Consider the following 230686-nt stretch of genomic DNA (forward strand, 5'->3'; position numbering starts at 1 on the left):
CGAGGCCCGGTGGGACCTTCAGGTAGCCCAGGTCTCGTGCGATGCCCATGTTGCGGACCATCGAGCGGCCCACGAAGGCGACCCGGCGTCCGTATTCATGAGCCGCGTCCAGGATCTGCTGGATGCGGTGGACGTGGCTGGCGAAGCTCGCCACGATGACGCGCTTGCGGGCGCCCGCGAAGACCTGGCGCAGGACGTTGGAGATGTCGCGCTCGTGCGGGGTGAAGCCCGGGACCTCCGCGTTCGTGGAGTCGGAGAGGAGGAGGTCGATGCCTTCCTCGCTCAGCCGTGCGAACGCGTGGAGATCTGTCAGACGGTTGTCCAGCGGGAGCTGGTCCATCTTGAAGTCGCCCGTGTGGACCACCAGGCCGGCGGGCGTGCGGATCGCCACGGCCAGGGCGTCCGGGATGGAGTGGTTGACCGCGACGAACTCGCAGTCGAAGGGGCCGATGCGCTCGCGGTGCCCCTCCGCCACCTCGAGGGTGTACGGGCGGATGCGGTGTTCCTGGAGCTTGGCCTCGATGAGGGCGAGGGTCAGCTTGGAGCCGATCAGCGGGATGTCCGGCTTCTCGCGGAGGAGGAAGGGGACGCCGCCGATGTGGTCCTCGTGGCCGTGGGTGAGGACGATGCCCTCGATGTCGTCGAGGCGGTCTCTGATGGACGAGAAGTCCGGCAGGATCAGGTCGATTCCGGGCTGCTCCTCCTCGGGGAAGAGCACTCCGCAGTCGACGATCAGCAGGCGGCCGCCGTACTCGAAGACCGTCATGTTCCGGCCGATCTCGCCGAGACCGCCGAGTGGGGTGACCCGCAGGCCGCCTTCGGGGAGCGGCGACGGCGGGCTGAGTTCAGGATGCGGATGACTCAAAAGACTCTCCTCACCACGCGCGCCACGTACCGGTCGGGCACGTGGCGCGCGTGACGTTCGTGCAGAAGCAGTTGTCGTTGTGTGTGCTGCGCAGGCACCGGTGGCCTGCTTATTCAGTTGTGAAGTCCGTTTTGCGCGCCGGGCGCGCGAAGTCTGGTGCTAGAGCTGTACCCCACCAGCGGCAAGATCGATCTTGAGCTGCTCGATCTCCTCGGGGGAACACTCGGCCATGGGGGCGCGCAGTGGTCCGGCGGGCAGGCCCTGCAGGGCGAGCGCGGCCTTGGTGGTCATGACGCCCTGAGTGCGGAACATGCCGGTGTAGACCGGGAGCAGCTTCTGGTGGATCTCCGTGGCCTTCTGGACGTCGCCGGAGACATACGCGTCCACCAGCGCCCGCAGGTCGGGGGTTACCAGGTGGCCGACGACCGAGACGAAGCCGACCGCGCCCACGGAGAGCAGCGGCAGGTTCAGCATGTCGTCGCCGGAGTACCAGGCGAGGCCGGAGCGGGCGATGGCCCAGCTGGCTCGGCCGAGGTCACCCTTCGCGTCCTTGTTGGCGACGATGCGCGGGTGCTCGGCGAGACGGACGATCGTCTCGGTGTTGATCGGGACACCGCTGCGGCCGGGGATGTCGTAGAGCATCACCGGCAGCTCGGTGGCGTCGGCGATGGCCTTGAAGTGCCGGTACAGGCCCTCCTGCGGGGGCTTGTTGTAGTACGGCGTGACCACCAGCAAGCCGTGTGCGCCGACCTGCTCCGCCGCGCGGGCGAGCTCGAGGCTGTGGTGGGTGTCGTTGGTGCCGACGCCCGCCACGACATGGGCCCGGTCGCCGACCGCCTCCAGCACCGCTCGTACGAGGTCCGCTTTCTCCGCATCGCTGGTGGTGGGGGACTCACCGGTGGTGCCGTTGATGATCAGGCCGTCGTTGCCTGCGTCCACCAGGTGCGTGGCGAGCCGCTGTGCACCGTCGAGGTCGAGTGCGCCGTCCGCCGTGAACGGCGTGATCATGGCGGTGAGGACCCGCCCGAAGGGGGTCTGCGGAGTGGAGGTCGGAGCCATGGGTTACACGCTACTCGTTGCGCACGGCCTGGTCTGCCCTCGGGGGGTGCGGGAAAGTCAGGACAAAGATGGAGCCCGGCACTGCCTGCTCGGGGGTTCAAGCAGTGCCGGGTCCGTTTGATCAGGCTAGATGAACTTCTCTAAATGCCGCAATACGGACACTTCATGAGGCTGAACCGCGGCCCGGGAGGAGCCTGCTCGCGTTACGGCGCCACACGGCCGTTCGCATTGAAGGCGGCGTACGTCAGCGGCATGAGCTTGGCCCACTCCGCTTCCATCTTCTCGCCGACCATCTCGATCTCCCGCTGCGGGAAGGACGGCACCTTGGCCAGTTCGTGCTGGGTGCGCAGGCCGAGGAAGTGCATCAGCGAGCGGGCGTTGCAGGTGGCGTACATCGAGGAGAACAGGCCGACCGGGAGGACGGCACGGGCGACCTCGCGAGCGACGCCCTGCGCGAGCATCTCCTGGTAGGTCCGGTATGCCTGGCGGTACGACTCCTCCATGCCGCGGTGCACGGACTCGTGCTGCTCGGGGGTGCCCTCGACGAACACGTACTTGCCCGGCCGGCCCTGCTGGACGAGCTTGCGCGACGTGTCCGGTACGTAGAACACCGGCTGCAGCTCCCGGTACCGGCCGGACTCCTCGTTGTACGACCAGCCGACGCGGTGCCGCATGAACTCGCGGAAGACGAAGATCGGGGCGCTGATGAAGAACGTCATGGAGTTGTGCTCGAACGGGCTGCCATGCCGATCGCGCATGAGGAAGTTGATCAGCCCCTTGGAACGCTCCGGATCCTTGTTCAGCTCGTCCAGGGACTGCTCCCCGACGGTCGACACACGGGCCGCGAACAGGACGTCGGAGTCTGCCGCGCTGTGCTTGACCAGTTCAACGGTGACATCGCTGCGGAGGTCGATCTTGAGTTCGTCGTCGGGGGTCACGATTCGGAGGGTCCTTCCCATCACATCACTTGGCGACGCCACTCTACGGCCCACCAAACGGGACGATCACGATCGTGACCGAGTGAAGTTGGTGAAACCGGGCACCTTTTGGGGCACTCGCTCGTCTGTGTTGGTGACAGAGATTTCGATCGATCACCGAAGGGAGAAGGACCCCCGATGTTCCGTCGGCGCGAGCCCGTCCCGTTCGCCTTCCTCGCCGAGGCCGACAGGTTCCGCAGCAATGTCGCTCCCCCGCCCCGTGAGCGGGCGTCCGTCGGTCAGATAGCCGGACGCTGGCTGCTGGGGCTCACCATCGTCGCCGGTCTGGTCGGCTCGCTGATGGTCGGCATGCCGGCGCTGTCCACGGACACCGCCTCGCAGACCCAGCCGTCGCAGGCGTCCCAGGGGCGTTGACCCCTCCCCCGCGGCCCCGAATGGCGTGAGACGTACCCCCATGGCCCCCCGCGAGTGGTGAGCGGGCACGCTGGTCGATAGCCTCACCGGGCACAACCCATGCCTGGATTGAGTGAGGACCAGCCGTGCCCCTGCCCTTCCTGACGGCCGACCGCGCATTCGAGGCTGCAGACGACGTCGCGCTGCCCTTCGACGACCACGACCGCTGGCGGCGTCCCTACCGCCCCGGGCCGTGGCGGGTGGGCATGGCGGCGCTGGGGCTGCTGCTCGCCTCGTTCGTGCTGTTCGCGGCGGTCATCATCGCCCTGACCGGCACGGTCGAGGAGGCGGCCGTCGTCTTCGGCATCGCGCTCGCCGTCATCGCCTGTGCCCTGCGGCTGCTGCGCGCGGGCGTGTGGGTGAGCGCGCGCGGACTGCGCCGGGTGAGCTTCCTGGTCACGCGTACGGTGCCCTGGGAGCAGGTCGTCGCGGTGCGGACGGTGCAGCAGCCGGTGCGCTGGCTGGGGCTGCCGCGCACCGTGCAGGGGCAGGCGCTGATGCTCGTACGGCGGGATCGGGCGGCGGATGACATGCCGACGCTGATGACCACGCACAACGCGGACTTCCTGGCGCGGGTCGCGGCGTTCGACCGGGCGGCCGACGCGATCGAGGCGTGGGCGGCGGAGAACACGCGCGGCTGATCGAGACGGTATGCCGAAGGGGCCGGTCCGCGGTGCGAGCGGGCCGGCCCCTTCGGCGTTCGGATCCAGTTCGGCGTTCGGATCCAGCGGATGTCGTACGGCTCAGGCCTCCACGGTCTTGCCGTCGTGCAGGGCGATGGCCCGCTGCATCGCCTTGCGTGCCCGCGGGGTGTCGCGGGCGTCGTGGTAGGCGACGGCGAGGCGGAACCAGCTGCGCCAGTCGTCGGGCGCCGCTTGCGTCTCGGCCTTGCGCCGGGCGAAGACCTCGTCGGCCGAGTCGCGGTCGATACGGCCGCTGGGGGTGCGCTTCAGCTCGTCGACGGGCAGGCCGCCCTCGGCGTCGAGCTGGGCGGCGAGGGCGTTGGCCCGGCGGACGAACTGGGTGTTCTTCCACAGGAACCACAGGCCGATGACCGGCAGGATCAGCACCGCCACGCCGAAGGTGACGGTGAGGACCGTGCCGGACTGGATGAGCATCACGCCACGGCTGCCGACCAGGACGAAGTAGACGACCAGGACGGCGGCCGTTATGGCGTAGGAGATCTTCGCGCGCATCGATGAGCCTCGTGTCAGCCCAGATCCAGGAAGTGCTCAAGACCGAACGTCAGGCCCGGAGTGGTCACCACGCGGCGCGCGCCGAGCAGGATGCCCGGCATGAAGCTGCTGTGGTGGAGGGAGTCGTGGCGGATGGTGAGGGTCTCGCCCTCGCCGCCCAGCAGGACCTCCTGGTGGGCCAGCAGGCCGCGCAGACGGACCGCGTGGACCGGCACTCCGTCGACGTTCGCACCGCGCGCGCCGTCCAGGGCGGTCTCCGTGGCGTCCGGCGCGGGGGCCGTGCCGGCGGCTCGCCGGGCCTCGGCGATGAGCTGGGCGGTGCGGGTGGCGGTGCCGGAGGGGGCGTCGACCTTCTTCGGGTGGTGCAGTTCCACCACCTCGACCGACTCGAAGTACGGCGCGGCGATCTGCGCGAACTTCATCGTCAGGACGGCCCCGATGGAGAAGTTCGGCGCGATGAGCACGCCGGTCTCCGGGGACCCGGCCAGCCGGCCCTTCAGCTGCGCGAGGCGCTCGTCGGTCCAGCCCGTCGTGCCGACGACCGCGTGGATGCCGTGGCTCACGCAGTAGTCGAGGTTGGCCATCACCGAGTCCGGCGTGGTCAGTTCGACGGCCACCTGGGCGCCCGTCTCCGCGAGCGTCTCCAGCTTGTCACCCCGGCTCAGGGCGGCGACCAGCTCCATGTCCTCGGCGGCCTCGACCGCCCGTACCGCCTCGGAGCCGATCCGGCCCTTGGCGCCGAGGACCGCCACGCGCAGCTTGCTCATCTCTGTTGCTTCCTTACGTCGGATGTTCCGAGGGCGGACGCCTCAGGCGACCGCGTCGTGCAGCCGGGACGCCTGCTTGTCCTTCAGCGGGCCGATGACCGACAGCGAGGGCCGCTGGCCCAGGATGTCGCGGGCGACCGAGCGGACGTCGTCCGGGGTCACCGCCGCTATCCGGGTCAGCATGTCGTCGACGGACATCTGCTCGCCCCAGCACAGCTCACTCTTGCCGATGCGGTTCATGAGCGCACCGGTGTCCTCCAGGCCGAGGACGGTGGAGCCGCGGAGCTGGCCGATGGCGCGGCCGATCTCGTCGTCGGACAGACCGTGTTCGGCGACGTGGTCGAGTTCGTCGCGACAGATCTTCAGCACGTCGTGGACCTGCGAGGGGCGGCAGCCCGCGTACACGCCGAACAGGCCGCAGTCGGCGAAGCCCGAGGTGTACGAGTACACGCTGTAGGCCAGACCGCGCTTCTCGCGGACCTCCTGGAACAGACGGGAGGACATGCCGCCGCCGAGGGCGGTGTTGAGGACGCCGAGTGCCCAGCGGCGCTCGTCCGTGCGGGACAGGCCGGGCATGCCGAGGACGACATGGGCCTGCTCGGTCTTGCGGCCGAGGAGCTCGACACGGCCGGCGGTGCGCAGGGCGCGGCGGCCGTCGCGCGGGGCGATGGGGGCGGCGGCCGGGTTCTTCAGGGCGCCGGCCTTCTCGAAGGCCGCGCGGACCTGTCGTACGACCTTGTTGTGGTCGATGTTGCCGGCGGCCGCCACGACCAGGTGCGTCGGGTCGTAGTGCTTCTTGTAGAAGCGGCGGATGCGGTCGGCGGTGAGGGCGTTGACCGTGTCGACGGTCCCGAGGACGGGGCGCCCGAGGGGGTTGTCGCCGAACATGGTGTGCGCGAACAGGTCGTGCACACAGTCGCCCGGGTCGTCCTCGGTCATGGCGATCTCTTCGAGGATGGCGCCGCGCTCGACGTTGACGTCCTCTTCGAGTATGAGCGAGCCGGTCAGCATGTCGCAGACGACGTCGATGGCGAGCGGCAGGTCGGTGTCGAGCACGCGCGCGTAGTAGCACGTGTACTCCTTCGCCGTGAAGGCGTTCATCTCGCCGCCGACCGCGTCGATGGCGGACGAGATGTCCAGCGCCGACCTGCGGGTGGTGCCCTTGAAGAGCAGGTGCTCCAGGTAGTGCGTGGCGCCGTTCAGGGCCGGGGTCTCGTCGCGGGAGCCGACGTGCGCCCAGATACCGAAGGTGGCGGAGCGGACCGAGGGCAGGGTCTCGGTGACGATGCGCAGGCCGCCCGGGAGGGTGGTCTTGCGGACGGTGCCGATGCCGTTCTCGCCCTTGATGAGGGTTTGGGTACGGGCGACGGCCCGCGCCTCCGAAGAGGAGCGGGCCGTCGCCGTGGAGCTACTCGACGTCACTTGTCGGCGTCGTCCTTCTTGTCGTCGGCGTCGGCGCCTTCTTCGCCCTCGATCACGGGGACGAGCGACAGCTTGCCGCGGGAGTCGATCTCGGCGATCTCGACCTGGACCTTGGCGCCCACGCCGAGCACGTCCTCGACGTTCTCCACGCGCTTGCCGCCGGCGAGCTTGCGGATCTGCGAGATGTGCAGCAGACCGTCCTTGCCCGGGAGCAGCGAGACGAACGCGCCGAAGGTGGTCGTCTTCACGACCGTGCCCAGGTAACGCTCGCCGACCTCCGGCATGGTCGGGTTGGCGATCGAGTTGATCGTGGTGCGGGCGGCCTCGGCGGCCGGGCCGTCGGAGGCACCGATGTAGATGGTGCCGTCGTCCTCGATCGTGATCTCGGCGCCGGTGTCCTCCTGGATCTGGTTGATCATCTTGCCCTTGGGGCCGATGACCTCACCGATCTTGTCGACCGGGATCTTCACGGTGATGATCCGCGGCGCGTTGGGGGACATCTCGTCCGGCGTGTCGATCGCTTCCATCATCACGTCGAGGATGTGGAGGCGGGCGTCACGGGCCTGCTTCAGGGCGGCGGCCAGCACGGAGGCCGGGATGCCGTCCAGCTTGGTGTCGAGCTGGAGGGCGGTCACGAACTCCTTGGTGCCGGCGACCTTGAAGTCCATGTCGCCGAAGGCGTCCTCCGCACCGAGGATGTCGGTGAGGGTGACGTAGTGCGTCTCGCCCTCGATCTCCTGGGAGATCAGACCCATGGCGATACCGGCGACCGGGGCCTTCAGCGGCACACCGGCGTTCAGCAGCGACATGGTGGAGGCGCAGACCGAACCCATGGACGTCGAGCCGTTCGAGCTGAGCGCCTCGGACACCTGACGGATCGCGTAGGGGAACTCCTCGCGCGTCGGCAGGACCGGGACCAGGGCACGCTCGGCGAGGGCGCCGTGGCCGATCTCGCGCCGCTTCGGGGAGCCGACGCGGCCGGTCTCGCCGGTGGAGTACGGCGGGAAGTTGTAGTTGTGCATGTAGCGCTTGCGGGTCACCGGGGAGAGGGTGTCCAGCTGCTGCTCCATGCGGAGCATGTTGAGGGTGGTGACGCCCAGGATCTGGGTCTCGCCACGCTCGAACACGGCGGAACCGTGGACCCGCGGGATGGCCTCGACCTCGGCGGCGAGCGTGCGGATGTCCGTCACGCCACGGCCGTCGATGCGCTTCTTCTCCTTGATGACGCGCTCCCGGACCAGGGTCTTGGTCAGCGAGCGGTACGCGGCGGAGATCTCCTTCTCGCGGCCCTCGAACTCCGGCAGGAGCTTCTCGGCGGCGAGCGCCTTGACGCGGTCCAGCTCGGACTCGCGCTCCTGCTTGCCGGCGATGGTCAGCGCGGAGGCGAGCTCGGGCTTGACGGCGGCGGTCAGGGCCTCGAGGACGTCGTCCTGGTAGTCCAGGAAGATCGGGAACTCGGCGGTCGGCTTGGCGGCCTTCGCGGCGAGGTCGGCCTGGGCCTTGCACAGGACCTTGATGAAGGGCTTCGCGGCCTCCAGACCGGCGGCGACGACCTCCTCGGTCGGGGCCTCGGCGCCACCCTGGACCAGCTTGATGGTCCCCTCGGTGGCCTCGGCCTCGACCATCATGATCGCGACGTCGCCGTCCTCCAGGGTGCGGCCCGCGACGACCATGTCGAAGACGGCGTCCTCGAGCTCGGTGTGCGTCGGGAAGGCCACCCACTGACCGCGGATCAGCGCGACGCGGACGCCGCCGATCGGGCCGGAGAAGGGCAGACCGGCCAGCTGCGTGGACGCGGACGCGGCGTTGATCGCCACGACGTCGTACAGGTGGTCGGGGTTGAGGGCCATGATCGTGGCCACGACCTGGATCTCGTTGCGCAGGCCCTTCTTGAAGGACGGGCGCAGCGGGCGGTCGATGAGGCGGCAGGTGAGGATCGCGTCCTCGGAGGGCCGGCCCTCACGGCGGAAGAAGCTGCCGGGGATCTTGCCGGCGGCGTACATCCGCTCCTCGACGTCCACCGTGAGCGGGAAGAAGTCGAGCTGGTCCTTGGGGTTCTTGGAGGCGGTGGTGGCCGACAGCACCATGGTGTCGTCGTCCAGGTACGCCACGGCGGAGCCGGCGGCCTGCTTGGCCAGGCGGCCCGTCTCGAAGCGGATGGTGCGGGTGCCGAAGGAACCGTTGTCGATGACGGCTTCGGCGTAGTGGGTCTCGTTCTCCACTAGCGTTTTCTCCGTTACTTTTCGTCTTTTGTCCTGATCCGCCCGTGTGGCGGAAGGACGTGGGCGGAGAAGCGCTCCGTCTGGTGCGGGCCGGTCTTCGATCGAAGCACCCGGGGTTCGCATCGCCCGGGGGCCACTACCGAGGACCGGCGGCGGCGAGGTGCACTTCTCCTCGTGTCACTGCGTTGTGCTACCACACTACAAAGCGGGTGTGACACTCCGCACGTTTCCATACGTACGGCAAAGGGAGCGGCTCCCGATCCTTCTCGGGAACCGCTCCCCTCATGGCGTCTTACTTGGCGCCCGCCGCACCGCGGCGGATGCCGAGGCGGTCGACCAGCGTACGGAACCGGGCGATGTCCTTCTTCGCCAGGTACTGCAGCAGGCGGCGGCGCTGACCGACCAGGATCAGCAGACCACGGCGGGAGTGGTGGTCGTGCTTGTGGGTCTTGAGGTGCTCGGTCAGGTCGGAGATCCGACGCGACAGCAGGGCGACCTGGACCTCGGGGGAGCCGGTGTCGCCCTCCTTGGTACCGAACTCGGACATGATCTGCTTCTTCGTAGCGGCGTCGAGCGACACGCGTACTCCTCGTGAGTCTTCTACTTGCCACCGAGTGCCCCTGGTCTTCATCTCAGGGGAGCTTCCATGACTCGGGAGGCGGGGATCCGCTGGGCGCTGCCCCCAGTGGACCGGGGACGCGTACACAAACGGCCGTCACACAGCGTACCAGCCCGCGGGCACGCTCCTGACAGGCGGTTTCCCCACCCGTCAGAGGCCGCCGCGGACCTTGGCGTAGACGTCGAGGACCGCCAGGCAGATCGGGACCAGGGACAGCAGCACCAGGGAGTCCGCGAGGTCCAGCATGCGGCCCCAGAAGGGGGAGAGCCCCTTCTGCGGGACGATCAGGGCGATCGCGATCAGCAGCAGCACGCCCGCCCCGACCGAGGCGCCGAGCCACAGGGTGCGTACGTCGACCGGGCCGGAGTTGCCCTGGAGCAGATCGACGATGATGTCGGCCGGCGGCGAGATCGCGAGGCCGAGCACCAGCAGTGCGAGCGCGACGACGCCGGCCACGAACAGGCAGGTGACCTGGGCGGTGTAGCGGAACAGCCGGGCCCGCAGCATCGCGGCGAGGCCGGTGCACAGGGCCAGCAGCTGGGCCCAGCCGCTGTCGCTGAAGCCGAGCACCGCGCCGCCCGCGCCGATGATCACGGCGGCGCAGCCGCCGACGAGGCCCAGCAGCAGCTCGTGGCCGCGGCTGGTCTGGGCGACGATGCGCTGGACGTCGACCGCCTCGAGGTCGCCCTCGCGGCCCTCGCGGCGGGCGCGGGCCAGGTCCTCGGGGTTGCGGAAGCCGATCGGGAGCTTGGCGAAGCGGGCCGACCAGCCGGGCAGGAAGCCGACGACCGCCAGGGCGACGACCGTGGTGCCGGCGGCGATCTCGCGGGGCTCGGCCTCGGTGAGCACCCCGCAGAACACGGCGAGCGTGCCGATCGCGGAGGCCAGCGCGGCGGCCACGAACGGGGCGTCGCCCTGCGGCAGCAGCATGATCAGTACGACGGAGCAGAGCAGTACGGCCACACAGCCGACCAGGAACTGGATCCTGCCGGGGCCCTCACCCGCGTCCTGGGGGATGACGCCGGAGCCCGCGATGAGCGCGTGCGGCAGTGCCGAGATGCCGAGCGCGACGGCGGCGCCGCGGTCCTCGTACACCCGGGCCCGCACACCGGCGAGCGACGTCAGGGCGAGCGCGGTCACGCCGGCCAGGATGCCCTGCAGGCCGTGCATGTCGTGCCGCAGCGGATCCGCGAACCAGAAGACGAAGCCGAGCATGACCAGCAGCAGCGACCCCGCGACCAGGCCCGCGACCCGCATCAGGTTGTCGTTCCAGCTGCGGACGTCCTGCTTGACCGCCGCGGCGATGGCGTCCACCACGTCGTCGTGGACCGCCGGCGGCAGCGAGTCGGCGAAGGTGCGCAGCAGCAGCACCTCGCCGTCCCTGACCCGGTGCTCCAGCAACGACCGGCTGGCGTCCAGCACTTGGCCCTCACGGGTCACAAGGTGGTAACCGGCGGGACTGTTGTCCGACTGGACCAGGCCCGAGAGTCTGACGATCTCGGGAAAAAGGTCCTGGATCGGCAGGTCCTCCGGCAGCGCCACATCGACGCGACTGTCCGGCGCTGCGATGGTGATTCGGCAGAAACCTGTCGAAGTCCCCGTGCTCACCTGGTGTTCCCCCTGCTAGACAAGGCTTCTTCACGCCGCTCCTACGACGCGGCTCGCCACCCTATCCGCTGCCGCACCCGGGGAAGGACCTACCTCCCGCATTCCTCCCAGGACCTGCGCCGCATCTCCATCCGCCTCCCTCCATCGGGCACCTGCCGCATCAGTAGGATCGACCTCTACGCGAACGACGCCTACGCGAACGAGAACACGTCGCGGTACAACGGGGGCGTCGGTGCCAGGACGTACGTATCAATCGCGAAGGATGAGTGCATCGGTGAGCGTCGTCATCATCAAGCGGCCACCGCGGATAGTGCCCCCGGCCGTCCCGGACGGCGAGGTCAAACTGGAGACGCCCCCCGAGATCCCTCGCGAGGGCGACGAGAGCATGCTGATGAACCTGCTGCCCATGATGGGCATGCTGGGTTCGGTCGGTTTCTTCTTCATGCCCAACCTGCCCTCTTATATGAGGGTGGTCGGTGGTCTGATGCTGGCCTCGACGCTGGCCATGGCCATCGCCCAGTTCGCCAGGGCCCGGCAGCAGGGCGGCGGCGCGGGGATGGCCCAGGACCGGCGTGACTACTTCCGCTATCTGGAGCAGGTCCGCAAGGACGTGCACAAGACGGCGGAGCTGCAGCGGCAGAGCCAGCTCTTCCAGCATCCCGACCCGGAGCAGCTCTGGGCGGTGGCGGCCGACAGCAAGCGGCTGTGGGAGCGGCGGCCGACGGACGCGGACTTCGCCTCCGTACGGATCGGGCGCGGTGTGCAGCAGCTGAACACTCCGCTCGTCGCGCCGGAGACGGCGCCCAAGGACGAGCTGGAGCCGCTGACCGCGGCCGCCATGAAGGCGTTCCTCGACGCGCACGGCTCGCTGTCCGATCTGCCCGTCTCCATCTCGCTGCGCGCCTTTTACCACGTGACGGTCTGCGGCGAGTCGGACACGGTGTACGGCAACGCCCGGGCCTCCCTGTCCCAGTTGGCGACGCTGCACTCGCCCGAGGATCTGATGATCGCCGTGGTGGCGCACCCCTCCGCGGCGGCGGACTGGGACTGGATCAAGTGGCTGCCGCACAGCCAGCATCCGAAGGCCAAGGACGGGGCGGGCTCGACCCGGCTGCTGTTCGACGACCTCGGTGAGCTGGAGGAGGCGCTGGCGGACCAGTTGGGCGACCGGCCCCGCTGGAACCGCGAGGCGACCCCCGTCTACGACCAGCCGCATCTGATCGTGGTGCTCGACGGCGGCACCGTGCCGCCGGACTCCGAACTGGCCAGCAGCGAGGGCCTGCAGGGCGTCACGTTCCTGGAGATCGCCCCCGGCCCGCTGGAGGAGGAGCTGCGCGCCGGTCTGACGGTCTACGCGAAGCCGGACCGGATGCGGCTGTTCGTCGGCCACGAGTCCGCGTACACCGGCAAGCCCGACGTGCTGAACCCGGCGCAGGCCGAGTCCCTGGCGCGGCAGCTGGCCCCCTTCCGGGTCGGGTCCGCGGAGGAGGGCGAGCCCCTGCTGTCCAACCTGGACTTCACCGACCTCATGGGCATCGGCGACGCGGGCACCGTCGACGTCTCCCGCACCTGGCGGCCGCGCACGCTGCACGAGCGGCTGCGGGTGCCGATCGGTGTCGGTGAGAACGGCGAGCCGGTCATGCTGGACCTCAAGGAGGCCTCGCAGGAGGGCATGGGCCCGCACGGTCTGTGCGTCGGCGCCACCGGTTCCGGCAAGTCCGAGGTGCTGCGCACCCTGGTGCTCGGGCTCGCGGTGACGCACTCCTCGGAGACGCTGAACTTCATCCTCGCGGACTTCAAGGGCGGTGCGACCTTCGCCGGTATGGCGGACATGCCGCACACCGCGGCCGTGATCACCAACCTCGCCGACGACCTCACCCTCGTCGACCGCATGCGCGACTCGATCATGGGTGAGACGCAGCGCCGTCAGGAGCTGCTGCGCTCGGCGGGCAACTACGCCAACCTGCACGACTACGAGAAGGCCCGGGCCGCGGGTGCCGCGCTGGAGCCGATGGCCTCGCTGGTGATCGTGCTCGACGAGTTCTCCGAACTCCTCACCGCCAAGCCCGACTTCATCGACATGTTCATCCAGATCGGCCGTATCGGCCGTTCGCTGGGCATTCACCTGCTGCTGGCGTCGCAGCGCCTGGAGGAAGGCAAGCTGCGCGGCCTGGACACGTACCTGTCGTACCGGATCGGTCTGCGGACCTTCTCCGCCGCCGAGTCCCGTACGGCGATCGGTGTCCCGGACGCCTACCACCTGCCGTCGATTCCCGGTTCCGGTTATCTGCGCTACGACACCGACACCATGGTCCGCTTCAAGGCGGCGTACGTGTCGGGGCCGTACCACGGTGAGGGCCCGTCCCGCGTGCACCGGTCGACCCAGTTGCGGCCGGCGCTGTTCTCCGCGGAGCACGTGGCGCTGCCCCCGCAGCCGGTGATCGAGGAGCCGGAGCCCGACAACCGGGTGGACGACGCGCTCGCCGACACCGTCCTGGACGTGCTCGTCGGCCGGATGGTCAACCAGGGTCCGCCCGCCCACCAGGTGTGGCTGCCCCCGCTGGAGGAGGCGCCGTCGCTGGAGCAGTTGCTCCCGCAGCTCGCCGTCAGCCCGGAGCGCGGCCTGACCGCGCCCGACTACACGGCGCTCGGCCGGCTCAACGTGCCGGTCGGCCTGGTGGACAAGCCGTTCGAGCAGCGGCGTGACGTGCTGTACCGGGACTTCGCGGGCGGTGCGGGTCACGGTCTGTTCGTCGGTGGTCCGCAGTCCGGCAAGTCCACGCTGCTGCGTACGCTCATCTCGTCGTTCGCGCTCACCCACACGCCGTCCGAAGTGCAGTTCTACTGCCTGGACTTCGGCGGCGGCAGCCTGATCGCGATGGAGGAGCTGGCGCATGTCGGCGGCGTCGCCAACCGTCTCGACGCCGAGAAGGTGCGACGTACGGTCAGCGAGGTCGAGGGCATCCTCGAGGCGCGCGAGGAGTACTTCCGCGTCAACAACGTCGACTCGATCACGACCTTCCGTCAGCGCCGGGCCGCGGGCCAGCTGCCCGACCAGCACTGGGGTGACGTCTTCCTCGTCATCGACGGCTGGGCCACGTTCAAGACGGACTACGAGCTGCTGGAGTCGACCGTCACGGAGATCGCGACCCGCGGCCTCGGCTTCGGTGTGCACGTGATCCTGACGGCGAGCCGCTACACCGAGGTGCGTCCGGCGCTGAAGGACATGCTGCAGAACCGCATCGAGCTCAGGCTCGGTGACCCGACGGAGTCGGAGATCGACCGCAAGGTCGCGCAGAACGTCCCCGCCACCGTGCCGGGCCGTGGTCTGACGCCGGACAAGCTGCACTACATGACGGCGCTGCCGCGCGTCGACGGCTCCTCGGCGACGGACGACCTGTCCGAGGCGACGTCGATCCTCATCCGCGGGATCAACGACAACTGGCAGGGCAGCCACGCCCCGGCCGTACGACTGCTGCCGACCATGATGCCGGCGGACCGCCTGCCCAAGGGCTTCGAGCACCCGGACCGCGGTGTGGCCATCGGTATCGACGAGTCGTCGCTGTCGCCGGTCTTCGTCGACTTCGAGACCGACCCGCTGTTCATCGTGTTCGGTGAGAGCGAGTCCGGTAAGTCCGCGCTGCTCAGGATGCTCGTCAAGCAGATCACCGAGCGCTACACGCCGGACCAGGCGAAGATCGTCATGGGTGACTACCGGCGCGCCCACCTGGAGGGCGTGCCCGACTCGCACCTGTCGCGGTACTGCGCGTCGGCGCCGGCTCTCACGGAGACGCTGGAGGGCCTGGCCGGCTCGATGCACCGCCGGATGCCCGGTCCGGACGTCACGCCCGAGCAGCTGCGCAACCGGAGCTGGTACAGCAGCCCGGACGCGTTCGTCATCGTCGACGACTACGACCTGGTGGCGACCGGCGTGAACCCGCTGGCCCCGCTCCTGGAGTACCTGCCGTTCGCCCGTGACATCGGTCTGCGCGTCATCATCGCGCGGGCCTCGGGCGGTGCGAGCCGGTCGCTGTACGAGCCGGTGATGCAGCGGATGCGCGAGCTCGGCGCCCAGGGCGTGGTGCTCTCCGGCGACCGCTCGGAGGGCGCGCTGCTCGGCAACATCACGGCGTCGCAACTCCCGCCCGGCCGTGGTTACTTCCACACGCGCCGGCGCGGCGGCCAGCTCATCCAGACGGGATGGCTGCCGAACCGGTTCTGAGGAACGGTCGGTTCAGGACGAACGGTCGGTTCAGGACGAACGGTCGGTTCAGGAGGAACGGTCGGTTCAGTCCGCAGGGGCGGTACCCGGGTGGGTGCCGCCCCTTCCTGTTGCCCTTGGGGGGTTCAGGGGCCCGGCGCTAAAGTGGCGGCGCGACATGAATGACGAGCCACGGGGGGCAGTTGTGCCGTCGGAATACATGGACTCCGATCCCGCGGTCCTCAAGACCGAGGGCTACCACATGTTCAACGTCGGAGTGGACTTCGCCAAGGCCGTGACGGCGCTGCAGACGGGACTGACCGCACTCGAGCAGGGCGACACCCCGCCGTGGGGCGACGACGACATCGGCGAGAAGTTCGGCGTCGTCTACGAAGGCCTGCGCGACGGCATGTACGACTCGATGGGCAGCCTGGCGGAGCGGATCGCCGGGATGGGCGTCGCCTTCACCAAGATGGGCGTGGCGCACGAGCTGAACGAGGCCGAGCAGGAAGCCATCTGGCGGGAGACGACGGCCGAGTACGACGGTCAGGTGAAGATGCCGCCCGGGGTGGCCACGGGCACGCTCCATACCAAGCCGACCACCTGATCCGCGACGGACGTGTGACGGACCACCCGCGCCAGTAGGGTGAGTCACACATGTCGTTCGCACGTCAGGAAGAGGCCCAGCAGCATGACCGAGGCACGGGACAACGAGGTCGGGACTCAGGCCGAGGACATCAAGGCGCGCAAGGAGCGGGAGCGCGACGAGTTGTACGCCCTCGACATCTCCGGGGTCGAGTGGCACTGCGCGCCCGGTACCGAGGAGCACGAGGAGCGGGTCGAGATCGCGTACCTGCCCGAGGGTGCGGTGGCCATGCGGTCCTCCCTCGACCCCGGCACGGTGCTGCGGTACACCGAGGCGGAGTGGCGGGCGTTCGTACTGGGCGCGCGGGACGGGGAGTTCGACCTGGAGCCGACGCCGCACAACGGAGGCGTGGCGGCCGACTGAGCGCTCCGCCGGCACTGAGCCGATCTGCGGCTCCGCCGGTTGTGCCGACTGCGGCTCCGGCGCGGGGCGGCGATGGGCCGTCGATCGGCTGCGGCGTCATCGTGGCTGATCACGTCCGAGCGGCGGAGCCGGCCGTACATCGGCTGTGACATCAGCCGCCGGCGCGGCGGTGCCCCGCGCCCCTTCAGGGCGCTGCCGCACCCAACAGACTTCGCCCGGCCCGCCTGGTCCGTCTCCGGGCCCGGCCGGGCGCCTAGGATCGGCGTCGAACGCGAAGGCATCCGCGACGGCGGAGGACGCGGAGGACGGGGACCCATGACCGGCTCGACAGACGACTACGCACCGCACCCCCACATAGGTGGCCGGGTCGCCGCCCTGCGCGCACTCGCCGCGTGGCGTGGGTCCGCGCCCGGCGCACCACGCGTGGTCGTGCTCACCGGCAGCTCCGGCAGCGGGCGTTCGCGGCTGCTCACCGGGTTCCTGATGCTGTGCGAGCCGGAGTACCGCAAGCGACTGCCGCTGGACGAGATGGATCCGTCCACGGTGCCGCCTGAGCTGCCCGCCCCGGCGGTGCCGTCCGCCGACGGACTGACCGCGGCCCAGGTCCTGTGGCTGCTGGCCGACCACTACGGGCTGAACGCCACCAGCACCGAGGGCGTGTACGCCGAACTGGCCGCTCTCGACGAGCCGGTGACCGTCGTCGTACCGGACGTCGACCGGGCCGGCCCGGTACGCGCCGCGGGCGAGCCCGAACGGCTCGTACGGGACGTGCTCAAGCCCCTGGCGGCCACCGAGACGGTCCGGCTGCTGGCCGAGGTGCCGCGCCCGCTGGCCGTCGAGCTGGCCGCGGGCCTGCCGTCCGGCACCGTCCAGGTCATCGATCTCGACGAGCAGGAGTGGGCCGACCCGGAGGGCCTGGTGCTGCACGCCCAGGCCGCGCTGAACCCGGAGTTCGGGGCGCCCGAGCTGCCGTTCACCGTCGATCCCGCCGCCCGTCTGGCTCTGGGCGCGGCCATCGGCCGCCGGGCCGGGACGAGCCCGCTGGTCGTTCAACTCGCCGTCCACTGCATCCTGATGGCCCCGGAGGGCTTCGACCCGGCCGACGAGCGCCTGTTGCCCACCTCGGTCGGCGAGGCCCTCGACCTGCATGCCCGGCGGCTCGGTGCCGACCCGCGGACGCTACGGCTGCTGCTGGCGCCGCTCGCCCTGGCCGAGGGCGACGGGATACCCGTCCAGCTGTGGGCGCGGCTGGCGAGCGCGGTCGCCGAGCAGGACATGAGCCAGGCCATGGCGGGCGCGATGCTGCTCGCCGGACCCTTCGTACAGCCCGAGGAGCGGGAAGAGGAACAGGAGCAGGTAGAGGAGCAGGAGCAGGAAGAGGAGGGTGCGGACGGCGGGCGTACGCTGCTGCGGCTGCTGCACCCGGCCGTCGGGGACGAGATCCGCGCCGGTCTGCCGAACGTCCGGGCCGCTCAGACGCAGATCGCGATGGCGCTGCTGGAGGCCGTGCCGGAGCAGGACTGGAGCAAGGCCGACCCCTATGTGCGCGACCACATCGCGGGCCACACCCTGGAGGCGGGCCTGCTGCCCCAACTCCTCACGGACCCGGGGCTGTTCGTCCACGCCGACCCGGTGCCGCTGCGCGCCGCCGTAGAGGCCGTACCGACCGAGGCGCTGGGTCCACCCGCCCGTACCTATCTGCGTACGGCGCCCCTGCTGACCCGCACCCAGGCTCCCGTCACGCTGCGGGCCGCTCTGCTGGAGACCGCGTTCGTCGAGGACGGGCTGCCCGAGTACGCCGAGGCCATCCACGACCGGCTCGGTGTCGAGCTGCCCTGGCAGACCCTGTGGAACCTGCCCGTTCCCGGGATCAGCGCCGCGACCGTCGGCAGCCTGCCCCGGCCCGAGGGACCGGCCGCCCCTGTCGCCGTCCTCGTCGTGCCCGCGGGCACGCCCGGTGCGCTGCCGGTCGGCGAGGGATCGGGTTCCGCGGTGCTCGTCCATGGGCTCGTACAGCCCGGTCTCCTCGGCGACGCCGGCACCGACACCGACACCGGCCCCGACCTCGACCCCGCGCGGATTCTGCGCCCCTCCGAGGAGGAGCGGGCCGCCGCCCCGCTGGGGCTGAGCCGTGGCGCGGACTATCTGCGGGTCTGGGACCGGGCGAGTCAGGAGGTCGTCGCCGCGCTGGTCTCCGACACGCCCTTCACCGCCGCCGACCTCTCCTCCGACGGCATCCTGCTCGTGGCCACCGAGCGTGGGGCGAAGGCCCTGCGCATCCGCTCGGCGGGCACAGGGATAGCCTCGTAGACGCGCAGGGCGCGGCCCGCGCGTGGACAGGCACGGCGCGGCCCGCGCGTCGACGCGTACGGCGGGGCCGTCCCGTCGATACGTACCGACACGTACGGCGGGGTCCTCCCGTCGACACCTACGGCGGGGCCCACCCGTCGTCCCTGTTCTCCCCTCGACCGACCAGTCCCGAAGGAGCCTCCCCGTGACCAGCCAGGAGCAGGCGCTCGCCATCGCCGACCGTTGGCTCAACCCGGACGGCTCGGCGGAGCCGCGCCGTGAGGTCCGGACGCAGGAGTTCGACCTGGGCTGGGTCGTGTGGGCCGCGCCCGCGGAGCCCGAGCGTGACCCGGTGACCGGGGAGCGTCGGCCGCCCGCCGAGATCGGCAACGCCTGCGGGGTCGTGGACCGCCGTACCGGCGAGCTGACGGTCTGGCCGTCGGTGCCGGTCGACGAGGTCGTGCGGATGTACCGGCAGAAGCACGGCCATGCGGCACAGGACGCGGGATCGCCGGAGGGCGCCCGTCCGGTCACCGGCCCCGGCAACACCGCCGTCTTCACCTACGTCGACCCGGCGAACGGCGAGGAGACCACTCTCTTCCGCACCTCCGCCCCGGGCCTGCCCCCCGCCGAGCACCAGGCGTGGGCCGAGCTGCGGCGGATGAACGTACCCGTCGACAATGTCGTGGCCATCCACACCGACCTGCGTCCGAGCCTGCTCCCCGGCGGCTACACGGCCGAGCTGCTCAACGCCTTCCCCAACGCCCAGCTCTCCTGCTCGCAGACCTACGGAGCCCGTCCCGAGGCCCGTGCGGAGGGCATCGCGGCGCTGGTCGAGCAGGTCGAGACGATGCACCGGATCGCGGGGCAGCAGCCGCCGCCCCGCCCCCACCGGGTTCCGGTTCCCGCCCAGGTGACGCCCGCGGAGCCGATGCGTGACGTGGCCCTCGGCCGGCATCTCGTCGAGGTCTTCGGCCAGGACGGCGTACGCCGCTTCGACGCCGACGACATCGCCGACAGTCCGCTGCCCGAGGCCACCAAGGAGACGCTCACCTGGGCCGGGCTCCCCGCCGACCTCCCGCTGTTCTTCACGGCCGACCGGCCCGACGCCCCTCCGGCCGGCGGACTGTTCACCGACGTCGCCACGAATCTGCGCGAGCGGCGCAGCCCGGCCGGCGAGGAGAAGATCGGCACCCTGGCCCATCTGGCGCGGATCGGCTTCGACGGGGTGGCGGTCGTGGCGGTGCAGTGCCGGCCCGGCTCCGGGCAGCCGGACGGTCTCGGGGCGGTCTGGGCGGTGGATCCGGTCACCGCCGAGGCGCGCTACGTCAATGTCTCGGTCGCCGCCTTCGCCCGGTCCCTGGCCCTGCTCGCCACGGTACGGCAGCGGATGCAGGGCATGGACGCGGTCGCGGCGGGCGCGGAAGTGGCGGAGCTTCAGGGGCGGTTGGCGGCCGTCGACGCGTCCGCGGCGGCCAGCACGGAGACCTGGTGGTCGCTGATCGTCGAGCAGATGTGGCACGGGTTGTTCTGAGGCGGCCTGTTCTGCCCGGTCCTGTGGGCGCCCATCGAGACGACAACGACAAGGACAACGACAAGGACAAGGAGAAACGCCCCGTGACTTCGGGCGACACGGCACCGCCCACCACCTCGGAGCAGGCACTCGCCATCGTGCGCGACCGGTACGCACAGCCCGAGCTGCCGGACGGCACCGCTGCGGAGCTGCGCGTCGAGGAGTTCGACATCGGCTACCTGGTGTACGCCGTGTTCCCGCCCGTCACGGACGCCGCCGGCGGGCGGCCGCAGCCCGCTCCGCCCGGCGGCGGCAAGATCGTGGTCTCCAAGGAGACCGGCGAGACCGTCACCGTCCCCAACTACCCGACGGAGACGGCCATCGCGCTCTACCGCCGACAGCGCGAGTCTCGGTGACGCAGCACTCGGTACTCAGTACAGCGAGAAGCCGCCGCTGTGCCTGCCCTGATCCTTCTTGCCGGACTGTGATGTCTGGTCCTTGGAGCCGCTGGGCTCGGACTGCCCGGAGGGGGCATCCCCGCCCGCCGGTGCCTCTCCGTGCCTGATCCGGTCGCGTTCCTCCTCCGACAGCGACTCCCACTGGCCGCGCAGGGACGCCATGCCTCCGCCGAGGGCGCGGGCCACCGCCGGGTCGTCCAGGGCGTCGCGCAGGGCGAGTCGGCCGGAGAGCATCCTCTTGGCCGCCTCCTGAAGGTCTTTGCTGACGCCGTCGTTCTCGGACAGCTTGCGCAGGGCGGAGTTCAGGGAACGTATCTGCTCCGGTTCGAGCGCCTCGTCCAGTACGCCGCGGTCCGGCGGATTCGGGTTCGGAGAGTTCTCGGGTCGCCCGGTCATATCGCTGCTCCTCGTTTCTCCTCGCGTCTCGACACCCGCAGTATCTCCCGTCACTTACGGGTGCCATGCTGACCCCCACTGGCCGAAGCGGTGAAGGATCGAAGAGACGGGCTGAGGAGAGGGACGTATTGTCATGGCTCGGACACGGCGCACCAGCGTTGACGCTTCCCTCACCGGCTTGGTCGGCGGAGCCTTCGGACGCCTCGGGCGCGCCGGCGGTCTGGTCTTCCTGCTCGCGGGCCTCGTACTCAGCGGATGGGGCGCGTACGAGGGGGCGTACGCGGCGGGTTGGGCGGGCACGCACGGCACCCTGACCGTGAAGCAGTGCGAGGTAAGCTACCCGGGCAACGCCTCGCGCAGCAGCCGTAAGAACCGTCGGCCCGTCCGTTGCGAAGGCACGTTCGTCTCCGATGACGGCAGCAGTACGGATGCCAACGCCGCGGTGCGGGTCAGGAGGCAGTACGCGCCGGGCGCCGAGTTGTCGGTGCAGCAGACGGAGCCGCCGACGGCGGCCGACGCCGGGGATGGCGATTACCTGCAGAGCGGCGTGGACCGGGCCTGGCGCTGGTTCGGCGCCTTCTTCGGGGGCTGGGTCCTCACGGGTCTCGGGGTCTTCTGCCTTGCCACCGGTTTCGCTCCGTTCGGGCGGAGCCGTGTCTCGTTCGACGCGGCGTGGGAGGCGGCGGGGCGGGGCGCGACGCGGTGGGTCGTGATCGGGGCGGTCGGGGTGGGGCTGGTCGGGGCCGGGGTGTCGTTCCTGGTCAGCTACTTCTTCTGATACTCCTTCCGACCGGGCCCCGGTGGGGGTTGTGGCGGATGGCGGCGGGTAGTCTGCGCCGGTCAACTTCGCGTTGATCTTTCTTCGTTCAGTCAACCACGGGGTCTTGCAGGCATGTCGACGCCTCCACCGCAGTATCAGAATCAGCCGCCGTACGGACAGCTCGTTGCGAGCCGTGAAGTCCGCCGTCGTCGTCCTGGCGGTGTTCGGCGCCGTGGGCTACTGGGTCTGGGACTACAACACCAGCCCCACCGGGGGCAAGGCGAAGGCGGAGGCTTCGGCGTCCGCGGCGGCCGAGGAGGCCAAGCAGCACGAACCCGAGATCGGCGACTGCGTCAAGGTCGAGGACCCCGACGGCGACCCGGTGCCGACGGTCGTCGACTGTGACTCCGCCGAGGCCCAGTACAAGTTGGGCGAGTGGATGCCCGGCAAGCACCAGGAGTGCGGGTCGGAGTACGACTACGGCATTCAGTACCGCAACAGCGGCCACAGGTCCAGCTATACGTTGTGCTTCACCAAGGTCTGAGTGGCGGTTCTCGGGACGGCCTGAGGGGCTCAGCGAGCTGACCGGCTGGTGCGGGCTGACCGGGCCGATCGGGCCGATCGGGCTGATCGGGCTGATCGGGCTGATCGGGCTGAAGGGCTTGTTGAGCCGGGTGGGTCAGGGCATCGCATCCGCCAGCGACGCTCCGGCCGCCGCGAGAATGATCGCCATCATGGCCCAGCGGGTGCGTGCGCGCCGTGCCAACTCCACGCTGGCACCGGCGAAGGCGAAGGCCAGGCCGTACACCACGGTCCCCACGCCCGCCTGCGTGGCGTCGTTGAGACGCCCCACGATCACGAAGAGGCAGACCAGCGCCACCAGCGCCCCCGCGGCCATGAGACCACCGCGAGCGCTCCGCGCCTGCTGAGACCGTTGTCTCGCGAACCCCGGATCCGGTTGCCCCTGGAAACTCGCCCTGACTTCGTCCACGCCCGGCAGGACCGGATCGCCCTCGCCGCCTCGCATCTGCATCTGTACCTGTTCCCCGCCGCGTTCCCGGCCGTGCGTCGTCATGACGAGGCAGCGTAGGTCAATTCGCTAAGCTCACGCACCATGTTGCCATCGCACACACCCTCCCCCGCGCCGGACGCCACGGTCATACGGACCGGCCGCCGCGGTGCCATGGCCGGACTCCCCTGTTCCGTCGTCCTCATCGCGCTGGGCGCCGTCGGTGTCTTCGGTGCCGTCGTGATCGCCACCGGGAACCAGAAGGGCGAGTCCAGCCCCGCGGGGTTCGTCGGCCTGGTGTTCATGGTGGTGCTGGGCCTTCTGGGCGTGTACCTGTTCATCGCCAACTGGGCGAACCGCCGGACGAGGATCCTCGTCGACCACACCGGCCTGTGGATCGACGGCGGAAAGCTTCGCAACGTCATCCCCTGGCAGGGCCTCGCCGGAGTCGGCCTCTACTGGAGCAAGTTCGGCCGTCAGAAGGTCTACTCCCTTGAGCTGTTCCCCACCGGCCCCATCGACCGGGACGACCCGGTCCTGTGGACCCTGGTCCGCGACGAGGAGCCGCCGCATCCGAACCTGCCCCGGCTGCGCTACCGCGTCCCCTTCCCCGCGGGCTGCCAGGAGCAGGTGGTCGCGGCGGTCCAGCAGTACGTCCCGCACATCTGGCTCGGCGAGTCCGAGCGTGCGCAGGGACACATCGGCCGACCTGACGTCAAGGGGCACAAGGAGCGCACTCGGGGCGGCCGTACGCAGTGAACGGCCGGCGATCGCGTCGTGCTCCTCACGACTCCGCACAACGACCGCGACCTGCAACGGATTTGTGACAGCGAACCCCTGAGGTTGCCTGCGGGTGAGTCCGTAAACTTTGCGGACGGCTGTACTCCTGTGTGATTTCCCTTGACGGATGAGGGAGTTGTACGGCCGTGCTGTCCGACGGGGGTGCTTTTTGCTGTGGCGATGATGTTGCCGGACGAGCTCGAGTGGGTCCTCGAGATGCTGGGCTACCACTGGCCCACGGCGAACGAGGACAAGCTCAGAGACTCCGCCGACGTGTGGCGGAAGTTCGGCGACGACGTCAGACAGCTGCACACCAAGGCGAGCACCAGCGCCCGTCAGGTGGTCGCCCACAACGCCGGCGAGTCGATCGACAAGTTCAGCAAGACCTACGAGAAGTTCGACGCCGGAAACGGCTCCGACGGCTACCTCGCGAACGCCGCGGAGGCGGCGTACCTCATCGCGAACGTCCTGGAGTCCTGCGCCTACCTCGTCGAGTTCGCCAAGTGGGCGGTGATCGCCCAGCTCATCGCCCTGGCCATCGAGATCGCCGCCGCCCACGCCGCCGCGCCCTTCACCTTCGGCCTGTCCGAGGTGGCCGGCCTCGGCGCCACCCAGGTCACCCGGCTGATCGTCCGACGTCTCCTCGACGAGCTCAAACAAGCGCTGATCGAGGCCATCGTCGAGACGATGAAGGAACCGGTGATCTCGGCGGTCGAGGCGATCATCACCGACCTGATCCGCCAGACCGTGAACGTCGGCTTCGGCGCCCAGGAGGGCTACGACGTCGGCGCCACCCTGAAGGCCGGCGGCACGGCAGGCCTTGACGCCCTGAGGCAGAGCCCGCAGACCTTCGCCGAGGGGGTGCGCGACAGCCTGGGCCAGAAGGCGGGCAGCCGGGCCCGGGACGCGATCGACAGCCGTATCGACGGGTATGACGGGCCGTCGGGGTTGTCGGGGTTGTCGGGGGGTGACATCGGCAGCGACTCCGGTTCGGGAGACTCCGGCTCGGGAGACTCCAACTCCACGTCCTCCAATTCCTCATCCTCCGATTCGAATTCGTCGGGGTCGGACTCCTCCACCTCGACGCGATCGAGCAACGGCAATGTCCCCGGCACGAACATAGGCAACGGCATATCCGCCGACACTGGCGGCACCGACGTACCCGCACCCAACATCGGTGCGGGCCCCAGCTCCGACTCCGGGCCGGGACCCGATTCCGGGAACCCGACCTCCTCGGACACCCCGTACGCGAGGCCGACACAGTCCCCGACGGGATCGTCCCTGTCGGACTTCGACGACCCCTCGCCCGGCGGTCCGTCGTCCAGTTCCCCGGACTCCAGCGGTCCGTCCAGCACACCGAGCACGTCCGGCCCCTCCCACACCGGCGGCGGCTCCCCCGTGTCCGGTCTGTCGTCACCGACCGCGCAGTCCGCGCCCACGCCCGCTTCGTCCGGCGGTACGTCGTCCTCGCCCGGGGGCGGCTCGATCGGCACCCAGATCGACGGCCTGGCGGCCACCGCGCCCACACAGTCCAACGCGGCACCGACACCGACGACGGCCGACTCGTCCCCGACCGGCACCGGCGGCCGCCCGGACGGCGGCTCGGCGATGCCGACGTCGCCCACGGCGCCGTCCGCCGGGGGTGCGACTCCGGGCACGCACCAAGCGCCGGGCGGGTCGGGTGGGACGCCGTCGGCCACGAGCCCGACGGCCAACTCGGGCCCGGCGCGGAATCCCGCCTCCGGGACACCGACCACGCCCTCCACAGCGGGGACCGGCCCCGCGTCCACGCCGAGCCCCACGTCGCCGACGACGCCTCGGAGTACGCCGGCGCCGACACCGGACGGCCGAATACCCGGTACGGCGGACGGGCGTACGTCCAGCACGCCCGACGGGCGAATACCGACTCAGCGCACTCCTGGGAGCACGACGCCGGGCGACGGGACTACGCCCCGCAACTCCCCCGGGACCACAACCCCGGGAGACCGCTCCACACCCGGCAACGCCGCCGGCACGACGCCGGGCGACCGCACCACACCCCGCAACACCCCTGGCACGACGCCGGGCGACCGCACGACGCCCCGCAACACCACGGACCCGAGCACGGGCGCCCGTACCACCACCCCGGGCCAGAACCCGAGCACGACCAGCCCGAACCAGAACCCAGCCCCGTCGACTCCCACCAGGACCGCATCGCCGTCCGCCGCCACCGCCACCCCCACGTCGACGCCCTCCCCCTCGACCGGTACCGGCCCCGGGCGCCCCTCGACACCGAGCAGCGGCACCCCGAACTCCTCGCCCCAGCCCGGTCCGACGAACAGCCCCTCCCCTGCCCCTCACGGGACGCCCGGCACGGCCGGCGCGACCGGCACTCCGAACCAGCCGAGCGCCGCCGGTTCCACCCCCACCAGGCCGCCCCACCAGCCGCCGGGCAGCACGCCGAACAACCCCAACCAGCCGGGCGCGCAGCCCACCACCCAGCACCCCCCGGCGAACACCCCGAACCAACAACAGCAGCAACAACCCCAGGTCACCCCGGTCCCGATCCACCACGTGACCGTGACGCCGCACAACCAGGCCCAGCAGTCCACCCCACAGCCCCCGGACTCCGCCCCCAACAACCCCAACCAGCAGAATTCCTCGGACGGCCCGAAGCCGAAGGAGCCCCCGACCCCGGCGTCGGAGACCCGCAACACCAACCCCCCGGGCGGCGTCATCGACCCCACCCGGGACGAGCAGGACGCCCTCGAGAACTCGGTCCCCCGGGACGAGAACGGCGACCCGACCCGACCTCCGAACCCGGCCGACGGCCGCTGGGTCGAGCGCATCAACGGCGAAGGCCGCGACGCTCCCGGCCGCAACAACAACTGCGTCGACGTTGCCCTGTCCACGGTGGACACCTACGCGGGCAACCCCACCGCCGCCGCCAGCCGCACCCCCGACCTGGACGCCGACGGCAACCCCTCGGACCGCGGCGAGAAGGGCGGCCGCGACCGCATCGAGAACACACTGGGCGCCCGCTTCAGCGACATGGGCAACGGGCGCGACGCCTTCGACCGCCTGGAGAACACCCTCCGCGACAGCGGCCACGGCTCGCAGGCCGTGATCATCACGCAGGACGCCAACGGGCGGGCGCACGCGTGGAACGCCGTCAACCACAACGGCAAGATCACGTACATCGACGCCCAGACCGGGCAGCAGAGTTCGAAGCCGCTGCACAGCGGGGACAACGGGGTCTTCGCGATTCCGCTGGACTCGAACCGGCAGCCGGTGACACCCGACCAGCGCGCCGACGACGGTACGCAACCGCAGCGGGAGGCCTCCGCGACTCCAACGGGCGCCGACCGCAGGGCGCCCGACGAACCCGCCGGAACCGACCCCGATGAGACGAAGGACTCCTGGGACGATGAGGGTGACGCCAACACGGGGGCCGTCCCCGAGCGGCTGGGCTCCACACCGTTCGATGAAGACCAGAAATCGGATCAGCTGCACTACGGCGTCGCCGGCGACCAGGCACAGAGGGACTTCCGGGACCACCGGGACATCCGGCAGATCGACCTGGATCCGGTCTACGACACCCTGCGGGACTTCGCGAACAACGACAATGCAGGGTTGCGTGACCTGCTCGACGGGAGCAGAAACAGTACGACCTGGAGCCGCGACGACCTCGCCAACCGCATCCCGGGCTTCAACGATCTGAGCCGAGGCCAGCAGGCCGCGGCAGTGGGTGTTCTGGCCCGTCTGAGCAACGACTTCCACATGAACCAGGGCGTGGGCGCCAGTCCGTACCGTCGCGAGGGCGACCAGTCCGCTTACCGCTGGTCGGAGTCGGAGGACGCCACAGAGGCACGAGAGGCGCACCGGAAGCGCGACATAACTCGGCAGACGAACTTCCCGGGCAACGACAACGAGAAATACCGGGACTCAAGGGCCGCCGTCGCGGCCGCGAACGGAAAGCCCTTCTCCGAGGTGCGCGGCTCCGACTCCCCGTCCGCCAACCCTGCACAGCGCACCCGCCATTACCTCGACGAGACCTACGGCCAAAGCGTGGCCGCTCAGATCGTAGACGCCTCCCAGGACATGAAGCCGAACTTCCTCGGTCGTAATTTCGCTGTCATGGAGGTGTACGACCCGGACACCAAACAGACCCACTACGTGGCCGACAGCTCGTTCAACTACGTGGGACCACGACCCGACCACTCCGAACCGCACTTGGGCGGATGGATCGAACGCCTCAACGAAGACCGGGCGGCCAAGGGACAGAATCCGCTCGTCCCCGCCCACCTGTACACGGAGCGGGAGCCGTGTGGTCACCCTTCCGAGTCGAAAGGGCACGCGGACTGCGGAGGCTATATCCGTGCCTACTTGCCGGAGGAGATGGGGACGACCTACGCCACGGCTTATCGAAAAGGCGAACAGGTCGAACCGTTCAGCGATGAACGCGAGGGCGTAAACAATGCGGCGCAGGCCATGGAAGTCGATTTCCAGGATCACTTGAACAAGGTCGCCGATATTCTCAAGGCTTACGCCTTGCCGACGCCAACAAGCCCTGCATAGCGAAGACCCGACGGTAGGAAAGACCTGACGCATGAGTACCACCCCGAACCCGGATGAAGTCACGGCAGAACTCGCGCTGAACCGTGCGCTGCGGTGGATCGACCGGCCTCGCGACGCCAGTGCCTGGCTGTGGATCGGCGGGCGCGCGGGCTGCGGCAGGACGGCGCTGCTGCGCGAGGTCGTTGCCCGCCACCCGGGCGCGGTCCACGTCGACTGCGCCGGCAAGAGCGCGGAGGAGGTGGCCCGCGAGTTGGCGACGGCCCTTGGCATCCCCGCCCCGGACTCCTTCAAGGACAACTTCGGCACCGTGGCCCGCCGGATCAGCGACGACCCCGTGGTCGTGCTCGCGAACACGCAGTGGGCGGGCCGGCTGCGTACCTCGCGCGAACCGGAGCGTGTCCTCGATCGGGTGGCACGGGCGCTGATCACGTTCCACCCGCGCGGGCTGCGGATGCGCCTGCTGGTCGAGGTCGACGATGCCCCGGGCAGGGCCGACGAGTTGCGCGGGCGGCATCTGACCTTGCAGGGGGGCTTCGAGAGCATGCCCCCCTTCGCGGAGCCGGACGATGACGCGGCCCTGCCGTCTGCCCTTGACGCGCTGGCGTTGGCCGAGCACCGCTTCGTTCCCCTCCCCGTGTGGTCCCTGCTCTGCTCCGCCCTCGGCCGGGACTTCCCCGAGTCCCGGCTGGAGTCGCTGCTCGGCGACCCTGCGGCCAGGGACTGGATCCACCGGACGGACGACGGGACAGGCACTCCCCTCGTCTCCTTCACCCAGGAGGCAATGGCCCGGCATCTGCGGACGCGGATGCCCGCCGAGGAGGCCAGGTCCTGGCACGCCCGCGCGGTCACCGCACTGTCGGCCGCAGACGCCCCCGAGGCGACACGCTGGTACGCCGCCCGCGCCCTGGCCGGTCACGCAGCGGCAGCCGACCAGTTCGAGGCGTTCCTCAACCACACCGCGGCAGTCGCCGGAGTCAGCCACGAGACACTCTTCGAAGGATTCGAGGCCGCCTTCCATGCACGGCCCATCCCGCAGGGAAGTGCCGGGGCCCGCCTCCACTACATGGCGCGCCGTGGCGTTCAGCCCTCGTCCCAGGGTGAGTGGCTGGCGCTGCTGCACCTGACCCTGATGCAGGCCGGGCCGACGCAGGAAGCAGCCGCCGACCGGCTCCTGGCGGCGGCCGGCCCCGTCACCCTGCCCTGGCGGACCCTCTGGGCCGAAGGCGTCGGTGCCGGCGAATTCAACACAGACACGGTGGTCAGCCGCCCCATCGTCGAGACGCCCCGGATCGTGCACACCTCGACCGGCAGCCTGGTCACACTCCGCACCCGGCGCGAACACATCGGCACCTGGGACCTGGTCACGGGCACACCCCGCACCGAGCCCGATGAGACCGCGGAAACCTCCGACACGACGCACGCGGATCAGGGGCCCAAGGGGTGGCGCCCCGGCGGAGCCGCCAGCGGCGAAGTGGATCTGCCCCGCATGCCCGAGTACATCCGTCGAGGCACGCGCTCGGGCCGTCACATCGCTCTGGCCACCACGGACGGAGTCTGCGTGGTCGAGATCAACCAGAACGCCGGACACGAAAACGCACCAGGCCTCCTCAAACGTCTGGTGGCCACCGACACGCAGCTCGCCCGGGCCGACCTGCCCGCCCAAACCCTGGCCCCCACGACCGACTGGCTGACGGACATCTTCGGATCCGCGGCGGTCAAACGGTTCCCGCAGGAGACCCTGCCGGACACTCTCACCGACAGCAACGCACGCGCCTTCCTCTCCGACGTCGGCTTCCCCTGCGTCACCGGCTTGCTCGAGCTCGACACCACCAGCCTCGAGCACACGGGCCTGCACCCCGTTACCGAGCCGTTCGGCAAACCGGACGAGACCGAGTCCACGTACTTCTCCCTCGGCACCTGGCAACGCGCACGACTCCTCCTCGACGGCCGCGACGGGCGCGTCCTGCAGGACGGCTGGTCGGGGATCGAGGACGAGCTGGCCGGAAGCAGTCTCGGTCAGTTCGTCGCGATGGTCCGCCTCTACTACTGGTGGCGCGCCTCCGACTGGTCGATCGAGGACACGGAGTCGGATCTACGTCACTGGCTGAACCTCGTCGACCCTCAGGCCTTCCAGACGCAGAGCTGGCAGCGGGTCTTCGAGGACTACAACTTCGACGACCGGGTCTGACGGACCGGTCCCGGCTACTCGGAGACGCGTTTCGTGCCAGGTCTGCCGGAGATCAGCAACGTCCTGCATCTCGCCAGCGGTCCCCCGGCGGCGACCGCTCACGGCCCGAGCCCGAGGTGGCCAGGCCCGCGTCGGAAACGGGACGGTGCCCCGGCTACGCCGTGCCGGGAGCGAGGGACCCGGCAGCGGCCCGTGCTTCGAGCTCGGTGCCTGGATGTGCTCCAGACTCCTGCTCGACAGCAGCACCGGTCGGCTCTTCAGGACACCACGGGTGGCTCGCACCCGACCCCGTCCGCAGGACACACTGCCCCTGCGTCGCCGACCACAGGACGCTCATCCTCGAGGGGCACGACTTCGAGGACAGCGCCTGGGACTTGGCCTTCTACGGGGCTTAACGGGTCTGACGCCTCATCGCACTGTGCGTCGGGCCGACACCTTTCACACAACCCCGCCATGGTGCGCTCGGTCCGGCTGAGGCGGGGTGCCGAAGCGACGTGACGGGCGGCGACCACGAGATCGGCTTCGCCGACGGTTCAGGGTGCTCGGTCCACTTCGGGGGGCACGGCTGGAGCCGTACGGCGTCGGCGTTTCCGGTCCGGTTGAGCCACGTCGACCCGATTCCCTACCCACAATGCGCGGGGAAGCATCCTCCACGCCCTTCACACCACCCGCTCCGCCCCCGACGGCCCGCTCCTGATCTCACTGATAACTTGCTGTTCTTACTTGTTCACTCCGTGGGAATCCGATGAGCCAGCCGCCGTTCCAACCGCCACCGCAGCCCCCGCAACCCCCACAGCCGCCGCAGGACCCCAGCAACCCGTACATGCAGCCAGCCCCACCACAGCAGGCACCGGGGTTCGGCCCGCCGCCGGTCCCCGGGCACCCTCCGCTGCAGGCGGGAGCGCCGCCGGTCCCCGGCCAGCCCATGTACCCCGGAATGCCCCCTGCCCCGGGCCAGCCGGTGCAACCGATGTACCCGATGCAGCCCGCCCCGCCCTTCCAGCCGCCCTACGGTCAGCGGCCGAACGCAAGCGGCCATCCGGTGGGCGCCGTGTTCCTCGGGCTCTGCGTGTCGGTCATCGTCTCGCTGCTCTACAGCGGTCTCGTCCTGGCCACGTACAAGGACCAGACGCTCACCCAGGCCCACACCATCTACCTGGTGCACGCCCTGCTCAACGGAGCGGTCGTCGGCTGTTTGGTCGGTCTGGTGGGCCACGGCAGCACCGGCGCCCACATCGGCGGAGCCGCCGTCGCCGCGGCCGGCGCCTTCTTCGGCTTCACCAACTCCATCCCGATGATCATCGCCGAGAGCCAATCGACCGCGGCCATCGGGGACATGATGGAGGCCGACCCCTTCATCCCGGCCAAGGCCTGGTGGAACAACGAGATCGACGGCGGGGTGGACTGGTTCTCCCCGCTCGGCCTCCTGCTCGCCGCGGCCGCCGCATGGGGGCTCGCGTACCTCATCGGGCGTCGGCGTCGTCAGGGCTGACATCTCATCGGGAGCCGGCGCCGTCGGGCGTGACCTCTCATCGGGAGCCGACCCGGGTCACCGCTTGGTGCCCGGGCGGCCCGGGGGCCCGAACGGCCCGGGCGGCAGATGAAGCCCGCCTTTGCTCCTACGCCCCCTCAAGCGACGCCAGCACGAACGCCAACGGCAATGTCGCGACGGCGAGCGCCAGCCCCGACGCCGCCATACCCGCGCGGATCTCGCTCTTCCCCCGGATCGCCAGGTAAGCGGCGATCACCGGCAGGACGCAGCACAGCAGCAGGCTGAAATACCAGCCCTCTTCCTTGATGAAGAAGACCATCGCGGCCAGGCAGACCGGCACCGAACCGACGCTCATGATGCGGCAACGCGAGAGGAAGAGTTCGAGGTCGTTGACCCCGCCGAAGAAACTCATGATGGCCTGCGCTCCTTGCGCCTATACCGCGGCATGGTCGTATCCACCGGTACCCACCTGCGGAAAACTGTCCGCCGCCGAGAAACCGTTGATGGCGGTCGACATGACCACCCCGAGCGCGCTCAGCGCCATCGCGAACTTGTCGAAGGCCTGGGCCGCCTCGGCCCACATCTGCATGAGCCGGATGGCCTGTGCCGCGGCCAGCGCGAACATGGCGACCGACGCGGCCTGCCCACCGACCGGGATCGCGTTGACGGCCTGTGCCGCGAGCAGGTTGACCAGCCAGATGACGAGCAGGTCACAGAACATCACCAGGAACGACTTGAGGAATTCCGCGAACTGGAACGCCATCTGAGCCGCCTGCGCATAACAGCTCTGCAGGGACTTGAACGTCTCCTTGATCTCTTCGAGTTTCTTGCTGAACTCGTCGAAATACACGGTCGCGGCGTTCGCGGCGTTACCGTCCCAGGTCAGACCGACGTTCTGGGTTCCCTTGCGCACATTGGCGGCCACCGCGTCGCAGAAGGACGCCAGATTTCCCCAGACGTCGGAGCAGTCGTTGTACTTGTTCCAGTCCCCGAAGACCCAGTTCGTCACTTCGGCGAAGGGGTCGAAGTCGAAGAGCAGCTTGGACGCCTCCACGGCCATCGCCGAGGGGCTGCCCAGGTCGAGCGCGCTGCCCAGGGTCTTCTGCACGGGGTTCATCTGGTACTCGTCCGCGTGACCCGACGCGTACTTGACGATGGGGTTGCTGGGGTCGCCGGGCGGCTTCAGCACGTCCACGGCGTCGCCGGCGTCGGAGAAGTCCTGCGGGTCGCCGCCGGAACCGCCGCCCGACACCTTGGAACCCGGATAGGTGGCGTCGAGCTTGGCCGCCTGGTCGGTGTCCGTCTCCCGGTAGTACTTGGCCGTGCCCGTCAGCTCCTTCTCGGACGCCTCCAGAAGGCTCTTGACCTTCCCCAGGGCCTTCTTGGCCTCGCTGACGTACTGATCGTGGTCACCCGCGACGAGGTCCCAGGCCGCTCCGCCCGCCGACTTGTCGATCTGGGTGTGGTTGCCCGCGTACGAGACCGCCTGCGCACTGCCGTCCGCGGCACGCCCCACGAGCTTCGAGAAGCCGTCGATCGCGCCGGGCTCTACCCGAAAGTTCACATCTCCCCCATCGCCTGCATCGCCTGCATCAGCTCCACGGTCGACAGTCGGTTTCGCCGGTGCGGTCGGTCGCTCTCCACGGCGTACGCCCGCACCCCCCGGACCCGCCGGACACGCCCGCTCAGTACAAGGACCAGCCACGCCCGTCGTGACGCGACTTCGTGCCCGACCGGTTCTCGGACTCCGCACGCCGCTCGTCCTCGAGCTGCCGCCGCTCCTCCTCGAGCCGGCGCTCGCCTTCCGCGGCGAGCGCCTCACGCTCGCTGTCGGACATGGCGGCCCACTTCTCGGCGAGCGGGGCCGACTGCTGGACGGCCTCCTCGGCGTACGCCGAGACATTGGCCGCCTCACGCAGCCCCATACGCCCGGAGAGGACCTCCTGGGCCATCTCCTTCAGCGCCGGACCGCCGAGCCCCGAGGCGAGATGCTCCAGCGACTGCCGCAGCATCTTGGCCTGGACGGCGTCCTGCTGGGTCATCTCCAGAAACTCGGAGTCGTCTACGCGCTTGTCGGATGGGTTTGCGGCGCTGTCCACGGGATTACCTCATCGGGAGGTTCGGCGGGTCTCATCCGGCGTGAACCTACCAACGCGGCTGCGAACGCTTCAACACACGCTCCGCGCCGAAACCCGCGGCGACGCGCGGCGCCCCTGTAACTCGCGTCAACTCGACATCGGCCGCGGCGCATTGGCCTTTCGGAAGCCCCCGGAAGACGCTCTCTCCCCGGCCTGGCTGCGAACTCGCTCGATTGCGACGAAGTGATCGAATACGCCTTCTTCCTCATCAATCATCCCGCTTTGAGCGACGGACGAATGCGTGTGAATGTTCCGGGGGGAAATGCGCGTGGATCGACCAAGATCTCGAACTCGGGTTTGATCGAATACGGCGACGGTCGTTTCGTGGCGAGGTAATTGCCGCTGGAGCGGCGACGAAGATCAGCTCTGGCCCGAGCGGCTTCCCTTGCCCGAGCCGTACACCGGCGCGTCCCGCTCGGCGCGCTCGCGGTCCAGGTCCGCCTGCTGCCGGGCGTCCCACTCCGCGAACCGGGCCTTGGACTGCTGGCGTTCCGCGTACGTCTGGTCGTCGGCCGCCCGGCGGATTTCATGCATCCGCTGGTACACGGCCTCGGTGTAGCGCGGATCCTGGAAGGCGTCCTTGATGTCCACGCGCCCGCTCAGCACGGACCGCGCCATCTCGCGCAGATCCGGGCTGAGCGAGGTCGCGCCGGCGATGGTACGCAGGGAGCGGCGCAGCCGCAGAGCCTGTTCGGGATCCTGGGCGACCCCCATCAGTTCCTCGTCCTGGATTTCCCGGTCCGCGGTCATGGGTGTGGGTGGTCCTTCCTGTCAGAGGTGAGGGCAGGTGAGTACGGCAGGCAGCGGCGACGTCATCCGAATTCGCTGCGGGCCCAGTCGTCAGCCCCCTCGGAGGAGCCGGAGCGAGCCGCGGCCGGAGTGGCCGGGGCGCGGCCGGACGACGTCTGTGCGGTGTCCGCCGGGCCGGTCGAGCCGGAGCCCGGGCCGGATCCGGGCCCCGTCGAGGGGGCGGTGTCCGCACCCGCCGGGTCGGAGGCGGGCGCGTCGCCGGCGTCGGCACCACGCCCGGCCAGCGCGTCGACACCGTGCTGCGCGCGATCCCCTACGGCGCCCGTGACCGTCTCCTTCGCGTGGTCCACGTACGTGTTCGGATCCGCGTAGCCGGCGAGCGTCGACCCCTCGCCACCGGTGACCTCGTTCTTGAGGCCGCCCAGATACTCACCGGCCGCCGTCTTGGCCACGTCGGCCGTCTCGCCGAGGTTGATGCCGGAGCGTGCGTCGAAGTACGCCTCGATGCTCTGCTGGCCGACGTTCTGGGCCATGCCGACGGCGGCCTCGCGGGCCTTGTCCTTGGCGGCGTCGACGACCTTCTCCTGGACGAACTGCTTGACCTGGTCCTTGACGACCTTCTTGGCGAGCTTCTTCAGGGCGTCCATGGTGGCGTGCTCCATGGCCTTGGTGATCGCCTCCATGACCTCCTTCTTGAGGCGGTCCAGCAGCTCGCGGACGATCAGCCGTGTGGCCTGTGTCGCACCCAGTGCGCCGATCTCGGACAGACCGAAGGTGAAGGGCGCCGCGGCCTGCGCCGCGATGATCTCGATGGCCAGCGCGACGAGTTGGGCGATCACGGCCAGCTTCGCGGTGAGGACGGCGATGGCGGCCGCGTCGAAGGCGAAGGCGATCACTTCGCACGCGGTCTTCGCATCCGGGAGGTAGCTGTCCTCGCCGTTCGCGCCGGTGTAGGCGCCCCAGTCCTTGCTGAAGCCCTCGATGGCCTCACCGAAGTTGGACGCTACGACGGTCCGGGCGAAGCCCTCGCCCTGTGACTGGATCTTCTCCAGCTCGGCACCGAAGCCCCGCCAGGTCTCGGCGACCTTGTGCAGTGCCTCTTCGTCGGCCTCGGGCCAGTTGTAGCCGAGGAGGTCGAGCACCCAGACGAGTTCGCCGGGCAGTGTGAGCGACATGCCAGTAACCCCGAATTCGCTGGATCTACTTAGAGCTGACCGGCGATTCCGCCCAACAGGCCACTGTTCGACGCATCCGAGGCGTCGTAGTTGCGCGCGTTGTCCTGCAGGTTGTGCCCGATCTGTTGCAGCCGTTCGGCAAGGCTGTCCATCGACGTGAAGATCCCGTCACGAATCGGCGTGTAAATCTCCCCGAAGATCTCTCCGAAATCCGCGTCCGCCCAGGGCTCCCCGATCCCCTCAAGGTCGCTCTGAAGCTTCTTCGAGGCCCTCGCGAAATCACCCCCGAGGCTGTCGAACATCCGTCCCTGCTGACGGAGTACATCCGTGTCCACATCAAAGGTGCCGAACGTCATGGCTCTCCCCCGAACTGGCTTTACAGCACGTCATATTGCACGACCGGCCGATAGCTTAGACTCCTCGCGCACGACCTGGAAAACCCATTAGTCAAGAGATCGTCAAGTTATCCAAGGGACCACCAAGTGGTGACAGCACAGCCGCGTTACGCCAGCACAGGGAGCCTGTGGGTGGGCAGACTCATCGGATTGGGGCTGCTGCTCGCGGCCGCGGTCGTCGCCACCGTGACCATTCCAGAACTGCGCAGTGAACTCGCCGGTGACGGAACCACGGGAACCCTCACCGTTTCTTCATGCGAAACGCACACGAGGACCCACTACGGCAGTCATCGACGCTCCACCGAACTCCAGTTCAATTGCACCGGGAACTGGACCGCGCAAAACGGTGAGCCCACTTACCGAAACGTGGAAGTGAACACTTCATCGCGTTTCGATTCCGGGACGAAAATCCCCGTCGTACAGGTGGCCGACACATTCGAGCAACCGCAGGACCGGGACCCCGGAGACGACGCCGCGATTCTCGCCCTCTGCCTCTCCATGCTGGCAGCCGGCGTCTACTGCCTACTCACCGGTTTCGGCGCCCGCAACGGCCCCGGCTTCGCGGCTTCCTGGAATTCCCTGCCAGCCCCGGCCGTGACCGGTCCCCTGGTCGGCGGCCTCTTCACCCTGGGCGTCCTGGCGGCGCTCGTCTGCGCACTCGCTCTGTGACGCCCGTATCCGCTCTCTGAGGAGTCACCCCCCAATGGCACAAGTACACGGGTCTCCCGGGTCCCCCGGGTCCCCCGCGACCAACACCGCCGCACCAGGAGGGCCCGCGGGCCTCGGCCGCCTCATCGGAGTCGGCCTGCTCCTGGCCGGCGTGGTCCTCCTGGCCCTGGGCGCCTACTTCGGCCCCTACTCCTACGCCACCGCCACACCGGGCAAACTCACCGTCGAGACCTGCACCGTCGACTACAAGTACCGCTCGAGCACATCGAGCAGCTCACGGAAGCGCACCAAGACCAAGTGGTGCTACGGCACCTTCACCGCGACCGACGGCTCGGTCAAGAACCTCAACGCCGAGCTCAAGAGCGACGCCCTGCACCAGCGCGGGGACGTGATGGAGGCTCTCAAGACCGGGGACACGTCGTACCAGCAGGACCATGGGTGGGTCGGTGCGATCGCGGTCGGCTGTGTGTGGTGGTTCGGCGCCCTGGTCCCCCTTGCCCTCGGTCTCCTGTGCGCCACCACTGGCTTCGCCTTCGGGGGCGCTTCCGACTTTCAGCGCTCAAGGCAGGCTGCGGGGCAGGGCTTGATCAAGACGGTCTACGCACTCGTCGCTGTGGGTGTGATCGGCTTTGGGATCAGCATGTTGGTGATGTTCTTCGTGTGACGGAAGTAAGGACGCGCACCGAGCTTCCGCCGCATGTTTGACTCCTCCACTCGGCTAAAGCGTGTTGCAGAACGCTGTGATCAGGGCATTTCCCTTGCATGGGTGGGGTGTTGAGGGCTGAGCCGGTCTGGGTGGAGACGTTCACCGGTCTGCGGGCTGAGCAGTTCGGGCGGCTGCTAAGGGCGGTTCGGGAACGTGGTGGTGAGGGGTGCGGGTGGGGTCGTCCGTGGCGGCTTCCGCTGGCCGAGCGGGTGCTGCTGGTGGCTGTCTACTACCGCACGAACCTCACGATGCGGCAGCTCGCCCCGCTGTTCGGCATCTCCCCGGCGACCGTGTGCCGGGTGATCCAGCGGCTGGGGCCGCTGCTCGCGCTCGAGCCGGTACGTGCCCCGCAGGAGGCAGTCGAGCGGTTGTGGATCGTGGACGGCACCCTCATCCCGGTCCGTGACCGAGGTGTGGGTGCCTCCTCGCGTAACTACCGTTTCTCAGCAAACGTGCAGGTCATCGTGGACGCAGACACCCGGCTCGTGGTGGCCGCGGCCCGTCCGCTGCCGGGCACCACCGCGGACGCGCACGCCTGGCGGCGCTCCGGACTGGCCGAGCACTGCGAAGGCGTGACGGTGCTCGGCGACGGCGCTTATCTCAACACCGGCCTGATCGTCCCGCACCGCAAACGCCCCGGACGGCCGCTACTCAAGGGCGAAGAGGAGGACAACGCGGAGCACCGCAAGGTCCGCGCCCGTGTGGAGCATGTGATCGGACGGATGAAGAATTACAAGATCCTGCGTGACTGCCGGCAGCGCGGCGACGGCCTCCATCACGCCGTTCAGGCCGTCGCCCGCATGCACAACCTCGCCCTCACCGCGTGACCAGACGCGACAAACGCCCAGTTCAGCCTGCCTGATCACAGCGTTCTGCAACACGCTTTAGGTTCTGTCTCTTTGGTCAGCGTCGGGTCCAGATGAGGATGCCCGCGAGGTGGAGTGCGGCCTGGTAGGCGATCGCGAGTTTGTCGGTTCGTGTGGCCAGGCCGCGCCACTGCTTGAGGCGGTTGATGCACCGCTCGACGGTGTTCCGCTGCTTGTACGCCTCGCTGTCGAAGCCGGGCGGGCGGCCACCGAGTCGGCCTCGCCGCAGGCGGTGGCCAACTTGGTCGGACGGCTGCGGGATGACCGCACGGATGCCCCGGCGCCGCAGGTGGCTGCGGATGGCACGTGAGGAATACGCGCGGTCGGCAAGAACGGCCAGGGGCCGGGTCCGGGGCCTGCCCGGGCCAGTGCGGGGCACGCGGATGCGGGACATCACCGTCTCGAAGGCGGGTGCATCACCTGCCTGGCCTGCGGTGACGGTGAAGGCGAGGGGCCGGGCGTGGCCGTCTGCGGCCAGGTGAACCTTGGTGCTCAGCCCGCCGCGGGAACGTCCGAGCGCGTGATCGGCGGGCTCGCCGCAGTGAGCCGCCCCTTTTTGAGTGCTCCGGCAGCATGCTGGTGGGCCCGGACGACCGTGGAGTCCACCGACACCGTCCAGTCGATGTCGTCGTCGGCGTCCGCCGCCGCCAGGACGGCAGCAAGGATCATTTCCCAGGTGCCGTCGACGGCCCATCTGATCAGCCTCTTGTGAGCGGTTTGGAATGAGCCGAGCTCGTCGGGCAGGTCCCGCCAGGGCGAGTTGGTGCGGTACTTCCACGCGATGGCCTCGAGCGTTCGGCGGTGGTTGGCCCATCGCCGTCCGCGGACCGGATCGGCAGGCATCAGCGGCTCGATCCGGTCCCACATCGCATCAGTGATCACTAACCGGACGGACACATCCGATCAACCGACCAACCCGTCAAAGAGACACGCGCTAGGCGGCGGCACAGACCGTGGTGGTCTGTGCCGCCGCCGAGTTGCTGCCTAGAGGTTGTCCCGTATGAGGCGTGAGTTATCCGGTGAGGGCCAGGTTGTGGAGCCGGGCGATGCCCAGCATGGCCTGATGAACACCGTTGCCCTTGAGCCGGCAGTCCCGCAGGATCTTCCAGTTCTTCAACCGCGCCAGGGCGTGTTCCACCCGGGCTCGCGCCCTGCGGTGGACGGCATTCTCCGCTTCCTGGTGTGGGCTGAGGCGTGTCTGACCTCGTCGTTTGCGGTGCGGGACGAGCAGGCCGGTGCCTTGGTACCCGCCGTCGGCGATGGTCGGTGCGCCGCGGCAGGCCCGGTCGACGCCGGACTCGGTGAATGCCCGGCAGTCGTTGCGGCTGCCGGGCAGCGGAAGGCCGATCGCCACGACCAGACGGCTGTTGGCGTCGATAACGACCTGCAGGTTCGTCGAGTAGCGGTAGTTCTTGCTGGAGGCGGCGATGCTGCGGTCGCGGGTGGGCACGAGGGTGCCGTCGACGATGTAGACGGTGTCTTTGCGCGGCCGACGGGCCGGCGAGATGGCCAGCAGGGGCGCCAGGTGATCGAGGATGCGGTCGGCCGCAGACTTCGAGACCCCGAACAGCGGCGCCACTTGCCGCAATGTGAGGTTCGTGCGCCAGTACGTCGCCACCAGCAACACGCGGTTCTCCAGCGGCAGCCGCCAGGGACGGCCGCGCTGAACATCACCACCGCGACGCCGCACCAGAGCCACCAGCCTGGTGAACTGCGACTCGGTCAGTCCGGAGAACGGCTCAATCCACTTCGGATCATCCGCTGAGATCACCCCACCCATGCTCAGCCAACGCACCAACTGCCCCACCAGTTACGGGACAACCTCTAGGAGGCGGTCGTGGGCAACGCCACGAGAGCGTAGGAGTCGCTGCCGAGGCTGGCACCGACCGAGGTGACGTAGAGCACGTCGTTGTTCCAGAAGGGCCACGCTCCGGCGCCCATGTTCCGATGCACCTCTTCGGGGTACTCGGCGACGGTCGTCATCGCGCCGTCCTCCGCGTTGAACTCCACCAGCTTCGGCTTCTCCGGGCCATCGGTGACGTACGCCAGCAGACGCTCGTCACCCGTGTCCCTCAGCGGAATGTAGTTGAGGGTGCTCGAAGCCGGTGCTTTCCACAGCTCCTTGCCGCTGTCGAGGTCGAAGGCAACCAGCGTCTTCGACTCCCCGTCGGCACTGTCCTTCTCCCCCATGCCCATGAGGAGGATGTTGCCGACGCCCGCGACCTGGCGCATCGGGCTTCCGTCCTCCTCCGGCAGGAGGTAGTACTTCTCCGCCATGTCCGGGAACTCACCGCGGCGTTCACCGGTCGTCTCGTCGAGGGCGAACACGCCCTTCGCCTCACCGCTGAGGACGAGCGGTGAAGTGGAAAGAGCGATCTCGGCTTCATTCTCGCCGAATCGTTTTGTCCACTCGGCCTTGCCGGTGGCCGGGTCGACGAGCGATGCCTCAGTCCAGCGCTTCCCCTCGAACTCGTCTCCCTCGAGGCACCACGTCGTGCGAATCAGATTCTTGCCGCCGGTGTACGTGCCGCTCGCACAAGCACTCGGCACGACCTTCTTCACATCCCAGGCCGTGCTGCCGTCGGCCGCCTTCAGCGCCACCTGCTCCCGATCGGTGGTGATCACAACGGTCTCTCCGGCGCGAGCCACCGCCAGTTCCGAACCGGTCTTGAACTCGTCCTTGACCTTGAAGCCCCGGTGCCACAGCTCCTTGCCGGAGTTGAGGTCGTACGCCACGACGTGGTCGCACTGGCCGTGGGCTCCCCCCATGCCTGAGGCGCCGTAAGCGACGACACCGATTCCGCCGTCGGAGACGGACGGTGCCACGCAGGCCTGATTGCCGGCGCCGGGAAGGGGCGTGGCCCACAACTTCTCGCCGGTGTCACGGGCGTAGGCCTTCACACCACCCGACAAGGTCTGAACCACGGCCTTGTCCGTGAACCAGGTGCCGTCCACCTCCTGCTCGCCGAGGCCCCATTCCGACTTCGACGGAACGCTCCACAACGGCTTGGTACCCGAGGCCGCCACCAGGTACCAGGCGGCCCCTCCGGCACCGGCGAGCACGACCAGCGCGACGACGAGCAGCACGATCAGCCCGGTCCTCCCCTTCCGCGGCGGCATGGGCGGGACGGGGGCACCAGGAAAGTGCGGTGGTTGTCCTGGGTGGTGGCCTGGGCCGTAACCGGGCTGGGGAGCCGTCGGATACTGCGGGGGTGCAGGCTGCTGGGGATAGCCGTAGCCGGGCTGCGGCTGCTGCGGATGGCTGTACACCTGCGGCTGTGGCGGCAGGGGGCTCTGCTGAGGTGGCACGGGAGGCTGTTGTGGCGGCGGAGGCTGCTGTCCATAGGGGTCCATACCCGGCACAGGTCCGTTGGCGCTCATCGGGTGTTGCTCCTGACGTACTGGGCCCACGCGGCCTCGAAGGCGTCCTCGTTCATGCCGACCGCCTTCTGCAGCTGCTGATCGAGATTCGTGGGCTGCCGATAGTGATCCACGGCGAACTGGAAGAACGCCCGCTCGCCACCCTTCTCCGCGATGTAGCGCATGGCCAGATAGCTCAGGGCGTAGTTCGTTCCGACCGAGTCGTACTTCGCTTCGAAGTCCTGGCCCGGCAGTTGGCCGTCGAAGTCCTGGCCCGCGAGATCGCCGCGCACCCGCGCCTCGCCCTGAGTACGGTCGAATCGGTGGGACACATACTCCGCGAAGCCCTCGACAACCCAGGCCCGAATGCTGGTCTCCTCGTCGTTTCCGTACGCGCCGGGGTCCTGCGGCTGAATCAGCGCGTGCGCGATCTCGTGCCGGGAGATGTCCCCGACGCCCGCCCGCCAGGCGGACGTGGTGAACCGGCTCGTCGAGGTGTCCATCTTGATGCGCGCCCCGCCGTATTCGAGCTGGTCCTCGTCTCCGCTGTATCCGGCGTTGAAGGCAGGCATGGCCACGCTTTCGCCGGCGTCCCACCCCAGGTCGCTGCCATCGTTGTTGTAAAGCTTCGTGTAGATCTTTCGGTCCGGCTCAAGGACCACGAGGAAGCTTTCAGGGGTGTTGGAGACCGAAGAGGTATTCGCTCCCCACAGCTCGAGATCCTTCTTCGCACTGTCCTCGACGATGGGCGCGAAGCGTTCCGCGTCAGCCGCGTTCTTCCTTGCCGAGATCGTGATGGTGTGCGCCTGACGCTTGACGTACATGTCGTCGTAGAGGTCCCAAGGGGCGGGATAGTAAACGGCGTTGGCCAAGGCAGCCGCGCCCGGAGATCCCCCCACCTCGCTGATGCGCGGCTCGGCCGACTGGGCCTCCTTCTCGACCGTCCACCGATACCACTCGGAGACCGGTCGGACGTCAACGCCCTTGATCTGATGGACGAATGCCACATCCAGCGTGAGCTTCACATCGGAGCCGTACTCGTCCGACCCGTCACCCGTCTGCTTGAGCACCATGTACTTGCTCTCGGCGAAGGGGAGCTTCCGCAGATTCTTGAAAATCTTGCGCTGCTCGTCCTTCGCCGAGCCCACGAAGGGCTCCAGAAACTCGTCCTCGTCGCCACTCTTCAGCGCACTCGTACGACCGTTGAGCAAGGTGCTGATCTCGTCCGAGCTGAGGATCTGCTGTTCCTCGTCGCCACCGCCCTGCGCACCGGGCAGGGATCCCCCGCCGACAGCGATGTAGAGACCGAAGCCGCCAACCGCGAAGACGGCCACCACAGCCAGCACCAGCAGACCGATGACGGCCCGCTTCAGTCCCTTGCCCTCGCCGGAGTTGCCGGGCGGAGGCGGGGGTGGAGGTGGCGCGTACCACCCTTGCTGCTGGGCCGGTGCCCCGTAGGGACCGGCACTGCCCGGCCCTCCTGGTGGCGTCGAATAGGACATGACAACCTCTCACGCGGACATTTCCGATGGGGACACGATGCAAGCCGACCGCACGCGGCAGAGGCCTGGGTGACTCACCCAGGCCTCGATGGGCAATGCATGCCGATCCTTTGAGCGGCACTCACACCGCCCGACTCACCCTCCCCTTAAGTCACGCAACACCTTATGACCTTGGCCAAGGCGACCGGATCGGCCCTCATGAGACTTTCGTGTAGAAAGTATGATCAAGACCTGGAGAGGGGCGCGGCCTAGGGAGCGGCGAGGCCCCTCCCTGGGGCGCGCGCTACGAAACGCCGAAGCCTTGTCTCGCAACCCTCCCTGCCTACTTCAAGATCGTTCGGGCCCGCAGCGCGTCGGCGCCTCGGCCAGCCCGGGTCGGCAAGGCGGTACCAGAAGGCTCTGCCCACCCCTCCGGACCTGCTGATTGTCCTGTACATCTCCATGCGGCCCATCGCCGTACTCCACGGGGGAAGTACTTGCGGACGGCCAGGGGAGCAACATGAGCGAACCCATCGATCCGAGGGCGGCGTACGCGATGACCGCGGAGCCCTCGCCGAGCCCCACTCCCGGCCCCACCCCGAGCCCGTCGCCGTCCGGACCGGGGTCGGACGACAGAGGGCCGAGTCCGAACCGTCACCCTCGCCGAACCCCAGCCCGACCCCGCCGGCGCCGTGGGGTACCGATCCGGACCTCGGCGTCACCTCATCATTCCTCCGCAAACGAGCCGAAGAGTGCGAGACCGCGTCCGAGATCATCCGCAAGACACGGGGCGTGGCGGAAGACGCGAACAGCGACCTGGCCCGCGCGGCTGACGGCTGGAATTTCGTCAGCAGCCTCGACGAGCTCCAGGGCCGCTGGGAGGCGCTGAACCAGTTGGTCGTGCAGCGGCTCGACCAGGCAGCGGCCAACTTCCGCCTCAGCACGGACGCCTATGACGCGAACGAGACACGCGCCGCCTCACAGTTCTCCTGAGGATCGCTGACCGCCATCGAAAACACGGGGACAGAAATGCCCGGCTTCTACGCACTGCTGCAACTCGACGTCGCAGGACTGGAGGCGTTCGCCGACGAGTGGGTGACGGTCGACCGGAAGCTGAAGGAGGCGCGGACAACGTTCCACGATGACGTGGTGAAACCCCTCCACGAAGATCACTGGCGAGGCGAGGGCGGCCGCGCCGCGCAGGACTACTGCGACCGTATCCAGATGGATATCGACGCGCTGGACAAAGAGGTCAGGGCAGTGCGGAAGTTCCTGGACGCGGAAGCCGACGGCGCCACCGGTCGCGGCGGCGTGAAAGGTCTCGCAGGATTGCAACTGCGGGCCGAGAACCTCCAGCGGGAGGCGATGACCGAAGGGATGAACATCACCGACTCCGGCACGGTCGAGTGGGAGGTCATGTACGACCCGAACGACCCGGAGGCTCCGAAGATGCTCGACGAGCGCAGGAAGACCGCTGACTCGCTGGAAACGCTGGTGCGAAGGCTGCTCGACGACGCCGCCGAGGACGACGACTGGCTGGCTAACGAGTTGGTGCGTGATAGCGGGTGGGTCGTGTTTGGCCTGGTCGTGGCCTGCTCTCAGGCGGTGATGGCGCGGTCGGAGACGAGGCTGGCGATGGCGCGGTAGGTGTCGGGCAGGCGGTCGCGGCGGTGGGTCCAGCGCGTCAGTTGCTTCCAGCGTTTGTGGTCGGCGAGGGCGTGTTCGACGGTGATGCGGTCGGAGGAGTGTTCGTGGCGGTCGCGTTCCCACTGCTGGACTCTGCCGGGCAGTGCTCCGGGCCGGGGTTTTCTGGGTGGTGTGATCGCTTGCCCGCGGTGGTCGCGGCTCAGGCCGAGGTAGCCGTCGTCCAGGAGGACGTCGACGTCGGGGAAGTGCTGGAAGCAGACGGCGATGCCCTCGTTGCGGGCGGCCGTGGCATCGTGCATACGACCAGGCCGCAGGGTGTCGGTCCATAACGTGCGGCCCCGCCAGTCAGCGGTGACGGTGGCCTTCATGGTGTTCTGTTTCTTCTTCCCGGAAACGAATGCGCGCCGTCCGCCGCGGCCGGCCGGTGGTCGGCGGACCTGGATCTCGGTGGCATCCAGCCGCAGCTCGATGCCTTCGGTCTGGGCATAGGCGAACACGTCGGCCATAGTCCGTAATCGCAGGCCGGGGCGGTCGGGGACCGCGCATCCCCGCTCGGCCAGGAGCGTACGGATCTCTGCGATCGCCCGGGTGATGGTGGAGCGGTCGACCTCGAACAGCAGCCCCAGTACCGAGTGCGGCAGGTCATGCCGCAGATGGATCAGCGTGACCACCAGCCGGTCGACGAAGACCAGCTGATGGCGGGCGCCGGCTCCCGCAGCCAGCTTCCTGGCCCCACCGCGTGCCGCATGGCGACGACCCTCGACCCCGGCCTGCCACGGCACCGCCAACTCCTCGACCAAGCACGCGAGATGACGCCGAGAGATCCCCGTGAACAGCCGATGCGCCAGCACCGCGCGATTGACCATGATCGCCACAGACGGATCATGCCACTGGCCAGGCACGACACCTCACCCGCTATCACGCACCAACTCGTAAGAGCCTCAAGGTGATCTTCGGAACGGTCGGCAACTTCGAGTCGGAGAACCGCAAGTTCGGCATCGTTGAGCCCACCGCCAAGGACCGGCAGGTCCACAACCAGCTCAACAATGTCGCCGCCTACTTCGCCGTCATGAAGGGCTGGCCCACAGCCGCCGGCTTGGTCCAGCACTATCTGGACGGGAGCCGAAAGCCCGTCGAGGTCGAGCCGCAGCAGATGATGAACGATATTCCCGCCTTCCGGAAGGACGTCGACGGAACGCTGGGGAACGACGTCCGCAAACGCGGGGACGGGCCTTTCACCACCGAGTGGTCCTCCACCGCCCCGAATCCCGCGGACGGCGATCGCAGTATGGAGTGGTACTACGCGCTCAATCACTTCCAGTACCGTCTCGTCGGAGAGAAGGAGGGCGACGAGATCAGGTACCACCTCGAGGTCAAGAAGCGTTACGACTGGGGCACCCCCAGCGAGCACCGCGCCACGGTGTCCGGTGGTGGGCCGGGGCCGATGGGCATGGACCTGGAACAGGCCGACATCGCCCACCTCCACACCTCCGGTATGGCCCAGGACTTCGACGTATCCGGTTCGTCCGACGAGATGACGGCTCGCTTGTGAAGGGCCGGCACACACCCGCCGGACTGCCTCGGTCGGAGTCGTCCAGCACCCGCCAGTCGCTCCCGGACGACGGACGAAACGGAGGCGTGCCGGTGTCCGTACCTGGTGCCCGCGAGGACGACCCTGGTCACGGTGGCCTTCTGAAGAAGCTGGCCTTGTGGGCCGGACTCGCCCTCTGTATCGCCTTCATCGCCTGGGTGGCATGGGGGTTCCTCCAGTTCGACCACGACATCGACCATCCTCGTGAGGGCGGGTTCTCCGGCTGGCAGTGCGACGCCGGTCGCGATTGCGGTTCCTGACGATGCACCGATCCTGGCCCGGTTCCGGCTCTGCGCTCGCCCAGGCCGGGCGAGGTGACGGCGTGCCATGACGCCGATGCCCGCTTTCTCTGCGCGATGACGGCTGCCGGACACAGCTCCTTGCGGCGATAGCGGAGTGGGCCGGTTTGAACGACCTTCAGTGGGCCAGAGTGTGCGGGGCGGGTTGCGAGGTGCCCCCTTCCTGGCTCAGGGCGGGGCGTCGCACGGGGTCATTCTCCCCGGTCATCCGCTGCTGCTGGAAGCCGCGGCGCCCGCTACCCGCCGCTCCTGGCGGCGGACGGAGGGGCGCCATCTCGCGTCGGCCAGGCGGTTGCCGATGATGGTGCAGAGGACTGTCACGACCATGGCCATCTGGACCAGCTCCTGGCCGCCCCCGCCGACCGGGAGCGCCGCCGCGGCCACCGTCGCGAGGACCGCGAGGCCCAGCCACACCACCGCGCTGACACGGGTCCGAGGCGGTCGGAGCACGCCCGTGCCGAACTGTCGTACTTCCGGGGCGGATTCGAGGTTCATCGAGCTGAGGCGGCGGCCCTGTGCGACGGGCCATTCGGGTGTGCGGGGCATCCAGCCGGACACATGGCGGACCTCGTCCCCGCTGCCGACCACCAGCACGGCGGGCAGCATCTCGCCCCGTCGGCCGGGCCGGCCGGGTGGCGGGTTGTCGCCGGCCCGCTCCCAGTACAGCCAGGCGGTGCGGTCCCACAGCGTGTCGGCGAGCTGCTCGACGTCGACGGACCGGCCGATGTGCAGCTGCCGCTCGCCGTCCTCGGCCGTGAGGCGCAGGCCGACCCCGACCGCCCGGCTACCCCCGGGCGCGGTGCCGGCCACGGTCACGGCGAGCGCCTGCGCGTTGCCGGTGCGCAGTGCCTCGGTGACCGCCGAAGCGCTGTCGTCCAGCGGCTTGAAACGCCGGCGCAGCAGCAGGGCGAGCCCGCCGGCGGCGGCCGCCGAAGAGAGGCCGAGTGTCGTCCACGAAGGGCGGGCGCTGCCGTCCTGCAACGCCGCCAGCTCTTCTCGGGTCTCCGCGAACTGGGCGTCCTTGCCGGTCCTGTCAGGGTTGTAGAGAGCCCATAGGCGGTCGCGGGGCCCTACCGAGCCGGACGTCTTGATGGTGCCTCGCAGGCTCGCACGCTGCTGGCTGGAACCGTCACCGCCGTCGCCGTTCACCGTGACGGCCAGCTTCGAGGTGTAGGTCATCCCGCCGCCCTTCACGGGACGTGCGCTCTGCGACAGCACCTTGTCGACCGTCACCGCGGAGATACGCGCCGACCCGGCCCTGGCATCGGCCAGTTGAGGCGTGACATGAGAGGCCGAGCCGAACAGCAGGAGGGCAACGGACAGCAGGACGAGCAGAACGCCGAGGCGCTGCCGCTCCTTGCGTTCAGGCAGTTGGCCACCGACCAGCCGGAACCCGGTCGGCGAGGACAGCGCCGCCACCCGAGGCACCTCCGCCACCCGTTCCCGCAGCCTGCCCGCCCAGGAGACGAGCACCCCGAGCAGGGCCACGCCGATGCAGGCCAGGACGTCCCAACGCGGCGCGGGTTCGACGTAGCGCAGCAGCAGACAGACCGCTACGCCCACGACGCCGCCCCACTTGAGGACAGCACCAGCGTCAGACAGCCTGGTGGTCATACGCCGCACCGGGCCTCGGGAACTTCTGTACCGCATCGAGATTTCCGTTCATGGCGGCGCCCGCGAGACCGAAGGCCACGTTGACCGCCGCGTACAGGGCCGACAGCGCGTCGATGATCTTCGACCACTCGCCGATCATCTTCGCCGCCGTGCGGGCGATCAGTGCGGCCATTCCGCCCGTGAGGACCAGGCCGACACCGGTGGTCGCAGCTCCGGTGGCGACCGCGATCTCGACGGCGATCGAAATGCCCATGTCGCAGATGAGGATCAGCCCGGCTTTGAGTCCGTCGGCGAACTGCTGGATCTGGCTCGCGACTTCCTCATAGGCCGACTTGAGGGTGTCGTAGCAGTCGTCGGTTTCGTCCAACTTCGTGGCGAGTCCGTCGAAGTAGTCGTAACGCGTGTTGGACGCGTTGCCCACCCAGGTGTCGCTGAGCAGGTTGTTGCCCTTCCGCACATTGCTGCCGACGCCGTAGAAGAAGGAGCCCAGCGAGTCCCAGGCGCCCGCGCAGTCGCCGAAGCTCTCCCAGTCTCCGGCGAGCATCTTCGCGGCCTCGCCGAATATGTCGAAGTTGAAGACGAACTTGAGGGCCTCGTTGACAAGGGTGGTCGGGCTCAGCAGGTCGAGCCCAATGCCGAGCACCCCGAGGGGCACGTTCTTGCCCTCGCCGGTGACGGAGTCCACTCGGTCCCAGACCAGCCCGTCCATCCGGTCGCTGGCCCCCTGCTGCACCTGCTCCCAGACACTGAGCTTGGGCTCGGAGAACGAGGCGGTCGGCTCACTCGCGTCGGAGAAGCCACCGCTCTCCGACGGGGTGCCGGCCGGTCGCCCAGAGCCTGCCGGATAGGTGCCGTCGACCTTGACTGCCTCGGTCTCGTCGGTCTGCGTGTAATACGTGGCCGTGCGGGCCAGTTCCTTCTGGCAGGCGTCGAGCGTCTGCGAGAAGCCCTCAATGGACGCCTTGGCCTTCTCGAGTACGTCACTGTGGTGTCCGACGACGAGCTGCCACAGCTGGCTCTCGGCCTCGCCGTCCACGGTGGCCTTGCGGTCCAGGAAGCTACGGGCCTCGCTCACGTCCCGATGTGCCCGCTCGATCATTTTGCCGTAGGAGGCTATGTCGGCGGGTATGACCCGGAAGTTCATGTTTCCCCCGTGCTGTTCAGTAGGCGGACCAGCCGCGGCCGCTATGCCGCGCGTTGCCCCTGTCCCGTGTACCGCTCTGTGCCTGCCGGCGCTCTTCTTCCATCTCGGCGCGCTTCGCCTGGTACTCCCGCTCGCCCTCCGCGGCGAGCTGCATGCGCTCGGCTTCGGATAGCTGGCCCCATGCCTCACGGAAGGGACGGCCGCCCTCGATGAGCGCCTCGCCATAAGCGGGCACGGTCACCGCCTCGCGCAGACTGACGCGTCCGGAGAGCACCTCTTTGGCCATCTCCTTGAGTGTGTCGTTCGACGCGCCGTCGGCCAGCTTCTCCAAGGACTCCCGCAGTCTTCGCGCATCCACCGGATCCCGGGTGATGTCCTGGAACTCGCTGTCGTCCACACGCTGTGGAGTGTCGCGTTCTCCTCGACCCACGGAACGCTCCCTGTCCATTGCCGTCGATGTCAGCTGCTATCGGTGTCACCCGTTCGGGCAAGGCCACCCACACTAACCCCGACGCCCAGCAACCCCATAGGTGTCCACTGTCACAGCAGCGTCCCAAGACTGGGGCTGTTCTATCTGCCGAGGTCTCGGTGCTCGCACACCATGGAGTGGCCTGTGCACAGCCAGCCGCCGACCGACGGTTCGTTGAAATCGGTAATGCATTGGGCCCTAAAATCCATAGAGCGCAAAAGCGACGCAGGCCGACATCAACCGCCACCCACAACGTGACCTTCTTACCGGAGGGACGCCGCACCCGGGAGCGACGACTGAGTGTGCGATCGACCTCCGGCCCGAGCCGTCCGGCAAGCGGATCGCCCAAGAGTGCCGGGGAGGGCCGACCCCAACTACGGCGCCCCAGCGAGGACGATATCGGCGGACGCGGGCTACTGCTGGTGGAGGCGCTGGCCCATCACTGGGGCGTGCGGGGACGCGAGGGCGGCATTGGGAAAACGGTGTGGGCGGAGATAGGGTCAAGCTGCGGGGAGATTGGCGAACGGTCCGCGCAGTCGACGGGGAGCATTCAACCTCGGGCGGGTTCGTTATGGTGCTGTGGCTGGAGCACGGCCCCGTGGTGCGGGTGGATGCCGCCGAGCCGCTGATCGTACAGAATGCAGGGCGACAGGATCAGGGCAGTTCCGCGCGAAACGGTGCAACCTGAGATGCCTACCGACACCAACGACAACCGTAAGCGCCCCTGCCGGGCGGGGCGCAAAGCCCGGTCCTCACGGCTGCCTGCAACTCGACTGTGCCACCGCCAGACTGGTGTGGGTTCGTTCGTGAGTGCCACACCCTGCTCGTGATTACAGCCGTTCTCCGGACACGGTCCGGCCCCCGCGGCCACGGACATCCACTACGGCCGGAGATCCGCTGCCCGGGAAGGGTTCGCGCTCGGTGGGATCCTCCTCCACGTTGCCTTGGCCAGCCAGAAGGGGTCGTACTGCAGCCTCGCCCTCCTTACTGTGACGGCTTCGTGTCCATCACATAGGAACCCGCCAACAGCGCCGAGGCCAGGGGGCCAGCAATCCCTACTGTCCAGCGCCACCCCGATGAAACATCAAACGTCATCAACCCTGCGCCAGCAATGATCAGCGCCAGAAGACCCAATGTCAGGGGACTCACGTAGAGCGACCACTTGGAGTGCGGATCCCAAGTGCGCAGCTTTCGCCCTTCCTCCGCTTCACCGCTCAATTTGTGAACCGGAATCCCACCATCGGCCAGCAACCGCCCCTCGTCCACGGTGAGCATTCCATGCATCACCCAGTCCTGATCAGAAATCAGAACCGCAGGGGTTACACGAGGCGAGAACCGCATACCACCCGTACCACGGCGACCGTCCCAACACAGCCAGACCTGCTCACCTTTCATCGAATCAGGCATATCCCGCTCTGTGATACTCACGAGAAAGTGCACATTACCGACGGCCGTCTCGACGACCAGGCTCTGCGACTTCGAAGCACTCTTTCCTGGCTCACTTGGAGTATGATGGAATTGCGCAACTCGAAGGATCCTTCCCCGAATAGCACTATCACTGCTCCGCAAACGAGAGAAGGAGCGGAATCCTCGCTCTATATAGCCCAACACCACTATGACGCAAAGCCCAATGCCCCATCCAGTAAGGAGAAGCCAGACCAAGCGAACTGGCAACGCCGCTCCGCGCAGTTCGTCTTCTAGATCGTCCTTGTCTCCGGCCACTGCCCCCAGCTGCGGTTGTGTGGAAGCATAGAGTACTGACACTCGATCCCCAGATGTCAATCGATCAGGGGATTTCGTAGTCACCGTCGCTGGTACTGGCTCCCCACCCTTCGCATCCGGGAGCTCAACAACAGTCTTCGCCGTGTAGTACGACTTGCCCCTACTCGGATTGTGGAAACGGACGTCACTGACTTTTGCGACCTGAACTTTCGCGAACACAGCCCCGGCCGAATGAATCTGCTCCACCAAGGCGGGCCTCTGTGGTGATCCCCATGCCATGGAGATCAGCCCCACAAGAATACTCCAGACACCGACAACGCCCGCGAAAGAACGCCACAGTTGTTGCCGCCTTGAGGGGATCCGCCGAGGAATGGGCGTCAACTCGGAATTTGACCAACCTCGTTCTGCATCCTGAGTGGTGCCGGTGAACTCAGCTGCTGCCACCGCATGGAAGGGCTGCCGACCACCGAGTTTTCGCTGATGCAGAGCGATCCCGACGACGCTGAGCATGGCGCAGGCAAGAGCAACAAGGATCGCCGGGCGTCGCAGAGTTGGCTCAGAACTGAAGAACCAGAGCGCGAATGTTACAGCGCCGGACAAGAAACCGAGCCGGGCAGACCAACGGCCGACCTTCTCAGTGGCCTTGAAGTCTGCAGGAGTAATCGTTTCGCGGTTCACCCAAAGTCCTCGCGAATCCGGTCCGTTGCCGTCTTGCGGTCGCCCTCAACGCCCCGCTCGGCAGCCTTCTGAGCCCCTTCCGCGCTCTTGTCCACGCCGTCGAACCCGTCCTTCGCCGTGTTCGCGGAAACGCCTCCCGCTACGGGAATGGAGGCACCGAAGGCGCCGTCGACTGCGGTTTGCTGGTGCTCCGGTCGATCCCCGCTGTAGGAGAAATCGTTCTCGTTTCTCAGGCCTCGAGCCATATCGTCGAGACCCCTGTCAACCGCCCTTGCCCCACCGCCCAGTCCGCCGGCGGCCCCTCCAGCGATGCCGGTGACAGCGCTCTGCCTGATGTCGTAGTCCTCGCCCTTGCGTAGGGAGTCCAGATAGTCTCCCGACATCCCTCCAGCCGCTCCGCCGGCCATCCCGCTGAGGATCTCCTTGCCGCCCAGTGCGGTCACGGCCTTGCCAGCGGCGGTCCCGACGGTTGCGCCGGCCGCGCCTCCGATCATGTTGGTTCCGACTTCCCAGCCCTTGCCGCTGAGTTGGCTGGTAATCATGCCTCCGGCGGTGCCACCAGCCCAGTTCAGCAATCCCTCGGCGAGAAGTTTCCCTCCCTTTCCGGAGTTGTACAGGGTCCGGAAAATGTTGGCGATCGTCCGTAGGAGCTTCCCCAGTCGGCCTGCGGCGTCGAGCGCCCTTGTAACCAACATGGTGACTCGTGCTGTACCGACCGCTGCCGACACACCCAGCGTGAGGAACGACATACCTACCGAGACCCCGATGGAGATCCCGATCTCCGTGTAAATGTCGTGGATCTCTTTGTTGACTTCGTCGATACAGTCGGCAGCGTTCTCGAGGCCCTTGGCGGCTTCATCGAAGTCGTCCGTCGTGCTCAGCACGGCAGCGGCGAACTCGTCCCAATGAGCCTGGAAGGCATTGGCTGCCTCACCACGCCACGTGTGTCCGACGGTGGCCTTGACATCCTTGTCCAGGCCCTTGACCAGACCTTCGACCTCGGTTTTCAGCTGCCGCCACGCCTTGGCTGCGGCCTTCAACTCATCCGGACGACCTCCTGGATTGATGACCTCAATGCCGAGTTCGATGATCTCTTCGGCAACGGACTCGTTCCCGCTCACCGGCCACCGTCCGAATGCTTCCCGAAGAGGGCCGCGAGGTCATCGTCGGTGACTTCGGTGTCCCTGTTCACCTTTCGCAAAGCGTCGGCAATCCTGTCCAAGTGCTCATGCACCACCTTCATGGCGCTGGCAACGTCCGCGGAGTATGAGATGTATGCCGATGTAACCTCCTCCGACTCCGTCAGGACGCCGAAGCCATCAGTGAGCTTCTTCAGCGTTGCCGCTCCAGGGTGAGGATGGCTTTGGCGATTGACGTCATGCGGTTCGGACTGCATCGGGATCTGCGGAAGATGCGCCAGGCTTTGAGGCGTGCGACGCCGCGTTCGACCGGTGCACGTGCCGCGGCCAGGGCCCGGTTGATGGTCTTCTCGGTGAGAGTGAGTTCCCGCAGTGGCCTGCGCTTGATGCCCGTGGTCACCCAGGGGCCGCCGCCCTGGTAGGCGAGGTCGGCGAGGACAGGGACGCCTTGGCGCTCGCAGATGCGGATGATGCGGTGGGTGCGGGCAGCGGTCAGGTCGTGGGCTCGGCCGGGCAGTGCGGGTGAGAGCCATAGCAGCCGACCGCCCGGATCGGTGACCACCTGCACGTTCACTCCGTGCCGGCGGTGCTTGTGGGAGTAGTCAGCTCGTCCGTCGCCGACGCGGTCGCACTCGGCGAGCGTGCCGTCCAGCAGGACGAAGTCCGCATCGGTCTCGCGCAGGACTTTCAGCAGACCCGGTGCGCGTTCGGCGAGCAGGTGGATGACCGAGCTGGTGTAGGCGTGGGCGGTGGACTCGCTGATCCCGAACCCGGCAGCGATCTTTGCCAGGGTGGTGTGTTCGCGCAGGTACACCAGTGCCACCATCGCGCGCTGGGACGGACGGAGCTTGCATCGCCGGTCGCCCTCACGGGTGACGACGAGCATGGTCACCCACTCCACGAGTGCATGGGGCAGGTCGAGTGCGGCAGGATAGATGACCAACGAGGCCCCCGAGCAGCGTGGTTGAGACGTCAGACATCTCGATCAACAGCTCGGGGGCCTCGCTCGTTGCGCTTCGTCGGCGGTCGCCTGATCGGAGGCCAACTCGAAGAAGCTCAGTGATCGCTTCCTCCCCTGTCTCCTCCTCGAACTTCTTGAGATAGGCCCGCAGGTCGTATGCCTGCATCTCGAACTTGCGGGCCAGGCTCCTGCCCGCTCCGGGTTCGTAATACGAGGTTTCGTCGTCAGCCACTAAGTGTCCTAGTTTTGGTGGTTCACATACTGCGGGCCGAACTGGGTGGGGATGGCCCCTGCCAGATCAATGCGGGCGGAAGAGCGTTGAGCGTCGGAGAGGAAACCAGAGCGTACAGTCCCGTCTGGAATGAGGGATAAAGAGCTACTGGCCATGCTGCGGAGGTTGCTGAGCATAGGGATTGGGGTGCTGGGGCGACTGTCCGGAAGGAGTGGGATACGCCTGATTGGGAGTTGAGGGATACGGCTGCTGGGAATTTGGATAAACCAGCGGCTGGGGCGAGTACCCCATGTTCTGGAAGTGAGCTCCGGCACCGGTGTTGCGGTTGCGGCGGCTGCGCAGTACTACGAGGACGACAACGACGCCGATTGCAGCCCCAAGGCCGATAACTCCAACCACAAGGACGACGAGGCCCATTGAGGAGGTTCCCTTCTCATTCTTAGCATCCAGTTCACTGCCGAATTGCGAGTACGACGAGGCAGAGCAACGGGGTCATCGCGCGGCAGTTCTGAGTTCACAGCCTGTCCGTGAAGACCGAATATCCCTACTGCCCTTGGTGCGGGGGCTGTTGGGCGTAGGGGTTCGGGTGCTGCGGGGACTGTCCCGGAGGCGTGGGATAGCCCTGGTTGGGGGCGGAGTTGGGGTAGGGCTGCTGGGCAGGTGGGTACGTGGGGTGCTGAGGGCTTCCGCCGCCGGGGCCGGAGCCACCGTTACCGCCGTTACGACGACTGCGAATTACCACGAAGGCAATCGCACCGATGACAACAACGACTGCGATACCGCCGGCAAGGACGAGGAAGCTGCCGGAGGAGAACCTCTTCTTGGCCTTAGCCGAAGAGCCCGTTCCCTTAGATGACTGGCTAGAAGTCGAACTGGACGACGACATCTGCCCGAGAGGGTTCTTCTTGGGACCGGCCGGGATGTTCATCGTGAGGGCCTTGTTGGGGCGGAGGATGCCGTAGCCGTATTCGTCATCAGGGGCCTTCAAACCTTTGTGATCAAGGAATGAAGCTGACTTGATGAGGCGGTTGATCACCTGGCCTGCGGTGAGGTCAGGGTACTTGGCCCGGACAAGGGCTGCCGCGGCGGAAACATAAGCCGTGGCGTCCGAAGTTCCGTTGTCCAAGCTATATCCGTCGGATCGATTGGTGTTCGCAGAGACGATCTCAACGCCTGGAGCAACGAGGGTCAGCCCCTCTCCAGTATTGGATTTGTCCCAGAGGTTCCCTTCATTATCTACGGCGCCGACAGAGACCACACCCGGCAGGGCTGCCGGTTCATTAATGGAGACGCCTCCATCGTTACCCGCAGCCGCAACAACTACGACATCGTGTGCTTGGGCATACGCGATTGCCTCGCGGCCATTAGTGAGAGTCCTACTGCCTCTTCCTCCGCTGAGAGAAAGATTGATGACCTTCGCGCCGTGGTCCACGGCATATCGCACAGCCTCGGCCCAAGCGTCGTCCTCGAAATTATCATCCTTGTTTTGAAGAACGCGCAGCGGAAGAATTTTTGCTTTTGGCGCGAGCCCTACCATCCCCGCGTTGTTTCCCGCGCCATGGCCATGGCCAGCAATCAAGCTCGCCATGCCGGTGCCATGTCCGGCCACATCCTCCTGAGCGTTTCCCCCTCCGGTGAAGTCTTTCCCCTGGAGGACTTGACCAGTCAGATCAGGGTGACTGCCATCGACACCTGAATCGACGACGGCAACAGTGACTCCCTCACCCTGAGTCAACGCCCAAGTTGCATCCATCTTGTAGGCATCCAAGACCCACTGCTGGTCCCGAACGTAATCGGCCGAGGCAGTCGGTGCTGAAGTGAGGAGCAAGGCTCCTGTCAACGCCACAACACCCGTCGTGGACCAGACTCGCTTGGCACCCATGTTCCTTGCTCCTCACTCAACAACGGCTGGTTCCGCCAGCCTTCATACGGGCGAGCCGCACGGAGGTCCCCCTGCGGCTCGCTCAGGTGCGCCAAGCGATGTTGCGCGCGGCACGTTGCAGTTATGGTCTTCCTGCGAGATCCAGGTCTCCTCGTTCTCGACCAGGTAGTCGGGACGCTCGCCCCGTTCCCCTCTTCACCACGACGCTTGTTGCCGCCGCGGCCCATGCCGCCGGCGCCCATCATGCCGCCGCGCTGCGAACCACCGCGGCTGCCGTGAAGGCCCGCGCCGCCACCGGCGCCCTTGCCGACCCGGCCTCCGGTACCGCGGGCAGCTCCGGAGCCCCCCATGCAGCCGAGCCGTCCACCGCCAGCGCCCGGCACACCGAGTCCGCCGCCCCCCCCATGCCGAGGCCTCCGCCACCACTGGGAACCATCCCGCCGAGGCCAGTTCCACCACCGGGTCCGGTCCCGCCCCCTGTAGGGGACTACCCAGTCGGCCCTCAGCGCCGGTACTGAGCGAACTGGTTCCGGGCGGATTCACTGACGGCCAGCTCACGACTGGCTGCTCATCCCATGCTCGGAACCGGGTCGAGGTGGCTCAATCGGACCGGGAACGCTTCCGGCATCCGGCTCCAGCCCTTACCGCCAAAGTGAACCGAGCACCACGAACCGTCGACGAATCCGATCTCGTGGTCGCCGCCCGCCACGTCGCTGCGGTCCCGGATCCAGCTCACGTTGCGAAGGTCCGTCGTCCATCCGACCTCGACCGGACCCGGCCTGCCAGTGAAGGAGCGAGCCTGGGACACGTACACCACCTGCAGACGGCGGTCGGTGACCTGCAGCATCACGGCCCTGCTGTTCTTGGTCCGCGGTACCACGGCAAGGGTCAGCTGGCCGGCCAGACTGTTCCAGCCGCCATGGAACGGCTTGCCCGGCTTCTTCGACTCACGCTCCGTGAACGCCTCGACGAGCGCCTCGATCGGGTTCCAGGTGATCTCGTAGAGCCTGGCGAACCAGAACACGGGGATCATCAACCAGCTCCCGAGTGTGCGCCGCTCGGATCGTAGAGCGCGCGGCCGGCGGAAGTAACCGGGCATCGGTGCTCGCGCGGCCAAGAAGACCCCGTGATCACCACGCAGCAGCTCACCCGCCGGCACCAACGCCCTTGCCCGGTCGACCGTCTCACGGCCACGGTCCGTCCTGCTCACCCGAAATCGTCCCTCACTGTCCTTGCCGCACTCGAAGGAGTGACGTCGGTACGCTCGTCGAGACGCTGCGGATCAGGGCGCTGGTGGTACTCGTAGCGTTCCTCGGCCACCCCCGGCCCATCCTCCAGGAGACTCTCTTGAACCGCACCGGCCGGATCTGCTCCCATCGCGTCCTTGACGACGCCCTTCACGCCCTTCTTGACGACCTTGTAGCCGACATACATGGCCAAATCATTGGGATTGCGCACAGTGACTTCATTGCCGAACTCGTCACGCTTCTTCGTGCCGCGAATAAAGCGCCCAAGGCCGCCTTTGAAGTGCTTGGGGCCCTTACGCAGTGCGTTCCGGAGCTTCATCATCTTGCGCAGCAGTTGCATGCGCTTCGCGATGTCCGACAGGGCGTCCGCCAGTTTCGCGGTGATCTTCACGCCTTTTGCCGCTTTGCTGGCGATGCCCGCAGCGGCAATGATCGGCCCGATGGCGGCTGCAGCACCTGCCGTCAGGAGCGAGAGGATTGCCGAAGTGGCGGCGGTCGCGAGCGCGATCTCCACGATCTCGACGATCAGGTCAAGCATCAACTGCTCGGCGGCCGCGCACTCCTGAGCAGCCATCTCGAGGAGTTCGGCCATGGTGTCCATGTCCGCGGCTTCGCCCTTGAGGGCTTCCTCGAACTCGGTCATCATGGCGTCGAACTTCGCGAACGCCTCGCCCTCCCACTGGGCTGCCAACGTACGACGTTCAAAGACCAGGTCCTCGGCCACTCCGCGCAAGTCATTGGCGGCCTTGCGCCACTGGATCGCGGTTTCGGTGAGGAGTTCGTTGTCTCCGCTGACCTGCTCCAGGAGCTCGTCCAGGTTGAACTGCTTGATGATGCCCCGGATGATCTCGTCAAGGACACCGGCGAGAGGGTTGCTCCAGTCCAGAACGAAGTTGATCCGACTCAGGGCGTCGCCGGCTGCCTGCCCCGCGCCCATCAGTGGCCCCCGCCCAGCATGCCCCGATTGTCCATCTCCGTACCGTCGTAGGCAGCCGCGGAATCCCTGAGCGCGTCGGCTATGGCATACAGCGTGTCGACGGCGTCGCCGAGGTCGTTGCCGGACTCCTTGCGCTGAGTGTCGTAGTCGGCCTTCAAGTCGTCCGATTGAGGCAGCTTCCCGAACGACTGCTGCGTGAGCTCCAGTTGCTTTGTACGGCTTCGGATGCCGTCAACCCGGCCAGCCGCAGCTTCCACCGCCTTCGCGTACTTGCGCAGGGCATCGCCCTCGACATTGAATCCCCCGCTCATAAGTCCCCTCATTGGTCGAGCGCTTGAATGGTGGCGGCCGATCCGCCAGCCACGATGAGATCTATTTCATCACGGAGTCGCGGCCGCTGCTACAGCGGCTCGGCACCATGACTCCTTGGCACACAAACAGTTCAAGCCAATCTCGCTGGATGTGAGGGGATAATCCGCCTCACATGGTGCCCTTCCAAGAAACGTGAACCCCTATTGACCCTGGTACGGGGGTTGCTGTGTGTAGGGATTTGGCTGCGGGTGCTGTGCAGGAGGAGCAGCGTAACCCTGATTTGGAGTGGTGGGATACGGGTGCTGCGAGATCGGGTACATAGGCTGCTGCCCTGGGTAGCCCATGTTCTGCGAGTAATCTCCGGCACCAAGCCCGACACGGGAGTAGCGGCGGCGCCACAGTACAGCAAAGATTACGACGGCGCCAATCACGGCTCCGAAGCCGATAACGCCAACCACAAGGACGATAGCGCCCATTAGGGAAGATCCCTTCTCGTTCTTGGCATCTAGGTCACTGCAGAATTGCGAGTCCGACAAAACGGAGCAGCAGGGTCATTGCGTGGATCCCTGCACCGCGCCTCTTCAAAACGCGATTGTCATCGCGGTGCCCACGAAGCATGACCAAGAGACCCCGTGCGCACCGATCAGATCGAGTACTGTCAGACATAAAGATTTGCCAGACGCGATCGACCCAACGAGGAGCAGCCAGGGGACAACAACTGCAATCCCGAGCAAGATGGCCGGTGAAGTGGCTCGCCGTGTGCAAGGTCAGCTCAACGGCCGCGGTTTGGGAATTCAGGCCCGGCAGGCCCGAGTTCACAGCCTCCCCGAGAGGGAGTTGTACTTACTGCCCTTGGTGCGGAGGCTGTTGGGCGTAGGGGTTCGGGTGCTGCGGGGACTGTCCGGGAGGTGCGGGGTATCCCTGGTTGGGAGGCGTGTTGGGGTACTGCTGGTAGCCCGTGGGTGGCTGGGGCGGGTAACCCGTGCCGTGGGGAGGGGTTCCGCCGCCGGATCCAGGGCCTCCGTTGCCTCCGTTGCGGCGGCTGCGGAGTACCGCGAAGAGGATGCCGCCGATTACCAGCACTGCGGCTGCGATGCCGGCGATGAGGAGGGTGCTACCCGAGGAGGACTTCTTCTTTTTCTTGGCCTGGCTTGTGCTGTCGTTGTCGTCGGGCGCGGCGCCTGAGTTCGTGGACGTGGACGGCGAGGACTGGGCGAGGGGGCCCTGCTTGGGACCCTTGGGGATGTCCATCGTGAGCGCCGAGTACGGGCGGATCAGACCGTAGCCATACTCCTCGTCGGGCACCTTCTTGACGTCGCGGTCGAGGAACGTGGCTGACTTGATCAGGCGGTTGATGACCTGGCCTGCGGTGAGGTCTGGGTACTTGGCGCGGACCAGGGCAGCCGTTGCAGAAACATAAGCAGTGGCATCGGAGACTCCACTACCCTCAGCATAGCCGCTCGAATGGCTGGTATCCGCTCTGGCGATGTTTACTCCGGGAGCAGTCAGTGTCACGCCGGGACCGTAGTTCGAATTCCCCCAAACCTTTAGCGACTCATCAACAGCACCTACCGCTACGACGCCTGGGAGCTTGGCAGGGTACTCCAGACCTTCGCTTCCATCATTCCCTGTGCCTGACACAACAACCACATCGCGCTGCAATGCATACTCAATTGCTGCCGCACCCTCAGAATCGGGGTGAGCTAGAGAATCAGCAAATGAAAGATTAATTACTTTTGCGCCGCGATCAACTGCATAGCGAACTCCTTCTGCCCACTGATCGTCATCGTAATCGTCACGAACGGCAGCCTTGATGGGAAGAATCTTGGCTTTGGGGGCGAGACCAACCACACCTGAGGAATTATTCACCCCATGCCCATGGCCCGCGATTAGACTCGCCATGCCGGTACCATGACCATCGGTATCGTCTTGTGGATCACCACCACCCCCGGTGACGTCCTTCCCTTTTAGGACCTGCCCGACCAAATCAGGGTGAGTACCGTCCACTCCCGTGTCGACGACGGCTACTGTGACCCCTTGCCCCTGAGATTCTTTCCAAACCTTCTCGAAGTTAATAACGTCGATGACCCACTGTTTGTCGCGAATATAGTCCGCTGAGGCAGTAGGAGCTGAAGTGAGGAGCAAGGCTCCAGTCAACGCCACGACGCCCGTTGTGGACCAGGCTCGTTTGAAACCCAATTCCTTGCTCCTCACTCAGCTCTGGCCGGGTACACCAGCCCTATTCTAAATGGGCAGTCGACGGTTTACGCCCAGCCCACTTGCCTGCCTACTCGATGGTCCGAGGTACGTTGCGGTTGCGGTCTTCCTCGGAGATCCAGGTCTCCTCATCCTCGACCAGGTAGTCGGGACGGTCGCCCCTGTTGTTCTCGTCCTCCGGTCGTCGGCCGTTGCGGCTGCCCATGCCTCCGGCCATTCCACCCGCCATGGCACCACGCTGGGTTCCGCCGCGGCTGCCATGCAGGCCCGCACCGCCGCCGGCACCCTTGCCAGAGACTCCCTTGGCTGCGCCGACAACGCCGCCACGGGACTTCGCGAGGGCCCCACGGCTGCCGGCACCGGCACCGGCTCGGCCAGCCGCACCAGCCCCGGCGCCACCCATCGCTCCCATACCAGCCCGGCCTCCTGCGCCGCGCCCCGCTGCCGTTCCACCACCAGCCAAGCCGCCACGAACGCCCCCGGGCCCGATGCCGCCGCGTGCGGCCGCGCCTCGTCCGAGGCCAGCCCCTCCGCCAGGAGCCACGACGCCCGGGCTCTGTGTGCCACTGGCACCGAGGCCACCACCTCCGCCGCTGATGCCGCCGGCAGCGCTCGTGCTAGGGCCGGTGCCAGTCAGTCCGGGCGAGATGCTGTCCACCTTCGTTCGAGCTGCCGGGAGTTGAGAACCTCCCGTGATACCGGCATCGCGGGGCACCGTAGGACCTGGCTTGATGCTGGACGTCGATCCTGCGCTCCAAGGCTTATTGGCCGCGCGAGCTGTACCCGGTCCTCCCGCCGCAGCGCTTGGCAGCGCGATTGGAGCAGGCATCGTCACATCGCTATTGGGGGGCGCGATGCCCTTCTCTTGATCTCGACTCCCGTTGGCCCTGAGGTTCTTCGTGTAGACCTGGTAGTTGGTCGCCAGCCTCTCCATCACCGCAACGGCCTGGAGCTTTCGCTCCATGCCCAGCGACAGGTTCTTCTCGTTCGCCTCGGCCACGGCGTCGGCGCTGGCACCCGTAGCCAAGTCCCTCTTCATCTGGGCGTCATCCCGGCCGCTGTCATTGAGCTTGTCACCCGCGCTCTCAAGCCTCGACGGTTCCTCGATGGGCTCCATCTCGGCAATGGCAGCGTCGAGGTCCTTGCTGATCGCAAAGAGCTGCTCCGCCGTGAAGTTGGCGTACGCGGCACCGTTCCGGATTTGGGCACCGACTTCGTCCGCCCTGCGCTTGAAGGCTTCGGCTGCCGCACCTTCCCAGTGTTCGAGGACGTTGTCGACAGCCGTCTGGAGTGTCCCGGCGATACTGGTCTTGGACGGTGCTGTGTCCACCGCACCGGTCTTGCCGTCTCCTTCGCCGCCGGAAAGAAGCTGGTGGACGCTCTTCCAGTGATCTCCAGCCACGGAGATTTTCCCGGGGTTGGAGTTCATGATCATCTTGCGAAGGCCATTGACCGAGTACTGCATGAAGTCCGTCTTGAAGGCGCCGCGATCGATGCCTTTGCCATTGCGTGCGACCGTGTCGGACTCAATACGCCGGTCGTGGTCCCTTTGCTGACCTGCCGCCCGTTCCTGCTGCTCCCGGGCCGTCCGGCCCTCCACGTTATCTACATTGTCCCCGGCCATGCCCTACTCCCCTCGTCAATGCTTTCCGGAACCCGTCCGCTAGACCATCGCGTCATTCGTGGAACCACCCGAGCCGCCCACGCTGCGCTTGATCTCGTGCTCCTCGTCGTTGTACCTGTCCCGGACCTTCGAGGTTTTCGTGCTGAAGTCGTCGATCAACTCGTGGAGCTTCTTGATCATCTCCTCGATCTTGATCTTCATTTCGCTCTCAGCCGCTTTCAGGTCCTGGGCTTCCAGGAATCGACAAGAACCATCTGAAACCTGGCCGAAGGCATCCTCCGGGATGTGCGTGTCGTACTTCGAACTGTTCCCGGCCTTATCCATGTCATCCAGCAGCCGCCAGAGCCTCCGGATGACCTCATCCAGCGCGCTCAGATCAACCCGCATCCCGTTACTCATACCCCGTTGTCCTCTCCCCTGTTTCTCAAGTTGTCAGCACCCGCTCGGTGCCCGTGCCAAGTCATCGTCCACGTCCAGCCCCGTACGACGTAGCAGCCCGACCGGACTCCGCGGCCCGCCGGCTACGCCAGTCCCGCACAGCCACCCCGCTCCCCGCAACCACGAGCGCGAGCACAAGTCCCGTACCCAGCACATAAATAGCTACCCGGCGCTCCCGCTCCGCCTCGCTCTCCCCCATGGTCACGGCCATCGGGACGACACCCCCCGCCCCGGCCGCAACCGGCGGATCCGGCTCCGGAGAAGTCCCCGGCGTGGAGTCGTCCGACAGCGCGGCAACCGGATCCACGACACCCCACCCGATGAACCGGTTGGGCCCCCGCCCCGGCCGCTGAGCCGTTTCCTCGATGCGTGTGGCGATCTGGGCCGCGGTCCAGTCCGGGTTCTTCTCCTTCAGCAGGGCCGCGACTCCCGCCACGTACGGCGCCGCGAAGCTCGTGCCGTCGGCCGTGCACTGGCCGCCCTGCGGGACCGTCGAGACCATGCCGACCCCCGGTGCGGCGACGTCCACGAAGTCGCCGGACTGGGAGAAGAAGGCGCGCTCGTCGTTGCGGTCGGAGGCGGCCACCGCCAGGACGCCGGGGTACGAGGCCGGGTAGGTGTTCGCGGACTTGCCGTCGGCTCCGTCGTTGCCGGCGGCCGCGATGATGAGGGCGCCTGCGTCCACGGCCGACTTCACCGCGCTCCGCAGGCCGGCGTTGTCTTCCTTGTTCGCGGTGTCGGAGGAGATGTTGATGATCTTCGCGCCGGCGGCCACCGCGGCGCTGATCGCCTGGGACATCGTCCCCGAGTTGCCCTGCTTCTCCTCGCCGCCCGTGTAGCGGTAGGAGAGGATCTCGGCCTCCGGCGCGATCCCCACGAAGCCCGTGCCCTTCAGCGGGCGGGCGGCGATGATGCCCGCCACCCGGGTGCCGTGGCCCTCGAGGTCGTCCGTGGCGGAGCCGCCGACGTAGGACTTGCCACCGTCCACCGCGCCACGCAGCTGCTTGTTGCTGTCGTCGACGCCCGTGTCGATCACCGCGACCTTGACGCCCTCGCCCTTCGCCTGCCCCCACAGCTGGTCCAAGAGGATCCGCTGGAGCGACCAGGGCGTGGACTTGATGACGTCGCCGCCGAAGACGCATTCCGAGGTGGCCGCAAGGCCGAAGTCCGGGCCGCCGGCGGAACCGGAGGAGTTCGCCACATGGGTGGGCGCCGCGTGCGTGGGCGCCGCGTGCGTGGGCGCCGCGTGCGTGGGCGCCGCCGACGCGGGCGGTGTCGCGGCAAGGCACACCCCGGTCACCGCGAGCACGCCGAAAACCCGCTGCAGTGCGCGGGTTCCACCAATGCGGCCGTTGCGGCTACGCGAGCGGGCTGTCCGGCCCTTCACGTTCAGGCCCCTCCTGTTCAGGCCCCCCAGGGCTTCATTGCTGCCTTGCTTCCTTCGAAGCTGGGTCATGTAGGTGTCACGGGTGTAGCGGTGAGTGTGAATGTTTGCGGGATTTGCTGTGCGCGGTTCCGAAGAGCGTGTGTACGGCCCCGAAGCAGAGCTCGGCCCAGCGGACGCCTTGGCGTCGGCTGGGCCGATTCTCTTCATCTCATACCCTCGGAGCGCCGACGGGCTCAGGCCCAGGTGTTGGCGTTGCTCTTCTCAGTGGCCTGGTAGTTGTCCGCGGCGTTCTGGAGCGCCGTCGAGATCTTCAGCAGGGTGGCGTGCAGGTCCGCGGCGGTCTGGTCCCACTCGCGCTGCTTGCGCTGGTAGCCCTCCTGCGCCTCGCCCTCCCAGGACTGGGCGACGCGCTTGACCGCGGCCTCGAGGTCGTCGAGCTGCTGCTTGATGCGGCCGGCGGTCGACTTCACGTCCGTGGACGCGTTGGTGATCGTTGCGTAATTGACGAGGATCGACATCGTCATTCCCTTTCAGGAAGATTCGAAGGAAAGTCGGTGGAAGTGCGGAAGGAGTACAGAAGTTCAGAGAGAGCTGAGGGGGCGTCGACGAGAGCGTCGGACCTCAGGCCCGAACAGTTCAGATCAGCCGAAGTCCGACATGATCTTGCTGATCTCCGAGTTCTGCTGCTCTTCCGACGCGGAGTAGTTGCTCCGCGTGGAGTCCACGGCTTCCTTGATGTCGTTGAGGATGTCGCTCATCCGCTTTGCGTCCGCGTTCCAGCGGTCCTGGAGCTGGCGGTACGACTGGGCCGCCTGGCCCTTCCAGCCGCCGGCGATCTGGTCGATCACTCCGTTGAGACGGCGGATCTCGCCCTGCAGCTGACCGTTCGCGGTGCTGATGTCGCTGGAGAGCTTGGTGAGTTCGTCCTCTGTTACCCGGAACTGGCCGGCCATGATGAACCTTCCCCCATGTCGTCGTTAGTCCGGGATACCTGAGCCGGTGCCCGGAGGAGCTTCGCACGCTTGAGCGCTGAAAACACTCTGCTGCAAACACTCTATCGTCAGCCTGTCACTCAACCACAGGCACGGCCAATCAGTTACACGGCTCACACACTTGGGCGATGAACCTGTGACCCGTGCGTCCGTCTTACTCTCAAGTGCCCGTGCCGGTACGCCCGTTGACCGGTCACTGGCTCTGCGGCTGTGACGCGCTCGTGGTGTTCAGAGTCGGACCCTTCGGGATGAACGTCGCCCACGTCTGCGGCACGATCGCGGGGTTCGACAGGTCCTCGTATCCGAGGCGCGTACGCGCCTTGTCCGTTTCGCTCGCCTCGCCCTGCGCCGTTCCGCCCTCCGACGAGGACGAGGACGAGCCGCCGCCCTCCGCCTCGCTGTCGTTGCTCGCCGGCAGCGAGTACCGCAGGCCCGTGTCGGTCAGCAGGTACACCGCGCCGCCGCCTCCGGCCGCACCCGTGACCTCCTGGAAGAGCAGGCCCGAGCCGGACGAGACGTAGGCGCTCAGGGAGTCGGTGATGACCTTCTTGGGGTAGTTCGTTCCGGCCCAGGCGGCTAGTTGCGGCTTCTTGTCCGGGCCGAAGCCGCCCTTGTAGACGCTGCACGAGGTGACGCCGGCCTCGCTGGACGTCGTGGCCGCGGCGTTGGCCTGCCGCGGGACGGACTCGGGCCAGCCGGTGTCGGCGTAGAAGCGCGTCGCCCCGCCCTTGTTGGCAGCGACGATCTGCGGGGTGCTCACCTTGATGGGGTTGACCCCGTCCCGCGCGAACAGCAGGTTGGCGACGAACGGCGTGACCGCGGCGACCTTGTCCTTGAGGACGACGTAGAACTGCTCGCCCTGGGCGTCCTGCGCCCTGAGCACCTGGCCCACCGTGGTCACGCCGGGGAGTCCCTGGACCTCGGTCGGTGAGTCCTCCTCCGGGACCGTCGGGAAGGTGATGTCCGTGCCCTTGTTGAGGGTGTTCAGCCACTCCTGGCTCACCGGCTGCGGCACGGCCGTGGTGCTGCTGCCGATGACGGCGGAGCGCAGCTGCTCCATGGCGACGTCGTCGAGGCCCGAGTCGCCGCCCAGCTGGAAGCGGGTGCCCCGGCCGTCCACCAGGTACCGCTTCTCGGTCCTGGTGTCCTCGACGTACAGGGCCTCACGGGAGTCGACCTTCCCGGAGTTCGTCACCGACTTGGCGTCGTCGGCGTCGAACACGAAGACGGCGCGGTCGATGGCGCTCTGCGAGCCCGAGGCCGGGCGCTCGCACACCGCCCAGGTCTTCGCCTTCTCCGCGTCCTCCTTGGAGGGCAGGCGGTCGGGGGCGTAGGGGATGCCGATCGTCGCGCCGTGCCGGATGCCGCTCTTGTCGATCTCCTTGCCGGGGACCTCGAGGACGCTGCCCTTGCCCTTGTCGAGCAGCAGCTTGGCGGAGGCGTAGTTGAGGACGGGGTGGAGGACCTTCTCCACCTTGCTGTCCTTCGGGTTCGGGTCGAGGACGACGTAGCGGGTCGTGGAGTCGCTGTCCACGATGATGTGCTCGCCCGGGGTGTCCCAGCCCTTGGGTGCGGTGGGCTTGATGACGCCCCACGCGATGAAGCCGATCACCAGCACCACGCCCACCGCGAGGCTGGGCATCACCGTACGGACCGGACGCGGCGCGCCTTCCTCCGAGCCGCCGGGCGACGGCGCGAGGAACGCCGCGACGGTGCGCTTGCGAGCGAAGGTGTAGGCGGCGAGCTCGTCCCGACGCTGCTTTGCCATGGTCCCCGTTTCTCCCGTTTGTCATGCTCAATCGCGATTGCGACGCTACATCCGCGCTTCGACCGTGCACCAAGGGCCACTTCGGCCGCGCAGGCATCAACCTGGCACCTACTATGCCCTGCGCCACGCGAAGGCGATTCATCAGGTGCGCGGCCGCCCCCGCATCTTCACAGAGCTTCACGACAGCGCTCCACCACGTGGGCCCCGTCCGTGAAAGGCTGGTCACCTGGGGTTTCGGTGTCCCCTGTGTCGCCTCGCGTTCCGCAGCGGGTACCGTGAGCCACTCGCATTGACGGTGACTGACGATGTGGGCCCGGCGAACGGCCACTTACTTCGCGAAAGGGATGTCCCGGGGGATGAGCAGCGCTACGAGCACCCGGCGCGCACGCCGCGCACAGCAGCAACAGGGAGGTCCGGGCGGCGGCAGACGTACCTCGGGCGCTCCGGCCGCACCCGTCGCCGCATCGCCTCGCACGCTGCCCCGGCCGGGCGGTCTGGGCCCGGTGCGGCTGCAGCAGCTCATCCTGGTGGAGCTCGCGGCCGCCGTGATGCTGGTCGCCTGGGCCGCCGACGCGTCCTGGCTGCTGGCCCCGGCCGGCGCCGTGGCGGCGCTGCTGCTCCTGATGGCCGTACTGCGCCGGGGGCGTCGTCCGCTGCCCGAGTGGTACGAGACGACGCGGGCGCTCAGGCAGCGTCGGCGTGATGCCAAGACACCCGTTCCGCCCGGTACCGACGCGATGTTGGTCCCCGTGGTGGAGTGCGACCCCGCGTTGCGGACGTATTCCTTCGTCTCCCGTGACGACCGGTCGATCGGCATGATCGGCGACGGGACCTTCCTGACCGCCGTCCTCTTCGTCCAGCCCGGCGACCAGCCCCTGCGCCCCGGTGCCGCCGGGCGGCAGCTGCCGCTTCGGCTGATCCAGGACGCCCTGGAGGTCGACGGGATCCGGCTCGCCTCCGTCCAGGTGGTGCAGCACACCCAGCCGGCGCCCGCGCCGCACCTGCCGCAGCAGTCGCTCGCCGCGCGGTCGTACGGCCCCCTGCAGGCGCAGGCCGGTTCTCCCGCGCTGCGGCTCACCTGGGTCGCGCTCAAGCTCGACCCGGAGCTGTGCCCGGAGGCGGTGCAGGCTCGCGGCGACGGCGTTCCCGGTGCCCAGCGCGCGCTGCTGCGCGTGGCCGACCAGTTGGCGAGCCGGCTCGCCGGGGCGGGTTTCAAGGCGACCATCCTGGACGAGAGCGAGCTGGTGCAGGCCCTCGCCACGTCCTCCTGTCTGAACCCGCGCGCCAACGCGCAGCACGGCCAGGACGGGCGCACCCAGCGCCGTACGGTCGAGGCGGTGCGGACCTGGCGGGTCGACGACCGGTGGCACACCACGTACTGGGTCTCCCGCTGGCCGCAGTTGGGCAGCGGCGGCGCGGCGCTGCCCGAGCTGGTGACGCGGTTCACCTCGCTGCCGGTGCTCGCCACGACGTTCAGCATGACCCTGAGCAAGGCCGGGAACCGGGGTGTCTCGCTCACCGGCCACATCCGTGTCACCGCCCGCGGCGACAGTGAACTCGGCCAGGTGGGGCGTGAGTTGGAGCGGGCCGCGAGTGCCTCGAAGGTCGGCCTGGTCCGTCTCGACCGGGAGCAGGTCCCCGGCGCCCTCGCCACTCTGCCGCTCGGAGGTACGTACTGATGTCCCACCCCGCCCCGACGATGCCCCCGGGACAGCAGGGCCGCGCCCCCGGACGTACCCCGGCCCATGTGGCCTCGCCCACCGACACCGGCATGATCCCGATCATCCGGCAGCCGGACCCCCAGCAGCAGCAACGCCGCATCTTCAGCCCCGGGTTCGGGCTGCGCGGCCCGCGCCGCAACCGCCATGTCGTCACCGCCGACGAGCTCGCGGCGATCAGCATGCCGCTCGGTGACGACGGCGTGATCATCGGCACCGACCCGGAGTCGCAGCCGGCCGTGCTCGGGCTGGCCCGGCCGACTCCCTTCGACGTCGTGCTCGTGGGCGGTCTGTGGCTCGCCCAGGTGCTGGCGCTGCGCGCCGCGGCGACGGGAGCGCGCGTCGGCGTCGAGACCGGCCGTCCGCAGGCCTGGCAGCAGTTGGCGCAGGCGGCGGGCGGTGGCCAGCAGTGTGTGACCGTCTATCCGGTGGGACGCGTGCCCGCGCAGGGGCCGTCCGTGTCGAGTCCGGTCGTGCTGTTCCGGGACTGCGGTATCCGCCCGCCGCGCGGTCGGGTGACGTCCGTGCCGTGGCAGTCTGTGGTGACGGTGCTGCCCTTCGTCAGCGAGCACGCGCCGCGCTGGCTGGCGCAGGCCCATCTGGTGGGGATCCAGCGGATCTCGCCCTTCGAGACCGAGGCCGTACGCGACACGCTGGGCATCCCCGAGGACCAGCTCCAGCATCTGCCGACCCTGCACGACGGGGTGGCCCTGTGGTGCACCCGCAAGCACCAGAAGTTCGTGATGACCGAGCCCACCGATGCGGAGACGGGCCTGCTCGGCGTGGCCCGCCGCATGGACTGACGCGTCGTCGTCGCCGGGTGCGGACCCGATCGGGGCCGAACGGACCTGAACAGGGCCGCGCCCAGGGGGCGTTCCGTCGCCACCCATGAGGCTCTTCCGTCACCGCACCCGGGGCTATACCGTCCGCGCCCATGGGGGCTTTTCCGTCCCGCCATGCGAGTGATTAGGCTTCTGGTGGTGCGGTGACGATCGCAGTCGCGTGGGACTCGCCACTCGGTCCGCCCGGCCGCGACGACGACCAGCTCAGCAGCAGTGGCTGACCAGGAGGCAAGCAGTGAACAGGGATCGGTCCGAGTACAACGGCGGGAGCCCTTCCTCGGACGGGGACGATCACGAGGTGGATCTCACCGGCGAGTTCGAAATCGTCTACACACCTCCCGCCTGGTACGCCCAAAGCACGCAAGGCGGACAGCAGGACTCCGGCCAGTCCTCACCACCACCCCCGACCGGACCACCGATCGGGTCGCCCACCGGGCCACCCGGCGTTCCCGCGTCCCAGAGTCCCGCGCAGCAGCCGCCCGCACCGGCGCAGCCGCAGGCCCCTGGTGCGCCGCAGCAGCAGCCCGCACAGCCCTCCCAGCCGGTTCAGCCGCCTCAGCAGACTCCGGCCCAGGGCACGCCCACGAACCAGCAGAACCCCGCCGCGGGTGGCTACGGCTTCCCGCAGCAGCAGTCCGCGCAGGGTGGCGCCCCCACGGCCGGCGGGTACGGCTACCCGCAGCAGACGGGCGCCGGTGCCCCGCAGCCGGGCCAGGACACCTCCGGCGGGTTCGGAACACCCCAGCAGAACCAGGACACTTCGGGTGGCTACGGCTATCCGCAGCAGAACCCGGACGCCTCGGGCGGATACGGCTACCCCCAGCAGCAGACTCCGGCTCAGCACCAGACACCTGCCCAGCACCAGACACCTGCCCAGCCACCGGCCGCCGCTCCGGCCGCCCCCGCACCCGCCGCACCCGCCCAGCCGCCGTCGGCCGCACCCGCCGCGCCCGGCTTCCCCGTGCTGCGCCCGGTCGACGAGGACACACAGGCCGCCCAGGCCGCCGCCCCCGCCCCGACCGCCACCCCGCCGGCCGGTGTCCCGGCGGTGCCCGCCCCCGAACAGCCCGCCCCCGCCCAGCCGGTGGCGGAGCAGCCGGAGGCCGAGCTGAACCACGCCGCCGCCGACGCGGAGGCGGCGCGGCTTTTCGGCGGCGATGACGACGAGCCCGAGGAGGAGCTCGCCGACGAGCCGGAGCCGGGTGACGCCACCGGGTCCGTGTCCGTCGCGGAGGGCGACGAGCCGGCGCCGGCCCAGGCCGACGAGCCCGACGCCGCCGCACCGGCGACGCCGGAAGCGGAGCCGGAGGCTCAGGCGGCCCCGATGCCCGACGCACCCATGACCCCGCCCACGGCACAGGGCCAGCCGCCGCAGGCCCAGGCCCCCACCCCGCCGCAGCCGCAGCCGCAGCCCACGGGCCAGGTGCCCCCGCCGCCGCAGGCCGACCAGGCGCTCCCCCCGCTGCCCCAGGGCTTCGCGCCCGCGCACCCCGCTCAGGGTGCACCGCAGCAGGCAGGGCACCCGGACCCGCAGGCCGCGGCCGCCGCCGGTCAGGCCCCCGGCTACGGCTACCCCCAGGGCCAGGCCCCCGACCAGACCGGTCAGCCCGCGCACCAGGCCCCGGCGCAGGGCGGGTTCGGCCCGGCCCAGCCGCAGCCCGGACACCCCGCGCAGCCCGGATACTCCGCGCAGCCCGGACACCCCGCGCAGCCCGGCCAGCCCGCGCCGGTCGACCCGCGCCAGCCACAGCCTCCGGCGCAGCCGCAGCAGCCCGCGCAGCCGCAGCAGCCACCGGCCGCCGGGTACGGCTACCCGCAGCAGCCGGCGCAGCAGCACCCCGGCCAGCCCCAGCAGGGCCAGCCGCAGCCCCAGGCCCAGCAGCCCGGGCCGCAGCCCGGTTACGGCTACCCGCCCCAGCAGGGCGGCTACGGCTACCCCCAGGCCGCCCAGCCCCAGCAGCAGGCCCCCCATCCGCAGGCCCCCCAGCAACAGCCGCCGGCCCAGCAACAGCCGCAGCCGCAGCCGCCGCAGCAACAGCCGCAGCCGCCACAGCAACAGCCCCCGGCCCAGCAGAACCCCGCCGCCTACGGCAACCAGGGCTGGAGCGCCCCGCCCGGCCCGCAGGCCGGCCCCGGTGCGCCCCAGCAGCAGCAAGCCGCGCCCGGCACCCCGCTCGGCTACAACGCGGCCGTGGAGCTGTCCTCGGACCGACTGCTGCGCAACCAGCCGAAGGCCCGTAAGAACAACCAGGGCCCCTCGCGCTTCAAGCTCGGCGCCAAGAAGGAGCAGGCGGAGCGGGAGCGGAAGCTGGGTCTGATCCGTACGCCGGTGATGTCCTGCTACCGGATCGCGGTCATCAGCCTCAAGGGCGGCGTCGGCAAGACCACGACGACCATGTCGCTGGGCGCCACGCTCGCCACCGAGCGGCAGGACAAGATCCTGGCGATCGACGCCAACCCGGACGCCGGCACCCTCGGCCGACGGGTGCGGCGCGAGACCGGCGCCACCATCCGTGACCTGGTGCAGGCGATCCCACAGCTCAACAGCTACATGGACATCCGCCGCTTCACCTCGCAGGCGCCCTCGGGCCTCGAGATCATCGCCAACGACGTGGACCCGGCGGTCTCCACCACCTTCAACGACCAGGACTACCGCAGCGCGCTCGACGTGCTGGGCCGCCAGTACCCGATCATCCTCACGGACTCCGGTACCGGTCTGCTCTACAGCGCGATGCGCGGTGTGCTGGACCTCGCCGACCAGCTGATCATCATCTCCACCCCGTCGGTGGACGGTGCGAGCAGCGCCTCGACGACGCTCGACTGGCTGTCGGCGAACGGCTTCGCCGATCTCGTCCAGCGGTCGGTCACCGTGATCTCCGGTGTCCGTGAGACGGGCAAGATGATCAAGGTGGAGGACATCGTCGCGCACTTCGAGACCCGTTGCCGCGGTGTCGTCGTGATCCCCTTCGACGAGCACCTCGCGGCGGGCGCCGAGGTCGACCTCGACATGATGCGTCCCAAGACCCGCGAGGCCTACTTCGACCTCGCGGCGCTCATCGCCGAGGACATCGCCCGTACCCAGCAGGGCTTCGGCAACCCGAACATGCAGTACCCGCAGCAGCAGGCGCCGCAGCAGGGCTACCCGGCCCCGCAGCAGCAGGCCCAGCAGCAGCCCTACGCCCAGCCGCAGCCGGGTCAGGGCTGGGGCCAGCAGGCGCCGCAGCAGCCCGCACCGGGCCAGGGCTGGCAGCAGCCGGCGCCACCGCAGGATCCGCAGCAGGGCCAGCAGGGCCAGCAGGGCTCCGTACCGCCCGGCTGGACCCAGTAGCGGACGGGCGGGCAAGACGAAAGGGCCGGCACCCTCACGGTGCCGGCCCTTCGTCGCGGTGGGTCCCGAGTCGCCGTACGCCTCAGCCCGCGTCCTCGATCAGCTCACGGCAGCGCCGCACGTCCCGCGCCATCTCCTCCAGCAGCGCGTCCAGCGACTCGAACTTCTCCTGCCCGCGGACGTAGGCGAGGAAGTCGACGGCCACATGCAGCCCGTACAGATCGAGCCCGACCCGGTCGATGGCGTACGCCTCCACCGTGCGCTCCGTGCCGTCGAACTGCGGGTTGGTGCCGACGGAGATCGCGGCCGGCATCGCCTCGCCCTGGGCGTGCAGCCAGCCGGCGTAGACGCCGTCGGCGGGGATGGCGGTGTGCGGCAGCGTCTCGACGTTGGCGGTCGGGAAGCCGAGCTCCCGACCGCGCTGCGCGCCCCGTACGACGACGCCCTCGACGCGGTGCGGGCGGCCCAGGATCTCGGCGGCGCCCCTGACGTCGCCCTCGGCGACCAGGCGCCGGGTCAGCGTGGAGGAGAACGGCTCGCCGCCGCCCGCCTCTCCGGTCACGTACAGGTCGACGACCTCGACCTCGAAGTCGTAGATCTTGCCCTGCTCGGCGAGGAACTCGACGTCGCCCGCGGCGCGGTGTCCGAAGCGGAAGTTCGGGCCCTCGACGACCGCCTTGGCGTGCAGCTTGTCGACCAGGACCTTGACCACGAACTCGGCCGGCGACAGCTTCGAGAACTCGGTGGTGAAGGGGAGGATCAGCACCGCGTCCACGCCCAGGTCGGCCATCAGGTCGGCGCGGCGGTGGTGCGGGGCGAGCAGGGGCGGATGGCTGCCGGGGCGGACGACCTCGCTGGGGTGCGGGTCGAAGGTGACGACGACCGCGGGGACGCCCAGCTCCCGGGCCCGGTCCACGGCGTGCCGGATGATCAGCTGGTGTCCGCGGTGCACTCCGTCGTAGGAGCCGATGGTGACGACGCTGCGCCCCCAGTCCTGGGGGATGTCCTCCAAGCCACGCCAGCGCTGCACTGTGCCTGCTCCTTGTCGCAAACTCGTCGAGTCGAATCGAACCCGCGTCCGTCTGTCCGTGTGTGCCTCAGACGCCCTTAACGCTCATACGCAAGGTCTAAGGGTGCCATGCCGGGCGCCCCCGTCCCGCATCGGCATCGGCGCTGTGACCGGGTGCACGTACCAAAGCGCTGCTCAGGCGGGAACTCGTACGCCGGCCAGGTTCTCGATCATCCGGCGGGTGCTCGGGCCCACCACGGCCGACCACTCCTGCGGGGTGTCGGTGAGCCAGCCGGCGACCCGTGCGGCGAAGCCGGGGACGTGGCGGCCCAGGTCGACCAGGCCGCGGTCGAAGCGGGCCGCGCCGTCCGGGGTGCGCACGAGCAGCAGCCCGGTGTGGTGGACGAGGCCGCGCAGGTCGTCGTCCGCCCGGTCGCCGCCTTCCCGCACGGTGGCGTGCAGGAAGGCGTCCAGGACGGCGGGGGCGTGTTCGTGGGCGAGCAGGAACTCGCGGAGTTCGCGGCGCAGGGGGCGGGAGGCGGGCGTTCCGGGCGTGGCGAGTACGGCGGCGAGGGCGGCCCGCACATGGTCCGTGCCGCCGTCCAGCAGGCCGGTGACCAGCGGGAGGAGTACGGCTCGGGCGCTCGGTCCCTGGTCGAGGCGCCGGTCGACGTAGGCGGCCAGGTCGGCCGCGGTCTCCGGTTGGCGCCGCGCCGCCTCCTGGACGAGGGCGGCGACGCGGCGGGCGAGCGCGGGCGTGGTGACGTCGGCGAGGGTGCGCAGCGCGTCCGAGGCGCCGGGTCGGCTCAGCCGGGCGCGGAAGGCCTCGAGGACCGGTTCGGTGTGGGTGGCCAGGGCGGCGACCAGGGCACTGGCCGGGAGCTGCGGGTCGGCGGCCGCGAAGTGGGCCAGCGCCTGCGGGAGATGGAGGGCCCGCGTGCGGGGATCGCGTACGAGGAGGGCGAGCGCGCCGCCGTGCAGGGTGCGGTCGTCCGGGCGGGCGAGCAGGGCGAGGGCGGCGTAGCGCAGCAGCTCGCGGTCGGCCTCGGTACGGACGTGCGCCGCGACGCGCAGCCCGTAGGCCATCGCGGCGACGCGTCGCCCGGGCCGTTCGTCGTGCGCCCAGCGGTCGACGGCCCGGCAGATGGCGGACGTCTCCTCCTCGGCCAGCACGGCGAGGAGTTCGTCGGCCTTGCGGTGCGCGCTGTCGACGAGCGTCTCGGTGAGGTCGTCGAGGGCGCGGTGGCGATGCGTGTGCAGCAGGGCCTGGGCGGCGCGGGCGACGGTCGCGTGCGGGGTGGCGGGCAGCGGGCGGTCGTCGTCGAACCAGCGGGTGAGGTGGCGTTGTACGGCGGTGGGGTCGTCGGCGAGGAGGCGGGCGACGGCGTCCAGGTACCGGGGGTGGGCGGGTTCGTCGGCGTCGGTCGGCGGGCCGTCGGCCAGGACGAGGCGGCGGAGCAGGTCGAGGCGCTCGGCGTCCGGCAGCGGCAGCGTGGTCCAGAAGCCGGGGCCGAACTCGGGGGGCACGGAGCGCCGGTGCCGGCGCCAGGCCACGATCCGGTCGGTGAGGACGTGCAGCACGTCCTGGTACGGCGTCGCGTCGGGGACCCGCAGCAGGGTCTCGGCGAGCAGCCGGCCGGCCCACCAGGAGTGCCGGTCGGCGTCCAGCGCGTGGACCAACTCCTCCAGCCGACGGGTGAGTTGGCAGGTGCCGTGGTGCCGTGGGAGGAGCAGGAGCGCCTGGACGACGGGGCCGATGCGGTGGTGCGGCACGGGCAGGGGGTGCGCGGCGTCGGGGTGGGTGCGGCGGCGGTGGACCAGGGCGTGCAGGGCCTCGTCGAGGTCTAGGTGCATGCCCTGGATCCAGTCGGCGAGCTCCTCGTGGGCGAAGCGGTAGCCGTTGCCGGCGGGGACGAGGAGGCCCTCGGTGAGGACGGCGGACGCCCAGCCGGTGCCGCCGCCGAGCGTCGCGGGCGCGGGGCCCCAGGGGAACACGGCCTCGAAGGACGCGCGGTCCAGCTCGCCCTGGCCCGGTCCGAGGCTGCGGCGGGCGGCTTCGTGGACCTGGCCGGAGACCTTGGCGGCGAGACGGCGTACGGCGGTGCCGCGCAGGCCGTTCTCGGCGGCGAGGCGGACGGCGATGCGCAGGCACATCAGGTCGAGGTGGGCGGAGAGGACGTCGTCGCGGTCGACCCGGCCGGGGGCCGGCGTGGCGGGGAGGGCGGCGCGCACCTCGGAGAGGAGGCGGAGGGTGAGCGGATGCCGGGCGTCGGGGTCGGCGAGGGCGCCTTCCGGGATGCCGTAGCGGGCGCGGGCCTGGTGGGCCTCGTCGGGGGTGAGGTCGTCGAGCGGTACGCAGGGCGGCAGCCGCCGGAACTCGCCACCGTCGGCCTGGACGGCCTCGTCCTCGAACTCCCCCAGACCGGCCGGGGCGCTGTACAGCACGTCCTCCGGAAACTCCGCCCCCGCCCCCTCCCAGTACTCCGCGCGGCACGCCACCACCAACCGCGCCCCCGTCTCCCGCAGCCACTGCGCCGTGCCGTCCGTCCACTCGGTGAGTCGGTGGGCCAGTACGGGAGGCATCTCCTCGGGGCCGTCCAGGAGGAGCAGGAGGGGGCGGCCGGTGCGGTGGGCGAGGTGGGCCAGTCGCTCGGGGGTCGTGTCGCCCAGGGTGGTGAGGCCGGACGAGGCCGCCACGATCCGGGCGGCCCTCGCCAGCGCACGGCGCGCCGCGTCCGCGACCGAGGCGTCGCCGTCCTTCAGGTCGGCGCCGCGCAGCCACAGCGTGGGGGCCGGCGTCGGGCCGCGGTTGCGGCGGGCGGCGAGGGCCGCGAGTTCCGTCGTACGGCCGCTGCCCGGTGGCCCGACGAGGGCGAGCACCGAGGCCCCGCTGTCGGTGAAGCTGTCGAACTCCCTTGCCGTGGCGGCCCGTTCGACCGGAGCCACGGCCCCCGTCCCCGCATCCCCCGCCAGCGCCCCCGGCGGACCGTCCTGCCCCACCGAGGTGGCCGTCAGCTCCAGGACGCCCGCCGGGTTCAGGTCGGCGCCGTACGCGGGCACCGTGGCCGCGTTCTCGGCGAGCAGCTCGGCCAGCGGCCCGTCCGTCAGCGGTAGGGGGTGCGTTGACTCTCGATGGGGGTCTTCGCCCCGCTCGGGCGAAGCCGAGAGTGGGGGCGGAGCTACTTGGGCCTCTGGCCGGTGCGGCGAGGGTGCCTGCTGAGCGCTACGGGTGCGGTGCGGGACTTTCAACGCACCCCCCAGCGGCACGGCGAACGCGGCGTCGCGTCGGCCGGACTGCAGTGCGGTGCCCAGGACGCCGACGACGGTGCCGGTCCCGGCGTCGAGCACGGGTCCCCCGGCGGCCCCTCCGCCGAGCCGCAGCGCGTCCCGGCCGGTCGTACCGACGGCCAGCTCCAGGGCGTCGTCGAGCACGTGGACGCGGTCGGTCGCCGTGTACGGCACGGACGCCGGGCCGAGCACCCGCGCCTCCCGCCAGCCACCGGCGGGGATCCGCACATACGCACCGGTCTCGATCCGCTCCCGCACGGTCACCGGCAAGGGGTCCACGCCCAGTCCCTCGGTGCGTACGAGGGCCAGGTCCAGCCCGGGCAAGGGGGTCACCGCACTCGCCGGCACCACACAGCTCCGGTCGCCCGCCGCCGCGAGCAGGACCAGTTGGGGCAGTCCGTCGACGACCTCGTGGCAGGTGACGACGGTGCCGTGGTGATCGGCGACGAAGCCGAGGCCGCGGGGGCGACCGGCCGGATCGTGGATGCGGACCAGGGCCGCGTCGTGTGGCTCCGAGCGGCGTGCGTCCTGTGGGCCGGGGTCCGTCCCGGGCCGGTCACCGTCGTACCGCGTCCCCTCCGGCGTCCGTCGGACGCCGCCCGCCCGCGGGCCCCGTCCCGCCATTGTCGAACCTCCCCGCCATGCGCCCGTACGCCCATTCGCCCGTGCCCTTTGTCCGACGGTAGGCGTGATGTGATCAGCGGGACAGATCGCTTGGCGAACGCGCCCCCTTCCGCTCCCTCGGTTCACTCCGAGCGCCTGCCCGGACGGGTGAACAGGCGGGGGTCGTTGGATACACCCTAGAGGTGGGGGAACCGAGGGGGGACCGTGGAGCGGCGGGCACAAGGACGACCCCGTGACCGCCGCTCCACGGGCAGGCCCCCGGAAGAAGCCGGCCTCAGCCGAACACGGCCAGGCTCTTGGCCTTGCCCTTGTGCTGCTCCACGAGCGCCAGGAAGCGGCCCTCGGGGTCGAAGACGGCGACGGGACCGGATCCGGCGTACTCGTCGGGCATGTCGAGCCGCACCCCGTTGGTGAGCAACCGGGCCCGCCGGGCGTCGATGTCCCAGCGCGGGAACGCGGCCGCGGCGGCCTCGGCGATCGGCATCACCGTCAGCTCCTGCTGGAGCTGGTCCAGCGTCTTCGCCGAGTCCAGCTTGTACGGCCCGACGCGGGTGCGGCGCAGCGCCGTGAGGTGGCCGCCGACGCCGAGGTCGGCACCGAGGTCACGGGCGAGGGCGCGGATGTAGGTGCCGGAGGAGCAGACCACCGACACCACCAGGTCCAGCACCGCGGTGCCGTCGTCGGCGACGGCCTCCCGGACGTCGTAGACGGTGAAGGAGGAGACGGTGACGGGCCGGGCCGGGATCTCGAACTCCTCGCCCTCCCGCGCCCGCTTGTAGGAGCGCACCCCGTCGATCTTGATGGCGCTGACCTTGGACGGCACCTGCATGATGTCGCCGCTCAGCTTGGCGATCCCGGCGTCGACGGCTTCGCGGGTGACCTTCGAGGCGTCGGTGGACCCCGTGATCTCGCCCTCGGCGTCGTCGGTGATCGTGGTCTGGCCCAGGCGGATGGTGCCCAGGTACTCCTTCTCGGTCAGGGCCAGATGACCGAGGAGCTTGGTCGCCTTCTCGACGCCGAGGACGAGGACGCCCGTCGCCATGGGGTCGAGGGTTCCGGCGTGCCCGACGCGGCGGGTGCGGGCGATGCCGCGCATCTTGGCGACCACGTCGTGCGAAGTGAAGCCCGACGGCTTGTCGACGATGACAAGGCCGTCGGGCGTGGTGTGCTTCTGCGTCATTCCGCGGTGTCGCCGTCCGTCTCGTCCTCGGAGCCCGGCTTGCGGTACGGGTCCGCCTCACCGGCGTACTTCGCGCCCGCGGACACCTCGCGCACCTTCTCGTCGGACTGGCGCGCCTTGTCGAGGAGGTCCTCGATGGTGCGCGCCGTGTCGGGCAGGGCGTCGGCGACGAAGGTGAGGGTCGGCGTGAACTTCACGCCCGCGGCCGCACCGACGGCGGAGCGGAGCACGCCCTTGGCGCTCTCCAGTCCGGCCGCCGCGGCCGCGCGCTCCTCGTCGTCGCCGTACACCGTGTAGAAGACGGTCGCCTCCCGGAGGTCACCCGTGACGCGGGTGTCCGTGATGGTGACGTGCGAGCCGAGCCGCGGGTCCTTGATCCCGCGCTGCAGCTTCTGGGCCACCACCTCTCGGATGAGGTCCGCCAGCCTTTTCGCCCGCGCGTTGTCGGCCACTGGTCCGTCTCCCGTTCTTTCTTCTTCTCGTTCTTGGCTGTGGGTCGTCAGTCGTCGTGGTCACCGTGGAAACGCCGCCGCACCGACAGCAGTTCCACTTCGGGACGCCCGGCGACCAGCCGTTCGCACCGGTCCAGTACGTCGGTGAGGTGCCCGGCGTCGCCGGACACCACGGCGAGCCCGATCTCGGCCCGCCGGTAGAGGTCCATGTGGTCCACCTCGGCCGCGCTCACCGCGTACTTGCGCTGGAGCTCGGCGACGATCGGGCGGACGACGGAGCGCTTCTCCTTCAGCGACCGTACGTCGCCGAGGAGGAGGTCGAAGGACAGCGTCCCCACATACATGTGTGTAACCGGTTCACCCGCCGGTACGGGATCGATGGCCCCGCCGGTCTGCGTGGGCGGGACATCAGAACCGTACAACGAAGGGGGCGGGACGATCGACGGATATTACGCTCCGTAGACCTTCACGCGCCTGCCTCGAATACCGGTGGGCAAACGGCGTGCCGGCCGACGGGACCGAAGCCCCATCGGCCGGCACGAACCGTCGGCTGCTTATGCCCGCGGCTTCTCGCGCATCTCGTACGTCGCGATGACGTCGTCGACCTTGATGTCGTTGAAGTTGCCGAGGTTGATACCGCCCTCGAACCCTTCGCGGATCTCGGTGACGTCGTCCTTGAAGCGACGCAGACCCTCGATGTTGAGGTTCTCCGCGACCACCTTGCCGTCGCGGATGAGGCGCGCCTTGGTGTTGCGCTTGACCTCGCCGGAGCGGATGAGAACACCCGCGATGTTGCCCAGCTTGGACGACTTGAAGACCTCGCGGATCTCCGCCGTACCGAGCTCGACCTCTTCGTACTCCGGCTTGAGCATGCCCTTGAGGGCCGCCTCGATCTCCTCGATCGCCTGGTAGATGACCGAGTAGTACCGGACGTCCACGCCCTCGCGCTCCGCCATCTGCTGCGCACGGCCGGCTGCCCGGACGTTGAAGCCGATGACGATGGCGTCGGAACCCATGGCCAGGTCGATGTCGGACTCCGTGACCGCACCGACGCCGCGGTGCAGGACGCGGATGTCGACCTCTTCGCCGACGTCCAGCTGGAGCAGCGAGGACTCCAGGGCCTCGACGGAACCAGAAGCGTCGCCCTTGATGATCAGGTTCAGCTGCTGGACCTCGCCGGCCTTCAGCACCTTGTCCAGGTCCTCCAGCGACACACGGCGCGTGCGCTTGGCGAAGGCCGCGTTGCGCTCGCGAGCGGCGCGCTTCTCCGCGATCTGGCGGGCCGTACGGTCCTCCTCGACCACGAGGAAGTTGTCGCCCGCACCCGGGACGTTGGTCAGGCCCAGGACCTGAACCGGCGTCGACGGGCCGGCCTCGCTGACGTTGTTGCCGTTGTCGTCGTGCATGGCGCGCACACGGCCGTAGGCGTCGCCCACGACCATCGTGTCGCCGACCCGCAGCGTGCCTCGCTGGACGAGGACCGTCGACACGGCACCGCGGCCGCGGTCGAGGCGGGACTCGATCGAGATGCCCTGCGCGTCCTGGTTCGGGTTGGCCCGCAGGTCGAGCGAGGCGTCGGCGGTGAGGATCACGGCCTCCAGCAGGGAGTCGATGTGCAGACCCTGCTTGGCGGAGATGTCGACGAACATCGTCTCGCCGCCGTACTCCTCGGCCACCAGCCCGTACTCGGTGAGCTGACCGCGCACCTTGGTCGGGTCGGCGCCCTCGACGTCGATCTTGTTGACCGCGACGACGATCGGGACGTCGGCCGCCTTGGCGTGGTTGAGCGCCTCGACCGTCTGCGGCATGACGCCGTCGTTGGCCGCGACGACCAGGATCGCGATGTCGGTCGACTTCGCACCACGGGCACGCATGGCGGTGAACGCCTCGTGACCCGGGGTGTCGATGAAGGTGATCTTGCGCTCTTCGTCGTTGACCTCGGTCGCGACCTGGTAGGCACCGATGTGCTGGGTGATGCCGCCGGCCTCGCCCGCGATGACGTTCGTCTTGCGGATGGCGTCGAGCAGTCGGGTCTTACCGTGGTCGACGTGACCCATGACGGTCACGACCGGCGGACGGACGACCAGGTCCTCCTCGGAGCCCTCGTCCTCACCGAACTCGATGTCGAAGGACTCGAGCAGCTCACGGTCCTCCTCCTCGGGGCTGACGATCTGAACCGTGTAGTTCATCTCGTCGGCGAGGAGCTGCAGCGTCTCGTCGGAGACGGACTGCGTGGCCGTGACCATCTCGCCGAGGTTCATCATGACCGCGACGAGCGACGCCGGGTTGGCGTTGATCTTCTCCGCGAAGTCGGTGAGCGACGCACCGCGCGACAGGCGAATGGACTCGCCGTTGCCGCGAGGCAGCATCACGCCGCCGACCGACGGGGCCTGCATGGCCTCGTACTCCTGGCGCCTCTGCCGCTTCGACTTGCGGCCACGACGCGCCGGACCGCCGGGACGGCCGAACGCACCCTGCGTGCCACCACGGCCACCGGGACCGCCGGGACGGCCGCCGAAGCCGGGACGGCCACCGCCGCCACCGGGACCACCCGGACGGCCGGCGAAACCGCCGCCACCGCCACCGGGACCGCCGGGACGGCCGGCGAAACCGCCGCCACCGCCGCCGGGACGACCGGCGAAGCCGCCGCCGCCACCCGGGCGACCGCCGCCACCGGGACGACCGCCGCCACCGGGACCACGGCCACCGGGGCCACCGCCGCCGGGACGCGGGCCGGCAGCAGGACGCTGCGGCATCATGCCGGGGTTCGGACGCGGACCGCCGGGGCCGCCGCCGGGACGCGGACCGCCGCCCTGCGGACGGGGCATCGAGCCCGGGCTCGGACGGGAACCGCCCGGCGCCTGCGGACGAGGGCCGCCCGCCGCACCCTGGGGACGGGGACCGCCCTGGCCCTGCGGACGCGGGGCGCCGCCGGGGGCACCGGGGCCGCCCGGACGCGGAGCACCACCCGGACGGGGCGCCTGCGGGCGCGCCATGCCGGTGGAGCCACCAGAGGTGAAGGGGTTGTTGCCCGGACGGGGACCGGCCGGACGGCCACCGGGACGCGGGGCGCCGCCACCCGGACGCGGAGCGCCGGGACGGTCACCGCGGTCACCACGGCCCTGACCACCGGGACGCGGAGCACCCGGACGCGGAGCCTGGCCACCGGGACGCGGGGCGCCCGGACGCGGGCCGGAGCCCTGGGCCGGGGCGGCGGGAGCCGACGGGGGTGCCGTGAACTCGGGCGAGGTCGGAGCCGGTGACGCCGGGGCGGGCCGCGGCGCGGGCTTCGGGCCCGGAGTGGGACGGGGGCCGGGAGTCGCCGGGGCGGCCGGAGCCGCGGGCTTCTCGGCGGCTGCCGGCTTGGGGGCCGGCGGGCGCGGCGGTGCCGGACGGGCAGCCTGCGCCGGAGAGGGGGCTGCCGGCTTCGCCGGGGCAGCCTTGCGGGCGGGGGCGGGCTTGCCGCCTCCGTTGCCCTGCTGGAGGGCGTCCGTCAGTTTGCGGACAACGGGCGCTTCGATGGTTGAAGACGCCGAACGGACGAATTCACCGAGTTCCTGGAGCTTGGCCATGACGACCTTGCTCTCCACACCGAACTCCTTGGCGAGTTCGTATACCCGGACCTTAGCCACTTCGCTCCTTTTAGGTCCGGGTTGCGGCCGGACCGTCGCTACTTCATGGGCGTACTCATCGCGTACTCATCGAGTGCTCATCGCAATCTCGACCTACTTCCGACTCGCGAGGTACCAGGGCCGCACGGGGTTCCGTACGACGCTTCTTACGGTGTTGCCTGCTCAGCAACTGTTGTCTGCTCGACGTACCGGCGCAACGCCTTTGTGTCGAGCGCTCCCGGGGCGCGCAACGCCCGCGTGAACGCCCGGCGGCGTACCGCCTGGTCGAAACAGACCAGAACGGGGTGTACATACGCACCCCGGCCGGGCAGCGTACCGCTTGGATCAGGGACGCACTCGTCCTTGATCGCCACGATCCGCAGCAGTTCAGCCTTGGCCGCTCGCTCCCGGCACCCCACACAGGTACGTTCAGGGCAGGCGCGGGCGCGTGTCCGGCCAGACACCTTTAAGTCTACCTCCCCGTACCGACCTCACCCCTTTGGGGCAGGATTCGAACAGTTGCAGCTCAGTAACCTGACGTGATCTAAGCGCCCTGCGGCTTGGATCTATTCCCCGGCCTGCTCGGTATCCGGACGGATGTCGATCCGCCAGCCGGTGAGCCGGGCCGCGAGCCGGGCATTCTGCCCTTCCTTGCCGATCGCCAGTGACAGCTGGTAGTCGGGCACGGTCACGCGCGCGGAGCGGGCCGCCAGGTCCACGACCTCGACCTTGGAGACCCGGGCCGGGGACAGCGCGTTCGCCACCATCTCGGCCGGGTCGTCCGACCAGTCGACGATGTCGATCTTCTCACCGTTCAGCTCGCCCATGACATTGCGCACCCGGCCGCCCATGGGGCCGATGCAGGCGCCCTTGGCGTTCAGACCGCTGCGGGTGGACCGTACGGCGATCTTGGTGCGGTGACCTGCCTCACGGGCGATGGCGGCGATCTCCACCGAACCGTCGGCGATCTCCGGCACCTCCAGCGCGAAGAGCTTCTTCACCAGATTGGGGTGGGTGCGCGAGAGGGTGACGGACGGACCGCGGACCCCCTTCGCCACTCGTACGACGTACGACCGCAGCCGCATCCCGTGCGGATAGGTCTCGCCCGGGACCTGCTCCTGCACCGGCAGGATGGCCTCCAGCCTGCCGATGTCCACGAGCACGTTCTTCGGGTCGCGGCCCTGCTGGACCACGCCGGTGACGATGTCGCCCTCGCGGCCGGCGTACTCGCCGAGCGTCGCGTCGTCCTCGGCGTCGCGCAGCCGCTGCAGGATGACCTGCTTGGCGGTGGTGGCGGCGATACGGCCGAAGCCGGACGGGGTGTCGTCGAACTCGCGGGCCTCCTGGCCCTCCTGAAGGTCCTCGGGGTCCTCCTTCGCCCACACGGTCACATGGCCGGTCTCCCGGTTCAGCTCCACGCGCGCGTGGCGGCGGCTTCCCTCGGTGCGGTGGTAGGCGATGAGGAGGGCCGACTCGATCGCCTCGACCAGCAGGTCGAAGGAGATCTCCTTCTCCCGTACCAAGCCCCGCAGGGCACTCATGTCGATGTCCACGGCTACGCCTCCTCTTCCTTCTCGTTCTTGCTGTCCTTGCCGTCCTTGCGGCCGAACTCGACCTGCACGCGCGCCTTGGCGATGTCGGGGAAGCCGAGTCTGCGGCTGGTGGCCTTGCGGCCCTTCACTCCGGGCACTTCGAGGTCGAGGCCTTCGTCGTCGACCTTCAGGATTCGGGCCACCAGCTCACCGCCCTCGGCCAGCTGGAACCTGACCAGCCGGTCGACGGCGCGCAGATAGTGCCGGTGCTCCGTGAGGAGGCGTTCCGCACCCGGGGTGCCGACCTCGAGGGTGTACTCGCCCTCGCCCATCGCGTCCGTCTCGTCGAGCTTCGCCGAGAGCGCACGGCTCACATCGGCGATTCTGTCCAGGTCCGCCCCGGTGTCGGAGTCGACGACGACGCGCAGCACGCGCTTGCGTCCGACGGAGTCCACTGCGATCTCTTCGAGATCGAGGCCCTGTGAGCTGACGAGCGGTTCCAGAAGTTCTCGCAGCCTCTCGCTCTGGGTGGTGCTCATCCGGGTGACTCCTCGGCCGCGTGTGCTGTTGTGGGATGGGTCGCGTGTCTGGTCAAAGGGTATCGGGTCGCGGGGGGTGTTGCCGTCCACCTGCGCGTGAGCGGTGCCGATGAGTGGTACGGGTCGTGGGCGCGGGTACGGTGATCACAGGTCTGCGGTCCGCCGATTGCGTACCCGCTTTCGCAACTGCTTTCGTACGAGCCCTCCGAGGACGTCTGCCGTGCCGTTCCCCTCGCCACCGCGCTCCCCCTCGGGGCCGCGCAGAAGAACCCTGCTCGCCTCGGCCGCCGGAGCGGCCCTGCTGGCGGGCTGCACCTCCACGTCCGACGACTCGGGCGGCGCCACGAGCGGCAGCCCGTCGCTCACCGAGCGGGCACTCGCGCGTGCGGCCCGGGACAGCGCGGGCCTGATCGAGCGCTACGACGCCGTGCTCGCCGCCCATCCCGCGCTGGCGGAGCTGCTGGGGCCGCTGCGCTCGGCGGCCGCACGGCACGCGGAGGCGTTCGGCGAGGGCGCCCCCGGGCCGGCTGCCGGCTCTCCCACGACGTCCGGGGCGCCGAAGGCCGGCAAGGCGTCGCCCTCGGCCTCCTCGTCGGCCACGCCGCCCGTTCCCGCGGACGAGCGGGACGCCCTGGCCGAGCTCGCGGCGGCCGAGCGAGCGCTCGCGGACCGGCGTGCGAAGACGCTTCTCGACCTGCCCGGCGAGCCGGCCCGGCTGCTGGCCTCCGTGGCGGCGGCCGGGGCGGTGCACGCGTATCTGCTGACGGAGGGGGCCAAATGAGCGGCGCGGCGAGGAAGGCGACGGTGACGGCGCTCCAGGCGGCGCTCTCCGCCGAGCACGCGGCGGTGTACGGCTACGGCGTGGTCGGCGGCCGGATCGGCGAGAAACAGCGCTCGGAGGCGCGTGCGGCGTACCAGGCGCACCGGGCGCGGCGGGACACGCTGGCGCGCGAGGTACGCGATCTGGGCGCGGAGCCGGTCGCCGCGAGCGCCGCGTACGCGCTGCCGTTCCCGGTGCCGGACTCGGCCGCGGCCGTCCGGCTCGCCGCCGAACTGGAGGACCGGGTGGCCGGGGTGTACTCGGATTTGGTGCGGGCGGCCGAGGGTGGGCTACGGGGTACGGCGGCTGAGGCCTTGCGGGAGGCCGCGGTGCGGGCGGTGCGCTGGCGGGGCGAGAGCGTAGCCTTCCCTGGGCTCGCCGAGCGGTCGGCCACCGCGTCGGCCTCGGCGGCGCCCACCGCTTGAGGCGGGCAGGAGGACACGTACCGCAGTACGGGAAGGGAACGACTCGCGCATGGCTTTCGAACCGCCGCGGCGTCTGGTCAGGGCGCTCGGTGAGACGGCACCTGAAGGTGACGACTGGTTGGAGAAGCTGCCGGAGGCGGCCCGCCGGGCCGTCGCGCTACGCGAGTTGACCGTTGAGCGGGTGCAGGTGCCGGGCGGCCGCAGCAGCATGGTCGTGCTCGTCCGGCGCGCCGACGGAACCCCGGCCGTACTGAAGCTGGCCCCGCCCCGGGCCCGTCCGGAGAGCGAGCGGGCGGCGCTGGCGCACTGGGGTGGGGTGGGCGCCGTACAGCTGCTGGAACCCGTCGTGACCGAGGGTGTGCTGCTGCTGGAGCGGCTGCATCCGGATCTGTCGGTGCGGTCGTTGCCGGAGGCGAAGGCGCTGCTGGAGGCGGCGGGGACGTTGCGGCGGCTGTGGGTGGAGCCACCTGCCGATCATCGTTTCGAGAGCGTGGCCGAGCGGACCGGGCGGCAGGCCGCGGCGATGCGGGCGACGGCGTCGGCGGATGCCGAGCTGGTCCCGCTGGTGGACGCCGCCCTCGCGGCCCGTGCGGAGCTGCTGGCCGCACCGCCCGAGCACCGGCTGCTGCACGGCACGTTCCGGCAGAGCAAGGTGCTCTCCGGGGAGCGGATGCCGTGGCTGGCGGTGGGGCCGGATCCGGTGGTCGGTGAGTGCGCGTTCGACCTGGCGCGGCTGGTGCGGGACCGGGTGGAGGATCTGATCGCCCAGCCCTCGGGCGCGGCGACGACCCGGCGGCGGGTGAAGCGGCTCGCGGAGTCGCTGGACGTCGACCAGGAGCGGCTGCGGGGCTGGACGCTGTTCCGGGCCGTGGAGTCCGGAGTCAGGGCGCGCAGGGTCGGGCGGCCGCAGGACGCCGAGCTGTTGCTGGAGTTCGCGGGCTGGCTCTGAGCACGCCGGTGCGGGCTCCGGCGGAACCGGAACCCGCACCGTGGGGCCGTCCTATGCGGTGAGGCGCGCGATCGCCTCGTCGACCGTGAGCTCCTCGCGCTCGCCGGTCCTGCGGTCCTTCAGCTCGACGACGCCCTCGGCCGCGCGCCGCCCGGCCACCAGGATCTGCGGTACGCCGATCAGCTCGGAGTCGGTGAACTTCACGCCCGGCGAGACGCCCGCACGGTCGTCGCACAGGACGCGCAGGCCGGCCGCGGACAGCTTCTCGGAGACGTCGAGGGCGAGTTCGGTCTGCAGGGCCTTGCCCGCGGCGACCACGTGGACGTCGGCCGGGGCGACCTCGGCCGGCCAGCACAGGCCCTTGTCGTCGGCGGTCTGCTCGGCGAGGGCGGCGACGGCGCGGGAGACGCCGATGCCGTAGGAGCCCATGGTGACGCGGACCGGCTTGCCGTTCTGGCCGAGGACGTCGAGCTTGAGGGCGTCGGCGTACTTGCGGCCGAGCTGGAAGATGTGGCCGATCTCGATGGCGCGGTCCAGCTTGAGGCCGGTGCCGCAGTTCGGGCAGGGGTCGCCCTCCTGCACGACCACGACGTCGACGTACGCGCCGACCTCGAAGTCACGGCCCGCGACGACGTTCTTCGCGTGCATGCCCTCCTTGTTCGCGCCGGTGATCCAGGAGGTGCCGGGGGCCACGCGCGGGTCGGCGAGGTACTTGACCTTCTCGCCCAGGCCCTGCGGGCCGACGTAGCCGCGGACCAGGTCCGGGCGGCCCGCGAAGTCCGCCTCGGTGACCATCTCGACGACCGCCGGGGCGAAGTGCGCCTCGACCTTGCCCATGTCGACCTCGCGGTCACCGGGGACACCGACGGCGACGATCTCGCCGTCGACCTTGACCAGGAGGTTCTTCAGGGTGGCGGAGGCCGGGACGCCGAGGGAGGCGGCGAGGGTCTCGATGGTGGGGGTGTCGGGGGTCGGGATGTCCTCGAGGGCGGGCACGCCCTCGGCGTCCACCGGCTTCAGCTCGTAGGAGATCGCCTCGGTGTTGGCCGCGAAGTCGCAGTTCGGGCAGTCCGCGAAGGTGTCCTCGCCGGCGCCGGCCGGGGCGAGGAACTCCTCCGACTTGGAGCCGCCCATCGCGCCGGCGGTCGCGGCGCAGATGCGGTAGTCGAGGCCGAGGCGGGCGAAGACGCGCTGGTAGGCCTGGCGGTGCAGGGCGTAGGACCGGTCGAGGCCCTCGTCGTCCAGGTCGAAGGAGTAGGAGTCCTTCATCAGGAACTCGCGGCCGCGCAGGATGCCGGCCCGCGGGCGGGCCTCGTCGCGGTACTTGTGCTGGATCTGGTAGAGGATGACCGGCATGTCCTTGTAGGAGGACGCCTGGTCCTTCACCAGCAGGGTGAAGATCTCCTCGTGGGTGGGGCCGAGCAGGTAGTCGCCGCCCTTGCGGTCCTTGAGGCGGAACAGCTCCTGGCCGTACTCGTCCCAGCGGCCCGTCGCGTCGTACGGCTCGCGCGGCAGCAGCGCGGGGAGCAGCACCTCCTGGGCGCCGATGGCGTCCATCTCCTCGCGGACGATGCGCTCCACGTTGGCGAGGACCCGCTTGCCGAGGGGCAGCCACGACCAGATGCCGGCCGCGGTGCGGCGGACGTAGCCGGCCCGGACGAGCAATTTGTGGCTGAGGACCTCGGCGTCCGCCGGGTCGTCGCGCAGCGTCTTCGCCATCAACTGGGACATGCGCTGGACCGGTGCGTTCGCCATGGTTCTCGTACTCCTGCTGGTTTGGGTTATGGCAGGAGGTTAGCCGGGGGGAACGGGGCGGTGGAAATCGGTTAGCGGCGGCGGAGCGGCAAGGGGGCGCCCATCACGGCATACGGCTTCGGGGCGCTGGGGAAGAGGACCTGGCGGGCGAGGTCCACGTAGCCGAGCGAACGATAGAGGCCGCGGGCGGGGCTCTCGACGTCGATCGCGGAGAGGATCGAGCGGGGTTCGGCGGCGCTGTCGGTGATCGTGGTGATCAGGGAGCGGCCGATGCCCCGGTTCTGGTAGCGGGGGTGGACGTGGAGCTCCGTGATGACGAAGGAGTCGTCGAGCCAGTCGTCGTGGCCCTGGGACCGGAGGTAGGGCTCCACGACGGTGGACCACCAGTGGGTACGGTCGTTGGGCATGCCGTAGACGAATCCGACGAGCATGCCCGCGGCGGTCGCCCCGAGGGCCCTGGCTCCCGGGTAGGTCATGTGGCGCAGCACGATCTGACGGCGTACGGCGACCTCGTCGGGGCCGAGTCCGAAGGCCACGGCCTGGACGGCGAGCGCCTCGTCGACGTGGGCCGGGAGGTCGAGGGGGCCGATCACGATGTCGTCGGGGGTGCGGCGGTGTGCGTGACCGGGAAGGCGCATGTGGGGAGCGTACAGGGGACCACAGGGTGTCAGGTCAGAACAGAATGCTCATGAACGAGCCCACCTCTTGGAAGCCCACCCTGCGGTACGCCCGCCTCGCCGCCGTGTTGAAGTCGTTCACGTACAGGCTCACCACGGGAGCCACGTCGGCCAGGGCGTAGCGCAGTACCGCCGCCATGCCGGGTGCGGCCAGTCCCTGCCCCCGGTACTCGGGGGCCACCCAGACGCCCTGGATCTGGCAGGCGCGGTCGGTGGCGGCGCCGATCTCGGCCTTGAAGACGACCTTGCCGTCCTGGTCGAGGCGGGCGAAGGAGCGGCCGGAGCCGACGAGTTCGGCGACCCGGGCCTGGTAGAGGAGGCCGCCGTCCCCCGCGAGGGGCGATACGCCGACCTCCTCGGTGAACATCGCCACGCACGCCGGCATGATCGTCTCCATCTCGTCCTTGCGGATGCGGCGGACGTAGGGATCCGGGGCGATGTCGGCGGGCATGTGGTCGGTGACCATGAGGGGCTGGTGGGGGCGGACCTCACGGGCCGGGCCCCAGCTGGGTTCCAGCAGGCGCCAGAGCGGGGCGGTGGCGTCGGCGGGGCCGACGATGGAGGAGCAGCGGCGGCCCGCGCGCCGGGCGCGGTCGGCGAAGGCACGGATCGCTCGGGGGGTCGCACAGATCGGGACGAGGTTGGCGCCCGCGTAGCACAGGGACGTCAGCATGCCGTCCTCGTACCAGCCCCACATCTCGCCGCCCAGGCGCCAGGGGTCGAGGCCGGCGACCTGGACGCGGGACGTCACGAAGGCGTTCGCGACCGGCTCGCGGTCGAGCACGGCGAGCGCGGCGTCCAGGTCACTCGGTTCGAGGACCCGTGAGGTGGTCTGGGTCAACACGTGCGGGGGCCCTCCGGGGGAACTGCTGGTTTCCGCACTGTACCTGCGGATGCGGAGGCCTGCCGCCCTGCGCCTACTAGCTCGGGGAGTTCTGTATGAGTGCGAGTGCGGGTTGTGTGGGGCTGGTCGCGCCCACGCGGCGGAGCCGCATATCGATACAGCCCCGCCCCTTTGGGGCGCTGTCAGCCCGCCACCGAGACCGACGGCTCCCCGCTCGTCACCCCGTCCGCCTCCATCCGCTCGGCCAGCTTCATGGCCTCCTCGATGAGGGTTTCTACGATCTTGGACTCGGGGACGGTCTTGATGACCTCGCCCTTGACGAAGATCTGGCCCTTGCCGTTGCCGGAGGCGACGCCCAGGTCGGCCTCGCGGGCCTCGCCGGGGCCGTTGACGACGCAGCCCATGACGGCGACGCGGAGGGGGACCTCCATGCCGGTCAGGCCCGCGGTGACCTCCTCGGCCAGCTTGTAGACGTCGACCTGGGCGCGGCCGCAGGACGGGCAGGAGACGATCTCCAGGCCGCGCTGCTTGAGGTTCAGGGACTCCAGGATCTGGAGGCCGACCTTGACCTCCTCGGCGGGCGGGGCCGAGAGGGAGACGCGGATGGTGTCGCCGATGCCCTGCGAGAGGAGGGCGCCGAACGCCACCGCGCTCTTGATCGTGCCCTGGAACGCCGGGCCCGCCTCGGTCACCCCGAGGTGCAGGGGGTAGTCGCACTGGGCGGCGAGCTGCTTGTACGCCTCGATCATCACGACCGGGTCGTTGTGCTTCACCGAGATCTTGATGTCCCGGAAGTCGTGCTCCTCGAAGAGGGACGCCTCCCACAGCGCCGACTCGACCAGGGCCTCCGGCGTCGCCTTGCCGTACTTCTGCAGCAGGCGCTTGTCCAGCGAACCGGCGTTGACGCCGATGCGGATCGGGGTGCCGTGGTCCTTCGCGGCGCGCGCGATCTCCTTGACCTTGTCGTCGAACTGCTTGATGTTGCCGGGGTTCACACGCACCGCGGCGCAGCCGGCCTCGATGGCCGCGAACACGTACTTGGGCTGGAAGTGGATGTCCGCGATCACCGGGATCTGGGACTTGCGGGCGATCGTCGACAGGGCGTCGGCGTCGTCCTGCGTGGGGCACGCCACGCGCACGATCTGGCAGCCGGAGGCCGTGAGCTCGGCGATCTGCTGGAGCGTGGCGCCGATGTCCGACGTACGCGTCGTCGTCATCGACTGCACCGACACCGGCGCGTCCCCGCCGACCGGCACCGATCCGACCTGGATCTGACGGCTCTTCCGGCGCTCGGCGAGCTTGGTCGGTACGGACGGCATGCCGAGAGAAATCGCAGTCATCTGCTGTGCAACCCCAAGTCGTGGATCAAGGTCCGGTCCCGTCAGCAGCGGGCTCCAGGCTTCGAGATTACGGCACGGGCGCGGGCCCCAACACATCACCGTCCGTAAACCCACTCAATGGAAGGCGGCCCGGGACATACGATCCCGGGCCGCCACGAACTCCGTGTGACTAGGAGATTCTCACCGGGTTAACGACGTCCGCGACCAGCACCAGCAGCGTGAAGCAGATGAAGATCCCGGCGACCACGTACGCCACCGGCATCAGCTTCGCCACGTCGAACGGACCGGGGTCCGGACGGCGCAGCACCTTCGCCACGTTCCTGCGCAGCGCCTCCCACAGCGCGCCCGCGATATGGCCGCCGTCGAGCGGCAGCAGCGGGAGCATGTTGAACAGGAAGAGCGAGAGGTTGAAGCCCGCCAGCAGGAACACGAACGTCGCCAGCTGCTGCGAGGCCGGAATGTCCAGCGTCGCGATCTCACCGCTCACCCGCGCCGCTCCGACGATGCCCATCGGGGAGTCCGGCTCGCGCGGGCCGTCGCCGAAGGCCGCGTCCCACAGGGCGGGGACCTTGGAGGGCAGGGCCACGAGGGCGTCGACGGCGTCGCCGACCCGGTCGGTCATCCAGGTCACCGAGTCGCCGAAGTCCTGTTTGACGACGCCGGTGGCCGCGCTGAAGCCGAGGAAGCCGGCCTTGACGTACTCGCCCTCGACATACGCCCCGCTCGCGTCCTTCTTCACGACCCGGTTGGTGGCGATCTTCGCCTCCAGGGTCACCTGCTCACCCTTGCGGTCGACGACGATCGGCACCTCCTTGCCGGCGCTGTCACGGATCAGGTCGGAGAGGGTGCCCCACTCCTCGGTCCGCACCCCGTCGAAGGAGACGATCTTGTCGCCGTTCTTCATGCCCGCGGCCGCGGCCGGGGACTTCGGGTCGGACGCCCTGCACTCGTCGCGGTTCTCGGTCTGGGCGATCACGCACTGGGAGACCGAGCTGACGGTGGTGGTCTGCTGCTGGATGCCGAAGCCCATCAGCACGGTGAGGAACAGGCCGAAGGCGAGGACCAGGTTCATGAACGGGCCCGCGAACATCACGATGACCCGCTTCCACGGCTTGCGCGTGTAGAAGAGGCGGGTCTCGTCGCCCGGCTTGAGCTCCTCGAACGCGGCCGAGCGGGCGTCCTCGATCATGCCGCGCCAGGGCGAGGTGGAGCGGGCCTCCAGGCGGCCGTCGGGGCCGGGCGGGAACATGCCGATCATGCGGATGTAGCCGCCGAACGGGATCGCCTTGATGCCGTACTCGGTGTCGCCCTTCTTCCGTGACCAGATGGTCGGGCCGAAGCCCACCATGTACTGCGGCACGCGGATGCCGAACAGCTTGGCCGTGGACAGGTGGCCCAGCTCGTGCCATCCGATCGAGAAGAGCAGCCCGACCGCGAACAGCACTATGCCGAGGATGAACATCAGGGTCGTCATGCACGGGCCTCCGCCGTGTGTGCCGCCAGTTCCCGGGCCCGCCTGCGCGCCCAGGTCTCCGCTTCGAGGACGTCCGCGACGGTGAGGGAAGTTCCCGCGCTCGGGGTGCCGTGCTCCTCCACCACCCGCGTCACGGTCTCCATGATCCCGTTGAACGGCAGCGCGCCGGCCCGGAAGGCCTCCACGCACTCCTCGTTCGCCGCATTGAACACCGCCGGCGCCGTGCCCGCGAGCCCGCCCACGTGGCGGGCCAGGTTGACGGACGGGAACGCGTCGTTGTCGAGCGGGAAGAACTCCCAGGTCGACGCCTTGCTCCAGTCGAACGTGGGCGCGGCGTCGGGGACGCGCTCCGGCCAGCCGAGGCCGATGGCGATCGGGCCGCGCATGTCGGGCGGGGTCGCCTGGGCGATCGTGGATCCGTCGGTGAACTCAACCATCGAGTGAACATACGACTGGGGATGCACGACCACCTCAATGCGGTCGAAGGAAATGTCGTAGAGCAGATGCGCCTCGATGACCTCCAGGCCCTTGTTGACGAGGGTCGCGGAGTTGATCGTGATGACCGGGCCCATGGCCCAGGTGGGGTGCGCGAGGGCGTCCTCGACGGTCACGTTCGCCAGCTCGGCCTTCGTACGGCCGCGGAAGGGCCCGCCGGAGGCGGTCACCACGAGCTTGCGTACGTCCGCGCGCGTGCCGGACGCCAGCGCCTGGAACAGGGCCGCGTGCTCGGAGTCGACGGGGATGATCTGACCGGGCTTGGCCAGGGCCTTGACCAGCGGGCCGCCGACGATCAGGGACTCCTTGTTGGCGAGCGCGAGGGTGCGGCCCGCCTCCAGGGCGGCGAGGGTCGGGGCGAGGCCGATGGAGCCGGTGATGCCGTTGAGGACGGTGTGGCAGTCGGAGGCGGCGACCTGAGTGGCCGCGTCCGGGCCCGCGAGGATCTCGGGGAGCGGCTCGCCCGTGCCGTACTGCGCCTGGAGGGCCTCCCGCAGCGCCGGTACGACGTCCTCCTGGGCGACCGCGACGGTCCGCGCCCTGAGCCGGTACGCCTGCTCGGCGAGAAGGGCGACCCGGCCGCCGTTGGCGGACAGGGCGGTGACCCGGAACCGCTCGGGGTTGCGCAGCACGAGGTCGATGGCCTGGGTGCCGATGGACCCGGTGGAGCCGAGGATCACCACGTCCTTGGGGCCGTCGCCCGCAACCGGGTCGTAGACGAGATGCGGGTCGGCGAGAGGGGCTGGACTGTCGCTCATCCCCCCATTGTGGCCGGAAGGATCGATGGGAAGGACAGGGCGTCCCCGTCCGGGAGGTAACAGGATGGTGAGGGATCGCTGCGGGCAGTGATCCCTCACCGGCCCTCACCGGCCCCTCACCCCATCGGTCACCTGATCGGGCGGTGCACGTTCTCCTGGGCGCTGGGGCCCGGTGTCGCGTCCGCGATCCACACGCCGCCGTCGTCCGACGGGTCGACGATGCCCGACTCCAGCCACTCGTACGTGCCCGACATCACGCCCTTGACCACCTTGCGGTCGAGGTCGTCGGTGTTGGACCACAGGCGGCCGAAGAGTTCCTCGACACGCAGCCGGGACTGGCGGCAGAAGGCGTCGGCGAGCTGGTAGGCCTCGCGGCCGTGCTCGCCCCGGGCGCGCAGGTGCTCGGCGCGGACGCAGGTCGCGCTCATGGCGAACAGCTCGGCGCCGATGTCGACGACCCGGCCGAGGAAGCCCTGCTTGGTCTCCATGCGGCCCTGCCAGCGGGACATGCCGTAGAAGGTGGAGCGGGCGAGCTTGCGGGAGGTGCGCTCGACGTAGCGCAGGTGCGCGGAGAGGTCGATGCCGTGCTTGAACTCGCCGTAGGTGTACGGCAGTTGCCCCTGGCCCGCGACCAGCTTGGGCAGCCACTTGGCGTAGAAGACACCGGCGTTCGCGCCCGCCTTGGCCTTGTCCTGGAGGGACTTGTCGGGGTCGATGAGGTCGCCGGCGACCGAGAGGTGGGCGTCGACGGCCTCGCGGGCGATCAGGAGGTGCATGATCTCCGTCGAGCCCTCGAAGATGCGGTTGATGCGCAGGTCGCGCAGGACCTGTTCGGCGGGGACGCCGCGCTCGCCCCGGGCCCTGAGGGAGTCGGCGGTCTCGAAGCCGCGGCCGCCGCGGATCTGGACGAGTTCGTCGGCGATCGTCCAGGCCATCTCGGAGGCGTACAGCTTGGCGAGGGCGCCTTCGATGCGGATGTCGTTGCGGTCCTCGTCGGCCATCTGGGAGGCGAGGTCGGTGACGGCCTCCAGGGCGAAGGTGGTGGCCGCGATGAAGGAGATCTTCGAGCCGACGGCCTCGTGGTGGGCGATCGGCTTGCCCCACTGCTCGCGCGCCGCCGACCACTCGCGGGCGATCTTCAGGCACCACTTGCCGGCCGCGACGCAGGACGCGGGGAGCGAGAGCCGACCGGTGTTGAGCGTGGTCAGGGCGATCTTCAGGCCGGCGCCCTCCGGGCCGATCCGGTTCGCCGCGGGGACGCGGACCTGGTGGAAGCGGGTGACGCCGTTCTCGATGCCGCGCAGACCCATGAAGGCGTTGCGGTTCTCGACGGTGATGCCGGGTGAGTTGGTCTCCACGACGAAGGCGGTGATGCCGCCCTTGTGCCCCTCGGACTTGGGCACGCGGGCCATGACGACGAGGAGGTCGGCGACCACGCCGTTGGTCGTCCAGAGCTTCACGCCGTCGAGGATGTAGTCGTCACCGTCCGGCACCGCGGAAGTGGCGAGGCGGGCCGGGTCGGAGCCGACGTCCGGCTCGGTCAGCAGGAAGGCGCTGATGTCGGTGCGGGCGCAGCGCGGGAGGAAGGTCTCCTTCTGCTCGGGGGTGCCGAACAGCTTCAGCGGCTGCGGTACGCCGATCGACTGATGGGCCGAGAGCAGCACGCCGATCGCGGGGCTGGCCGAGCCGGCCAGGGTCAGCGCCTTGTTGTAGTACACCTGCGTGAGGCCGAGGCCGCCGTACTTGGTGTCGATCTTCATGCCGAGGGCGCCGAGTTCCTTGAGCCCGTTGATCACCTCGTCGGGGATCCGGGACTCGCGCTCGATCAGGGCGCCGTCGACCTTCGACTCGATGAAGTCCCGCAGCTTGGCGAGGAACTCCTCGCCGCGCTGGGCGGCCTCGTCGGTGGGCATCGGGTGCGGGTGGATGAGGTCGAGGCGGAAGCGGCCGAGGAACAGTTCCTTGGCGAAGCTGGGCTTGCGCCACTCCTGCTGCCGGGCCGCCTCCGCCACCTCGCGTGCCTCACGTTCGGTGACGGTGGGTTTGGTGGGTGCTGCGGACATGAGGCTCACCTCGCCGCGAATCGGGATCTTGGGCCGTTTGGTTACCGACGGGTGCTACTCGATCGTATGTACCCGATTCAGGGCGACCCCACCACCCCGCGTGCAGCCGTTCGGCCGATGTTGACGGAGTACGCCTTGGTGTCAAGGCGGCCCGTGCCGTGCCGGTGTAGTTTCCCTCGTTCCAGAGGTTGTTGTTCCGGTAGTACTTGCCGAGCGTGATCGTGTCGAAGGCCTCCGTCGTAGAAGAAAGCTGTCGAAGCGCTTCGATAACCTATGGACACCCACGCGCGCCAGAGCTAGTGTCGAACCACCCTCACAGCCAGCCCTGTTCACACCGCGCACTGTCGAAGCGCTTCACAAAGCTTGGAGAGCGGATGGTCACCCTCGCCGAGGTCGCCCAGCACGCCGGAGTCTCGGCGAGCACGGTGAGCTATGTCCTCAGCGGCAAGCGGTCCATCTCCACGACCACCCGGCAGCGGGTCGAGCAGAGCATCCGCGAACTCGGCTACCACCCGAACGCCGGTGCCCGCGCCCTGGCCAGCAGCAGGTCGAACATCATCGCGCTGATGATCCCGCTGCGCACCGACATGTATGTGCCGGTGATGATGGAGATCGCCATCGCGGTGGCCACCACGGCCCGTACGCACGGCTACGACGTCCTGCTGCTGACCGGCGAGGAGGGTCCCGACGCCGTGCGCCGCGTCACCGGCAGCGGGCTGGCCGACGCGATGATCCTGATGGACGTCCAGCTCGACGACGAGCGGCTGCCGCTGCTGCGCGGCACCGACCAGCCGTCCGTACTGATCGGGCTGCCCTCCGACACCACCGGGCTGACCTGCGTCGACCTCGACTTCAAGGCGACCGGGGCGCTGTGCGTGGAGCATCTGGCGACGCTGGGGCACCGCGACATCGCTGTCATAGGAGAGGCCCCGGCCGTCTACGAGCGGCACACCGGGTTCGCGGAGCGCACGCTCGACGGACTGCGGCTGCGGTCCCAGGAGCTGGGGATCCGGCTGCTGCACCGGCCCTGCGAGGGCGGCTACGACGCGATGGCCGTCACCCTCGCCCGCATCCTCGACGAGCGCCCGGGCACCACGGGGTTCGTCGTGCAGAACGAGTCGGCGGTCGAGCCGCTGCTCGCCCTGCTGCGCCAGCAGGGCCGCGCCGTGCCCGAGGACGTGTCGGTGGTCGCCATCTGCCCCGACCAGGTCGCCACCCAGGCCTCGGTGCGGCTGACGTCGGTCTCCATCCCCGCGCAGGAGATGGGCCGGCATGCGGTCGAACAGCTGGTCGCCAAGCTCGACGGGCGCGGAAGTGACGAAGTCCTGCTGATCGCACCCGAGTTGACGGTCCGGGCGAGTTCGGGTCCGGCGCCGTCGGCGAACTGACGCCCCTTGCCTCACGTGCCTGTACGCACGTCCCTGTCTGCTTTCCTCCAGGAGCACGCCTCGTGTATCAGCCTGCCGAAAACCAGCCCAAGGTCAGTCTCGCGCAGTCGTCCCCCACCGTCGGCACGTTCCGCGAGCGGGACGGTGCGCTGGAGTGGAGCGGCCGCCAGGAGACCGTTCGCGTCGAGCCGTGGGGACCGGACGCGGTCCGGGTGCGCACCCGCCTCGGTGGACCGATCCTCGACGGACTGCCCGGTGCCCTCCTCGACGGGCCCGAGGCCACCGAGAGCTCGGTCAAGATCGGTGACGGCGAGGCGCAGTTGACCGTGGGCGCGCTGACCGTCCACGTCGACGCCGAGGGCCTGATCCGCTTCCTGCGCACCGAGGACTCCGCCGAGCTCCTCGCAGAGGCCCGCGCCCACTTCTGGTGGCCCGGCGCGCGCCTCTACACGGCCGTCGGCAACGGCTACCACCGTCTTGAGCAGCGCTTCGCCGCCTACGACGACGAGAAGCTGTACGGACTCGGCCAGCACCAGCACGGCCGGTTCGACCAGAAGGGCCTGGTCCTGGACCTGGTCCAGCGCAATGCCGAGGTCGGCATCCCGGTCCTGTCGTCCAGCCGTGGCTACACCCTCCTGTGGAACAACCCGGCGATCGGCCGCGTGGAGCTCGCGCACAACGGCACGCGGTGGGTCGCCGACTCCGCCCGGCAGATCGACTACTGGATCGCCGCGGGCACCCCGGCCGACGGCCAGCGCCGCTACAGCGCGGTGACGGGCCGTACGCCCATGCTGCCGGAGTGGGCGGCGGGCTTCTGGCAGTGCAAGCTGCGCTACCGCACCCAGGACGAACTCCTCGCCGTGGCACGGGAGTACAAGCGCCGGGGCCTGCCGCTCTCGGCGATCGTCTGCGACTTCTTCCACTGGACCCACCTCGGCGACTGGAAGTTCGACCCGGCCGAGTGGCCCGACCCGGCGGCGATGGTGCGCGAGCTGGACGAGATGGGCGTCAAGCTCGTCGTGTCCGTGTGGCCGTCGGTCTCCCCGCTCTCCGAGAACCACCCGGTCATGGAGCAGCGCGGCCACTTCATCGGCACCCAGTACGGCCCGATGGCACACGCCGACTGGCCGGACAAGGAGGTCGCCTCCACCGTCCAGGTCGCCTTCTACGACGCCACCAACCCCGACGCCCGTGAGTTCCTGTGGTCGAGGATCAAGCAGAACTACCTCGACCCGTACGGCATCACCGCCTTCTGGCTGGACGCGTGCGAGCCCGAGCTGAAGCCGGGCTTCCAGGAGAACCTGCGCTACTGGACGGGCCCCGGCCTGGAGGTCGGCAACAGCTACCCCGCCGAGAACTCCCGCACCTTCTACGAGGGCCTGCGCGCGTCCGGCGAGGAGGAGGTCGTCACCCTCAACCGCTCGGCCTGGGCGGGCAGCCAGCGCTACGGCGCCGCCCTGTGGTCCGGCGACATCGGCACCGACTTCCCGACCCTGCGCCGCCAGATCGCGGCCGGCCTGAACACCGCGCTGTCCGGCATCCCCTGGTGGAACACCGACATCGGCGGCTTCCACGGCGGCGACCCGGACGACCCGGCCTACCGCGAGGTGATGGTCCGCTGGTTCCAGTTCGGCGCCCTGTCCCCGCTGATGCGCCTGCACGGCTTCCGCGACCCGGGCATGCCGCTCGGCCCGGAGATGACCGGCGGTCCGAACGAGGTGTGGTCGTACGGCGAGGAGGCCGGCGCGATCATGGAGAAGTACCTGCGGCTGCGCGAGCGCCTGAAGCCGTATGTGCTGGACGTCATGCGCGAGGCCCATGAGGAGGGCCTGCCGGTGATGCGGCCGCTGTTCCTGGAGTTCCCCGACGACCAGACGGCCTGGTCGGTCGACGACGCCTATCTCCTCGGCCGCGATCTGCTGGTCGCCCCGGTGCTGACGGCGGGCGCGACGGCCCGCACGACGTACCTTCCGGCGGGCGCGGGCTGGACGGACGCGTGGACGGGTGAGACGTACGAGGGCGGTAGGACCGTGACGGTGGACGCCCCACTGGACCGCATCCCGCTGTTCCTGCGGGACGGGGTGCGGCTGCCGGTGGCGGACTAGGCGCGCCCGTCCAACTTCCGTTCACCACAAGTCAGTTCGACGAGATAGGTTCCCTACGTGTCCTCGTCTCCGCTCGCCCTCACCCTCGCCAATCTGCTCCTGCGCCCGGCCCTCGGCTCCCGCCGCAGTCCGGACCGGGTCTTCGACCGGATCGCCGTGGAGGCCGGGGAGGCACCCGGTGACCGGCAGTTCGTCGACGACTTCCGGTCCCTGCTGGGCTGGTGGGCGAAGGCCGACAACCTCACGCCGGTCGGCTGGCAGTCCGCGCAGGCGCATGTGCGCCGGCATCTGACCAACCGGGCCCGCGTCCGGCGGCTGATCGCCGAGCACCCCGAGATCGAGCGCGAGCCGATCGAGAAGCCGGTGTTCGTCGTGGGCCTGCCGCGCACGGCGACCACCGTCACGCACGCCGTCCTGTCGATCTCGGACGAGCACCGCTGCCCGCTGCTGTGGGAACTGCTCGCCCCCGACCTGGAGTTGCCGCCCCGGCAGCGCAGGAAGGCGATCACGACCGGCCGCCGGATGGTCCAGGGCACCGATCTCTTCGCGCCGCGCTTCCGTGACATCCACGCGATGGTGGCCGAGGGCCCGGAGGAGTGCACGTTCGCGCTCCCGCACGCCTCGATGCCGTTCTCCCAGGCCCGGATACCCGAGTACCAGGCGTGGCACCGCGAGCGGGACTTCGTCGACGACTACCGGTACCTCAAACAGGTCTACCAGGTCCTCCAGTACGGCCGTCCGCGCCGCCGCTGGATGCTGAAGTCCCCCATGCACCTGGAGAACCTGGAGGCGCTGCGCACGGTGTTCCCCGACGCCACCATCGTGTGGTGCCACCGGGACCCGGTCACCGTCGTGGCGTCCTTCTGCAGTCTGATCGAGCATGGCATGGCCATCAGCGTCCGTCCGCTCGATCTGGCCGGCATCGGCGCCACCTGGCTCGACCTGCTGAGCCGGGCCATGGCGCGCGGCCTGGCAGCCCGTGCCGCCATCCCCGCGGAACAGTTGGTGGACGCCCCGTACTCCTGGCTCGGCTCCGACCCGGCCACCGGCGCCCCCAAGCTCTACGCCGCTGTCGGCGCCCGCTGGACCGAGTCCGACGCCGCCCGCCTCCCGGGGGTCGTCGCCCGACCCAGGGGAACTCGGCGCCACACCTACGACCTGGCGCGCTACGGCCTGACCCGCGCCGAGGTCGAGGCCGCGTTCGCGGACTACAACGCGCTGCGGGCCGAGGTCGACCCCACCTGAGGCGACCCCGGCCCTGATGGCACGTCAGCTGCTGCTGACGGTCAGGTTGTTGGTGCGGAAGTCGAGGCCGCCGGACGACGAGGTGATCTCGTAGCCGAACTGCACGTCACCGATCGTCTCGTTGCTGGACATCCAGCCCTTGGTGCCCGCTATCCAGCTCAGGATCGGCTTCATGTTCACGGAGCCGGAGTTGGAGTCGGACGTCCGCAGGAACGAGAACACCTCGTTGTGGCCGTTGCTGCCCTTGTACACGTTCCAGGTGTGACCGCCGAGGGTGACGGAGCCCTGGGAGGTGCCGATCGGGCCGACGGCTCCGTTGTAGTTCATCCAGAGCATGATCTCGTAGTCGTAGTCCGTGTCCCAGATGTCGTACGACGTGTTGTACGCGCCGGATGACGGGACCGTGACGTTGTAGTCGCTGGTGAGCGAGGAGAGCGAGGCGATCGTCTTGTTGATCACCTTCTTGGAGTTGGGGTAGGACTTGATGCCGCCGGTGTTGGGGTGGTTGGCCCAGACTCCCCAGTTGGTGCCGGAGTTGGCCCAGACGCACTGGCTGCCGGCGCCGGAGCCCCAGATGTTGTTGTAGAGCGTGTAGCCGTTCAGGCTGGTGTTGCCCCACTGGTCGCAGGAGTTCCAGACGGCGGCCGAGGCGGGGGCGGAGGCGAGGCCGACGGTGGCGCCGAGGGCCATCGCCGGGGCCAGCACGGCCGTCGTGATCTTGCGCAGTGCGCTCTTTGCCATGGTGTCCCTTTCCATGGGTGGGGGGAATTGCGGTGGGGGTTACCACGTCCCCGGACGGAGGACGTGGTCTTCTCCGGCGACGAGGTCGAGCGGTCGTGTGCCGCCGGTGGAAGTCCGGAGTTCGATGCGGACGGTGCGGGACGGTCTGAGGACGGCGGTCGCGCCGTCCCGCGTCCAGGACAGGTCGACCTCGGCGCCGAACCGTGTGCGCACGCCCCGCAGGCGGCCCTGCGGGAGGGTGGGGGGCAGCGCGGGCAGCAGGACCAGCCGGTCCGGGGTCGAGTGGACGAGCATCTCGATCAGTACGGCGGGCAGGGTGTGCGCGGCGTCCGCGTTGTAGACGTCGCGGTTCGGGTAGTGCGCGCTCATCAGGGAGGCGTGGAAGAAGTCGCCGCCCAGGACCTGGTCGAGGGCGTGGGCGACCCGCTCGCCGTCCCGGAGCCGGGCCGCGATCAGGGCGTGGTGGAGATGGCCGTGCGCCGAGTCGTTCTCGGCGCCGCGCAGTTCGAGGGCGCGATGGGCGGCCGCCGCGAGGCCGGGGGTGTCGTACGGGGTGATCTCCTCCAGCGGCCAGACGCCGTAGAGGTGGCTGAGGTGGCGGTGGTCGTAGGAGTCCTGGAGTCCGGGCCAGGCCCATTCGGCGAGGGCGCCGTCGTCGTTGATCCGGTGCGGCGGGAGTCGGTCGGCGAGGGCGTGCCAGCGGTCGGCTTCAGGGGTGCCCTGGTGGTAGCGGGCGGCCGTGCGCAGCGCGTGTCGGGCCGCCGAGAGGTCCATGGCCGCGTTGACGGTGCCCCAGCTCGCGTTCGCGGGGCGGTTCTCCGGCGAGTAGGAGGGGACGACGATCAGGTGGCCGTCGTCGTCGGTGCGGGTGAGGAAGTCCTCGTAGAACCGGGCCACTTCGGCGAGGACGGCGGCGGTGCGCGGATCGTGGGCGCCCCGGGTCTCGTCGTGGTCGACGAGGGGCTTGAGCAGCCAGTCGGCGCCCGCCGTCCACAGGTGCAGCGGGTACTCGCGGCTGAAGTGGTGGATGTGCCCGGACTCCCCGTCGGTGTGGGCGGGCGCCACCACGCCGCGGGTGCCGTAGACGGTGCGGGCGTTGTCGCGCCAGTGCTCCAACTGTCCCTGGATGAGCGCGGCGTGCGCCTCGGTCACCTCCGGGAGCGCGGCCGCCGCCGCGGAGGCGGTCTGGAGGTTGAGGTTGGCGTCGGTGGTGAACGCCCCCGACCAGGCGGTGTTCCAGTCGCCGGTCCACAGGCCGGTCAGCCGGGGCGGCAGCATGCCGGAGGCGGAGAGCAGGTGGTAGCGGCCGGCGGCGAAGAGGCGCTCCAGCAGTGCGGGGCTCTTCGTGCGGCGGACCAGCTCCGATCCGGGCAGGGCCCGCTCGTCCTCGTCGCCGTCGAGGTCGAGGCCGGCGCGGAGGTAGGCGGGGCGGTGCAGGGCGGTGTGCCGGGCGAGGAGAGGGGCGTACGGGTCGTCGTCGGCGCCCTCGGGCAGCAGGGCGCGCAGGGCCTGTGCCTCGGCGAGGACGTCCAGTTCGCCGGTGTGGCGGCGGACGCGGGTGAGGAGGAGCAGGGAGCGGGCGCCCTCGATCCGGATGCCGGGCAGGGAGGTGTGGGTGCGGCCGCCGGTGACGAGGGCGAGGGTGACGCCCGTGTAGGCGCGGTCGCTGCCGGGGTAGCGGACGCGGAGGTTGAGCAGGGCGCCCTCGGGGGTGCGGAGGGCGCCGTGGCCGACCGCCAAGTCGTTGGGTACGCCGGGGAGTTGGTGGTTCAGGAGCACGTCGGCGGTGAGGCCGGGCTCGGTGACGCGGTGGACGATGACGTCGTCGGCGCGGGAGACGAAGGCCTCGCTGAGCAAGCCGTCGCGCCGGGCGGTGATGACACCGGTGGTGAAGTCGACCTCGCGGCGGTAGGCCCCGGGCTGCTCGCCGCCCGGCCGCCGCAGCCGTATCTCGAAGGCCGGATGGAAGGGCTGTACCCAGTGCAGTCCCCGCCCGTCGGTGAAGCCCTCGGCGGCGGTGACGTCCCCGGCCAGCAGCCGGTCCTGGAGGTGCGGGAGGTCGGCGGCGAGGGCGGGGGGACGGGTGTGGGCGTCGCCGCCCGGGCGGACCAGGGTGTGATGGTTGACGATGACCCGGTCGAGGTTCGGATCGCCGAACACCATGATGCCGTGCCGGCCGTTGCCGCTCAGGAAGGCGTCCTCCCAGCGGGCGGCGGGCGCCGGCTCCCAGGTGCCGTGCACCGGCCCGCTCATGCGGCGGCCTCCAGCACGGCGACGCCGTACCGCTCCAGCTCCACCCCGTCGGTGACCGTCGCGCCGGTCAGCAGCTCGCGATGGCGGCCGGGCACGGGCACGGTGACCCCGTCGCGCCCGTGGTTGAGCAGGAACAGCAGTCCACCGCGCCGTACGGCCTCCACCCCGGCGGGAAGCCCGGCGAGGGTCGGTCGTACACCCGCTTCGCCGGCGATGTCGGCGAGCAGCGTGCGCAGCGCGTGCGGCTCGGGGAGGGTGGAGACGTACCAGGCGCGGCCCTTGCGCAGGACGGCCGGGAGCCCGTCCAGCTCGCCGCCCTTGTAGGGGACTACGGCGTCCACGTCGTCCGCCGCCTCGATCTCCTCGGACCACAGGGTGCCGTGGAAGCCCTCGGCGTCGGCCGTCTCGCCGGCGTCCAGCGGCCACCACTCGTGCAGCACCCGGATGCCGAACAGATCGCGCAGCCGGACGTCCATGCCGCCCTCGCGCACCCGGTCGTCCTCGTCGGCGATGCCGGTCTGGAAGCCGCAGACGAGGGTGCCGCCGCGCTCGACGTAGCCGACGAGGTTGTCGATCGCGGCGTCCGTCATCAGGTAGAGGTGCGGGACGACGACCAGCTTGTAGGCGGACAGGTCGTGCTCGGGGTGGGCGAAGTCGGCGACGGTGTGCGCCTCCCACAGCGCACGGTGCCAGGCGCGGACGATCTGCGGCCAGTCGGCCTCGGAGGAGAGCCGCCCGTCCTGTTGCCCCGCCCACCAGGCGTTCCAGTCGAGGAGTACGGCGACTTCGGCGGCGTCGACCCGAGTACCCGTCACCTTTTCGCTCAGCAGGGCGAGTTCGGCGCCGATCCGCTTGACCTCCTGGAAGGTGCGGCCCCGCTCCCCCGCGTGGCTGACCATCCCGGAGTGGAACTTCTCCGAGCCCTGCCGGGACTGCCGCCACTGGAAGTAGCAGACGGCGTCGGCGCCGCGGGCCACGGCCTGGAGGGACCACAGGCGGTTGAGACCGGCGGGTTTGGGGTGGTTGACCCCGCGCCAGTTGACCGGTCCCGCGGCCTGCTCCATCACCATCCAGGGACCGCCGCGCGCCTGCGAACGGGTCATGTCGTGCACCAGGGCCCCGTACTGCCCGCCGGACGGATCCCGCGGATCCGGATACACGTCGATCGAGACGACGTCCTCCTGCCGCGCCCACCGCCAGGCGTCCAGGCCCGGCCACACCGCCATGAAGTTGGTGGTCACCGGGATGTGCGGGCTGTGCCGGGCGACGATGTCCCGTTCGGCGAGGTAGCACTCCATGAGCGCGTCGGACGTGAACCGCTTGAAGTCCAGGACCTGCGTCGGGTTCTTCATGTAGTGCGCCCGGCGCGGCGGCAGCACCTCGTACCAGTCGCCGTAGCCCTGGCTCCAGAAGGCCGTTCCCCAGGCCGAGTTGAGGGCGTCCAGCGTGCCGTACCTCGCCTGGAGCCAGCCGCGGAAGGCGTCCTCGGCCTCGTCGCCCCAGTCGTAGGTGCAGTACTCGTTGTTGATGTGCCACATCCGCAGGGCGGGGTGGCCGCCGTAGCGGGCGGCGAGGTCCTCGGTGATGGCGGCGGCGTGGCGGCGGTAGGTCGCGCTGGAGTGGGAGAAGTGCTGGCGCGAGCCCCACCACTCGGTGCGGCCGTCCTCGTCGCGCGGCAGCGTCTCGGGGTGGAGCCGCCCCATCCAGGGTGGTGGCGAGGAGGTGGGCGTGGCCAGGACGACACCGATGCCGTTCTCGTCCATCAGGTCCATCAGCCGGTCCAGCCAGCCGAACTCCCGCTCCCCCGGCCGGGGTTCGAGCTTCGCCCAGGAGAAGACGCCGAGGGTGACCGAGTTGACGCCGGCCTCCTTCATCAGCCGGACGTCCTCGGGCCAGGTCTCCTCGGGCCACTGCTCGGGGTTGTAGTCGCCGCCGAAGAGGAGGCGGCCGCGGGTGGCGTCACCCATGCCCGCCATCAGGCCGGCTCCCCGTACTGCACGCCCCGCCCGTTGGTGGCGACGTAGACGCGGCCGTACACGCGCGGGTCGCCGGTGACGGCCGCGCCGATCCAGCCCCACTGGTGCCGGTCGTCGTTGATCCGCACCCAGGTCCCGGCCTCGTCGTCGGAGCGGTACACGGCGGTGATGGTCTCGGTGGAGCCGACCATGTAGACCGCCGGGTAGGAGGCGCCCCGGGCGGCCCTGCCGAAGCCGAGGGTGTACGAGGCCCGGCAGCTCGAGACCTTGGTGAAGGTGGCGCCGCCGTCGGTGGAGCGGTACAGCCCGTTCCCCTTGAGGCTCAGCCACAGGTCGCCGGACCGGCCCGGTGCCACGGCGAGCTGGAACTCCTTGTCGCCGGAGTTCAGCCCCGTGGCCCGCGCGGTGAAGGTCAGGCCGCCGTCGGTGCTGGCGTGGAGGGTGCCGGTGGCGGTGTCGAAGGCGTAGAAGGTGCCCGGGTCGACGGGGTCCGCGACCGGGGTGGCGCCCTTCGGGAAGGAGGTGACCTCGGCCCAGGTGGCGCCGTTGTCGGCGGAGCGCTGGGCCGGGTGGGGGGTGCCGTCCCAGTGCACGAAGGACCACAGCAGCACGCTGCCGTCGGCGTTGGTGGCGATCGGCCCCGGCGCGTCCTGGGCGAGGGCGGGCTGTGCCTCGAACGGCGCCCAGGTCTGCCCGCCGTCGTTCGAGTAGGCCCCGTTGCCGTTCTCGCCCCACCCCGCACGGACCACGTACGCCGGCTTCGCCGCGGCCTGGGCGAGCCCGGTGGCGGTCCCGAACACGGGGTTGGCCGCCATGCCGCCCGACGGGGACGCGGTGAGCGACTCGTGGTACATCACGCCGATGTCCCCGTTGCCGCTGATCAGATGGGCCTTGCCGGCCGGCGGCGAGATCAGCTGACGGACGGACGTCTCCTCCAGTCCGCGGATCCGCGGGGCCCAGTGCTTCAGGTCGCGGGTGCCGTAGATGGTCGCGCCGGTGCCGTAGAGGACATGCCGGGAGTCGTACGGGTCGAGGGCGAGGGCCTGGATCCACCAGCCGAACTTGGGCTGGTCCGCGCCCCACTTGAGGAAGGGTGTCTCGGAGACGTCGAAGACGGCCGTGTCCTTCAGGGACGTCCAGGTACGGCCGCCGTCGGTGCTGCGGAACACCGTGTCGACCGCCGCCCAGCGGTTGTTGGTGGAGACGACGAGGGTGCCGGGGCGGCGGGCGTCGACCGCGACACCGCCGTACCCGAAGCTGTCGTCGGAGCCGTCGCTCGTCGTACCCCCCGGCTTCACGGGCGTGACCTCGGTCCACTTCCCGTTGAGGGTGCACAGCTTGTGCACGCTGCCGTCGGACTGGCCGTTGGGGCCGGGTGCGTTGGCGTACGTGACGTACAGGTGGCGGGTGTACCTGTCGTACGCGGCCCGGATCGGCACCTTGGCGGCGGTGCCGGAGGGCCGGCCCGGGACGGCTTCCCAGGTCCGGCCGTCGGAGGTGCGGAACAGGTTGGCCGTGGTGCCGTCGCCGTCACCCCAGCCGGCGTACAGGCTGCGCCCGGCGGCGACGAGCAGGGTGACGCCCTGGCCACTCGCGCTGGGGGTGGCCGGGAAACCGGAGGCGGGGGCCCAGGTGGCACCCCGGTCGGTCGACTTGAGCAGTCCGTCGTGCCGGGTGCCGAGCCACAGGGTGTCACTGTCCCGCGGGTCGACGAGCAGCCGCTCCCCCGCGCCCCGCCCGTCCTCGTTGGCCCCGAGCTTCACGGTGAGGTCGGTGCGGGCCCAGGTGGCGCCGCGGTCGTCGGAGCGCAGCACGGCGCCGTTGCCGGCCCAGGACTGGGCGTAGGTGCCGAGGGCGAGGTACAGCCGGTTCGGGTGCGCCGGGTCGACGGCCATGGCCTCCACGCCGAGCAGGTTCCAGTCGTCCCAGCCGAGGTGGTCGGTCAGCGGGGTCCAGCGGCGGGTGCTGTCGTCCCAGCGGTAGGCGCCGCCGATGTCGGTACGGGCGTAGGCGAGGCCGCGGACGGAGGGGTGGAAGAGGACGCCGGTGACGAAACCGGTGCCGCCCATGACGGCGGTGCGCCAGCGGTACGCCTGGCCGGCGGGGACAGCGGTGGCCCGTCCAGCGGGCAACGGAACGGTGGTCAGCGCGGCAGCGGCAGCCGTTCCGGCAAGAACAGAGCGTCTGCTGGGTCGGGACGTACGCATGACATACCTCGTCTAATGCAAGAGGGGAGTGGAGAACCTAAAGGGGCGCGGGGCTGTTTCGATTTGCGGCTACCGCCGCGTGGGCGCGACCAGCCACAAACAACCCGCAGCCGCCACACAGCCGAAGCACCCCATTGAGTGGGCGCCAATCAGCCCTTGACGGCGCCCGTGAGCATGCCCTTCTTGAAATGCTTCTGGACGAAGGGAGAAAGGACGGCAACCGGCAGCAAAGCCATGACCATGACGGCCATTTGGACGGCCAGTCCCGACAGTTGCCCCGTCTTGATGGCCTGTCCCAGCCCCACCGGCGCCTCCTGCTTCTGCACCAGCTGGATCATGACGTTCTGCAGCGGCATCATGTCCTGGTCGTTCAGATACAGCGAGGCGTTGAACCACGCACTCCAGTACCCGACCGCGTAGAACAGCGTGATCACCGCGATGACGGCCCGCGACAGCGGCATGACGATCTGCCAGAGAATCCGGAAGTCCCCGGCGCCGTCGATGCGCGCGCTGTCGATGAGTTCCTGCGATATCCCTTGGAAGAACCCGCGCAGCACGAGGATGTTGAACACGCTCACCGCGCTCGGCAGGATCAGCGCCAGATAGGAATCCGTCAGCCCGAGGGTCTGCACCAGCAGATACGTCGGAATGAGCCCGGCGCTGAAGAACATCGTCGCCAGCAGCGTCATCAGGATCCAGCGATGCCCGAGCGACCCGGTCCGCGACAGCCCGTACGCGCACAGCACCGAGACGGTCATGGAGAACGCCGTACCGACGAGCGTGACCAGCACGCTGATGATGGCCGCCCGGGTCACCTGCCCCCCGCTGAGCAGTTCCTGATAGGCGATGAAGGTGATGTCCTTCGGCACCATCACCAGTCCGCCGGCCTCGTCGATGGTCTTGCGCGTGGAGAGGCTGGTGACGATGACGATCCACAGCGGGAACAGGATCGCGAGGCAGGCGATGCCGAGGACGAGTCCCTTGCTCGCGAGGCCGACCTTGCTGGGCTCCTCCTCCCACACCGGCCTCGGCGGCGCGGCCCAGGGGCCGGGCTTGCGCACGGGTTTGTCGATCACGGCGGTCACTTCTTGTACACCCCCTGCTCGCCCATGAGATGGGCCACTTTGTTCGCGGCCAGGACGAGGCCGATGCTGACGACTCCCTTGACGAGTCCGGCGGCGGCCGCGTAGCCGAAGTCCTGGTTGCGCACGCCGTTCCACCACACGAAGGTGTCGAGCACTTCCGCCGCGCCCGGTCCCACCGCGTCTCGTTGCAACAGGATCTGTTCGAATCCGACGGTGAGGGCGTCACCGACGCGCAGCACCAGCAGCAGGGCGATCACCGGCCGCAGCGCGGGCAGGGTGACATGCCAGATCCGGCGCCAGCGGGAGGCGCCGTCCATCGCGGCGGCCTCGTACAGGTCGGGGCTCACCGAGGCCAGCGCGGCGAGGAACACGATGATCCCCCAGCCGGCGTCCTTCCACACGGTCTCCGCGGTGACCAGGAACTTGAAGGTGCTCGGGTCGGTCATGAGGTCGAGGCCGTCGTACCCGTGGCTGCGCAGCAACTGGGAGAGCAGCCCGGCGCCGCCGAGCAGTTGCTGGAAGACCGCGATCACCAGCACCCACGAGAAGAAGTGCGGCAGGTAGAGGACGGCCTGCGCGATCGCCCGCACCCGGGGCCTGACCACACTGTTGATGAGCAGCGCGAGCAGGATCGGGATCGGGAAGAACAGCACGAGCTGGAGGAAGAACAGCACCAGTGTGTTCTGCACGGCCTGCCAGAAGGCGGAGTCCGCGAAGATGCGCTGGAAGTTCTCCAGGCCCACCCAGGGGCTGTTCAACATGGACACGACGCCGTTGTCGCTGATGTACGGGTCGTACTCCTGGAAGGCGACGACGTTGCCGAGGATCGGCACGTAGTTGAAGAGCAGAACCAGCACGAGGGCCGGCAGGGTCATCAGGAGCAGCAGCCGGTCGCGTCTGAACCTGACCTTGAGGCTCAGTCTCCCCGATGGACGCTTGTCCTCGGACCCGGTGACGTCGCCGGATGCCACCGGGGTCTTCTCACCAGGGGTCTTCCTCTTCGCCTCGGCCCTGCTCCGAGGCACCGTGCTGTGGGACACGGCCTTCTCCTCGCCTCGAACCCCGGATCAGTTGCCCGCGCTGCCGTTCTCGTCGAGGATCTTCTGGTACCAGTCGCGCAGCTTGTCGCCGCCCTTGCTCTTCCAGTCGGAGACGAACTGCTGCATGTCGCTGATCTTCTTGCGGCCGCGGACGATGTCGTCCTCGAGCTGCTCGACGTCGTTGGAGAGGTTGGTGTACCGGGTGGGCTCGGTGATCTGCATGCCCCAGAAGGAGGACTTCTTGGCGAAGGCGCCCATCCGCTGCTCCCACTCGACCTGGCCCCTGGCGACCTCGGGGAAGTCGGGGTGCGCGAGGGTCGCGGCGGGGCTCGCGACCATGACGTACGCGTTCAGCACGTCGATGTTGCCCTGGTCGGTCTTGGTGGGGACGCCGTCCTTGACGGTGTAGTGGGTGCCCTCCACGCCGTAGTTGGTCATCATGTACTCCTTGGTGCCGTACGGCGCCGCGGTGACGTTGGCGACGGCCAGCACGTCGCGGATGACCGACTCGGAGGCCTTCTTGTTGACGAAGGCGAAGATGCCGGCGGGCTGTTCGGCCCACAGGGTGGGGGCGCCGCCGTCGTGGCCCCAGACGTCCATGCCCCAGATCTTGAAGTCCGGGTTCTGGGCGGCCTGTTCGGCGGTGCGGCTCCACCACTGGGAGATGTTGTTGGGGTAGATCAGGAACTCGCCCGCCGCGAACTTGGGGCCCGGGTCGGGGGCGTTCTTGCCCAGACCGGAGTCGGGGTGGACGACCCCGGCGGCGAAGAGCTTGCGGGACCACTCCAGCGCTTCGAGGAACTCCTCGGTCTCGATGCGGTAGACCAGCTTGCCGTCGACCAGGTTCCAGCCGAGCGGCTTCTCGCTGCCGGAGAGCACGCCGAACGCCTGGAAGGCGGTCCACTTCATGTCCAGGCAGGCCCACCGCTTGGCCTTGGCGTTGGTGATGTCCTTGGCCAGGGCCATGAACTCGTCGCAGGACTTCGGGACTTCGTAGCCCTCCTCGTCGAAGATGTCCTGCCGGTACAGGGGCACCATGCTGGGGGCGGACGGCGCCGGCATCGGCAGGCCTCGCAGCTTTCCGCCGAAGATGGAGCGCCGCCAGGCGTCGGTCGGGATCGCGGCGAGGTTCGGGTACTCCTTGACCGCGTCCCCGGAGAGGTAGGGCCCGAGGTCGACGAACTTGCTGATGATGGCGCTGGGTATCTTGCCGCCCATGTTCCAGCCGGGGACGACCACCACGTCCGGGACGTCGCTGGAGGCGAGGACCGCGCCGAGCTTCTGGTCGTAGGTGTTGCCGTCCTGGTTCTGCCACCGGACGTCGACGCCGATCAGGTCGTTCATCGCCGTGTAGTAGGCGTTGTTCTGCTTGGGCGGCGATCCCCAGAACGGCGACATGATGGTGACCTTGCCGCCCTTGCCGAGCTTCTCGGGCACCGAGGTCTTCAGGTCCGCCAGGTCCAGCTTGCTGGTGAAGCCGATCGCCGAGCCGTTCTTGGCCGGGATGTCCGGCGTCACCACGTTGCTGGCCACATACGCCGGCAGGATCTTCTTCGCGTCCTTGCCCGAGGTCGTACCGTCCCGCGACCCGCTCTCCGACCCGCCGCACGCGGCGAGCAAGGGCATCCCACCGGCCACCGCTGCGGTGGCGGCCGCTGTGGAGGCGAGGAAGCTTCTCCGGCTGGGTCCGGAGGAGGCGGAGGCGGCGTTCGGCGTCATTGCGTCAACCCTTCATGGCGCACCTGGACACCCGGCGGGGGCCGTCGGCTGCGGTGTCTTGAGCGGAACTGGCTGAGCTGAAGCGGTCCTCCGACCACTACGACGAATTCCGGAGTCGAATCCGCAGTCGAAGCGCTTCGATGTTGCTGTGAGGTTAAGTGAACACCCATGGGTACACAAGGGTCACCTCCAAGATTCCTCCGAGGTGTAGTAAGGGACCTTTCCTTATGCACCGCTTGAAGTAACGGCGCTGATCCCTTGACACTCGCCCTTGAGTCGAATGAGCATCGAAGCGCTTCGAAAGCACCAAGCCGATCCATCGCAAGGGGATCCCCACGTGACCGCACCCACGCCGCACACGCCGCCGTTCCGTGATCGGCGACTGCCGTTCGCGAAGCGCATCGACGATCTGCTGTCGCGACTCACCCTCGACGAGAAGATCGGATTCCTGCACCAGTTCACGCCCGCCGTCGAGCGCCTCGGCATCGCGGCGTTCCGCACCGGCCAGGAAGCCCTGCACGGTGTCGCCTGGATGGGCCCGGCCACCGTCTTCCCCCAGGCCGTCGGCCTCGGCGCGACCTGGAACACGGATCTCGTACGACGCGTCGGCGAGGCCGTCTCCAAGGAGACCCGCGCGATGCGCGCCCGCGACGAGCGCGTCGGCCTCAACGTCTGGTCCCCCACCGTCAACCTGCTGCGCCACCCCCTGTGGGGCCGCGGCGAGGAAGGCTACTCCGAGGACCCGAAGCTCACCTCGGCCATCGCCGTCGCGTACACCCGTGGCCTGCGCGGCGACCATCCGACGTACTGGCGCACCGCGCCCGTCCTCAAGCACTGGCTGGCGCACAACAACGAGACGGGCCGCGACGTCACATCGTCCTCGGTCCGCCCGCGCGTCCTGCACGAGTACGACCTGCGCGCCTTCCGCGAGACGGTCGAGGCGGGCGCGACGGCCGGGGTGATGCCGGCCTACAACCTGGTCAACGGCCGCCCCAACCACGTCTCGCCGTATCTGAACGAGCACCTGCGCACCTGGACCGACGACGACCTGCTGGTCTGCTCGGACGCGGGCGCGCCGTCCAACCTGGTCGACTCCGAGCACTACTTCGACACCCACGAGGAGGCCACGGCCGCCGCGCTGCTGGCCGGCGTCGACAGTTTCACCGACCACGGCACCGACAGCTCGAAGATCACCGCACGGGTCCGCGGGGCCCTGGACAAGGGGCTGCTGGCCGAATCGGACCTCGACACGGCGGTGCGCCGTCAGCTCTCGGTCCGCTTCCGCCTGGGCGAGTTCGACCCGGAGTACGACCCGCACGCGCCCACCAAGGACTTCGACACCCCGGCGCACCGCGCCCTCGCCCAGGAGGCCGCCGAGCAGGCGGTGGTCCTGCTCAAGAACAGTGCCGGCCTGCTGCCGCTCGCGCCGGACACCCGGCTCGCCGTGGTCGGACTGCTCGCCGACGAGTGCAAGCTCGACTGGTACAGCGGCACGCTCATCCACCGCTCGACCCCGCTGGAGGGCCTGTACGAGCGGTTCGGTGCGGAGCGGGTGGAGTTCGCGGAGGGCGTGGACCGGGTCCTGCTCAAGACACGGGCCGGAACCTTCCTGCACGTCCCCGAGGCGGACGCCGCCGACGAGGTGCGCGGCGCGGAGGGCGCTCTCGACCCGGCGCTGCTGGCCGGCCGTACGGACCTGCCCGCGCTGACCACCGACCCGGCCGGCACCGAACTCGCCCTCATCGACTGGGGCGAGGGCGTGCTGACCCTGCGCGCGCCCGACGGCCGCTACCTCTCGGTCGCCGAGGACGGCCGGGTCCGCGCCTCCGCCGACCAGCCCGGCGGCTGGGTCGTCCAGGAGACGTTCCGCCTGGAACCACACGAGAACGGACACCTCCTGAAGCACATCGGTACGGGTCGCCCCGTCTCAGTCGCCGCCGACGGCGTCAGGGTTGCCGATGAGGACCCGGAAATCTTCGAGCTGATCATCGTCGAACGCGGCGAGGACGCAGTGACCCGTGTCACCTCGCAGGCGGATGTGGTCCTGGTCGTCGCGGGCAACGACCCGCACATCAACGGCCGCGAGACCGAGGACCGCACGACGCTGGCCCTCCCCACCCACCAGGAGCGCCTGCTGCGCGCGGCCTGCGCCGCCAACCCGAACACGGTGCTGGCCCTGATCTCGGCGTATCCGTACGCCGTCGATCACTCGGCCCTGCCCGCGCTGCTGTGGACCTCCCACGGCGGCCAGGCGACCGGCACCGCGCTGGCCCGCGTCCTGGCCGGCGACGTCTCCCCCGCCGGCCGCCTTCCGCAGACCTGGTACGCCGACGACAGCGACCTGCCCGACCTCCTCGACTACGACGTGATCGGCAGCCGCCAGACGTACCTCTACTTCGAGGGCACCCCGCTGTTCCCGTTCGGCCACGGCCTGTCGTACGCGACGTTCTCGTACGCCGACCTCGAGACCCGTACGACGGACGACTCGCTGCACGTCTCCTTCACCGTCACCAACACCGGCGACATGACGGCCGACGAGGTCGCCCAGCTCTACGGCCGCGCCGTGGACCCGGCGGTGCCGCGCCCGCGCCGCGAGCTGCTGGCGCACAGCCGGGTGACGCTGGCCCCCGGCGAGCGGAAGGAGCTGACCTTCGACATCCCCTTGTCCGCCTTCGACTTCTGGGACGTCTCACGCCCCGGCTGGCGCCGCGAGCCCGGCCCGTACGAACTGCTGGCCGGCGCCTCCAGCGAGGACGTCCGGCTGCGTACGACGGTGATCCTGGACGGCGAGGAGGCCGCGCCGCGCCCGGTCCTCCGGCGCGGTCTGGCGGCGGCCGACTTCGACGAGCAGAGCGGCATCGCGATCGTCGACCGCACGAAGACGTCGGGCGACGCGGTGACGCCGGCCCAGGGCACGTCGGGGGAACTGGTCTACCGGGACTGCGACTTCGGGGACGGCATCAGCGAGGTGTCCGTGACGGTGGCGGGTGAGGGCGTGGTCGACGTGTCGTTGGACGGGGGTGCCGTGCTCGCGTCCCTGACGCCACAGACGCCCACCTCAGGACCGTACGACTACACCACGGTCACCGCCGGGATGCTCGCCGAGGGCGTCCGCGATGTCCATGTCAGACTGCGCGGCCCACTGCGGCTGGCGCACGTCGGCTTCTCCGGTTGAGGGTCCGGAGGAAGCCGGCACAAGGAAGGGGTCCGGCACCGGAAGGCATCGGTGCCGGGCCCCTTCAGGAAGCCCAGACTAGCTGAAAATGGTTCCCATTTACTAGAGAGCGAGGCCCGTGAGGACCATCACCCGCTCGTAGGTGTAGTCGTCCATCGCGAACTTCACGCCCTCCCGGCCGACGCCGGACTGCTTGGCGCCGCCGTACGGCATCTGGTCGGCGCGGTAGGACGGCACGTCGCCGATGACGACACCGCCGACCTCCAGCGCCCGGTGGGCACGGAACGCGGCCTGGAGGTCATGGGTGAACACACCCGCCTGGAGGCCGTACTTGGAGTCGTTGACGGCGGCGAAGGCGGCGGCCTCCCCGTCGGCCTTCTGCACGGTGAGGACCGGCCCGAAGACCTCCTCGCAGGCGAGCGTGACGTCGGCCGGTACGTCGGTGAGGACGGTCGGCGCGTAGGAGGCGCCGTCGCGCTTGCCGCCGGCGAGAAGGGTGGCCCCGGCGGCGACGGCTTCGTCCACCCACGTCTCCACGCGCTTGGCGGCGTCCTCGCTGACCAGCGGCCCGACGTCGGTCGCGTCGTCGCTCGGGTCGCCGGTGACCTGGGCCTCGACGGCGGCGACGATGCGCGGCAGGAGGCGGTCGTAGACGGACGCGTCCGCGATCACCCGCTGCACGGAGATGCAGGACTGGCCGCCCTGGTAGTTGGAGAAGGCGGCGATGCGGCCGGCGGCCCGGTCCAGGTCCTCGTCGGAGGCGAAGTCGGCGAGCACGACCGCCGCGCCGTTGCCGCCGAGCTCCAGGGTGCAGTGCTTGCGCGGCACGGAGTCCATGATCGCGTAGCCGACCTTCTCGGAGCCGGTGAAGGAGATCACGGGCAGCCGCGGGTCCTGCACCAGCGCGGGCATCCGGTCGTTCGGCACCGGGAGGATGCTCCAGGAGCCGGCCGGAAGCTCGCTCTCGGCGAGCAGCTCACCGATGAGGAGCCCGGAGAGCGGGGTGGCCGGGGCGGGCTTCAGGACGATCGGGACGCCGGCGGCGATGGCCGGGGCGATCTTGTGGGCGCACAGGTTGAGCGGGAAGTTGAAGGGCGCGATGCCGAGGACGACGCCCTTGGGGAAGCGCCGGGTGAGGGCGAGCCGCCCCTGGCCGCCGAGGTCGGTGTCGAGCCGCTGGGCCTCGCCGCCGTTGAACCGCCGGGCCTCCTCGGCCGCGAAGCGGAACACGGACACGGCGCGGCCGACCTCGCCGCGGGCCCACTTCATGGGCTTGCCGTTCTCGGCGGAGATCAGCCGGGCGATCTCCTCGGTCCGCTCGACGAGCCGCCTGCTGACGTGGTCGAGGGCGGCGGCACGCACATGGGACGGGGTCGCCGCGAACTCGTCCCGGACGGCGTACGCGGTGGCCACGGCCTCCTCGATCTGCGCGTCGCTGGGCACGCTCACGGTGCCGACGACCCGCCCGTCCCACGGAGAGGTCACATCGAAGCTGTCCTCGCCGCTGACCTGGCGGCCGGCGAGCCAGAAGGCGTGGGTGGCTGTCACCTTCTCTTTTGGCATGGTGAGTCCCGGCCCTTCCGCGTTTGGGGATGTCCTGGTGTTTCGTGGTCCACGGTAGGGCGGTGCGGGCCCAGCGGTGTTTGTCCGGGGTGTAGTGGTGGCGGCGAGGGGTGCGCCGTATTGGCGGAATCGGACCTGGGCCCGGCTTACGGCTGGGGCCTCGAACTCCGGCCCAGGAACAGCCACAGCCCGACGAGCAGCACCGTGCACAGAGACCAGCTGCCCACCACGTCCAACGGCCAGTGGTAGCCGCGCCGGACGAGCCCGAAGCCGACGCCGAGGTTGAGGACGGCGCAGAGGGCGAGCAGCGCCCGGCGGGCGGGGGCTGAACTCAGCCACGGCAGGAGCAGCAGCGTCGCGGCACCGTAGGCGATGGCGGCCGTGGCGGTGTGGCCGGACGGGTAGTAGCCGGTGGCGGGCGGCACAGCCGGGGTGCCGGGGCGGTCGGTGAGTTCCTTGAGGGGGACGATCAGCGCCGGGACCAGGGCCATGAGGGCGGCGGCCGCGGTGGCCGGCCACCACCAGTGGTGTGTACCAATGCGGTGATGCCGCCAGGTGACGTACGCCAGGGCGACGGCCAGCACGGGCACGGCGACCGGCACATTGCCCAGGTCGGCGAGGAACTCGGAGACGCGGTCGGGATGGATGAGGGCCCGGCCGGCCGCCTCGTCGAGGTCGGCCAGCGGGCCGTCGGCCACGACCTGCCAGGTGATGAGCGTGAAGAGAAGGGCGGGAAGCCCGAGAAGCCCGAGAAGGAGAAAGAGGGAGGTCGGCCGCCCCGGAACAGGGGGGGTGGTTCCGGGGCGGCCGTCCGGATCGGATGGTCGCGCGCCCCGGGGGGTTTGGGGCGGGCGACTGTCCGATCGGTGAGGAGATCCGGAGCCGGAAGCTCCGGGTGTGTGCGCGAGGGCACGACCAGGTCGAAGCTGGGGAGGCCTCGGCCCGAAGTCGCCCAGAGTCCCCTCTGGGCGGGGTGTATCTCTCATCTGCTTAGAACCTACGACAGGGCGATGGGGTTAGACAGACGGAATCGCGTCCTGCCATCCACCTCGCACACCTTCTTCACACGCTCTGACGGTAGCCGCCCCAGCCCCGGAACCACGGATGGCGCCGGGACCGGGGCGCAAGGGGTTCCCGGGGCCGGGAACCTGGTGCTCACCAGTGGTTTTGCCGTGACCTCAGATGCGGGTGAAGGCCTGCTCGATGATGTCGAGGCCCTCGTTCAGCAGGTCCTCGCCGATGACCAGCGGGGGCAGGAAGCGCAGCACGTTGCCGTAAGTGCCACAGGTCAGGACCAGCAGGCCCTCGGCGTGGCAGGCCTTGGCGAGCGCGGCGGTCGCCTCCGGGTTCGGCTCCTTGGTGGTGCGGTCCTTGACCAGCTCGATGGCGATCATGGCGCCACGGCCGCGGAGGTCGCCGATGATGTCGAACTTCTCGGCCATGGCGGCGAGGCGGGCCTTCATGACCGCCTCGATGTTCTTCGCCCTGGCGTTGAGGTCGAGCTCCTTCATGGTCTCGATCGCCCCCAGCGCACCGGCGCAGGCGACCGGGTTGCCGCCGTAGGTGCCGCCCAGGCCGCCCGCGTGCGCGGCGTCCATGATCTCGGCGCGACCGGTCACGGCGGCGAGCGGAAGACCACCGGCGATGCCCTTGGCCGTGGTGATCAGATCAGGAACGACGCCCTCGTCCTCACACGCGAACCACTGCCCCGTACGGCAGAAGCCGGACTGGATCTCATCCGCGACGAAGACGATCCCGTTGTCGGCGGCGAACTTGCTGATCGCCGGGAGGAAGCCCTTGGCCGGCTCGATGAACCCGCCCTCGCCGAGGACCGGCTCGATGACGATCGCGGCGACGTTCTCCGCGCCGACCTGCTTGCTGATCTGGTCGATGGCCTGCGCGGCGGCCTCCGGGCCCGCGTTCTCGGCACCGGTCGGCCAGCGGTAGCCGTACGCCACCGGCACCCGGTACACCTCGGGCGCGAACGGCCCGAAGCCGTGCTTGTACGGCATGTTCTTGGCGGTCAGCGCCATGGTCAGGTTGGTACGCCCGTGGTAGCCGTGGTCGAAGACGACGACGGCCTGGCGCTTGGTGTACGACCGCGCGATCTTGACGGCGTTCTCGACGGCCTCGGCGCCGGAGTTGAACAGCGCCGACTTCTTGGCGTGGTCACCGGGCGTCAGCTCGGCCAGCGCCTCGGCGACGGCGACGTAGCCCTCGTAGGGCGTGACCATGAAACAGGTGTGGGTGAAGTCGGCGAGCTGCGCGGTCGCGTTGCGTACGACGGCCTCGGCGGAGGCGCCGACGGACGTCACTGCGATGCCGGAACCGAAGTCGATGAGCCGGTTGCCGTCGACGTCCTCGATGATGCCGCCGCCCGCGCGCGCGGTGAACACGGGCAGCACGGAGCCCACGCCCTGCGCGACCGCGGCGGTACGGCGGGCCTGCAGCTCCTGCGACTTCGGACCGGGGATGGCGGTGACGACGCGGCGCTCCTGAGGAAGGTCGCTCATGAGGGGCTCCTGGGGGTTTTGCGGACGCTTGTCTTGTTCTTTTCTCGCAGGCTAGGGGCGGGAGCGGGGGGTGGGCATGCTCCATGTGGGCGTTGTCGGGAGGGCATGTTGTCCGTGGTGGACATGGCGTTCGCGAAGACACCCGGCCGTGTAAGCGGTGAACTCCCCAGGGGAGGGCGTTAGATTGACTCGCTGATGGTGGATGCCACGGATGGAACGGCTGGTCAGGGGGCAAGGGCGATGGACAGCGACGGGACGCAGGACGCGCGGGGCACGCATGCGACGCCTGTGCCGCGATCACGCTCCGCCGTGCCACCGATGCCGTCGGCGCCGCCGGTTTCGGGTGGTTCGGCGTTTTTGGCTTGGCTACGGACGCCCCGACCGGAGGCGGCACCCGGTGTATGGCGGTTCGGGCATGTCCCTCGGCCGGATCAGGAGCCGGAAGAGATTCCGACCCGGCAGTTGCTGAGCGGGGCTCTGGTCGCGTTTCTCGTGGGGTGGCTGATCTGGTCTCTGTTGTCGAACGGCTACCTCGGAGGCTGGTGGTTCATTCCGTTCGACCTGATCGTCCCCGACTCCTGGCGCGGTAGCGACAGCAGGGTCGGCAACCTGTTGCTCTACGACGGCTACGACCTGCTCGTCGTCCTGATCATCATGATGGCCGCGGGCAAACTCGGCCGCTGGGGAGAGGTCTGGCGGCGGTTCGTCGCGCCTCGTCTGAAGCGGCCCGAGCGCCAGCAGGAGCCCGCGATTCCTCCGGAGGACCCCTCGTCCTGGCCGGCGATGCGGGCCGCCGGGGCCGTCGATGCTGCTGAGCGGCTTGCCGGTGATGCGCGGTCGGGGGTGATGCGGGACGTCGACTACGCCCGGATCGCCCGTGCCTGGCAGGGCGTGCGCAGTGGGCGGCACGACCTGGCGACCTTCAGGGGTGCCGTGCTCAAGGACGGCGCCGCCGCCTGTCTGCACCCCTCCGGCGAGCGCGACCTGCCCTCCCGCGTCGCCCGGCACGACCTCGTCAGCGGCCAGGTGCGGCTCGGCACGACCGCCGACGACCCGCGCAATCCGTACGCCTATCGCGGCACCGGCCTGGGCCTGGGCCCCGATCTGCTCGGCACCTCCCTGCTCGCGGTCGGCCCGGCCGGGTCCGGCAAGACCGGTACCGTGGTGCGGCCGCTCGCCGAGTCGCTGTGTCTGCACGCGCTGGCCGGGCGGGCCTCGGTGGTCGTGGTCGGCGCGGCGGGCGCGGGGCTGGGACCGGCCGACGGGTATGACGTCGTCGTACAGATCGGGAACCCGGACTCGGTCTACGACCTGGACCTGTACGGCGGCACCAGCGATCCCGACGAGGCGGCGGCTGTGCTCGCCGAGGCACTCGTCGGGGATCTCGCCGATCCGCATCCGGGCAGCGACAGCCGCCGCTCCACGACCGTGCTGGCCCAGCTCCTCGGGCCGTTCCGGGCCGTGCACGACCGCTTCCCGTCCGTGCCCGAGCTACGTCAGCTCCTGGACGGCTCGACCGACGCGCTCGGTGCGCTGCGCACGGCGCTGCAGGGCTCCGGACAGGAGTCGCTCATTCGCGAACTGGACGCCCGGGAGCGGCAGTTGGGGCACCCGGGCGATGTGGCGGCCGCGCTCGCGGACCGGGTGGCGCTGCTCGACCGGCCGGCGTTCGCCGGGTTCTTCGACACGTCCGGGCAGTCGCGGCCGTTCACGCTGAAGTCCCTCGACCACCCTGTCCGGGTCCGTATCGACCTGCCTGCGCGCGGGCACGCCGAGGCCTCCCGGATGCTGGCGCGGCTGGTGCTGGCCCAGTTCACGGCGAGTGTGGCGGTACGGGAGGACCGGTCGCTGTTCGCGTGCCTGGTGCTGGACGACGCCACCGGGGCCGTGACGCCCGAAGCCGTGCGGGGCATCCAGCGGCTGCGGTCGGGCAACGCCGGCGCCGTGCTGACGCTGCGCACCCTGGACGACGTACCGAGGCCGCTGCGCGGGCCGCTGCTCGGGGCCGCCGGGTGCCGGATGGCGCTGGCCGGGGTGACGCCCTGGGACGGTCAGGACTTCGCCGAGGTCTGGGGCAAGGAGTGGACCGAGGCGCGGGACGTCACCGACCGGCAGATCATCGCGGAGACACCGGCCGGCAAGGCGGTGCACGCGCTGCGGCGGGTGATCACCGGAAAGGCGCCGACCGCGCGTGCGGTGACGGTCCGCCAGGTCGAGCGGGAGCGCTGGTCGGCGTCCGAGCTGGCGCACGGGGTGCCGCCGGGGCACGCCGTGCTGTCGCTCACCAATGTCCAGGGCGAGCACGCGCCGCCGCTGCTGGTGGATCTGCGCGGATGAAGTGACGAGGTGACCGTACGGTGAGGCAGAATCGTCACAGGCCGTTCATACACGGCGGCCAAAAGATCACGACGATCACATCCCTCTGAAGGTCTCATGCCCCCGACCCTCGCCTCGCTGGTCCACCACTCCGCGCTCAAGCTGACCGTGCGGGCGGGCGAGGACCGTCTGGACGTCCCCGTCCGCTGGGCGCACGCGAGCGAGCTGGCCGACCCCGTCCCTTATATGGAGGGCGGCGAGCTGCTGCTGATCACCGCGCTGAAGCTGGACGCGGAGAACCCCGAGGCGATGCGGCGCTATGTGCGGCGCCTGGTGGGCGCGGGCGTGGTGGGGCTCGGCTTCGCGGTGGGCGTCCACTACGAGGACGTCCCCAAGGCCCTGGTCGACGCGGCGGCGCAGGAGGACCTGCCGCTGCTGGAGGTGCCGCGCCGCACCCCCTTCCTCGCCATCAGCAAGGCGGTGTCGGCGGCCATCGCGGCGGAGCAGTACCGGGCGGTGACGGCGGGCTTCGCGGCCCAACGGGAGCTGACCAAGCAGGCGTTGACCGACGGCCCGGAGGGGCTGCTGACCGCGCTGGCCTCGCAGGTGGACGGCTGGGCGGCGCTGTACGACGCCTCCGGTGCCGTCGTCGCGACGGCACCGGAGTGGGCGGGCCGGCGGGCGGCGCGGCTCACGGCGGACGTGGAGCGGCTGCGGGAGCGGCCCGCGCCGGCGTCGTCCGTGGTGGGCGGCCCGGAGAACGAGGACCGGGTCGAGCTGCACACCCTGGGCACGGGCCGTCGGCCACGGGCGGCGCTGGCCGTCGGTACGGCGGCCGCGCTGGGCACGGCGGAGCGCTACGCCGTGCACTCGGCGATCGCCCTGCTGACCCTGACGACCGAGCGTTCACGCTCCCTCCAGGCGGCCGAGCAGCGGGTCGGCGCGGCCGTGCTGCGCATGCTGCTCGCCGGCGAGCCCGACCATGCGCGGGCGGTGGCGGGGAATCTGTACGGCGACCTGTTGGACACCCCCTTCCGGGTGATCGTCGCGGACGCGGGGTCGGTGTCGGCGGCCCGGGTGGTGGACTCCGGGTCCCGGGTGACGCTCACCGAGCCGACCGCCCAGCCGCTGGTCGCCGTGTCCGACACCAACGGCGATCCCCTGGGCGCCCTCACCGAGATCGTCGAGTCCGCGGCGGCCCGGGCCGGCGAGGCGGTGCTGGTGGTGCCGGAGGGTGAGGGAGAGACGGCGCGGCTGGTGGTGCTCGCGGCGGACGAGGGCGCGGCGGTGTCGGAGTGCGCGCGGTACGCGGCGGCGTTGGAGGCGGCGCGGTCGGGGGCCGTACCGGAACAGGCCGCGGGCACCGCCGAGGACGAACTGGTCGTCGGGCTCTCGGCACCGGCCGGGCCCATCGCCGCGGCGGCGGCGTACAAGCAGGCCGAGCAGGCGCTGTCGGTGGCGCGGCGGCGGGGGCGCGTCTTCGTGGAGCACGAGCAGCTGGCGGCGGGGTCCGTGCTGCCGCTGCTCGCGGACGACGCGGTGAAGGCGTTCGCGGACGGGCTGCTGCGGGCGCTGCACGAGCACGACGCGACCGGGCGGGGGGATCTGGTGGCCTCGCTGCGGGCGTGGCTGTCGCGGCACGGGCAGTGGGACGCGGCGGCCGCCGATCTGGGTGTGCATCGGCATACCCTGCGGTACCGGATGCGGCGGGTGGAGGAGATTCTGGGGCGGTCGCTGGACGACGCGGATGTGCGGATGGAGCTGTGGCTGGCGTTGAAGGCGACGTCGTCGGAGTAGGCGTCGAGGCGCCTGCTCCGTCAACGCGAGCATGCCGGGCCGCCGTCAGCCGAAGTAGCCGTCGAACGTCCGCTGGAACTCCCAGCCCCCGTACCGGTCCCAGTTGATCGACCACGTCATCAGCCCGCGCAGGCCCGGCCAGGTGCCGTGGGTCGCGTAGGAACCGCAGTCGGTCTTCTTCGTCAGGCAGTCGAGGGTCCTGGTGACCTCGGCCGGCGGGACGTGACCGTTGCCCGCGTTGGCCGAGGCCGGCATGCCGATCGCGATCTGGTCGGGGCGCAGGGGCGGGAAGACGTTGCTAGCGTCGCCCGCGACCGGGAAGCCGGTGAGGAGCATGTCGGTCATGGCGATGTGGAAGTCGGCGCCGCCCATGGAGTGGTACTGGTTGTCGAGGCCCATGATCGGGCCCGAGTTGTAGTCCTGGACGTGCAGGAGCGTCAGGTCGTCGCGCAGGGCGTGGATGACCGGGAGGTACGCCCCCGCCCTCGGGTCCTGGCCGCCCCAGGGGCCGGTGCCGTAGTACTGGTAGCCGAGCTGGACGAAGAAGGTCTCGGGGGCCATCGTCAGCACGAAGGCGTCGCCGTAGCGGGCCTTGAGGGTCTTCAGCGCCGAGATGAGGTTGACGATCACCGGGGTCCTGGGGTTCTTGAAGTCGGTGTCGTCGGCGTTCAGGGCGAGGGAGTGGCCCTCGAAGTCGATGTCCAGACCGTCGAGGCCGTACTCGTCGATGATCTTGGAGACCGAGGTGACGAAGGTGTCCCGCGCCGCCGTGGTCGTCAGCTGCACCTGGCCGTTCTGACCGCCGATGGAGATCAGCACCTTCTTGCCGGCCGCCTGCTTGGCCTTGATCGCCGCCTTGAAGTCGGCGTCGGACTCGACGTTCGGGCACTCGGTGGCCGGGCAGCGCTCGAAGCGTATGTCGCCCGAGGTGACCGAGGTGGGTTCGCCGAAGGCCAGGTCGATGACGTCCCAGCTGTCGGGGACGTCGGCGAGTCGGGTGTAGCCGGAGCCGTTGGCGAAGCTCGCGTGGAGGTAGCCGACCAGGGCGTGCGCCGGGAGGTCGGTGCCGCCGCCGTCCGGTCCCTCGGTGGTCGTGGCCGTCACCGTGGCCGACCTCGCCGACTCGCCCGCCTCGTTCTCCGCGGCGACCTGGAAGCGGTACGCCGTGGCGGGCGAGAGGCCGCCGATTGTCGCCGAAGTGCCGGTCACCGTCTGAGCCTTGGCGCCGTCGCGGTAGACCGCGTAGCCCGTCGCGCCGGGCACCGGCGACCAGGACAGGGCGACGGTGGATGCGGTGACCGCGCCCGTCTTCAGGCCGGTCGGCGCCGCGGGCGGTTGGGCGGTGTCGCCGCCCGGGCCGACGAGGGTGATGTCGTCGGCGTGGTAGGCGCCGGTGCCGTACCAGCCGTGGGTGTAGATGGTGACGCGGGTGGTGGCGGGGCCCGTGCGGAAGGCCGTCGTGAGCTGTTGCCAACCGGGGGCCGACTGGGTCCAGGTGGAGACGTCGGTGGTGCCGGTGCCGCTCGCGCCGAGGTGGACGTAGGAGCCGCGGACGTAGCCGGACAGCGTGTACTGGGAGTCCGGTCGCACGGTCACCGTCTGGGCGCAGCGCGCGTTGTCGGCTCCGGCCGGGGTCGCCTGGAGGGCCGAGTCGCCGCTGCGGACAGGTGAGTTGACGGTCGTGCCGGCCGTGCAGGTCCAGCCGTCGAGGCCGGCTTCGAAACCTCCGTTGCGGGCGAGGTCCGCGTCTGCCGCACGGGCGGCCGACGAGAGCGCGGTGAGGCCGGGCAGGGTCAGTGCCGCGGCGGTGAGGAGGGCGAGGGGTCTGAAGCGATCCACAAGTGCCTCCGGGCATGGGGGATTTGGAGGGTGGAGTCAGGGTGGAGCCGCCCTCAACTTGGTCCAGACCAATTGCCCTTGTCAAGGGTTCGCGCAGGCTAGCGGTCCTCCTCCGCGGCCAGCCCCGCCGCCGCCTCGTGCATGGCCAGTTCGAGGAGGGCCGGGTCGGTGAGGGTGCCGGTGCCGTCCGGTGGGACCAGCCAGCGGATGCCGCCGGTGGCACGGCCCGGGTACGGGACGACGATCCAGGTGCCGGCCCCGGCCGTGCGGATGCCGGTGCCGAGCCAGCGGGCGGCCGTGCCGGGCGGCACGAAGAAGCCCATGCGCGAGTCGCCGAAGTCGACCAGGACCGGACCGAGTTGGTCGAGGATGCGAGTGAGGACGTCGAGGGTCGGATAGCCGAGTTCGCCCGGCAGGATGAGTACGTCCCAGGCCTTGCCGGCCGGCAGCAGCGCGACCCCGAGGGGGTTGCGTTCCCACTCCCAGCGGCAGGCCTCGGGATTCGGAGCGGCGGATGCCAGCCACTCGACCGCCGTCTTCGCCCCTGTCATGGCGGTGACCTCCCTGTCTGTCGTGGACGCTGGTCGCGTCACGAGGGAGAGGGGGGTCACCCGGCCGGCATTACGCGGGTTTTCCCGACCAGTTCAAAGTGACTTGGATCACATCAGCTGTCGAAGCCGAGGCCCAGCCGGTCCATCGTCCTCAGCCACAGATTGCGCCGCCCGCCGTGCGCGTCCGCGCGGGCCAGCGACCACTTGGTGAGCGCGATGCCGGTCCAGGCGAAGGGCTCGGGCGGGAACGGCAGCGGCTTCTTGCGGACCATTTCCAGCTGTGTGCGCTCCGTGCGCTCCCCCGCCAGCAGATCCAGCATCACGTCGGCGCCGAACCGGGTCGCGCCGACGCCGAGACCGGTGAAACCGGCCGCGTACGCCACGTTGCCCTGGTGGGCGGTGCCGAAGAACGCCGAGAAGCGCGAGCAGGTGTCGATCGCGCCGCCCCACGCGTGGGTGAAGCGGACGCCCTCCAGCTGCGGGAAGCAGGTGAAGAAGTGCCCGGCGAGCTTGGCGTACGTCTCCGGGCGGTCGTCGTATTCGGCACGGACCCGACCGCCGTACGGGTAGATCGCGTCGTAGCCGCCCCAGAGGACGCGGTTGTCGGCGGAGAGGCGGAAGTAGTGGAACTGGTTCGCCGAGTCGCCGAGGCCCTGCCGGTTCTTCCAGCCGATCGAGGACAGTTGCCCGGCGCTGAGCGGCTCGGTCATCAGGGCGTAGTCGTAGACCGGGACGGTGTAGGCGCGCACGCGCCTGACCAGGTTGGGGAAGATGTTCGTGCCGAGGGCGACCTTGCGGGCGCGGACCTGGCCGTAGGGGGTGCGTACGGCCATGCCGGCGCCGTACGGCTTCAGGGTGAGGGCGGGGGTGTGCTCGTGGATGCGGACGCCGAGGTCGAGGCACGCCCGCTTCAGTCCCCAGACCAGCTTGGCGGGGTTCAGCATGGCGACACCCCGGCGGTCGTACAGGCCCGCCCGGAATGTCGGCGAGTCGACCTGTTCCCGTACCGCGTCGGCGTCCAGGAACTCCACGCCGTCGGCCAGCCCCTGGCGTTCGAGCTCCTCGTACCAGTCCCGCAGCTCCCACGCCTGGTACGTCTCGGTCGCGACGTCGATCTCGCCGGTGCGCTCGAAGTCGCAGTCCAGGGAGTAGCGGGCGACCGCCTTCTCGATCTCGTCGAGGTTGCGGGCGCCCAGCTCCTGCAGCTGGTGGATCTCGTCGGGCCAGCGGGCGAGCCCGTTGGGCAGCCCGTGGGTGAGGGAGGCGGCGCAGAAGCCGCCGTTGCGGCCGGAGGCGGCCCAGCCCACCTCGCGGCCTTCCAGCAGCACCACGTCCCGCTGCGGGTCGCGCTCCTTGGCGAGCAGCGCGGTCCACAGTCCGCTGTATCCGCCGCCGACGACCAGCACATCGCAGGTCTCGGCGGTGGTGAGGGCGGCCTCGGGACGGGGGCGGCCGGGGTCGTCCAGCCAGTACGGGACCGGCTGGGCATCGGAAAGCGACTTCGTCCAACGGGTCATGGCGCTTGGGGCCATGATTTCAACTCCCTACCGGGGTTTATGCCTTCTGCTTGTTCCGGCGATTACTGATGATCATCGAGGTCAGGACGAACAGTACGGCGACGACGAACATGGCCGTACCGATGACATTGATCTGAACGGGCGTTCCGCGCTGTGCCGATCCCCAGACGAACATCGGGAAGGTGACGGTGGAGCCCGCGTTGAAATTGGTGATGATGAAATCGTCGAAGGAGAGCGCGAAGGCGAGCAGCGCGCCCGCCGCGATTCCGGGGGCGGCGATCGGCAGGGTGACCCGGACGAACGTCTGGAACGGTCCGGCGTACAGGTCCTGCGCGGCCTGCTCCAGCCTCGGGTCCATCGACATCACACGCGCCTTGACGGCGACCACGACGAAGCTGAGGCAGAACATGATGTGGGCGATCAGGATCGTCCAGAAGCCGAGCTGGGCGCCCATGTTGAGGAACAGGGTGAGCAGCGAGGCCGCCATGACGACCTCGGGCATCGCCATCGGCAGGAAGATCAGCGAGTTGATGGCGCCACGGGCGCGGAAGCGGTAGCGGACCAGCGCGAAGGCGATGAGCGTGCCGAGCAGCGTGGCGCCGAGCGTCGCCCAGAACGCGATCTGAAGGCTGATCGCCAGCGAGTCGCACAAGCCGGAGACTCCGCACGGGTCCTTCCAGGCGTCCGTGGAGAACTCCTGCCACGCGTAGTTGAAGCGCCCCTTCGGTTTGTTGAAGGAGAAGATCGTCACGACGACGTTGGGCAGCAGGAGATAAGCGAGCGTCAGCAGTCCCGCGATGACGACGAGATTGCGCTTGAGCCAGTTGACGACGGTCATTTAAACCAGATCCTCCGTGCCGGCCCTGCGGATGTAGAGCGTCACCATGACGAGGATGGCGGCCATGAGAATGAAGGAGAGCGCCGCGGCCGTCGGATAGTCCAGAATCCGCAGGAACTGCGTCTGGATGACGTTTCCGACCATGCGGGTGTCGGTGGAGCCGAGCAGGTCCGCGTTGACGTAGTCACCGGCCGCCGGGATGAAGGTCAGCAGGGTGCCGGAGACGACGCCTGGCATCGACAGCGGGAAGGTGACCCTGCGGAAGGTGGTGACCGGCTTGGCGTACAGGTCGCCGGCCGCCTCGTGCAGCCGTGGGTCGATGCGCTCCAGCGAGGTGTAGAGCGGCAGCACCATGAACGGCAAGAAGTTGTACGTCAGACCGCACACCACCGCGAGCGGTGTGGCCAGCACCCGGTCGCCCTCGGTCATGCCGAGCCAGCTGGTGACGTCCAGGACGTGCAGTGTGTTCAGGGCGCCGACCACCGGGCCGCCGTCCGCGAGGATCGTCTTCCAGGCGAGGGTGCGGATCAGGAAGCTGGTGAAGAACGGCGCGATCACCAGGATCATGATCAGGTTCCGCCAGCGGCCGGCCCGGAAGGCGATCAGGTAGGCGAGCGGATAGCCGAGGATCAGGCACAGGATCGTCGCCGAGCCGGCGTAGAGCACCGAGCGCAGGAACTGCGGGTAGTACTCGGACAGCGCGTCCCAGTAGGTCGCGAAGTGCCAGGTGACCTGGTAGCCCTCCTCCAGGGAGCCCGTCTGCACGGACGTGGAGGCCTGGTAGATCATCGGCATCGCGAAGAAGATCAGCAGCCACAGGATGCCGGGCAGCAGGAGCCAGTACGGCGTCCAGCGGCCCCTCTTGCGCGGCGGCTTCTTCTCGTCGGCCGCCGGGGACAGCGGCGGTGGCGCCTCGGTGAGTGTCGCCATCAGACCGCCGCCTCTTCCTCGGTGCCGGCGGAGCCCACTGTCCCAGCAAGCAGGGACTGGGCCGCGTCGAGGCCGAAGGTGTGCGCCGGGTTCCAGTGCAGGACGACATCGGCGCCGGGCACCAGCCGGGCGTCGCGGTCGATGTTCTGGGCGTAGACCTCGAACTCGGGGCAGACGGGGCTGTCGACGACGTACTGCGTGGAGACGCCGATGAACGAGGAGTCCGCGATCCTGCCGGTGATCCGGTTGCGGCCCTCGGGGATCTCCCCCGCCTCGTCGGCGTGGGTGAGGGAGATCTTCTCGGGGCGTACGCCGACCAGGACCTTGCCGCCGGTCGTCGTGGGCGCGCCGCACCGCGACTCGGGCAGCACGAGCTTGCCGCCGCCCGCCTTCAGCACGATGTCGTCGCCGCTCTTGGAGTCGACCTCGGCCTCGATGAAGTTCGAGGTGCCGAGGAAGTTGGCGACGAACGTCGTGCTCGGGTTCTCGTACAGGTCGTTCGGGGAGCCGAGCTGTTCGACGCGGCCCGCGTTCATCACGGCGACCGTGTCGGCCATGGTCATGGCCTCCTCCTGGTCGTGCGTGACGTGGATGAAGGTGATGCCGACCTCGGTCTGGATGCGCTTGAGCTCGAGCTGCATCTGGCGGCGCAGCTTGAGGTCGAGGGCGCCGAGGGGCTCGTCGAGGAGGAGCACCTTGGGGTGGTTGATGAGGGCCCGGGCGACGGCCACCCGCTGCTGCTGGCCACCCGACAGCTGATGCGGCTTCTTGCGGGCCTGCTCGCCGAGCTGGACGAGGTCGAGCATCTCCTCGACCTGCTTCTTCACGCTCTTGATGCCGCGCCGACGCAGGCCGAAGGCGACGTTCTCGAAGATGTCGAGGTGCGGGAAGAGGGCGTAGGACTGGAAGACGGTGTTCACCGGCCGCTTGTACGGCGGGAGTGCGGTCACGTCCTGCTCGCCGAGGTGGACGGTGCCGGAGGAAGGTTCCTCCAGACCGGCGATCATGCGCAGGGTGGTGGTCTTGCCGCAGCCGGAGGCGCCGAGCAGGGCGAAGAAGGAGCCCTGGGGGACGGTCAGGTCGAGCGGGTGTACGGCGGTGAAGGAGCCGTAGGTCTTGCTGATGCCGGAGAGGCGGACGTCGCCGCTGGTGTCGTTCGTCATGGTGTGGTCACGCCCCTGTGAGCTTCGCGAACTTCTCTTCGTAGGCCGTCTCTTCCTTCGAGCTCAGGGAGCGGAAGGCGCGGGACTTGGCCTGCATGGCCTTGTCGGGGAGGATCAGCGGGTTGTTCGCCGCGTCCTCGTCGATCTTCGCGAGCTCTTCCCGCACGCCGTCCACGGGACAGACGTAGTTGATGTAGGCGGCGAGCTCGGCGGCGGCCTTCGGCTCGTAGTAGTAGTCGATGAGCCGCTCGGCGTTCGTCTTGTGACGGGCCTTGTTGGGGACGAGCATGTTGTCGCTGGACGTCATGTAGCCGCTGTCCGGGATCAGGAAGTCGATGTCCGGGCTGTCGGCCTTGAGCTGTACGACGTCACCGGCCCAGGCCAGACATGCCGCGAAGTCGCCGCTGGTGAGGTCGGAGGTGTAGTCGTTGCCGGTGAAGCGGCGGATCTGCTTGTTGTCGACGGCCTTCTGGAGGCGGGCGACGGCGGCGTCGTAGTCGTCGTCCGTGAACTTCGCGGGGTCCTTGTCCATGTCGAGCAGCGTCATCCCGATGGTGTCGCGCATCTCGGTGAGCAGCCCGACCCGGCCCTTGAGCCTGGGGTTGTCGAGCAGATCGGACAGCGTCTTCACCTCGACGCCGTCGAGCGCCTTCTTGTTGTAGGCGATGACGGTCGAGATGCCCTGCCAGGGGTAGGAGTAGGCCCGTCCCGGGTCCCAGTCGGGGTCGCGGAACTGCGGGGACAGGTTGGCGAAGGCGTGCGGCAGGTTGGACGGGTCCAGTTTCTGGACCCACCCGAGCCGGATCAGCCGTCCCGCGAGCCAGTCCGTCAGGACGACGATGTCGCGGCCGGTGTCCTGCCCCGCCGCGAGCTGCGGCTTGATCTTCCCGAAGAACTCGTTGTTGTCGTTGATGTCCTCGGTGTACTTGACCTTGATGCCGGTCCGCTTCGTGAACTGCTCCAGCGTCGGATGGCGCTTGCCGCTGTCGTCGACGTCCATGTACTCGGTCCAGTTGGAGAAGGAGACCTGCTTCTCCTGGGCCGAGTGGTCCTCGGCGGACGTGCCGCCCTCGGTCTTGCCGGCCGCGGGGATCCCGCAGGCGCTGAGCGTCCCAAGGCCGCCCACCGCGAGCGCGCCGCCCGCGGAGGCGCGCAGCAGGGAACGGCGGGTCATGGCGGCCCGGCCGTTGCTCAGGCTGCGCCGCATGGCGGCCACTTGGGCCGGGGACAGGCGGTCGGGCTCGTACTGCTCCATGCGCGTGGTGCCCTTTCGGAGGAGGGAACGGCCGGGCGAGGGTCGGGCGCCCGGCCGCGCCTGCTGATCTGGTGCCTATCTGGCTATCGGTCCCCGAAGACGGTGCGGTGCCAGTCCTTCGCGGCCACCGCGGTGTTGTCGAACATGACGTGCTTGATCTGGGTGTACTCCTCGAAGGAGTACGCGGACATGTCCTTGCCGAAGCCGGACGCCTTGTAGCCGCCGTGCGGCATCTCACTGATGATCGGAATGTGGTCGTTGACCCACACGCACCCCGCCTTGATCTCACGGGTGGCACGGTTCGCCCGGTAGACGTCCCGGCTCCACGCGGAGGCGGCGAGCCCGTACGGGGTGTCGTTGGCCAGCCGGATCCCCTCGTCGTCACTGTCGAACGGGAGCACGACCAGAACCGGCCCGAAGATCTCGGACTGGACGATCTCGGTGTCCTGGGCGGCGTCGGCGATCAGGGTGGGCCGGTAGTAGGCGCCGTTCTCGAGCTCGCCCTGGGGGGCCTCGCCGCCGGTCACCACGCGCGCGTAGGAACGCGCACGCTCGACGAAGCCGGCGACCCGGTCGCGCTGGACGTGGGAGATCAGCGGGCCGAGGTCGGTGCCCGGCGCGAACGGATCGCCGAGCCGGACACTCTCCATGAGGGCGGCGGTCCGCTCCACGAACGCCTCGTACAGCGGTCGCTGCACGTACGCGCGCGTGGCGGCGGTGCAGTCCTGCCCGGTGTTGATGAGCGAGCCCGCGACGGCGCCGTGGGCGGCGGCCTCGAGGTCGGCGTCGTCGAAGACGACGAAGGGCGCCTTGCCGCCCAGCTCCAGGTGGATCCGCTTGACGGTGCCGGTGGCGATCTCGGCGACGCGCTTGCCGACGGCGGTGGAGCCGGTGAAGGAGGTCATGGCGACGTCGGGGTGTCCGACGAGATGCTCACCGGCCTCCTTGCCCGTCCCCGTGACGATGTTGACGACCCCGTCCGGGATCCCGGCGTCGGTGGCGGCTTGGGCGAACAGCAGCGAGGTCAGCGGGGTGAGCTCGGCGGGCTTGAGCACGATGGTGTTGCCCGCGGCGATGGCCGGGAGGACCTTCCAGGCGGCCATCTGGAGGGGGTAGTTCCAGGGCGCGATGGACCCGACGACGCCGATGGGCTCACGGCGCACGTACGACGTGTGGTCCCCGGAGTACTCCCCCGCGGACTGCCCCTGCAGCTGCCGTGCCGCACCGGCGAAGAAGGACGTGTTGTCGATGGTCCCCGGCACGTCGAACTCACGGGTCAGCTTGAGCGGCTTCCCGCACTGCAGCGATTCGGCGCGGGCGAAATCCTCGGCGCGTTCGGCGAGCACGGCGGCGAACCGGTGCAGCGCGTCGGAACGCTCGCCGGGGGTGGCGGCGGCCCAGGCCGGGAACGCCTCGCGCGCCGCGGCGACCGCGGCATCGACGTCATCGGCACCGGCCAGGTCGTACGTGTACACCTCCTCGCCGGTGGCAGGGTCGACGACGGCGTGGGTACGCCCCGAGGTCCCCTTCGCCGATCGGCCCGCGATGTACTGCGCGCCGTCCGCGAAGCGGTCCTGGGCCGGGAATCGTTCCGGGGTGGCGGTGCCCGGGTTGTGCATGTCGCTCCCTCCGTGCCCCATGAGGGGGCCGGCGTGGCTCAGGCTCGATTTGACTGCCGATCCTGGCAGAGCAGATGGACTCCAACAAGTGATTCCGTTGTTGCCTTTTGATTACGCGACGGAATCTGTCGACCAGGTGTCGAGTGGGCCTGGAAAACCGAGGACGGGTTGTCGGTGGTGCGTGCCAGACTCGGCCACATGACGAAGATCGATTCTTGGGACGCCCTGATCCAGGAGGTCCGCGCGGGGGCAAGAGTCAAGTACCTGCACTTCTGGGGGCACCGCCCACTCCCCGACGGCAGGATCGGCGCGAGCTGCCTGAGCCAGTGGTGGCCGTCCCCCTTCGAGGTCGACGGCCTGTCCTACGCGACCGCCGAGCACTGGATGATGGCCGAGAAGGCCCGGCTGTTCGGCGACGGGGAGGCGGAGCGGCGGGTGCTGGCCGCGGGGCATCCGTCCCAGGCGAAGAAGGCCGGCCGACTGGTGCGGGGGTTCGACGACGCGACATGGGAGCGGGAGCGCTTCCGGATCGTCGTCGAGGGCTCGATACACAAGTTCTCCGCGCACCCGGACCTACGTGAGTTCCTGCTGGCGACGGGAGAGCGGGTCCTGGTCGAGGCGAGCCCGGTGGACCGGGTCTGGGGGATCGGGCTGGCGGCGAGCGACGACGGCGCCGGGGATCCGGAGCGGTGGCGGGGGCCGAATCTGCTGGGGTTCGCGTTGATGGCGGCGCGGGGGCGGTTGCGGGGGTAGGACGCCACAGTCCAGCGTCGACCCGCACCGCCCAGCCCGTCCGGCATTCAAGAACAGACTCAACACCATCCCCTCGCCGGTCGGCACCATCCAGCCCGTCCGGCGTTTGAGGACGAGGCCCGTTCAGGGCCGAAGCGGGGGGTCTGGGGGCGGCAGCCCCCCAGGGACGGGACGGGTAGGGGCGGCGGGGGCGAGAAAACCCCCGGCGCCACTACGACGTCGCGATCACCAGCGCCACCGTCCCCAGCCCCAGCACCACACCCGCCGCCCCGCAGATCATCCCGGCCAGCGCCTGACCGGGATTCGTCGCCTCACCTCGCCGCGCCTTGGCACGGCCGATCGACCCGAAGATCAGCCCCAGCACCCCCACGATGATCGCCACCGGCCACAGGCAGAAGACCACCGCCGAGATGATCCCGAGCACCAGCCCGGCCGTACCCATCCCGTTGCTGGGCAGGGGCTGCATCCCGGGCCAGCCGTAGTAGCCGGGGGCGCCCGGACCAGGAGGCGGATAGCCGTACCCGTGGCCGTGCGCAAGGCCGCCCGGATAGCCGTACGGCACCTGCCCGGGCCCGCCGGGCGCGATCGGCGGCGGCGGGACGTGCTCGCCATGGGCGACGTGAGGGACCGACCCGGGCGGCGCCGCGAAGGGGTTGGGCGGCCCGGAAGAGGCGGGCCCAGGCGCCGCGAAGGGGTTGGCCGACGGCATCCCGGGGTTCGCCCCGGCGGACGGGGTAGCCCACGGCGAAGGCGCCGGCACGGCATCCGTCGGCGCGGCAGGCACACCCGAGGAGGGCATCGAGGTGACCGTCCGCTGATCGTGCACGGACGGCGCGGGCCAGGAGGCCTGCGGTTCGTTGGAGGCAAGGGTGTACCCGGGGCCCCCGGTCTCGGGGCCGGACTCCGCCGCCGCACCACCACCGCCCGGCTCCACCGAACCCCGACCGTCCGGCGACGCCCCCTTCTCCAGCGAGGTCCTCGCCTCCCCCGCTTCCGCCGCCTCCGGCGTCTGCGCGTCGTCGGACATGCGCGGAACCCCCTCTGTCGTACGTGCCGTCATGCTAAGGCCCGGGCATCACCCGCACGGCCCTGGGGCGTGTGTCGAATGCCCCAGGCCTACGATGATCCCGAGTCACCGATCAGCCGATCACCCGCGTCCCGCCACCGGCCCGCCCGGCCGCGGGACGCCGTTCCCGGGGAGGGACCTTGACCGACCGTCTCGTCGACGCACGCGCCCCGCGCGATCTGCACGCCTTCATCGCCGGACTGCCCAAGTCCGAACTGCACGTCCACCACGTCGGCTCCGCCTCCCCCCGCATCGTCGCGGAACTCGCCGCCCGCCACCCCGACTCCAAGGTCCCCACCGACCCGGAGGCCCTGGCGGACTACTTCACGTTCACGGACTTCGCTCACTTCATCGAGGTGTACCTGTCCGTCGTGGACCTGATCCGCACCCCGGAGGACGTACGGCTGCTGACGTACGAGGTGGCCCGCGATCTGGCCCGGCAGCAGGTGCGCTACGCCGAGCTGACCATCACCCCGTTCTCCTCCACCCGCCGCGGCATCGACGAGAAGGCGTTCATGGACGCGATCGAGGACGCCCGCAAGGCGGCCGAGGCCGAGTTCGGGACCGTGCTGCGCTGGTGCTTCGACATCCCCGGCGAGGCGGGGCTGGAGGCCGCCGAGGAGACGGCGCGGCTGGCGACCGACGACCGGGTGCGGCCGGAGGGGCTGGTCTCCTTCGGGCTCGGCGGACCCGAGATCGGTGTACCGAGGCCCCAGTTCAAGCCGTTCTTCGACCGGGCCGTCGCCGCCGGACTGCACTCGGTGCCGCACGCCGGCGAGACCACCGGCCCGGAGACGGTCTGGGACGCCCTGACCCATCTGCAGGCCGAGCGCATCGGGCACGGCACCAGCTCGGCGCGGGACCCGAAGCTGCTGACGCACCTCGCCGAGCACCGGATCCCGCTGGAGGTGTGCCCGACCTCCAACATCGCCACCCGCGCGGTCCGCACGATCGACGAGCACCCGATCAAGGAGTTCGCGAAGGCGGGGGTGATGGTCACCGTCAACTCCGACGACCCGCCGATGTTCGGCACCGACCTCAACAACGAGTACGCCGTCGCCGCCCGTCTCCTCGACCTCGACGAGCGGGGTCTGGCCGACCTGGCCAAGAACGCCGTGGCCGCGTCCTTCCTCGACGAGGCGGGCAAGGCCCGGATCGCGGCCGAGATCGACACGTACACCACGGGCTGGCTGGCCCCCTGACCCGGACGCCCCGCACCCAGCGCTCCCCCGTGTCCGCCCCCGCGCCCACCACAATGTCCTCATGCAGAACGTGACCGCCGTCGCCCACCGCGGCGACCCCTACCGCGTCCGCGAGAACACGCTCGACTCCCTGCTGTCCGCGCTCCGCCTCGGCGCGGACGCGGTGGAGATCGACGTACGGCTCACCAGGGACGGCGTGCCGGTGCTGCTGCACGACGACACGCTGAAGCGGCTGTGGGAGCAGGACCGGCCGCTGCTGGCGCTGTCGGCGGCCGAGGTGCGGGGGCTGACGGCGGGCGAGGTGCCGACGCTGCGGGAGGCGCTGTCCGCGTGCGACGGGAGCCGGGTGATGCTCGACCTGCCCGGCACGCCCGATGTGCGCACGGCACGCCGGATCGTGGACGTCGTGCGTGAGTGCGGGGCCGAGGACCGCGTGTACTACTGCGCGGGCGCCCCCGCCATGCTCGCCGTGCGCGCCGCCGACCCGGCCGCCGAGATCGCCCTGACCTGGACGACGCTGGCGCCGCCGCGCCCCGCGCTGCTGGATGTGGTGCGCCCGCGCTGGCTGAACTACCGCTTCGGCCTGGTCGACCACGCCCTCGCCGAGCGCGTCCACCGCGACGGCCAACTGCTGTCCGTCTGGACCCCGGACACCCGCCGCTCCATGCGCCGGCTGCTGAACCTCGGCGTCGACTCGATCACCACCAATCGCCTCGACGTCCTGCTGGCCCTGCGCGACGGCGGTCACACCCGGGAGCGCTGAGGCACCGTCGCCGGGTCGGCCGGCGTCGCGCGGGTGACGTACTGCGGCACCGGCGCGCTGTCCCCGCCGTTGTCGCGGACCAGGCCGTAGCGGATGGCGCCCTGGTCGGGGCCGGTCGTGATGTCCTCGGTGACCGCGTCCCAGTCCGTCGGGAAGACGGTCAGGCCGTAGGAGGCGCCGCGCTCGTTCACGGTGAGGGTGACACTGCCGTCGACGTAGAAGTACTCGTTCTGCCACATCTGCTGGGTGCCGTCGGGCAGGACGGTGTAGCCGGTGTCCGGGCCGCCCATGCCGGTGACGTCGCCGCCGTCGGACGCCTGCCCGGTGACGTCGTCCATACGGCGGCCGCCGCCGGAGGCGACGTGGAAGATCTTGCCCTTCAGTCCGGTCCAGGTCGGCATGGTCAGCCCGCCGGGCCGGTCGTGCGGGGCGATCTGCCAGCGCACGAGGACATAGCCCTGCCCGCTGAGGGTGACGCTCTCGCCGCGGTGCTGCATCACGGCCCGCCGGCCCCCGGTGCTGGTGATGCCGGACTCGGGGCGCCGGGGCAGGTCCGCGGGCCGGGCGTTCGGGTCCGGGGCCCGGTCGACGGCGTCGACGACCGTGCCGTACAGCTCGACCTGCCGCGTCTGTGACGGTGAGGGCGCGGTCGTCGGCGTCACGGACGGCGTGGGCGACGGCGGTCGGGCCGTGCTCGATGTGGTGGGAGCGGTGCGCGGGGGCGGGGCGTCGGGGGTCTGGGTGACGACGTAGGCGCCACCGGCGACGAAGGTCGCGCCGGCCGTCACCGCGACGGCGGGCTGGGTGATAGCGGCCATGACCTTGGCGGACCAGCCGACGGAGGTCGCCGTGGCCGTCGCCGCGACCGCCGTCTTGCCGCCGAGGGCCAGGGAGAGGGTGAAGCCGACCGGGATCGGGACGAGCGCGATGCCGACGAGGAGCCGCTCCGCCGGTACGACGGCCTCACGCGTGCCGCCGCAGTAGCCGCAGCCCCTGATGTGCCGGGCCAGCCGCTTGCGCCAGACCGAGTCGGGCCGGCCGTTCCAGCGGGCGGTCAGCTCGCGCAGGTCGGGGCAGGCGCCGTCGAGCGCCCGCACGATGCCGCGCGCGGTCTCCAGCCGCTCCTTCACCCGCTGGACGCGGACCGCGGCGTGCTGCCTGCTGATGCCGGCCGCGGCGGCCAGTTCGCGCCGGGTCAGCTCGCCCGCGACCTCCAGCCACCACAGCGACAGCAGTTGCCGGTCCTCGTCGTCCAGCCAGCGCACCGCCTCCGCGACCTCCCGCCGCTGGCCCTCCAACTGGAGCCGCAGCACGGTGAGTTCGGCGAAGTCGGTGGCCTCGTGCGCGGCCGACTCGTCGAGGTGGACGGGCTGCTTGCGGCGGGCCCGGTCGCGGATCTGCCGCATGGCGATGGCGACGAGCCAGGACCGGAAGCTGTCCGGGTCCCGCAGCGAGCCGAGGTTGTCGACGGCCCGCAGCATCGTCTCCTGGACCACGTCGTCGACGTCGGCGTGACCGTTCAGGGCGCGCCCGACCACGTTGTAGACCAGCGGCAGCCAGCCCTCGACCAGCTCGTCCAGCGCCTGCCGGTCACCGGCCTGAGCCGCCGCGATGGTGGGGCGCCACTGCCGGCCGGCTGCCTCGTCCACGTGCGTCCTCTCCCGGGTCACTTGCTGCCCGCACGCACCTTCTCAGCCTGACCTGCACTGTTGGCTATGTCGGAGATCACATTCCGGTTCCGGTACGGGCGGGGCATGGGGCGCTCCCGGGTGTGGGGGACGGGGGGACGCGAGTGGAGACGCGGTGAAGGGGGCGGCGATAACACTTTTCGGCACCCGGGAGCCCGTAAGGGCCATCCCCTACAACACCCTTGCTCCATACGGCATTCGCTCCGGGCACTCCCAGGGTGCGAGCCCCTCCTCGCCGACGATCCGGCCGGGTCCGTACCACCGCGACGATGATCACGGACATCCCCTCGACCTCAGGAGCAGCCGATGCCCGTACGTCCGCTTCCCGCCCTGCTCACCTCCGCGATCGCCCTCGCGCTCACCGCGATACCGCTGGCCGGGACGGCCGCCGCGCGCCCCGCCTCCTCCTGCTCCGCCGCGGCGATCGAGGCCGCCTCACCCGCCGGTCCGGACGTCGAGGCCCTGTGCGCCGCGCTGGCCGGGCTGCCCGACCGGGACGCGACGGCCGCGCTGATCCGCGTGGGCGGCAAGGGGAGCTGGCACGGGGCGGCCGGGGTGCGGGACATGAGGACGAAGACGCCGGCGATCGAGAAGGCCCGCTTCCGGGCCGGTTCCACGACGAAGGTCGTGACCGCGGCGATCGTGCTGCAACTGGCCGCCGAGGGGCTGATCTCCCTCGACGGCACGGTGCAGCAGTATCTGCCCGGCCTGCTCACCGAGGACTTCGAGCCCATCACCGTACGGCAGTTGCTGAACTTCACCAGCGGTCTGCGGCCCGGCAAGTCCCTCGGCAACACCACCGAGGAGATGTACCCCCACCGCTTCGAGACCCTGACGCCCGCCGAGGTCGTCGCCGCGTCCGTGGCCAAGGGCCCCGACCCCGAGTACGCGCCCGGTGAGCGACAGGTCTACGGCAACATCCACTACACCGTACTCGCCATGCTGATCGAGAAGGTCACCGATGACTCGTACGCCCACCAGGCCGCCGTACGGATCTTCCGGCCGCTCGGCATGCGGCACACCTCCTTCCCCGCCGGCCCCGACCCCCGTGTCCACGGCCCGCACAACCGCGGCTACGACTGGATCGACGGCAAGCTGGTGGACGTGACCGAGTGGAACATGTCCGACCGGTGGGCGGCCGGCGACATGATCTCGACGACCGCGGACCTCGAGCGGCTGCTGGTGGGCGTGTTCCGCGGCCGGGTGGTACCCGAGCCGCAGCTGAAGGAGATGTTCGCGGTGCCGGACGCGGTCGACGCCAGGATGGGCGCGCCGTTCGCGCCGTTCGAGGTCAACGGCCGGACGGTCTGGGGCAAGACGGGATCCCGCCCCGGCTACCACACGGTCGTGGCGGCTACCCGCGATCTGTCCCGAACACTCGTCTACTCCGTCAACTCGACCGACGCCAAGGGCGACGGCCTGGCCATCGCCCAGCGTTTCGCCTTCCCGGCGTTCAACCGCTGACGGCGACGGCGGCCGGAGGTGCCGCGGGCGCCGTGAGCGCCTCCAGCCGCTTGATCTTCTTCCGTACGGCGTACAGCGGGATCACCCCGAAGACGCCGAACGACATGTCGATCACCGACCACCAGAAGGGGATGCCGCGGATCGGCCCGCAGATCAGGGCGAGCGGGATGATGCCGGCGCAGGCGATCATCCCGAACTCGACGACCCAGATGTTGCGCACCGGGTCGCGGTACGGGCCGTAGAAGGCGACGGCGATGACGAGGTGGGCGAAGGCCAGCCAGTCGGTGCCGTAGAGGAGGAAGGGGTAGTCGGCGTCGGCGGTGTCGAGCCCGCGCCGGACGCGCTCGACCCAGTCCATCAGGCCCGGCAGGTGCTCCGGCACGGACAGCGCGCGCAACAGGTCCTCGGTCCAGCGCAGTTCGTGGACGAGGGGGAAGGCCGTGGCGCCGCTGAGCACCAGGCAGACGACGAAGAGGGCCAACCAGACACGGATGCCCTTGAGCAGGGCGGCTCTGTCGCTCATGGCGGTAGCGTACGCCCGGAGTTGAACATGTTCAAAACAGCCAGGCCGTTCGTGCGAGGCCTACGATGTCCGCCGACGAGGGAGGACGCATGGGCCTGGACTTGAGCGGGCGGGCCTACCGGGCGCAGCGGTGGGCGGCGCGGACGGCGTTGGCCGCCGCGGGGCTCGCGGTGCTCGTGCCGCTCGCGTACGGCGGTGTCGGCGGTGTCCTGCTGCTGGTGGCCGGCGCGGCGGGTCTGGGCCTGAGCGCGGTCGCCGTGTGGTGGACGCTGTCCCTGCGCGGACCGGTGCGCTGGGCGGCTGCCGTGCTGGCGGTGGCGGTCCCGGCGGCCGTGATCACCCTGTTCGCGGCCACTCTCTTCTGGGCACTGCTGGCGTCCCTGGGGCTGTGGGCGGTGGCCGTGTGGAGCGGCCGGTACGCGCTGCGCGGCACGGGCAGCACACGGGTGCGGGTGATGCGGGAGCGCAAGGCCGCGCCGCCGCGGCGGGCGGTCCTGATCATGAACCCCCGCTCGGGCGACGGGAAGGTGGGCCGCTTCGCGCTCAGGGAGAAGGCCGAACGGCTCGGCGCCGAGGTCGTCCTCCTCGACCCCGATCAGCACCAGGACGTCACCGCCCTGGCCCGCAAGGCCGTGGCGGAGGGCGCGGACCTGCTGGGTGTCGCGGGCGGGGACGGCACCCAGGCGCGGGTCGCGGCCGTGGCCGCCGCGTACGACATCCCGTTCCTGGTGATCAGCGCCGGCACCCGCAACCACTTCGCCATGGACCTCGGCCTCGACCGCGAGGACCCCGCCGCCTGCCTGGACGCGCTCACCGACGGCGTGGAACTCCGTGTCGACCTCGGCTTCGCGGGCGGCCGGCCCTTCGTCAACAACGCCTCCTTCGGGGCGTACGCGGCCATCGTGCAGAGCCCCGGCTACCGCGCCGACAAGATCGGCACCAGCCTGGAACTGCTGCCCGACCTGCTCACCCGTCAGCAGGGCCCGCGGCTGACCGCCCGCGCGGCGGACACCACGCTGGACGCTCCGCACGCCGTGCTGGTCAGCAACAACCCCTACCGCACGGACGACCCCTTCGGGTTCGGCCGCCGCGACCGCCTCGACGCGGGCGTCCTCGGCGTGCTCGGTCTCAGGGTGGACAGCGCGGCCGAGGCCGCCGCGCTGCTCCTCGACCCCGCGCCGAGCGGCCTCACCATCCTCACCGCCCCCGAGGTGATCATCGACGCCGACCGCCCGGAGATCGAGGTCGGCATCGACGGCGAGGCCCTGGTCCTGCCCGCCCCGGTCCACTGCCGCATCACCCCGGGCGCCCTACGCGTCCGCGTCCCCCGCAAACGCCCCGGCGTCCCCCAGCGCGGCCCACGCCTGGACTGGCGCCGACTGCGCAAGCTGGCGGCGGTCGTGGGGCGTACGGCGGTGCATCGGCGGGGGCAGTGGTAGCGGCGCGGCACTCAGGTGCCTGCCCGTCCTACAGGGCGGCCGTCTCCTCGTCCTTGGCCGAGGCGAGCACGTCCCGGGCGGCACACAGGCTGCGGGTGCGTAGGCGCGACCAGCCCCCGCGCGCCCGCAGCCGGAATCCGACGTCTTACGCGTCCAGCGACGTCATCACGTGCTTGATGCGCGTGTAGTCGTCGAAGCCGTACGCCGAGAGGTCCTTGCCGTACCCGGACTTCTTGAACCCGCCGTGCGGCATCTCCGCGACCAGCGGAATGTGCGTGTTGATCCACACGCACCCGAAGTCCAGCGCCTTCGACATCCGCATCGCACGCCCGTGGTCCTTCGTCCACACCGAGGAGGCGAGCGCGTACTCGACGCCGTTCGCCCACTCGACGGCCTGCTCCTCGTCCGAGAAGGACTGCACGGTGATGACCGGACCGAAGACCTCCTTCTGGATGATCTCGTCGTCCTGCTTCAGGCCCGAGACGACGGTCGGTGCGAAGAAGTAGCCCTTGTCGCCGACCCGCTTGCCGCCGGCCTCCACGCGCGCGTGCGCCGGCAGCCGCTCGATGAAGCCCTCGACCTGCTTGAGCTGGTTGGGGTTGTTGAGCGGACCGAAGAGGACGTCCTCGTCGTCCGGCTGCCCGGTCTTGGTGTCGGCGGCCGCCTTGGCGAGCGCGGCGACGAACTCGTCGTGGATGGCCTCGTGGACGAGGACACGGCAGGCGGCCGTGCAGTCCTGCCCGGCGTTGAAGAAGCCGGCCACGGAGATGTCCTCGACGGCCTTGGCGATGTCGGTGTCCTCGAAGACGACGACCGGAGCCTTGCCGCCCAGCTCCAGGTGGACCCGCTTGAGGTCCTTGGACGCGGTCTCGGCGACCTGCATGCCGGCCCGCACGGAGCCGGTGATGGAGGCCATCGCCGGGGTCGGGTGCTCGACCATCATCCGGCCGGTGTCCCGGTCGCCGGTGATGACGTTGAAGACACCCTTGGGCACGACCGAGCCGATGATCTCGGCCATCAGGACGGTCGACGCGGGCGTCGTGTCGGACGGCTTCAGTACGACCGTGTTGCCCGCCGCGAGGGCCGGCGCGAACTTCCACACGGCCATCATCATCGGGTAGTTCCAGGGCGCGACCTGCGCGCAGACGCCGACCGGCTCACGGCGCACGATGGAGGTCAGGCCCTCCATGTACTCACCGGCCGAGCGGCCCTCGAGCATCCGCGCCGCGCCCGCGAAGAAGCGGATCTGGTCGACCATCGGCGGGATCTCCTCGGAGCGGGTCAGCCCGATCGGCTTGCCCGTGTTCTCCACCTCCGCCGCGATGAGCTCCTCGGCCCGCTCCTCGAACGCGTCCGCGATCTTCAGCAGGGCCTTCTGCCGCTCGGCGGGGGTCGCATCACGCCAGGCGGGGAAGGCCCGGGCGGCGGCCTCCATCGCGGCGTCGACGTCCGCCTGTCCCGACAGCGGCGCTGTCGCATACGCCTCGCCCGTCGCGGGGTTGACCACCTCGGTGGTCCGTCCGTCGGCGGCGTCCCGGAACTCACCGTCGATGTAGTTGCGCAGACGACGCAGCTCGGTGCTCACTGCCGGCCTCCTGTCAGATCTTCACTGCTTCTGGCTGTCCACTTTCTGAGACACCCACCCTAATCGGCCCGCCCACGTTTTCAACACCCCCACTGGCACCACATCTGCGAAATCCGCAGGCTTGGGTTACGGAAACAACGAATTTCATCGCCCTGGCCTTGCGGAACTGTCGAGACGTCGTGCACAGTGACGTCGTGGCCAGTCGAAGCGCAGAGCACAGGGACTCCCGCGAGTCCAGGAACGGCGGTCCCCAGCTGGACGCCGTCTCCCTAGCCATCATCGAACAACTTCAGGAGGACGGCCGCCGGCCGTACGCCGCGATCGGAAAGGCCGTGGGCCTGTCCGAGGCGGCCGTGCGCCAGCGCGTCCAGAAGCTGCTCGACCAGGGCGTGATGCAGATCGTCGCCGTCACGGACCCGCTCACCGTGGGCTTCCGCCGGCAGGCGATGGTCGGCGTGAACGTCGAGGGCGACGTGGAGTCCGTCGCCGACGCGCTGAGCGCCATGTCCGAGTGCGAGTACGTGGTGATGACCGCGGGGTCCTTCGACCTGATGGTGGAGATCGTCTGCGAGGACGACGACCACCTCCTGGAGGTCATCAACCGGCGCATCCGGGCCGTGCCGGGAGTGCGCTCCACGGAGAGCTTCGTCTACCTCAAGCTCAAGAAGCAGACCTACATGTGGGGAACCCGATAACCGTGAGGACCCGATAACCGTGAGCACCAACACCCCTCAGGACCTCGGCAGGACCGCGTACGACCACTTGTGGATGCACTTCACGCGCATGTCCTCGTACGAGAAGTCCCCCGTCCCCACCATCGTCCGGGGCGAGGGCACGTACATCTACGACGACAAGGGCAGGCGCTACCTCGACGGTCTGGCCGGCCTGTTCGTGGTCCAGGCCGGGCACGGACGCGTCGAGCTGGCCGAGACCGCCTTCAAGCAGGCGCAGGAGCTGGCGTTCTTCCCGATCTGGTCCTACGCCCACCCGAAGGCCGTGGAGCTCGCGGAGCGCCTCGCCGGCCACGCGCCGGGCGACCTGAACAAGGTCTTCTTCACCACTGGCGGCGGTGAGGCGGTGGAGACCGCCTGGAAGCTCGCCAAGCAGTACTTCAAGCTGGTCGGCAAGCCCACCAAGCACAAGGTCATCTCGCGCGCCGTCGCGTACCACGGCACCCCGCAGGGCGCCCTGTCGATCACGGGTCTGCCCGGCCTCAAGGCCCCCTTCGAGCCGCTGGTCCCCGGCGCGCACAAGGTCCCCAACACCAACATCTACCGCGCCCCGATCTTCGGCGACGACCCGGAGGCCTTCGGCCGCTGGGCCGCCGACCAGATCGAGCAGCAGATCCTCTTCGAGGGCCCGGACACGGTCGCCGCGGTCTTCCTGGAGCCGGTGCAGAACGCGGGCGGCTGCTTCCCGCCCCCGCCCGGCTACTTCCAGCGGGTCCGGGAGATCTGCGACCAGTACGACGTGCTGCTGGTCTCCGACGAGGTCATCTGCGCCTTCGGCCGCCTGGGCACGATGTTCGCCTGCGACAAGTTCGGCTACGTCCCGGACATGATCACCTGCGCCAAGGGCATGACCTCGGGCTACTCCCCCATCGGCGCCTGCATCATCTCCGACCGGCTGGCCGAGCCCTTCTACAAGGGCGACAACACCTTCCTGCACGGCTACACCTTCGGCGGCCACCCGGTCTCCGCGGCCGTCGGCGTCGCCAACCTCGACCTGTTCGAGCGCGAGGGCCTCAACCAGCACGTCCTCGACAACGAGGCCGCCTTCCGCGCGACGCTGGAGAAGCTGTACGACCTTCCGATCGTCGGCGACGTCCGCGGCAACGGCTTCTTCTACGGCATCGAGCTGGTCAAGGACAAGGCGACCAAGGAGTCGTTCAACGCCGAGGAGACCGAGCGCGTCCTGTACGGCTTCCTGTCCAAGAAGCTCTTCGAGAACGGCCTGTACTGCCGTGCGGACGACCGTGGTGACCCGGTCGTCCAGCTCGCCCCGCCGCTGATCTCCAACCAGGAGACGTTCGACGAGATCGAGCAGATCCTGCGCGAGACGCTGTCGGAGGCGTGGACGAAGCTCTAGCCTCCGCGGTCCGAATCGGCTACCCGTTCGGACCAGCCGCCCGGCCCGGGTGCACCCGTACGAGTGAGAACGGTGCGCCCGGGCCGCGTGCTGTCCGGGGATCCGCCCCCGGCTCCTTAGCGTGCCCTGTAACCGATCGGTCCTGCCTTCGTTCCCCCGCAAGGGGGATTGGCAAGAAGAAATGACGATCAGAACCGAGGTGTACGCCCATGGTGGCCCCGCCGGACAACGACGTGCTCTGGGCACGCGCCCTGCACTTCTCGCACCACGACGGCTCGCCCGCGCTCAGCGGGGTCTCGCTCGGTGTGCAGGAGGGCGAGGTCCTCGCCGTCATCGGTCCGCGCGGCAGCGGCAAGACCGCTCTCCTGCGCTGTCTGTCCGGGCTGTCCCAGGCGCGGGGCGGCGAGGTCTGGTTCAACAGCGTGCCGGTGCACACGATGGGTCCCGTGGCCCGCGAACGGCTCCGCCGCGACCGCTTCGCCTGGGTCGACCCCACCCCGTCGCTCGTGCCCGAGCTGAACGTCTGGGAGAACACCGCCCTCCCCCTGATGCTGCGCGGCACCAGCCGCCGCCGGGCCAAGACGGCCGCGCTGGAATGGCTGGAGCGCCTGGACGTCGGTGAGGCGGCCCGCAAGCGCCCGCACCAACTCGTCCAGACCGAACGCCAGCGCGTGTGCATCGCCCGTGCGCTGGCCCCCTCGCCGATGGTCCTGTTCGCCGACGAGCCGACGGCTCCGCTGCACCGCTCCGACCGCACACAGGTCCTGCGCACCCTGACCACCGCGGCCCGCTCGCACGGCATCACGGTCGTGCTGGCCAGCCATGACGCGGACACGGCAGCCCTCGCCGACCGCACCGTCGCCCTCCTCGACGGACGGCGGGTGAACACGGTGCACCTGCCCCCCGTCCCCGAGGCGGAAGGCCGGGCCGCGTGCTCGCTCTCCGTCTGACCCGCGGCGCGCAGCCCGCCGTACAACTGCGCCGCCTGCTCGTCTCGGCGGGGTCGGCGGGCACCGGCTTCCTGCTGCTGTCCGCCCTGGGCTACGCCCTGTCCCACCCGGACTCCCCCGCCGCGTCGACGCTGCGCCTCGCCTGGTGCGCACCGCCGCTGGCCGCGACGATCCACCTCGCGGTGGCGGTGGCCCGCACCGACCCCGGCACCAAGCCCCGCCCCGGCCTCGCGGCGATCGGCCTCGGTCCGGGCCGCCTGATGCTCGTCTCGGCCACCACCACGGCCCTGTCCTGCACCCTGGGCTCGATGCTGGCCCTGCTCGTCTTCCTCCACCTCCGAGGCGACCTGACGGGCATGCCCTTCGACGGAGCGGCCTCACAGTTCCTCGCGGCGGACCGCCCCCTGCCGCTGCCGGCCACCCTGACCCTGCTGACCCTGCCCCCGGCACTGGCGTCGGCGACGGTGGCGTGGGCCCTGCGGCCGAAGGAGCTCGTGGTCTTCGGAGGAAAGGCGGCGGGGAGGCCGTACGGCGCTCACGGCCGGTTCGGTGCCCAAGTACGACGCGGCGAACGCGGAACCGCGGGGCCGATCGACGGTACGGCTCGGGCCACACAAACCCCGCAGCCCACAGACAGCCAGCCCACGCGGCCCGCAGACAGCCGACCGACTCAGCCTGCGGGCAGCCGACCCACCCAGCCCGCGCGCCTCCAGCCCACCCAGCCCGCAGGAAGCCCGCCCACCCAGCCCGCAGACACCCGGCCCACCCAGCCTGCGGGCAGCCGTGCCGCTGGGGCGGCGCCCGCCCCACAGAAAGGCGGCACCCCGCCGACGCCGGGCCGCGCAACCAACCCCCCGCCCCCAGCCGAGGGCACCCCCCAAACCCCGGACGCCCTCCTCACCCCCCGCCCGGCCCCCAAAGGCCTCCCCTGGGGCATCACCATCCTCACCGCCGGCCTGGCCATGGAGACCTACGCCAACCGCCCGACCCCCGACACCACCCTCACGCTCCCCACCGCCCTCCCGACCGGCCCCACAGGAGTCCTGGTCGGCTGGATCCTCACGGCTCTCGGCCTCGCCCTGGCGGCCCCCGGGCTCACCCACCTCTGCGGCCGCCTCCTGCAGTCCGTGCGCCCGGGCCCGCTCCGCCTCCTCGCGGGCCGCGGCCTCATGGCCGAAGCCACCCGCATCGGCCGCCCCCTCGGGGTCGTCTGCGCGGTCGCCTCCGCCGTGTACGCCATCGCCCCCCTCTCCGACTCCGCGACCACCGCCGCCGTCGGTCCCCTCTCCACCCTCGGCACCACCGTGATCACCGGCTGCGCCGTGGCCACCCTGCTCATGGCCGCGCTGGAGGCCAAGCAGACCCGCGCCGACACCACCGCCGCGCTGCTCCGCCTCGGCGCCCCCACGTCGATGCTGCGCACCGCGGCGGCCCTGCGCGTCGGCGCCCTGCTGGCCGTGTTCTGCCCGCTGACCCTGATCGTGGCCGAGCTGGCCGCCCTGCCCCTGGCACGCTGAGCCGACCCGTACGAAAAAAAACCTCCGCCCGGCGATGAGTTCCGACCGGACCCCCGGTCTACCCCACCGAACAGCAACCACCCGATGGGAGAGACCACGATGACCGCCCCCGCCTACCAGCAGATGATCTTCGTCAACCTGCCCGTGAACGACCTCGACGCCTCGAAGAAGTTCTTCACGGAGCTGGGCTACTCGATCAACCCCCAGTTCAGCGACGAGAACGCGGCCTCCGTGGTGATCAGCGACACCATCGTGGCGATGCTGCTCACCAAGCCGTTCTACGCGACCTTCACCGACAAGGAGATCGCGGACGCCACGAAGACCAGCGAGGTGCTGGTCTGTCTGAGCGCCGAGAGCCGCGCGAAGGTGGACGAGCTGGTCGACAAGGCCGTCGCCGCCGGCGGCACCGCGTCGGAGAAGATCCAGGACATGGGCTTCATGTACGGCCGCGCCTTCGACGACCTCGACGGCCACACCTGGGAGGTCGTGTGGATGGACCCGGCAGCCGTCGAGGGCTGAGGACGGCCGCACGGGGCACGGTGCCTAGCATGGGCGGGTGCAGACGATGCCCGCCCATGCGGCCCACCACGACGACCGAGAGATAGAGACGCTGGAGGAGTTCGACGCGACCGTCTCGGCGCGCGGCGCCCTCGCCGGATTCCGTGTTCAGGCAGTCGACCTGACGGACCGTACCCGCGAACTGCTCACCACCTCCGCGGCGGGCGCCGTCTTCCTCGGCTGCCCGATGCGCGAGGAGGCGGCGGCGAAGATCCGCACCGACGGTGCCCTGGTCTTCCCGCCCGTCCCCGACCTGCCCTTCGACCCGTACCGGGGCCTGGTCTACTCCCCCGACGAGCTGTTCGCCTCGCTGGCCGACGGCTACGAGAACACCCCCGACGCCCGCGCGTACGCCTGGTTCCAGCGGACCAAGGCGGACCGCGACGTGTACGCCTCCATGCTGCGCGCGATCCACGACGACTCCGTCTCGGACGCGCTCGACGAACTCCTGTCCGGCGCCCGGGTGGTGGGCGTCATGGGCGGCCACGCGATGCGCCGCGGCACACCCGCGTACGAGGGTGCCGCGCGGCTCGGCCGGGAGCTGGCCCGCGCCGGACTCACGGTCGCCACCGGCGGCGGACCGGGCGCGATGGAGGCGGCCAACCTCGGCGCGTACGCGGCCCCGCACGATGACGAGATGCTGACCGACGCCCTCCGGCTCCTCGCCAAGGCCCCCGGCTTCACGCCCTCGATCACCGACTGGGCGGCGGCCGCCTTCGAGGTGCGCGCCCGCTGGCCCAAGGGCGGCCGCTCCGTCGGCATCCCGACCTGGTTCTACGGCCACGAGCCGCCGAACCCGTTCGCCTCGCACATCGCCAAGTACTTCGCCAACGCCACGCGTGAGGACGGCCTGTTGGCCCGTTCCAACGCGGGCGTCGTCTTCCTGCCGGGCGCCGCCGGGACCGTACAGGAGATCTTCGACAACGCGACGCCGAACTACTACGAGTCGCGCGGTGAGCCCACCCCCATGGTCCTGGTCGACCGCGCGCACTGGACCGGGAAACTGCCGGCCTGGCCGCTGCTCGAGTCCCTCGCCCGGGAGCGGCCGATGCGGGCGCGGATCGCCCTCGTGGACCGGATCGAGGAGGCGCCAGAGGCGTTGAAACGTCTCGGCAGTTAATAAGAGGGCAAAGCCAACGCCTGTAGGCTGCATATGCGTTGACACTGCTTATGCCACGCTTATAAACCTGTGAGACTCCTGGGGTCGGTGATGCCGCATCACCGGCTCCTCCGAACCCCCCTCAGTGATGCAACTCCCGTAAGGACAAACGTGTCCATAAACCGCCGTACCGTCGCACGTTCCGTGCGCGCTCTGGGCGTCGCCTCCGCGGCCGCCGCGCTCGCGCTCTCCGTGTCGGGCACCGCACTCGCCTGCGACATCAGTGAATTCTCCGCCGAAGCCAAGTGCGACGGCGACAAGGGCATCATCACCGTCACCGACGTGGACCCCAGCGGTGTCCCGGCGACCGTCACGGTGTTCCTGCAGAACAACGGCGCCGACCTGAAGAAGGTCGGCGAGCAGGTGGTCAAGGGCTCGCGCGAGGGTGTCACCATCACCTTCGCCGAGAACTGGAAGCCGGACGCGGAGTACCGCGTCCACGTCAAGGCCGAGGGCTATGTCGACGAGGACATCAAGCCGAACCTGACGACGCCGTCCACGGCCTGCAAGAAGGACGAGGAGAAGCCGCCGGCCCCGTCGGACGAGCCGACCCCGACCCCGTCGGACTCCGCCTCGACCCCGGCCGAGGAGACCGACAGCCCGTCCCCGACGCCGTCGGAGGGCGCGAGCACGCCGCCCGCGGACACCGAGAGCAACGCTCCGGCCCCGGCGGATGCGGGTGACTCCAACCTCGCCGAGACCGGCGCCGGCTCCAACACCGGCCTGATCGCCGGCATCGCGGTCGCGCTCGTGGCGATCGGTGGCGGTGCCGTCTTCTTCGGCCTGCGCCGTCGTGGGGCGAACAGCGACCGCTGACGCACCCGTAGAGCAACACCACCGTGTGGCCCGCCCCCTTCCCGGCGAATTCGGGGGCGGGCCACACGCCTGTCAGCCGAACGTCGCCCGCTCCAGCCAGAACTCCAGCAGCTCCCGATCGCCGAGGACCTCCAACTCGGCGCTGTCCAGCGGCTGTCGGCGGTAGAAGGCGAGCAGCACGGCGGTGAGCGGCCCGCGCAGGGCGACGGTGGCCTTCTCGTGGCCGCGCCGCCAGGCGACGAAGTCCTCGGAGAGGTCGATGACCCACTCCGCGTTGACGTCGGGCGTACCGTCCGTGGCATGCAGATGGATGCTGCTCCCCGGCCTGCGCAGCTCCTTCGCCGGGTCGTCCGGCAGCGTCCGCTGCGCCCACTCGACGATCTGCAGCCACTCGTCGATCGCGTCGGCGGCCACGTCCGGCGCCACCTCGTACGGCAGTCCGGCGGCGAGGGTGGCGTCCGCCCGGTGGATCGTGATCTCGTGCGTCATACGGCGGGCCCAGAACCCGGCGTTGAGAATCCCGGCCCACCCCCACACCTTGGTGTCCGGCCCGGCCTCCCGCAGCGTGGCGACGACCATCTCGCCGGTCTCCGCGAGCCAGGCGTCCAGGGCGGCGGCGTCGCCCTCGCCCTCGGGGCCGGCGGCCCCCGGCACCTTCTCCTCCGGGATCTCCTCCTCCGCCCGCGTCCGCACCATCAGCTCCACCCAGCGCAGGGCTTCGCCCATGTGCCGGACGAGCTGCTCCAGCGACCAGTCCGGGCAGGTCGGCACGGTGGTCGCGAGGTCCGCGCCGGAGGTCACCACGGCCCTGAGCTGCCGTATCTGGTGGGCGATTTCGTCGCAGTAGCGATCATGCGTAAGCAGGGTGGTCATACGTAGCACCCTAGAGGCGGTCGCTCAGCCCAGCACGACAATTTCGGCCGCGGTGAACACCACTGCGACGGCGTCCCCGACCTCCGGCGCGTCCCGTAGCGCACAGGCCGCCTCCAGGCGCGGCGCGTCCTCCGGCTGAAGGTGCACCGCGACATGGGTCCCCCGGAACGTCCGCGCCGCGACCGTGCAGCGCAGCCCGGCGTCGGGCGCGACGAGTCGCACGCCGGCCGGCCGTACGAGCAGCGTCCCCGGTCCCTGGGCGGCGCCCTCGCCGACCGGCAGCTTGCCCCAGGGCGTGTCCGCGGCCTCACCGGCGACCGTGCCCTCGACCACGTTGTCGAAGCCGAGGAAGCGCGCCACGAACTCGTCCACCGGGTGCTGCCACACCTCCAGCGGCGTCCCGGTCTGGGCGATCCGCCCGTCCCGCATCACCACGACCCGGTCGGCGAGCGCGAAGGCCTCGCCCTGGTCGTGCGTCACGGCCAGCACGGTGGTGCCCAACCGCCCGAACAGCTCCCTGAGTTCGACCACGAGCCGCTCCCGCAGCGAGCGGTCGAGCTGCCCCAGCGGCTCGTCCAGCATCAGCAACCGCGGCCGGGGGGCGAGCGCCCGCGCCAACGCCACCCGCTGCTGCTCCCCGCCGGACAGGGAGGCGACGGCACGCCCGGCCGCTCCCGGCAGCCCGACCAGGTCGAGCAACTCCCGCACCCGCTCGCCCTGTTCCCCCTTGGAGGCGCCGTGCATCCGCGCCCCGAAGGCCACGTTGCCGCCGACGTCGCGCTGCGGGAAGAGCTGATGGTCCTGGAACATCAGCCCCACGCCCCGCTTGTGCGCGGGCACCCCGGCCTGATCGCGTCCGTCGAGCGACACCCGCCCGCCGTCGAGAGGTTGGAGCCCCGCCACGGCCCGCAGCAGCGTCGACTTGCCGCTGCCGCTCGGCCCGAGCACACACACGATCTCGTGCTCGGCGACATCGAGGTCCACGGCGTCCAGCACGGCCCGCCCGCCGAACCGTACGGTCGCACCCGCGAGACTCAACAGCATCTAGAACTCCCCCGTCCGATCCGTACGAAGCCGCTCCAGCACCAGCAGCGCCACCGCGCACACCACCATCAGAACCGTCGAAAGGGCCATCGCCTGACCGTAGTTGAGCTCGCCGGCCCGCCCCAGCAGCCGCGCCACCGCGACCGGCAGCGTCGGGTTGTCGGGCCGGGCGATGAACACGGTCGCCCCGAACTCCCCGAGCGACACCGCGAAGGCGAACCCGGCCGCGATCAGCAGCGCCCGCCGCACCATCGGCAGATCGACCTCGCGCCAGACCCGCCAGGGCGAGGCCCCCAGCACGGACGCCGCCTCGCGCAGCCGTTGGTCCACGGCTCGCAGCACGGGCAGCATGGTCCGCACCACGAAGGGCACCCCGACCAGCGCCTGCGCCAGCGGCACGAGGATCCAGGTGCTGCGGAGGTCCAGCGGCGGCTCGTCCAGGGCGATCAGGAACCCGAAGCCGACCGTCACCGCGGACACCCCGAGCGGCAGCATCAACAGCGCGTCGAAGCCCCGTACGAACCGGCCGGCGTCCCGTCGGGTGAGGGCTGCGGCGGCCAGTGCGCCGATCAGCACGGCGATGAGGGTGGCGACGACGGCGTACCGAAGCGAATTCCCGATCGCCTCGATCGGCGCGACGAGGAAGACCCCGCCGTCGGCGCTGGTCAGCGCCCGGTAGTAGCCGAAGTCGGGGGCGTCCAGCGACCGCTGCACCAGCACGGCCAGCGGCAGCAGCAGGAGTACGACGATGACCGCCAGGACACCGGCCAGCAGCGCCCACTGCCCCGCCCCGCGCGGCCGCCGAGCGGTCACCGACGCGTCCACCAGGCGCAGGGCGCTCTCCCGCCGCCGTACCGTCCAGGCGTGCACGGCGAGGATCGCGGCCACCGCCAGGAACTGGATGATCGTCAGGACGGCGGCCGTGGACAGGTCGAAGATCTCGGAGGTCTGCCGGTAGATCTCCACTTCGAGGGTGGAGAAGGTCGGGCCGCCGAGGATCTGGACGACACCGAAGGAGGTGAAGGTGAACAGGAAGACCATGAGCGCGGCGGCGGCCACGGCGGGCGCGAGCGCCGGGAGGGTGACCGTCCGCCAGGCGTGGAAGCGGGACGCCCCGAGCATCCGCGCGGCCTCCTCCTGCCGCGGGTCGAGCTGCGCCCAGAGCCCGCCCACGGTCCGTACGACGACGGCGTAGTTGAAGAAGACATGCGCGAGCAGGATGGCCCACACCGTGGTGTCGAGCCGTACGCCCCACAACTCGTCGAGGAGCCCGCCACGGCCGACCAGCGCGAGGAACGCCGTACCGACGACGACCGTCGGCAGCACGAAGGGCACGGTCACCACGGCCCGCAGGACCTGCTTGCCGGGGAAGTCGAGGCGGGCGAAGACGTAGGCGCCCGGCAGCGCGATCAGCAGGGTCAGCGCGGTGGAGGCGAGTGCCTGCCAGGTGGTGAACCACAGGACGTGCCGGATGTCGGACTCCCCGAGCACGTCCCACAGGCGCCCGAACTGCCAGGCCCCGTCGACCTTCAGGCCGCGCGCGACGATCGCGGTGACGGGGTAGGCGAAGAAGACCGCGAAGAACGCGACGGGCACGGCGATGAGGCCGAGCCGCACCGCCGCGCCCCTCCTGCGCGGGTCCGCTACTTCAGTACGAGCGAGGTCCACGACTTGACCCAGTCGTCACGGTTCTCGGCGATCTTCGCCGGGGCCATGGTCTCGGGGTTCTCGGCCTGCGGCCCGTACTTCACGAACTCCGGCGGCACCTGGGCCGCCTCCCTCACCGGGTAGACGAACATGTTCAGCGGCATGTCGTCCTGGAACGTCTTGGTGAGCATGAAGTCGAGGAGCGCCTTGCCGCCCTCGGTGTTCTCGGCGCCCGCGAGCAGCCCGGCGTACTCGACCTGGCGGAAGCAGGTGCCGGTCGCGACGCCGGTCGGCGCGGTCGCCGGCTTCGGGTCGGCGAAGATCACCTCGGCGGGCGGCGAGGAGGCGTACGACACCACGAGCGGCCGGTCGGCCTTGGCCTTCTTGCCGCCGGCGGAGCCGGAGAACTCCTCGTTGTAGGCCTGCTCCCAGCCGTCGACGACCTTGACGCCGTTGGCCTTCAGCTTCTTCCAGTAGTCCTGCCAGCCGTCGTCGCCGTACTTGGCGGCGGTGCCCAGCAGGAAGCCGAGGCCGGGCGAGGAGGTGGAGGCGTTCTCGGTGACGAGGAGGTTCTTGTACTCGGGCTTGACGAGATCGTCGAACGAGGTGGGCGGGTCCAGCTTGTGCTCGCTGAAGTACGCCTTGTCGTAGTTGACGCAGATGTCGCCGGTGTCGATCGGGGTGACCCGGTGCTCGTCCTGGTCGACCCGGTACTCGGGCAGGATCAGATCGGAGCCCTTGGGCTCGTACGACTGGAACAGGTCGTTGTCGAGGGCACGCGAGAGCAGGGTGTTGTCGACGCCGAAGAAGACGTCGCCCTGCGGGTTGTCCTTGGTGAGGATGGCCTTGTTGACGGCCTGCCCGGCGTCGCCGTCCTCCAGGACCTTGACCTTGTAGCCGGACTGCTTCTCGAACGCCGCGAGGACACTCTTCGAAACGGCCCACGAGTTGTGGCTGACGAGGGTCACGGTCGTGCTCTTGGTCCCGGTGTCGCCGCTGCCCGAGTCGGACGAACCGCACGCGGACAGCGTGACGAGGCCGAGCCCGGCGGCGATGACTGTGGCCTTCTTGGTGATGCTCACTGGATTCGATTCCTCCTGGGTGACCAGGAAGAGACGCGGCCCTGCCCGGAGGTCCTCCTTCGGCCTCCGGGCAGGGCGCAACAGCTTGAGTGATGACCGAACTTCCTACCCAGAATGACCTGGGCGAGGTTCAGAGGGTCTGCGGCCCGGTTGCCGCACTCTCAGCGCTGTGGCGCTCCCCTGTCGGAATATGAAGATGTACTTACGGCGATCAGACTACCGCTCGGTCGCGGCGAGCTGACCGCACGCTCCGTCGATCTCCTGACCACGGGTGTCCCGAATGGTCACCGGCACACCATGGGCGGCGATGGCCTCGACGAACGCCTTCTCGTCCGCGGGCCGCGAGGCCGTCCACTTCGAGCCCGGAGTCGGGTTCAGCGGGATCAGGTTCACATGCACCGGCTTGCCCTTGAGCAGCCGCCCCAGCCGGTCCCCCCGCCAAGCCTGGTCGTTGATGTCCCGGATGAGGGCGTACTCGATCGACAGCCGCCGTCCGCTCTTCTCGACGTACTCGAACCCGGCGTCGAGGACCTCGCGCACTTTCCACCGTGTGTTCACGGGGACGAGGGTGTCGCGCAGCTCGTCGTCGGGCGCGTGCAGCGAGATCGCGAGCCGGCACTTGAAGCCCTCGTCGGCGAACCGGTGGATGGCCGGGACGAGACCGACGGTCGAGACGGTGATCCCGCGCTGCGAGAGCCCCAGCCCGTCCGGCTCGGGGTCGGTGAGCCGCCGGACGGCCCCCACCACCCGGTTGTAGTTGGCGAGCGGCTCCCCCATCCCCATGAAGACGATGTTGGAGAGCCTCGCCGGACCGCCCGGGACCTCTCCGTCCCGCAGCGCCCGCATCCCGTCCACGATCTGATGCACGATCTCGGCGGTGGACAGATTCCGGTCGAGACCCGCCTGCCCGGTGGCGCAGAAGGGACAGTTCATTCCGCACCCGGCCTGCGAGCTGATGCACATCGTCACCCGGTCCGGATACCGCATCAGCACCGATTCGACGAGCGTCCCGTCGAACAGCCGCCACAGCGTCTTGCGGGTGGTGCCCTGGTCCGTCGACAGATGCCGTACGACGGTCATCAGCTCCGGAAACAGCTCCTCCCGCAACTTGGCACGCGCCCCGGCAGGGATGTCGGTCCACTGCTCCGGGTCATGCGTGTACCGCGCGAAGTAGTGCTGCGAGAGCTGCTTGGCACGAAACGGCTTCTCCCCGACCGCGGCCACGGCATCCTTGCGCTCACCGGGGGTGAGATCGGCAAGGTGCCGCGGCGGCTTCTTGGCTCCGCGGGGGGCGACGAAAGTGAGTTCTCCGGGCTTAGGCATGGCTGTACCAGTGTCGCAGATCCAATCGTGTGACCTGCGGCCGCTGACCTGGAGGCTGGTCGTTGACCGTTGTTGTCGGTCGTTGCCGAGCGCCCTCGGACGGCCCACAGGCGGCCCAGCCACTAGCCGCCTGACCTCGGACGACGGAGCCTCCGCTGCCGCCACCGCGCTCAGAACCTCGCAGCACATCTCGACCCTCTGGGACAGAGGGCTTGCCATATCTCGCGCTCACAGTTCTCAGCGAGGCCCCGAAGCCACCCCATGGCTGGTCGTATCATCAGGGATCAGCTTGACGGGGGGCGATAAGTGAGAGATCTAGTCAAGGCGACGATGCTGACGAGGACGCTGTCGACCGCCAAAGATCTACTGGTCCGCAATCAGGGATACTCCGAAATTCCGGATGTTGCGGCTTACGCAGATATCGAACACCAATGGGACCGGGGTTACAGGAAGACCCTGGAAGGCGCCATTCGCGACGGAGACTGCACTCCGACACATACCGAGATCGTCGACTACCCGAAGAACTCCATAACGTTCCGCCCCCTGGCCCGGTTCTCAGCCAGAGATCGATTAATATACGATGCGCTGATATTCTCCGCTGCCGCAGGCATCGACAAGCAAATCCGCAAGCACGTATACAGCTACCGCTGGGACCACAACACCGGAAAGCCAAGATTTTGGTACCAGCCGTGGAGGCGAATGCAAACTAACGCACGACGGACCCTCGAGTCTGACAGTTGGCTTCGCATGGCAACGTTGGACGTTTCGTCTTTCTATGAACACATCGACGTGGATATTCTTGGAGACGATCTGGCGTGCCTGTCTAAGAGTTCTGACAAATCCAGGAATCTCAACAGATTCCTGGTCAGCTTCCAGCGAATCAATCACGCTTGGGGACTGCCTCAGGGCTCGGATGCGTCCGGGATCCTCGCCAACCTCTACCTCGCCCCGGTAGATGAATACCTAACGAAAAATGGATTCAAATATCTTAGATACTCAGACGACATCATGATTTTTCGGCGCGACTGGACAGAGCTTCGCGATGTACTCAGCGAGATAAATCGCATTCTAAGGGCTCGTCGACTCTCGATGTCTACACAAAAGACGGGAATATTGGATCCCGAAGATGCTTTCCAGCGCATACACGACGTTCGCAAGGCTTCACTGTCTGCCGCTTGCGACATAGGGATACCCGGGGCGCACATTGAAGTACGCCAGTACTTCGACGAAGTCATCAAGGAAGATTCATCCGACACAAGAAGTCTCCGCTTTGTCATTAACCGACTCGCCAAACTGCAAGATGACTACGCAGTTAGTTGGTGCCTCGATAATCTGCCGTTCCTGGCCCACGTGGCCAAAGAGGTGTTCTCATACCTTGCCATCTTCGCGAATCGAGTGGAGGAGGTGCAGAGAAAGCTAGTCAACTTCATGCGCTCGGGGGCAAGCAAGAGTTACCCATATCTAGAACAGCGGATTCTGCGATACTTTCTGGCCATGAATCTGCTAGATCACCAGATGAAAGAATCTGCTTGGCTGATCCTGGAGGATAGAAACCGAGAGGATTTTCCTCGCGAGTTCGCAAGCAGATATCTCGGACGGGCAGCCTCCGTATCCGAGGCCCAGCTATTGCGCCACAAATTTGAGGAAGAGCCCAGCATCACCATGCGCAGGGCGCTATTGATGGCTCTCTATGAATCACGGAATCTATCCGCACGCTATCTCAATGACGTCGAGGAGTACCTTCCTCAGCTGAAATGGGTGTGCAAGTTTCTGCGCGACGAGCCGCGAATTCCAGTCTCCTAGAAAGATGCCTAAATGCCGCTCACTGACGCACAGCATGAGTCACTGAAAGAGCAACTTCAGTCCATGCACGGGAATTGCCTCTACAGCGCCCAAACCTACTTCGAGGCGTCGAAACGCGCTGAACTCTGGGGGCGACTGATGGTATTTCTACCGGCCTGCGTGTCTGCCGTATCAGGATTCATGACCTCTATCGGTCCGCGATCCTTCTGGAGTGCCTTGGCCGCTGTAGCGGGCAGCGTGGCCGCAACGGCCTCGTTCCTCGGCGCCACGAAGAAGGCGGCGGACTTTCTGAGTTCAGCCCGCTCGTACACCATTCTGCGCCACAAAATCAAGCTTGAAATGCAATTTCTTTCACTTGATCCAGACGTGACATTCGACGAGGCTCGTTCCCGGGTTGAGCTATTGAATACCGAGTACACGCAGATCATCTCAAGTGATATCCCCTCACCCAATCGATCGTTCAGTGTGGCTAGCAAAAGAATCGAAGAGGGGATGGCCTCCTGATTCTCCGCCGATGCTAAAGTGCTCTGCGAAGTCCGTCCGTCCGCCGGCGGCCGAGCCACGCCGTGTTGTCCCGCTGGCTGTCCTCGCAGTGCTTGCGGTCCGTTCGGCGCTTCCCAAGCGCAACCGGGCCATGGTGGACGTTGGCGCTGGGTACGGACTCCGTCAGGGAGAGATCGTCGGACTCGCTGAGGACGCGCTCAACTTCGACGGCGCCAACCTGCGTGTGGTCCGCCAAGTGAGGCTCATCCGGGGCAAGGCCGTGTTTCGCCCCGCCCAAGTGCAACAAGGAGCGGGACGCACCGCTGCCGCCGTCCGTCGCTGAGACCATCCGCGCCCACATGGACGCGTACAAGCCGGTTGAGGTCACGCTGCCATGGCGGAAGCCGGACGGTCCGAAGGTGTCGGCCCGTCTCCTGTTCACGAACACCGCGAGTTGGGTGGTCTGGCGCAGCAACTTCAACATCCAGGAATGGAAGCCCGCACTCGCGACTGCTGGGCTGATCGCAGAAGCCAGAGGGGACGGCAAGTACGAGTCGGCCCGTGAGCGCGGCATGCACTCGCTGAGGCACTTCTACGCATCAGTGTTGCTCGACGCCGGAGCGAGCATTAAGGCCGTGAGTCAGTACTTGGGCCACTCGGATCCGGGGTTGACGCTTCGGGTGTACGTATACCTGATGCCCTATTGGTGTGACTCGCCCCCGCCTTCTTCGTCTGTCTCGTCCTGCGCCCTGCGGATAGCTGCATCGAACTGCTTGACCGCATATACGCAGCAAGGGTCTTGACGCAAAACACGATCTAGAGTTCGCCCGGCCTCGGGATCCACCTTGTGAAGCAAGGCCATCGAGCACACTGCAAGTTCTCCTGTCATTTCTGCGATGACTCCTGCCGCAGCCTCAGGAGGTAGCACAGCTAAGGCATAGACATGCAACGCCCCAGTTTCGGGAGAATCGCGCAGCTTCTGTAACAGATCTTTACAGGTGGACTCCGCATCGGCGGCCGCTGCCCTAAGTTCCCTGAATTCACCCAAGTCCGCATTAGGCTCCAGCGCCAGCACATACGATGCAAGCGTCTCCCATCGGGGAACATGGCTCCCTACGAGGATCCGGTGGATTGTGGTTGTGCCGATGGGAATTCCTTCCCTCCGCGCAGCCGTGCGATCAGCAATCGCCTTCAGCGGCAGCCGACCATGAGCCTCGTATAGGTCATACGTGCGATTGAACAATTGCCCGATTGCGCCAGCTGGATAGTCAGGCCTAGACACACGTCCCCCTGCGTAAGTGCCGCCACATGAAGCACGGCCAACTACTGCCTATGACTTCCATTATGGGCGCCCTCCACAGCCGACCGCAACGCACCAACAGCATTGGTTCCGACAGCAGAAGGCCACTTACACTAATCGATCATCTCCCGCATTTTCCATTTCGTTCCATGGTGTTCCCTGTCGTTCCATGCGGGTTGGCCGGCCGTGCGCTGGCTCATAGTCGCAACAGGGGCCGATAGCACTCACTGACTATCGGTTGCCGTGATCCGAAATGCGCGAGGAGAGGGTGGCGTTAGTGGCTATGAAGGCAGGGCGACGAGAGGGCACGGGAACTCCCGCTAGCTGGCGGGATGCGCAAGCGCCGGCAAGCAACGCCGCAAAGAGTGGAACATTGGTCTTGGTGGCGGGTGTACCCGCCAGTGCAATCGTTGCCGTGTTTGAGCTCACCGGCAGCACGTCTTTGGCGCTCGTCGCTGCAAGTTTCGCAACGGCCATCGTGATCATTCTCGGCGTCTCTCTAACGTCCCAGGAGAGCCTCCAGGTAGGCATCAGGCACTGGCCAAGGATCATGCGGATCTACTACCAAGGACGTGCCCTTAAGAAGACTACGGCGGCAGCCGTCGCCGGGCCCTCTTTCAGTGCTGCAGTCGCGGAAGGTAAGCGCAGGGACGCGAGGCTGTACAGCGCGGAGAGGGCTCGCGCGGTCGACTCTCTCCCCTGAGGCACCCGCCCCCAAAGCCGCCCGACGGCCCAGAGACGGCCCAGCAGCTTGAAACAGGCCCCTTATCCGCGCCAAACGCGCTGGTAGGGGGCCTATTGTTGTCCGGCCACTGCCAGTTCTCCGGGCTTAGGCATGGCCGTACCAGTGTCGCAGATCCACTGGCACGCCCCGCTCCACCCCGGATCGAGGAGATCGCCCCCGCGCGGCGTGCGTGCAGGGCCAGGGGGTGTTTTGAATGTCCAGTGCGGTGCCCGCGCCGCCGGTGCGGCGAGGGTGCGTGCCGGGCGCCGCGGGGTGCCGTACGGGACTTCACAACACCCCCTAGTCGGTCCTGCCCTCCAGCCGGTCCTTGAGGAGTTGTTCGTCGCGCGGCAGTTCCTTGCGGACCTGTGGGCGGACCACGAGCGGTACCAGGACCTTGCCCAGGCCGTGTCCCTCGAAGTCGATGTCGATCGTCACGCGGGAGCGCCGCCCGTCGTCGAGCGGCTCGATCTCGCCGTGGGTGCGGGGCCTGACGGGGCCGTCGATCCCGTGCAGATCCCAGCTGCGGGGCGGGTCGAGCTCGTCGAACTGCACGGTCATCGGGATCTGACGGTTGCCTATCCGCCGGGTGACCCTGACCCGGGAGCCGGTGTGGAGCGGCCCCTCGTCGAGCGATTCGGCCGAGACGGCACTGAGCTGCCATTCCGGCAGATGAGAGAAGTCCGTCAAGTAGGCGTAGACCTCGGCCGGGGTCCGGTCGACGTCGATGCTTTCTCGGATGACGGTCATGATGACCCCCTTTGAATGCCTTGAGGGGCGTATACCGAAATCGTCCCACACAGCGAGGAGCCTCCGCTCTACGAGAGCGGAGGCTCCTGGACGCCGGGCCGATCCGTCAGCCCGAGCCCACGAAGAGCACCAGCAGGAGCCAGACGACCGGGGCCGTGGGCAGCAAGGAGTCCAGCCGGTCCATGATGCCGCCGTGTCCCGGCAGCAGCGTGCCCATGTCCTTGATGCCCAGGTCCCGCTTGATCATCGACTCGCCGAGGTCGCCCAGCGTCGCGCTGGCCGCCACCGCGAGGCCCAGCAGCAGGCCCTGCCACCAGGAGCCGTCGTCGATGAGGAACTGCATGCACAGCGCGCCCGCCACCATCGCGAAGCTCACCGCGCCGAGCAGGCCCTCACGGGTCTTGCCGGGGCTGATGCGCGGGGCGAGCTTGTGGGTGCCGAAGCGCCAGCCGACGGCGTACGCGCCGGTGTCGCTGACGACCGTGAGGAGCAGGAAGGTGAGGACCCGCCAGGGCCCGTCGTCGGCCGTCAGCATCATCGCGACGAACGTCGCCAGGAACGGGACGTAGAACGCCGCGAAGACACCGGCCGTGACGTCCTTGAGGTAGCCCTCGGGCGGCTCGGTCATCCGCCAGACCAGCACGGCCAGCGCGGTCAGCGCCATCGCCACCCAGGCACCCTCGGCGCCCCGGACGTACCCGGCGACGACCATGGCCGCACCGCCGAGGGCGAGCGGCACCAGCGGCGCCTTGATGCCCTTGCGCTCCTCCAGCCGCTTGGTCAGCTCCCACAGGCCCACGACGACGGCGACCGCGACGACGCCGACGAACACGGCCTTGACGACGAACAGCGACGCGACGATCACCACGCCGAGCCCGACACCGACCCCTATGGCCGCACTCAGGTCGCGCCCCGCGCTCTTCTTCTGCGGCTGGGGCGCCGGCTGGGGGGCGTCGTGCATGGGCTCCGGATTCTGCGGCGCCGCTTCTGAGGGCCGCGCCTGCGGCGTGTCGTGAGGCCGCGTCCGCGGCGACCGGCCGTGGAACGAGGGGCCGCTCGGCCGAGCGGCCCCCCGGCCGTCATCCTGGTCTCCGCCATACGCGGGTACGTCGGGCACGATGGGCATGGGGCGAGTCTGCTGCGCCTCAGGCGCATCGTACGCGGGACCCGCCGGGGCAGCCCCCTGGGCAGGTCCACGCGCGGTGGGCCCCCAGTACCCGGCCTGCCCGGCCCCGGGCGGTGCCCCCCAGGAAGAGTCGTTCATCAGACCTCGAGCAGCTCCGCTTCCTTGTGCTTGAGGAGCTCGTCCACCTGAGCCACGTACTTGTGCGTGGTGTCGTCGAGCTCCTTCTCCGCACGCCGGCCCTCGTCCTCGCCGATCTCGCCGTCCTTGATCAGCTTGTCGATGGCGTCCTTGGCCTTGCGGCGGACGGAGCGGATGGACACCTTGGCGTCCTCGCCCTTGCCCTTGGCGACCTTGATGTACTCGCGGCGGCGCTCCTCGGTGAGCTCGGGGAACACCACTCGGATGATGTTGCCGTCGTTGCTCGGGTTGACACCGAGGTCGGAGTCGCGGATCGCCTGCTCGATGTTGCGCAGCGCGCTCTTGTCGAACGGGGTGACGACCGCCATGCGCGGCTCCGGCACGGAGAACGAAGCCAGCTGGTTGATCGGCGTCGGCGCGCCGTAGTAGTCGGCCACGATCTTGTTGAACATCGCCGGGTGCGCACGGCCGGTGCGAATCGCGGCGAAGTCCTCCTTGGCGACCACGACGGCCTTCTCCATCTTCTCCTCGGCCTCGAGGAGGGTCTCTTCGATCACCACTTGCTCCTGCGTCTTGAGTAAGGCCCGGCTGCGGTTCCTCGGTGGGGGCGGCGGCCGGCTGCGTCGCGTCTTCTTCCTGCACGGTTCCCGACCGGCAGGACATTGTCCATCCCTCGGTCAGGGTCCGTCCCGTCCGTCCCTCGGACGGGTTTGTTGTCGGAGTTGTCGGAGCGTCAGCCCCGACCGCCCTGCTCACCCACGAGCGTGCCGATCTTCTCACCCTTGACGGCGCGGGCGATGTTGCCCTCCGCCAGGAGCTCGAAGACGAGGATCGGGAGCTTGTTGTCGCGGCACAGGGTGATCGCCGTGGCGTCGGCGACCTTGAGGTCGCGCGTGATGACCTCGCCGTAGCCGAGGGAGTCGAACTTGACGGCGTCCGGGTTGGCCTTGGGGTCGGAGTCGTAGACCCCGTCGACACCGTTCTTGCCCATCAGCAGCGCCTCGGCGTCGATCTCCAGGGCGCGCTGGGCGGCGGTGGTGTCGGTGGAGAAGTACGGCATACCCATGCCGGCGCCGAAGATGACCACGCGGCCCTTCTCCAGGTGCCGTACGGCGCGCAGCGGGATGTAGGGCTCGGCGACCTGGCCCATGGTGATGGCGGTCTGGACCCGGCTGTCGATGCCCTCCTTCTCCAGGAAGTCCTGGAGGGCGAGGCAGTTCATCACGGTGCCGAGCATGCCCATGTAGTCGGAGCGGGCCCGGTCCATGCCACGCTGCTGCAGTTCGGCGCCGCGGAAGAAGTTGCCGCCGCCGATGACGACCGCGACCTGCGCGCCGTCGCGCACGACGGCCGCGATCTCGCGGGCGATCTTGTGCACCACGTCCGGGTCGACGCCGAGGCCGCCGCCACCGGAGAAGGCCTCTCCGGACAGCTTCAGCAGAAACCGGCCGCGTACTTTGCCGTCGTCGCTCTTCTGGGCCTTGGTGGTCATCGAGATCCCGCCTTTGTTACGTGGTGCACATACGAAGAAGACCACTGCCGGTCGGGGTGTGTTTCGCAACCCATCTCGGCAATGGCCTCCTCGTCAGATCTGCTGTCGTCCGTCAACGGCTGCCCTTGACCCTATCGGGACCGGGCGCCGATCGCGGCACGGACTCAGATGCCGACCTTGATGCGCGAGAAGCGCTTCAGGGTGACACCGGCCTCGTCCAGAATCTTCTGGACGGACTTCTTGTTGTCGAGCGCGTACGGCTGACCGAGCAGCGTGGCGTCCTTGAAGAAGCCGCCCAGACGACCCTCGACGATCTTGGCGATCGCGGCCTCGGGCTTGCCCTCGGCGCGGGTGGTCTCCTCGGCGATACGACGCTCGGACTCGACGACCTCGGCCGGGACGTCCTCCTTGGCGAGGTACTTCGGCGCGAAGGCGGCGATGTGCTGGGCGACGCCCTTGGCGACCTCGGCGTTCGGCTTGTCCAGCTCGACGAGGACACCGATCTGCGGGGGCAGGTCGGGCATCGTGCGGTGCATGTAGGCCAGCACGAAGCCGTCGCTGAACTGCGCGAAGCGGTCCAGGACGATCTTCTCGCCGAGGTTGGCGTTGGCCTCGTCGACGAACGCCTGGACGGTCTTGCCGGCCTCGATCTCGGAGGCGAGCAGGGCCTCGATGTCGGCCGGGGAGGTCTTGGCGACGTGCTCGGCGATCGCGGTGGCGACGGCCTGGAACTTGTCACCCTTGGCGACGAAGTCCGTCTCGCACTTCAGCTCGACGAGGACACCGGAGGAGTTGTCGTCGGCGATGATCGAGACCACGGCGCCGTTCTCGGCGGAGCGGCCCTCGCGCTTGGCGACGCCCTTCTGGCCCTTGATACGGAGCGCCTCGACAGCCTTCTCGACGTTGCCCTCGGCCTCGTCCAGCGCCTTCTTGCAGTCCATCATGCCGGCGCCGGTGAGCTCACGAAGCTTCTTGACGTCGGCGGCGGTGTAGTTCGCCATGAGTCTGTGAATCTTTCTCGTCTAGATCCGCACGGTCACGACCCACATGTAGTCGCGGACCGCGTACGTCGGGCCGACCAACGGGTGAACGACGGGGGCGGACGTCATGTCGACCGCCCCCGTCGTCAGCGCTGACGGGGTCAGGCCTGCTCGCCCTCGGCGGCCGGGGCCTCGGCGACCGGGGCCTCGGCGGGCTTGTCGGCCTCGGCGGGCTTGTCGCCCTCGGCGGCGGGGGCGGCCGGAGCGGCCTCGGCGGCGGGGGCCTCCTCGGCCTTCTTCTCGCCCTCGAGCAGGTCGCGCTCCCACTCGGCGAGCGGCTCGCCGGCGGCCTTCTCGCCCTTGCCCTCCGTCGCCACGCCGGAACGGGCGATGAGGCCCTCGGCGACGGCGTCGGCGATCACACGGGTGAGCAGGGTGACGGAGCGGATCGCGTCGTCGTTGCCCGGGATCTTGTAGTCGACCTCGTCGGGGTCACAGTTGGTGTCGAGGATGGCGACCACCGGAATGTTGAGCTTCCGGGCCTCACCGACAGCGATGTGCTCCTTCTTGGTGTCCACGATCCAGACGGCGCTGGGCACCTTCTGCATCTCGCGGATACCACCGAGGGTCTTCTCCAGCTTGGCCTTCTCGCGCGAGAGCACGAGAAGCTCCTTCTTGGTCAGACCGGAGGACGCGACGTCCTCGAAGTCGATCTGCTCAAGCTCCTTGAGGCGCTGCAGACGCTTGTAGACGGTCGAGAAGTTGGTGAGCATGCCGCCCAGCCAGCGCTGGTTGACGTAGGGCATGCCGACGCGGGTGGCCTGCTCGGCGATGGCCTCCTGCGCCTGCTTCTTGGTACCGACGAACATGACCGTGCCGCCGTGGGCGACGGTCTCCTTGACGAACTCGTAGGCGCGGTCGATGTACGACAGCGACTGGAGCAGGTCGATGATGTAGATGCCGTTGCGCTCGGTGAAGATGAAGCGCTTCATCTTCGGGTTCCAACGACGGGTCTGGTGACCGAAGTGGACGCCGCTTTCCAGCAGCTCCCGCATCGTGACGACGGCCATGGCCGTGTTCTCCTTGGTTTCTCGGTTGTGCCGCGGGTGCCGGACGGCTCCCGCGCCTGACGCCCACATGCGCCGTGCCACTGAGGACCGAGGGGCGCTGATACGGACCGTTTCCGGTGGTCGTATCGGGGCGTGCGAAGTCGACCCGGTGACCCGGATCGCCAGAAGAAGTGTACGGGACCCGCGAGGTACCGGGTGACGCCGCTGTCCACAACCAGGGAGTTGTCCACAGATACCGGCCATGATCGGTGGCGGTGCGGGACCGTTCTCGCATGCGAGAGAAGCGATGCGCGAGGGCGGCGCGGATGTGCGGGCGGCTGGTGTTGCTGCTGCTTCTGACGGCGACCGCCCTGCTGGCCCCGGCGCCACGACTGACCCTGACCGCCACGAGCGTGCGCGCGGCACCCGCTCCCGACCCCACGGTGCCGACCGTCGGCCGGGCATGGCCCGTTGGAGTGCACCCCCGGGTCGTGCGCGGCTGGGAACCACCGACGACACCGTACGGCCGCGGCCACCGGGGCGTGGACCTGGCGGCCCCGGCCGGGGCACCGGTGCGGGCGGTGGCGGCGGGGCGGGTCTCCTTCGCCGGCCGGGTGGCCGGGAAGGGGGTGGTGTCGGTGGAAGTGGCGGGGACGGGGGATCCGCCGCTGCGGACGACGTACGAGCCGGTGCGGGCGGTGGTGGAGAAGGGGGACGAGGTGGCGGCGGGGGACATCGTGGCGACCGTGGAACCGACCGGCTCGCACTGCGCGGCGGCCTGTGTCCACTGGGGCCTGCGGAGAGACGGGACGTACCTGGACCCGCTGTCGCTCCTGCCCCCGTGGCTGCTGCGCAGGGGTCCGTCGAGGCTGCTGCCGGTGCTGGGGGTGCCGTTGCCCTCCCAGTAGAGCCTGCTCAGCCGCGGGCATGCGTGCCGCCTGCGGCGGCACGGGGTGCCGCCCCAGCCTCAGCCGCAACGCCGGGCGCCCATCGGAGCCCGGGCGCCGCAACCCGGCCCCCAGCCGACGTCAGCCTCGTACGCCCCTCAACGCCATCGACACCGTCGCGTCCGTGATCACCGAAGGATCCTCCGCCGCCCCGAACTCGATCCGCCGTACCGCCGCGTCGACGACGCCCTGAACCAGCATCGCCGCCAGCCGGGGCTGCCCGTGCCCCATCTCCTCCAGCGCCTCGGCGATCATCGCCACGAGCCCGCCGTGCGCCGCCCGGATCTTCTCCCGCGCCCCGGCGTCCAGCTCACTCGCGGAGATCGCCACGACGGCCCGGTGCCGCCGGTCCCCGACCAGTTCAAGTTGCTTGCGCACATACGCCTCGACCTTGGCCTCGGCGCCGCCGGCCGCGGCCATGGCCGCCTCGACCTCCCCGGCCCACACCGGAAAGTCGACCTCGCACAGCTCCTCGACCACGGCGGCCCGCGAACGGAAGTACTCGTAGACGGACGACCGCGCGAGACCCGTCCGCTCGGCGAGGGCCGGGAAGGTCAGCGCCTCCGTCCCGCCCTCGGACAACAAAGATCGCGCCGCGTCCAGCAGGGCGGCTCGCTGCATCGACCGGTGCTCGGCCACGGAGGCCGCTCGAATCCTTGGCACGTCAACCACTTTACGGACGTGCCCTCGCGGACGGGAGTCTCCGCACGGAACCCCACATCCGTCCGGCCAGGTCAACGACCGAAGCCGGCCAGTTTCGCCCGCAGCTGCAGCACGGACTTGGTGTGGATCTGGCTCACCCGGCTCTCGGTCACCCCGAGCACGTTTCCGATCTCGGCGAGCGTGAGCCCCTCGTAGTAGTACAGGGTCACCACGGTCTTCTCCCGCTCGGGCAACGTGTTGATCGCCCGCGCCAGAAACCGGCGCAGCTCCCGGTCCTCGGCCACCTCCACGGGGTTGTCCGCGGCGGTGTCCTCCAGCGTGTCCATGAAGCTCAGCCCGTCGCCGCCATCGCCCCCGACGTGCAGCAGCTCCTCCAGCGCCACCACGTTGGCCAGCGACAACTGGCTGAAGACCGAGTGGAGTTCGTCCACCGCGATCCCCATCTCGACGGCCACCTCGCCCTCCGTCGGCGTCCGCCGCAGCCGCGCCTCCAGGGTCGCGTAGGCCCGCTCCACGTTCCGCGCCTTCTGCCGCACCGAGCGCGGGATCCAGTCCAGCGCCCTGAGCTCGTCGATCATCGCGCCCCGGATCCGGGTGATCGCGTACGTCTCGAACTTGATCTCCCGGTCGATGTCGAACTTCTCGATCGCGTCGATCAGTCCGAAGACCCCTGACGACACAAAGTCCGCCTGCTCCACGTTGGGCGGCAGACCGACGCTCACCCGGCCCGCCACGTACTTGACGAGCGGCGAGTAGTGCAGGATCAGCTGCTCGCGCAATCGCTCGTCCCCCGTCGCCTTGTACGACCGCCACAGCTCGTCGAGTGTCGAGGGAGCGGGCGGTCGCACGCTGCCATCGTCACGGGCGGCCGAGGGGATCGCCGCCCGGTCGGACCCGGAGGTGTGCTGGGGCATTCGTTGCCTTGTGCCGTTCTGCCGTGAAATTGCGGGGTGCTTTGGGGAGCTGTCGGGCTGATGTCGCTCTGGCGTCGTTCTGGGGACCTTCCGATGTCGAGGTGCCGGCCTGATCCGGAATCCCCGTGAGCGTAGCGTGACTGGAGTGTCGCGGTGCGCGAAGGACGGAGGGCAAGCCGTACGCAGATACGTTCCGCTGGACGTCCCACCGGGTCAGGGTGATCGCGCTGAGTGATCACCCGAACACCCCAACTGGGGGAATTCACAAGGGCGTCCGTGTTCCCCCGTACGGCCGAACACGCTCGGTCAGCAGCTGGTTCGACCGGCTCGAACGGAGATCATCGCCTGGCGTGTCAACTTCCAGCCGTCGCCGTGTCGTTCGACGTAGCCAAGTGAGCGGAGTTCGTACAGCCTCGCGATCGCGTCGTCCTCGGTGGTCTGCGCCCCCCGCGCGATCTCGTCCGCCCGCGCGGCGCGTCGTCCGGGCAGCGCGGCCAGGACCCGTCGGGCCCGGGGCTCCAGCAGATCGCGGGGCAGGACGGGACCGCGGCGCTCGGGGGCCAGCTCTCCCATGTCGCCGACCAGTTCGACGACCTCGGCGGCGTCGGTGACGAGGACGGCGTCCCCGCGCAGGAGTTCGTTGACTCCTGCGGACAGACCGCTGGTGGCCGGGCCGGGGACCCCTATCGTGTGACGGCCCAGCCGCTGTGCGGCGCGGGCGGTGACCAGTGAGCCGCTGCGGTGGGCGGCCTCGACGACCACGGTGCCGCGGGTGAGCGCCGCGATCACGCGGTTCCGCACGATGAATCTGCTGGGTGTGGGATGGTCTCCCGGCGGCAGCTCCCCGATCACCAGTCCCTGTTCCGCGATCCGGTTGATCAGCTGGGTGTGTCCGCGCGGGTAGGGCCGGTCGACGCCGCAGGCGAGCACGGCGACGGTGGCTCCGCCGGCGCCTAGGGCACCGCGATGCGCGGCTCCGTCGACCCCGTAGGCGCCGCCGGAGACGACCACCCACCCTCGCTCGGCGAGGCCGCCGGCGAGGGTGGCCGCCATGTGGGCGCCGTACTCGGTACAGGCGCGCGCCCCGACGACGGCCACGGACCGCAGGGCCCACATCCGCAGACCGGCCCGCCCCCGCACCCACAGTCCGAGGGGCCGGGCGTCCCCGAGATCATCGAGCTGCCCGGGCCATTCCGCGTCCCCCGGACACAGAAACCGCACCCCGGCGTCCCGGGCAACAGCAAGGTCCCGACCGGCATCGGCCCGCGCGGCTCGAGCCCGCAGCCCCTCCCACCGCTGGTGACTCACCCCGGGCAACGCCTCCACCCCCTCCCGCAGCCGCCGCACCACGTCCCCCACCCCGAACTCCCGCACCCACCGCCCGGCGACCTCGTCCCCGGGCTCGAAGACCCGACTGAGAAAGACCCGGCCGAGCAGTTCGCCGTCCGGGTCCTCGCTCCCGTTCACGTCAGCGCCCCGATGGCCATGGGCACGCCGCGCGGCACACCGGTGCGCAGTTGCAGGGCCAGGGCGACGTCCGTGGCGTCGGGCCGGTCGTGGCCGACGAGGTCGGCGACGGTCCAGGCGACGCGCAGGACTCGGTCGAGTCCACGGGCGGTCAGTAGGCCGCGCTCCAGGTTCCGCTCCGCCTCGTCCATGGCGCCCGGCGCGGCATACCAGCGGCTGCGCAGCTCGCGTCCGGGGACCTCGCTGTTGGTCAGCCACGGCGTACCGGCGAGTCGGGCCGACGCGCGCTCGCGGGCCGCGTGCACCCGGTCGGCGACCGTCGCGGTGGACTCGCCCCGGGCCCCGCGCTCGGTCAGCTGGGCGCGGGTGACCCGGTCCACCTCGACGCGCAGGTCGACCCGGTCGAGCAGCGGCCCGGACAGCCGCGCCTGATAGCGGCGGATCGCCGAGGGCGGGCACTCGCACAGGTCGTCCGTCCGGGAGAAGCGGCCACAGGGGCAGGGGTTGGCGGCCAGGACCATCAGGAACTTCGCCGGGAAGCGCACGACGCCGGCACTGCGCGCGATCACGACATGCCCGGCCTCCAGGGGCTGTCGCAGGGCGTCGAGGGCCTGGCCGCTGAACTCCGGTGTCTCGTCCAGGAAGAGCACGCCCCGGTGCGAGAGCGACACCGCGCCGGGCCGCGCGATGCCGGGGCCACCGCCGACCAGTGACTGCATCGTGGCCGAATGGTGCGGGGCGCAGTAGGGGGCCACGTCGATGAGGGGCTTGCCGGGAGGCAGCAGTCCGGCCACCGAGTGCACCGCCGTGACCTCCAGCGACTCGTCGCTGCCGAGCCGGGGCAGGATGGCCGGCAGCCGCTCCGCGAGCATCGTCTTGCCCGCGCCGGGCGGCCCCTCCAGGAACAGGTGGTGACCACCCGCCGCGGCGACCTCCACGGCCGTACGCGCCGAGATCTGGCCCACCACATCGGCGAGGTCGTGCCCGAGGTCGTGCTGGGCGGCGCTCATGCTGTGCATGCCCGTGGCGGCGCCCGTGCCGGGCACGCGCAGACCCGCGAGCAGCGGATCCGGCCGGCCCTGCTCCTCGGGTTCCTCGTCCGGTACGGGTTCGTCGGCGAGGACGGCGATCAGCTGGCGCAGGCTGCGCACTCCCAGGACGGACACTCCCGGCACCAGCGAGGCCTCGGCCGCCGCGCACTCGGGCACGACCACCTGCTCATAACCGGCGTCGGCCGCGGCCAGCACGGCGGGAAGGATGCCCCGGACGGGACGCACCCGCCCGTCCAGTCCCAGTTCGCCGATCATCACGATGTCTGCCAGCACCCGCGGATCGATCCGCTCCGCGGCACCGAGGACGGCGCACGCGACGGCCAGGTCGAAGCCGCTGCCCGCCTTGGGCACCGAGGCCGGGCTGAGCCCCACCGTCAGCTTCTTCTGCGGCCACTCGGCCCCCGAGTTCACCATCGCGGCGCGCACCCGTTCCCGGCTCTCGGACAGGCTCTTGTCCGGCAACCCCACCAACGTGAACGCCGCAACCCCGGGTTCCAGATCCGCCTGGACCTCCACCACGACGCCCTCGACGCCGACCAGTGCCACCGAGCACGTACGAGCGAACCCCATCTCAGGCCACCCCCCGCGCGTGCTCGACCACGGGTGCGCCGCGTTCCGGCAGGAGGACGCCGATCAGGTCGATGCGGACGCCTCCCGGTGGGGCGCCTCCGTGGGTGTGCAGCCAGCTTTCCGCGAGGCCCCGCAGGCGGGCCGCCTTCTCGTGGGTCACCGCGGCCATCGGATGCTCGAAGGCACCCTTCCTGCGCGTCTTGACCTCGCAGACGACCAGGACGTCGCCGTCCCGGGCCACGATGTCGATCTCACCGCTCCTGCCGCAGCGCCAGTTGCGCTCCAGGACCGTCATCCCGGCCTCGACCAGCCGCCGCGCGGCCAGGGTCTCGCCGTACCTGCCGAGTGCACTCTGTGCGTTCATGTCGGCACCACCTCCGGCGCCAACGATCACGCAACCCGGCCCACCGAGTTGATCTTGGTGGACTACTCAGCGGTTGTGGAAAACTCCGTCACCCGCTCGGCAGCTCCAGATCGTTCTTGTTCAGCTCCTCAATGTTCACGTCCTTGAACGTCAACACCCGGACCTGCTTCACGAAGCGAGCCGGCCGATACATGTCCCACACCCATGCATCCGCCATGGACACCTCGAAGAACACCTCACCCTGGACCGAGTGCACCTGCATCTCGTAGTCGTTGGTCAGATAGAAGCGCCGCTCGGTCTCGATCACGTACTTGAACAGACCGACGACATCGCGGTACTCCCGATAGAGCTTGAGCTCCATCTCGGTCTCGTACTTCTCGAGGTCCTCGGCGCTCATGGCATGTTCCCCTTCAGCCGTGCGATCCCACCATTGTGCGTCAGTCCCGTCAGCACCTAGACAATTTCCGCGTCAAGGGTCACGGGCCCGGCGGGGGGACCTTCGTCGAGCAGCCTGCGCAGCAGCTCGGCGAGTCTGGTCGGATACACCGTCTCATGTGCTCGGGCAAGTTCCTGACACGTCCACCAGCGCGCACCGGCGACGCTGCGCCGCTCCAGCTCGGTCAGGGCCACGGCCCGGGTCGCCGTCTGCGTCGTACGGGCCAGGTAGTACCACTCGTCCTGGTCCCAGCGGCGTCCGGCGAACGGGAAGGAACACATCCGCCGCCACAGCACGGGACCGAGTTCGACCTCCGTGATACCGGTCTCCTCGGCGAGTTCCCGCAGCGCGGCCTCCTCGCGCGTCTCGTCGCCCTCGAGGCCGCCGCCCGGCGTGAACCACCAGTTGTCGGCCGGGTCCTCGGGCTCATGGCCGTACAGGAGAAGGATGCGGTCCTCGGGGTCGAGCAGCACGACCCGGGCGACCTTGCGCAATCCGCCCTCGTGCCGCTCCCACGCCTCAGCGGGCACCCGCGGGCTCCGTCCGCGCGCGCGAGCGGTCGCCGAGCCGCTTGGCGATCGGGCCGTACGCCCCGCCGCCCAGGACCAGCACGGCGCCCACGACGATCAGCGCGACGACCGTCCGCAGCGGGCCGGGCGCCGACAGCGCGCCGAGTTCCTCGAAGCCCGTGGGGCGCTCCAGCATGCCGTCCATGGGCCAGACGACGGCTTCCACCCGGGCCGACACGGCGCTGCGCGCCACGGTGCCCTGGGCGGCGTCCGTGAGGTGGGCCGTGGAGTCCAGGGAGCCGGTGCGCTCGTCGCCGAGCAGGAAGAGCCGGCCCTTGGGGACCGTCACGGTCGGGAAGTTCTGGAACTCGGCAGGGTTGTCCTTGGCCAGGTACGGCTCGTCGATCTGCTTGCCGTTGACGGTCAGCTTGCCGTCCGTGCAGCAGGCCACCGTGTCGCCCCCGACGGCGACCACGCGCTTGACGACGGGGGCGTTGCTCACCCAGGTCTTGTCGGTGAAGACGACGACGTCACCGCGGCGGACCTCCCCGCCGTCCACGCGCTCGGCCAGCACCCGGTCACCGGCGCCGATCGTCGGCGCCATCGAGGGGGTGGGCACGGTGTACGGCCGGTAGACCACCGCTCCCCAGGCGAACCCGCCCAGGAACAGCACCAGGCCCAGCGCCACGGCCAGCCCGGACAACCGCTGTCCGGTCCGGCTGCCCGCCGGGCCCCTGCTCGCGCCACCGTCACGCGGCGCCGTACGTATCGTGCTCTCGCCACCCATGGATCCGCACCCTACCCGGCGGTACCGACACCGGGCAGCCCCTCCTGTCGACCCGAGGTCAGGGGCTCGGCAAAGCTTTCGCCAGCATGCACGCGCCGCGCCGGGAGGCGGACCTCGCTCCGCCCGGGCGGACGGGTCGGACGGTCAGCGGGTCTGCGCCACCTGGATCCGGCGCCGGCGCCACAGCACCAGCGGCACCGCACCCGCCAGGGCGAGCCCCTGCGGAGCCACCGTCAGAGCGGCGGACCGGGCGTTCAGGTTCTGGTCGAAGGTGTCCGGAACCGACAGCGCGTCCCAGCGGTTGACCGGCCAGGCGATCACGATGGCACGGCCGACGACCTGGTCGACGGGGACCATGCCGTCGTTCTTGTCGGACCGGTTGTAGCGCGAGTCCCGGGAGTTCTGCCGGTGGTCGCCCATGACCCAGATGAAGCCCTCGGGGATCTTCACCTTGAACTGGCCGCCCTGGTCGTCGACGCTGCACGGCGTGTTGCCGGGGTAGACGTACGGCTCGTTCAGCGCCTTGCCGTTGACCGTCAGCGGGCCGGTCTTCTTGCACTCGACCGTGTCACCGCCGACGCCGATGACGCGCTTGATCAGGTCCTTCTCCTCCGCGGACGGCATCAGGCCGATCCAGCTGAGGAAGGTCTGCAGGGCGTTGGGGTCCGGGGTGGGCTCGCCCGCCAGCCAGTTGTCGGGGTCGTGGAAGACGACGACCTCGCCGCGCTCGGGCTCGGAGCCGAACCACGGGGTGAGCTTGTCGACCAGGACGCGGTCACCCTGCTGAAGGGTGTTCTGCATCGAGTCGGAGGGGATCGAGAACGCCTGCACCAGGAACGTCTTGATCAGCAGCGCGAGGACGAGCGCGATGCCGATCAGGATGGGCAGCTCCTTCCAGAAGGAGCGTTGCTTCTTCGGTGTGGGGGCCGCCCCGGACCCCGCGCCGTCGGTCGGCGGCTGCCCGCCCGACCCTTCGCCGTCACCGGCCGATCCGGGGTCATTCCCGGAGGTCACGGCGCCGTCCGCGGCCGGGTCGGCCGCTTCCACGGGGTGTCCGCGGTGCTCCTCGCCGTCGTGCCCGGACCGTGCGCCAACCGCCACATCCCCCACGCCAACTCCTTACTCTGTGCCGCTGCCTGCCCCATAGACGACGCAGGCCCACCACTCCCATAACGAGCGGGAGTTCCGCAGGGGTCGGGAGCTGGATCATTCCGTTCGGATCGTTGGAGACAACCCTATGCGACAGCTCGGGAGCCGCGGCCGACCCCGTCCCCCCACCCGACACGGAGGCGTAGGTGTTCGGCTCCTCCAGAGTGGTCATGTGGCCGAGCGGCCAGGCGATCCACATCGCCCGTCCGACCACCTCGTCCTCGGAGACCGTGCCGCCGTAGTCCTGGTCCTGGTGGGCGCGGGAGTCCGCGGAGTTGGCCCGGTGGTCACCCATCACCCACAGCCGGCCCTGCGGGACGGTGATGTCGAACTTCGCCTCGGAGGGGGCGTTGCCGGGGTACAGATAGTCCTCGTTCAGGGGAATCCCGTTGACGGTGACCCGCCCCTGCGTGTCACAGCACTTGACGCGGTCGCCACCGACGCCGACGACCCGCTTGATGAGGTCCTTCTCGTCGTCTGAAGGCAGCAGGCCGATGAAGGCGAGCGCCTCCTTGACCTGTTTGATGACCACGGGGTCCTCCTTCTTCACCGTCGTCTGCTCGTCCTGGAGCCAGCCGCCCGGGTCCTTGAAGACGACGACGTCACCGCGCTGCGGCTTGGAGCCGAACCAGGGGGTGAGCTTGTCGACCAGGACGCGGTCGCCGATCTGGATCGTCTGCTCCATGGAGCCGGACGGGATCACGAAGGCCTGGACGAGGAACGTCTTCAGGACGAGCGCTATGAGGACCGCGACGCCGACGAGGAGGGGTATCTCCTTGATCGCGGAGCGCCTGCGGCGCCGTTTGACCTTGCGCTGCAGCTTGCGCCGCTCCGCGCGCGTACGACCGCCGGCGGGGCTGGCTGCGCGCCGCACACCGGTGGGCAGCAGGTTTTCGGCGGGGCCGCTGGGCACGCCGCGGGGCTTGCCACGGTTACCCATGCGCGCCCGCCGCATCGGATGGCTTCGCCTCCGGGGCGCTCCGGCCGGCGTCGGCTTCGCCGGCCGGCACGCGCGCGTAGGCGTCGGGACGCTGCAGACGACTCCAGTGCGCGGTCGGCCATACGATCCAGTCGGCGCGGCCGACGACGTCGTCGACCGGGATCATGCCGCCGCCGGGCGAGCCCAGATGGTCGCGGGAGTCGCTGGAGGCGCTGCGGTGGTCGCCGAGGACGAACAGGGCGCCGTCGGGCACGACGACGTCGAACGGCACCGTGGACGGGCTGTCGCCGGGGTACACAAACGTCGACTCGTCGACCGACCGGCCGTTCACCCGGATCCTCCCCTCCTCGTCACAGCAGACCACGCGGTCTCCCCCCACACCCACAACGCGTTTGATGTAGTCGGCATCCCCGAAATACCCGGTTCCGTCGAACACGACAACATCCCCGCGCCGCGGATCGGCACCGAAACGGTACGCCAACTTATTTACGAGAACGCGGTCCCCGATCCTCAATCCGGACTCCATGGATCCGCTCGGAATCTCGAACGGCCGTACCACGAACATGTTGAGCAGCAGCAGAAACCCCAGCAGGACCAGCAGGGTCAGGCTGATCCGCCCGCCCGGCAGCCATTCGGTGATCCGCGCCGTCAACGCGAAGCGCGACCGTCCCTCCCGGCCCTCCGTGTCCGAGTTCGCCTCGGAGTCGGAAGGGCGGGAGGAGCGGTCGCGCTCCGTCGGCTGTGCTTCGGTGTCCATCGGAGCCAGATGTTATCCGGCCCCGCTTTGGACCCCGCGGGGGCGAGCCCCCTGAAGCGCTCAGTTCTCGCGCTTCTCCTTGATCTTCGCCGCCTTGCCGCGCAGGTCGCGCAGGTAGTACAGCTTGGCGCGGCGCACGTCACCCTTGGTGACGAGCTCGATCTTCTCGACGATCGGGGTGTGCACCGGGAAGGTGCGCTCGACGCCGACGGAGAAGGAGACCTTGCGGACCGTGAAGGTCTCGCGCACGCCGGCACCCTGGCGACGGATCACAACGCCCTTGAACTGCTGCACACGGGAGCGGTTGCCCTCGATGACGCGCACGTGGACGTTGACGGTGTCGCCCGGGCGGAAGGCCGGGACGTCGCTGCGCAGCGACGCGGCGTCGACGGTGTCGAGCAGGTGAGACATTTCGTCTGCTTTCTTCGCCCATGCCACAGGTCATAGGCGGGAGCTAGGTGTTTCGTGAGGATGCTGTCCGTGTCGGGGCGGGCGTCGTGTCCCCCTGTGGCAGGGGCGCACGCCGGACGACGCACAACAGCGGTCTATTCTTCCACGCCCTCGGTCCTGCGCCAAAATCGGCCGAACCGCTCCCCTTCCGGGTCGGGCATCCAGCCCAGGATGGAGAGCATCTCGCGGTCCTTCTTGTCGAAGGCCTTGGGATCGCAGCGCTCGATGAGGTCGGGCCGGTTGGCCGTCGTACGCCTCAGGGCCTCGTCGCGCCGCCAGCGGGCGATCTTGCCGTGGTGGCCGCTGAGCAGCACGTCGGGGATGCCCCGGCCGCGCCATTCGGGTGGCTTGGTGTAGACGGGGCCCTCCAGGAGGCTCGCCATGGCGCCGGGCGCGAAGGAGTCGTCGCGGTGGGACTCGGCGTTGCCCAGGACGCCGGGCAGCAGGCGCGCCACGGCCTCCGTGACGACCAGTACGGCCGCCTCGCCGCCGGCGAGGACGTAGTCGCCGATGGACACCTCGTGGACGGGCATACGGGTGGCGTACTCGTCGATGACGCGGCGGTCGATGCCCTCGTAGCGGGCCGGCGTGAAGATCAGCCAGGGCCGCTCGGAGAGCTCGACGGCGAGTTCCTGGGTGAAGGGGCGGCCGCTGGGAGTGGGGACGATCAGACAGGGCGCGCCGGAGCCGCTCTCGTAGCCGTCGGCCAGCACCGAGTCCAGCGCGTCACCCCAGGGGTCGGTCTTCATGACCATGCCGGGGCCGCCGCCGTACGGGGTGTCGTCGACCGTGTGGTGGCGGTCGTACGTCCAGGTACGCAGGTCGTGCACCTGGACGTCGAGCTGTCCACGCGCGCGTGCCTTGCCGACGAGGGAGACGTTCAGCGGCTCCAGATACTCGGGGAAGATCGTGACGACGTCGAGCCTCATGCGCTGTCGTCCCTCGAGGAGACGATCTCGGCCTGGTCGTCGATCAGACCCGGCGGCGGGGTGATGACCGCCCGCTGCTCCTCCAGGTCGATCTCGGCGACGATCTCCTCGACGAAGGGGATCATCACCTCGCTCCCGTCGGGCCGCTCGACGATGAAGAGGTCCTGCGAGGGCAGGTGCGAGATCTCGGTGATACGGCCGATCTCCACGCCCTCGGCGGTGACCACGTCGAGGTCGATGAGCTGGTGGTCGTAGTACTCGTCCTCCTCCTCGGGCAGCTCGTCCGGATCGACCTCGGCGATCAGGAGGGTGTTGCGCAGCGCCTCGGCGCCGCTGCGGTCGCGCACGCCCTCGAAGCGCAGGAGGAGACGGCCGCTGTGGACCCGGCCGGTCTCGATGGTGAGCGGGCCCGCGGACGCGGGATCGGTGGCGAGTACGGCGCCGGGGGCGAGCCTGAGTTCCGGCTCGTCCGTGCGTACCTCCACGGTGACCTCGCCCTTGATGCCGTGGGCACGGCCGATCCGTGCGACTACCAGCTGCACTGTGCTTGCTCTCCTGTCGAACGACTACGGGCCGGGGACGGCCCAGTGGCCCTCCCCGGCCCGAGCCGGTGCTGTGTTCGGCGTCAGCGGACGTGGTCCACGTCGACGAGGTCGACGCGGACACCGCGGCCACCGATGGCGCCCACGACGGTGCGCAGAGCGCGCGCGGTGCGGCCGTTGCGACCGATCACCTTGCCGAGGTCGTCGGGGTGGACCCGGACCTCCAGCACGCGCCCGCGGCGCAGGTTGCGGGATGCGACCTGCACATCGTCAGGGTTGTCGACGATGCCCTTCACGAGGTGCTCGAGAGCCTCCTCGAGCATGCTCAGGCCTCGGCCGACTCGGACTCGGCCGCGGCCTCGTCCTTCTTCTCCGCCTTCTTCTTCTGGGTGATCGCCTCACCCTTGCCCTCGTCGTCGCCACCGAGGGCCTCGAACGACGGGCGCGCCTTCTTCGGCTCGGCAACCAGCAGCGGAGCCGGGGCGGGCTCGCCCTTGAACTTCTGCCAGTCGCCGGTCTTCTTCAGAATGGCGAGGACGGGCTCGGTCGGCTGCGCGCCGACACCCAGCCAGTACGCCACACGGTCGGCGTCCACCTCGATGACCGACGGGTGGTAGGTCGGGTGGTACTTGCCGATCTCCTCGATCGCACGGCCGTCACGGCGCGTGCGGGAGTCGGCGACGACGATGCGGTAGTGAGGCGAACGGATCTTGCCCAGACGCTTCAGCTTGATCTTGACTGCCACGGGAGTGGGTTCTCCTGGATTTGACGTGGTTGGGCACGGCGAGAGAAGCCGCGTGGGGTTGCGGTACCCGAGGTGCCCGATGGACGCGTCAGCCGGAGGAGAGAGGGGTCCTGTGCGGCTGTCGAGTACAGCTAGCCATTGTGCCATACCCCGCGGGTCGCTTTTGGCCGAGGGGGCGGTGAGCTGTGCGCGGGCATGACTGATGGGGCGCCGCCGCGTGCGGTGCGGCGGCACCCCGGGCGTCGACGTCACGACCTGAACCGACAGCCACGAGATGCCGGTGCCGACGGGACGCCGTTACGCCGCTCCGACCACCTCGGGGATCCGGAACGGCTTTCCGCAGCCGCCGCACACGATCGGGGCCTGGGCCAGGACCGACGGGACGACCCGGACGTTGCGGCCGCAGTCGCAGACCGCCTTGACGCGGACGCCGCCCCCGGAGGAGCCGTGCCGGGCCGCCGGGCCCCGGAAGGTCCGGCCGGTGTCGGCGGAGGTCGCCGCGGTGTGGGCCTTCAGGGCGCGCTGGAGGCGTTCGATGGTCGGGCGGTAGCGCCGCTTGGCCTCGGGGTTGAGCGTGACCAGGGAGAAACCGCTGCTCGGGTGCGGTTCCTCGGGGTGGTCCAGGCCCAGCTCCTCGGCGATGGCGAGGAATCTGCGGTTGTGGTAGCGGCCGGCCCGGGAGGTGTCGCGGACGCCGCGCGCGGCGGCGACGCCATGGACTGCCTCGTGAAGCAGTCGCTCGAAGGAGAGCTCGTGACCGCACGCGGACGACGACTCCCCGATCAGGGACTCTGGCGCGGCGAGATCTGGCAGCTCGGGGTGGTACCGCTGAATGTCGGCCCACGCCTGTGCCAGCTCTGCGGCGAGAACAGGTGGTGTCTGTGTCGTGCTCACGTAATGACAACGAGCCGGAGTGCCGCTGTGTTCCGATTCCAGGGCATCCCAAATAATTTGCACGTACCCGTCAGTTGTGAATGATGCGCCACGACGAGGGCGGGTGCGCTGATCTGCGGAGAAGCCTCACACCTCGTAACAAGCTGGTGCGTAGTCCCACGTACGCCCCGGCGTGTAGCCCGCGTCCAGACGCCGGGACCCCTGTGGTTCACGGATGGGCAAGAGGCGTTTCGGCCACCCTCGTTCCGCGCGGGCGTCATCTCAGTAAGCGCACGCCACGACGGCGACGTTACCGGGTTCGCCGCGGCTGTCCCGCACCGGCCCGTCCTCGGCGCCCGAAGGTTGCCGGAATGTGAATTCTGGCCACGGACGCGGACAACCCACAAGCCGGGCCCCGCGACCCCTGGACGCGGCGTCGGGCGCGGAGTTTCCTGGCATACGGGGGAAGCGTGAGCGCATCGTCACGGGGCGCTACGGAATCGGGCACAGCGGCGGCAACTCTCGGCGGATTGGGGCGCTTTACATGACACCTACGCTCGTGCGGCAGCACCGACCTCACGCGGGCACGACGCCCCCCGTGGACCTGTGTGCACGCGCGCGTGACTGGTCCGAGATCCAGGAGCGGATGCTGGTCCCGCTCTACGAGACCGTCTACGAGCGACTGGAAGTAGGCCCGGGCACCCGGCTGCTGGGCCTCGGCTGCGGCAGCGGGCTCGCCCTGGTGATGGCGGCTTCCAGAGGCGCGGCGGTCACCGGTGTCGAGTCCTCCTCCCCCGAACGGCTGGCGCTGGCCCGGCAGCGGCTGCTGCCCGGGGCGTGGGACACGCGCGCGCGTGCCGACACCCGCCTCGTCGACGGCTCGCCCCGGGACACGGCGGACGCCCAGGCGCCCGCGTGCACCCTGGTGACCGCGTTCGAGCCCATCGGCTGCCTCGCGGGCGACTCGGAGGGGCTCGGTGAGACGCTCGCGGCCGCGACGCCGCTCGCCGAGCGGGGGGCGCCCGTGGTGCTCGCCGGCTGGGGTCCGCCGGAGCGCTGCGCCACGTCGTCCGTGCTGCGGGTCGCCACGAAGCTGGCCGATCCCCTGCGCGGCACCGGCAGTTGGCGCCCCGCCCGGCGCGACGACCTGGAAGAGGTCGCCCAGCGCGCGGGGCTGAAGCCGGACGGTTCCGGGCGGGTGGCCTGTCCCTTCGGGTACGCGGACCTCGACAGTGCCGTACGGGGACTGCTGTCGACGGGGCTGTTCGACGCGGCGATCTCCGCGACCGACCAGGTGCAGGTGGACAAGGAGCTGACGGAGGCGCTGCATCCGCATCTGCGCGAGGACGGCACGGTGTGGATGCCGAACGTCTTCCGGTACCTGATCGCCCGCGTGCCCTGAGCCGGGGCGCGCCGCCCTACTCCGCGTCGTCCTTCTTCAGCCGGGTGATCCCGGCGATCCGGTACGCGTCCGCCTCCTCCAGCGTCTCGTGCTCCATCAGCGCCTGAGCCAGGGCGTCCAGCTTCCCGCGGTGGTCGCGGAGCTTGCGGCAGGCCTCCTCGTAGCAGTCGTCGACGATCCGGCGCATCTCGGCGTCGATGACATCGAGGGTCTGGGGCGCGGCGGAGAGTCCGTACGCCTGCTGGGCGTCGCTCGGCAGCGCGGACAGTCGACCGACGCGCTCGCTCATGCCCCAGCGGGCCACCATGCCGCGCGCGATGTTGGTGACCTGCTCCAGGTCGTTCTCCGCGCCGGTGGTGACGACGCCGTAGACCACGTCCTCGGCCGCCATGCCGCCCAGGGCGCCGATGATCCGGCCGCGCAGGTACTCCTCGGAGTGCGCGTACCGCTCCACCTCGGGGGTCGACATCGTCACGCCGAGCGCCCTGCCGCGCGGCACGATGGTGATCTTGCGGACGGGGTCGGCGCCCGGCTGGAGCATGCCGAGCAGGGCGTGTCCGCTCTCGTGGAACGCGGTGCGGCGGCGGTCCTCCTCGGGCATCACGAGGGTGCGCTCGGCGCCGAGCTGCACCTTCTCCAGCGCCTCGGACAGGTCCGCGGCCGTCACCTCCCCCTGCCCCCGCTTGACCGCGAGCAGGGCGCCCTCGTTGGCGAGATTGGCCAGATCCGCGCCTGTCATTCCGGGGGTCTTGCGGGCGAGCTGGAGCAGGTCCACGTCCTCGGCGAGCGGGATCTCGCGGGTGTGGATGCGCAGGATCGCCTCGCGTCCGCGGCGGTCCGGCGGGGAGACGTTGACGACCCGGTCGAAGCGGCCTGGGCGGGTCAGCGCCGGGTCCAGGATGTCGGCGCGGTTGGTGGCCGCGATGACGATCACGCCCTCGGAGCCGGAGAAGCCGTCCATCTCGGTGAGGATCTGGTTCAGCGTCTGCTCGCGCTCGTCGTGGCCGCTCACCGAGGCGCCGCCGCCCCGCATCCGTCCGATGGTGTCGATCTCGTCGATGAAGATGATCGACGGCGCCACCTTGCGGGCCTCGGCGAACAGCTCGCGGACCCGGGAGGCGCCGACACCGACGATCATCTCGATGAACTCGGACGCGGAGGCGGAGAAGAAGGGCACGCCCGCCTCGCCCGCCACGGCACGCGCCAGCAGGGTCTTGCCGGTGCCGGGCGAGCCCGCCAGCAGCACGCCGCGCGGCATCTTCGCGCCCATCCTGCGGTAGGCGTCGGGGTGCTCCAGGAAGTCGACGACGTCGTCCAGCTCGCCCTTGACCTCGTCGATGCCGGCCACGTCGGCGAACGTCGTGCGGTGCTTGCCCGGCAGCAGCTCGACCGGCTTGGGCGGCGCCTTGCGCCCGAACAGGCCGCCCCCGCCGCCCCGGCCGCCGGCGAACCGCCGGGCGATGAAGACCCATACCGCGACGATGATCACGATCGGCGCGAGCGAGATCAGCAGATTGACGAGGAGACCGCGCTCCTTGACCACCGGCTGCGCGGTCACCGTGACGTTGTGGCTGCTCAGCTCCTGCCAGAGATCGTCGTCGGCGAAGGCCGGGCGCTGCGTCCGGAACTTGGTGTAGTCGCCGTCGCCCTCGGGGTTGTCCCGGGCGTCCTTGAGCTCGCCCTGGATGGCGTCGCCCTTGGAGTAGATCCTGGAGACGTTGCCGTCGTCGACCTGGCGGCTGAACTCCGTGTAGGAGATCGTCGGTTCGTTGCCCCGGTCGAGGTACGTCAGTCCCACATAGGCCAGCAGGAACACGACCACCGCGGTGAGCAGCAGGCTCCACCAGCGGCCGCGCATCCGCCGGCCACCGGGCTTCCTGGGCGGCTCCTCGGGGGTGCCCTCGGTGCGCCACGGCTGATCAGGGGCCTTGCGCGGTGGCGCGGCATTGCTCATATCTGGACGTTACGGCAGAGAGCGGGCCACGGCACGCGCACAGAGCACCGAGGGCGCCCCTCCTGGGGAGGGGCGCCCTCGGTGACGTGGCGGACGGGTCTCAGCCCATGAACTTCTTGAACTCGTCCGGCAGCTCGAAGTCCTGCCCGGCCTGCTGGCCCGGCAGCCCGAAGGCGCTGCCGCCCTGCTCCGCGGCGGCCCGGCGCGCGGCGGCCTCCTGCTCCTGCTGCTTGCGCTTCATCGGGTTGCCGGAGCGCTGCTTGCCCTTGGCCTTCTTCGGCTGCTTCTTCGTCCGGCCGGGGCCGCCACCCATGCCCGGCATCCCCGGCATCCCGGGCATGCCGCCGCCCTGGGCCATGCGGGACATCATCTTGCGGGCCTCGAAGAACCGCTCGACGAGGTTCTTGACCGCGCTGACCTCGACACCGGAACCGCGGGCGATACGGGCGCGCCGCGAGCCGTTGATGATCGTCGGCTCCTGGCGCTCGCCCGGGGTCATCGACTTGATGATCGCGGCCGTGCGGTCGACGTCACGCTCGTCGAGGTTGTTGATCTGGTCCTTGATCTGGCCCATGCCCGGGAGCATGCCGAGCAGCTTGGAGATGGAGCCCATCTTCCTGACCTGCTCCATCTGGGCCAGGAAGTCGTCGAGGGTGAAGTCCTGGCCCTTCTTGGAGGCCAGCTTCTCGGCCATCTTCTGGGCTTCGGCCTGGTCGAAGGTCTTCTCCGCCTGCTCGATCAGGGTGAGCAGGTCACCCATGTCGAGGATGCGGGAGGCCATCCGGTCCGGGTGGAAGGCGTCGAAGTCGTCGAGCTTCTCGCCGTTCGACGCGAACATGATCGGCTTGCCGGTGATCTGCCGGATCGACAGGGCGGCACCACCGCGGGCGTCACCGTCGAGCTTGGAGAGCACCACGCCGTCGAAGCCGACGCCGTCGCGGAAGGCCTCGGCGGTGTTGACGGCGTCCTGACCGATCATCGCGTCGACGACGAACAGGATCTCGTCCGGGGAGACCGCGTCCCGGATGTCCGCGGCCTGCTGCATCATCTCCTGGTCGATACCCAGGCGGCCGGCGGTGTCCACGATCACGATGTCGTGGACCTTGGCCTTGGCGTGCTCGATGGAGTCCTTGGCGACCTTGATCGGGTCACCGACGCCGTTGCCCGGCTCCGGGGCGAAGACCGCGACGCCGGCGCGCTCGGCGACGACGCTGAGCTGGTTCACGGCGTTGGGGCGCTGGAGGTCGGCGGCGACCAGCAGCGGCGAGTGGCCCTGCTCCTTCAGCCAGCGGCCGAGCTTGCCCGCGAGGGTGGTCTTACCGGCACCCTGCAGACCCGCCAGCATGATCACGGTCGGCGGTGTCTTCGCGAACCGCAGGCGGCGGGTCTCGCCGCCGAGGATCGTCACGAGCTCGTCGTTGACGATCTTCAGGACCTGCTGGGCCGGGTTCAGCGCCTTGGAGACCTCGGCGCCGAGGGCACGCTCCTTGACGTTCTTGATGAACGACCGGACGACAGGCAGCGCCACGTCCGCTTCGAGAAGTGCGATGCGGATCTCGCGCGCGGTGGCGTCGATGTCCGCCTCGGAGAGCCGTCCCTTGCCGCGCAGGTTCTTGAAAGTCGCTGAGAGGCGATCGGAGAGAGTATCGAACACGGCGCTCGCGGTCCTCGGGGTCGGTGGCAGCTGGGAATCGCCCTCCAGGGTATCCCGGCGACGCAGGTTGCCGGGATCCCTGGGTTCAGAGCCTGCGAACAGGCTCTCAGCCCCGCAACGTCTCCTCCAGCTTGCGTGCCACGGCCGCCGCCTCCTCGCCGGGCAGCGGGGCGCCCTCGGGGCCTGTGACATAGAACGCGTCGACGGCGTTGGCGCCCAGCGTGCTGACATGTGCACTGCGCACCCGCACGCTCGCGTCCTCCAGCGCCCGGCCGATCCGGAACAGCAGCCCCGGCGCGTCCTGGGCGCGCACCTCGATCACCGTGGCCAGCCGGGAGGCGGCCGGGTGCACCGACACCCGCGCCGGCGGCGCCACGACGCCCCGCCGGCGCGGATACGCCGCGTCGCGCTCGGCGAGGCGCCCGGCGATGTCCAGGGAGCCGTCCAGGGCGCGTACGAGGTCGGCGCGCAGCCGGGTGGCCTGTGGCAGCGAGCCGTACTCGGCGGCGACCCGCCAGTTCAGCAGCAGGACGGAGCCCTCGACGCCGTCGGGCAGATCCAGGGCGCGCAGTTCGGCCGTGCGGACGGTCAGGCGGTGCATCGCCAGGACGCCCGCCACCGCGGGCAGCACGCCCGGCTGGTCGGGTACGGCGATGACCAGCTCCACGCCGAGCGGCTCGGGATCGCCCGGGGGCTGCTCCTCGGCCGGCGGCTCGGTCTGGGCGCGCAGGGCCAGTACGGGGCTGCCGGTGGCGACCGCCTCGATGGCGAGCCGCTCCTGCTCGGCGGTGGGCGCGGCGGCCTCCGGCTCGTCCGGGTCGTCCCCGGCGAGTACGGCCGCGACGCGTTTCACCAGGTCGGCGACGAGGGACCCGCGCCAGGACGACCATGCCGCCGGGCCGGTGGCCAGGGCGTCCGCCTCGGTCAGGGCGTGCAGCAGCTCCAGGGTGCCCTGCGAGCCGACCGCCTCGGCGACCGAGCGCACGGTGGCCGGGTCCTCCAGGTCGCGCCGCGTGGCCGTCTCGACGAGCAGCAGGTGATGGCGTACGAGGGTGGAGAGCACGAGGACGTCGTCGCGGTCGAAGCCGATGCGCGCGGCCACGTCCTTGACGATGATCTCGCCGGCCACGGAGTGGTCGCCGGGCCAGCCCTTGCCGATGTCGTGCAGCAGCGCGGCGACCAGGAGGAGGTCGGGGCGGTGGACGCGGCGGGTGAACTCGGAGGCGCGCACGGCCGTTTCGATGAGGTGCCGGTCGACGGTCCAGATGTGCACGGCGTTGCGCTGCGGACGGCAGCGCACCCGCTCCCAGTCCGGCAGGAAGTGGGTGATCAGCCCTTCGGCCTCCAGCGCCTCCCACACCTCGACCGTCGGCCGCCCGGAGCCCAGCAGGGTCACCAGCTGCTCGCGCGCCTCGGCGGGCCAGGGGGTGGGCAGCGGGCGCACGGTGGCCGCCATGCGCCGTACGGCGTGCAGGGAGAGCGGGAGTCCGGCCTGGGCGGCGGCGGCAGCGGCGCGCAAGGGAAGCACGGGGTCGCGTTCGGGGCGCGCGGCGCGGGCGAGTACCACCTCGCCGTCCTGCTCCACCACGCCCTCCGCGAGCGGGGAGCGCTCGGCGGTGGGCTTCCCGCCCCCCAGCATGGCGCGCAGCCGCGGCCGTACGGCGCGCGCCCTCAGCACACGCCCCACCTCGCGCCAAGTCACGTCGCTGGCATACGAGATGACCCGCGCCGCCTCGTACACCTGCCGCAGCAGCGTGTCCGCGTCGAGCAGCCCCAGCTCGGCGGCGACCTGGTCCTGCTCCTGCAGCGCGAGCCGGTCGGTCGCCCGCCCGGTGCTCAGATGCAGGGCGTCCCGTACGTCGAGCAGCCGGCGCCGGGCGTCGTCGAGGCCCTCGCGCGGGGCGTCGGCCAGCCAGGACGCGGCGACGGCGCGCAGGATGGTGGCGTCCCGCAGCCCGCCGCGCGCCTCCTTCAGATCGGGTTCCAGGAGGTACTGCAGCTCACCCTGCCGCTCGGCGCGTTCGGCGGACAGCTCCTGGAGGTCGGGCAGCCGCTTGGGCGCCTGGTTGCGCCAGTCGGCCAGGATCGCCGTGCGCAGTGCGGCCGTGAGCCCCAGGTCGCCCGCGATGTGCCGGGCGTCCAGCAGGCCGAGCTGGACCTTGAGGTCCTCGCCGGCCGTCTTGCGGGCCTCGGCTGGTGTGCGCACGGAGTGGTCGAGGGCGAGCCCGAGGTCCCAGACGGGGTACCAGATGCGGTCGGCGAGGGCGGCCACCGCCTTGCTGTCGCCGCCGTCGTGCAGCAGGAGCAGGTCCAGGTCGCTGCGCGGGGACAGCTCGCCGCGGCCGTAGCCGCCGACGGCGACCAGGGAGACACCCCGCAGCCCGCCGGCGCCGGCCGCGAACAGGCCGGTCAGCCAGTCGTCGGTCAGCTCCGCGAGGGCGGCACGGCGCGGCGGCCCGGACTGCGCCCCCTCCGTGAGGAGGCGCAGCCGGGCCGCCGCGTAGCCGCTGGGTCCCGAGTCTTCCGTTTCCTTGTGCACGTCCGTGCTCGACACCCAGCAGCTCCTGTCCTTCTTCTTCTCTTAGAGCGCGTCCGGCCCGCGCTCGCCGGTCCGGACCCGTACGGCCGTCTCGACCGGCAGGGACCAGACCTTGCCGTCACCGATCTTGCCGGTGCGGGCGGCCTTGACGATGACGTCGATCAGCTGCTCGGCGTCGTCGTCCTCGGCCAGGACCTCGATGCGGATCTTCGGGACCAGGTCCACGGTGTACTCGGCACCGCGGTAGACCTCGGTGTGGCCCCGCTGACGACCGTAGCCGCTCGCCTCGGTGACCGTCAGACCGTGTACTCCGAAGGCCTGGAGGGCTTCCTTGATCTCGTCGAGCCGGTGGGGCTTGACGACTGCGGTGATGAGCTTCATGCGTCCACCTTCTTGCTCGCGGCCGCGGCCGCCGGGGTTGCGACGGCGGCCTTGGCGGCACCGCCGCCCGCACCGCTGAAGTCGTATGCAGTCTCGGCGTGCGCGGCCTGGTCGATGCCGCTGACCTCGTCGTCCTCGGAGGCGCGGAAGCCGATCGTCTTCTGGATGGCGAAGGCGAGGATCCAGGTCACCACGAAGGTGTAGCCCATGACCGAGAAGGCACCGATGGCCTGCGACAGGAACTGGTCGCCACCGCCGGTCCCGCCGGTGGCGAGGAAGCCGACCATCAGGGTGCCGATGACACCGCCGACGAGGTGGACACCGACGACGTCGAGCGAGTCGTCGTAACCCAGCTTGTACTTGAGGCTGACGGCCCAGGAGCAGACCGCGCCGGCGACGACACCGATGAGCAGGGCGCCGAAGACGTTGACGTTGCCGCCGGACGGGGTGATGGCGACCAGACCGGCGACCGCGCCGGAGCAGGCACCGAGGGTGGTGAAGGCGCCGTGGCGGATGCGCTCGTAGATCAGCCAGCCGAGCATGGCGGCGCCGGTGGCGACCTGCGTGTTGATGGCCATCTGCGCGGTGGTGCCGTCGACACCCAGCTCGGAGCCCGCGTTGAAGCCGAACCAGCCGAACCACAGCAGCGCGGTGCCGAGCATGACCAGCGGCATGTTGTGCGGCCGCATCGGGTCCTTCTTGAAGCCGACGCGCTTGCCCACGACCAGGATCACGGCGAGAGCGGCGATACCGGCGTTGATGTGGACCGCCGTACCACCGGCGAAGTCGATCACGGCCGGGTCGAGCTGGGAGAGCCAGCCGCCGCCCCAGACCCAGTGGGCGACCGGGAAGTAGACCACGGTGACCCATACGCCGATGAAGACCATCCACGCGCCGAACTTGACGCGGTCGGCGAGGGCGCCGCTGATCAGGGCCGCGGTGATGACGGCGAACAGCATCTGGAAGAGCGAGAAGGCGAACAACGAGATGTCGTTGCCGGTGAAGCTCTCCATCGTGCTGTCGGCGTTGACGCCCTTGAGCCCGATCATGTCCAGGTTGCCGATGAAGCCACCCGAGTCACCGCTGAAGGCGAGCGAGTGGCCGTACAGCACCCAGAGCACGCTGACGATGCCCAGCGAGATGAAGGACATCATCATCATGTTCAGCACGCTCTTGGCGCGGACCATGCCACCGTAGAAGAGCGCCAGCCCGGGCGTCATCACCATGACGAGCGCTGCACTGATCAATACGAATCCGGTATCTGTGCCGTTCAATGCCGGTATCTCCTCGTCGTTGGTACGGCCCGTGCGGGCGAGCCCTGAGCGGATTGAGGGGTGGGGCCGGTTATGCGCCACGAGATTGGCGCAGCACGGTTTCGACAGAAGCCCCTCGTTGTTTCACGGGCGTGACGAAGACACCTGGCGTGTTACGCATCGATGAACTGCGAGATGTTCGGCTGCGCGATCGTTATCGTGGCGCAACCTTCTGAGCAGGTGAGAAGGAACCGGCCGCGGCGGCCTTCCGATGACCTGGCATGGGGGAGCCGAGTCGGGCAGTTCGGGAGGGCCGGCCGCGGCCGGGGTTCTGGGGGTTCCGGGGGGAACGGCCCCGGATTCAGACCGCCTCGGCGGTCTCCGGAAGCTCGACGGCGAGCCTCTCGGTGAGGTCCACGATCTCGGCGAGATCACCGAAGTCGCGCACGGCCGTGTCGACCGTCTTTCGAATACGAGTGTTGACGCGCTCGGAGCGCACCTTCTTGGCGACCCGCATGGCCTGCTCGGCGTAGACCGCGCTCTGCTCCGGCTCGCCCCGCAGCAGCTGGACCGTGGCCACCCCGATGAGGTTCAGCGCGTACGACCGCTGGTGCTCGCCGTCCTTCGCGAACAGGTCCACGGCCTGCCTCATCAGGGGCTCGGCCAGCGAGGCGTACGTCGGGCTGCGGCCGGCGACATAGGCGAGGTCGCGGAAGGAGTGGGAGTTCTCGCCGTACAGCTCGGCCTCGGAGAAGAAGCGGATCCAGTCGGGGTCCGGCTCGTCCCAGTCGTCGGCCTCGGCGAAGGTGTCCTCGGCCATCCGGACGGCCCGCTTGCACTTGCCGGGCTGGCCCATGTTGGCGTACGCGCGGGCCTCCATCGCATACAGCATCGACTGGGTGCGCGGACTGGCGCAGTCGCGGCTGCCGTACTGCGCGAGGTGGATCAGCTCCAGGGCGTCGTCGGGCCGGCCGAGGTGGATCATCTGGCGGCTCATGCTGGACAGGACGTACGAGCCGAGGGGGCGGTCGCCGGCCTCCTTGGCGGCGTGCAGCGCGAGGACGAAGTACTTCTGCGCGGTGGGCTGGAGCCCGACGTCGTACGACATCCAGCCGGCCAGCTCCGCCAGCTCGGCGGCGACCTTGAACAGCTTGCGGGTGGTGGACTCGGGGTGGGGCTCCTGGAGCAGGTCGGTCACCTCGTGGAGCTGGCCGACGACCGCCTTGCGACGCAGGCCGCCGCCGCACTGCGCGTCCCACTGCCGGAACATCACGGTGGTGGACTCCAGCAGGTCCAGCTCGGGCCTGGACAGCCGGCCACGCGCGCGGGACGACGGGACGGGCCGCGGCTCCTGGTACGGGGCGGGCGGCGCGGGGACCAGCCAGCGCTGCATCGGCTCGATGAGCGCCGGGCCCGCGGACAGGGCCAGCGAGCTCCCGAGGAAGCCGCGCCGCGCCAGCATCAGGTCGCTGCGCGAGAACTCGCTGATCAGGGCCACTGTCTGCGGGGCCGTCCAGGGCAGATCGACGCCGGACACGGAGGGTGACTGACGGGCGGCGCGCAGGCCGAGGTCCTCGACGGAGACGACGCAGCCGAACCGCTCGGAGAACAGCTCCGACAGGATCCGCGGGATCGGCTCGCGGGGGTTCTCGCCGTCCAGCCAGCGGCGTACGCGGGAGGTGTCGGTCGAGATGTGGTTGGCACCCAACTGGCGGGCGCGGCGGTTCACTTGGCGGGCGAGTTCGCCCTTCGACCAGCCGCTGCGCACGAACCAGGACGTGAGCAGCTCGTTCGGGCGCTTGTCGGCGTGCGATGCGCTACTGGCACTCGTACCGCTTCCGCTGTTGCCGCTCACTGCAACGCCCCCATCCCTTGGACCACTTGTCACCGAGTGCGCCAAGCCCTATCAGAATGCCGGTAAATACGGTTGCCCGTCCGGCGGTTCTCACCCTTCGAACGGAAAGCCGAGTTGCCCCCGGCATACCCATGAGTGCATGTGCCCCGAAGCTCTGTGCACTCACAGTAATCCTACGATCACGCCCCCAGCCATGGCGATCCCTGAATCGCCACCATTCGCCACCCCTTCGAATGAACTAACGGTGGCCCAGGCGCGATTCACTTGACATAGGACGGCCGGAAGCGGGCGGAGCGAAGCACGCAGGGGCGCGTGTCGCCCGGCCCACAACCCGGGGCGCTTCCAAGCGCCGCGTGAACCGAGCGGCGTCGGCGGGTATCCGGCCGCCCAGGAACACACAGGGTCACGTTCCGCTTCCGCGCCGTAACCACCGGCGCGCTGGACCCGTTGGAGGGGGCATGGGCTTCACGATCGGCGGCATCCGGGAGATCCGGTCCGGTTCGCGGCGACGCGGCCGCTCCTCGGAGTGCACGACCGTCGCCGAGTTCACCGGACTGTGGGGCTGGGACGCGGTACCCGGCGCGCGCGCTGCGGCGGGCGCCTGTTCGTGCGGCCGCCCGGACTGCGCCGTGCCCGGCGCACACCCCCTCGACTTCGCGCCCCAGGTCCCGGCCGGCGCCACGCTCGACGAGGTCACCAAGGCGTGGTCGGAGTTCCCGGGCGCCGCGGTGATGCTGCCGGTCGGGCGGGCGTTCGATGTGATCGAGGTGGCCGAGCCCGCCGGCCGCCGGGCGCTGACCCGGCTCGAGCGCATGGGCCTGCCCCTCGGCCCGGTCACCGCCACCCCCGACGGCCGCGCCCACTTCTTCGTCGCCCCCGGCGCCGCCGCCGAGCTCCCCGAGCTCCTCTACCGCATGGGCTGGGACGACCCGACCCACCTCGATCTGCGCGGCCTCGGCCCCGGTACGCACATCACGGCCCCGCCGTCCGACCGGGGCGGCCTGGGCCCGGTGCGCTGGCTGCGGCCCCCGGCACTGGACACCGCGACGAAGCCGCCGGCGGCACGGCTGCTGCTGGGGACGCTGGCTTACGTGGCGCATCGGTCGCGCGCATAGACGTACGTCGCGCGCATAGGCGTACACAGCGAGGTGCCCGTTTCCCAACTGCACCTTGGGAAACGGGCGCCTCTTCGGCCACGTACGAAACTTCCGTAGGTGAGGTCACTCTCCGATAAGGGCGTCAACGAACGCCTCCGGCTCGAACGGCGCCAGGTCGTCGGCGCCCTCGCCCAGCCCGACCAGCTTCACCGGCACGCCCAGCTCGCGCTGGACCGCGACGACGATGCCGCCCTTGGCCGTGCCGTCCAGCTTGGTGAGCACGATGCCGGTGATGTCGACGACCTCGGCGAAGACACGGGCCTGCACGAGGCCGTTCTGCCCGGTGGTGGCGTCCAGCACCAGCAGCACCTCGTCCAGCGGCGCGTGCTTCTCCACGACCCGCTTGACCTTGCCGAGCTCGTCCATGAGCCCGGTCTTGGTGTGCAGGCGCCCGGCGGTGTCGATGAGGACGACGTCCGACCCCATCTCCTTGCCCTCCTTCACCGCGTCGAAGGCGACGGAGGCGGGGTCGCCGCCCTCCGGCCCGCGCACGGTGTAGGCGCCGACCCGCTCGCCCCAGGTCTGCAGCTGGTCGGCGGCGGCGGCACGGAAGGTGTCGGCGGCGCCCAGGACCACGCTGCGGCCGTCGGCCACGAGGACGCGGGCGAGCTTGCCGGTGGTGGTGGTCTTGCCGGTGCCGTTGACGCCGACGACCATCACGATGCCGGGCTTGCTGGTCTCCGGCTCGGTCCTGACGATGCGGTCCATGTCGGTGCCGACCAGCTTGAGCAGCTCCTCGCGCAGCAGGCCGCGCAGCTCCTCGGGGGTGCGGGTGCCGAGGACCTTCACGCGCTCGCGCAGGCCGTCGACCAGCTCCTGGGTGGGTGCGACGCCGACGTCGGCGGTGAGCAGGGTGTCCTCGATCTCCTCCCAGGTGTCCTCGTCGAGGTGCTCGCGCGACAGGAGCGTCAGCAGCCCCTTGCCGAGCGCGTTCTGGGAGCGGGAGAGCCGGGCGCGCAGCCGGATCAGGCGGCCGGCGGTGGGCTCCGGGACCTCGATCGCGGTCGGCGGAAGCTCTTCGACGACGGGCGGTTCCTCGACTGCGACCCCGGTCGAGCCGCCGTCGGGAAGATCCACCTCCTCTATGGTCCGGCGCTCTTCGTCGCGCGGTGTCTCGGCCTCGTCGCCGACGTGCGGCTCGGCCGGTGGGGCGGTGATGTCGGGGGCGGCGGGCGGCGGCGGGGGCAGGTGCTTCTTGCGGCGAGTGCCGACGACGAGCCCACCGAGCGCGCCGAGCACGACCACGGCGATGACTACAGCAAGGATGACGATGTCCATAACGCGTCCAGTATCGGCCATGGAGTCCTGCGACACCCCTCTGGATGTCTGACACACCGTCAGCTAACGTCCGCCTTCACATCCGCCCGGTGAAGGGGGACCCCCATGCCCGTCACGGTCGTACGCTTCAACCTCGTCGAGCCCGACGCGACCCCCGCCTCGCTCGCCGCCCGCTACCGGGCCGCCCTGGAGATGGCGGCCTACGCCGACGAGCACGGCATCACCACCGTGCAGACGGAGGAGCACCACGGCGCCGAGAACAACTGGCTGCCCTCCCCCTTCGCCTTCGCGGCCGCCGTCTTCGGCGCGACCCGCCGTCTCGCGGTCACCGTCTCGGCGATCATCGGCCCGCTGCACGACCCGCTGCGGCTGGCGGAGGAGATCGCCGTACTGGATCTGCTGAGCGGCGGGCGACTGGTCACGGTCGCCGGGATCGGGTACCGGCCCGAGGAGTACGCCCTGTTCGACGTGGACTGGAAGCGGCGCGGCAGGCTCCAGGACGAGCTGCTTCAGACGCTGCTGAAGGCGTGGACCGGCGAGGAGTTCGAGTACCGGGGCCGTACGGTACGGGTCACCCCGCGCCCGTACACCGACCCGCACCCCCTGCTCCTGGTCGGCGGCTCCTCGAAGGCCGCCGCCCGCCGGGCCGCCCGGCTCGGCCTGCCGTTCTTCCCCAGCGCGCATCTGCCGGAGCTGGAGGCGTACTACAAGGAGCGGCTCGTCGAGTACGGCACCGAGGGCTGGACCATGATGCCGGCCGCCGAGACCCCGCTGCTGCACATCGCCGAGGACCCCGACCGGACCTGGGCCGAGCACGGCCGCCACTTCCTGCACGAGGCGCGGACATACGCCTCCTGGCAGTCCGGGGACGTCCGGTCCGCCGTGAAGTCGGCGGCCACGACGGTGGCGGAGCTGCGCGCCGAGGGCGTGTACCGGATCGTGACGCCCGAGGAGTGTGTGGCGCTGGGGTTCGGCAACTACGTGCTGCATCCGCTGTCGGGCGGGATGCCGGTGGAGGAGGGGTGGCGGAGTCTGCGGCTGTTCGCGGAGGAGGTGCTGCCGAGGCTCGGTGAGTGATCCTTCGGCCCTTCGTCCACGACACCGCCGCCCCGGCTCGGGCAGTGGCCGAGCCGGGGCGGCGGCGGGGTTACGGGGAGAGGGGCAGCGGGGACTTGGCCCTTCCCCCCGAGTTCGGGGCCGGTCAGCCCATCTCCTCCAGCTTCTTGCCCTTGGTCTCGGGCACGAACTTGAGGATGAACGGGATGGAGAGGAAGGCGAACACCGCGTACATGACGTAGGTGAGCGACAGGTTCCAGTCCGACAGGTCCGGGAAGGTGATCGTGATCGCCCAGTTGGCGATCCACTGGGCCGAGGCGGCCACGCCCAGGGCGGCGGCGCGGATCTTGTTCGGGAAGACCTCGCCGAGCATGACCCAGACGACCACACCCCACGACAGGGCGAAGAAGAGGACGAAGGCGTTGGCGGCGATCAGCGCGACGTAGCCCTGTGCGGTCGGCAGCGGGTCGTTGCCGTTCTGGAAGGAGAAGGACCAGGCGGCCATCGCGAGCGAGATGCCCATGCCGATGGAGCCGATGAGGGCGAGCGGCTTGCGGCCGATGCGGTCGACGAAGATCATCGCGATCACGGTGCCGATGATGTTGATGATCGAGGTCTCGAAGGAGTAGAAGAACGAGCTCGACGGGTCGACGCCGACGGACTGCCACAGCAGGTTCGAGTAGTAGAAGATGACGTTGATGCCGACGAGCTGCTGGAAGACGGAGAGGCCGATACCGATCCAGACGATCGGCAGCAGGCCGAAGCGGCCGCCCAGCAGGTCCTTGAACGTGGACTTGTGGTCGCTGCGCATGGCCTGGTCGATCTCGGCGACCCGGGCGTCCAGGTCCACGTCGCCCTCGACCTCGGCGAGCACCTTCTTGGCGTCGGTGACACGGCCGACGCTGATCAGGAAGCGCGGGGACTCGGGGATGGCGAAGGACAGCAGACCGTAGATCACGGCGGGCAGCAGCATCACGCCGAGCATCCACTGCCAGGCCTCAAGGCCCGCGATGGTGCCGCGCTCCTCGCCGTCGGCCATGTTGAGGATGGCCCAGTTGACCAGCTGGGAGACGGCGATGCCGATGACGATGGCCGCCTGCTGGAAGGAGGCGAGCCGGCCGCGGTAGGCGGGCGGGGCGACCTCGGCGATGTAGGCCGGGCCGATGACCGAGGCCATACCGATGGCGATGCCACCGAGGACACGCCAGGCGGCGAGGTCCCACGCGGCGAACGGCAGTCCGGAACCGACGGCGCTCACGGCGAACAGCACCGCCGCGATCTGCATGACGCGGATGCGGCCGATGCGGTCGGCTATGCGGCCGGCGATCGCGGCACCGAGGGCGCTGCCCAGCAGGGCGCTGGCGGCGACGGTGCCGGTGACACCGGAGCTGAGGTCGAACCGGGCCTGGATGCCGCCGTTGGCTCCGTTGATGACGGAGCTGTCGTAGCCGAAGAGGAAGCCGCCCATGGCGGCCGCCGCGGTGATGAAGACGACGTGCCCGAGGTGTTCGGGCTGCGCTGTCCTGGCTCCTGACGTGGGCGCCTGCGCTGTGCTGGTCACGTGTACTCCTCGGACGCCGGCAACGCTGCCGGGTGAAGGCAAAAACAACGTCGCCCAACCTATGCCTTCAAGTTCCGAAGTCAAGAGGAGATCGATGTGACCTTGAAGATCGGATGTGACGGGAATGTGTTCAACTCTTGAATGAAGGCAGGAGCGTGCGTCAGCGCAGCCGCTGGCTGATGACCTTCGACACCCCGTCGCCCTGCATGGAGACGCCGTACAGCGCGTCGGCGACCTCCATCGTGCGCTTCTGGTGCGTGATCACGATCAGCTGCGAGGCCTCCTGCAGCTCCTGCATGATGCGGATCAGCCGCTGGAGGTTGGTGTCGTCGAGGGCGGCCTCGACCTCGTCCATGACGTAGAACGGGCTCGGCCGGGCCTTGAAGATCGACACCAGCATCGCGACGGCGGTGAGTGAGCGCTCACCACCCGAGAGCAGCGACAGCCGCTTGACCTTCTTGCCCGGCGGACGCGCCTCGACGTCGACACCCGTGGTCAGCATGTTGTCGGGGTCGGTCAGGATCAGCCGGCCCTCGCCGCCCGGGAACAGCCGGCTGAAGACGCCTTCGAACTCCCGGGCCGTGTCCCGGTACGCCTCGGTGAAGACCTGCTCGACGCGCTCGTCGACCTCCTTGACGACCTGGAGCAGGTCGGCGCGGGTCTTCTTCAGGTCCTCGAGCTGCTCACTGAGGAACTGGTGCCGTTCCTCCAGCGCCGCGAACTCCTCCAGCGCGAGCGGGTTGACCTTGCCGAGCTGCTGGTAGGCGCGCTCGGTCGCCTTGAGCCGCTTCTCCTGCTCGGCCCGGACGAAGGGCCGGGGCTGGTTGCGGGGGTGCTCGGGGTCCTCGGGAAGCTGCTCGCCCTCGGCGGGCGGGGACGGCGGTACGAGCTGATGCGGGCCGTACTCGGAGACGAGCCCCGCCGGCTCCACGCCCAGCTCCTCCAGCGCCTTGGTCTCCAGCTGCTCGATCCGCATCCGCTTCTCGGCGCCGAGGACCTCGCCGCGGTGCACGGAGTCGGTCAGCTTGTCGAGTTCGGCCTTGAGGTCGCGGCCCTCGTTGCGCGCGGCGGCGAGCTCCTGCTCACGCCGCGCCTTGGCGGCCTCGGCGGCGCCGCGCTCCTCCTCGGCACGGGCGACGGAGACCTCGACGTGGGCGAGGAGTTGCCGGGCACCGGAGGCCACGGCCTGCGCGACGGCCGCCTCGTGGCGCAGCCGGGCCCGCCGCTGCTCGGCACGCGCGCGTGCGTCTCGCTCCGCTCGGGCGGCGCGGTCGAGGGAGTCGGCGCGGCCGGCGAGTCCCTTGACGCGTTCTTCGTGCGTACGGACCTGGAGGCGGGCCTCCATCTCGGTCTGGCGGGCGTTGGCGCCGTCGGCGGCGAGCCGGTCCCGTGCCGAGGTGTCCGGCTCCTCCTCGACCGGCATCTCCTCGGCCACGGCCAGCCGCTCGGCCAGCTCCTCGACGTCCTGGAGCGCCTTGTCGAGCGCCTCCTGCGCACGCGCGGCGGCGGCGACGGAGCGCTCCGCCTCGCCGGCCGCGCCCCTTGCCTGGCCTGCCAGCCGGCCGAGCTGCTGGGCGACGGACGACTTCTCCCGGTCGGCCGCGCGGCGGCGCTCTCCTAGCTCCTCGACGAGCGCGGCGGATGCCTTGCGGCGCTCGGCGGCGGTGTGCTGGGCCTCGGTGAGCTGCTCGCAGCGGACGGCCAGCTCTTCCAGCTCGGCGGCGGCCTCGTCCACGGAGGCCTGTACTTCGAGGAGGCTGGGGGCGCCTGCGGAGCCGCCGTGCGCGAAGTGGGCGCCGAGGAGGTCGCCTTCGGCGGTTACGGCGGTGAGGTGGGGGTGGGCGTGGACGAGGTCTTCGGCGTCTTCGAGGGTGTCGACCACGACGATGCCGTGGAGGAGGCGGTGTACGGCGGGCATGAGGTCGGAGGGGGCGCGGACCAGGTCTGCCGCGTATGGTCGTCGGGCGTCTGCGGGTTCGTCGTGGCTGGTCGCGCCCCGCGGCGGAGCCGCATATTGATCCAGCCCCGCGCCCCTTGGGTGGGCCGCCGTCCCGGTGTCTTCCGGCGCACCACCCAGCAGCAGCGACGCCCGGCCCCCGTCCTGTTTCCGCAGCAGCCTGATCGCATCGGCCGCCGCAGAGGTCGATGTGACCGCGATCGCGTCCGCCGCCGCCCCGAAGGCCGCCGCCAGCGGGACCTCGTAACCCGGTGTCACCGTCAGCAGCTCCGCCGCCGGGCCCAGCAACCCCGTGAGCCGGTCCTTCGCGCCCAGCAGCGCGCCCGTGCCGTCCTTGCGGCGCAGGCCGAGCGCGAGAGCCTCGTGGCGGGCCTGCGTCGCCGCACGCCCTCGTTCCGCCGCCGTGGCCGCCTCGCGGGCCGCGGTCAGGGCGGCCTCGGCCTCCGTGAGCTGCCGCTTGGCCGCCTCGTGCTGTTCGGCGAGTTCCGCGTCGTCGGCGTCGAGGCCGTCGACCTCGGCCTTCAGTGCCTCGTACTCCTCCTGCGCGGCGAAGGCCCGCTCCTGGGCCTCGTCCCGTGCGGCCGCCAGGCGCTCTATCTCGGACTGGGCGGCGGCGGCACGCGAACGGGCCGCGTTGACCTGCCCGTTCAGCCGGGCGAGACCCTCGCGGCGGTCGGCGATGGCGCGGGCGACGTCCTTCAGGCGGCGCTCTTCGTGGGCGAGCTCCCGCTCCAGTTCGGCGCGGTGGGCGACGGTGTCCTCCAGGGCACGCTCGGCCGCCTCCAGGGCCGCCTCCAGCTCGGCCTCCTGCTCGCGGATGCGGGCGGCCTCGCGCTCCATGTCCTCGGGGTCGCGGCCCCGGCGTTCCTCCGGCGGTGCGGAGGTGGCGCTCTTCACGCGCGCGTCGGCCAGCGAGATGGTGCCGCGCACCCGCTCGGCGAGCTGGGACAGCTCGTACCAGGTCTGCTGGGCCCGCTGCAGGCGCGGGGTGAGCCGGCGCACCTCGTCCTCCAGGAGGGCCTCACGCTGGAGCGCCTTCTTCAGCTCCTGCTCGGCGGCCTCCTTGCGCTCCTTCAGCGCGGCCTCGTCGGCGACCTCGGCCTGGAGCGCCTCCCGCAGCCGTACGAGATCGTCGGCGAGGAGGCGGAGCCGGGCGTCGCGCAGGTCGGCCTGGATGACGGCGGCCCGCCGGGCCACGGCGGCCTGCCGCCCCAGGGGCTTGAGCTGCCTTCGGAGCTCATCGGTCAGATCCTGCACGCGCGCGAGGTTGGCCTGCATCGCGTCCAGCTTCCGCAGCGCCTTCTCCTTGCGCTTGCGGTGCTTGAGGACGCCCGCGGCCTCCTCGATGAAGGCGCGGCGGCCCATGGGGTCGGCGTGCAGGACGGAGTCGAGCTGGCCCTGGCCGACGATGACGTGCATCTCGCGGCCGATGCCGGAGTCGGACAGCAACTCCTGGATGTCGAGGAGGCGGCAGGTGTCGCCGTTGATCTGGTACTCGCTGCCGCCGTTGCGGAACATGATCCGCGTGATGGTGACCTCGGCGTACTCGATGGGCAGCGCCCCGTCGGAGTTGTCGATGGTCAGCGACACCTCGGCGCGGCCCAGCGGCGGACGCCCCGTGGTGCCGGCGAAGATGACGTCCTCCATCTTGCCGCCGCGCAACGACTTGGCGCCCTGCTCGCCCATGACCCAGCTGAGCGCGTCCACGACGTTGGACTTGCCCGAGCCGTTCGGTCCGACGACACACGTGATGCCCGGCTCGAACCGGAGCGTGGTCGCCGAGGCGAACGACTTGAACCCTCGGAGGGTCAGGGCCTTGAGGTGCACGCCGCTGGACTCTACCTTCCGGGAATGTCTCGCTCCATGAACGCACGGTTTCACCGATGAACGTGCAGGGCACACCAGACGTTAAAGAGGGTGAAAGGATGCGCGGGGCATTAAGCCGGGGGCAAGAAAGAAGGGACGCCGAAGCGTCCCTTGCAACTTCTGACGGCTGGGAAACCAGTCGTCTGACAACTACTACTTAGCGGTTGGATACGGGCCGCCCAACCACTGCTGGTGCTGTCGTGGAGCGATGCAGTGATCAGGTGAGCGCAGGCTCCGCCTGGTGTGCGTCGATGCTCTCCATGATCCTGTCGTGAGAAGCGGCAGCCGTCAGCGCGTCGTTCTCCGCCTGGATCCGTACGAGCTCGGATTCCAGGTCCTGGACACGCTGCTGGAGCCGTCGCATCTCGGCGAGGAGTCGAGGGTCGGAGCCGCCGACGTAACCGAGAAGCGCCTTTGCCATGATGGATGGTCCTCCACACTGAGTGACCGACCGAAGCGGTGTGGGTCGTGAGGGATTCGCACCCGCGGTTGCTTGGGAGGCCTGGAGTTGTGCTGCCGTTCAGCCACGCCAAACAGCTAAGGTGCGCGGGGCTTTCAGCGTCTCACCAAAAAGTTTGACGGTCAACACGATCACGCCCCGTATTGGCGGGCAAACCCGGGGGCACACGGCCGGAAGCGGCTGCGTGGCGACTCCTGCGGGCCCCTCGGGGCGTGGCGATCATCTCTAAGTGCGGAGCCTGCCACCACTGGCTGTTCTTGGCAACCACCTGCTCATTTCTGCTCGGGGCAGTTGCCGGTGGCAGGTCCCTCCGATTGCTCCGGGGCCGATTTACGGAATCGGCTCAACGGATGGCGAAGCCGTCGTAGCCCCCGCGAGGTGTGTCCCAGATCTCGGTGACACCGTCGACCCGCCCGGGCGTGTCGTCGCCCTGGAGCCAGTCGAGCAGTCCCTCACAGCCGTCACGGGCCCCCTCGGCGACCACCTGGACGCGTCCGTCGTCCAAATTGAGAGCAAAACCACTCAGGCCGCCGATCTCGAGGGCCTTGGCCCGCGTGAACCAGCGAAAACCCACGCCTTGGACGCGTCCACGCACCCAGGCGACCAGCCGTACATCCTCGCTCATGAGTGCAACCTAACGGGCCAATGTCTCTCCGGGCACTTCCCCCTCTGGCGCCATGCGGTACCGTCCCCACCCAATGAATCTCATATGAAACTCACTCGATCGTGTGAGTTCTGTGAGGACGTTGAGACCGCAGGGACGAGGAAGGCCAGGACATGGGACGCCACCGACGCTCCGCCGCCGGCCGCGCCGCCACGGGCCGCGCCACGGGGGTCACACATACGGACGGCTCTTATACGGAGGGCCACGACCCACGCGACTCGTACGCGAGCGACCGGCCCACGAGAGGCATCGCGCCCTATCTGAACCCGGAGGCGTACGCCGAGGCCTACGCGCAGAGTGACGCCTACCTCTTCGCCACGGACGACGACTACGCCCGGCTCACCGACACCACGACCTTCCCGGCCCAGGAGACCGCAGCCTTCCGCAGCGTGGGCTTCACGCCCGACGTCGGCTCCCGGCGGCCCGGGGGCACACACCGCCGCCGCAAGAAGAAGGCCGCGGCTCCGGTGAAGACCGGGCTGCTCGGCGTCTCCGCCGCGGTGGCCCTCGGCACGGTCGCGGTCGCCACGGGCGTGGTGCCCGGCCTCGACAACTACCAGCTCGGCGGCGGCAGCGGGCCGGACCGGGTGCAGGCCGCCGACACCCCGACCAACACCCCCGCCGAGCAGGGCGGCACCTCCGGCAGCGCCGACCGGGACGGCAGCGGCGACGCGACCAGCCGCGACGTCGAGCGGCCCACCTCGCCGGCTCCGTCGACCTCGTCGGCCGCGCCGACGAAGACCCCGTCGAAGGAGCCGTCGGCGACGCCCAGCGAGAAGCCGAAGGAGACGCCTTCGCGCACGGCCACCAAGGCGCCGGCTCCGCAGAAGACCAAGGAGCCCCAGAAGGAGCGGACCAGCGCCCCGGTGCAGGTCTCCGCGGAGGCCGCCGCCGCGGCCGAGGTGCTGCAGCTGGTCAACGAGGAGCGCGCCCAGGTCGGCTGCAGCCCGGTCGCCGCCAACAGCTCGCTCACCGATCTGGCCCAGGCCTTCAGCGAGGACATGGCCGAGCGCGGCTTCTTCGACCACACCTCCCCCGACGGTGCCTCTCCGTGGGACCGCGCCGCGAAGGCCGGCATCACCGACCTCGGCGGCGAGAACATAGCCCGCGGCCAGGCCGACGCGGCGGCGGTGATGGAGGCCTGGATGAACAGCCCGGGTCACAAGGCCAACATCCTGAACTGCGACTTCAAGACCCTGGGCGTCGGCGTGCACTTCGGCGCCGGCGGGCCCTGGTGGACGCAGGACTTCGGGTACTAGGAGCGCGCGGCGTACGACGAGGGGCTCCCGTCACGGACGGGAGCCCCTTCGCGGTCTCGGCCAGGCGCCGGACGCGGTGCCCAGGTAGGCCGGCGAGCCCGACTAGCAGAAAGTTAGCGCAAACCTGGCGATAGCGCTGCGCTGGAGTACGCTTGAACGATGGACACCACGCAGCAGCGCACGGAGGCACCGGACCTCCCGTACAACGTGTTCGCCAAGGCCTGCCCCTCGCGCGGCACGCTGGAGCACGTCACCGGCCGCTGGGGCGGACTCACGCTCGGCGCGCTGTACGAGGGCTCGCTGCGCTTCAACGAGCTGCGCCGCCGGGTCGACGGCGTCAGCGAGAAGATGCTGTCCCAGACGCTGCACGCCCTGGAGCGGGACGGCCTGGTGCACCGCGAGGCCCAGCCGACCAATCCACCGCGCGTCGACTACGAGCTGACGCCGCTCGGTCGCGGGGTCGCCGAGCGGCTGCTGAGCCTCATCCACTTCGTGGAGGGGCGGATGGACGACGTGCTCGAGTCGCGTCGGCGCTACGACGACACGCGCGGCGCCCTCTGACACTTCGGGCAGAAGTAGCTGGACCGGTTCATCCAGGGCCGCCTGCGCATCGGCGTACCGCACCGCTTGCAGGGCAGCCCTTCACGGCCGTACGCGTCGAGTGACCGGTCGAAGTAGCCGGACTCTCCGTTGACGTTGACGTAGAGGCTGTCGAAGCTGGTGCCGCCCACCGCGAGGGCCGCGTTCATCACGTCCCTCACATGGCCCAGGAGTTCGAGGCTGCGCGGGCGGGTGAAGGTCGCGGTCGGACGCTCGTAGTGGAGGCGGGCACGCCAAAGGGCCTCGTCCGCGTAGATGTTGCCGACGCCGCTGATCAACGACTGGTCGAGCAGGGCCCGTTTGATGGTGCTGCGCTTACGGCGCAGGGCCTGGTGGAAGGCCTCGTCGTCGAAGAGCGGGTCCAGCGGGTCGCGTGCGATGTGCGCGATGACGTCGGGCAGGCCGTCGGGGGTGTTGTCGTGCAACGACAGGCCGCCGAAGGTGCGTTGGTCCACGAAGCGCAGCTCGGTGTCGAGCGCGTCCGCGAACCGCACCCGGATCCTGAGGTGCTTCTCGTCGGGCGCGTTCTGCGGCTGGACCAGCAGCTGACCGCTCATGCCGAGGTGCGCCAGGACCGACTGAGCGGTGTCCTCCAGGGGCAGCCACAAGTACTTCCCGCGCCGGCTCGGCACGCCGACGCGGTGGCCCTTGAGGCGGTGCGCGAAGTCGTCCGGACCGGCGATGTGCCGGCGTACGGCACGCGGGTGCAGCACCTCGGCGTCGGCGACGGTCCGATGGGCGACCCACCGCTCCAGACCGCGCCGGACGACCTCGACCTCGGGCAACTCGGGCATGGGATCCCCCGTACGCACCTTGCGGGTATGGGCCGAGCGCCCGCCCCATGGCCGGGACGGGCGCTCGGATCGCGCTGTTCGGTCAGGCGGGGGCCGACGCGTCGGCGCCGGGCTCGGCGGCGTTCGCGGCCGCCTTCTTGGCGCGCTCGTCCGCCGCGGCCTTGATGGACCGCCACGCGGATTCCGCGGCCTGCTGTTCCGCCTCCTTCTTGCTGCGGCCGGTGCCGGTGCCGTACGAGACGCCTCCGACGCGGGCGGCAGCAGTGAAGGTCTTCTCGTGGTCGGGGCCGGTCTCCGTGACCAGGTACTCGGGCACGCCGAGCCCCTCGGTCGCGGTGAGCTCCTGGAGACTGGTCTTCCAGTCCAGGCCGGCTCCGAGGTTCGAGGACTTCTCGATCAGGGGGTCGAACAGGCGGTGCACCAGCTCCGCCGCCGAGTCCAGGCCCTGGTCGAGATAGACCGCGCCGATCACCGCTTCCAGGGTGTCGGCGAGGATGGACGCCTTGTCCCGGCCGCCCGTGCCCTCTTCACCGCGGCCGAGCCGGATGAAGGAGCCCAGGTCGAGCCCGCGGCCGACCTCCGCCAGCGCACGCGAGTTGACCACCGCGGCCCGCAGCTTGGCCAGCTGGCCTTCGGGCAGGTCGGGGTGGGTTCGGTACAGCGTGTCCGTGACCACGAGGCCGAGCACGGAGTCCCCGAGGAACTCCAGTCGCTCGTTGGTCGGCAGACCGCCGTTCTCATACGCGTACGAGCGGTGGGTCAGCGCACGCACCAGAAGGGCGGACTCGAGCTTGTACCCGAGCCGCCCTTCCAACAGCGTGTGGGACGAGGCCGTGTTGTCCGATGCGTTCTTCTTCGGCGTGGACACAGTGCCTCTCACCAGCCGCTCAGACCTCGAGGACCTGGCGCTTGTTGTAGGTGCCGCAAGACGGGCACGCGATGTGCTGCTGCTTGGGCTCGTGGCAGCGCTCGCACGCAACCAGGGTGGGGACCGCAGCCTTCCACTGCGACCGGCGGTGGCGCGTGTTGCTGCGCGACATCTTCCGCTTCGGAACAGCCACGGCTACTTCTCCTGCTTCTCGTCGACGCCCGCTTCGGCGCCGCTCTTCTCGTCCTTATCGCCGGGTTCGAGTGAATCGGCGAGTCCCTGCAGTGCCGCCCAACGGATGTCGACGGCGTCGTGGTGGTGGTCCGGGTCGTCCGCGAGACGTGCTCCGCACTCGGCGCACAGTCCCGGGCAGTCTTCCTGGCACACCGGCTGCATCGGCAGTGCGAGCACCACCGCATCACGCAGCACCGGTTCGAGGTCGAACAGGCCGTCCTCGAGGAAGAGCCTGCCCTCGTCGTCCTCGGCGTCGTCGCCGGGTTCCGCATGGTGCACGCGGCCCCGGTCGTCGGCGTCAGGGTACGAGAACATCTCCTGGAAGTCCGCTTCCACGTCGAGCTGAAGCGGCTCCAGACACCTTACGCACTCCCCCTCGGCCTGTGCACGGGCGGTGCCTGTGACAAGCACCCCTTCCATGACCGACTCGAGCCGGAGTTCGAGCTCCACCGGGGCGCCTTCCGGCACTCCGACGACTCCCTGGATACCGAAGTCCTTGGGGGCGTCGACCGTACGGGTCAGGCGCTGCAGCGCACCGGGCCGCCGACCCAGCTCGTGCGTGTCGAACACGAGAGGGTTGCGGTGGTCGAGGCGGGCTGTCACGCCATTCCTGCTTTCGATCTGCTGAGCTCAGGGGGTCACTGCCCTGCGGTGTTCCCGGGCAGCGTTGATCGCGGACGTACGCGCGACCGAAGAGCCAGGATACTGGACCTTTCGCTCACGGCCCAATCCGGTGGTCCCTTACTGGCCGCGTCCCTGTTCGTACGCCCTCAACTGCTCCGGGGTGATCATGCTGGTGTCGAAGAGGCTGGTCTCGTCGAGGGCGGCGTAGGACTGCTGGGGCTGCTGGGGCTGCTGTGCCGCCTGCTGAGGGTCGTACGCCGCCTGCTGGCCCTCGTAGCCCTGATAGGCGTAGGGATCGGCCTGCTGGGCCTGCTGGTAGCCGTAGGGGTCCTGCTGGCCGCCGTAGCCCTGCTGGTAGCCGCCGTACGGATCGGCGGTCTGCTGCTGGTAGCCGTACGCGGACTGCACGGTCTGCGGGTCGTACTGCGGCTGCGGCGGTACGGCGGCCGGCTGCTCGGCGGGGGCCGCCGGGGTGTCCTGCTCCGCGAGCGCGGCGAGGTCGGCGAGGTAGTCGGCGTCGCTGGAGTGCCGGACGCTGCTGTCGTCGTCGGCGAGGGCGCCGAGGTCGTCGGTGGCGATACGGCCGTGCAGCTTCTGCCGGCCGCGGCCGACGGCCTCCAGGGTCTTGGCGAGGACGGCCTCGAAGGCGCCGAGCTTGGCGTCGACGTACTGGTCGGCGGTGCGGCGCAGGGTCTCCGGGTCGTGGCTGCGCTCGGGGGCGTCCTCGTCCTCGTAGCCCTGCTCGTCGAGGCCCGGGCCGGTGCCGAGGAGCTTCTCGCGGCCGCGGCCCACGGAGCCGAGGGTCTTGGTGAGGACGACCTCGAAGTTGGCGAGCTTGGAGTCGACGTAGTCGTCGGCCTCCGCGCGGATGTCCTCGGCCTCCTTGCGGGCCTCGGCGACGATCCGGTCGGCCTCGGCCTGGGAGCGGCGGGCGACCTCGGTGTCGGAGATCAGGGAGCCGCGCTCGGCGTGCGCGGAGTGGATGATCCGCTCGGCCTCCTGACGGGCCTGCTCGACCATCTGCTCGCGGTCGCCGATCAGCTCCTGGGCCTGGGCGAGGGAGCCGGGCAGCGCCGCACGGACCTCTTCGAGCAACGAGAGCAGTTCGGCGCGGTTCACCACGCACGAGGCCGACATCGGCATCGAACGGGCACCTGAGACCGCCGTGACGATCTCGTCGAGCTTCTTCTGTACGTCCACCGTGTGCTCGCCACTCTCTACAGCTGTGATGGAGACGGACGGGACGACTGTAGCCGCCCGTTCAGCCTTGGCGCAGACGCTTGTTGAGGGCCTCCAGGACCGCCGGCGGCACAAGGTGGGAGACGTCGCCGCCCCAAGTGGCCACCTCCTTCACAAGGGAGGAGGACAGGAAGCTGTAGGTGGGGTTGGTCGGCACGAACAGCGTCTCCACGCCCGACAGACCGTTGTTCATCTGCGCCATCTGCAGCTCGTAGTCGAAGTCGCTGACCGCGCGCAGGCCCTTGACGATGGCCGGGATGTCGCGCTGCTTGCAGAAGTCGACGAGGAGGCCGTGGAAGGCCTCGACGCGGACGTTGCCGTACTCGGCGGTGACCTGGCGGATCAGGTCGAGCCGCTCGTCGACCTCGAACAGGCCCTTCTTGGCCTTGTTGATCATGACGGCGACGTAGACCTCGTCGTACAGCCTGGAGGCGCGGGCAATGATGTCGAGATGTCCGTTGGTGATCGGGTCGAATGACCCGGGACAGACGGCGCGGCGCACTTGTGATCCCTCGCTCTCCGGTCCGGTCATCGTGCGTCTTCGCACGTAGAGGCGTTGTCGCCGATGGCGGCGGCGCGACCGTACCAAAACGTTCCCTCGCCGTAGCGACGGGCCCGGATCGCTTCGAAGCCGTCCGGCCATCGGAACTCCCCGCCTCTGGTGCTGCGCTCCACGGTGACGAGCGCGTCCGACGCGAGCCAGCCCCCTGAGCGGAGTGTGAGCAGAATCTCGCGAAGATCGTGATCTGTGACTCTGTACGGCGGGTCGAGGAAGACGATGTCGTACGGCTCGGCCGGCGCCGGGGCCTGGATGAACTGTTCGGCTTTGCCCGACCTCACCTCGGCGCCGGGGAGGCCGAGAGCCTTGACGTTCTCGCGGACGACGCGGGCGGCTCGGGCATCGGCCTCGACGAGGAGGGTGTGGCCGGCGCCGCGGGACAGTGCCTCCAGGCCGACTGCTCCTGAGCCGGCGTAGAGGTCGAGGACCCGCTCGCCCTCCAGGGGGCCGCCCAGCAGGGACTGCCAGGTGGAGAAGAGACCCTCGCGTGCGCGGTCTGATGTGGGCCGGGTTCCGGTGCCGGGCGGCACGGCTAGACGACGTCCGCCGGCTGCGCCGGCGATCACGCGGGTCATCTTTGGTCCTTGGTCGTGGGCGGCTTTAGGTTCAGTGTGGCTGGTCGCGCCCGCGCGGCGGTAGCCGCATATGGATTACAGCCCCGCACCCCTGGGTCGGCATCCGTCACCCCTTCTCCAAGAACTGCTCCCTTTCCTCGTCCAAGAGGGCGTCCAGGGCCGTGCGCAGGCCCGGCAGGTCGGTCAGGTCCGGGTCGGCCGCCACGACCGCCGCCGCCTCCTCCCTCGCCTCGGCGATGATCTCCTCGTCCTCGATGACCGCCAGGACCCTCAGACTGGACCGCACGCCCGACTGGGCCTGCCCCAGGACGTCGCCCTCGCGGCGCTGCTCCAGGTCGATGCGGGAGAGCTCGAAGCCGTCGAGGGTGGCGGCGACCGCGTTGAGGCGCTGGCGGGCCGCGCTGGCCTCCGGCATCTCGGTGACCAGGAGGCAGAGTCCCGCCGCCGAGCCACGGCCGACTCGGCCGCGCAGCTGGTGGAGCTGGGAGACGCCGAAGCGGTCGGCGTCCATGATCACCATGGCGGTGGCGTTGGGGACGTTCACGCCGACCTCGATGACCGTGGTGGCGACCAGGACGTCGGTCTCGCCGGCCGCGAAGCGGCGCATCACCGCGTCCTTGTCGTCCGGGGCCATACGTCCGTGCAGGACCTCGACCCCGAGGCCCTGGAGCGGGCCCTTGGCGAGCTGGTCCGCCACGTCGAGGACGGCGAGCGGCGGGCGCTTCTCGGCCTCGTCCTCGGGGGACTTCCTCCCGCCGGTCTTCTTCGGGTCGTCCTCCTCGTCGCCGATGCGGGGGCAGACGACGTACGCCTGATGGCCGTTCCCGACCTCCTCGCGCACCCGCTCCCAGGCGCGGGCGAGGAAGTGGGGCTTGTCGGCGGCCGGGACGACATGGGAGGCGATGGGCGAGCGGCCGGCCGGGAGCTGGTCGAGGACCGAGGTCTCCAGGTCGCCGAAGACGGTCATGGCGACGGTGCGCGGGATGGGCGTGGCCGTCATGACCAGCAGGTGCGGGGGCTGTTTGCCCTTGCCGCGCAGGGCGTCGCGCTGCTCGACGCCGAAGCGGTGCTGTTCGTCGACCACGACCAGGCCGAGGTCGTGGAACTGCACCTTGTCCTCGATCAGGGCATGCGTGCCGATGACGATCCCGGCCTCGCCGGTGACGAGATCGAGCAGTGCCTGGCGGCGGGCGGCGGCCCCCATGGAGCCGGTGAGCAACACGACCTTCGTGGCCTGCTCCGCCCCGCCCAGCATCCCGCCCTCGGCCAGCTCGCCCATCATCTCGACGATCGAGCGGTGGTGCTGCTGGGCCAGCACCTCGGTGGGCGCGAGCATGGCGGCCTGCCCGCCCGCGTCGACGACGGCGAGCATGGCGCGCAGCGCCACCATGGTCTTTCCCGATCCGACTTCTCCCTGGAGCAGGCGGTGCATCGGATGCTCCGTCGCCAGGTCGGCGAAGATCTCCCGGGAGACCTTCTGCTGGCCCTCGGTGAGCGTGAAGGGGAGGCGGTCGTCGAAGGCGGTCAGGAGGCCGTCCGGCTGGGGTGTGCGGGCCACCGCGGGCAGTTGCGCGTCGGCGAAGCGGCGGCGGGCGAGGGCCACCTGGAGGACGAAGGCCTCGTCCCACTTGAGGCGGGAGCGGGCGTCCTCGATGTCGGCCTTGGTGTGCGGGCGGTGGATCTTGAGGAGGGCCTCGGGGAGGGTGACCAGGCCACGGCCCGCGCGGAGGGTGTCCGGGAGGGGGTCGACGGCTTCCTGGGCGCTGGGCAGGACCGTCTGGATGGCCTTGCCGATCTTCCAGGACTCCAGCTTGGCGGTGGCGGGGTAGAGGGGGATCAGGGCGCCGGCCCAGCTCTCCACGGTTTCGTCGGAGTCGCCGCGCAGCAACTCGTACGCCGGGTGTGCCAGTTGGAGTCGGCGGTTGAAGACGGAGACCTTGCCCGCGAACATCGCGCGGGTGCCCGGCAGCAGCTCCTTGTGGGGCTTGTGAACGCCGTTGCCGAAGAAGACCAGTTGGAGGCGGCCGCTGCCGTCGGTGATCGTGACCTCCAGGCGCTGGCCCTTGCCGCGCGGGGCCCTGCTGGAGGCGAAGGTGTGCAGGCGGGCGTCCGCGACCATGGCGACCACCGTGACGTGCTCGTCCATGGGGAGGTCGGCGAGGTGGGTGAGCTGGCCCCGCTCCTCGTATCTGCGGGGGTAGTGGTGCAGGAGGTCGCCCACGGAGTGCAGGCCGAGATGCTCGGCCATCACCTTCGCGGTGGCGGGGCCGAGCACTTTCTTCAGTGGTTCTTCCAGTGCGGGCACGACATCCATTCCACACCACGGCACTGACAATGCCGTAGAGGTCGTGGCGGCCGTCCCGGTGCTGCATCATCCCGGGGACAACCCCCGGACCCCCGGCAGAAGAGCAGGTCGGCCGGGACGACCGGCGCGGACAACACGCGGCAAACTCGAGTAGACGTCCGGAAACCCCTGGTCAGACGGCTCGCTTCGGCCCTAGGATGGCGCGCTCCGGCCATCCTTCCGCGGTCACCGCCTCACCGGGACCGCCCGACCCCGCGCCGTCGCGTAGGGGGTGTTGTGAGAGTCCCGGGCGCCGCGGGTGCTGTGCGGGACTCTCAGAACACCCCTGATCCCCCCAACGGCGCAGCGACGATGGACTCCCAGACCTCACAGTCATCCCAGGCCCCTCAGCCGTCCCAGTCACCTCATACGTTCCAGGTCGACCTGCGTGGTCTGGTGGACCTGCTCTCCCACCATCTCTACTCCAGTCCGAAGGTCTATCTGCGCGAGCTGCTGCAGAACGCCGTCGACGCCATCACCGCCAGACGCGCCGAGGATCCGGACGCGCCCGCCAAGGTGCGGCTGTACGCCGAGCAGGGCACCCTGCGGGTCGAGGACTCCGGGGTCGGGCTGACCGAGGCGGACGTGCACAGCCTCCTCGCCACCATCGGGCGCAGCTCCAAGCGCGCCGAGGGGCTGCAGGAGGCCCGGTCCGACTTCCTGGGGCAGTTCGGCATCGGTCTGCTGGCCTGTTTCGTGGTCGCCGAGCGGATCCGCGTCGTCAGCCGCAGCGCCCGTACGCCGGACGCGGCGCCCGTGGAGTGGACGGCCACGGACGACGGTTCGTACACCGTGCGGACCCTGCCCGGCGACGCCCGCGCCGAACCGGGCACCACCGTGCACCTGGTGGCGCGCGCCGGGGCCGCCGAGTGGCTGGCCGAGGACCGGGTTCTGGCGCTGGCGCGGGACTTCGGCTCGCTGCTGCCGTACGAGGTGCGGGTCGGCGACGAGGCGGTCACCGACCTGCCGGCGCCCTGGGACCGGTCGTACCCCTCCCCCGCCACCCGGCGGGTGGCCCTGGCCCGGCACTGTCACGACCTGTTCGGCTTCACCCCGCTGGACTCCGTCGAGCTGGACGTGCCGCTCGCCGGGGTCCGGGGCGTGGCGTACGTCCTTCCCGCGGCGGTCAGCCCGGCCCAGCGGGCCGGTCATCGCGTCCACCTCAAGGGCATGCTGCTGACCGAGCGGGCCGAACAGCTGCTGCCCGACTGGGCGTTCTTCGTGCGGTGTGTGCTGGACACGGACAGCCTGCGGCCCACGGCCTCGCGCGAGTCGCTGTACGAGGACGAGACGCTGGCGGCCGTACGGGAGGCCCTCGGCGAAAGGATTCGGTCCTGGCTGACGGGGCTCGCGGCCGGTGATCCGGAACGGCTGGCGGCGTTCCTGTCCGTGCACCACCTGGGGGTCAAGTCCCTCGCGCGGCACGACAAGGAGATGCTGCGGACGATGCTGCCGTGGCTGCCGTTCGAGACGACCGACGGGCGGCTGTCCCTGGAGGAGTTCGCGCAGCGGCACCCGGTGGTGCACTTCACGCGGACCGTCGAGGAGTACCGGCAGGTCGCGCCGATCGCGTCCGCGCAGGGCGTCGGAGTGATCAACGGCGGCTACACCTACGACAGCGAGCTGGTCGAGGCGCTGCCGTCGGTGCGGCCGGGGACGGTGGTCGCCGAGCTGGACGCGGACACCGTGACCGCCCATCTGGACGCGGTCGACGCGGCCGAGGAGCTGGCCCTGTCGGGCTTCCTGGCGGCCGCGCGGGCCAAGCTCGACCCGCTGGGCTGTGATGTCGTCCTGCGCGCCTTCCATCCGCTGTCGGTGCCCGCGCTGCACCTCGACGACCGGGCGGCCCGGCACGAGCAGGCGCGTGCGGAGGCGGAGGAGCAGGCCGACGACCTGTGGGCCGGCATCCTCGGCTCGCTGCGCGGCAGCGCGCCACGCGCGCGTCTGGTGCTCAACCACCTCAACCCGCTGATCCGGCGGATCGGTTCGCTGGGCGATCCGGAGCTGATCGGCACCGCCGTCGAGTCCCTGTACGGGCAGGCCCTGCTGATGGCGCAGCGTCCGCTGAGGCCGGCCGACTCGGCGCTGCTGAACCGGGCCTTCATCGGTCTGCTGGAGTGGGCCACGAACGGCGAGGGAGGCCGCTGATGGGCGAGATCACCGACTTCGACGCGCTGCGCCGGGCGATGGCGGAGAACGGCGAGGAGCCGGAGGGTCCCGCCCGCAACGCGCGCGCGGAGCAGCTTCTCGTCGAGGCCGAGAAGCTGGGCGTCCCGCTCGCCGTGATCGAGGCGCTCGGGCACCAGCTGAAGGTCTACAACTACAGCTCCGAGAAGGACAAGATGTTCGTCCCCTTCGCGCGTCTGCTGCGCATGTGGGACGAGCGGCCCGAGGACTTCGACGCGTACGAGACGCATTCGCTGCACTGGGTCTTCAAGTGGATGTCGTCCGGCATGCTCGACCAGCCGCACATCCCGCTGGCCTCGGTCGAGAAGTGGCTCGGCGAGATGGAGCACCGCTACCGGCTGGCCGGGCACTCCGAACGGGCCGTGCGCAGCGCCGAGTTCAGCGTGGCGGCGCATGTCGGGGACGTGGCGCGGGCGGAGCGGGCGTACGGCGCCTGGCTGGCCGCGGACCGGGACAGCATGGCCGACTGCCACGCCTGCGAGCTGCACGGGCAGGGGTGGTGGCAGGCGGAGCGGGGCCGGGACGCCGAGGCGCTACGGCTGTGGGGGCCGGTCCTGGAGGGCGAGTTCACCTGCGCCCACGAGCCGCACACGGTTCTGGCGTCCTCCCTCACGCCGCTGCTGCGCCTGGGCCGGGTGGACGAGGCCCGCGCCAACCATCTGCGCGGTTTCAGGCTCGTACGGCCCATGGAGAGCATGCGGGGCGCGTACGCGGACCATGTGGAGTTCTGCGCGCTGACCGGCAACGAGGCGCGCGGTCTGGAACTGCTCGCGGAGCGGCCGGCGTACTTCACGGACGACGGGCATCCGCGCAGCAAGCTGGACTTCATGACGGTGGTGGCCCTGCTCATGGACCGCCTGGGCGCGCTCGGGCCGGCCGATCTGCGAGTGCCCGGTCCGGCGGGCCGCACCTGGACCGCCCGCGAACTCGCCGCCCACGCGCGCGAGGAGGCCCTCGCCCTGGCCGCGCGCTTCGACGAGCGCAACGGCACGACCCACATCAGCGAGCGGGCACGCGCGCGTATGCGGCAGGAGCCCCTGGTGGAGCGGCTGCCGCTGGGGGTGCGTACGGCGGCGCGGCCGACGCCGGCCGCCGCGCCCGTCAACGCCCCCGAGGACACGCACCCGCGGTCCGACCTGCCCGCGCTGATCGCCGAGGCGCGGCGGCTGTCGGACACCCTGCAGCCGGGCGCCGTCGAGGCCTGGGCGGCCGTCTCCCGGGCCGCCGAGGGCGTCGAGCTGGCCGCCCTCGACCGAGCGGAGATCGTCGACCACAGGGCGATGGACCTGGGCCCCGAGGGCATCCCGCTGTTCGCGGAGGCCGCCGAGCTGTACGCGGCTGCGGGCGACCCCGGCGAGGCGCTGGCGGCACGCGCGCGTGGCGCGTACGTGAGGGCGCTCACGGGCGAGGTCTCCGAGGCCCTGGCGACGATCGCCGGCCTGTACGACGAGGCGCTCGCGCTGTACGCCGAGGACGGCACGGGGGTACGGCAGACGGCGGCCGTTCTGATGAGCCGGGCGCGGATCCTGATGCGGCGGGTGCGCGAGGCGCAGGACGCGGTCCAGGGGGCCGTCCTGGCCGACGCCGAGTCCGCCGCCCGTGAGGTGCTCGCACTCGTCGAGGGGCAGACCGGGGACGACGTACGGCTCGCCTCGCGGGTCGCGGAGGCGCAGGCGATGCTCGCCGAGCTGGCGGCGCTCACGGGGGACGTGGAGGGGGCCGCGGAGCTGTTCGCGCGGGCTTCGGCGGCGTTCGTCGGGGCGGGACTGCCGTGGTTCGCGGTGGAGTACGAGGCCCGGCTGGCCGGACTCGCGCACCATCTCGGCGACACGGCTGAGGCCGAGCGGGCGCTGCGGGCGGCCCTGGAGCACGGCGGGCCCCACCTGGAGGCCGTCGGCCGGGCCCAGCTGCACCTCCAGCTCGCCGAGGTGCTCGGCGGCCGGGGGCGCTCCGAGGAGGCCGCCGAGCACGCCCTTCAGGCGGCGCACTGGGCCGACGAGGCGGGCGAGAGCCGCACGCTGGGCGCCTGGGCGCGGCACCAGCTCGGCGGGTTCCTGCTGCGGCAGGGGCGGTTCGCCGAGGCCGCCGAGGTGCTGGAGTCGGCGCTGCCCGACCTGAGCGCCGAGACGCACGGCGACGGGGCGGTCGTGCAGACGCGGTGGTGGCTCGGCGACTGCCTGAGCGAGCTCGGCGAGCACCGCGCGGCGGCCGAACGCCGGTTGCAGGCGGCCGAGATCGCCCGGCACTGGCCCGAGCAGCACGACCACGCCACGCTCGCCCACCTCGCCGCCGAGTCGCTCGGCCACGCGGGGCTGCACGCCGAGGCGGACCAGGCGTACGCGCGCGCGGGCGGGCTGTGGCGCTCCGTCGGCAACGTCCACGGCCTCGTCCGGTCCCTGCGCGCCCGCGCGTGGCTGGCGCTGCGCGAGGACGCAGCAGGGGAGGACCAGGCGTCCGGGTTGATGGCGAGCGCGGTCGAGGAGTGCGCGGCGGCGCTGGAGGCGGCCGACGACGAGGACGCGCGTATGCGGCTCGTCGCCGAGCTCGGCCACACCCACCGCCAGTTCGGCGACCTGCTCGCGCGGTCCGCCGCGGAGGACGCCGAGGACGAGTCGATCCGCGGCACCCTCGAGGCGGCGCTGTCCCAGGTGACGCGGGCCGTGGCGGTGTTCGCGTCCCTTGGCGAGGACGCCCTGCACAGCCGCACCGGCGCCGAACTCGCCGCGGGCTGGCTGGAGGCCGACCTGAGCCGCCCGGACGGGGCGGCGGCACACGCGCGTGCGGTGCTGGCGGCCTACGCCGGTGCCGGGGAGGACGACGAGGCGGCGCGCGAGCGGCGGGCGGAGGCCGAGCAGATGCTTCAGGTGGTGCGGGAGCAGGGCGCGGAGTAGGCCCCGCTCAAGGCCGGGGAACAGACCCGCTCACTCCACGCCGATGAGCAGCAGGGCCCCTTGCCGCCCGCCCCGGTACACCACGGTGTCGACGGCGAGGTACGACTCGCGCACGCGTGCCTCGAGGCGCTCGGCGATCGTCCCGGGCGCCTCGTCGCCGAGGACGAGGGTGACGAGTTCGCCGCCCGCGGAGAGCATGCGGTCGAGGACGGCCTCGGCGGTGCGGGTGACGTCCGTGCCGATCACGGCCACGTCGCCGTCGATGAGGCCGAGGACGTCGCCGGCCTGGCAGATGCCGGCCATGGTCCAGGACTGGCGCTCGGCGACGGCGACCTCGGCGTAGCGGGTCGCGCCGGCCGCCGACGTCATCGACACGACGTCCTCGTCGAAGCGGCGCTCCGGCTCGTGCACGGCGAGCGCCGCGATGCCCTGGACGGCGGAGCGGGTGGGGATCAGCGCGACGCGGATGCCCTCCGTGCGGGCCTGCTCGGCCGCCGCGGCGGCGGTGTGGCGCAGTTCGGCGTCGTTGGGCAGCAGCACCACCTCGCGCGCGTGGGCGCGCCGTACGGCCTCCACCAGCTCCCCGCTGGCGGGCGGTTCCCCGGGGCGCGCGAGGACGGTGGTCGCGCCGGCCTCGCCGTACAGCCCGGCCAGACCCTCGCCGGGCACGACGGCGACGACGGCGCGCTGGACCCGCTCCCGGGGCAGGCGCTCGCCGGTGGTGTGCGCGTCGCCGGCCCCGAAGTGGGTGATCCGGATCCGGTACGGCCGCCCGGCCTCGACGCCCGCCTCCACGGCGGCCCCGGCGTCGTCCACGTGTACATGGACGTTCCACAGCCCGTCGCCGCCGACGATCACCAGCGAGTCCCCGAGCCCGTCGAGCCGCTCCCGCAGCCGGGCCACGGCCGCGTCCTCGGCCTCCAGCAGGTAGATCACCTCGAATGCGGGACCGCCCGCCTCCCCGACGTCGGCGCAGTCCTCGACGTCGGGGAGGGGGACACCGTCACCGACAGGGGAACCGGCGTCCACGCGCGCGTGCGCCCCCGGCCACACCACGGGGGCCGCCTCCCCCGTGAACGTCTCCACCAGCGCCCCCAGCACCGCCAGCAGCCCCCGCCCCCCGGCGTCGACCACGCCCGCCCGCCGCAGGACCGCCAGTTGCCCGGGCGTCGCCGCCAGCGCGGTACGCGCCCCCTCGTAGGCCGCCCGCGCGACCGCCCCGCAGTCGTGGCCCGCGGCGCCGTCCGCCGCGTCGGCGGCGGCCGAGGCGACCGTGAGGACGGTGCCCTCGACGGGATGGGCCACGGCCTGCCGGGCGGAGTCGGCGGCCTGCCGCAGGGCGAGGCGCAGACCCGAGCCGTCGGTGTGAGCGGTCTCACCGTCGGCGGCGAGCACCTGGGCCATGCCGCGCAGGAGCTGGGCGAGGATGGTCCCGGAGTTCCCCCGGGCGCCTATGAGGGCCCCGTGCGCCATCGCGCGGGCCGCGTCCGCGAGAGTGGGCTTGCCCACGTCGTACGCGGTGAAGACGGCCTCCACCGCCGCGACCGCCGACTCCACGGTCAGATACAGGTTCGTCCCGGTGTCGCTGTCGGCCACGGGGTAGACGTTGATCGCGTCGATCTCCTCGCGCGCGCGGCCGAGTGACTCCAGCGCGAGGCCGCACCAGGTGCGCACCGCGAGAGCATCGAAGAATGTCTGCGGCACCTGCGCCACCTGCGCCTCCTTGAGCTGCCGGACGTGGCACGCAGCGTAGACCCAGAGTGGGTGTGCGCCGGAAGTGGGCCGGGAGCGGGCCCCTGAGCTGCCATGGTAGTTTCGTTCTGCTGGCGCAGTCGTTGTATGCTGCTCCGGTTGCCCGATCCAGATCGGGCCGTTCCCCTGGCAACGCCACTCAGATCTCTGATCCTGCGATCTCGATCCCGGCATGCCGGGATTATCCGTAAGTGCATCTGAAGTCTTTGGAGTGACCCGTGGCTGCCAACTGCGACGTCTGCGGCAAGGGGCCGGGCTTCGGCAACAACATCTCGCACTCGCACCGCCGTACGTCCCGTCGCTGGAACCCGAACATCCAGCGTGTGCGTACCGTGGTCGGCGGGACGCCGAAGCGCGTGAACGCCTGCACCTCGTGCATCAAGGCCGGCAAGGTCTCGCGCTGACGCCCACAGCTGAGCGCGCGGCCACTGCTGGTTCGCTGCACTGAGCCGGTCCACCGGAAGGTGGGCCGGCTTTTTGCTGTGCCCGGCCGCAGTGCCCGATTACCGGACCGGCCCGCCTCACACCCCGGCATGCGCTTCGGCATCCTGGGCTCTTCGGAGGTACCCACCGACGACCGAGCACCTCGTGGCGGCCGCGGCCGCGCTGTCGGCGCCGGCCCTCGGCGCCTGCCCCGGGGCGCGGTGCTCGCCACGAGCCGTGAGTCGCTGGGGATCACGGGCGTGGACCTGATCCCGGCGCCGGAGCCCGCCGGTCGGCTTCGACGGCGCCCCGGAGCGCTGCGGCGGCCGTCCCGGTCCTCCGGTCGGAGCCGCTGTCGTACGACCGTCGGGGCGTCGCCGCCCTCTCGGCGTGCGGCATCGCGGGTCGTGCGGCGGAGCCGGAGCGTGCGTGCCGGACGCCGCTGAGCAGGCGGGGTTATTCCAGGCCCTCAGGGCTCGCAGCCCCGCAGGGCCCAGCCATGGTCGACGGGGCCGATCCCGCCCCCGAGGGCGAAGCCGGCGGCGATGGCGCCGGTGACGTACTCCTTGGCCGCCGCCACCGCCTCCGGCACGGGCTGTCCCTTGGCGAGCTGCGAGGCGATCGCGGAGGCGAGGGTGCAGCCCGTGCCGTGGGTGTGCCGGTTGTCGTGGCGCGGGGCGCGCAGCCAGTGCTCCTCGGAGCCGTCGGTGAGGAGATCCACGGCGTCGCCGGAGAGGTGGCCGCCCTTCACCACGACCCAGCGGGGCCCGTACGCCAGCACGGCCGCAGCGGCCCGCCTGAGGTCGTCCTCCGACTCGACGTGCACTCCGGTGAGTTGAGCTACCTCGTCGAGGTTCGGCGTCGCCACGGTCGCGACCGGCAGCAGCTTGGTGCGTACGGAGTCCAGCGCGGAGGCCGCCAGCAGCGAGTCGCCGTGCTTGGAGACCCCGACCGGGTCCACGACTGTCGGCGCGTCCGTGCCGCCGATCAACTCGGCGACCGCCTCGACGAGTTCGGCCGAAGCGAGCATGCCCGTCTTGATCGCCTGGACGCCGATGTCGTCGACGACGCTGCGGTACTGCGCCCGCACCGCGTCCACCGGCAGTTCCCAAGCGCCCTGCACGCCCAGGGAGTTCTGGGCGGTGACGGCGGTGATCACGCTCATGCCGTGCACGCCGAGCGCGAGCATCGTCTTCAGGTCGGCCTGGATGCCCGCGCCACCACCGGAGTCGGAGCCGGCCACCGTGAGCACGCCCGGGATCATGACTCGATGCTCCCGCCGAAGTGGTCCCAGCCGCCCTTCTTGGTCCACGGCGCCCCGTCCACCGTGACCTGCGGCAGCGCCGAGGGGTTGAGGACCTCGCCGATCACCTTCCAGCGGGCCGGCAGCTTCACGTCCGGCGGGAAGGTCGCCACGATCGCGTGGTCCTCTCCCCCGGTCAGCACCCACTGCATGGGGTCGACGCCGACGGCCTGCCCGATGTCGTTCATCTGCGTCGGGATGTCGATCGCGCCCGAACGGATGTCGATGCGGACCTTGCTGGCCTCGGCGATGTGCCCGAGGTCGGCGATCAGCCCGTCGCTCACGTCGCACATCGCGGTGGCGCCGAGACCGGCGGCGGCCGGACCCGCGTGATACGGCGGCTCGGGGCGCCGGTGCGCCTCCACGAAGGCGCGCGGCGAGCGGAAACCGCGGGCGAGCACGGCGTATCCGGCGGCGGACCAGCCCAGCCAGCCGGTCACGGCGACGAGGTCGCCGGGCTGCGCGCCGGCCCGCGTCACGGGCTCCTGGTTGCGCAGATCGCCGAGCGCGGTGATCGACACCGTGATGGTGTCGCCCCGTACGACGTCCCCGCCGACCACCGAGGCACCGGCGACCTGGCACTCGTCGCGCAGCCCGTCCATCAGCTCGCTCGGCCAGGTCACCGGGAGTTCGGCCGGCACCACCAGGCCGAGCAGCAGCGCGGTCGGCACGGCGCCCATGGCGGCGATGTCCGCGAGGTTCTGCGCGGCGGCCTTGCGGCCGACGTCGTAGGCCGTGGACCAGTCGCGGCGGAAGTGCCGTCCCTCCAGCAGGATGTCGGTGCTGGCGACCACCCTTCGGTCGGGCGCGGCCACCACCGCGGCGTCGTCGCCCGGGCCGACCCGGACCGCCGGGGTGGTGGTGAGACGGGAGGTGAGCTCCCTGATGAGCCCGAACTCACCGAGCTCACCAACAGTGCCCTTCATTGCCCTTACGCCCCTTCTGTCCCTGTCCGCACCCGGTCGCGCGTCCCAACTGTCCTCGATACGGTCGAGGTGTACGTCAACTTCTGTCGTGCGTGCACCGCGGCGCGGGAGCCCTGGCCACCGAGGGTCTCCCCGTGACGAGCGGCGACGCGATACCGTGGCGTTCCTTTTCCCCACATGATCCTCGTGGCCGCCCTGGAGGTTCCGTGGTACAGGCGTACATCCTGATCCAGACGGAGGTCGGCAAGGCGTCGACCGTCGCCGAGACGATCAGCAAGATCCCTGGAGTCATCCAGGCCGAGGACGTCACCGGACCGTACGACGTCATCGTGCGCGCCCAAGCCGACACCGTCGACGACCTGGGTCGCATGGTGGTCGCGAAGGTCCAGCAAGTGGACGGCATCACCCGCACCCTGACCTGCCCGGTCGTACATCTGTAGCCCCCGTCTACCCTTGGCCGGTGAACTCTTTGCGTCACCGGCACATTTCTGTCATCGGGCTGCCCGCGCTCGCCCTGCTGATCACCGCCGCGGGCTGCTCATCAGCGGACGGCAGCGCGTCGACGGCGGTTCCCAGCCCCGGTGCGAAGGCCACCGAGTTGTGTCAGAACCTCGACAAGGTACTGCCGGCCGAGGTGGACGGTGCCGGCCGTGAGGATCCCTCGCCCGCGTCCGCGCTGACCGCGGGCTGGGGAGACCCGGCGATCATACTGCGGTGCGGTGTCGTACGACCGCCGAAGATGGCCGACCCGAAGGTGGCGCAGGGCAAGGACGACGACGCGGCGGCCGGTGGCGTGAACGGCGTGAACTGGCTGATGGAGCGGGACGCCGACGGGGCGTATCGGTTCACCACCGCCAGCCGCCTCGCGTATGTCGAGGTCACGGTGCCCAAGGGGCGTGACAGCTCGGGAGTGCTGATCGACCTGGCGTCGGCGATCAAGGAGGCGATCCCGGTCGGAATCGCCTCCTGATCGCCCCGGGCCGTCTCACCTCAGGCCGGTCGACCTGCGCAGCGCCGCCCGGATCAGCAGGTCCACCAGGTCCGGGTAGCTGATCCCGCTCGCCTGCCACATCTGCGGGTACATCGAGATCGGCGTGAATCCGGGCATCGTGTTGATCTCGTTGATCACGAACTCCCCGTCCTCGGTGAGGAAGAAGTCCGCGCGCACCAGGCCCTCGCAGGAGGCCGCCTCGAAGGCGTCCACGGCCAGGCGTTGCACCTGAGCCGTCTCCTCGGGCGTCAGCGGCGCCGGCACGATGCCGGGCGTCGAGTCGATGTACTTGGCCTCGAAGTCGTAGTACGCGTGCGCGTCCGGCGGCGGGATCTCGGCCGGGGCCGAGGCGCGCGGGCCGTCCTCGAACTCGAGCACCCCGCACTCGATCTCACGGCCGCGCAGGGCCGCCTCGACGAGGATCTTCGGGTCGTGCCGCTGGGCCTCGGCGATCGCCTCGTCCAGCCCCGACAGGTCCTCGACCTTCGTGATGCCGATCGACGAACCCGCGCGCGCGGGCTTCACGAACAGCGGCCAGCCGTGGTCGCCGGCGAGGTCGATGATCTTCTTGCGGGCGGCGGACTCGTCCTGCTCCCACTCGCGCGGCCGGATCACCACGTACGGGCCCACCTTGAGCCCGAACGAGGTGAACACCCGCTTCATGTACTCCTTGTCCTGGCCGACGGCCGAGGCGAGCACGCCCGAGCCCACGTACGGCACTCCGGAGAGCTCCAGCAGGCCCTGGAGGGTGCCGTCCTCGCCGTAGGGGCCGTGCAGCACCGGGAAGACCACGTCGATCTCACCGAGCGCCTTGGGCACCGACCCGGGCTCGCTGTAGACCACTTCGCGGTTCGCCGGGTCGACGGGGAGCACCACGCCGCCCTCGCTCGAGTCGGCCAACTGCTCGACGGTGGGCGTACGGCGCTCGGTGATCGCCATGCGTTCCGGTTCGTCGGCCGTGAGCACCCATCGGCCGCTCTGCGTGATGCCGATCGGCAGGACGTCGTACTTCGTCCGGTCGATCGCGCGCAGTACGGCGCCGGCGGTGACCATGGAGATCCCGTGCTCGGAGCTGCGACCGCCGAACACGACGGCCACACGCGGCTTGCGGGGCGGCTGGTCTGGGCTCTGGGGGAGGTTCTCGGTGCTCATATCGCGTTGAGCGTACCCGCCCGTAGGGTCCGAGTCAGCGTCCGGAGGGCGGCGTTCCCCCGGCGTCGCTCACCGTCGCTCCGGCTTCGCGCTGCGCGACATCAGCTCCTTGAGGGCGACCACCGGCGGCTTGCCCTCGTGCACGATGCCGACGACCGTCTCCGTGATGGGCATGTCGACGCCGTGCCGGCGGGCCAGATCCAGCACGGACTCACAGGACTTGACGCCCTCTGCGGTCTGCTTGGTGACGGCGATGGTCTCCTTCAGGGTCATGCCCTTGCCGAGGTTGGTGCCGAAGGTGTGGTTGCGCGACAGCGGCGAGGAGCAGGTGGCCACCAGGTCGCCGAGACCGGCGAGTCCGGAGAACGTCAGCGGGTCGGCGCCCAGCGCGACGCCGAGGCGGGTGGTCTCGGCGAGGCCGCGGGTGATGAGCGAGCCCTTGGCGTTGTCGCCGAGGCCCATGCCGTCCGCGATGCCGACGGCGAGGCCGATGACGTTCTTCACGGCGCCGCCCAGTTCGCAGCCCACCACGTCCGTGTTGGTGTACGGCCGGAAGTACGGCGTGTGGCTGGCGGCCTGGAGGCGCTGGGCGACGGACTCGTCGGTGCAGGCGACGACCGCGGCGGCCGGCATGCGGGAGGCGATCTCGCGGGCCAGGTTGGGCCCGGTGACGACGGCGATGCGGTCGTGGCCGACCTTGGCCACGTCCTCGATGACCTCGCTCATCCGCATGGTGGTGCCGAGTTCGACGCCCTTCATCAGCGACACGAGGACGGTGCCCGGCGCCAGCATCGGCGTCCACTCGGCGAGGTTGGCGCGCAGGGTCTGGGACGGGACGGACAGCACCGTGAAGTCGGCGCCGGCCATGGCCTCGGCCGGGTCGGTGGTGGCCCGCATGCCCTGCGGGAGCTCGACGCCGGGGAAGTAGTCGGGGTTCGTGCGGGTCGAGTTGATGGCGTCGGCGACCTCGGGGCGGCGGGCCCACAGGGTGACCTCGCAGCCGGCGTCGGCGAGGACGATGCCGAAGGCCGTACCCCATGAACCGGCACTCAGGACTGCCGCCTTGACGGGCTTGCTCACGTGCCCTGCCCCTCTTCCTGTCCGGCCTTCTCGTGCTCGGCCCTGGGCTGCGTCTGACGGTTGTTCTGCGCGGCGGTCCTGCGGCGCTGCTCGATGCGCTCCTGGCGCGGGTCGTACGGCGTCGCGGGCGCCTTCTCGCCGCGGATCTCCTCGAGCTGGCGGGTGACGGCGGCCATGATGACCTCGGTCGCCTCCTTGAGCAGGTCCGGGGTCATCTCCTTGTCGTAGAACCGCGTGAGGTCCACGGGCGGGCCCGCGAGGACATGGTGGGTCTTGCGCGGAAGGAGGTTGGGCTTCTTGGCGTAGGGCGGCAGCAGTTCGTTGGCGCCCCACTGCGCGACGGGGATCACCGGGCACTTGGTCTGCAGGGCCACGCGTGCGGCGCCGGTCTTGCCGGTCATGGGCCACTGGTTCGGGTCCCGGGTGATGGTGCCCTCCGGGTAGAAGGCGACGCACTCGCCGCGCTCCACGGCGTCGATCGCGGCGCGGAAGGCGCTCAGCGCGTCCGTGGTCTCCCGGTAGACGGGGATCTGCCCGGCACCGCGCATGAAGGAGCCGACGAATCCCTTCTTGAAAAGCCCGCTCTTCGCCAGGAATCGCGGAACGCGGCCGGTGTTGTACTGAAAGTGCGCGTACGCGAAGGGATCGATGTGCGAATTATGGTTCACCGCGGTGATAAATCCGCCCTCGGCCGGAATGTGCTCCATTCCACGCCAGTCCCGCTTGATCAGAACCACCAGCGGCGGTTTGGCGATCACCGCGGCGAAGCGGTACCAGAAGCCGATTCTGCGGCGGGGCACGCGTGCACCTTCCTCTAGGGATCAAGGACGTGGGGCCTGGGGGCCGCACAAGTGTCGCCCCAGGCCGCCGGTCTGTCGAGAACACCGTACGCCTCACCACCCCGACCGCCAGATGGCCCTGGTGACGGCTGAGTGACAATGGCCGCGACCGGAGAGGACGGAACGCTGGTGCAGTGGACCTTGGTCGTACCCCTGAAGCCCTTGGCCCGGGCGAAGAGCAGGCTGTCGGACACGGCGGCGGACGGGCTGCGCCCGGGACTGGCGCTGGCCTTCGCCCTCGACACCGTGGCCGCGGCGCTGGCCTGCCCCGCGGTGAAGGATGTGGCGGTCGTCACGAACGACGCCCGGGCCGGCCGCGAGCTGGGCGCGCTCGGCGCCCACATCGTCCCCGACGAGCCCGGCGGCGGCCTCAACGCGGCGCTGGCTCACGCGGCGTCGGTCGTACGGTCGTCCCGCCCCGAAACCCCCGTGGCCGCCCTGAACGCCGATCTTCCCGCCCTGCGCCCGCTGGAATTGGCCCGGGTCCTGGACTCGGCGGCCGAATTCCCGCGTGCTTTTCTCCCCGATGCCGCCGCGATCGGCACCACATTGCTGGCCGCCGCCCCCGGCCATGAATTGCGCCCGTCATTCGGCACGGATTCCCGGGCCCGCCACCGCGGGTCCGGGGCGGTGGAGCTGTGCCTGGACGAGGTGGATTCCGTACGCCAGGACGTGGACACCGGCGAGGATCTGCGGGCCGCGCTGGCCTTGGGCGTGGGCCCACGGACGGCGGCGGCAGCGGCCCGGCTGCTGATCAGGGAGCCGTGACTGCGGTGCCGGGCGCGCATAGGGTGGCAGCCATGCAGGCCACCGCATACACCTACGACGCCGAATCCCGCTCCGGCAGTGTCCTCCTGGACGACGGCACCCCCGTCTCCTTCGACGCCCCGGCCTTCGACGCGGGTGGCCTGCGGCTGCTGCGCCCCGGGCAGCGGGTCCGTATCGAGACGGAGGGCGAGGGCGAGTCCCTGCGCATCACGCTGGTGACGTTGCAGACCCTCTGAGAACACGCCGCGGGCCGGACTCCCCACGGAGTCCGGCCCGGCGCGTGAGTGCCCCTGTGCGGTCCTACCTGCTGCGCGTGGTCCTCTTGGCAGCGGACTTGCGCGCCGTCGACTTCTTGGCGGGCGCCTTCTTGGCGGTCGCCTTCTTCGCCGGGGCCTTCTTGGCCGTCGCCTTCTTGGCGGTGGTCTTCTTCGCCGCGGTCGTCTTCTTGGCGGCAGCCGTGGTCTTCTTGGCCGTCGTCTTCTTCGCCGTGGTCTTCTTGGCCGCGGCCGTCGTCTTCTTGGTCGTGGCCTTCTTCGCCGCCGCCTTCGTGGTCTTCTTCGCCGCCGCCTTGGTGGTCTTCTTCGCGGCGGCCTTCTTGACCGTCGCCGCGGCGCCACCGGTCAGGCTGCCCTTGGGCGCCTTCTTGACGGCGACCTCGCCGCCCCGCGGGAGCTTCTTCGAGCCGCTCACCAGGTCCTTGAAGCCCTGACCCGCGCGGAAGCGCGGAACGGAGGTCTTCTTGACCCGAACCCGCTCGCCCGTCTGGGGGTTACGGGCGTACCGAGCCGGACGGTCGACCTTCTCGAACGAACCGAAGCCGGTGACCGAGACCCGCTCACCCGCGACGACCGCGCGGACGATCGCGTCCAGTACGTGGTCGACAGCATCGGCGGCCTGCTGGCGGCCGCCCATCTTGTCGGCAATCGCTTCTACGAGCTGCGCCTTGTTCACGTCTTCCCCTTCGGAGACATCGCCAGAACGAAAGTGTTCAAGCTTTTTCGCACGTTAGGCAGATATATACCGCAAATCAAACACGAAACGGGCTAATCACCCTTGTGCCGCAACAGACTCGACTGTCTCGAAGGTGTTCTCAGCGTTCCTCTTCGGGGAATCGCCCCGCGTCGAGGTCCGCGATGAACCGCTCCAGACGCCTTGTCGCTTCGGCGACGTCGTGTTTGGCCGCGGCCGTAATGACCAGCAGCTTCCGGGTCAGCGCCATCCGTACGCCCTCCGGGACTTGCAGTGCGCGCACCCTTGCGTGCGCTTCCTTGAGTTGGTCCGCGACTGCCGCATAGAGCTCGAGTTGGCCGTCGTGTTCCATGCACAGATTGTGCCATCTGGGGCGAGTTGTCGCCTGCCAGGGGTGCAACTCCGGCCTCAAATGGCCTTCCGGGCACTTGCGGAAGTCACGGTTACACCACTCGCGTACCCCGGCAACACCCGTCGTAACGTGGGAAGTTGCCCCCGGCGCGGCGGCGGTGCAGGGCCGTTCGGGTGCAGACATGGCAGTACCCCCGATCGGGCTGATCGGGGGTACTGAGGGGTGTTGCGGGTGACCGAAAGTCGCCTTGCGCTCAGATCTGGAGCGTGCGCGGCTTGAACGACGGGCGCTTCGCCTCGTACGCGGCGATGTCATCCTCGTTCTGGAGGGTGATCGAGATGTCGTCGAGGCCGTTCAGCAGCCGCCAGCGGGAGTTCTCGTCCAGCTCGAAGGAGGCGGTGATGCCCTCGGCACGAACCTCACGCGCCTCAAGGTCCACAGTGATCTCAGCAGTCGCGTCCTTCTCCGTGAGCTCCCAGAGCGCGTCCACGGTCTTCTGCTCCAGAACCACCGTGAGCAGGCCGTTCTTGAGCGAGTTGCCGCGGAAGATGTCCGCGAAGCGCGAGGAGATGACGGCCTTGAAGCCGTAGTTCTGCAGCGCCCACACGGCGTGCTCACGGGAGGAGCCGGTGCCGAAGTCGGGGCCGGCCACCAGCACCGTGGCGCCTTCGCGCTCGGGCCGGTTGAGCACGAACTCCGAGTCCTTGCGCCAGGCCTCGAACAGCCCGTCCTCGAACCCGTCCCGGGTCACCTTCTTGAGCCAGTGAGCAGGGATGATCTGGTCGGTGTCGACGTTGGAGCGGCGCAGCGGGACGGCCCGGCCGGTGTGCGTGGTGAATGCTTCCATGACTGATCAGACTCCAGCGGGCGTACGGGTCTCGGCGTCGGACAGGTCGGCCGGGGAGGCCAGGTGGCCCAGCACGGCGGTCGCTGCGGCGACCTGCGGCGAGACCAGGTGGGTACGGCCCCCCTTGCCCTGCCGGCCCTCGAAGTTGCGGTTGGAGGTGGACGCGGAGCGCTCGCCGGGGGCCAGCTGGTCGGGGTTCATGCCCAGGCACATCGAGCAGCCCGCGTGCCGCCATTCGGCGCCGGCCTCCTTGAAGACCAGGTCCAGGCCCTCGTCGACGGCCTGCAGACCGACCCGCGCGGAGCCCGGGACGACCAGCATCCGTACGCCGTCGGCGACTTTGCGGCCCTTCATCAGGTCGGCGGCGGCGCGCAGGTCCTCGATGCGGCCGTTGGTGCAGGAGCCTACGAAGACGGTGTCCACCTTGATGGAGCGCAGCGCCTGTCCGGCCTCCAACCCCATGTATTCCAGGGCCTTTTCGGCGGCGAGGCGCTCCGAAGCGTCTTCGTACGAAGCCGGGTCGGGGACGGACGCCGAAAGCGGGGCGCCCTGGCCCGGGTTGGTGCCCCAGGTGACGAACGGCGACAGCTCGGCGGCCTCGATCACGACCTCGGCGTCGAACTCGGCGTCGTCGTCGGTCCTGAGCGTCTTCCAGTACGCGACGGCCGCGTCCCAGTCCTCGCCCTTGGGGGCGTGCGGGCGGCCCTCGAGGTAGTCGAAGGTGGTCTGGTCGGGGGCGATCATGCCCGCGCGGGCACCGGCCTCGATCGACATGTTGCAGATGGTCATCCGGGCCTCCATCGAGAGCTTCTCGATGGCGGAGCCGCGGTACTCCAGGACGTAGCCCTGGCCGCCGCCCGTGCCGATCCTGGCGATGATCGCCAGGATCAGGTCCTTGGCGGTGACGCCCTCGGGCAGCTCGCCGTTGACCGTGATGGCCATGGTCTTCGGGCGGGCCATGGGCAGCGTCTGGGTGGCCAGCACATGCTCGACCTGGGAGGTGCCGATGCCGAACGCCAGACCGCCGAAGGCGCCGTGCGTGGAGGTGTGCGAGTCACCGCAGACGACGGTCATGCCCGGCTGGGTCAGCCCGAGCTGCGGACCCACCACGTGTACGACACCCTGCTCGACGTCGCCCAGCGGGTGCAGCCGCACCCCGAACTCGGCGGCGTTCTTGCGCAGCGTCTCCAGCTGGACCCGGGAGACCGGGTCGGCGATGGGCTTGTCGATGTCGAGGGTCGGGGTGTTGTGGTCCTCGGTGGCGATGGTCAGGTCGAGCCGGCGCACCTTGCGACCGCTCTTGCGAAGGCCGTCGAAGGCCTGCGGGCTGGTCACCTCGTGCAGCAGGTGCAGATCGATGAAGAGGAGGTCGGGCTCGCCCTCGGCGCGCCGGACGACATGGTCGTCCCAGACCTTCTCCGCGAGTGTCCTACCCATCGCTTTCCCTCCGGCCGGCGTACGGTCCACCGGCCCAACTAGAGATCTTGAGAGGCGGCTTCCGCCCGCGCCCCTGTTCTCCGGGCGTCCGCCACCGGCCCGCTTTGGTCCACGGGCCGCACTGCCTTCGTCGTTCCAGAGTGGCGTGTTCCACGGAAAATTGAACTTGCGTTTCACAGAGTGAGACGCGAGTATCGTTTCATGGACAACAGTAGCGGCGTCGGCGTTCTGGACAAGGCAGCCCTTGTCCTGAGCGCCCTGGAGTCCGGTCCGGCCACCCTCGCAGGGCTCGTCTCGGCCACCGGACTGGCACGACCCACGGCCCATCGACTGGCCGTGGCCCTTGAACACCACCGCATGGTGGCGCGTGACATGCAGGGCCGTTTCATTCTCGGCCCCCGGCTGGCGGAACTGGCCGCGGCGGCGGGTGAGGACCGCCTCCTCGCGACCGCCGGGCCGGTCCTCACCCACCTCCGCGACGTCACGGGCGAGAGCGCGCAGCTCTACCGGCGCCAGGGCGACATGCGCATCTGCGTCGCCGCGGCGGAACGTCTTTCCGGCCTGCGGGACACGGTCCCGGTCGGCTCGACGCTCACGATGAAGGCGGGCTCCTCGGCACAGATCCTCATGGCCTGGGAGGAGCCGGAGCGCCTGCACCGGGGTCTGCAGGGCGCCCGCTTCACGGCGACGGCCCTGTCGGGCGTACGACGCCGTGGCTGGGCCCAGTCGATCGGCGAGCGCGAGCCGGGCGTCGCGTCCGTCTCCGCGCCGGTACGCGGCCCGTCGAACCGTGTGGTGGCCGCCGTGTCCGTCTCCGGCCCCATCGAGCGCCTGACCCGCCACCCGGGCCGCATGCACGCCCAGGCGGTCATCGACGCCGCGGCCCGCCTGTCGGAAGCCCTGCGCCGCTCCGGCTGATCTCCGGACGGATCGACGAGGGGACCTGCCTCAACGCCGC

Annotated in this window: 197 protein-coding genes and 1 pseudogene (1 of these 198 cut by a window edge); 62 read left to right on the forward strand and 136 right to left on the reverse strand. The window is 69.9% G+C overall.

What is annotated here, in order from left to right:
* The 3 genes from IM697_RS34435 to thyX form a co-directional block, all read right to left on the reverse strand.
* Window positions 1–865: the 5' portion of a ribonuclease J gene (locus tag IM697_RS34435; RefSeq protein WP_194039994.1), read on the reverse strand. The gene continues 821 nt to the left of window position 1, outside the view; only the first 865 of its 1686 coding nucleotides appear in the window; the start codon lies at window positions 863–865; its stop codon lies off the left edge, out of view.
* A 159-nt stretch (window positions 866–1024) separates the two neighbouring features.
* Window positions 1025–1924 (reverse strand): 4-hydroxy-tetrahydrodipicolinate synthase, encoded by a 900-nt coding sequence (gene dapA / locus IM697_RS34440; protein ID WP_194039995.1) that lies wholly within the window; start codon window positions 1922–1924, stop codon window positions 1025–1027.
* Window positions 1925–2127: 203 nt separating this feature from the next.
* Complete coding sequence (gene thyX, locus IM697_RS34445) at window positions 2128–2883, reverse strand: FAD-dependent thymidylate synthase (RefSeq protein WP_194039996.1); 756 nt, start codon at window positions 2881–2883, stop codon at window positions 2128–2130.
* A 156-nt stretch (window positions 2884–3039) separates the two neighbouring features.
* Here thyX and IM697_RS34450 point away from each other — a divergent pair, with 156 nt between their 5' ends.
* Together IM697_RS34450 and IM697_RS34455 are read left to right on the forward strand one after the other, a co-directional pair.
* Complete coding sequence (locus IM697_RS34450) at window positions 3040–3276, forward strand: hypothetical protein (protein ID WP_194039997.1); 237 nt, start codon at window positions 3040–3042, stop codon at window positions 3274–3276.
* Window positions 3277–3401: 125 nt separating this feature from the next.
* A complete protein-coding gene (locus IM697_RS34455; RefSeq protein WP_194039998.1) occupies window positions 3402–3956 on the forward strand; it encodes a PH domain-containing protein in 555 nt (184 codons plus the stop codon).
* 102 nt (window positions 3957–4058) lie between these two features.
* Here the strand turns inward: IM697_RS34455 and IM697_RS34460 are convergent, their stop codons facing one another.
* The 6 genes from IM697_RS34460 to eccD form a co-directional block, all read right to left on the reverse strand.
* The gene (locus IM697_RS34460; RefSeq protein WP_194039999.1) at window positions 4059–4511 is read right to left on the reverse strand and encodes a tetratricopeptide repeat protein; all 453 of its coding nucleotides are present in this window, start codon (window positions 4509–4511) and stop codon (window positions 4059–4061) included.
* 14 nt (window positions 4512–4525) lie between these two features.
* The gene (gene dapB, locus IM697_RS34465) at window positions 4526–5278 is read right to left on the reverse strand and encodes a 4-hydroxy-tetrahydrodipicolinate reductase (RefSeq protein ID WP_194040000.1); all 753 of its coding nucleotides are present in this window, start codon (window positions 5276–5278) and stop codon (window positions 4526–4528) included.
* Window positions 5279–5320: 42 nt separating this feature from the next.
* Window positions 5321–6700: a M16 family metallopeptidase gene (locus tag IM697_RS34470; protein ID WP_194040001.1), complete on the reverse strand. Its 1380-nt coding sequence runs from the start codon at window positions 6698–6700 to the stop codon at window positions 5321–5323.
* Entirely contained in the window at window positions 6697–8922 is a 2226-nt protein-coding gene (locus tag IM697_RS34475; RefSeq protein WP_194040002.1) for a polyribonucleotide nucleotidyltransferase, read from the reverse strand. The genes IM697_RS34470 and IM697_RS34475 overlap by 4 nt, the downstream gene beginning before the upstream one ends.
* Window positions 8923–9214: 292 nt before the next feature.
* On the reverse strand, window positions 9215–9502 hold the full coding sequence (gene rpsO / locus IM697_RS34480) for a 30S ribosomal protein S15 (RefSeq protein WP_194040003.1): 288 nt from the start codon (window positions 9500–9502) through the stop codon (window positions 9215–9217).
* Window positions 9503–9691: 189 nt separating this feature from the next.
* Window positions 9692–11149, reverse strand: coding sequence for a type VII secretion integral membrane protein EccD (gene eccD, locus IM697_RS34485; protein ID WP_194040004.1), 1458 nt, complete (start codon window positions 11147–11149; stop codon window positions 9692–9694).
* Window positions 11150–11423: 274 nt separating this feature from the next.
* Here eccD and eccCa point away from each other — a divergent pair, with 274 nt between their 5' ends.
* From eccCa to IM697_RS34515, 6 genes are all read left to right on the forward strand, one after another.
* The gene (eccCa, locus tag IM697_RS34490) at window positions 11424–15371 is read left to right on the forward strand and encodes a type VII secretion protein EccCa (protein WP_194040005.1); all 3948 of its coding nucleotides are present in this window, start codon (window positions 11424–11426) and stop codon (window positions 15369–15371) included.
* Window positions 15372–15570: 199 nt separating this feature from the next.
* Window positions 15571–15957: a hypothetical protein gene (locus IM697_RS34495; protein WP_194040006.1), complete on the forward strand. Its 387-nt coding sequence runs from the start codon at window positions 15571–15573 to the stop codon at window positions 15955–15957.
* Between the two features lie 84 nt (window positions 15958–16041).
* Window positions 16042–16359 carry a DUF397 domain-containing protein gene (locus IM697_RS34500; RefSeq protein ID WP_194040007.1) on the forward strand — a complete coding sequence of 106 codons (318 nt, stop codon included), beginning with the start codon at window positions 16042–16044 and terminating at the stop codon, window positions 16357–16359.
* Window positions 16360–16674: 315 nt separating this feature from the next.
* The gene (locus tag IM697_RS34505; protein WP_194040008.1) at window positions 16675–18669 is read left to right on the forward strand and encodes an ATP-binding protein; all 1995 of its coding nucleotides are present in this window, start codon (window positions 16675–16677) and stop codon (window positions 18667–18669) included.
* Window positions 18670–18853: 184 nt separating this feature from the next.
* A complete protein-coding gene (locus IM697_RS34510) occupies window positions 18854–20182 on the forward strand; it encodes an SUKH-4 family immunity protein (protein ID WP_194040009.1) in 1329 nt (442 codons plus the stop codon).
* A 23-nt stretch (window positions 20183–20205) separates the two neighbouring features.
* Window positions 20206–20577 carry a hypothetical protein gene (locus tag IM697_RS34515; protein ID WP_228044290.1) on the forward strand — a complete coding sequence of 124 codons (372 nt, stop codon included), beginning with the start codon at window positions 20206–20208 and terminating at the stop codon, window positions 20575–20577.
* A 15-nt stretch (window positions 20578–20592) separates the two neighbouring features.
* On the opposite strand, the gene IM697_RS34520 is transcribed toward IM697_RS34515, so the two are convergent.
* Window positions 20593–21015, reverse strand: a complete 423-nt coding sequence (locus IM697_RS34520; protein WP_194040010.1) for a hypothetical protein — start codon at window positions 21013–21015, stop codon at window positions 20593–20595.
* 133 nt (window positions 21016–21148) lie between these two features.
* On the opposite strand from IM697_RS34520, the gene IM697_RS34525 reads away from it, so the two are divergent.
* Together IM697_RS34525 and IM697_RS34530 are read left to right on the forward strand one after the other, a co-directional pair.
* Window positions 21149–21793 (forward strand): hypothetical protein, encoded by a 645-nt coding sequence (locus IM697_RS34525; RefSeq protein WP_194040011.1) that lies wholly within the window; start codon window positions 21149–21151, stop codon window positions 21791–21793.
* A gap of 175 nt (window positions 21794–21968) precedes the next feature.
* Window positions 21969–22319, forward strand: a complete 351-nt coding sequence (locus tag IM697_RS34530) for an LppU/SCO3897 family protein (RefSeq protein WP_194040012.1) — start codon at window positions 21969–21971, stop codon at window positions 22317–22319.
* 135 nt (window positions 22320–22454) lie between these two features.
* Here IM697_RS34530 and IM697_RS34535 read toward each other — a convergent pair whose 3' ends face one another.
* Window positions 22455–22850, reverse strand: coding sequence for a hypothetical protein (locus IM697_RS34535; protein WP_194040013.1), 396 nt, complete (start codon window positions 22848–22850; stop codon window positions 22455–22457).
* Between the two features lie 39 nt (window positions 22851–22889).
* Here IM697_RS34535 and IM697_RS34540 point away from each other — a divergent pair, with 39 nt between their 5' ends.
* The 4 genes from IM697_RS34540 (at window position 22890) to IM697_RS34555 (ending at window position 31801) form a co-directional block, all read left to right on the forward strand.
* Window positions 22890–23543 carry a hypothetical protein gene (locus IM697_RS34540; RefSeq protein WP_228044291.1) on the forward strand — a complete coding sequence of 218 codons (654 nt, stop codon included), beginning with the start codon at window positions 22890–22892 and terminating at the stop codon, window positions 23541–23543.
* 201 nt (window positions 23544–23744) lie between these two features.
* Window positions 23745–28121, forward strand: coding sequence for a toxin glutamine deamidase domain-containing protein (locus tag IM697_RS45610; RefSeq protein WP_194040014.1), 4377 nt, complete (start codon window positions 23745–23747; stop codon window positions 28119–28121).
* Window positions 28122–28152: 31 nt separating this feature from the next.
* Window positions 28153–30309 carry an SUKH-4 family immunity protein gene (locus IM697_RS34550; RefSeq protein WP_194040015.1) on the forward strand — a complete coding sequence of 719 codons (2157 nt, stop codon included), beginning with the start codon at window positions 28153–28155 and terminating at the stop codon, window positions 30307–30309.
* A gap of 970 nt (window positions 30310–31279) precedes the next feature.
* The gene (locus IM697_RS34555; RefSeq protein WP_228045176.1) at window positions 31280–31801 is read left to right on the forward strand and encodes a hypothetical protein; all 522 of its coding nucleotides are present in this window, start codon (window positions 31280–31282) and stop codon (window positions 31799–31801) included.
* 127 nt (window positions 31802–31928) lie between these two features.
* Here IM697_RS34555 and IM697_RS34560 read toward each other — a convergent pair whose 3' ends face one another.
* From IM697_RS34560 to IM697_RS34585, 6 genes are all read right to left on the reverse strand, one after another.
* Window positions 31929–32213 (reverse strand): hypothetical protein, encoded by a 285-nt coding sequence (locus IM697_RS34560; protein ID WP_194040017.1) that lies wholly within the window; start codon window positions 32211–32213, stop codon window positions 31929–31931.
* A 21-nt stretch (window positions 32214–32234) separates the two neighbouring features.
* Window positions 32235–33365 carry a hypothetical protein gene (locus IM697_RS34565; protein ID WP_194040018.1) on the reverse strand — a complete coding sequence of 377 codons (1131 nt, stop codon included), beginning with the start codon at window positions 33363–33365 and terminating at the stop codon, window positions 32235–32237.
* Window positions 33366–33486: 121 nt separating this feature from the next.
* Complete coding sequence (locus IM697_RS34570) at window positions 33487–33900, reverse strand: hypothetical protein (RefSeq protein WP_194040019.1); 414 nt, start codon at window positions 33898–33900, stop codon at window positions 33487–33489.
* Window positions 33901–34299: 399 nt separating this feature from the next.
* Entirely contained in the window at window positions 34300–34689 is a 390-nt protein-coding gene (locus IM697_RS34575; protein WP_194040020.1) for a hypothetical protein, read from the reverse strand.
* A gap of 62 nt (window positions 34690–34751) precedes the next feature.
* Window positions 34752–35864 (reverse strand): WXG100-like domain-containing protein, encoded by a 1113-nt coding sequence (locus IM697_RS34580; protein WP_194040021.1) that lies wholly within the window; start codon window positions 35862–35864, stop codon window positions 34752–34754.
* A 29-nt stretch (window positions 35865–35893) separates the two neighbouring features.
* Window positions 35894–36220, reverse strand: a complete 327-nt coding sequence (locus IM697_RS34585) for a WXG100 family type VII secretion target (protein ID WP_194040022.1) — start codon at window positions 36218–36220, stop codon at window positions 35894–35896.
* A gap of 171 nt (window positions 36221–36391) precedes the next feature.
* Between IM697_RS34585 and IM697_RS34590 the strand changes: the two genes are divergently transcribed.
* The 3 genes from IM697_RS34590 (at window position 36392) to IM697_RS34600 (ending at window position 38461) form a co-directional block, all read left to right on the forward strand.
* Window positions 36392–36928 carry a hypothetical protein gene (locus tag IM697_RS34590; RefSeq protein ID WP_194040023.1) on the forward strand — a complete coding sequence of 179 codons (537 nt, stop codon included), beginning with the start codon at window positions 36392–36394 and terminating at the stop codon, window positions 36926–36928.
* A 34-nt stretch (window positions 36929–36962) separates the two neighbouring features.
* On the forward strand, window positions 36963–37592 hold the full coding sequence (locus tag IM697_RS34595) for a hypothetical protein (RefSeq protein WP_194040024.1): 630 nt from the start codon (window positions 36963–36965) through the stop codon (window positions 37590–37592).
* 98 nt (window positions 37593–37690) lie between these two features.
* The gene (locus IM697_RS34600) at window positions 37691–38461 is read left to right on the forward strand and encodes a transposase family protein (protein WP_194038123.1); all 771 of its coding nucleotides are present in this window, start codon (window positions 37691–37693) and stop codon (window positions 38459–38461) included.
* Window positions 38462–38537: 76 nt separating this feature from the next.
* On the opposite strand, the gene IM697_RS34605 is transcribed toward IM697_RS34600, so the two are convergent.
* The 4 genes from IM697_RS34605 to IM697_RS34620 all read right to left on the reverse strand — a co-directional run bounded on the left by IM697_RS34605 (window position 38538) and on the right by IM697_RS34620 (window position 43362).
* A protein-coding gene (locus IM697_RS34605; RefSeq protein ID WP_265582755.1) for an IS5 family transposase occupies window positions 38538–39367 on the reverse strand; the annotation gives its coding sequence in 2 pieces (ribosomal slippage) (window positions 38538–39047 and window positions 39050–39367; 828 coding nt in all).
* A 145-nt stretch (window positions 39368–39512) separates the two neighbouring features.
* Complete coding sequence (locus IM697_RS34610; RefSeq protein WP_194038268.1) at window positions 39513–40280, reverse strand: transposase; 768 nt, start codon at window positions 40278–40280, stop codon at window positions 39513–39515.
* Between the two features lie 44 nt (window positions 40281–40324).
* Entirely contained in the window at window positions 40325–41620 is a 1296-nt protein-coding gene (locus tag IM697_RS34615; protein WP_194040025.1) for an outer membrane protein assembly factor BamB family protein, read from the reverse strand.
* Between the two features lie 257 nt (window positions 41621–41877).
* Window positions 41878–43362 (reverse strand): hypothetical protein, encoded by a 1485-nt coding sequence (locus IM697_RS34620; RefSeq protein ID WP_194040026.1) that lies wholly within the window; start codon window positions 43360–43362, stop codon window positions 41878–41880.
* 771 nt (window positions 43363–44133) lie between these two features.
* Between IM697_RS34620 and IM697_RS34625 the strand changes: the two genes are divergently transcribed.
* Together IM697_RS34625 and IM697_RS34630 are read left to right on the forward strand one after the other, a co-directional pair.
* Complete coding sequence (locus tag IM697_RS34625) at window positions 44134–44334, forward strand: hypothetical protein (protein ID WP_194040027.1); 201 nt, start codon at window positions 44134–44136, stop codon at window positions 44332–44334.
* A 36-nt stretch (window positions 44335–44370) separates the two neighbouring features.
* A complete protein-coding gene (locus tag IM697_RS34630; RefSeq protein ID WP_194040028.1) occupies window positions 44371–44988 on the forward strand; it encodes a hypothetical protein in 618 nt (205 codons plus the stop codon).
* Here the strand turns inward: IM697_RS34630 and IM697_RS34635 are convergent.
* Window positions 44940–45854 carry a transposase family protein gene (locus IM697_RS34635; RefSeq protein ID WP_194050006.1) on the reverse strand — a complete coding sequence of 305 codons (915 nt, stop codon included), beginning with the start codon at window positions 45852–45854 and terminating at the stop codon, window positions 44940–44942. The two genes, IM697_RS34630 and IM697_RS34635, sit on opposite strands and share 49 nt — an antisense overlap.
* A gap of 80 nt (window positions 45855–45934) precedes the next feature.
* On the opposite strand from IM697_RS34635, the gene IM697_RS34640 reads away from it, so the two are divergent.
* Window positions 45935–46540 (forward strand): hypothetical protein, encoded by a 606-nt coding sequence (locus IM697_RS34640; protein WP_194040029.1) that lies wholly within the window; start codon window positions 45935–45937, stop codon window positions 46538–46540.
* 92 nt (window positions 46541–46632) lie between these two features.
* Entirely contained in the window at window positions 46633–46839 is a 207-nt protein-coding gene (locus tag IM697_RS34645; RefSeq protein ID WP_194040030.1) for a hypothetical protein, read from the forward strand.
* Window positions 46840–47082: 243 nt separating this feature from the next.
* Here IM697_RS34645 and IM697_RS34650 read toward each other — a convergent pair whose 3' ends face one another.
* The 17 genes from IM697_RS34650 to eccB all read right to left on the reverse strand — a co-directional run bounded on the left by IM697_RS34650 (window position 47083) and on the right by eccB (window position 67641).
* Window positions 47083–48492, reverse strand: coding sequence for a hypothetical protein (locus tag IM697_RS34650; protein ID WP_194040031.1), 1410 nt, complete (start codon window positions 48490–48492; stop codon window positions 47083–47085).
* Window positions 48473–49636 (reverse strand): hypothetical protein, encoded by a 1164-nt coding sequence (locus IM697_RS34655; protein ID WP_194040032.1) that lies wholly within the window; start codon window positions 49634–49636, stop codon window positions 48473–48475. Before IM697_RS34655 ends, IM697_RS34650 begins: the two co-directional genes overlap by 20 nt.
* A 16-nt stretch (window positions 49637–49652) precedes the next feature.
* Window positions 49653–50033 carry a hypothetical protein gene (locus tag IM697_RS34660; protein WP_228044293.1) on the reverse strand — a complete coding sequence of 127 codons (381 nt, stop codon included), beginning with the start codon at window positions 50031–50033 and terminating at the stop codon, window positions 49653–49655.
* Between the two features lie 1056 nt (window positions 50034–51089).
* On the reverse strand, window positions 51090–52505 hold the full coding sequence (locus tag IM697_RS34665; RefSeq protein ID WP_194040034.1) for a hypothetical protein: 1416 nt from the start codon (window positions 52503–52505) through the stop codon (window positions 51090–51092).
* The gene (locus tag IM697_RS34670; protein WP_194040035.1) at window positions 52502–53626 is read right to left on the reverse strand and encodes a WXG100 family type VII secretion target; all 1125 of its coding nucleotides are present in this window, start codon (window positions 53624–53626) and stop codon (window positions 52502–52504) included. Before IM697_RS34670 ends, IM697_RS34665 begins: the two co-directional genes overlap by 4 nt.
* Window positions 53627–53837: 211 nt before the next feature.
* A complete protein-coding gene (locus IM697_RS34675; RefSeq protein WP_194038166.1) occupies window positions 53838–54587 on the reverse strand; it encodes a transposase family protein in 750 nt (249 codons plus the stop codon).
* Between the two features lie 794 nt (window positions 54588–55381).
* Window positions 55382–56719 carry a type VII secretion-associated serine protease mycosin gene (mycP, locus tag IM697_RS34680; RefSeq protein ID WP_194040036.1) on the reverse strand — a complete coding sequence of 446 codons (1338 nt, stop codon included), beginning with the start codon at window positions 56717–56719 and terminating at the stop codon, window positions 55382–55384.
* Between the two features lie 568 nt (window positions 56720–57287).
* On the reverse strand, window positions 57288–57878 hold the full coding sequence (locus IM697_RS34685) for a hypothetical protein (RefSeq protein WP_194040037.1): 591 nt from the start codon (window positions 57876–57878) through the stop codon (window positions 57288–57290).
* Between the two features lie 47 nt (window positions 57879–57925).
* On the reverse strand, window positions 57926–58903 hold the full coding sequence (locus IM697_RS34690; RefSeq protein WP_194040038.1) for a WXG100 family type VII secretion target: 978 nt from the start codon (window positions 58901–58903) through the stop codon (window positions 57926–57928).
* Entirely contained in the window at window positions 58903–59214 is a 312-nt protein-coding gene (locus tag IM697_RS34695) for a type VII secretion target (RefSeq protein ID WP_194040039.1), read from the reverse strand. Before IM697_RS34695 ends, IM697_RS34690 begins: the two co-directional genes overlap by 1 nt.
* 844 nt (window positions 59215–60058) lie before the next feature.
* Window positions 60059–61378 carry a type VII secretion-associated serine protease mycosin gene (mycP, locus tag IM697_RS34700; protein WP_228044294.1) on the reverse strand — a complete coding sequence of 440 codons (1320 nt, stop codon included), beginning with the start codon at window positions 61376–61378 and terminating at the stop codon, window positions 60059–60061.
* 124 nt (window positions 61379–61502) lie between these two features.
* Window positions 61503–63056: a hypothetical protein gene (locus IM697_RS34705; RefSeq protein ID WP_194040041.1), complete on the reverse strand. Its 1554-nt coding sequence runs from the start codon at window positions 63054–63056 to the stop codon at window positions 61503–61505.
* 39 nt (window positions 63057–63095) lie between these two features.
* Window positions 63096–63455 carry a hypothetical protein gene (locus IM697_RS34710; RefSeq protein ID WP_194040042.1) on the reverse strand — a complete coding sequence of 120 codons (360 nt, stop codon included), beginning with the start codon at window positions 63453–63455 and terminating at the stop codon, window positions 63096–63098.
* Between the two features lie 61 nt (window positions 63456–63516).
* On the reverse strand, window positions 63517–64803 hold the full coding sequence (gene mycP, locus IM697_RS34715) for a type VII secretion-associated serine protease mycosin (protein ID WP_228044295.1): 1287 nt from the start codon (window positions 64801–64803) through the stop codon (window positions 63517–63519).
* Between the two features lie 311 nt (window positions 64804–65114).
* Entirely contained in the window at window positions 65115–65405 is a 291-nt protein-coding gene (locus tag IM697_RS34720) for a WXG100 family type VII secretion target (protein WP_194040044.1), read from the reverse strand.
* Between the two features lie 117 nt (window positions 65406–65522).
* Complete coding sequence (locus IM697_RS34725) at window positions 65523–65834, reverse strand: WXG100 family type VII secretion target (RefSeq protein WP_194040045.1); 312 nt, start codon at window positions 65832–65834, stop codon at window positions 65523–65525.
* Window positions 65835–66066: 232 nt separating this feature from the next.
* Window positions 66067–67641, reverse strand: a complete 1575-nt coding sequence (eccB, locus tag IM697_RS34730; RefSeq protein ID WP_194040046.1) for a type VII secretion protein EccB — start codon at window positions 67639–67641, stop codon at window positions 66067–66069.
* 356 nt (window positions 67642–67997) lie between these two features.
* On the opposite strand from eccB, the gene eccE reads away from it, so the two are divergent.
* The 3 genes from eccE (at window position 67998) to IM697_RS34745 (ending at window position 73529) form a co-directional block, all read left to right on the forward strand.
* Entirely contained in the window at window positions 67998–69320 is a 1323-nt protein-coding gene (eccE, locus tag IM697_RS34735; protein WP_194040047.1) for a type VII secretion protein EccE, read from the forward strand.
* Window positions 69320–70162, forward strand: a complete 843-nt coding sequence (locus IM697_RS34740) for a hypothetical protein (RefSeq protein ID WP_194040048.1) — start codon at window positions 69320–69322, stop codon at window positions 70160–70162. The genes eccE and IM697_RS34740 overlap by 1 nt, the downstream gene beginning before the upstream one ends.
* A gap of 274 nt (window positions 70163–70436) precedes the next feature.
* Window positions 70437–73529 carry an SCO5717 family growth-regulating ATPase gene (locus IM697_RS34745; protein ID WP_194040049.1) on the forward strand — a complete coding sequence of 1031 codons (3093 nt, stop codon included), beginning with the start codon at window positions 70437–70439 and terminating at the stop codon, window positions 73527–73529.
* An 82-nt stretch (window positions 73530–73611) separates the two neighbouring features.
* On the opposite strand, the gene IM697_RS34750 is transcribed toward IM697_RS34745, so the two are convergent.
* The 9 genes from IM697_RS34750 to rimP form a co-directional block, all read right to left on the reverse strand.
* The gene (locus IM697_RS34750; protein WP_194040050.1) at window positions 73612–74559 is read right to left on the reverse strand and encodes a bifunctional riboflavin kinase/FAD synthetase; all 948 of its coding nucleotides are present in this window, start codon (window positions 74557–74559) and stop codon (window positions 73612–73614) included.
* 174 nt (window positions 74560–74733) lie between these two features.
* Window positions 74734–78450: a trypsin-like peptidase domain-containing protein gene (locus IM697_RS34755; protein WP_228044296.1), complete on the reverse strand. Its 3717-nt coding sequence runs from the start codon at window positions 78448–78450 to the stop codon at window positions 74734–74736.
* A 274-nt stretch (window positions 78451–78724) separates the two neighbouring features.
* Entirely contained in the window at window positions 78725–79630 is a 906-nt protein-coding gene (gene truB / locus IM697_RS34760; RefSeq protein WP_194040051.1) for a tRNA pseudouridine(55) synthase TruB, read from the reverse strand.
* Entirely contained in the window at window positions 79627–80082 is a 456-nt protein-coding gene (gene rbfA, locus IM697_RS34765; protein WP_194040052.1) for a 30S ribosome-binding factor RbfA, read from the reverse strand. Before rbfA ends, truB begins: the two co-directional genes overlap by 4 nt.
* 47 nt (window positions 80083–80129) lie before the next feature.
* Window positions 80130–80426 (reverse strand): DUF503 domain-containing protein, encoded by a 297-nt coding sequence (locus IM697_RS34770; protein WP_194040053.1) that lies wholly within the window; start codon window positions 80424–80426, stop codon window positions 80130–80132.
* 210 nt (window positions 80427–80636) lie between these two features.
* On the reverse strand, window positions 80637–83714 hold the full coding sequence (gene infB, locus IM697_RS34775; RefSeq protein ID WP_194040054.1) for a translation initiation factor IF-2: 3078 nt from the start codon (window positions 83712–83714) through the stop codon (window positions 80637–80639).
* A gap of 146 nt (window positions 83715–83860) precedes the next feature.
* A complete protein-coding gene (locus IM697_RS34780; protein WP_194040055.1) occupies window positions 83861–84157 on the reverse strand; it encodes a YlxR family protein in 297 nt (98 codons plus the stop codon).
* 102 nt (window positions 84158–84259) lie between these two features.
* On the reverse strand, window positions 84260–85246 hold the full coding sequence (gene nusA, locus IM697_RS34785) for a transcription termination factor NusA (RefSeq protein WP_194040056.1): 987 nt from the start codon (window positions 85244–85246) through the stop codon (window positions 84260–84262).
* Between the two features lie 2 nt (window positions 85247–85248).
* Window positions 85249–85764 (reverse strand): ribosome maturation factor RimP, encoded by a 516-nt coding sequence (gene rimP / locus IM697_RS34790; RefSeq protein WP_194040057.1) that lies wholly within the window; start codon window positions 85762–85764, stop codon window positions 85249–85251.
* Window positions 85765–85984: 220 nt separating this feature from the next.
* On the opposite strand from rimP, the gene IM697_RS34795 reads away from it, so the two are divergent.
* The 3 genes from IM697_RS34795 to IM697_RS34805 are packed head-to-tail and all read left to right on the forward strand — an operon-like array spanning window position 85985 to window position 87958.
* Complete coding sequence (locus tag IM697_RS34795) at window positions 85985–86545, forward strand: hypothetical protein (RefSeq protein ID WP_194040058.1); 561 nt, start codon at window positions 85985–85987, stop codon at window positions 86543–86545.
* Window positions 86542–87009, forward strand: a complete 468-nt coding sequence (locus IM697_RS34800) for a ferritin-like domain-containing protein (RefSeq protein WP_194040059.1) — start codon at window positions 86542–86544, stop codon at window positions 87007–87009. The genes IM697_RS34795 and IM697_RS34800 overlap by 4 nt, the downstream gene beginning before the upstream one ends.
* A gap of 49 nt (window positions 87010–87058) precedes the next feature.
* Window positions 87059–87958 (forward strand): aminoglycoside phosphotransferase family protein, encoded by a 900-nt coding sequence (locus IM697_RS34805; RefSeq protein WP_194040060.1) that lies wholly within the window; start codon window positions 87059–87061, stop codon window positions 87956–87958.
* Between the two features lie 51 nt (window positions 87959–88009).
* Here the strand turns inward: IM697_RS34805 and IM697_RS34810 are convergent, their stop codons facing one another.
* The 7 genes from IM697_RS34810 to IM697_RS34840 form a co-directional block, all read right to left on the reverse strand.
* Window positions 88010–89713, reverse strand: coding sequence for a proline--tRNA ligase (locus tag IM697_RS34810; protein ID WP_194040061.1), 1704 nt, complete (start codon window positions 89711–89713; stop codon window positions 88010–88012).
* A gap of 71 nt (window positions 89714–89784) precedes the next feature.
* Window positions 89785–90351 carry a GNAT family N-acetyltransferase gene (locus tag IM697_RS34815; RefSeq protein WP_194040062.1) on the reverse strand — a complete coding sequence of 189 codons (567 nt, stop codon included), beginning with the start codon at window positions 90349–90351 and terminating at the stop codon, window positions 89785–89787.
* A 34-nt stretch (window positions 90352–90385) separates the two neighbouring features.
* On the reverse strand, window positions 90386–91234 hold the full coding sequence (locus tag IM697_RS34820) for a GNAT family N-acetyltransferase (protein WP_194040063.1): 849 nt from the start codon (window positions 91232–91234) through the stop codon (window positions 90386–90388).
* Between the two features lie 182 nt (window positions 91235–91416).
* Complete coding sequence (ispG, locus tag IM697_RS34825) at window positions 91417–92574, reverse strand: flavodoxin-dependent (E)-4-hydroxy-3-methylbut-2-enyl-diphosphate synthase (protein ID WP_194040064.1); 1158 nt, start codon at window positions 92572–92574, stop codon at window positions 91417–91419.
* 169 nt (window positions 92575–92743) lie between these two features.
* On the reverse strand, window positions 92744–94036 hold the full coding sequence (locus IM697_RS34830; RefSeq protein WP_194050008.1) for a M50 family metallopeptidase: 1293 nt from the start codon (window positions 94034–94036) through the stop codon (window positions 92744–92746).
* An 8-nt stretch (window positions 94037–94044) separates the two neighbouring features.
* Window positions 94045–95301: a 1-deoxy-D-xylulose-5-phosphate reductoisomerase gene (gene dxr / locus IM697_RS34835; protein WP_194040065.1), complete on the reverse strand. Its 1257-nt coding sequence runs from the start codon at window positions 95299–95301 to the stop codon at window positions 94045–94047.
* Between the two features lie 128 nt (window positions 95302–95429).
* Complete coding sequence (locus IM697_RS34840; protein WP_194040066.1) at window positions 95430–97364, reverse strand: acyl-CoA dehydrogenase family protein; 1935 nt, start codon at window positions 97362–97364, stop codon at window positions 95430–95432.
* Between the two features lie 374 nt (window positions 97365–97738).
* On the opposite strand from IM697_RS34840, the gene IM697_RS34845 reads away from it, so the two are divergent.
* The 3 genes from IM697_RS34845 (at window position 97739) to IM697_RS34855 (ending at window position 102102) form a co-directional block, all read left to right on the forward strand.
* The gene (locus IM697_RS34845) at window positions 97739–98752 is read left to right on the forward strand and encodes a LacI family DNA-binding transcriptional regulator (RefSeq protein WP_194040067.1); all 1014 of its coding nucleotides are present in this window, start codon (window positions 97739–97741) and stop codon (window positions 98750–98752) included.
* Window positions 98753–98814: 62 nt separating this feature from the next.
* A complete protein-coding gene (locus IM697_RS34850; protein WP_194040068.1) occupies window positions 98815–100857 on the forward strand; it encodes a glycoside hydrolase family 31 protein in 2043 nt (680 codons plus the stop codon).
* 57 nt (window positions 100858–100914) lie between these two features.
* A complete protein-coding gene (locus tag IM697_RS34855; RefSeq protein WP_194040069.1) occupies window positions 100915–102102 on the forward strand; it encodes a sulfotransferase family protein in 1188 nt (395 codons plus the stop codon).
* Between the two features lie 24 nt (window positions 102103–102126).
* Here the strand turns inward: IM697_RS34855 and IM697_RS34860 are convergent, their stop codons facing one another.
* The 7 genes from IM697_RS34860 to IM697_RS34890 form a co-directional block, all read right to left on the reverse strand.
* The gene (locus tag IM697_RS34860; RefSeq protein WP_194040070.1) at window positions 102127–102843 is read right to left on the reverse strand and encodes a glycoside hydrolase family 12 protein; all 717 of its coding nucleotides are present in this window, start codon (window positions 102841–102843) and stop codon (window positions 102127–102129) included.
* Window positions 102844–102882: 39 nt separating this feature from the next.
* Window positions 102883–105096, reverse strand: a complete 2214-nt coding sequence (locus tag IM697_RS34865) for a glycosyl hydrolase family 95 catalytic domain-containing protein (protein WP_194040071.1) — start codon at window positions 105094–105096, stop codon at window positions 102883–102885.
* Window positions 105093–107072 (reverse strand): beta-galactosidase, encoded by a 1980-nt coding sequence (locus tag IM697_RS34870; RefSeq protein ID WP_194040072.1) that lies wholly within the window; start codon window positions 107070–107072, stop codon window positions 105093–105095. The genes IM697_RS34865 and IM697_RS34870 overlap by 4 nt, the downstream gene beginning before the upstream one ends.
* Window positions 107072–109279 carry a sialidase family protein gene (locus tag IM697_RS34875; RefSeq protein WP_194040073.1) on the reverse strand — a complete coding sequence of 736 codons (2208 nt, stop codon included), beginning with the start codon at window positions 109277–109279 and terminating at the stop codon, window positions 107072–107074. The genes IM697_RS34870 and IM697_RS34875 overlap by 1 nt, the downstream gene beginning before the upstream one ends.
* Window positions 109280–109428: 149 nt before the next feature.
* Entirely contained in the window at window positions 109429–110364 is a 936-nt protein-coding gene (locus tag IM697_RS34880) for a carbohydrate ABC transporter permease (RefSeq protein ID WP_194040074.1), read from the reverse strand.
* A complete protein-coding gene (locus IM697_RS34885; RefSeq protein ID WP_194040075.1) occupies window positions 110361–111404 on the reverse strand; it encodes an ABC transporter permease in 1044 nt (347 codons plus the stop codon). The genes IM697_RS34880 and IM697_RS34885 overlap by 4 nt, the downstream gene beginning before the upstream one ends.
* A gap of 27 nt (window positions 111405–111431) precedes the next feature.
* Window positions 111432–113123 (reverse strand): extracellular solute-binding protein, encoded by a 1692-nt coding sequence (locus IM697_RS34890; RefSeq protein WP_194040076.1) that lies wholly within the window; start codon window positions 113121–113123, stop codon window positions 111432–111434.
* 337 nt (window positions 113124–113460) lie between these two features.
* Here IM697_RS34890 and IM697_RS34895 point away from each other — a divergent pair, with 337 nt between their 5' ends.
* Entirely contained in the window at window positions 113461–116298 is a 2838-nt protein-coding gene (locus IM697_RS34895; protein ID WP_194040077.1) for a glycoside hydrolase family 3 C-terminal domain-containing protein, read from the forward strand.
* Window positions 116299–116400: 102 nt separating this feature from the next.
* Here the strand turns inward: IM697_RS34895 and IM697_RS34900 are convergent, their stop codons facing one another.
* The 3 genes from IM697_RS34900 to gabT all read right to left on the reverse strand — a co-directional run bounded on the left by IM697_RS34900 (window position 116401) and on the right by gabT (window position 120374).
* Entirely contained in the window at window positions 116401–117846 is a 1446-nt protein-coding gene (locus IM697_RS34900; protein ID WP_194040078.1) for an aldehyde dehydrogenase family protein, read from the reverse strand.
* Window positions 117847–118007: 161 nt separating this feature from the next.
* Window positions 118008–118817: a phosphatase PAP2 family protein gene (locus IM697_RS34905; RefSeq protein WP_228045081.1), complete on the reverse strand. Its 810-nt coding sequence runs from the start codon at window positions 118815–118817 to the stop codon at window positions 118008–118010.
* 222 nt (window positions 118818–119039) lie between these two features.
* Window positions 119040–120374: a 4-aminobutyrate--2-oxoglutarate transaminase gene (gabT, locus tag IM697_RS34910; protein WP_194040080.1), complete on the reverse strand. Its 1335-nt coding sequence runs from the start codon at window positions 120372–120374 to the stop codon at window positions 119040–119042.
* A gap of 240 nt (window positions 120375–120614) precedes the next feature.
* Between gabT and IM697_RS34915 the strand changes: the two genes are divergently transcribed.
* Both IM697_RS34915 and IM697_RS34920 read left to right on the forward strand, forming a co-directional pair.
* Window positions 120615–122711 (forward strand): ATP-binding protein, encoded by a 2097-nt coding sequence (locus tag IM697_RS34915; RefSeq protein WP_194040081.1) that lies wholly within the window; start codon window positions 120615–120617, stop codon window positions 122709–122711.
* A 96-nt stretch (window positions 122712–122807) separates the two neighbouring features.
* Window positions 122808–124487, forward strand: coding sequence for a PucR family transcriptional regulator (locus tag IM697_RS34920; protein WP_194040082.1), 1680 nt, complete (start codon window positions 122808–122810; stop codon window positions 124485–124487).
* Between the two features lie 45 nt (window positions 124488–124532).
* Here IM697_RS34920 and IM697_RS34925 read toward each other — a convergent pair whose 3' ends face one another.
* From IM697_RS34925 to IM697_RS34960, 8 genes are all read right to left on the reverse strand, one after another.
* Window positions 124533–126326, reverse strand: coding sequence for a chitinase (locus IM697_RS34925; protein WP_194040083.1), 1794 nt, complete (start codon window positions 126324–126326; stop codon window positions 124533–124535).
* A gap of 98 nt (window positions 126327–126424) precedes the next feature.
* Window positions 126425–126877 (reverse strand): bifunctional DNA primase/polymerase, encoded by a 453-nt coding sequence (locus IM697_RS34930; RefSeq protein WP_194040084.1) that lies wholly within the window; start codon window positions 126875–126877, stop codon window positions 126425–126427.
* 113 nt (window positions 126878–126990) lie between these two features.
* The gene (locus IM697_RS34935; protein ID WP_194040085.1) at window positions 126991–128409 is read right to left on the reverse strand and encodes an NAD(P)/FAD-dependent oxidoreductase; all 1419 of its coding nucleotides are present in this window, start codon (window positions 128407–128409) and stop codon (window positions 126991–126993) included.
* Between the two features lie 22 nt (window positions 128410–128431).
* Entirely contained in the window at window positions 128432–129232 is an 801-nt protein-coding gene (locus IM697_RS34940) for an ABC transporter permease (protein ID WP_194040086.1), read from the reverse strand.
* Window positions 129233–130162 (reverse strand): ABC transporter permease, encoded by a 930-nt coding sequence (locus IM697_RS34945; protein WP_194040087.1) that lies wholly within the window; start codon window positions 130160–130162, stop codon window positions 129233–129235. It abuts the gene before it with no gap.
* Window positions 130162–131325: an ABC transporter ATP-binding protein gene (locus IM697_RS34950; RefSeq protein ID WP_194040088.1), complete on the reverse strand. Its 1164-nt coding sequence runs from the start codon at window positions 131323–131325 to the stop codon at window positions 130162–130164. The genes IM697_RS34945 and IM697_RS34950 overlap by 1 nt, the downstream gene beginning before the upstream one ends.
* Before the next feature lie 7 nt (window positions 131326–131332).
* The gene (locus IM697_RS34955; protein ID WP_194040089.1) at window positions 131333–132580 is read right to left on the reverse strand and encodes an ABC transporter substrate-binding protein; all 1248 of its coding nucleotides are present in this window, start codon (window positions 132578–132580) and stop codon (window positions 131333–131335) included.
* 83 nt (window positions 132581–132663) lie between these two features.
* Window positions 132664–134199, reverse strand: coding sequence for a gamma-aminobutyraldehyde dehydrogenase (locus IM697_RS34960; protein ID WP_194040090.1), 1536 nt, complete (start codon window positions 134197–134199; stop codon window positions 132664–132666).
* Between the two features lie 198 nt (window positions 134200–134397).
* On the opposite strand from IM697_RS34960, the gene IM697_RS34965 reads away from it, so the two are divergent.
* Complete coding sequence (locus tag IM697_RS34965) at window positions 134398–134952, forward strand: NADAR family protein (protein ID WP_194040091.1); 555 nt, start codon at window positions 134398–134400, stop codon at window positions 134950–134952.
* Between the two features lie 211 nt (window positions 134953–135163).
* On the opposite strand, the gene IM697_RS45190 is transcribed toward IM697_RS34965, so the two are convergent.
* Window positions 135164–135979 (reverse strand): DUF4190 domain-containing protein, encoded by an 816-nt coding sequence (locus IM697_RS45190; protein ID WP_228044297.1) that lies wholly within the window; start codon window positions 135977–135979, stop codon window positions 135164–135166.
* A gap of 78 nt (window positions 135980–136057) precedes the next feature.
* On the opposite strand from IM697_RS45190, the pseudogene IM697_RS34975 reads away from it, so the two are divergent.
* Window positions 136058–137220: pseudogene (locus IM697_RS34975) on the forward strand (adenosine deaminase).
* Window positions 137221–137281: 61 nt separating this feature from the next.
* Window positions 137282–137983, forward strand: a complete 702-nt coding sequence (locus IM697_RS34980) for a glycerophosphodiester phosphodiesterase (protein ID WP_194040093.1) — start codon at window positions 137282–137284, stop codon at window positions 137981–137983.
* Here IM697_RS34980 and IM697_RS34985 read toward each other — a convergent pair.
* Window positions 137965–139632: a sigma-70 family RNA polymerase sigma factor gene (locus tag IM697_RS34985; protein WP_228044298.1), complete on the reverse strand. Its 1668-nt coding sequence runs from the start codon at window positions 139630–139632 to the stop codon at window positions 137965–137967. The two genes, IM697_RS34980 and IM697_RS34985, sit on opposite strands and share 19 nt — an antisense overlap.
* 345 nt (window positions 139633–139977) lie before the next feature.
* Here IM697_RS34985 and IM697_RS34990 point away from each other — a divergent pair, with 345 nt between their 5' ends.
* Window positions 139978–141135: a serine hydrolase domain-containing protein gene (locus IM697_RS34990; protein ID WP_194040095.1), complete on the forward strand. Its 1158-nt coding sequence runs from the start codon at window positions 139978–139980 to the stop codon at window positions 141133–141135.
* On the opposite strand, the gene IM697_RS34995 is transcribed toward IM697_RS34990, so the two are convergent.
* Window positions 141125–141658 (reverse strand): hypothetical protein, encoded by a 534-nt coding sequence (locus IM697_RS34995; protein ID WP_194040096.1) that lies wholly within the window; start codon window positions 141656–141658, stop codon window positions 141125–141127. The two genes, IM697_RS34990 and IM697_RS34995, sit on opposite strands and share 11 nt — an antisense overlap.
* 89 nt (window positions 141659–141747) lie before the next feature.
* Here IM697_RS34995 and IM697_RS35000 point away from each other — a divergent pair, with 89 nt between their 5' ends.
* Window positions 141748–143097, forward strand: a complete 1350-nt coding sequence (locus IM697_RS35000) for a diacylglycerol/lipid kinase family protein (RefSeq protein WP_194040097.1) — start codon at window positions 141748–141750, stop codon at window positions 143095–143097.
* Between the two features lie 145 nt (window positions 143098–143242).
* On the opposite strand, the gene IM697_RS35005 is transcribed toward IM697_RS35000, so the two are convergent.
* Complete coding sequence (locus IM697_RS35005; RefSeq protein ID WP_194040098.1) at window positions 143243–144682, reverse strand: gamma-aminobutyraldehyde dehydrogenase; 1440 nt, start codon at window positions 144680–144682, stop codon at window positions 143243–143245.
* A 179-nt stretch (window positions 144683–144861) separates the two neighbouring features.
* Between IM697_RS35005 and IM697_RS35010 the strand changes: the two genes are divergently transcribed.
* The 7 genes from IM697_RS35010 (at window position 144862) to IM697_RS35040 (ending at window position 151770) form a co-directional block, all read left to right on the forward strand.
* Window positions 144862–145377, forward strand: coding sequence for an Lrp/AsnC family transcriptional regulator (locus tag IM697_RS35010; RefSeq protein WP_194040099.1), 516 nt, complete (start codon window positions 144862–144864; stop codon window positions 145375–145377).
* Between the two features lie 73 nt (window positions 145378–145450).
* The gene (locus IM697_RS35015; protein ID WP_407699664.1) at window positions 145451–146770 is read left to right on the forward strand and encodes an aspartate aminotransferase family protein; all 1320 of its coding nucleotides are present in this window, start codon (window positions 145451–145453) and stop codon (window positions 146768–146770) included.
* A 209-nt stretch (window positions 146771–146979) separates the two neighbouring features.
* Window positions 146980–147720 (forward strand): ABC transporter ATP-binding protein, encoded by a 741-nt coding sequence (locus IM697_RS35020; RefSeq protein ID WP_194040101.1) that lies wholly within the window; start codon window positions 146980–146982, stop codon window positions 147718–147720.
* Complete coding sequence (locus IM697_RS35025; RefSeq protein WP_194040102.1) at window positions 147702–149237, forward strand: hypothetical protein; 1536 nt, start codon at window positions 147702–147704, stop codon at window positions 149235–149237. Before IM697_RS35020 ends, IM697_RS35025 begins: the two co-directional genes overlap by 19 nt.
* Before the next feature lie 99 nt (window positions 149238–149336).
* On the forward strand, window positions 149337–149756 hold the full coding sequence (locus tag IM697_RS35030; RefSeq protein ID WP_194050010.1) for a VOC family protein: 420 nt from the start codon (window positions 149337–149339) through the stop codon (window positions 149754–149756).
* Between the two features lie 37 nt (window positions 149757–149793).
* Window positions 149794–150915, forward strand: coding sequence for an LOG family protein (locus IM697_RS35035; protein ID WP_194040103.1), 1122 nt, complete (start codon window positions 149794–149796; stop codon window positions 150913–150915).
* Between the two features lie 183 nt (window positions 150916–151098).
* Window positions 151099–151770, forward strand: coding sequence for an LAETG motif-containing sortase-dependent surface protein (locus IM697_RS35040; protein WP_228044299.1), 672 nt, complete (start codon window positions 151099–151101; stop codon window positions 151768–151770).
* Between the two features lie 72 nt (window positions 151771–151842).
* Here IM697_RS35040 and IM697_RS35045 read toward each other — a convergent pair whose 3' ends face one another.
* From IM697_RS35045 to rlmN, 5 genes are all read right to left on the reverse strand, one after another.
* The gene (locus tag IM697_RS35045) at window positions 151843–152643 is read right to left on the reverse strand and encodes a maleylpyruvate isomerase family mycothiol-dependent enzyme (protein ID WP_194040105.1); all 801 of its coding nucleotides are present in this window, start codon (window positions 152641–152643) and stop codon (window positions 151843–151845) included.
* 24 nt (window positions 152644–152667) lie between these two features.
* Window positions 152668–153687, reverse strand: coding sequence for an ABC transporter ATP-binding protein (locus tag IM697_RS35050; protein WP_194040106.1), 1020 nt, complete (start codon window positions 153685–153687; stop codon window positions 152668–152670).
* The gene (locus IM697_RS35055) at window positions 153688–155355 is read right to left on the reverse strand and encodes an ABC transporter permease (protein WP_194040107.1); all 1668 of its coding nucleotides are present in this window, start codon (window positions 155353–155355) and stop codon (window positions 153688–153690) included. It abuts the gene before it with no gap.
* On the reverse strand, window positions 155331–156416 hold the full coding sequence (locus IM697_RS35060; RefSeq protein WP_194040108.1) for a thiamine ABC transporter substrate-binding protein: 1086 nt from the start codon (window positions 156414–156416) through the stop codon (window positions 155331–155333). The genes IM697_RS35055 and IM697_RS35060 overlap by 25 nt, the downstream gene beginning before the upstream one ends.
* A 216-nt stretch (window positions 156417–156632) precedes the next feature.
* Window positions 156633–157739: a dual-specificity RNA methyltransferase RlmN gene (gene rlmN / locus IM697_RS35065; protein ID WP_194040109.1), complete on the reverse strand. Its 1107-nt coding sequence runs from the start codon at window positions 157737–157739 to the stop codon at window positions 156633–156635.
* A 330-nt stretch (window positions 157740–158069) separates the two neighbouring features.
* Between rlmN and IM697_RS35070 the strand changes: the two genes are divergently transcribed.
* Both IM697_RS35070 and IM697_RS35075 read left to right on the forward strand, forming a co-directional pair.
* Window positions 158070–159542 (forward strand): RNA-directed DNA polymerase, encoded by a 1473-nt coding sequence (locus tag IM697_RS35070; protein ID WP_194040110.1) that lies wholly within the window; start codon window positions 158070–158072, stop codon window positions 159540–159542.
* A 12-nt stretch (window positions 159543–159554) separates the two neighbouring features.
* Window positions 159555–160046 carry a hypothetical protein gene (locus IM697_RS35075; RefSeq protein ID WP_194040111.1) on the forward strand — a complete coding sequence of 164 codons (492 nt, stop codon included), beginning with the start codon at window positions 159555–159557 and terminating at the stop codon, window positions 160044–160046.
* 13 nt (window positions 160047–160059) lie between these two features.
* Here the strand turns inward: IM697_RS35075 and IM697_RS46040 are convergent, their stop codons facing one another.
* Window positions 160060–160509 carry a hypothetical protein gene (locus tag IM697_RS46040; protein WP_407699671.1) on the reverse strand — a complete coding sequence of 150 codons (450 nt, stop codon included), beginning with the start codon at window positions 160507–160509 and terminating at the stop codon, window positions 160060–160062.
* 88 nt (window positions 160510–160597) lie between these two features.
* Between IM697_RS46040 and IM697_RS46045 the strand changes: the two genes are divergently transcribed.
* A complete protein-coding gene (locus IM697_RS46045; RefSeq protein ID WP_407699665.1) occupies window positions 160598–160828 on the forward strand; it encodes a tyrosine-type recombinase/integrase in 231 nt (76 codons plus the stop codon).
* On the opposite strand, the gene IM697_RS35085 is transcribed toward IM697_RS46045, so the two are convergent.
* The 7 genes from IM697_RS35085 to rpsB all read right to left on the reverse strand — a co-directional run bounded on the left by IM697_RS35085 (window position 160726) and on the right by rpsB (window position 167605).
* Window positions 160726–161100: a magnesium and cobalt transport protein CorA gene (locus IM697_RS35085; RefSeq protein WP_194050154.1), complete on the reverse strand. Its 375-nt coding sequence runs from the start codon at window positions 161098–161100 to the stop codon at window positions 160726–160728. The two genes, IM697_RS46045 and IM697_RS35085, sit on opposite strands and share 103 nt — an antisense overlap.
* Window positions 161101–162349: 1249 nt before the next feature.
* The gene (locus IM697_RS35090) at window positions 162350–162799 is read right to left on the reverse strand and encodes an SRPBCC family protein (protein ID WP_194040112.1); all 450 of its coding nucleotides are present in this window, start codon (window positions 162797–162799) and stop codon (window positions 162350–162352) included.
* Window positions 162800–162905: 106 nt separating this feature from the next.
* Complete coding sequence (locus IM697_RS35095; protein ID WP_194040113.1) at window positions 162906–164063, reverse strand: phosphatidate cytidylyltransferase; 1158 nt, start codon at window positions 164061–164063, stop codon at window positions 162906–162908.
* The gene (gene frr / locus IM697_RS35100) at window positions 164063–164620 is read right to left on the reverse strand and encodes a ribosome recycling factor (protein ID WP_055623354.1); all 558 of its coding nucleotides are present in this window, start codon (window positions 164618–164620) and stop codon (window positions 164063–164065) included. The genes IM697_RS35095 and frr overlap by 1 nt, the downstream gene beginning before the upstream one ends.
* Window positions 164621–164796: 176 nt before the next feature.
* Window positions 164797–165555: a UMP kinase gene (pyrH, locus tag IM697_RS35105; RefSeq protein WP_194040114.1), complete on the reverse strand. Its 759-nt coding sequence runs from the start codon at window positions 165553–165555 to the stop codon at window positions 164797–164799.
* 164 nt (window positions 165556–165719) lie between these two features.
* The gene (gene tsf, locus IM697_RS35110; RefSeq protein WP_194040115.1) at window positions 165720–166556 is read right to left on the reverse strand and encodes a translation elongation factor Ts; all 837 of its coding nucleotides are present in this window, start codon (window positions 166554–166556) and stop codon (window positions 165720–165722) included.
* A 140-nt stretch (window positions 166557–166696) separates the two neighbouring features.
* Window positions 166697–167605 (reverse strand): 30S ribosomal protein S2, encoded by a 909-nt coding sequence (rpsB, locus tag IM697_RS35115; RefSeq protein ID WP_194040116.1) that lies wholly within the window; start codon window positions 167603–167605, stop codon window positions 166697–166699.
* A 272-nt stretch (window positions 167606–167877) separates the two neighbouring features.
* Here rpsB and IM697_RS35120 point away from each other — a divergent pair, with 272 nt between their 5' ends.
* Window positions 167878–168492: a murein hydrolase activator EnvC family protein gene (locus IM697_RS35120; RefSeq protein ID WP_228044301.1), complete on the forward strand. Its 615-nt coding sequence runs from the start codon at window positions 167878–167880 to the stop codon at window positions 168490–168492.
* 120 nt (window positions 168493–168612) lie between these two features.
* Here IM697_RS35120 and IM697_RS35125 read toward each other — a convergent pair whose 3' ends face one another.
* The 17 genes from IM697_RS35125 to IM697_RS35205 all read right to left on the reverse strand — a co-directional run bounded on the left by IM697_RS35125 (window position 168613) and on the right by IM697_RS35205 (window position 181699).
* On the reverse strand, window positions 168613–169170 hold the full coding sequence (locus IM697_RS35125) for a TetR/AcrR family transcriptional regulator (RefSeq protein WP_194050012.1): 558 nt from the start codon (window positions 169168–169170) through the stop codon (window positions 168613–168615).
* Between the two features lie 95 nt (window positions 169171–169265).
* Window positions 169266–170108 carry an RNA polymerase sigma factor WhiG gene (gene whiG, locus IM697_RS35130; protein WP_194040117.1) on the reverse strand — a complete coding sequence of 281 codons (843 nt, stop codon included), beginning with the start codon at window positions 170106–170108 and terminating at the stop codon, window positions 169266–169268.
* Between the two features lie 306 nt (window positions 170109–170414).
* Window positions 170415–171575, reverse strand: a complete 1161-nt coding sequence (gene dprA / locus IM697_RS35135) for a DNA-processing protein DprA (protein WP_194040118.1) — start codon at window positions 171573–171575, stop codon at window positions 170415–170417.
* A complete protein-coding gene (locus tag IM697_RS35140; protein ID WP_194040119.1) occupies window positions 171572–173197 on the reverse strand; it encodes a YifB family Mg chelatase-like AAA ATPase in 1626 nt (541 codons plus the stop codon). The genes dprA and IM697_RS35140 overlap by 4 nt, the downstream gene beginning before the upstream one ends.
* Before the next feature lies 1 nt (window position 173198).
* Window positions 173199–173561, reverse strand: coding sequence for a YraN family protein (locus tag IM697_RS35145; RefSeq protein WP_194040120.1), 363 nt, complete (start codon window positions 173559–173561; stop codon window positions 173199–173201).
* An 88-nt stretch (window positions 173562–173649) separates the two neighbouring features.
* On the reverse strand, window positions 173650–173958 hold the full coding sequence (locus tag IM697_RS35150) for a DUF2469 domain-containing protein (RefSeq protein WP_194040121.1): 309 nt from the start codon (window positions 173956–173958) through the stop codon (window positions 173650–173652).
* A gap of 56 nt (window positions 173959–174014) precedes the next feature.
* Window positions 174015–174527 carry an NUDIX hydrolase gene (locus IM697_RS35155; RefSeq protein ID WP_194040122.1) on the reverse strand — a complete coding sequence of 171 codons (513 nt, stop codon included), beginning with the start codon at window positions 174525–174527 and terminating at the stop codon, window positions 174015–174017.
* Window positions 174517–175293, reverse strand: coding sequence for a signal peptidase I (gene lepB / locus IM697_RS35160; RefSeq protein ID WP_194040123.1), 777 nt, complete (start codon window positions 175291–175293; stop codon window positions 174517–174519). The genes IM697_RS35155 and lepB (IM697_RS35160) overlap by 11 nt, the downstream gene beginning before the upstream one ends.
* A 144-nt stretch (window positions 175294–175437) precedes the next feature.
* Window positions 175438–176403, reverse strand: coding sequence for a signal peptidase I (lepB, locus tag IM697_RS35165; RefSeq protein WP_194040124.1), 966 nt, complete (start codon window positions 176401–176403; stop codon window positions 175438–175440).
* Window positions 176291–177382 (reverse strand): signal peptidase I, encoded by a 1092-nt coding sequence (gene lepB / locus IM697_RS35170; protein WP_194040125.1) that lies wholly within the window; start codon window positions 177380–177382, stop codon window positions 176291–176293. The genes lepB (IM697_RS35165) and lepB (IM697_RS35170) overlap by 113 nt, the downstream gene beginning before the upstream one ends.
* Window positions 177375–178139 (reverse strand): signal peptidase I, encoded by a 765-nt coding sequence (gene lepB / locus IM697_RS35175; RefSeq protein WP_194040126.1) that lies wholly within the window; start codon window positions 178137–178139, stop codon window positions 177375–177377. The genes lepB (IM697_RS35170) and lepB (IM697_RS35175) overlap by 8 nt, the downstream gene beginning before the upstream one ends.
* Window positions 178140–178199: 60 nt before the next feature.
* A complete protein-coding gene (gene rplS, locus IM697_RS35180) occupies window positions 178200–178550 on the reverse strand; it encodes a 50S ribosomal protein L19 (RefSeq protein WP_194040127.1) in 351 nt (116 codons plus the stop codon).
* Window positions 178551–178684: 134 nt separating this feature from the next.
* Window positions 178685–179518: a tRNA (guanosine(37)-N1)-methyltransferase TrmD gene (trmD, locus tag IM697_RS35185; RefSeq protein ID WP_194040128.1), complete on the reverse strand. Its 834-nt coding sequence runs from the start codon at window positions 179516–179518 to the stop codon at window positions 178685–178687.
* The gene (rimM, locus tag IM697_RS35190; RefSeq protein ID WP_194040129.1) at window positions 179515–180060 is read right to left on the reverse strand and encodes a ribosome maturation factor RimM; all 546 of its coding nucleotides are present in this window, start codon (window positions 180058–180060) and stop codon (window positions 179515–179517) included. Before rimM ends, trmD begins: the two co-directional genes overlap by 4 nt.
* 83 nt (window positions 180061–180143) lie before the next feature.
* Window positions 180144–180383 carry an RNA-binding protein gene (locus IM697_RS35195; RefSeq protein ID WP_003973401.1) on the reverse strand — a complete coding sequence of 80 codons (240 nt, stop codon included), beginning with the start codon at window positions 180381–180383 and terminating at the stop codon, window positions 180144–180146.
* 2 nt (window positions 180384–180385) lie between these two features.
* A complete protein-coding gene (rpsP, locus tag IM697_RS35200; RefSeq protein ID WP_194040130.1) occupies window positions 180386–180805 on the reverse strand; it encodes a 30S ribosomal protein S16 in 420 nt (139 codons plus the stop codon).
* Window positions 180806–181102: 297 nt separating this feature from the next.
* Complete coding sequence (locus IM697_RS35205; RefSeq protein WP_194040131.1) at window positions 181103–181699, reverse strand: hypothetical protein; 597 nt, start codon at window positions 181697–181699, stop codon at window positions 181103–181105.
* Between the two features lie 523 nt (window positions 181700–182222).
* Here IM697_RS35205 and IM697_RS35210 point away from each other — a divergent pair.
* Window positions 182223–183080 (forward strand): class I SAM-dependent methyltransferase, encoded by an 858-nt coding sequence (locus IM697_RS35210; RefSeq protein ID WP_194040132.1) that lies wholly within the window; start codon window positions 182223–182225, stop codon window positions 183078–183080.
* A gap of 16 nt (window positions 183081–183096) precedes the next feature.
* Here the strand turns inward: IM697_RS35210 and ftsH are convergent, their stop codons facing one another.
* The 6 genes from ftsH to nsdA form a co-directional block, all read right to left on the reverse strand.
* On the reverse strand, window positions 183097–185034 hold the full coding sequence (gene ftsH / locus IM697_RS35215; protein WP_194040133.1) for an ATP-dependent zinc metalloprotease FtsH: 1938 nt from the start codon (window positions 185032–185034) through the stop codon (window positions 183097–183099).
* 100 nt (window positions 185035–185134) lie between these two features.
* Window positions 185135–186688, reverse strand: a complete 1554-nt coding sequence (ffh, locus tag IM697_RS35220; RefSeq protein ID WP_194040134.1) for a signal recognition particle protein — start codon at window positions 186686–186688, stop codon at window positions 185135–185137.
* Window positions 186689–186794: 106 nt separating this feature from the next.
* Window positions 186795–189242: a [protein-PII] uridylyltransferase gene (locus IM697_RS35225; RefSeq protein ID WP_194040135.1), complete on the reverse strand. Its 2448-nt coding sequence runs from the start codon at window positions 189240–189242 to the stop codon at window positions 186795–186797.
* 27 nt (window positions 189243–189269) lie between these two features.
* Entirely contained in the window at window positions 189270–189608 is a 339-nt protein-coding gene (locus tag IM697_RS35230) for a P-II family nitrogen regulator (RefSeq protein ID WP_003997576.1), read from the reverse strand.
* Window positions 189605–190882, reverse strand: a complete 1278-nt coding sequence (locus IM697_RS35235) for an ammonium transporter (protein ID WP_194040136.1) — start codon at window positions 190880–190882, stop codon at window positions 189605–189607. Before IM697_RS35235 ends, IM697_RS35230 begins: the two co-directional genes overlap by 4 nt.
* A 340-nt stretch (window positions 190883–191222) precedes the next feature.
* A complete protein-coding gene (nsdA, locus tag IM697_RS35240; protein ID WP_194040137.1) occupies window positions 191223–192716 on the reverse strand; it encodes a transcriptional repressor NsdA in 1494 nt (497 codons plus the stop codon).
* A 458-nt stretch (window positions 192717–193174) separates the two neighbouring features.
* Between nsdA and IM697_RS35245 the strand changes: the two genes are divergently transcribed.
* Window positions 193175–193831 (forward strand): bifunctional DNA primase/polymerase, encoded by a 657-nt coding sequence (locus tag IM697_RS35245; RefSeq protein ID WP_194040138.1) that lies wholly within the window; start codon window positions 193175–193177, stop codon window positions 193829–193831.
* 105 nt (window positions 193832–193936) lie between these two features.
* On the opposite strand, the gene ftsY is transcribed toward IM697_RS35245, so the two are convergent.
* A complete protein-coding gene (gene ftsY / locus IM697_RS35250; protein WP_194040139.1) occupies window positions 193937–195151 on the reverse strand; it encodes a signal recognition particle-docking protein FtsY in 1215 nt (404 codons plus the stop codon).
* A gap of 105 nt (window positions 195152–195256) precedes the next feature.
* Between ftsY and IM697_RS35255 the strand changes: the two genes are divergently transcribed.
* Window positions 195257–196228 carry an LLM class flavin-dependent oxidoreductase gene (locus IM697_RS35255; RefSeq protein ID WP_194040140.1) on the forward strand — a complete coding sequence of 324 codons (972 nt, stop codon included), beginning with the start codon at window positions 195257–195259 and terminating at the stop codon, window positions 196226–196228.
* 124 nt (window positions 196229–196352) lie between these two features.
* Here the strand turns inward: IM697_RS35255 and IM697_RS35260 are convergent, their stop codons facing one another.
* The 4 genes from IM697_RS35260 to IM697_RS35275 form a co-directional block, all read right to left on the reverse strand.
* A complete protein-coding gene (locus IM697_RS35260) occupies window positions 196353–197768 on the reverse strand; it encodes a sugar porter family MFS transporter (protein ID WP_194040141.1) in 1416 nt (471 codons plus the stop codon).
* Window positions 197769–197928: 160 nt separating this feature from the next.
* Entirely contained in the window at window positions 197929–201552 is a 3624-nt protein-coding gene (gene smc, locus IM697_RS35265) for a chromosome segregation protein SMC (RefSeq protein WP_194040142.1), read from the reverse strand.
* A 256-nt stretch (window positions 201553–201808) separates the two neighbouring features.
* The gene (locus IM697_RS35270) at window positions 201809–202012 is read right to left on the reverse strand and encodes a hypothetical protein (RefSeq protein WP_058922942.1); all 204 of its coding nucleotides are present in this window, start codon (window positions 202010–202012) and stop codon (window positions 201809–201811) included.
* A 382-nt stretch (window positions 202013–202394) separates the two neighbouring features.
* A complete protein-coding gene (locus IM697_RS35275; RefSeq protein ID WP_194040143.1) occupies window positions 202395–202676 on the reverse strand; it encodes an acylphosphatase in 282 nt (93 codons plus the stop codon).
* Window positions 202677–202828: 152 nt separating this feature from the next.
* On the opposite strand from IM697_RS35275, the gene IM697_RS35280 reads away from it, so the two are divergent.
* The gene (locus IM697_RS35280; RefSeq protein ID WP_194040144.1) at window positions 202829–203974 is read left to right on the forward strand and encodes a CAP domain-containing protein; all 1146 of its coding nucleotides are present in this window, start codon (window positions 202829–202831) and stop codon (window positions 203972–203974) included.
* A gap of 159 nt (window positions 203975–204133) precedes the next feature.
* Window positions 204134–204535, forward strand: a complete 402-nt coding sequence (locus tag IM697_RS35285) for a winged helix-turn-helix transcriptional regulator (RefSeq protein ID WP_194040145.1) — start codon at window positions 204134–204136, stop codon at window positions 204533–204535.
* Here the strand turns inward: IM697_RS35285 and mutM are convergent.
* The 8 genes from mutM to recG all read right to left on the reverse strand — a co-directional run bounded on the left by mutM (window position 204508) and on the right by recG (window position 211781).
* Window positions 204508–205368 (reverse strand): bifunctional DNA-formamidopyrimidine glycosylase/DNA-(apurinic or apyrimidinic site) lyase, encoded by an 861-nt coding sequence (gene mutM / locus IM697_RS35290; protein WP_194040146.1) that lies wholly within the window; start codon window positions 205366–205368, stop codon window positions 204508–204510. The genes IM697_RS35285 and mutM overlap by 28 nt on opposite strands.
* Before the next feature lie 82 nt (window positions 205369–205450).
* Window positions 205451–206236 carry a ribonuclease III gene (gene rnc / locus IM697_RS35295; RefSeq protein WP_194050013.1) on the reverse strand — a complete coding sequence of 262 codons (786 nt, stop codon included), beginning with the start codon at window positions 206234–206236 and terminating at the stop codon, window positions 205451–205453.
* 19 nt (window positions 206237–206255) lie between these two features.
* Window positions 206256–206429 (reverse strand): 50S ribosomal protein L32, encoded by a 174-nt coding sequence (gene rpmF, locus IM697_RS35300; protein ID WP_003951102.1) that lies wholly within the window; start codon window positions 206427–206429, stop codon window positions 206256–206258.
* Between the two features lie 2 nt (window positions 206430–206431).
* Window positions 206432–207073, reverse strand: coding sequence for a YceD family protein (locus IM697_RS35305; protein ID WP_194040147.1), 642 nt, complete (start codon window positions 207071–207073; stop codon window positions 206432–206434).
* A gap of 138 nt (window positions 207074–207211) precedes the next feature.
* Complete coding sequence (locus IM697_RS35310) at window positions 207212–208294, reverse strand: cell division initiation protein (RefSeq protein ID WP_194040148.1); 1083 nt, start codon at window positions 208292–208294, stop codon at window positions 207212–207214.
* Window positions 208295–208355: 61 nt separating this feature from the next.
* On the reverse strand, window positions 208356–208835 hold the full coding sequence (gene coaD, locus IM697_RS35315; protein ID WP_194050014.1) for a pantetheine-phosphate adenylyltransferase: 480 nt from the start codon (window positions 208833–208835) through the stop codon (window positions 208356–208358).
* Window positions 208836–208861: 26 nt separating this feature from the next.
* Complete coding sequence (gene rsmD / locus IM697_RS35320; protein ID WP_194040149.1) at window positions 208862–209467, reverse strand: 16S rRNA (guanine(966)-N(2))-methyltransferase RsmD; 606 nt, start codon at window positions 209465–209467, stop codon at window positions 208862–208864.
* Window positions 209468–209573: 106 nt separating this feature from the next.
* Window positions 209574–211781: an ATP-dependent DNA helicase RecG gene (gene recG, locus IM697_RS35325; protein WP_194040150.1), complete on the reverse strand. Its 2208-nt coding sequence runs from the start codon at window positions 211779–211781 to the stop codon at window positions 209574–209576.
* Window positions 211782–212123: 342 nt separating this feature from the next.
* Between recG and IM697_RS35330 the strand changes: the two genes are divergently transcribed.
* Window positions 212124–213959, forward strand: coding sequence for an HSP90 family protein (locus IM697_RS35330; RefSeq protein WP_194040151.1), 1836 nt, complete (start codon window positions 212124–212126; stop codon window positions 213957–213959).
* A complete protein-coding gene (locus tag IM697_RS35335) occupies window positions 213959–216889 on the forward strand; it encodes a tetratricopeptide repeat protein (protein ID WP_194040152.1) in 2931 nt (976 codons plus the stop codon). Before IM697_RS35330 ends, IM697_RS35335 begins: the two co-directional genes overlap by 1 nt.
* A 30-nt stretch (window positions 216890–216919) precedes the next feature.
* Here IM697_RS35335 and IM697_RS35340 read toward each other — a convergent pair whose 3' ends face one another.
* Window positions 216920–218602 carry a DAK2 domain-containing protein gene (locus IM697_RS35340; RefSeq protein ID WP_194040153.1) on the reverse strand — a complete coding sequence of 561 codons (1683 nt, stop codon included), beginning with the start codon at window positions 218600–218602 and terminating at the stop codon, window positions 216920–216922.
* Between the two features lie 257 nt (window positions 218603–218859).
* Between IM697_RS35340 and rpmB the strand changes: the two genes are divergently transcribed.
* Entirely contained in the window at window positions 218860–219045 is a 186-nt protein-coding gene (gene rpmB / locus IM697_RS35345; RefSeq protein ID WP_003993230.1) for a 50S ribosomal protein L28, read from the forward strand.
* Window positions 219046–219533: 488 nt separating this feature from the next.
* Here the strand turns inward: rpmB and thiD are convergent, their stop codons facing one another.
* Together thiD and IM697_RS35355 are read right to left on the reverse strand one after the other, a co-directional pair.
* On the reverse strand, window positions 219534–220328 hold the full coding sequence (gene thiD, locus IM697_RS35350; RefSeq protein WP_194040154.1) for a bifunctional hydroxymethylpyrimidine kinase/phosphomethylpyrimidine kinase: 795 nt from the start codon (window positions 220326–220328) through the stop codon (window positions 219534–219536).
* Window positions 220325–221293 carry a thiamine-phosphate kinase gene (locus IM697_RS35355; RefSeq protein ID WP_194040155.1) on the reverse strand — a complete coding sequence of 323 codons (969 nt, stop codon included), beginning with the start codon at window positions 221291–221293 and terminating at the stop codon, window positions 220325–220327. Before IM697_RS35355 ends, thiD begins: the two co-directional genes overlap by 4 nt.
* A gap of 206 nt (window positions 221294–221499) precedes the next feature.
* Here IM697_RS35355 and IM697_RS35360 point away from each other — a divergent pair, with 206 nt between their 5' ends.
* Window positions 221500–221733, forward strand: coding sequence for an Lrp/AsnC family transcriptional regulator (locus IM697_RS35360; RefSeq protein WP_003997603.1), 234 nt, complete (start codon window positions 221500–221502; stop codon window positions 221731–221733).
* A gap of 20 nt (window positions 221734–221753) precedes the next feature.
* Window positions 221754–222263, forward strand: coding sequence for a DUF3515 domain-containing protein (locus IM697_RS35365; RefSeq protein WP_194040156.1), 510 nt, complete (start codon window positions 221754–221756; stop codon window positions 222261–222263).
* A gap of 15 nt (window positions 222264–222278) precedes the next feature.
* Here IM697_RS35365 and IM697_RS35370 read toward each other — a convergent pair whose 3' ends face one another.
* From IM697_RS35370 to IM697_RS35380, 3 genes are all read right to left on the reverse strand, one after another.
* Window positions 222279–223436 carry a D-alanine--D-alanine ligase family protein gene (locus IM697_RS35370; RefSeq protein WP_194040157.1) on the reverse strand — a complete coding sequence of 386 codons (1158 nt, stop codon included), beginning with the start codon at window positions 223434–223436 and terminating at the stop codon, window positions 222279–222281.
* A 69-nt stretch (window positions 223437–223505) separates the two neighbouring features.
* Entirely contained in the window at window positions 223506–224516 is a 1011-nt protein-coding gene (locus tag IM697_RS35375) for an NAD(P)H-dependent glycerol-3-phosphate dehydrogenase (RefSeq protein WP_194040158.1), read from the reverse strand.
* The gene (locus tag IM697_RS35380; RefSeq protein WP_194040159.1) at window positions 224513–225316 is read right to left on the reverse strand and encodes a lysophospholipid acyltransferase family protein; all 804 of its coding nucleotides are present in this window, start codon (window positions 225314–225316) and stop codon (window positions 224513–224515) included. The genes IM697_RS35375 and IM697_RS35380 overlap by 4 nt, the downstream gene beginning before the upstream one ends.
* A 168-nt stretch (window positions 225317–225484) precedes the next feature.
* On the opposite strand from IM697_RS35380, the gene cofC reads away from it, so the two are divergent.
* Window positions 225485–226123: a 2-phospho-L-lactate guanylyltransferase gene (cofC, locus tag IM697_RS35385; RefSeq protein ID WP_228045083.1), complete on the forward strand. Its 639-nt coding sequence runs from the start codon at window positions 225485–225487 to the stop codon at window positions 226121–226123.
* Window positions 226124–226155: 32 nt separating this feature from the next.
* On the forward strand, window positions 226156–226359 hold the full coding sequence (locus tag IM697_RS45200) for a hypothetical protein (RefSeq protein WP_228044302.1): 204 nt from the start codon (window positions 226156–226158) through the stop codon (window positions 226357–226359).
* 64 nt (window positions 226360–226423) lie between these two features.
* On the opposite strand, the gene IM697_RS35390 is transcribed toward IM697_RS45200, so the two are convergent.
* The 4 genes from IM697_RS35390 to leuC form a co-directional block, all read right to left on the reverse strand.
* Window positions 226424–227074 carry an HU family DNA-binding protein gene (locus IM697_RS35390; protein ID WP_194040160.1) on the reverse strand — a complete coding sequence of 217 codons (651 nt, stop codon included), beginning with the start codon at window positions 227072–227074 and terminating at the stop codon, window positions 226424–226426.
* A 139-nt stretch (window positions 227075–227213) separates the two neighbouring features.
* Window positions 227214–227444 (reverse strand): SCO5555 family protein, encoded by a 231-nt coding sequence (locus IM697_RS35395; protein WP_003997611.1) that lies wholly within the window; start codon window positions 227442–227444, stop codon window positions 227214–227216.
* A gap of 253 nt (window positions 227445–227697) precedes the next feature.
* Window positions 227698–228291 (reverse strand): 3-isopropylmalate dehydratase small subunit, encoded by a 594-nt coding sequence (gene leuD, locus IM697_RS35400; protein WP_194040161.1) that lies wholly within the window; start codon window positions 228289–228291, stop codon window positions 227698–227700.
* A 6-nt stretch (window positions 228292–228297) separates the two neighbouring features.
* Window positions 228298–229728: a 3-isopropylmalate dehydratase large subunit gene (leuC, locus tag IM697_RS35405; protein ID WP_194040162.1), complete on the reverse strand. Its 1431-nt coding sequence runs from the start codon at window positions 229726–229728 to the stop codon at window positions 228298–228300.
* 201 nt (window positions 229729–229929) lie between these two features.
* Between leuC and ndgR the strand changes: the two genes are divergently transcribed.
* Window positions 229930–230646: an IclR family transcriptional regulator NdgR gene (gene ndgR, locus IM697_RS35410; RefSeq protein ID WP_003997614.1), complete on the forward strand. Its 717-nt coding sequence runs from the start codon at window positions 229930–229932 to the stop codon at window positions 230644–230646.
* Window positions 230647–230686 lie beyond the last annotated feature (40 nt).

The organism is Streptomyces ferrugineus, assembly GCF_015160855.1.
Classification (GTDB): domain Bacteria; phylum Actinomycetota; class Actinomycetes; order Streptomycetales; family Streptomycetaceae; genus Streptomyces; species Streptomyces ferrugineus.

What these genes read in the sequence shown, in the direction of transcription:
- dapA (WP_194039995.1), bottom strand. Translation starts at nt 1,924, where the DNA reads ATGGCTCCGACCTCCACTCCGCAGACCCCCTTCGGGCGGGTCCTCACC.
- thyX (WP_194039996.1), bottom strand. Translation starts at nt 2,883, where the DNA reads ATGGGAAGGACCCTCCGAATCGTGACCCCCGACGACGAACTCAAGATC.
- IM697_RS34450 (WP_194039997.1), top strand. Translation starts at nt 3,040, where the DNA reads ATGTTCCGTCGGCGCGAGCCCGTCCCGTTCGCCTTCCTCGCCGAGGCC.
- IM697_RS34460 (WP_194039999.1), bottom strand. Translation starts at nt 4,511, where the DNA reads ATGCGCGCGAAGATCTCCTACGCCATAACGGCCGCCGTCCTGGTCGTC.
- dapB (WP_194040000.1), bottom strand. Translation starts at nt 5,278, where the DNA reads ATGAGCAAGCTGCGCGTGGCGGTCCTCGGCGCCAAGGGCCGGATCGGC.
- IM697_RS34495 (WP_194040006.1), top strand. Translation starts at nt 15,571, where the DNA reads ATGGACTCCGATCCCGCGGTCCTCAAGACCGAGGGCTACCACATGTTC.
- IM697_RS34500 (WP_194040007.1), top strand. Translation starts at nt 16,042, where the DNA reads ATGACCGAGGCACGGGACAACGAGGTCGGGACTCAGGCCGAGGACATC.
- IM697_RS34505 (WP_194040008.1), top strand. Translation starts at nt 16,675, where the DNA reads ATGACCGGCTCGACAGACGACTACGCACCGCACCCCCACATAGGTGGC.
- IM697_RS34520 (WP_194040010.1), bottom strand. Translation starts at nt 21,015, where the DNA reads ATGACCGGGCGACCCGAGAACTCTCCGAACCCGAATCCGCCGGACCGC.
- IM697_RS34525 (WP_194040011.1), top strand. Translation starts at nt 21,149, where the DNA reads ATGGCTCGGACACGGCGCACCAGCGTTGACGCTTCCCTCACCGGCTTG.
- IM697_RS34535 (WP_194040013.1), bottom strand. Translation starts at nt 22,850, where the DNA reads ATGACGACGCACGGCCGGGAACGCGGCGGGGAACAGGTACAGATGCAG.
- IM697_RS34540 (WP_228044291.1), top strand. Translation starts at nt 22,890, where the DNA reads ATGTTGCCATCGCACACACCCTCCCCCGCGCCGGACGCCACGGTCATA.
- IM697_RS45610 (WP_194040014.1), top strand. Translation starts at nt 23,745, where the DNA reads ATGATGTTGCCGGACGAGCTCGAGTGGGTCCTCGAGATGCTGGGCTAC.
- IM697_RS34550 (WP_194040015.1), top strand. Translation starts at nt 28,153, where the DNA reads ATGAGTACCACCCCGAACCCGGATGAAGTCACGGCAGAACTCGCGCTG.
- IM697_RS34555 (WP_228045176.1), top strand. Translation starts at nt 31,280, where the DNA reads ATGTACCCGATGCAGCCCGCCCCGCCCTTCCAGCCGCCCTACGGTCAG.
- IM697_RS34560 (WP_194040017.1), bottom strand. Translation starts at nt 32,213, where the DNA reads ATGAGTTTCTTCGGCGGGGTCAACGACCTCGAACTCTTCCTCTCGCGT.
- IM697_RS34575 (WP_194040020.1), bottom strand. Translation starts at nt 34,689, where the DNA reads ATGACCGCGGACCGGGAAATCCAGGACGAGGAACTGATGGGGGTCGCC.
- IM697_RS34580 (WP_194040021.1), bottom strand. Translation starts at nt 35,864, where the DNA reads ATGTCGCTCACACTGCCCGGCGAACTCGTCTGGGTGCTCGACCTCCTC.
- IM697_RS34585 (WP_194040022.1), bottom strand. Translation starts at nt 36,220, where the DNA reads ATGACGTTCGGCACCTTTGATGTGGACACGGATGTACTCCGTCAGCAG.
- IM697_RS34595 (WP_194040024.1), top strand. Translation starts at nt 36,963, where the DNA reads ATGGCACAAGTACACGGGTCTCCCGGGTCCCCCGGGTCCCCCGCGACC.
- IM697_RS34600 (WP_194038123.1), top strand. Translation starts at nt 37,691, where the DNA reads ATGGGTGGGGTGTTGAGGGCTGAGCCGGTCTGGGTGGAGACGTTCACC.
- IM697_RS34610 (WP_194038268.1), bottom strand. Translation starts at nt 40,280, where the DNA reads ATGGGTGGGGTGATCTCAGCGGATGATCCGAAGTGGATTGAGCCGTTC.
- IM697_RS34615 (WP_194040025.1), bottom strand. Translation starts at nt 41,620, where the DNA reads ATGCCGCCGCGGAAGGGGAGGACCGGGCTGATCGTGCTGCTCGTCGTC.
- IM697_RS34620 (WP_194040026.1), bottom strand. Translation starts at nt 43,362, where the DNA reads ATGTCCTATTCGACGCCACCAGGAGGGCCGGGCAGTGCCGGTCCCTAC.
- IM697_RS34630 (WP_194040028.1), top strand. Translation starts at nt 44,371, where the DNA reads ATGCCCGGCTTCTACGCACTGCTGCAACTCGACGTCGCAGGACTGGAG.
- IM697_RS34635 (WP_194050006.1), bottom strand. Translation starts at nt 45,854, where the DNA reads ATGGTCAATCGCGCGGTGCTGGCGCATCGGCTGTTCACGGGGATCTCT.
- IM697_RS34650 (WP_194040031.1), bottom strand. Translation starts at nt 48,492, where the DNA reads ATGACCACCAGGCTGTCTGACGCTGGTGCTGTCCTCAAGTGGGGCGGC.
- IM697_RS34655 (WP_194040032.1), bottom strand. Translation starts at nt 49,636, where the DNA reads ATGAACTTCCGGGTCATACCCGCCGACATAGCCTCCTACGGCAAAATG.
- mycP (WP_194040036.1), bottom strand. Translation starts at nt 56,719, where the DNA reads ATGGGTGCCAAGCGAGTCTGGTCCACGACGGGTGTTGTGGCGTTGACA.
- IM697_RS34690 (WP_194040038.1), bottom strand. Translation starts at nt 58,903, where the DNA reads ATGGGCGCGGGGCAGGCAGCCGGCGACGCCCTGAGTCGGATCAACTTC.
- IM697_RS34695 (WP_194040039.1), bottom strand. Translation starts at nt 59,214, where the DNA reads ATGAGCGGGGGATTCAATGTCGAGGGCGATGCCCTGCGCAAGTACGCG.
- IM697_RS34705 (WP_194040041.1), bottom strand. Translation starts at nt 63,056, where the DNA reads ATGGCCGGGGACAATGTAGATAACGTGGAGGGCCGGACGGCCCGGGAG.
- IM697_RS34710 (WP_194040042.1), bottom strand. Translation starts at nt 63,455, where the DNA reads ATGAGTAACGGGATGCGGGTTGATCTGAGCGCGCTGGATGAGGTCATC.
- IM697_RS34720 (WP_194040044.1), bottom strand. Translation starts at nt 65,405, where the DNA reads ATGACGATGTCGATCCTCGTCAATTACGCAACGATCACCAACGCGTCC.
- IM697_RS34725 (WP_194040045.1), bottom strand. Translation starts at nt 65,834, where the DNA reads ATGGCCGGCCAGTTCCGGGTAACAGAGGACGAACTCACCAAGCTCTCC.
- eccB (WP_194040046.1), bottom strand. Translation starts at nt 67,641, where the DNA reads ATGGCAAAGCAGCGTCGGGACGAGCTCGCCGCCTACACCTTCGCTCGC.
- eccE (WP_194040047.1), top strand. Translation starts at nt 67,998, where the DNA reads ATGAGCAGCGCTACGAGCACCCGGCGCGCACGCCGCGCACAGCAGCAA.
- IM697_RS34740 (WP_194040048.1), top strand. Translation starts at nt 69,320, where the DNA reads ATGTCCCACCCCGCCCCGACGATGCCCCCGGGACAGCAGGGCCGCGCC.
- IM697_RS34755 (WP_228044296.1), bottom strand. Translation starts at nt 78,450, where the DNA reads ATGGCGGGACGGGGCCCGCGGGCGGGCGGCGTCCGACGGACGCCGGAG.
- truB (WP_194040051.1), bottom strand. Translation starts at nt 79,630, where the DNA reads ATGACGCAGAAGCACACCACGCCCGACGGCCTTGTCATCGTCGACAAG.
- IM697_RS34770 (WP_194040053.1), bottom strand. Translation starts at nt 80,426, where the DNA reads ATGTATGTGGGGACGCTGTCCTTCGACCTCCTCCTCGGCGACGTACGG.
- rimP (WP_194040057.1), bottom strand. Translation starts at nt 85,764, where the DNA reads ATGAGCACCACCCAGAGCGAGAGGCTGCGAGAACTTCTGGAACCGCTC.
- IM697_RS34800 (WP_194040059.1), top strand. Translation starts at nt 86,542, where the DNA reads ATGAGCGGCGCGGCGAGGAAGGCGACGGTGACGGCGCTCCAGGCGGCG.
- IM697_RS34805 (WP_194040060.1), top strand. Translation starts at nt 87,059, where the DNA reads ATGGCTTTCGAACCGCCGCGGCGTCTGGTCAGGGCGCTCGGTGAGACG.
- IM697_RS34810 (WP_194040061.1), bottom strand. Translation starts at nt 89,713, where the DNA reads ATGGCGAACGCACCGGTCCAGCGCATGTCCCAGTTGATGGCGAAGACG.
- IM697_RS34815 (WP_194040062.1), bottom strand. Translation starts at nt 90,351, where the DNA reads ATGCGCCTTCCCGGTCACGCACACCGCCGCACCCCCGACGACATCGTG.
- ispG (WP_194040064.1), bottom strand. Translation starts at nt 92,574, where the DNA reads ATGACTGCGATTTCTCTCGGCATGCCGTCCGTACCGACCAAGCTCGCC.
- IM697_RS34830 (WP_194050008.1), bottom strand. Translation starts at nt 94,036, where the DNA reads ATGTTCATCCTCGGCATAGTGCTGTTCGCGGTCGGGCTGCTCTTCTCG.
- dxr (WP_194040065.1), bottom strand. Translation starts at nt 95,301, where the DNA reads ATGAGCGACAGTCCAGCCCCTCTCGCCGACCCGCATCTCGTCTACGAC.
- IM697_RS34840 (WP_194040066.1), bottom strand. Translation starts at nt 97,364, where the DNA reads ATGTCCGCAGCACCCACCAAACCCACCGTCACCGAACGTGAGGCACGC.
- IM697_RS34845 (WP_194040067.1), top strand. Translation starts at nt 97,739, where the DNA reads ATGGTCACCCTCGCCGAGGTCGCCCAGCACGCCGGAGTCTCGGCGAGC.
- IM697_RS34860 (WP_194040070.1), bottom strand. Translation starts at nt 102,843, where the DNA reads ATGGCAAAGAGCGCACTGCGCAAGATCACGACGGCCGTGCTGGCCCCG.
- IM697_RS34865 (WP_194040071.1), bottom strand. Translation starts at nt 105,096, where the DNA reads ATGAGCGGGCCGGTGCACGGCACCTGGGAGCCGGCGCCCGCCGCCCGC.
- IM697_RS34870 (WP_194040072.1), bottom strand. Translation starts at nt 107,072, where the DNA reads ATGGCGGGCATGGGTGACGCCACCCGCGGCCGCCTCCTCTTCGGCGGC.
- IM697_RS34875 (WP_194040073.1), bottom strand. Translation starts at nt 109,279, where the DNA reads ATGCGTACGTCCCGACCCAGCAGACGCTCTGTTCTTGCCGGAACGGCT.
- IM697_RS34890 (WP_194040076.1), bottom strand. Translation starts at nt 113,123, where the DNA reads ATGACGCCGAACGCCGCCTCCGCCTCCTCCGGACCCAGCCGGAGAAGC.
- gabT (WP_194040080.1), bottom strand. Translation starts at nt 120,374, where the DNA reads ATGAGCGACCTTCCTCAGGAGCGCCGCGTCGTCACCGCCATCCCCGGT.
- IM697_RS34915 (WP_194040081.1), top strand. Translation starts at nt 120,615, where the DNA reads ATGGACAGCGACGGGACGCAGGACGCGCGGGGCACGCATGCGACGCCT.
- IM697_RS34920 (WP_194040082.1), top strand. Translation starts at nt 122,808, where the DNA reads ATGCCCCCGACCCTCGCCTCGCTGGTCCACCACTCCGCGCTCAAGCTG.
- IM697_RS34930 (WP_194040084.1), bottom strand. Translation starts at nt 126,877, where the DNA reads ATGACAGGGGCGAAGACGGCGGTCGAGTGGCTGGCATCCGCCGCTCCG.
- IM697_RS34935 (WP_194040085.1), bottom strand. Translation starts at nt 128,409, where the DNA reads ATGGCCCCAAGCGCCATGACCCGTTGGACGAAGTCGCTTTCCGATGCC.
- IM697_RS34940 (WP_194040086.1), bottom strand. Translation starts at nt 129,232, where the DNA reads ATGACCGTCGTCAACTGGCTCAAGCGCAATCTCGTCGTCATCGCGGGA.
- IM697_RS34945 (WP_194040087.1), bottom strand. Translation starts at nt 130,162, where the DNA reads ATGGCGACACTCACCGAGGCGCCACCGCCGCTGTCCCCGGCGGCCGAC.
- IM697_RS34950 (WP_194040088.1), bottom strand. Translation starts at nt 131,325, where the DNA reads ATGACGAACGACACCAGCGGCGACGTCCGCCTCTCCGGCATCAGCAAG.
- IM697_RS34955 (WP_194040089.1), bottom strand. Translation starts at nt 132,580, where the DNA reads ATGGAGCAGTACGAGCCCGACCGCCTGTCCCCGGCCCAAGTGGCCGCC.
- IM697_RS34960 (WP_194040090.1), bottom strand. Translation starts at nt 134,199, where the DNA reads ATGCACAACCCGGGCACCGCCACCCCGGAACGATTCCCGGCCCAGGAC.
- IM697_RS34965 (WP_194040091.1), top strand. Translation starts at nt 134,398, where the DNA reads ATGACGAAGATCGATTCTTGGGACGCCCTGATCCAGGAGGTCCGCGCG.
- IM697_RS45190 (WP_228044297.1), bottom strand. Translation starts at nt 135,979, where the DNA reads ATGTCCGACGACGCGCAGACGCCGGAGGCGGCGGAAGCGGGGGAGGCG.
- IM697_RS34980 (WP_194040093.1), top strand. Translation starts at nt 137,282, where the DNA reads ATGCAGAACGTGACCGCCGTCGCCCACCGCGGCGACCCCTACCGCGTC.
- IM697_RS34990 (WP_194040095.1), top strand. Translation starts at nt 139,978, where the DNA reads ATGCCCGTACGTCCGCTTCCCGCCCTGCTCACCTCCGCGATCGCCCTC.
- IM697_RS34995 (WP_194040096.1), bottom strand. Translation starts at nt 141,658, where the DNA reads ATGAGCGACAGAGCCGCCCTGCTCAAGGGCATCCGTGTCTGGTTGGCC.
- IM697_RS35000 (WP_194040097.1), top strand. Translation starts at nt 141,748, where the DNA reads ATGGGCCTGGACTTGAGCGGGCGGGCCTACCGGGCGCAGCGGTGGGCG.
- IM697_RS35015 (WP_407699664.1), top strand. Translation starts at nt 145,451, where the DNA reads ATGCACTTCACGCGCATGTCCTCGTACGAGAAGTCCCCCGTCCCCACC.
- IM697_RS35020 (WP_194040101.1), top strand. Translation starts at nt 146,980, where the DNA reads ATGGTGGCCCCGCCGGACAACGACGTGCTCTGGGCACGCGCCCTGCAC.
- IM697_RS35030 (WP_194050010.1), top strand. Translation starts at nt 149,337, where the DNA reads ATGACCGCCCCCGCCTACCAGCAGATGATCTTCGTCAACCTGCCCGTG.
- IM697_RS35045 (WP_194040105.1), bottom strand. Translation starts at nt 152,643, where the DNA reads ATGACCACCCTGCTTACGCATGATCGCTACTGCGACGAAATCGCCCAC.
- IM697_RS35050 (WP_194040106.1), bottom strand. Translation starts at nt 153,687, where the DNA reads ATGCTGTTGAGTCTCGCGGGTGCGACCGTACGGTTCGGCGGGCGGGCC.
- rlmN (WP_194040109.1), bottom strand. Translation starts at nt 157,739, where the DNA reads ATGCCTAAGCCCGGAGAACTCACTTTCGTCGCCCCCCGCGGAGCCAAG.
- IM697_RS35070 (WP_194040110.1), top strand. Translation starts at nt 158,070, where the DNA reads ATGCTGACGAGGACGCTGTCGACCGCCAAAGATCTACTGGTCCGCAAT.
- IM697_RS35075 (WP_194040111.1), top strand. Translation starts at nt 159,555, where the DNA reads ATGCCGCTCACTGACGCACAGCATGAGTCACTGAAAGAGCAACTTCAG.
- IM697_RS46040 (WP_407699671.1), bottom strand. Translation starts at nt 160,509, where the DNA reads ATGTTGAAGTTGCTGCGCCAGACCACCCAACTCGCGGTGTTCGTGAAC.
- IM697_RS46045 (WP_407699665.1), top strand. Translation starts at nt 160,598, where the DNA reads ATGCACTCGCTGAGGCACTTCTACGCATCAGTGTTGCTCGACGCCGGA.
- IM697_RS35090 (WP_194040112.1), bottom strand. Translation starts at nt 162,799, where the DNA reads ATGACCGTCATCCGAGAAAGCATCGACGTCGACCGGACCCCGGCCGAG.
- IM697_RS35095 (WP_194040113.1), bottom strand. Translation starts at nt 164,063, where the DNA reads ATGAACGACTCTTCCTGGGGGGCACCGCCCGGGGCCGGGCAGGCCGGG.
- pyrH (WP_194040114.1), bottom strand. Translation starts at nt 165,555, where the DNA reads ATGACCACCAAGGCCCAGAAGAGCGACGACGGCAAAGTACGCGGCCGG.
- tsf (WP_194040115.1), bottom strand. Translation starts at nt 166,556, where the DNA reads ATGGCGAACTACACCGCCGCCGACGTCAAGAAGCTTCGTGAGCTCACC.
- rpsB (WP_194040116.1), bottom strand. Translation starts at nt 167,605, where the DNA reads ATGGCCGTCGTCACGATGCGGGAGCTGCTGGAAAGCGGCGTCCACTTC.
- IM697_RS35120 (WP_228044301.1), top strand. Translation starts at nt 167,878, where the DNA reads ATGCGAGAGAAGCGATGCGCGAGGGCGGCGCGGATGTGCGGGCGGCTG.
- whiG (WP_194040117.1), bottom strand. Translation starts at nt 170,108, where the DNA reads ATGCCCCAGCACACCTCCGGGTCCGACCGGGCGGCGATCCCCTCGGCC.
- IM697_RS35140 (WP_194040119.1), bottom strand. Translation starts at nt 173,197, where the DNA reads ATGGGGTTCGCTCGTACGTGCTCGGTGGCACTGGTCGGCGTCGAGGGC.
- IM697_RS35145 (WP_194040120.1), bottom strand. Translation starts at nt 173,561, where the DNA reads ATGAACGCACAGAGTGCACTCGGCAGGTACGGCGAGACCCTGGCCGCG.
- IM697_RS35150 (WP_194040121.1), bottom strand. Translation starts at nt 173,958, where the DNA reads ATGAGCGCCGAGGACCTCGAGAAGTACGAGACCGAGATGGAGCTCAAG.
- lepB (WP_194040123.1), bottom strand. Translation starts at nt 175,293, where the DNA reads ATGGGTGGCGAGAGCACGATACGTACGGCGCCGCGTGACGGTGGCGCG.
- lepB (WP_194040125.1), bottom strand. Translation starts at nt 177,382, where the DNA reads ATGGGTAACCGTGGCAAGCCCCGCGGCGTGCCCAGCGGCCCCGCCGAA.
- lepB (WP_194040126.1), bottom strand. Translation starts at nt 178,139, where the DNA reads ATGGACACCGAAGCACAGCCGACGGAGCGCGACCGCTCCTCCCGCCCT.
- rplS (WP_194040127.1), bottom strand. Translation starts at nt 178,550, where the DNA reads ATGTCTCACCTGCTCGACACCGTCGACGCCGCGTCGCTGCGCAGCGAC.
- trmD (WP_194040128.1), bottom strand. Translation starts at nt 179,518, where the DNA reads ATGAGGCTCGACGTCGTCACGATCTTCCCCGAGTATCTGGAGCCGCTG.
- IM697_RS35195 (WP_003973401.1), bottom strand. Translation starts at nt 180,383, where the DNA reads ATGCTCGAGGAGGCTCTCGAGCACCTCGTGAAGGGCATCGTCGACAAC.
- IM697_RS35210 (WP_194040132.1), top strand. Translation starts at nt 182,223, where the DNA reads ATGACACCTACGCTCGTGCGGCAGCACCGACCTCACGCGGGCACGACG.
- ftsH (WP_194040133.1), bottom strand. Translation starts at nt 185,034, where the DNA reads ATGAGCAATGCCGCGCCACCGCGCAAGGCCCCTGATCAGCCGTGGCGC.
- IM697_RS35230 (WP_003997576.1), bottom strand. Translation starts at nt 189,608, where the DNA reads ATGAAGCTCATCACCGCAGTCGTCAAGCCCCACCGGCTCGACGAGATC.
- IM697_RS35245 (WP_194040138.1), top strand. Translation starts at nt 193,175, where the DNA reads ATGGGCTTCACGATCGGCGGCATCCGGGAGATCCGGTCCGGTTCGCGG.
- ftsY (WP_194040139.1), bottom strand. Translation starts at nt 195,151, where the DNA reads ATGGACATCGTCATCCTTGCTGTAGTCATCGCCGTGGTCGTGCTCGGC.
- IM697_RS35255 (WP_194040140.1), top strand. Translation starts at nt 195,257, where the DNA reads ATGCCCGTCACGGTCGTACGCTTCAACCTCGTCGAGCCCGACGCGACC.
- IM697_RS35270 (WP_058922942.1), bottom strand. Translation starts at nt 202,012, where the DNA reads ATGGCAAAGGCGCTTCTCGGTTACGTCGGCGGCTCCGACCCTCGACTC.
- IM697_RS35275 (WP_194040143.1), bottom strand. Translation starts at nt 202,676, where the DNA reads ATGAGCGAGGATGTACGGCTGGTCGCCTGGGTGCGTGGACGCGTCCAA.
- IM697_RS35280 (WP_194040144.1), top strand. Translation starts at nt 202,829, where the DNA reads ATGGGACGCCACCGACGCTCCGCCGCCGGCCGCGCCGCCACGGGCCGC.
- IM697_RS35285 (WP_194040145.1), top strand. Translation starts at nt 204,134, where the DNA reads ATGGACACCACGCAGCAGCGCACGGAGGCACCGGACCTCCCGTACAAC.
- mutM (WP_194040146.1), bottom strand. Translation starts at nt 205,368, where the DNA reads ATGCCCGAGTTGCCCGAGGTCGAGGTCGTCCGGCGCGGTCTGGAGCGG.
- rsmD (WP_194040149.1), bottom strand. Translation starts at nt 209,467, where the DNA reads ATGACCCGCGTGATCGCCGGCGCAGCCGGCGGACGTCGTCTAGCCGTG.
- recG (WP_194040150.1), bottom strand. Translation starts at nt 211,781, where the DNA reads ATGGATGTCGTGCCCGCACTGGAAGAACCACTGAAGAAAGTGCTCGGC.
- IM697_RS35330 (WP_194040151.1), top strand. Translation starts at nt 212,124, where the DNA reads ATGGACTCCCAGACCTCACAGTCATCCCAGGCCCCTCAGCCGTCCCAG.
- IM697_RS35335 (WP_194040152.1), top strand. Translation starts at nt 213,959, where the DNA reads ATGGGCGAGATCACCGACTTCGACGCGCTGCGCCGGGCGATGGCGGAG.
- thiD (WP_194040154.1), bottom strand. Translation starts at nt 220,328, where the DNA reads ATGATCCCGGGCGTGCTCACGGTGGCCGGCTCCGACTCCGGTGGTGGC.
- IM697_RS35355 (WP_194040155.1), bottom strand. Translation starts at nt 221,293, where the DNA reads ATGAAGGGCACTGTTGGTGAGCTCGGTGAGTTCGGGCTCATCAGGGAG.
- IM697_RS35370 (WP_194040157.1), bottom strand. Translation starts at nt 223,436, where the DNA reads ATGAGCACCGAGAACCTCCCCCAGAGCCCAGACCAGCCGCCCCGCAAG.
- IM697_RS45200 (WP_228044302.1), top strand. Translation starts at nt 226,156, where the DNA reads ATGCAGGCCACCGCATACACCTACGACGCCGAATCCCGCTCCGGCAGT.
- IM697_RS35395 (WP_003997611.1), bottom strand. Translation starts at nt 227,444, where the DNA reads ATGGAACACGACGGCCAACTCGAGCTCTATGCGGCAGTCGCGGACCAA.
- leuD (WP_194040161.1), bottom strand. Translation starts at nt 228,291, where the DNA reads ATGGAAGCATTCACCACGCACACCGGCCGGGCCGTCCCGCTGCGCCGC.
- leuC (WP_194040162.1), bottom strand. Translation starts at nt 229,728, where the DNA reads ATGGGTAGGACACTCGCGGAGAAGGTCTGGGACGACCATGTCGTCCGG.
- ndgR (WP_003997614.1), top strand. Translation starts at nt 229,930, where the DNA reads ATGGACAACAGTAGCGGCGTCGGCGTTCTGGACAAGGCAGCCCTTGTC.